Source organism: Roseomonas nitratireducens (assembly GCF_017813355.1).
Taxonomy (GTDB): Bacteria; Pseudomonadota; Alphaproteobacteria; order Acetobacterales; family Acetobacteraceae; genus Neoroseomonas; species Neoroseomonas nitratireducens.
Genome location: NZ_JAGIYZ010000004.1, coordinates 1 through 213,025 on the forward strand (window position 1 = coordinate 1; position 213,025 = coordinate 213,025).

The following is a 213,025-nucleotide window of genomic DNA, read 5'->3' on the forward strand; positions in this document are numbered from 1 at the left end:
GCCGCGCATGGCGTGGAAGGCGACGGGCCGGCCGGCGGGGTGGCGGCGGTGCCCGTCGCGGCGGGCGCCGTGCCGCGCGGGGCCGCGGGCGCGGCCGCGGCGGCGGCGATGGCGATCGGCGTCGCGCGGCCGTCGCCCACAGGCTCGGGCGGGGCGAAGAGGGAAGGCGCGCCGGCGAATTGCCGCGGCGGCGGCAGGCGGCGCTCCATCTCGGACGGGCGGACGAACTGCGTCGGCGCCATGGGCTCGAGCGGCAGGTGCCGCTGCGCGACCTGGCGCAGCCGGTCCGGCTCGTTCAGCAGCGCCCATTCGGCGCGCAGCACCTGGGTGCGTTCGCGCGCCTGCTCGGTGCGGCGGTTGATGTCGCGCAGTTCGCGGTCGAGCTGCGAGACGGAATGCTTCACCTGATACAGCCAGAGGCCCGCGCCGGCGGCGGCGGCGAGCGTGAGCAGCGTCACGGGGCGGATCATGCCGCTTCCTCCAGTCTTTCCATGGCGCGCAGCCGTGCGGAGCGCGCGCGGGGATTGTCGTCGGTCTCGGCCTTGCCGGGGCGCAGGGCGCGGGGTGTCAGGATGCGGAAGCGCGGCGGCGCGGCGGCGCGCAGCGCGCCCGGGTCGTGGCGGGATGCGCCGCCGGCGCGGCCCGTGGCTTCGGCCATGAAGCGCTTGGCGATGCGGTCTTCCAGCGAATGGAAGGCGACGACCACGAGCCGCCCGCCGGGCGCGAGCAGCGCGGCGGCGGCGGCGAGCCCGCGCTCCACCTCGCCGAGCTCGTCGTTCACGGCCAGCCGCAGCGCCTGGAAGGCGCGCGTCGCGCCGTCGATGCCCGACGGGTCGCGCGGCACCTTGGATCGTACCAGCGCGGCGAGGTCGCCGGTCGTCTCGAAGCGCTGTTCCGCCCGCCGCGCGACGATGGCCTTGGCGATGCGCCGCGCGAAGCGTTCCTCGCCCAGGTGGAAGAGGATGTCGGCGAGCTCGGCCTCGGGCAGCGTGTTCACGAGGTCGGCGGCGGACGGCCCCGACTTCTCCATGCGCATGTCGAGCGGGCCTTCGGCGCGGAAGGAGAAGCCGCGCTCGGCCTGGTCGAGCTGGAAGGAGGAGACGCCGAGATCCATCACCACCCCGTCCAGCGCGGTGACGCCGCGCGCGGAGAGGTGGTCGAGCATCTCGCCGAAGCGGCCTTCGATGAGGGTCAGGCGGGGGGCAAAGCGGGCGGCGAGGGCGGCGCCGCGGGCGATCGCGTCGGGGTCGCGATCCATCGCGAACAGGGTGCAGCGCGGCGCGGCCTCGAGGATCGCGCGGGCATAGCCGCCGCCGCCGAAGGTGCAGTCGAGATAGGCGGCGTCGTCACGGGGGGCGAGCGTCGCCAGCACTTCCTGGAGCATGACGGGGAGGTGGCCGGCGTTCATCGCGCCTCTCCGTCCGGGCGGGGGGCGGGGAGGGTGAGCTTGAAGTCGCGGGCGCGGGCGCGGGCTTCGCGGATATGCGCGACGGCGCGGTCGGTGTCCCAGATCTGGAAGCAGCGGTTGGCGCCGATGAAGGACACGGCTTCGGACAGGCCGGCCTCGGCGACGATCTCCTCGGGCAGGACGATGCGGCCCTCGCCGTCCGGGCGGGCGGGATGGGCCGAGGCGAAGAGCGCGGCGGCGAGGTTGTCGGCGGTGTCCGAGAAGACGTCGAGGTCGCCGTGGCGCGCGGAGATGGTGGCGAAGGTGCTCGCCGGCCAGGCCTCGATGCAGGGATGGCGGAAGGAGGGGAACAGCACGATGTCGGGGCTGCCGAGGGCCTCGAGCACGGCACGGAAGGACGCAGGGACCGAGATGCGGCCCTTCTTGTCCAACTTGCCCTTGTGCGTGCCCAGGAACTGGGTCATCGCCCCCCACGTGCGGCCGAAAACTGCCGCGTGTCCCTGCTGTTCCGGCCCGGATCAGCGGCCGGCGGGGCCCCCCGACCCCGCCGGCTCGCCCGACCATCCCGACCTGGATCCCGCTCGCCCCCCCGAGCGCATTGGGATCCTCACGGGATGCCATGGGATAACACGGGAAAATCTGGGACGACAAGGGATAAAGAAGATCGCGCCGCGAAGTGTTGCACGAAAAACACCGAGATTACCGATGCTTGCCGGCAAAGCCTGCCTTGGTGAATCAGCAAAGACCATGGAAATCCTCGCGAGCGACGCCATGCTCCCCGCCAGGAGGACCGCCATGCGCCGTTTCGCCGCCCTTTTCGCCCTGCCGTTCCTGGCCGCACCGGCGCTCGCGCAGCCGCCGGCAGCGCCCGGTGTTCCCTATGCCGCGGCGCGGCAGGCGCTGCTCGCCGCGGGCTGGGAACCGCTGCGCGTGCCCGATGCCGACCGCTGCGCCCCGCGCGATGCGCGCTGCGAGGGACGGCCGGAAATGGTCGCCTGCGCCGGCACGGGCCTCGCGCCCTGCGCCTTCGCCTGGCGCCGCGGCGCGGAGGAGATCGAGGTGCTGACGACGGGGCCGGACACCATCGTGACCGGCACGCGCCAGCGCCTGCGCTGATGCTTGGAAAGGTGGCGCCAGACGGCCTGTAAGCCGGGTTCTGTCATGCCCGTTGCCGGGCAAGGACGGCCATTCCTCTGGAACCCGCATCGCTGCGGGCTTCGCGCGGCCAACCCGGGCGGAAGGGCGGGACCGCCCCTGCGTCAGCGCCTTTCGGCGCCTCGCCGTCCGCCCCTATTCGGCCTTGCTCCCGGTGGGGTTTGCCGTGCCGCCGCCGTTGCCGGAAGCGCGGTGGGCTCTTGCCCCACCGTTTCACCCTTGCCCGCGGGCCTTGCGGCGCGCGGGCGGTCTGTTCTCTGTGGCACTTTCCCTGGGGTCGCCCCCGCCGGTCGTTGACCGGCACCGTAGTCCCGTGGAGCCCGGACTTTCCTCCAGCCCGCGATCGCTCGCGGGCCAGCGGCCGCCCGGCCGTCTGACGCCGCGGGCCTGATGCGCCCCGGGGCGGGTGGCGTCAAGCGCGCCGGGAAACGACTTCACGAAACCGTGAGTCCACCCCTTGCCGCCCGTCGCCCGCCGCGCCCCAATGCGCGCGCAACCGCACGGGGACACGCCATGATCCGCATCCTTACCATCGACATCCCGCGCATCCTTCTCGCGCTGCTGTTCCTGGTCGGCGCGGCCAACGGCTTCGCCTGGATCATCACCGGGCAGGACCTGTTCCACCCGCCCACCAGCGAGGCGGGGCTGCGCTTCGAAGCCGCGCTGCGCGACAGCGGCTTCCTCTGGCCGCTGATGAAGACGATCGACCTCGTCGCCGGGCTGATGCTGCTGACCAACCGCGCGCCCGCCCTCGCGCTGCTGATGCTGCTGCCGATCATCACCGTGATCGTGCTGTTCCACCTGGTGCTGAACCCGGGCGGGCTGCCGATCGCCGGCGTGCTGGCCGTGCTGACGGCGATGCTGCTGTTCGCCTGGCGGGACCGCTACGCGCCGCTGCTGCGCTGACCGCGCCTTCAGCCCGCCGGGCGGCGCGCGAAGGCGAGGCCGAGGCCAAGGGCGACCATCGCCGCGCCGGAGGCCTCCCGCAGCCGCCGCACCAGGCCCGGACGCGCCGCCGCGCCGTCGCGGATGCCGCCCGCGGCGAAGGCGACCACGACATCGGCCAGCGTGTTCAGCACGACCGAGACGAAGCCCAGCACCACGAACTGCAGCGCGACGCTGCCCTGCGCCGGATCGACGAATTGCGGCACGAAGGCGAGGAAGAAGGCCGCCGTCTTGGGGTTCAGCGCCTCCACCACCACGCCCTCCCGGAAGGCGCGGCGCGGGCCGATCGGCGGCGCGCCCGGCCCGCCCGCGAGCATCGCCGCGCCATCCCGCCGCGCGGCGAGGATGGTGCGCGCCCCGATCCAGACGAGATAGGCGGCCCCCGCGAGCTTCAGCGCGGTGAACATCTCGGCGCTTGCCAGCACGATCGCCGAGACGCCGAGCGCACCCGCCAGCACATGCGCCATGCCGCCGAGGCCGGTGCCGAAGCTGGACGCCAGGCCCTCCGCGCGGCCACCCGCGAGCGTGCGCGCGGCGACGTAGAAGATGCCGGGGCCGGGCGTGACGGCGAGCAGCAGGGCGGCGGCGAAGTACAGGGCGAGTTGGGTCGGGTCGATCATGGCTTGCAGCGATAGGTCATCGCATCGCCGGATGCGAGAGGGGCGCCGCCCCTCTCGCGCTCTCCCCGCCAAGGGCCGAAAGGCCCTTGGAACCCGTCACCGTCAGGCACGGCAAGCGGCGGCGACGGCGGCGAGGCGGGCGCGCGTCGGCGCATCCGCGATGCCGTCGGCACGGCCGGGCAGCCAGTGGCGCTGGAAGGCGGTGACCAGCACGGGCAAGGGCAGGTCGTCCCGGTAGCCGATCTCGCGCAGCAGCGGCAGCACCGCATCCGCATCCGCCGGCGCGGGATCGCGCCCGGGCCACACCCCGACGCCGTTGCGCGCCAGGCCCTCCCAGTCGAACAACTCGCCGGGATCCTCCTTGCGGTCGGGGGCGACGTCGCTGTGCGCCACCACGTTGCGGGCCGGGATCGGGTGGCGCGCGAGGATGTCGAGGCAGAGGTCGCACACCGCGGCCATCTGCAGGGCGGGGAAGTCGCGATAGCCCCATTCATGGCCGGGGTTCACGATCTCGATCCCGATCGAGCGCGCGTTCAGCCCGGAATGCCCCCGCCAATGGGAGATGCCGGCATGGAAGGCGCGGCGCGCTTCCGGCACCAGGCGGAAGACCGCGCCGTCTTCCTCGACCACATAATGGGAGGAGACCTTCGCCGCCGGGTCGCGCAGCCGCGCGATCGCCTCCGCCCCCGTGCGCATGCCGGTGTAGTGCAGCACCAGCATGTCGATGGGCACGCCTTCGGGGCGGTCGTCCTGGTTCGGGCTGGGCGCGTCGAGGATCCGCAAGGTCAGAGGCCGCGCTCGCGCCTGCGCGGCCGTTCCGCGAAGGCTGCGTGGGACCGCGCGGTGTCCGTCACAGGCCGCGCTCGCGCTTGATCCGGTCCCCAAGGTCGCGCCTGCGCGGCCGTTCCGCGAAGGCTGCGTGGGACCGCGCGGTGTCCGTCACAGGCCGCGCTCGCGCTTGATGCGGTCCCCAAGGTCGCGCCTGCGCGGCCGTTCCAGGAAGGCTGCGTGGGACCGCGCGGTGTCCGTCACAGGCCGCGCTCGCGCTTGATGCGGTCCCCAAGGCCGCGCTTGCGCGGCCGTTCCTTGAAGGCTGCGTGGGACCGCGCGGTGTCCGTCACAGGCCGCGCTCGCGCTTGATGCGGTCCCACGCCGCGTTGATCTCGGCCACCTTCGACGTCGCGCGCTTGACGAATTCCTCCGGCACGCCGCGCGCGGCCAGCGTGTCCGGGTGGTTCTCCCGCATCAATTGCCGCCAGGCGGCGCGGATCTGCTCGTCGGAGGCTTCCCGCGTCAGCCCCAGCACGGGGTAGGGGTCTTCCATCTGCTGCGCGGGGGCGCCGCGCGGCGCGCCGCCCTTGGCGCGCTCCCACGCCGCGGCGTCCAGGCCGAAGCGGCCATGGATGCCGCGCAGCATGTCGCCCTCGGACTTCGTCACCGCGCCGTCGGCGCGCGCGATGCGCACCAGCGCGGCCAGCACGTCCTCGAGCAGCGCCTTGTTGTCGGCGAAGGTCTCGCCGAGCTTCTCGGCGAAGGGCTCCCAGCCCTCGGCGGTTTCCCGCGCCTGGTCGAACAGGCGGCCGACGTCGCGCGCGCCTTCCTCCGGCACGCGGAACAGCTGGCGGAAGGCCTCGATCTCGGCCCGCTTCACCGGCCCGTCCACCTTGGCGAGCTTCGCCGCGAGCACGACGACGGAGAAGGAGAAAAGGTTCTCCTTGCCGCCCAGCATATGGACCATGTCGGCGGCATTGGGCGGGATGCGCCCCGCGCCCGGCATCGCGCCCTGGTCGGCGGCATGGCCCAGCGCCGCGCCCACCATGGCGCCGAACGGCCCGCCCATGGCGAAACCCGCCATGCTGCCGAGGATCTTCCCCCAGAATCCCAAAGCGCTCTCCTTCGCCGCCCCTGCTAGCACAGGGCGGGCGGGTGCGTCAGGGCGCCTTGCCGCCCGCCCGGGGCGTCTCTATTGCCAGGGGGAACGGGCCGCCGGCGCGGGGCGCGCGGCCGCAACGGGGGCATCTTCATGGCCGGCTGGCAGTTCTGGATCGATCGCGGCGGCACCTTCACCGACATCGTCGCGCGCGACCCGGATGGGCGCCTGTCCACCCGCAAGCTGCTGTCGGAGAACCCGGAGCGCTACCGCGACGCCGCCGTCGCCGGCATCCGGGAGACGCTGGGCCTGCCCCCCGGCGCGCCCATCCCGCCCGGCACGATCGAGGCGGTGAAGATGGGCACCACCGTCGCCACCAACGCGCTGCTGGAACGCAAGGGCGAACGGGTGCTGCTGCTGGTCAACCGCGGCTTCGCCGACATGCTGCGCATCGGCAACCAGGCGCGGCCGCGGCTGTTCGACCTCGATGTGCGCCTGCCCGAATTGCTGCATGAACGCGTGGCCGAGATCGGCGGCCGCGTCGCGGTGGACGGGACCGAGATCGAGCCGCTGGACGAGGATGCCGCGCGCGCGGCGCTGCGCGCGGCCCATGCGGATGGAATTCGCGCCGTCGCGATCGTGCTGATGCATGCCTGGGCGCATCCGGCGCATGAGCGGCGCCTGGGCGAGATCGCGCGGGCGGAAGGCTTCCCGCAGGTCTCGCTGAGCCATGCGGCGAGCCCGCTGCCGCGCATCGTCCCGCGCGGGGATACCAGCGTGGTCGATGCCTATCTCTCGCCCGTGCTGCGCCGCTATGTCGAACAGGTCGCCGCCGAACTGCCGGGCGTGCGGCTGTACTTCATGCAGTCCAATGGCGGGCTGACCGAAGCCGGGCGCTTCCAGGGCAAGGATGCGATCCTGTCCGGCCCGGCCGGCGGCATCGTCGGCGCGGCGCGCACCGCGGCGATGGGCGGGTTCGAGCGCATCATCGGCTTCGACATGGGCGGCACCAGCACCGATGTCGCGCTCTATGCCGGGGAGTTCGAGCGCGCCTTCGAGACCGAGGTCGCCGGCGTGCGCATGCGCGCGCCGATGATGGCGATCAACACCGTCGCCGCCGGCGGCGGATCGATCCTGCATTTCGACGGCGCGCGCATGCGCGTGGGGCCCGACAGCGCGGGCGCCGTGCCGGGCCCGGCCTGCTATCGCCGCGGCGGGCCGCTGACGGTCACCGACGCGAATGTCATGGTGGGCAAGATCCAGCCCGCGCATTTCCCGTCCATCTTCGGACCGAAGGGCGACCAGCCGCTGGATGCCGGGGTGGTGCGGGAGAAATTCGCCGCGCTGGCCGAGGAGATCGCGCGCGCCACCGGCACGCAGCAGGATGCGCGGCAGGTCGCCGAGGGCTTCCTGCGCATCGCGGTGGCCAACATGGCGAACGCCATCAAGCAGGTGAGCATCCAGAAGGGCCACGACGCGACGCGCTTCGCGCTGCAATGCTTCGGCGGCGCGGGCGGGCAGCATGCCTGCCTCGTGGCCGATGCGCTCGGCATGGAGACGGTGTTCATCCACCCCTTCGCCGGCGTGCTCTCGGCCTACGGGATGGGCCTCGCCGACCAGGCGGCGATCCGCGAGGGCGCGGTGGAGGCGCCGCTTTCGCCCGCGGGCATGGACGGCCTCGCCGCGCGGCTCGACGCGCTGGCCGCCGAGGGGCGCGCGGAGCTCGAGCGCCAGGGTGCCGACCCGGCGCGTATCGCCGTCGCGCGCCGGCTGCATCTTCGCTACGCCGGGACGGATTCCTTCCTGCCCGTCCCCTTCGGTCCGCATGCCGAGGTCCTGGCCGCCTTCACCGAGGCCCATCGCCGCCGCTTCGGCTTCGCCACGCCGGAGCGCCAGGTGGTGGTGGAAGCCTGCATCGCGGAAGTCACCATGCCGGGCGAGCGCGTGGCCGAGCCGAGCCTGCCGCCGCGCGGCGAAGGCCGGCCCGCGCCGATCGACACGGTCGAGATGTTCTGCGACGGCGCGGCGCGCGCCGCGCCGCTGTTCGACCGCGACGCGCTGCTCGCCGGCGACGCGATCCCCGGCCCGGCCCTGATCCGGGAGGCGAATGCGACGACGGTGGTCGAGCCGGGCTGGACGGCGGAGCTGACCGCGCGCGACCACCTCGTGCTGCGGCGGACGGAACAGCGCGCGGCCGCGCGGCTTGCCGACGCGTCGCGGCCCGACCCGGTGATGCTGGAACTGTTCAACAACCTGTTCATGAACGTCGCCGAGCAGGCGGGCGCGGTGCTGCAGAACACCTCGCTGTCGGTGAACATCAAGGAACGGCTCGACTTCTCCTGCGCCATCTTCGACGCGACGGGCGCGCTGGTGGCCAATGCGCCGCATGTGCCGGTGCATCTGGGCGCGATGGGGGAGAGCGTGCGCACCGTGATCCGTTCCCGCGGCGCGACGCTGAAGCCGGGCGACGTGGTGGCGCTGAACAACCCGTCCAATGGCGGCACGCACCTGCCCGACGTCACGGTCATCACCCCCGTCTTCGATGCGGTGGGGCGGGAGGTGCTGTTCTTCGTGGGTTCGCGCGGCCACCACGCCGATATCGGCGGGCTGACGCCGGGGTCCACGCCGCCCGGGTCCCGCACGCTGGAGGAGGAGGGCGTCGTCATCGACGACTTCCTGCTGGTCGATGGCGGCGTGTTCCGCGAGGCGGGGTTCCGCACCCTGCTCGGCGCCGCGCGCTACCCCGCGCGCAGCCCGGACGTGAACGTCGCCGACATCAAGGCGCAGGTCGCATCGAACGAGAAGGCGGTGCAGGAACTGCAGCGCGCCGTCGCCGAATTCGGCCTGCCCACCGTGCGCGCCTACATGAAGCACGTGATGGACAATGCCGAGGAAAGCGTCCGGCGCGTGCTGGAACGCCTGCCGGACGGCGCCTTCGCCACCACCATCGACGACGGCGCGCCGCTGCGCGTGGCCGTACGCGTGGACCATGCCAACCGCCGCGCGGTGATCGACTTCACCGGCACGGGGCCGCAGCGGCCGGACAATTTCAACGCGCCGTCGGCCGTGTGCCGCGCCGTGGTGCTGTACTGCTTCCGCTGCCTGGTGGGGGAGGACATTCCCCTCAACGACGGCTGCCTCAAGCCGCTGGAGATTGTGATCCCCGAGGGCACCTTCCTCAGCCCCCGCCCCGGCGCGGCCGTGGTCGCGGGCAACACGGAAGTCTCGCAGATGACCTGCAACGCGGTGCTCGCCGCGCTGGGCGCCTGCGCCTCCGCCCAGGCGACGATGAACAACGTGTTGTTCGGCGACGCGACCTACCAGTACTACGAGACGGTCTGCGGCGGCATCGGCGCCGGCCCTGGTTTCAACGGCGCGGGCCCGGTGCAGACGCACATGACCAACACCCGCATGACCGATCCCGAGATCCTCGAACTGCGCTACCCGGTGCGGCTGGAGGAATTCGCGATCCGCCGCGGCTCGGGCGGCGCGGGGCAGTGGCGCGGCGGCGACGGGTCCCGCCGGCGCATCCGCTTCCTGCGCCCGATGGAAGCGGTCATCGTCGCCTCCCGCCGCACCGTCGCGCCGCATGGCATGCAGGGCGGGGCGGATGGCGCGGCCGGGCGGCAATGGGTCGAGCGCGCCGACGGCACCGTCCAGGTCCTGAAGGGCAGCGACCGCGCCAGCCTCGCGCCGGGCGAGGTCTTCGGGCTGGAGACGCCGGGCGGCGGCGGCTGGGGAGCGGCCGGCGGGTGACGACGCGGCGGCGCCTCATCCTCCTGCTCGGCCTGCCGGCGCTGCTGCTGCTGGCGGCCTGGGTCGGCCCGCGCCTGCTGGACTGGGAGGCGCGGCGCGACCAGGTCGCTGCCATCGCCAGCGCGCGGCTCGGCCGGAGCGTGGCGCTCGACGGGCCGCTGCGGCTGACCCTGCTGCCCCAGCCGATGATCGAGGCGCAGAGCGTGCGCGTCGGCGCGGCGGATCCGGAGGAGATCGGCGTCGCCGCGCGCGCCCTGCGGCTGAGCCTCGGCCTCGGCGCGCTGCTCGGCGGGCGAATCGAGCCGCGCGAGCTGGTGCTCGTCGGCGCCGAGATCCGCCTGCCCTGGCCGCCCGCGAGCGTCGGCGCGCTGCGCCCGCCGCCCTGGCTGACGGGCTTCGACGCGCGCATCGAGAACAGCCGCGTCGCGGTCGGGGGCGCGGTGCTGGAAGGCGTCGATGCGCGCCTCGCCGCGCCCGGCCCGCTCGATGCGGTGCGCACGGAAGGCAGCTTCACCCTGCGCGGCGCGCCGGTGCGGTTCGAGGCGGTGGTCGGACGGCCCGGCTTCGACGGCGCGGCGACGCTCGATGTCTCCATGGCCCTCGGCGCGGCGAGCGTGACCGCGCGCGGCGTGCTGGTGGGGGAGGACGGCTTCGAGGGCCGGATCGAGGCCGGCGGGCCCGACCTCGCCGCGCTGCTCGCCGCCCCGGCGGGCCCCTTCCGCGCCAGCGGCCGCATGCGCGTGACGGCGGAGGTCGCGGCGGCGGACGACCTCGCGCTCGATTTCGGGGGCGTCACCGGGCGCGGCGCGGCGACCTTCCGCTTCGCCCCTGCGCCGCGGCTCGACCTCGCCCTCGCGCTCGCGCGGCTCGACATCGATGCCTGGGTGGCCGCGCTGCGCGGCGCCGCCGCCCCGCCGCTGCCGCTCGGCCTCGATCTGTCCGCCGAGGTCGCGACCTTCCGCGGCGCGACGCTGCGCCGGCTGCGCGGCGGCGTGTTCCGGGAGGAAGACCGGATCTCGCTGACCGACCTGTCCGCCCTGCTGCCCGGCGAGGCCGAGGTCGAGGGCGCGGGCGCGACGGCGGGGGACAGGCTCGAGCTCGGCCTGCGCTTCGCCGGGGGCAATCTGCGCGCGACGCTCGCCGCCTTCGGGCTGGGGCTGGAGCAGTCCGACCCGGCTCGGCTGCGCGGCTTCGACGGGCGGGCGCGGCTGGTGCTGGAAGCGGCGCAGCTCGGCGTGCCGGAATTTGCCGCGAACATCGATGGCAGCCAGGTCAGCGGCGCGGGCGTGCTGCGCTTCGGCGCGCGGCCGGCGCTCGGGCTCGGGCTCACCTTCGACCGGCTGGACCTCGATGGCGTGATGCCGCCGGGCGCCGCCTGGTCCGCCGTGCTGGCCGGCGCGCCGGCGATCGACGCCAATCTGCGCCTCGCCGCCGAGCGGCTGCGCTGGGGCGGGATCGAGGCGACCCAGGCCGCGCTGGACGCGGCGGCGGAGAACGGGCGGATCGCGCTGCGCCGCGGCTCCGCGCGGGTCGGCGGCGCCGACCTGGTGCTCGCCGGCACGCTCGCCACGGGGGCCGCGCCGCGCCTGGGCGACCTGGTGCTCGAAGCGGTCGCGGGCGCGGACAGCGCCTTCGCCGTGCCGCTGGCGCGCTGGGTGACGGTGCCGCGCGGGCTCGCCGCGCTGCCGCTGCGCCTGCGGCTGGCCGGCGGCGGGCCGCTCGACGCGCTGGCGCTGGCGGGGGAACTGGAATTCGGCGAACTCCGCGCCGAGGGGCAGGCCAGCCTGAACCTTCCCCAGTCGCGCTTCGGCGGCAATGTCACGCTGCGGCACCCCGGCGCGCCGCGGCTCGCGCTGCAGCTCGGCGCGGCGGAACCGCCGGCCTGGCTGGGGGAGGGATCCTTCTCCCTGATCGCCGCGGTCGCGGGCGGGCCCGGCACGATCCAGGCCGACAACCTGGAACTGGTCGCCGGCGGGCTGCGCGCACGCGGGCAGGTCGGCGTCGCGCTCGGCGGCGCGCGGCCGCGCCTGACGGGCCGCATCGCGGCGGAACGCCTGCCGCTGCCGGACCTCGCGCTGCGCGATTCCGACCCGCTCGGCTTCGGCGTGCTCGGCGCGGTGGATGCCGAGATGGAGGTGGAGGCGGCCGAACTCGTCGCGCCCGACCTGCCGGTGCTGGAACAGGTGGGCGCGCGGCTGCGGCTTGCGAACGGGCGGCTGGCGCTGGAGGGCCTGCGCGCGCGGCTCGGCGGCGGAACGGTGGATGGCGCGCTCGCGCTCGACGTGGCCGCGCAGCCGCCGGTGCTCTCGGGCGCGCTGGGGCTGGCCGGGGCGACGCTGCGCGCGCCGCTGTTCGGGCTGCCCTTCGACCTGGCCTCCGGGCGCATCGAGGCGCAGGGCCGCTTCTCGGCGAGCGGCCACGCGCCGGCGGCGCTGCTCGCGACGCTGTCGGGCGATGGGCGGCTGGCGCTGCGCGACGGGGTGCTCGCCGGCGTCGCGCTCGGCGCGGTCGCGAGTGCCGCCGCGCTCGAGGATCCGGTCCTGGCCGAACAGGGCGTGCGGGCGGGGCTGGAAGGCGGCGCGACGGCGGTCGAGCGGCTGGAGGGCGGCTGGCGCGCCGCCGCCGGCCTGGTCGCGCTGGATGGCATGCGCATCGCGGGGGAAGGCGGCGTGTCGGGGGAGGTGGAAGGCAGCCTCGACCTGCTGCGCGGCAGCCTCGACCTGCGCTTCGCGGTGCAGCCGACGCCGGCGGAAGCGCCGCCGATCGGGCTGCGCGTGACCGGCCCCGCCACCGCGCCGCGCCGCCAGCCGGAAGTGGCGGCCTGGGCGCGCTGGCGCGCGGAACGCTGACGCGCGGTTCAGCGCGCCGCGGCGCGGTCCAGCGCGAAGACGCGCAGCGTGCTGGCGAGCGGCGCCCCGCCTTCCGCCCGCCCGGCATCCAGTTCGGCGATCAGCGCGGCGAGGCTCGACCCACGCTCCCGCGCCGCGGCTTCGAGCGCCGCCCAGAAGGCGGGTTCCAGCGCGACCGAGGTGCGGTGCCCGGCCAGGCTGAAGGACCGCTTTTCCAGATGCGGCTTCATCCGCCGGCGAGCGTCGCGCCGGGGCGGATCATCTCCTCCGGCCGCACCCAGCGGTCGAATTCCTCCGCGGTGACGTGGCCGAGGCGGATGGCCGCGTCCTTCAGCGTCAGGTCCTCGGCCAGGGCGAGCTTGGCGATCGCGACCGCGCGGTCATAGCCGATGCGCGGGTTGAGCGCGGTGACGAGCATCAGCGACTTCGCCACCTGGTCGGCGATGCGCGCGCGGTTCGGTTCGAGCTTCGCCACCATGTGCGTGGCGAAGGAGACCGCCGCGTCGCCGAGCAGCCCCGCGCTTTCCAGCACGCACTGGATGATGACGGGCTTGAAGACGTTGAGTTCCAGGTGCCCCTGCGCGCCGGCGACGGTGACGGTGGTCTGGTTGCCCATGACGCGGGCGCAGACCATGGTCAGCGCTTCCGCCTGCGTCGGGTTGGTCTTGCCGGGCATGATGGAGGAGGAGAGGCCGTCCGCCGGCACGACCAGTTCCCCGATGCCGCCGCGCGGGCCGGAGCCGAGCAGGCGGATGTCGTTGGCGATCTTGTTGAGCGAGACGGCGACGGTGTTCATCGCCCCGTGCAGCTCGACGAAGGCGTCGTGCGCGGCCATGCCCTCGGACTTGTCGGGATTGGGTGCGAACGCCTCGCCGGTGCGCGCGGCGAGGATGGCGCAGAAGGCGTCGTCGAAATCGGGGTGGCGGTTGAGCCCCGTGCCGGCCGCCGTGCCGCCCTGGGGCAGCAGCAGCAGGCGCGGGATCGCGTCCGCGATGCGGGCGACGCCGTTTTCCACCTGGCGCGCCCAGGTGGCGAAGGCGCCGCCGAGCGTGACGGGGACCGCATCCATCATGTGCGTGCGGCCGAGCTTCACGATCGACGCGTAGTCCTGCGCCTTGGCGGTCAGCGCGGCGTGCAGCGCGGCGAGGCCCGGCAGCAGCCGCGCGCGCAGGGCGGCGACGGCGGCGATGTGCATCACCGTCGGGAAGGAATCGTTGGACGACTGGCCGCGGTTGACGTGGTCGTTAGGATGGATCGGCGCGCGCGTGCCGAGCGGCTGGCCGAGCCTTTCGTTGGCGAGGTTCGCGATGACCTCGTTCGCGTTCATGTTGGTCTGGGTGCCCGATCCGGTCTGCCAGACGGGCAGGGGAAAATCCGCGTCGCGCCGGCCGGCGGCGATCTCCTCCGCCGCCGCCTTGATCGGTTCGGCGATGGCGTCGGGCAATTCGCCGAGCCGGCGGTTCGCTTCCGCCGCGGCCCATTTCTGCAGGCCGGTGGCGCGGATCACGCCGGGGTCGAGCCGCGCCTCGCCGATGCGGAACAGGGCGCGGGCGCGTTCCGTCTGCGGGCCCCAGTAGCGGTCCGCTGGGATCTCGATGGTGCCGAGGCTGTCGGTTTCGGTGCGCGTCCGGGTCATGGCGCGCATCCTACGCCTTCAGGGCGGGGCGCCGTAGGTCGAGATCTCGATCAGGTTGCCGTCAGGGTCGCGGCAATAGACCGAGGTGATGGGGCCGAGCGCGCCGTCCTTGGCGACCGGCCCCTGCGCGATGGCCACGCCGCAGCGCTGCAGGTGCGCGGCGATCTGTTCCGCGTCGACCGTGACGATGAAGCACAGATCGGCCGTGCCGGGGATGCCCCCGCCCTCGCCGGTCCACCAGTCCTGCTGCGTCGCCTCGACCGGGCGAAGGTTGATCTTCTGCCCGCCGAACTTCAGCGCGGTGCGGTTGTGCGGGCCGAACTCCTCGACATCCATCCCCAGCACGCGCTGGTACCAGGAAGCGGAGATGGTGACGTCCCGGCAGGTGATGACCAGATGGTCGAGGCGATCGACGGCGAAACGCATGTCTGTCCCCGGTGCTGCGCTGCGGCGCGTCTACACGCGGCGCGGCGGGAAGTCACGCCGGCCGGCGGGTGCGCCTGGCCGTGACCTCGATCTCGATCCTCATGGCGTCGGTCTGCAGCCCGGCATGGATCAGGGTGGATGCGGGCTTCGCCCGGCCGAGATACTTCTTCACCACCGGCCAGCAGGGTTCCCAGTCGGCGCGGTCGGGCACGATGAACAGCACGCGCACCACGTCGTCGAGCGTGGCGCCGGCCTGCGCCAGGGCGGCGGCGACGTTGCGGAAGGTCTGGTCGCATTGCGCCACGACATCCGGCTGGATCGTCATCGTCGAATAATCGTAGCCGGTGGTGCCGGAGACCCAGATGTCGTCGCCGATGACGACGGCGCGGGAGTATCCGATCTCCTCCTCGAACTTCGAGCCGGAGGAGATCAGGCGGCGTTCGGTCATGGCGCGGTCCTCATGCTGTGGTCGCACCGCCGCAGCGTTCGGGGCGATGGATGCGATCGGTGCTGGCGGGGAATTTCTCCAGCTTCGCCGCCGGGCGGATCGGCCGCGGGACGAGGTTGCCGCCGCAATTCGGGCAGAGCCCGCCGGGCAGTCGCGTGCGCGCGCAATCGACGCACCAGGTGCATTCGAAGGAACAGATCAGCGCGTCGCGGCTGTCGGGCGGCAGGTCCCGCCCGCAGCATTCGCAGTTGGGGCGAAGTGCCAGCATCAGGCCGGCGCCACGAGGCGGGAGACGAGGCGGCGCACGATCGGCAGCACCACCAGCACCGTGGGGAAGGCGATGATCCAGGAACTGATCCAGGCGATCGGCCAGGCCCCCAGCGCGAGCAGCGAGAAGCCGAGCGCCATGAAGGTCGAGACGCCCGAGATGATGATCGTCATGATCCCGGACAGGATCAGGCCCGTCACCGGCAGCGCGAAGCGGGCCGGCAGGCGTCGGTCCGCGGTCGCGCTCACTCCAGCCCCTCGTAGAAATCGTTGCCCTTGTCGTCCACCACGATGAAGGCGGGGAAGTCCTCGACCTCGATCCGCCAGACCGCCTCCATGCCGAGCTCGGGGTATTCCAGCACTTCGACCTTGCGGATGCAGTCCTGCGCCAGCCGCGCGGCGGGCCCGCCGACCGAACCGAGGTAGAAGCCGCCATACTTCTTGCAGGCGTTCAGCACGGCCTTGGAGCGGTTGCCCTTGGCCAGCATCACGAAGGACCCGCCGGCGGCCTGGAAGGCCTCCACGTAGCTGTCCATGCGCCCGGCCGTGGTCGGGCCGAAGGAGCCCGTGGCGTAGCCCGCCGGCGTCTTGGCCGGGCCCGCGTAGTAGACCGGATGGTCCTTGATGTATTGCGGCAGGCCCTGCCCGGCATCGAGCCGTTCCTGCAGCTTGGCATGCGCGATGTCGCGCGCGACCACCATGGTGCCGGTCAGCGAGACGCGCGTCTTGACCGGGTATTTCGAGAGCGTCGCGCGGATCTGGTCCATCGGCTGGTTGAGGTCGATCTTCACGACCTCCCCGCCCAGGATGTCCTCGGTGTGCTCGGGCAGGTAATGCGCCGGGTCGGCCTCGAGCTGCTCGAGGAAGACGCCATCGGCCGTGATCTTCGCCTTGATCTGCCGGTCGGCGGAGCAGGAGACGCCGATGCCGATGGGCAGCGAGGCGCCGTGGCGGGCGAGGCGGATGACGCGCACGTCGTGGCAGAAATACTTGCCGCCGAACTGCGCCCCGATGCCGAGATTTTGCGTCAGCTTGTGGATCTCGGCCTCCAGCTCCGGGTCGCGGATGGCGTGGCCGGCCTTGCCGCCCTTGGTCGGCAGCGCATCGAGCCAGCGCGTCGAGCCGAGCTTGACGGTCTTGAGGTTCATTTCGGCCGAGGTGCCGCCGATCACGATGGACAGGTGATAGGGCGGGCAGGCGGAGGTGCCGAGCGTCTTGATCTTCTCCTCGAGGAACGCGAGCAGCTTCGGCTTGTTCAGCACCGCGCGCGTCTGCTGGTACAGGAAGGTCTTGTTGGCCGACCCGCCGCCCTTGAGGATGAACATCAGGTGCATCTCGTCGGCGTGGTGCTCGCCGGGCTGCGCCATGATGGAGAACTCGACGGGCATGTTGTTGCCGGAGTTCACCTCCTCGAACATCCCGATCGGCGCCATCATCGAATAGCGCAGGTTGGTCTCGGTGTAGGTGCGGGCGACGCCGAAGGCCAGCGCCTCCTCCTCGTCGCCCTCGACCCAGACGCGCTGGCCCTTCTTGCCGAAGACGATGGCGTTGCCGGTGTCCTGGCACATGGGCAGCACGCCGCCGGCGGCGATGTTCGCGTTCTTGAGCAGGTCGAGTGCCACGAAGCGGTCGTTCGCGCTCGCCTCCGGGTCCTTGAGGATGTTGGCGAGCTGCTGGAGATGCCCCGGGCGCAGCAAGTGGGAGACATCGCGGCAGGCGGCGCGCGCGAGTTCGGTCAGCGTCTCCGGCTTCACCTTGAGCACGCGCTTGCCGTCGACCTCGATGGTCGACACGCCGCCGATGTCGAGCTTGCGGTAGGGCGTCGTGTCCTCGCCCAGCGGGAACATGGGGGCGTAGGCGAAGCCTTCCGGGCGGGCGGGGGCGGCGGCGTCGAGCGGCGGGGTCATGCGCAATCTCCGGGCGCGCGATATGGCGCGCGCCCGGGCGGTCTAGCGCAGCGGGGCGGGGGCCGCCAACCTCGGGCGGGCGTCAGCTTTCCTTGGCCGGCTTGCGGCGGAAGGCATCCAGGCTGACCACCTGGCCGGGCGCGGGCGGGGCGGGGGGGGCTTCCTCCTCCGCCGGCTTCGCCTCGGCCTCGGGGGCGTCCTCGAAGGGCGGGATGGCGTCGGCGCCGGTCACGGGGAAGCGCAGGCCGAAGCGCACATGCGGGTCGTGGAACATGGTCAGGGCGCCGAAGGGCACGGTCAGCCGGGACGGCACGCCGCCGAAATAGAGCGTGACGCCGAAGCGGCCCGCGGCGCGGTCCACGTTCAGGTCCTCGAACTGGTGCTGCAGGACGATGGTGATTTCCTGCGGGTAGCGCGCCTTGAGATGGCCGGGGATGGAGGTGCCCGGATGGTCGGTGCGGAAGGTCAGGTAGAAATGGTGCTCGCCGGGCAGGCCCTCGCCGGCGGCGCGCTCGATGGCGCGGATGGCGACCTCCCGCAAGGCTTCCTCGGCCCAGGCTTCGTAGGGCATAAGGCTTTCGGGCGGGGCGGCGTCGTCGCTCATGGCGCGGATGTAGGCCAGTCAAGGCGTGGAAGGGAAGTGGGGGGCTTCTGTTGCCCGGTGCCCCCCGAACCGCGCTTACCTATCTCTAGGCAGCGAGCGCCACGGTCTCGCGACCGTTGTCATTGGCACTTGTGATTTGGTCCGATGACGGCGGTACCATGCCGGGCAAAAGACGGATCTTTACCGCGCGCGTCGAGCCTGTTTCGCCCCCATCTGCCGCTGACAAGGCGGGGTGATGGTGGAGGCGCCGGGTACCGCCCCCGGGTCCGCAACGCTTATTCCATACGCCGTTTATCGCCATAGTCACCGAAGTGACGGCGCACATATAGCGCGGCGGCGCGCGGATTTCGAGCCTTTCTTGACCCTCCCCCGCCGTGGTGCTGCGCTGGCGACACGACAGGGACGAGGAAACGCGCCATGCGCCGCCGCAGCCTGCTTGCCGCCACCGCCGCCGGGTCGTTCGCCGCGCCGGGGCTTCGCGCCGCCCAGGACCGCAGCTTCGACAGCGCCGGCGTGCCGATCCGCTTCATCGAGGACGGGCGCGGGCCGCCCGTCATCATGGTGCATGGCTACACCAGCAACATCGAGCGCGGCTTCGTGCAGACCGGAATCTTCCCCGCGGTCGCGCAGGGGCACCGCGCGATCGCGATCGACGCGCGCGGGCATGGGCGCAGCGGCAAGCCGCACGACCGTGCCGCCTATGGCCCCGAGATGGGGCGCGACGTGACGCGGCTGATGGATCACCTCGGCATCGCGAAGGCGCATGTCGTCGGCTACTCGATGGGCGCGCATATCGTGGCGCAGCTCGCCATCCTCGATCCGGGGCGCTTCCTGACGCTCACGCTCGGCGGCGCCGCGGGGCGCCTGGGCTGGACGGCGGAGGACCAGCGCCGGGTGGACGAGGAATCGGCCGAGATGGACCAGGGCCTGCTGCGCTCGCAGTTCCTGCGGCTGTGGCCGCGCGACCGGCCGCCGCCGAGCGAGGCCGAGATCCGCGCCGATTCCGAGCGCCGCCTGGCGGGGCAGGACCCCCGCGCGCTCGCCGCGGTGCGCCGCTCCAATCCCGACCAGGTGGTGCCGGTCGAACGCCTGGCCGCGGTGCCGATGCCCACGCTCGGCATCGTCGGCACGGCCGACCCCTATCTGCGCGACTTCGAGCGGCTGAAGGCGGCGATGCCGCGGCTCGAACTCGTGACGATCGCGGGCGCGAGCCATGGCAGCGCGCCCGGCACGCCGGAATTCCGCGCCGCGCTGGTGCGCTTCCTCCAGGCGCATCCGGCCGGCTGAAGCCGCGCCCGGTCAGGCTTCGCGGTCGCCGGGCAAGGCGCGCTCGGCGATGCGCGCGTACAGCGCGGCGCCGTAGGGGATCGCGTCGTCGTTGAAGGCGTAGCGGGGGTGGTGCGGCATCTCCCCCGGCCCGTTGCCGACATGGATGTAGGCGCCGGGGACCTTCTCCATCATGAAGGAGAAATCCTCCGAGCCCATGCCGGGCGGGTTGTCGCGCGCGACCTTGTCGGCGCCGACCAGGTCCGCCGCCGCGGCGGCGAAGGCCTCGGTCTGCTCGGGGTCGTTGACGGTGGGGGCGAAGATCAGCCGCCAGTCGACCTCCGCCGTCGCGCCGAAGCCGGCGGCCACGCCCTCGGCCACGCGGCGCATGCCTTCCTCGATCCGCGCGGCGACCTCGCGCGAGAAGAAGCGCGCGGTGCCGGAAATCGTCGCGGTCTGGGGGATGACGTTGTAGGCCTCCCCGCCCAGCACCTTGGTCACGCTGACCACGGCGGCGTCGCGCGGGGCGATGTTGCGGCTGACGATGGATTGCAGCGCGGTGGTCACGTGGCAGGCGGCGAGCACGGGGTCGATGCTGACCTCCGGCCGCGCGCCATGGGCGCCCTTGCCTTCGATGCGGATGTCGAAGAAGGCGCCGCCGGCGGCCGTCGGGCCGGGGCGGATGCCGTATTCGCCGAGCGCCATGCCCGGGCGGTTGTGCATCGCGTAGATGGCGTCGCAGGGGAAGCGCTCGAACAGCCGGTCCTCGAGCATCGCCAGCGCGCCGCCGCAGCCTTCCTCCCCGGGCTGGAAGATCAGGTGGACGGTGCCGTCGAAGTTGCGGGTTTCCGCCAGGTACTTCGCGGCGCCGAGCAGCATGGTCGTGTGCCCGTCATGGCCGCAGGCATGCATCACGCCCTTGGTCGTGCTGCGGAAGGGCAGGTCGGTGAGTTCCTCGATCGGCAGCGCGTCCATGTCGGCGCGCAGCCCGATGGCGCGGTTGCCGCTGCCGTGGCGGAGCACGCCCACCACGCCCGTGCCGCCGACGCCGCGATGGACCTCGATGCCCCAGGATTCCAGCAATTCGGCCACGCGGGCGGCGGTGCGGTGCTCCGCCATGCCGAGTTCGGGGTGGGCGTGGAAATCCTGGCGGATGGCGGCGAGGTCGGCATGGTCGCGGCGGATGGCGTCGAGGGGGGACATGGCGGCTTCCTGCTGGGCGGGGGCATGGTGCGGGCCCGGCGCGCGGCCGTCGAGGGGGCGCCCAAGGTGTTGGTTTCCAAAGGCCTTTCGGCCTTTGGCTGGGTAAGCCCGAGAGGGGCGGCGCCCCTCTCGGTCCCCTGCTATAGCCAAAGCCGGACGCGATCCGAGTCGCAGGGACATCTGGCATGGCACTGACCGCCGAACAGCAGCAGGAAATCGACGCCGCGCGCGCGGCGGAGGCGCCGACGCGCCGCCCCACCGTGGCGGGGCTGGAGGCGATGCTCTTCCAGGCGATGCCCGTGCTCGACCACGGCTTCGTCCGCGTCGTGGACTACATGGGCGACGACGCGGCCATCGTGCAGGCCGCGCGCGTGTCCTACGGCCGCGGCACCCGCGCGGCGAACGAGGATCGCGGCCTGATCCGCTACCTGATGCGCCACCGCCACTCCACACCCTTCGAGATGTGCGAGATCAAGTACCACGTGAAGCTGCCGATCTTCGTCGCGCGGCAATGGATCCGCCACCGCACGGCGAACGTGAACGAGTATTCGGCGCGCTATTCCATCCTGGACCGGGAATTCTACATCCCCGGGCCGGACCAGCTCGCCGCGCAATCCGCCGTGAACCGGCAGGGGCGGGGCGACGTGCTGCAGGGCGCCGAAGCGGCGCGCGTGCTCGACCTGCTGCGCGAAGACGCGACGCGCAACTACGACCACTACCTGGAGATGCTGAACGAGGACGATGAGGGCCGCGCGATCGACCCCGCGCGGCAGGGGCTGGCGCGGGAACTCGCGCGCATGAACCTCACGCTCAACGCCTATACGCAGTGGTACTGGAAGACCGACCTGCACAACCTGCTGCACTTCCTGTCGCTGCGCGCGGACGCGCATGCGCAGTACGAGATCCGCGTCTACGCCGAGGCGATGCTGGAGACCGTGAAGGCCTGGGTGCCGATGGCGCATGAGGCGTTCCGCGACTACCGGCTCGGCGCCGTCACGCTGTCGGCGCAGATGATGGGCATCGTGCGGCGGCTGCTGGCCGGCGAGGCGGTGCCGCAGGACGCCTCCGGCCTGTCGAAGCGCGAATGGCGGGAATTGATGGAGGTGCTCGGCCGCGATGCCGCCTGACCGCGCCGCCTCGATCCTCGACTTCCTCGCGCTGGCCGACCGGCTCAAGACGGTCGAGCGCCGTGGGCGCGTGGTGCTGGCGGACGGGACGACGCGGCGGGAGAACAGCGCCGAGCATTGCTGGTCGCTCGCCCTGATCGGCACGCTGCTGCATGCGGATGTGGCGGCGTCGCTCGACCTCGGCCGGGCGCTGATGATGGTCGCGGTGCACGACCTGGTCGAGATCGAGGCCGGCGACACCTTTGCCTATGACACCGCCGGCCGCGCGACGCAGGCGGCGCGCGAGGCCGCGGCGGCCGAGACGGTCTTCGGGCTGCTGCCCGAGGATCTCGGCGCCCGGCTGCGCGCGCTGTGGGAGGAGTTCGAGGCCGGCGAGACGCCCGAGGCCCGCTTCGCCATGGCCTGCGACCGCATGCAGGGCTTCCTGCAGAACGTGCTGTCCGGCGGGATCGCCTGGAAGGACCACGGCGTCACGGTGGTGGACACGCTGCCGCGCATGGGCCCGGCGATGGAGGTCGATGCCGTCTTCGCCGCGCTGATCGGGCGGCTCTACGACCGCGCCGCGGAAGGCGGCCTGCTGGGGGGCGCGCGATGAGCGGCCGCGCCGCCGCGAAGGGCGCGCGCACGCGCAAGGCGGGGCGCCGCTTCGCGCTGCGCCCGCTGGGCCCCGGCGCGCGGCGCTGGGTCTTCTTCGGCGGTTTCACCCTGGCGCTGCTGGTCGGGCTGCCGGTGGCCCATGCGCTGGTCGGCGATGTGGGCGCGATCCTGCTCGGCACCTTCGCGCTGGGCTTCGTGCTGGGGCGGATGACGGCGGGGCGCTGAGCGTAACCGCGCGGCGGCGGGCGGCGAAGCCAGGGCCAGCCGCGAAGGACCGCCGCCATGACCCGCACCGACCGCTTGCTTCGCCTGGCCGCCTGGCTGCCGGCGATCTGGATCGCCTACGAGTTCACCTTCTACCAGCAGTACAAGCTGACGGGGCATCCCGGCTCGGTGGACTTCATCTTCCAGCCGCTCGCCGACTGGTTCGGCATTCCCGCGCATGAGAAGCCGCTGCGCCTGGGCGTCGCCTCGATGGAGATCCTCGCCTCCATCCTCGTGCTGATCCCCGTGACGCGCGCCTGGGGCGGGGTGCTGACGATGGGGATCATGGGCGGCGCGATCTTCTTCCACGCCATCGGCCCGATCGGGATCGACCCCTACGGCGATGGCGGGAAGCTGTTCAAGGAAGCGATCGTCACCTGGTTCGCCGGCGCCTTCCTGGCCTTCGCGCACCGCCAGGATATCCAGGCGGCGGCCGCGCGGCTCGGCCTGCCGGTACCGGCGCCGCGCGCGGGGTAGGGCGGCGGCTCAGCGCCGCCGCAGCCCCGTCACGTCGCGCACCGCGCCGCGCGAGGCGCTGGTCGTCAGCGCGGCATAGGCCTTCAGCGCCGTGCTGACATGCCGCTTGCGCGGCGCGGCGGGCTGCCAGGCATCGGCGCCCTTCGCTTCCATCGCCGCGCGGCGGCGGGCGAGTTCCTCATCGGCCACAGCGAGGTGGATGCGGCGCGCCGGGATGTCGATCTCGATCGTGTCGCCGTCTTCGACCAGGCCGATGTTCCCGCCCTCCGCCGCCTCGGGCGAGCAATGCCCGATCGACAGGCCCGAGGAACCGCCGGAGAAGCGCCCGTCGGTCACCAGCGCGCAGGCCTTCCCCAGGCCCTTCGACTTCAGGTAGCTCGTCGGATACAGCATCTCCTGCATCCCGGGGCCGCCGCGCGGGCCCTCGTAGCGCACCAGCACGATGTCGCCCGCCTTGACCGTGCCGCCCAGGATGCCGTCCACCGCCGCGTCCTGGCTTTCGAAGACGCGCGCCGGGCCGGTGAAGGTGAGGATCGAGGCGTCGACGCCCGCCGTCTTCACGATGCAGCCTTCCTCCGCGATGTTGCCGAACAGCACGGCGAGCCCGCCATCCTTCGAGAAGGCGTTCTCCACGTCGCGGATCACGCCGCCGGCGCGGTCGGCGTCGAGTTCCTCCCAGCGTGCCGCCTGGCTGAAGGCGACGGTGGTCGGGATGCCGCCGGGGGCGGCGCGGAAGAAGGTCTGCACCGCCTCGTTCGGCCCGCGGCGGATGTCCCATTCGGCCAGCGCCTCGGCCAGGCTCGGCGCGTCGACGCGGGAGACGGAGGTGTCGATCAGCCCGCCCCGGTCGAGTTCGCCCAGGATGCCCATGATGCCGCCGGCGCGGTGCACGTCCTCGACGTGCACGTTCTGGACGGAAGGCGCGACCTTGCACAGCACGGGCACGCGGCGCGACAGCCGGTCGATGTCGGCCATGGAGAAGGGCACCTCCCCCTCCTGCGCCGCGGCCAGCAGGTGCAGCACCGTGTTGGTCGACCCGCCCATGGCGATGTCGAGCGTCATCGCGTTCTCGAAGGCCGTGAAGGTCGCGATGTTGCGCGGCAGGACGGACATGTCGTCGGTCTCGTAGTGCCGGCGCGTGATCTCGACGATCCGCCGCCCGGCCTCGAGGAACAGTCTTTCCCGGTCCGCATGGGTCGCGACCACGGTGCCGTTGCCGGGCAAGGCGAGGCCGAGCGCCTCGGTCAGGCAGTTCATCGAATTGGCCGTGAACATGCCCGAGCAGGACCCGCAGGTGGGGCAGGCGGACCGCTCGATGACCGCGACTTCCTCATCCGTCACCGAGGCATCGGCGGCGACGATCATGGCGTCGATCAGGTCGACCGAGCGCTTCACCCCGCGATGGACGACCTTGCCCGCTTCCATCGGCCCGCCGGAGACGAAGATGGTCGGGATGTTCAGCCGCATCGCGGCCATCAGCATGCCCGGGGTGATCTTGTCGCAGTTGGAGATGCAGACGAGCGCATCGGCGCAATGCGCGTTGACCATGTACTCGACCGCGTCGGCGATCAGCTCGCGCGAGGGCAGGCTGTAGAGCATGCCGTCATGGCCCATCGCGATGCCGTCATCGACCGCGATGGTGTTGAATTCCTTGGCGACGCCGCCCGCCTTCTCGATTTCCCGCGCCACCAGCTGGCCGAGGTCCTTCAGGTGGACATGGCCGGGGACGAACTGGGTGAAGGAATTGGCGATGGCGATGATCGGCTTGCCGAAATCGCCGTCCTTCATGCCGGTGGCGCGCCACAGGCCGCGCGCGCCGGCCATGTTGCGCCCATGGGTGGTGGTGCGGGAACGGTATTGCGGCATCGGGCGCTTCCTCATGGCGGGCGCCCGGACCCTTCCGCCGGGCGCATCCGTGCCGAGGTAGCGCGGAATGCCGCCCGGCGCCAAACCGTGCCGGTCAGTCCACCAGGATCGCCGGGCCCGCCGCGGCCGGCGCCTTCACCTTTTCCCACAGCCGCGCGGCGATGGCGCGGTAGGCGGCCGCTTCCTCCGTCTCCGGCCGGGCGGTGACGATCGGCGTGCCGGCATCGGCCAGTTCGCGGATCGCGAGCTTGAGCGGCAGCGCGCCGAGGAATTCGACGCCGAGCCGCTCGGCCTCCCGCTGCGCGCCGCCATGGCCGAAGATGTCCGTCCGGTGGCCGCATTCGGGGCAGCAGAAGTAGGACATGTTCTCGATCACGCCGAGCACCGGCACGTTCACCTTCTCGAACATCCGGATGCCGCGGCGGGCGTCGAGCAGCGCGACATCCTGCGGCGTGCTCACGATCACCGCGCCGGCCAGCGGCACGCGCTGCGACATGGTCAGCTGCGCGTCGCCCGTGCCCGGCGGCATGTCCACGATCATGATGTCGAGCGCGCCCCACTCGACCTGGCCCATCATCTGCTCGAGCGCGCCCATCACCATCGGGCCGCGCCAGATCATCGGCGTCTCTTCCTCGACCAGGAAGCCGATCGACATGGCCTTGAGGCCCCAGCGCGACAGCGGCGTGATGCGCTGGCCCGTCGCCCGCGGCCTTTCGCGGGTGCCGAGCATCTGCGGCAGGGAGGGGCCGTAGATGTCGGCGTCCAGCAGCCCGACGCGCAGCCCCTGCGCGGCCAGCGCGACCGCGAGGTTCACCGCGGTGGTGGACTTGCCGACGCCGCCCTTGCCGGAGGCGACGGCGACGATGGCGCCGACCTCGGGCAGCAGCATCGGCCCCTGGCCGGACGGCGCGCGGGCCGCCTGGCGGGGGGTGGCGGGCTGGGGGGTGGCGGGGCGATGGGCGGTCAGCACCACCGTCGCGCTCAGCACGCCGGGCACGGCGGCCGCCGCGCGCTCGGCCGCGGCGCGCAGCGGTTCCATCTGGGGCGCGCGTTCCCGCGCCACTTCCAGGGAGAATTGCACCATCCCGTCGCGCGCCGTCAGGCCCTGGACCATGCCCGCCGCGACCACGTCCTGGCCCGTCGCCGGGTCCTTCACCGCGCGGAGCGCCGCCGTGACCGCTTCCGCCAGAGTCTCCGCCATCGCTTGAAAAGCCCCCGTTTCTGGACAATATCCGCACCGCCGGGCAGGCATGCACGTTCACGATGCTTCTCGCCCGGCGCCCGGCCCGCGTCCATATGGTCGGGCGTCGCCTGCCCTGCATCCCCCGCGGGCGGGCGCCGGGCGAGACGCGACGTGATCGAACTGGTTTGACGGAGGCCCGGCAGAGCATGCCCTGGAACAACAGCGGCGGTCAGAGTCCCTGGGGAAACCCTCGGCCAGGTGGGCCGTGGGGTGCTCCGCCGCCTCCCGGCGGCGGGCAGGGCGGGCCGCCCGGCAGCGGGCGCGGGCCGGACCTCGATGAGATGATCCGCCAGGCGCAGGAGGCGGTCCGCCGCTTCCTGCCGCGCGGCGGCGGCAAGGGCATCGCGCTGCTTGGCCTGGTGCTGGTGGCGTTCTGGGCCGGTTCGGGCTTCTACCGGGTGCAGCCGGACGAACAGGGCGTGGTGATGCGCTTCGGCGCCTTCGACCGCACCGCCCCGCCCGGCCTGAACTACCACATCCCGTGGCCGGTCGAGAGCGTGACGACGCCGCGCGTCACCCGCATCAACCGCGTCGACATCGGCTTCGTCGGCGCGCAGGACGCCCCGGTCGTGACCGGCCGCGTCCAGCCGGCGCGCGACGTGCTGGCCGAAAGCCTGATGCTGACCGGCGACGAGAACATCATCGACATCGACGTCGCCGTGTTCTGGCGCATCCGCGATGCCGGCGAGTTCCTGTTCAACACGCGCAACCCGGAAAGCACGGTGAAGTCCGCCGCCGAATCGGTGATGCGGGAGGTGATCGGCCGCACGCCGATCCAGCCCGCGCTGACGGAAGCGCGCGCGCAGATCGAACAGGAAGTGCGCCGCGGCGCCCAGGCGATCATGGACCAGTACCGCGCGGGCATCGAGATCGTGCAGGTGCAGCTGCAGAAGGTCGATCCGCCCGCCGAGGTGATCGAGGCCTTCCGCGACGTGCAGCGCGCTAATGCCGACCGCGAGCGCCTGCGCAACGAGGCAGAGTCCTTCCGCAACGACATCATCCCCCGCGCCCGCGGCGAGGCCGAGCGCCTCGTGCAGGAAGCGCAGGGCGCCCGCGAAAGCCAGATCGCCCGCGCCCGAGGCGAGGCCGCGCGCTTCATCAGCGTGCTCACCGCCTACCAGGCGGCACCGGACGTGACGACGCGGCGCCTGTATCTCGAAACCATGGAGGAAATCCTGCGGCGCAACCCGATGATCATCGTCGACGACCGGCTGCAGGGCGTCGTGCCCTTCCTGCCGCTCGGCGAAGGCGCGGCCACCCCGCGCCCGCAGGGCGGGATGCCGCAGAACCGGCCGCCGCCATTGCCGGCCGTGCCGCAGGGCCAGGGCGTCGTGCAGGGCCGCAGCCAGGGGGCGCCGCGATGAACCGCTCCGTGATCGCGCTCGCCGCGCTCGCCGTCATCGTGGTGACGGCCACCTCGACGCTCTTCACCGTGCACCAGACCCAGCAGGTGCTGATCACGCAGTTCGGCCAGCCGATCCGCGTCATCCGCGAGCCGGGGCTGCAGGCGAAGATCCCGTTCATCCAGTCGGTGATCAGCTTCGACCAGCGGCTGCTCGACTTCGACGCGCCGGGCGAGGAAGTCATCCTCGGCGACCAGCGCCGGCTGATCGTGGACAGCTTCACGCGCTATCGCATCACCGACCCGCTGGTGTTCTACCAGACGGTCGGCGCGACCGAGGGCGGCATCCGCGGGCGCCTGAACTCCATCGTCTCGGCGTCGCTGCGCCGCGTGATGGGCAACGAGCCGCTGCTGTCGGTCCTGTCGGCCGACCGCACGCGGATCATGGGCGAGATCCAGCGCCAGGTGAATGTCGAGGCGCGCCAGTTCGGCATCGAGGTGGTGGATGTGCGCATCCGCCGCGCCGACCTGCCGCAGGAGAACACCCAGGCGATCCTCCAGCGCATGCAGTCCGAGCGTGAGCGCGTGGCGCGCGAGGCGCGCGCCGAGGGTGCCGAGGTGGCGCAGCGCGTGCGCGCCGGCGCCGAGCGCGAGCGGACCGTGCTGCTGGCGGAAGCCCAGGCGCAGTCCGACGTGCTGCGCGGCCAGGGGGAGCAGGAGTCGCTGCGACTGGTGGCCGACGCCTTCCAGCGCGACCTCGACTTCTTCCAGTTCTGGCGCTCCATGCAGGCCTATCGCGAGGCCTTCGCGGAGGGGAACACGCGCATGGTCATGACGCCCGACAGCGAGTTCTTCCGCTATTTCCGGGAGAGCGGCGGGCGCCTGCGGCCCCTGCCCGGGCCGGCGCCGGCGCAGTGACGCTGGCCGGCCTCCTCCAGGGGGTCGCCGTCGTCCTCGCCCTGGAAGGCATCGCCTACGCCCTTGCCCCCGGCCTGATGCGCCGGGGGCTCGCCGCCCTGGCGGCGACGCCCGAGGACGCGCTGCGCATCGCGGGCCTGGTCGCCGCCACGCTCGGCATCGGCCTCGCCTGGCTGCTCGCCGGATGAGGCGGTTGCTGCGGCCCGTCGCGTTTCGTTGCATGATGGCCGCTTCCGCCGGCGGCGGAAGATGCCACATCCTCCCCAGGTCTCGTATCCTGGCCACGCTTCGTGCCGCCCATCCATGAGGTCACAGCCCGTGCGCTTCGCCGTCCTCGCCTTCGCCGCCCTCGTCTCCGCGGCGCCGCTCGCGCCGCCCGCCCTGGCGCAGCGCGCGCCGGAAACCTTCGCGCCGCTGGCCCGGCAGCTGCTGCCCGCGGTCGTCAACATCTCGACCAGCCAGGCGGTGCAGGCCCGGCCCGGCCGCCCGGACGCGCCCGACGTGCCCCAGGCCCCGCCCGGCAGCCCCTTCGAGGAATTCTTCCGCGACTTCTTCAACCGCGGCCGGCCCGGCCAGGAAGGCCAGCAGCCGCCCGGCCAGCCGCAGCGCCCGCAGCGGCGCGGCCAGTCGCTCGGATCCGGCTTCGTGATCGACGCCGCGCAGGGGATCGTCGTCACGAACAACCACGTCATCGACGGGGCGGACGAGATCAACGTCATCCTGCAGGACAACACCTCGATCCGCGCGGAGCTGCTGGGCACGGACCCGCGCACGGACATCGCGGTGCTGCGCATCCGCACCGACAAGCCGCTGACCGCGGTGCCCTTCGGCAATTCGGACGAGGCGCAGGTCGGCGACTGGGTGATCGCGATCGGCAATCCCTTCGGCCTCGGCGGATCGGTCACGGCGGGCATCGTCTCGGCCCGCGGGCGCGACATCCGGCAGGGCGCCTATGACGACTTCATCCAGACGGATGCCGCCATCAACCGCGGCAATTCGGGCGGCCCGCTGTTCGACATGCAGGGCCGGGTGATCGGCATCAACACCGCGATCTACTCGCCGTCGGGCGGGTCGATCGGCATCGGCTTCGCCATTCCCTCGAACCTCGCCCAGCGGATCGTGGCGCAGCTGCGCGACGGCGGGCGGGTGCGGCGCGGCTGGCTCGGCGTGAACATCCAGCAGGTGACGGACGAGATCGCCGAGGCGCTGCGCCTGCCCGGCGGCGCGCGCGGCGCCCTCGTCGCCCGCGCCCAGGAAGGCGGCCCCGCCGCGACCGGCGGCATCCGCAACGGCGACATCATCCTGCGCTTCAACGGCGTGGATGTGCGGGACATGCGCACCCTGCCGCGCATCGTCGCCGACAACATGGTCGGCGCCGAGGTGCCCGTGGTGGTCTGGCGCGACGGCAAGGAGGAGACGGTCAACGTCACCCTCGGCGAATTGCCGCCGGAACCACAGCAGGCCGGCGCGACGCCCGCGCCTGCCGCCCCGCAGCAGGGACCCGTCGAGGTCGCGGGCCTGGGCATCCGCGTGGCGCCCATCACCGACGAGCTGCGCCAGCGCTTCAGCCTGCGCCCCGAGCAGCGCGGCGTGGTGATCGTCGAGGTCGCGCCCAACAGCCCCGCGGCCGAGCGCGAACTCCGCCCCGGCGACGTGATCGTGGAAGTGCAGCAGCAGCGCGTGAACACGCCGCGCGAGGTGCAGGACCGCATCGCCGCGCTGCGCCAGCAGAACCGCGGCGTGGCGCTGCTGGCCGTCGAAGGGTCGGGCGGGCAGCGCTTCGTGCCGCTGCGCCTGCGGGGCGAGCGGGGCGCGCCTGGCTGAGGAAGACAGGGGGGAGAAGGGAACTTCTCCCCCCTGAACCCCCCTCAACCTTCTTTGTGACCTTGGCCATCAATTCCCAACAGAAAGAGAAGGGAGGGGGCTCGGGGGAGGTTCCCCTCCCCCGACCTTCGCTTCTTGGCGCCCTGGCCGCCTGTTTCCTCGGCGCCTTCGTGATCCACGCCGCCTTCGGCGGCTTCATCCTCCCCGTCGCCGACACGGGCTGGATGCTCTCGGGCCGCATCGGTCCCGACCCCGTGCAGTACTGGCTCGGCTGGACCGCCTTCGCGCGGGACGAATGGCGGATCCCGCCCGGCGCCAATCCCGGCTGGGGCATGGAACTCGCCTCCTCCATCTTCTATTCGGACTCGATCCCGCTGGTGGCCTTCCTGTTCAAGGCGCTGCGCCCGGTGATCGAGGTCGGGCAGTATTGGGGCCTGTGGATCTATGCCTGCGGCGCGCTGCAAGCGGTGCTGGCCTGGCGGCTGATGGGCCTGGCCACGACCGATGCCATGGCGAGGCTGGCGGTGGCGGGGCTGTTCGTGATGCAGCCGCTGCTGCTCGCGCGCCTGGGCGGGCATTTCGCGCTGGGCGGGCAGTTCCTGCTGCTGGCGGGCTTGTGGCTGTGCGTGACGCGCGGGGAAGGCTGGCGCCGGGCCGCCGCCTGGGGCGCGCTGCTTGCCGCGGCCGCGCTCATCCAGGCCTATCTGCTGCCGATGGTGGGCGCGCTCTGGGCCGCGGACTGGCTGGCGCGCGCCGCGGATCCCGCGCGGCGCGGCGGCGCGCGCATCGCGGCGGAAGCGGTGTGCGTGCCCGCGCTCGGCATCGCGGGGCTCTGGGCGGGCGGTTTCTTCCTGCTCTCGGGGGGCTTCGGCGGGACCTGGGGCGGCTACGGCAAGATGCAGCTCGACCTGCTCGCCCCCTTCGACCCCGGCTATTGGGGCGCCTTCCTGCCGGACATCGAGACGGCGGGGCACCTGGAGGCGGGCAATTCCTATCCCGGCCTCGGCGCGCTGGCGGTGCTGGCGGGCGGCGCGCTTGCCTGGCTGGCGGGCCCGCGCGGCGCGCTGCGGCGGCACTGGGCGCTGTTGCTGGTGCTGGCGGGGCTGCTGCTGCTCGCCATCACCCATCGGGTTGCCATTGGCGGGCGGGAATTCGAGGTGCTGCCCCTGCCGGACTGGATCGTCTCCCGCGCCGATGCGCTGCGCGCGTCGGAGCGCTTCTTCTGGCCGGTGCTCTATGCCGCGCTGCTCGGCGCCGCGGTCGCGCTGGTGCGCGCGCTCGGCGGCCGGCGCGCGGGCTTCGTGCTGTTCGCGGCGCTGATGCTGCAGGCGGCCGACCTCCGCCCCGGCTTCGCGCGGCTGCATCACTATTTCATCGTGCAGCCGCCGACCGTGCCGCTACGCCTGGCCGACCCGTTCTGGCGGGAGGCCGCCGCGCGCTACGCCTTCGTCCGCGTGGTTCCGACTGGCATGCAGGCGACGAACTGGGAGGAAGTCGCGGTCTACGCCGCGACGCTGGGGCTGCAGACGGATGCGGTCTATCTCGCGCGCATCGACCCGCGCGCGGTGGAGGCGGTCAACGCGCGCGTGGCGGATGCGCTGCAGCGCGGCGCGCATGAACCGCGCACCTTCTACGTGCTGGGCGACGAGGCCTCGCTCGCCCGCGCCCGCGCGGGCATGGACCCGGCGCGGGACCTGCTCGACCGCTTCGACGGCCGCTGGGTGCTCGCCCCCGGCTGGCGGGTTCAGGCGACGACGAATTCCTCGGCGCGATAGCCCTGGGCGAACAGCAACGCGCGGAGGTCGGCATGTTCCACGCGCGCGCGCGCGGCCGCCGCGACCACCGGCTTGGCGCGGAACGCGACGCCGAGGCCCGCCGCCTGGATCATGTCGAGGTCGTTGGCGCCGTCGCCGACGGCCAGCGTCGCCTCCAGCCCGATGCCTTCTTCGGCCGCGAGCCGCCGCAGCGTCGCGAGTTTGGCGTTGCGCCCGAGGATCGGGTCGGCGACATGGCCGGTGAGCTGCCCATCCGCTTCGAGCAGCGTGTTGGAGTGATGTTCGTGGAAGCCGACGAGCGCCGCGACGCGGCCGGTGAAGAAGGTGAAGCCGCCGGAGACGAGGGCGCAGCGCGCGCCCGTCGCGCGCATGGTCGCGACAAGTTCGCGCGCGCCGGGCATCAGTTCCGTCGCTTCCCAGGTGCGCTGCAGCGCATCGACCGACAGGCCGGCCAGCATGCCGACGCGTTCGCGCAGCGCGGATTCGAAATCGAGCTCGCCATTCATGGCGCGCTTGGTGATGGCGGCGATGCGGTCCTTCAGCCCCGCGAAGCCGGCCAGCTCGTCCAGCGTCTCGGACGTGACGATGGTGCTGTCCATGTCCGCGATCAGCAGGCGCTTGCGCCGGCCTTCGGCGGGCTGGGCGATCAGGTCCACGGGCTGGCCGGCGAGCGCCGCCCGCGCCGCGGCGTCGGCGGCTTCCGGCGTAATGCCCGCGAAGGCCAGGTCCGCGGCCTCGGCGGCGGACAGCCAGCCGGGTGCTTCGGTCGCGGCGCCGGCGGCGGCGAGGGAGGCGCGCGCCGCCGCGATCGCATCGGGGGCAAGCGCGCCTTGGGGGGCGATCAGGGTCAGCACATGGTCCATGGGCGCGGGGGTATGCCCGCGCCATGACCGCGGATCAACCGCCCGCCCTGCTGGTGGCCGGCCCGACGGCGAGCGGCAAGTCCGCCTTGGCGCTCGCCATCGCCGAACGCGTCGGCGGCACGGTGATCAACGCCGACAGCATGCAGGTCTACCGCGAATTGCGCGTGCTGACGGCCCGGCCGACGCCGGAAGACGAAGCGCGCGTGCCGCATCGCCTCTATGGCGTGCGACCGGCGGCCGAGGCGGCGAGCGTCGCCTGGTGGCGGGGCGAGGCGCTGGCCGCGATGGCCGGGGCCCGCGCGGAAGGCCGCCTGCCGATCATGTGCGGCGGCACGGGGCTGTACTTCGCGTCGCTGACCGAGGGCCTGTCCGACATCCCGCCGGTGCCGGAGGCGGCGCGGGCCGAGGCGCGGCGCCTGCTGGCCGAGGAAGGGCCGGCCGCGCTGCATGCGAGGCTCGCCGCGGGAGATCCCGGCACGGCCGCGCGGCTGCGTCCTTCCGACAGCCAGCGCATCGCCCGCGCCTATGAGGTCTGGCTCGGCACGGGCAGGGGGCTTTCGGCCTGGCAGGCGGGGGGCGGGACGGGGCCGGCGCCTTCGCACTTCGCCGCCATCCTGATCGACCCGCCGCGCGATACGCTGCGGGCGGCCATCGCGGCGCGGTGGGCGGCGATGATGGCGGGCGGGGCGGTGGAGGAGGTGCGGGCGCTGGTTGCGCTGGGGCTCGACCCCGCCCTGCCGGCGATGCGCGCGCATGGCGTGCCGGAACTGGCCGCCATGCTGGCCGGGCGGATGACGGAGGAGGACGCGTCGCGGCGCGCGATGCTCAACACCGGGCAGTACACCAAGCGGCAGGCGACCTGGTTCCGGCATCATCTTCTGGCCGACCCGTCGCGGGCGCATACGATCCATGCGCGGATCACGGGTCGGGCGCAATTATCGGAAAGTTTTTTGGGGGATGTCTTCGCTTTTGTTGATCGGGTGCGTTGACGCGCCGCGGCGCGGGGTCTAAGAGCCCCCCGTCGCCCGCGGAACCCCCGCGGGCCGCGCCCTTTTCAGCGAAGAGAGAGACCGATGTCCGCCGCCACCAAGCCCGCCAGCACCGATGCCGCCCAGATGATGTCGGGCGCGGAGGTCGTCCTGCGCGCGCTGAAGGACCAGGGTGTCGAGGTCATCTTCGGCTATCCCGGCGGCGCGGTATTGCCGATCTACGACGCGCTGTTCCAGCAGAACGCCATCCGCCACATCCTGGTGCGGCACGAGCAGGCCGCGGTGCATGCGGCGGAAGGCTACGCGCGGTCCACCGGCAAGGTGGGCGTGGTGCTCGTCACCTCCGGCCCCGGCGCGACCAATGCCGTGACGGGCCTGGTCGACGCCCTGATGGATTCCATCCCCGTCGTGTGCCTTACGGGGCAGGTGCCGACGCACCTGATCGGCAACGACGCCTTCCAGGAAGCGGACACGACCGGCATCACGCGGCCGGCGACGAAGCACAACTACCTGGTCAAGAAGTCGGCCGACCTCGCCCGCGTGGTGCATGAGGCCTTCTACGTCGCGAAGTCCGGCCGTCCCGGCCCGGTCGTGATCGACCTGCCCAAGGACATCCTGATCAACAAGGCCCCCTATTCCGATGCGCCGGAGACGCCGCACCGGTCGTACCGCCCGCAGACGGAACCGGATGGCGAGCAGATCCGCAAGGCGGTGCGCCTGCTGAAGCAGGCCAAGCGCCCGATCGTCTATGCCGGCGGCGGCGTGATCAATTCGGGGCCGGAGGCGTCCCGCCTGCTGCGCGAATTCGTGCGCATGACGGGCTTCCCCTGCACCAACACGCTGATGGGCCTCGGCGCCTATCCGGCCGGTGACCCTCTGTTCCTGGGCATGCTCGGCATGCACGGGACCTACGAGGCGAACCTCGCCATGCATGGCTGCGACGTCATGTTCAATATCGGCGCGCGCTTCGACGACCGGGTGACGGGGCGGCTCAACGCCTTCGCGCCGAACTCGAAGAAGATCCACGCCGACATCGACCCGTCCTCCATCAACAAGAACGTGCCGGTGGACGTGCCGATCGTGGGCGACGCCGCCCGCGTCCTCGCCGCGATGATCGAGGCCTGGAAGACCGAGGACGCGCCGCAGGACAAGCACGTGCTGACCGCCTGGTGGCGCCAGATCGACGAATGGCGCGCCAAGGACTGCCTGCGCTACCGCCAGGAAGGCCGCATCATCAAGCCGCAGCACGCGGTCAAGCGCCTGTTCGAGATCACGCAGGAGCTCAAGCGCGAGACCTTCATCACGACCGAGGTCGGCCAGCACCAGATGTGGGCGGCGCAGTATTTCGGCTTCCACCAGCCGAACCGCTGGATGACCTCGGGCGGCCTCGGCACCATGGGCTACGGCCTGCCCGCGGCGATGGGCGTGCAGATCGCGCATCCCGACGCGCTGGTCATCGACATCGCCGGCGAGGCGTCCATCCTGATGAACATCCAGGAGATGGGCACGCTCGCGCAGTACCGCCTGCCGGTGAAGGTCTTCATCCTGAACAACGAGTACATGGGCATGGTCCGCCAGTGGCAGGAGCTGCTGCATGGCGGGCGCTACAGCGAATCCTATTCCGCCGCGCTGCCCGACTTCGTGAAGCTGGCGGAATCCTTCCACGCCGTCGGCATGCGCGCCGAGCACGCCGATGACCTTGACCGCGTGATCCGCGAGATGATCGCGATCGACAAGCCCGTGATTGCCGACATCTGCGTCGCCAAGGACGAGAACTGCTTCCCGATGATCCCGTCCGGCGCCGCGCACAACGAGATGATCCTGGGCCCCGACCAGGAGGGCGGCGTCGCCGGCGTCACCGACGAAGGCAAGGTCCTGGTCTGAGGGGCGCGGAAGATGTCGGAAGCAGGAAACGCGCAGCGCGCGGCGACCATCGCCGTGCTGGTGGAAAACGAGGCCGGCGTGCTGGCCCGCGTCATCGGCCTGTTCTCGGGCCGCGGCTACAACATCGACAGCCTGACGGTCGCCCCCGTGGACGACACCGGGCGGATCAGCCGCATCACGGTCGTCACGAGCGGGACCGAGATGGTGATCGAGCAGATCAAGGCGCAGCTCGACCGGCTGGTGCCGGTGCACAAGGTGTCGGACCTGACGATGGAGGGGCCGCATTTGACGCGCGAGCTCGCGCTCATCAAGGTTGTGGGCAACGGCGACAGCCGCGTCGAGGCGCTGCGCCTGGCGGACGCCTTCCGCGCCCGCGTGGTGGATGCGACGACCGAGAGCTTCGTCTTCGAGATGACCGGCGCGGCCGAGAAGATCGACGCCTTCTGCGCGCTGATGCGGCCGCTGGGGCTGGCGGAAGTGTCGCGCACGGGGGCGGTCGCGATCGCCCGCGGGGCGCGCGGACTGAACTGAATTCGTTGGAAGACCCGTAGGAAGAGGGAGAGCGCGATCATGCGCGTTTACTACGACCGCGATGCGGACGTTAATCTGATCAAGGCGAAGAAGGTCGCGGTCATCGGCTTCGGCAGCCAGGGCCATGCCCATGCGATGAACATGCGCGATTCCGGCGTGAAGGACGTCGTCATCGGGCTGCGTCCGGGCGGGTCCTGGAAGAAGGCCGAGGCCGCCGGCTTCAAGGTGATGACGCCCGCCGAGGCGGCCGCCTGGGCCGACGTCGTCATGGTCCTCACCCCCGACGAGCTGCAAGGCGACCTCTATCGCGACCACCTGCACGCCAACATGAAGCCGGGTGCCGCGATCGCCTTCGCGCACGGGCTCAACGTGCACTTCAACCTGCTCGACCCGCGCCCGGACATCGACGTGTTCATGATCGCGCCGAAGGGCCCGGGCCACACGGTGCGCGGCGAGTACCAGAAGGGCGGCGGCGTGCCCTGCCTCGTGGCCGTCCACCAGAACCCCTCGGGCAACGCGCTGGAAATCGCGCTGTCCTACGCCTCGGCGATCGGCGGCGGGCGCTCGGGCGTGATCGAGACCACCTTCAAGGAGGAATGCGAGACCGACCTGTTCGGCGAGCAGACCGTCCTGTGCGGCGGCCTGGTCGAGCTGATCAAGGCCGGCTTCGAGACGCTGGTGGAAGCCGGCTACGCGCCGGAAATGGCGTATTTCGAGTGCCTGCACGAGGTGAAGCTGATCGTCGACCTCATCTATGAGGGCGGCATCGCCAACATGAACTACTCGATCAGCAACACCGCCGAGTACGGCGAGTACGTCACCGGCCCCCGCATCATCACCGCCGAGACCAAGGCCGAGATGAAGCGCGTGCTCGAGGACATCCAGTCCGGCCGCTTCGCGCGCGACTGGATGCTCGAGAACAAGGTGAACCAGGCGTCCTTCAAGGCGACGCGCCGGCGCCTCGCCGAGCACCCGATCGAGGATGTGGGTGCCAAGCTGCGCGCCATGATGCCCTGGATCAGCAAGAACCAGCTGGTCGACAAGGCGAAGAACTGAAGCCTGCGGCCACGCGCCGGAGGTCCGGGGCGCCGGGGGGAAACCTCCGGCGCCCTTTTCTATGCGCCGAGGAACACCGAGCGCACGAAGGCGCGGTAGAGCATCACCTGCCGCGCCAGCAGCCCCGGGTCGCGCATGATGCGGGAGATCGTGATCCCGCCATCCATCATCACCGACAGCATGTCCGCGAGGTCCTCGAGATCGACCGGCACGCGCGGCGGGTACCGCGCGACGATGGCATCGAGCCGCGCGCGGAAGCGCACGCGCCAGGCCAGCGCGGCGTCGCGCGCCAGTTCATGCACTTCCCGGTCGAAGAGCTGTTCCTGGTAGCAGACCGACGCGACCATGCAGCCGGGATGCACCTCGGTCATCGCGGCCATCATGTCGGCAAACAGCTTCAGCGCGACGAGGAAGCCGTGCAGCGGATCGTCGTTGAGTTCGTCCGCGCGCGCGAAGATGTCGTCGAGGATGACGCGGTCGCGCTCGATGTAGCGCAGCAGCAGCGCCTTCGCGAGCTCGCCCTTGTCGGGGAAGTGGTAGAAGAAGCCGCTCTTGGAGATGCCGACGCCGGCGATCAGCTCCTCGATCGAGGTCGCGCCGAAGCCCTTCTGCAGGACCGCGGCCTCGGCCAGGTCCAGGATGCGTTCGCGGGCGCTCTCCCGCTTCAGCGTGGTCGCGCTCATGGCCTGACTGTACCCCAGGTGCAGTCGGGGTGTGCGCCGAATCACGGGCCCAGGCTTCGGCCGCCGCCGAAGCGATCGCAAGTGATTGAGATTTCGTCCTTTCCGAAAGCCGCCCCGACCGCACCGCGGGACGGGTAGAGACCATGGCCCGATCGGCGCGACACCCTTGCCGTCAACAACGACGAAAGGGACCAACACCATGGCCACGGACATGCGGGGCAACCCGCTCACCTGCACCGCCGCCGCCGCGGAACGGCTGGATGGCGCGATCGCGAAGTTCCACGCCTACCTCGCCGATCCGATCGCCGACATCGACGCCCTGCTTGCCGAGGAGCCCGATTGCGTGATGGGTCATGCGATCCGCGCCGGCATCCTCGCCACCACGACCGACAAGGCGTTCGACGGGGAGTTGCAGTCCAGCCTCGCGGCGGCGGAACGCCTCGCGCCGCGCGCCAATGCGCGGGAGGGCGCCTATATCGCGGCGGCGCGCCGCTGGGCCGCGGGCGATCTCCAGGCCGCGACCGAGACCTGGGGCGGCATCGCCATCGAGCATCCGCGCGACCTGCTGGCCGTGCAGCTCGCCCAGCTCGGCGACTTCTTCCTCGGCCAGAGCCAGATGCTGCGCGACCGCGTCGCGCGCGTGCTGCCGCACTGGCACCGCGACATGCCGGGCCATGGCTTCCTTCTGGGGATGCATGCCTTCGGGCTCGAGGAATGCGGCGACTATGCCCGCGCCGAGGCGGCCGGGCGGGAGGCCGTGGCGCGCAACCCGCGGGATGGCTGGGCCGCGCATGCGGTCGCGCATGTGATGGAAATGCAGGGCCGCGCGGCGGACGGGGCGGCCTTCATGACCGAGACCGCGCCCGGCTGGTCACCCGACAGCCTCTTTGCCTACCACAACTGGTGGCATGTCGCGCTGTTCTGCATCGATCGCGGCGACATCGCCGGTGCCTTGCGGCTGTTCGATGAGCGTGTCTCCGCCGGCGGCTTCGGCCAGGCGCTGGAGGCGATCGACGGCGCGGCGCTGCTGTGGCGGCTCTGGGTGCTGGGGCACGATGTGGGCGCGCGCTGGTCGCGCGTCGCGCCCGCCTGGTCGGCGCGGCTCGGGCATGGCGTCTACGCCTTCAACGACGTGCACGCGATGATGGCCTTCGTCGCCACGGGCGACGCGGCGGCGCAGCGGGAGGTGATCGCCACGCTCGAACGCGCGGCGGCCGGGCCGGGCACCAACGCCATGATGTCGCGCGATGTCGGCCTGCCGCTGGCGCGCGGCCTCGCCGCCTTCGGACGGGGCGATTTCGCGGCGGCGGTGGCGCACATCCTGCCCGTGCGCGGCATCGCCAATCGCTTCGGCGGCAGCCACGCGCAGCGCGACGTCCTGTCCTGGACGTTGTGCGAGGCGGCGATCCGCGCCGGCGATGCCCGGATGGCCGACGCCATGGTGGCCGAGCGCCTGGCGCTGAAGGAGGGCAGCCCGGTCGCCCAGGGCTGGGCCGCCCGGGCGCGCGCCATGGCGCGGCCGCTGGCGGCCTGACCCTGGCGGGCGGCCTGGCCTCGCGCCGGGCCGCCGCGCTGGCCCGCGCGCACGGACCTGGTTTGCCGGCCCCGCGCCGGTTGACGCCGGCGCACCCCCTCGCGCACCCTTCGTGCAACGAATGCGGCGCATCGCACGACGCCGCCTGTCCGGAGGATCGATCCTATGCTCGGCCGTCGCGCCCTGTTGCTTGCCGCCGCCGGCGGCACCCTCGCCGCGCCCGCCGCGCTCCGCGCGCAGGGCTGGACGCCGTCCGGCCCGATCCGCGTCATCGTCCCCTTCGCCGCAGGCGGCACCACGGACATCCTCGCGCGGCTGTTCGGCCAGCGCCTGACGGAGACGCTCGGCGTGTCGATCCTGGTGGAGAACCGGGGCGGCGGCGGCGGCTCGATCGGCGCGGACCTCGTCGCCAAGGCGAACCCGGACGGGCAGGTGCTGCTGTTCCACAACTCCACCTTCTCGGCCACCACGGCGGTGCTGGAGTTCAACAACCGCGCGCCGCATTCGATCGAGCGCGACTTCGCGCCCATCAGCCTGGGCGCGCTGGTGCCGACGGTGATGATGGTGCATCCCTCGGTCCCCGCGACGAACCTGGCGGAATTCATCGCCTGGGCGCGGGCGCAGCCTTCCCCGCCCTTCTACGGCTCCACCGGGCCGGGTAGCGCGGGCCACCTGACGGGGGAGGTGCTGCAGGCGGACGGCAATTTCCGCATGGAGCACGTGCCCTTCCGCGGCGCGTCGCTGCTGGTGCAGGAAATGCTGACGGGCCGCATCCCCTTCGGCGGCGACCAGCTCTCCTCCTCCCTCCAGCACATCCGCGCGGGCTCGCTGCGGCCGGTCGCGATCCGCTCCACCTCGCGCTCGCGCCTGCTGCCGGACGTGCCGACGGTGCGCGAGCAGGGCTTCCCGAACGCCGAGATCCTGGGCTGGAACGGCTTCTTCGCCCCCGCCCGCACGCCCGAGCCCGTCCTCGCCCGCCTGCAGACCGAGATCGCCGCCGCCGCCCGCCACCCGCCGCTCGCCGCGCGCATCGACGAGCTCGGCGCCGATCCGGGCGGCAATTCCAGCGCCGAGTTCCGCGACATGGTGCACGCCCAGGTCGCGGCCCTGCGGCCGATCGTGCGCCAGCTGCGTCTCGCCCCGGAATGACGCCGGATTGACCGCCGGCGCGCGCTTCCGGCAGCCTCCCCGGCATGACGATCCTCGCCGCCGACACCGACTACCCCCGCGACCTCCTGGGCTACGGCCCGCGGCCGCCGGACCCGCAATGGCCCGGCGGCGCGAAGCTCGCCTTGTCCTTCGTGCTGAACTACGAGGAAGGGGGCGAGAACACGGTGCTGAACGGCGATGCCGGCAGCGAATTGTACCTGCACGAGGTGCCGGGCGGATCGCCCGTGCTGGGCGAGCGCAACCGCACCGTCGAATCCCAGTTCGATTACGGCGCGCGCGCCGGCGTCTGGCGCGTGCTGCGCGCCTTCGCCACGCATGGGATGCCGCTGACGGTCTATGCCGTGGGCCGCGCGCTGGAACTCAACCCGGATGCCGCGCGCGCCTTCGTCGCGGCGGGGCACGAGGTCGCCTCCCACGCCTGGCGCTGGATCGACTACCACGGCATGGACGAGGCGACGGAGCGCGCCGAGATGGCCCGCTGCGTCGAGACGATCGAACGCCTGACCGGCGAGCGCCCGGTCGGCTGGTACACCGGCCGCATCAGCCCGAACACGCGGCGGCTCGTCGCCGAATATGGCGGCTTCCTGTACGACAGCGACGCCTATGACGACGACCTGCCGCACTACGTGACGGCGGCGGGCAAGCCGCACCTCGTCATCCCCTATACGCTCGACAACAACGACATGAAGTACGCGGTGCCGCCCGGCTTCGGCGACCCGGACGGGTGGGAACGCCACCTGACGGACGCCTTCGAGGTGCTGCTCGCCGAAGGGCGGGCGGGGAGCCCGAAGATGATGTCGGTCGGGCTGCATTGCCGCCTGGTCGGACGGCCCGGCCGCGCGGCGGCGCTGCAGCGCTTCCTCGCCCGCGTGGCGCGGGAGAGGGATGTCTGGATCTGCCGCCGCGCCGACATCGCCCGCCACTGGTGGGCGACCCACCCGCCGTCACGCTGAAGGGGCCGCCATGTCCTATCCGCTCGAGAAGCGCGAACTGGTCGCCGAGGCGCCCGGCCTGCGCATGCAGATCCTGACGCTCGCCGCGGGGCAGGAGGTGCCCTGGCACTGGCACAGCGAGGTGACGGACACCTTCTGGTGCATGGACGGCCCGATGGTGATCGAGATGCGCGCGCCGCGGGAGGTCGTGGAACTCGCTCCGGGCCAGATGCACGCCGTGCCGGCCAGGCGCGCGCACCGCGTCACCGGCAAGGATGGCGGGCGCTGCCGCTTCGCCATCCTGCAGGGCATCGGGACCTACGACTTCCAGCCGGTGGGCGGCTGAACCTAACGCCGCTGCAGGATCTCCGGGTTCACCATCATCGCCGGGTCGGGCGCGCCGTCCAGCGCGTCGAGCAGGTTGCGCGCCGCCTGCGCGGCCATGCGGGACAGGCCTTCCTCCGTGCTCGCGGCCGAATGCGGGCTGACGATGACGTTGGGCAGGCGCAGCAGCGGGTTGCCGGGTTCGGCCGGTTCCTGTTCCAGCACGTCGGTGCCGAAGCCCATCAGCCGGCCCGATCGCAGCGCCTGTTCCACCGCCGCCTGCTTCACCACCGGCCCGCGCGCGGTGTTGACCAGGATGGCGCCGGGCTTCAGCGCGGCGAAGGCGGCCTCGTCCATCAGGTGGCGCGTGGCCGGCGCCAGCGGGCAGTGCAGCGTGACCACGTCGCTCTCGGCCAGCGCGTGGCGCAGGTCCCGCGCGGGTTCGTGCCCGTCGGCGGCGATGCGCGCGGGGTGGAACAGCGGGTCGTGCACCAGCACCCGCATGTGGAAGGCGCGGCAATAGGCCGCGACGCGCGTGCCTATGCGCCCATAGCCCACCACCAGCGCGGTGCGCCCGGCAAGGTCGACCATGCGCGGCCCTTCCTTCGGCCACCAGCCGCCCTGCTTCACATGCGCGTCCGCATCCACGGCGCGGCGCGCGACGGCGAGCATCAGCATCATCGCGTGCTCGGCGACGGACAGGTCGTTGGTGCCGTTCACCACCATCACCGGGATGCCGCGTTCCGAGCAGGCCGGGATGTCGATGGTGTCGAAGCCGACGCCGACGCGGGAGACGGCGCGCAGCCGGGGCGCGGCGGCGAGTGCGGCCGCATCCACGTGCTCGAGCCAGGCGATCAGCCCGTCGGCATCCGCCAGCGCGCGGTGCAGCGCCTCGGCCGGCGGGTCGAACATCTCGGTGACCTCAAGGTCGCCGCGCGCGGCGAGCACCGCGGCGCCTGCCGGATGCAGCGGGCGGCCGAGGACGATGCGGTGCGCCATCAGTCGATCCTCTCGATGTTGTTGCGCTCCACCACCTCCCGCCAGCGGGCGATCTCGCTGCGGACATGGGCGGCGAAGCGTTCCGGGCTGCCGCCTTCCGGCCGCGCGCCGAGGTCGCGCAGCCGGCGCTGCACCTCCGGGTCGGCATTGGCCTCGTTCAGGATGCGGTTCAGCCCGGCGACGACGTTCGCCGGCGTGCCGCGCGGGGCCATGTAGCCGAACCAGGGCTCGACCACGATGTCCGGCACGCCCGCCTCGGCGAAGGTCGGCACCTCGGGCAGGGACGGGTCGCGCTGGCCGCCGGTGACGGCGATGGCGCGGATCTGCCCGGCGCGGATCGCCTGGATCTTGGTGGGGATGTTCTCGATCATCACCTGCACCTGGTTGGCCAGCAGCGCCTGGAGCGCCGGCGCGCCGCCGCGGAAGGGCACATGCACCATCCCGGTGCCGAGCCGCCCGTTCAGCAGTTCCGGCGTCAGGTGGTTGGACGACCCGAAGCCGGACGATCCGTAGTTCACCCGGCCCGGATTCGCCCGCGTCCAGGCGATGAATTCCTGCAGCGTGGTGGCGGGGACGGAAGGGTGCACCGCGACCACGTTCATCACGCTGCCGCTCCAGAACACGGGCACCAGGTCGCGCTCGATGTCGAAGGGCATGCGGCGGTAGATCGCCGGGTTGATGGCGCAGTTGCCGATGGTGCAGGCGCCGAGCGTGTATCCGTCCGGCGCGCTGCGCGCCGCGGCCTCCATGCCGATGTTGCCATTGGCGCCGGAGCGGTTCTCGACCACCCAGGGGTGGGGGGAGGTCCGGCTGATCCGGTCGGCGAGGATGCGCGCGATGAGGTCGGTGGCGCCGCCGGGCGGGAAGGGGAGGATGATGCGGACGGGGCGGTCGGGCGACCACTCCTGGGCGGCGGCGGGCAGGGCGATGAGGCCCGCCACCAGGGCGAGGGCGATCCGGCGCAGCATGGTTTCCTCCACGTTTATGGCGCGGGAGACTGCCCGCCCCCCGCCGGGGCGGCAATATCGGCGCTTGCCGCCGGCCGGGCGCGCACGTATCGTTCCCCCGCGATGACACTGCGCGCGATCCCGGCTGGCCTGGATCTGGGGCTTCCCGCCCCCGCCGCCGCGCGCGCGCCGCTCGGCCTCCTCCTTCTTCTTCGACTTAGCCGCCCCTGGGCGTGACGCCCGGCTGACCGCAGCCGGACATCGCTCAGGGGAACCTGGGACCGAACGCGCGCATCCACATCATCGCCAAACAGGGAACGCCTGACATGGCCATCACCCATCCCTCCTTCGGCACCTTGGCCGACGACCGGATCATCATCTTCGACACCACGCTGCGCGACGGCGAGCAGTCGCCGGGCTTCTCGATGAACCTCGAGGAGAAGCTGCGCATGGCGGAAGCGCTGTGGGAGCTCGGCATCGACGTGATGGAGGCCGGCTTCCCCATCGCCTCCCCCGGCGACTTCGAGAGCGTGCTGTCGATCGCCCAGCATTTCGCCAAGGACGGGCCGGTGGTCTGCGGCCTGTCGCGCACCGCGCCGGCCGACATCCTGCGCGCGGCCGAAGCGGTGAAGCCGGCGGCGCGCAAGCGCATCCACACCTTCGTCTCGACCAGCCCGCTGCACATGCGGGTGAAGCTGCGGCTGGAGCCCGAGCAGGTGCTGGACCTCGTGACCAGCTCGGTCGGCCTCGCGCGCCAGCACACCGACGACGTCGAATGGTCGGCCGAGGACGGCACGCGGACCGAGCCCGACTTCCTCTGCCGCTGCGTCGAGGCCGCGATCAAGGCGGGGGCGACGACCATCAACATCCCCGACACGGTCGGCTACGCGTTGCCCGAGGACATGACGCGCATCTTCACCATGGTGCGCGAACGCGTCCCCGGCGCGGACAAGGTCATCCTGTCCGCCCACAACCACAACGACCTGGGCCTTGCCGTCGCGAACACGCTGGCGGCGATCCGCGCCGGCGCGCGGCAGGTGGAATCCACCATCAACGGCATCGGGGAACGGGCGGGCAACGCCAGCCTCGAGGAAGTGGTGATGGCGCTGCGCACGCGCCACGACGCGATCGCGACGAAGAACAACATCGTCACGGAACGCATCCTCAAGACCTCCAAGCTGCTCGCGACCATCACCGGCTTCGACGTGCAGCCCAACAAGGCGATCGTCGGCCGCAACGCCTTCGCGCATGAATCGGGCATCCACCAGGACGGCGTGCTGAAGGACAAGTCGACCTACGAGATCATGACGCCCGAGAGCGTCGGCTGGTCGAACACCTCGCTGGTGATGGGCAAGCATTCCGGGCGCGCCGCCTTCCGCGACAAGCTGAAGGGCATGGGCTACGAGATCGGCGACAATCAGCTGAACGACGCCTTCCGCCGCTTCAAGGACCTCGCCGACCGCAAGAAGGTCGTTTACGACGAGGACATCGCCGCGCTGGTGGACGACGAGATCGTCCGCGGCAACGACCGCATCCGCCTTACCGCGCTGACGGTCGCGACGGGGATGGCGACCAAGCCCACCGCGTCCATCACGCTCGAGGTCGACGGCGTGGCGAAGGACGGCGTCGCCGCCGGCGACGGGGCGGTGGACGCGACCTTCAACGCGCTGCGCAACGCCTTCCCGCACGATGTGAACCTGAAGCTCTATGCCGTGCAGTCGGTCACCGGCGGGACGGACGCCCAGGCGCGCGTGACCGTGCGGCTCGAGGAAGGCGGCAAGCTCGTGGACGGGCAGGGGGCGGACACCGACACCATCGTCGCCTCCGCCCGCGCCTATGTGCACGCGCTGAACAAGCTGCTGGTGAAGCGGGAGCGGACGGAACCGCCCGCGGTGCTGCGCGCATGACCGACCCGGACAGGGCGATGGCCTGAAGCGTTTCGGGTCCATCGCCCGCCGGCACCGGCTACACTGCTGGCGGAGGAGCGGACATGTTTCCTGCGGCACGGATCGGCGACCTGCATCTCTGCCCGATGTTCACCGGGATCGTGCCGCATGTGGGCGGCCCGATCAGCGGCCCGTGCAGCCCGAACGTGCTGACCGGCAAGATGCCCCAGGCCCGCGTCGGCGACATCGCGACCTGCGTCGGGCCGCCCGACGCGATCGTGGCGGGGTCACCGACGGTGCTCGTGAACAACATGCCCGCCGCGCGCATCCTCGATTCCTGCGCGCATGGCGGCGTCATCGTGCTGGGCTGCTTCACGGTCATCATCGGCGGCGCGGCCGGCGCCGGCGGGGGGGCGGGCGGGGCGGCCTCGGCCGCGGCGATGCGGCGCGCCGCCTCTCTCGCCATCGCGCGGCGGATCGTCCGTCCTGGCGGATCCGGCACGGCGGAGGATGCGGAACTCGTCGCCCAGCAGTTGGCCAACCTTCCGCCGGGCGTGCTGGCGCAGATGGAGGCGGACGGCACGGTGGTCGTCGCCTGCCGCGGCAGCGTCACGGACTACCGGTCGGACCTGGCGGGGGTGCAGCCGCGCGGCTGGCCGGCCGGCTCGACATGGGACAATGTGCCGGGCGCCCGCATGGGCGATACCGGGGAAGTCGTGGTCGCGACCATCGGCCACAACGACAACCCGCCGAACGCCCGGGTGCCCGCGACCGGGGAAGGCCATGGCAGCGCCAACCTCACGGTCCATGAGGCGCTGCACGGCTACGACATGGGTGGCGGCGGCCACCGTTCGGACGACGCGGACTTCGCCGCCGCCCGCGCGGCCGATACCGGGCCCAACACCCCCGCCTACGAACAGCAGGCGGGCAGCGCGGGGCAGGAGGAAAGCTTCGCCGAGTCCGGCGCCCGCTATTACAGCGATCCCGCCGCCGCGCGGCAGAACGAGCCCAACCTCGCGGATTATTGGAGCAACCAGCCGTGAGCGACGAGGAATTCATCGGCATGGCCCGGATGGCGCTCGACGGCACCATCATCCTCGACCTGCGGGCACGGGATGGCGGTACGGTGGGCATGGCACAATTGCGCTACCCCCCCGGCCACCCGCAATACGCCATGATCCTGCGCCACCTGGGCGGGATGCGGCCCGGAGAAAGCAAGCCGGTGCGCCCCTTCCCCTGAGGCGCCGGCCCATGCCTCGGGGGAATCCGGCTTGAGCCTCCGCCCAGGGGGGGCTAAAGGCCCCCATCCTCTCTTGCCCCATCAGTCGCGGCGGCGGCCCTGGCCCGCATCGCGGGCTGTGCGGCCCCGTCGGAAGGTCCGGTACGCATGTTCTCTCGCCTGTTCGGCTTCCTCTCCGCCGACATGGCCATCGACCTCGGCACGGCGAATACGCTGGTCTACGTGAAGGGCCGCGGCATCGTCCTGAACGAGCCGAGCGTCGTCGCCATCGCCGACCAGCGTGGCCGGAAGCAGGTGCTCGCGGTGGGGGAGGAGGCGAAGCTCATGCTTGGCCGCACCCCCGGCAACATCGCCGCCATCCGCCCCCTGCGCGACGGCGTCATCGCCGATTTCGAGGTGGCGGAGGAAATGATCAAGCATTTCATCCGCAAGGTGCACAACCGGCGGTCCTTCGCCTCCCCCATGATCATCGTCTGCGTCCCCTCGGGCTCCACGGCCGTCGAGCGCCGGGCGATCCAGGAAAGCGCGGAATCGGCCGGCGCGCGGCGCGTGCTGCTGATCGAGGAGCCGATGGCCGCCGCGATCGGCGCCGGCCTGCCGGTAACCGAGCCGTCCGGGTCGATGGTGGTCGACATCGGCGGCGGGACGACCGAGGTGGCGGTGATCAGCCTCGGCGGCATCGTCTACGCCCGGTCCGTCCGCGTCGGCGGGGACAAGCTGGACGAGGCGATCATCAGCTATATCCGCCGCCAGTTTAACCTGCTGATCGGCGAATCGACCGCGGAACGGATCAAGCTCGAGATCGGCGCCGCCGCCCCGCCCGAGGACGGCGAGGAAGGCCCGATGGCCGAGGTGAAGGGCCGCGACCTGATGAACGGCGTCCCGCGGGAGGTCATCGTCAGCCAGCGCCAGGTGGCCGAGTCCCTGAACGAACCCGTCTCCCAGATCGTGGAGGCGGTGAAGGTGGCGCTCGAGAACACGCCGCCCGAACTGGCCGCCGACATCGTGGACAAGGGCATCGTGCTGACCGGCGGGGGCGCGCTGCTGTACCGCCTGGACCAGGTGCTGCGGGACGCGACGGGGCTGCCCGTCGTGGTGGCGGAGGATGCCCTGTCCTGCGTCGCGCTCGGCACCGGCCGGGCGCTCGAGGACATCAAGCGGCTTCGCCACGTCCTGACTTCCATGTATTGATGCGGGTCCCGGTCCCGCCCCCTGGCGGGGCGGGGGTCCGTGACGTCCTGCGAAAGGGGTCGAGAGGCGCGTGATCCGGCTGAGCATCCCGCTCCGTCAGGCTTTGGCGCGGCTGTCGCTGCCGCTGATGATCGCGGCCGCCTTCGGCGTCATGCTGCTGGGCAAGGCCGACGCCCTGCTGGCCGAGCGGCTGCGCAGCCACCTGTCCGACGCGCTGTCGCCCATCTATGCCGCGCTGGCCGAGCCGATGGCCGCCATCCGCTCCGCGGCCGAGGAAGTGCGCGGCCTCGCGACGCTGCGGGAGGAGAACGCGCAGCTGCGCGAGGAGAATGAGCGGCTGCGCCACTGGCACGCGACCGCCCTGGCGCTGGAGACCGAGAACGAGCTGCTGCGCCGCCAGCTGAACTTCCTGCCCGAGGCCGCCCCCGCCTTCGTCACCGCCCGCGTCGTCGCCGACGGGGGCGGGACCTATGCCCGCGCCGTGCTGCTCGCGACCGGCCCGCAGCACGCCATCCGCAAGGGCCAGGTGGCGCTGGACGAACGGGGCTTCGTCGGCCGGGTCACCGAGGTGGGGTCGCGATCCGCCCGCGTGCTGCTGGCCACCGACATGAACAGCCGCATCCCGGTCACGCTGGAACAAAGCCGCGCCCGCGCGGTGATGGCCGGCAGCAACGGCGCCCGCCCGCGCCTTTCGCACTGGCCCGAAGGCGTCATCCCGGTCGAGGGCGAAAGGGTCGTCACCAGCGCCGAGGCCGGCGCCTTCCCGGCCGGGCTGCCGGTGGGCATCGTCCGGCTCTCGCCGCAGGGCGCGCCGGAGGTCGAGCTGTTCGCCCGGCTCGACCGGCTCGATGCCGTGCGGCTGTTCGACTACGGGCTGAGGGGCATCCTGCCGCCGGAATCGGTCGCGCGGCCCGAGCCCCGCCAGGGACGGCGCTGAGGCTGGCCATGGCCATGCCCCCCGCCCGCCGCCCGCAGGGCCGTCCGGCCCCCGCGCCGGGGCTTCTGCAGCGCATCGACGCCTTCGCGCGCTTCGCCTTCCCGGGCTTCTCGACCGCCTTCCTGATGGTGCTGGCCGCCGCGCCGGTCAGCCTGCCCTCCCCGGTCTTCGCGGTGGCGCTGCCCTGCGTCGCCTTCTGGTCGGTGTTCCGCCCGGCGGCCATGACGCCGCCGATCGTCCTGCTGCTGGGCCTGCTGCTGGACCTGCTGACGCTGTCGCCGCTCGGCGTCAGCGTGCTGGTGCTGCTGGCGGTGCATGCCCTGGCGCTGCGGCTGCGGCGCTTCCTCGCGCGGCAATCCTTCCTGATGGTCTGGCTGGCCTTCTGCGTGGTCGGGATCGGCGCGGCGGCGCTGTTCTGGGCCCTGCAGGCGCTGCTGTCGCTCCGCCTGCCGCCCTTCGCCCCGGCGCTGCACGCCGCGATGCTGGCCGCCGGCTTCTATCCGGCCATCGCGCTCGTGCTGACGCGCGTGCATGTCGCGATGCTGCAGGCGGAGAACGCGCCATGAGCTGGCGCCCCTGGGGCGGGCCGGGCGTGCTCGGCGGCGAACGCACCGTGCGGAAGGAGGAGGAGCGCCGCCGCGGCATCTTCACCCGCCGCGCCGCCCTGCTGGGCGCGGTGCAACTCGGCGCCTTCGGCTTCCTCGGCACAAGGCTGTACAAGCTGCAGATCGACGAGGGCGCGCGCTACGCCACCCTCGCCGAGGAGAACCGCGTCTCGGCACGGCTGTTCGCCCCGCCGCGCGGGCGCATCCTGGACCGCCAGGGCAAGGTCGTGGCCGGCAACCGGCTGAACTGGCGGGCGCTGCTGGTGGCCGAGCAGACGGCGGATGTCTCCGCCACGCTCGAGACCTTCTCCCGCATCGTGCCGCTGGCCGACCACGAGCGGGCGCGGATCGAGCGCGAGGTGCGGCGCAACCGCCGCTTCGTCCCCGTCATCATGCGCGAATTCCTCACCTGGGAGGAAATGGCGCGGATCGAGGTGAACGCGCCCGACCTGCCCGGCGTGTCGGTCGACATGGGCACGACCCGCATCTACCCCGAGACCGAGAACCTGGCGCATGTCGTGGGCTACGTCGCGGCGCCGGCCGAAGCCGATGCCGGGGAGGACCCGCTGCTGCAGCTGCCGGGCATCCGGGTCGGCCGCGCGGGGGTGGAGCGGCACCACGACCGCATCCTGCGCGGCCGCGCCGGCGCGGTGCAGGTCGAGGTCAACGCGGTCGGCCGCGTCATCCGCGAGCTGGACCGGCGGGAAGGCATTCCCGGCCAGGACGTGCAGATCAGCGTCGATGCCGAACTGCAGAAGGCGATCCTGGGCAAGATCCAGGAAGGCACCACCGCCGTGCTGCTCGATGCGCGGAACGGGGAGGTGCTGGCCATGGCGACCAAGCCTTCCTTCGACCCGAACATCTTCAACGCCGGCGTCAGCGCCGCGCAGTGGCGGCAATGGACGGCCAGCCGCTCGACGCCGCTGATCAACAAGGCGACGAACGGGCTCTACGCGCCGGGGTCCACCTTCAAGATGATCGTCGCGCTGGCCGCGCTGGAAGCGCGCGTCTGCCGCCCCGGCGACGCGGTGCATTGCCCGGGGCATCTGGACTACGGCGACACGCGCTTCCACTGCCACAACCGCAACGGCCATGGCGGCGTGAACATGCGCACCGCCATCATGGCGTCCTGCGACGTGTACTTCTACGAAATGGCCAAGCGCGTCGGCATGGACCGGATCGCCGCCATGGCGAACCGCTTCGGCATGGGCGTCGACCTCGAGATCGAGCTGCCGGGCACGCGCCGCGGCCTGGTGCCGACGCGTGGCTGGCGCCAGGCGCAGGGCAAGCCATGGTCGATCGGCGACACGATCGTGCATGGCATCGGCCAGGGCTTCTACCAGCTGACGCCGCTCTCGCTGGCCGTGATGACGGCGCGGCTGGCGACCGGGCGCGCGGTGCAGCCGCACCTGACGCGCGCGATCGCCGGCCGGCCGGTGCGCGGCAGCCGGGCGGAGGACTGGCCGAGCATGGGCATCCCCGACGCCGACATGCGCTTCATCCGCGAGGCGATGTGGGGCGTGGTCAATGGCGGCGGCACCGCCGGCGCGTCGCGCCTGCCGTCGCAATACGGGCAGATGGCCGGCAAGACCGGCACGACGCAGGTCCGCCGCGTGACGCGCGAGCAGCGCGAACGCGGCTTCAACGTCTCCCAGGTGCCGCGGGAATGGCGGCCGCATGCGCTGTTCGTCGCCTATGCGCCGCATGACAACCCGCTCTATGCCCTGTCCGTGATCGTCGAGCACGGCACCAGCGGCTCGGGCGCCGCCGCGCCGCTCGCCCGCGACATCCTGGTCGAGACCTTCCAGCGGCTCGGGCCCGTGCGGCCGGGCCAGCGCGTGGCGGAGGCCGGGCGATGATCTTCGAGCGTCGTCTCCTCGCCCGCGACCGCGGCGCGGGCGTGCTGGAGAAGCTCTGGCAGATCCCGTGGTCCTTCGTGCTGCTGCTCTGCGCGGTCGCCGCCGTGGGCTACGTCGCGCTGCTGTCGGCCGGCAGCGGCAACCCCGACACCTATGCGCAGCGCCACGCGATCCGCTTCGGCTTCGGCCTCGTGCTGATGCTGTCCATCGCGCTGGTGGACATCAGGCTGATCGCGCGCTTCGCGTGGGTCGGGTATCTCGGGGGCATCGCGCTGCTCGTGCTCGTGCTGCTGCACGGCAACATCGGCAAGGGCGCGCAGCGCTGGATCGACATCGGCCCGGTGCAGCTGCAGCCGTCGGAACTGATGAAGATCATGCTGGTGCTGGGGCTGGCCGCCTGGTTCCACCGCGCATCCTGGGAAAGGATGGGCAACCCGCTGTTCCTCATTCCGCCGGCGATCGCGGTGCTGGTCCCGGTCGGGCTGATCCTGAAGCAGCCCAACCTCGGCACCGCGCTGATCACCGGCACGGTGGGGGCCGCGGTCTTCTGGGCGGCGGGGATGCGGTGGTGGAAGTTCGCGGGTCTGGCGGCCGCGGCCGCCATCGCGGCGCCGATCGCCTATGAAAGGCTGCACGACTACCAGCGTGCGCGCATCACCACCTTCCTCGACCCCGAGAGCGATCCGCTCGGCGCCGGCTACAACATCATCCAGTCCAAGATCGCGCTCGGGTCGGGCGGGCTGTGGGGCAAGGGCTTCCTGCAGGGCACGCAGGGGCACCTGAACTTCCTGCCGGAAAAGCAGACCGACTTCATCTTCACCATGATCGCCGAGGAATTCGGCCTGGTCGGCGCGCTGACGACGCTGGCGATGCTGACCCTGATGGTGGCCTTCTGCTACCTGGTGGCGTTCCGCAGCCGGCACCAGTTCGGGCGGCTGCTCGCGGTCGGGCTCGGCACCAACTACTTCCTGTATGTGTTCGTGAATGTCGCGATGGTCACGGGATCCATCCCCGTGGGCGGGGTGCCGCTGCCGCTGATCAGCCATGGCGGTTCGGCGATGCTGACGGTGATGCTGGGCTTCGGGCTGCTGCTGTCGGCCTATGTGCATCGCGACGCGGAGATGGGACCCATGCGGGAATGAGTCCGGCGCCCCAGGAAATGGGGCTGGACAAACGCGCCGGGGCCGCTAAGTAGCGCGTCCTCGGAACCGGCCCTCGGGCCGGGGCTCGGCGGGCGCATAGCTCAGTTGGTAGAGCAGCTGACTCTTAATCAGCGGGTCCAAGGTTCGAATCCTTGTGCGCCCACCATTCCCAGGCACTTGGCCGATGGTGGTTCCGATGCTCCGGCGAACGGACATCGCCTGTACCGTCCCTTCCTCTCCGCCTTCAGCCTCGGCTTCGTAGCCGCATCGAACGCCGCGACACGCGAAGGCCGCTGCCAAATCGGGCCGGCCGCAACCCCTCCGCGTCCCGTTCCAGGCGCCGCCGTGCCGGCCCATGCACCCGATCCGGATCGATCCGGCGGGGCGTCGCGATGATCCTGCCCGGTGCCGCCGTGGACGCGGTCCCCGGCCGCCGGATTGCCCAGGGCGGCGCGCCGTTCCATGGTCGGCGCCGATGCATCGCATCCTTCCCTGGCTGATCCGCCACTGGGTGCTGTCCAGCGCCGTGCTGCTGCTCGCCTGCGGCGCGCTGGGCTATTCGCTGGCCGCGCCGCCGCCGCCGCGCGAGGTGCGCATCGCCGTCGGCACCGCGCCCGATTCGGCCTATACGCTCGCCGCCGAGGCCTATGCCCGGCGGCTCGAGGAAACCGCCTTCCGCGTGCGCCGCGTGCCCACGCAGGGCTCGGTCGAGAACCTCGCCATGCTCCGGGCGCGGGAGGTCGACCTCGCGCTGGTCCAGGGCGGCATCGCCGATCCCGCGCGCGATGCGGGGCTGGTCTCGCTCGGCGCGGTGTTCCACGAGCCCGCCTGGATCTTCCTGCGCGCGGAAGCCGGCATCGGCCGAGTGTCGGATCTGCGCGGGCGGCGCGTGGCGATCGGGCCCGAGGGCAGTGGGACGCGCGTGCTGGCGTTGGCGCTGCTCGCGGCGAACGATATCGGCCCGCTGGAGATCGAGGCGCTGCCCATCACCGGCACGGCGGCGGCCGAGGCGATGCTGGCCGGCGCGGCGGACGCCGCCATCCTGGTCTCGGCGCGCACCGCCGGGGCTGTCGCCACCCTGATGCGCGCCGCCCCCGCGGTGCGCCTGGTGGACGTGGCCGACAGCGCCGATGCCTATGGCGTCCACCTGCCCTTCCTATCGGCGGTTCGGCTGCCGCGGGGCGGGCTGTCGCTGGCGGCCGACCAGCCGGAGCAATCCGTGACGCTGCTGGCGCCGGTCGCTTCGGTGCTGGCGCATCAGGACATCCACCCGCAGGTGGTGAGCCTGCTGGTCGGGATCATGCAGGAGGTCCACCGCCCCCGCACGCTGTTCAGCGCCGAGGGCAGCTTCCCCAACGCCCTGGCGCAGGACCTGCCGATGAACGCGGATGCCGAGCGCTACTACGCGCGCGGCCGCACCGTGCTGCAGCGCTGGCTGCCCTTCTGGGTCGCGGTGTGGGTGGAGCGCCTGTTCTTCGTGCTGCTGCCCGTGATCGGCCTCGCGGTGCCGCTGATCCGCTTCGGGCCCACGCTCTATGCGTGGCAGATGGAAGGGCGGGTTTGGCGCCACTACGACACGCTGCGCCGGATCGAGGCGGAGGCCGAGCAGGCGCGCGGCGACGACGCGCGCGCGGCGCTGCGCGAGCGGCTCGAGGCGCTGGAAGGGCGCGTCGCGCGGCTCTCGCTGCCGCTCACCTACCGGCGGCATGTCTTCGCACTGCGCCGGGACATCGCCTATGTCCGCGCGCAACTCGCCCCGACGCGCAGGCCCGGCGGCATCGAGCAGGCGTAGCGCCGCCACAGGCCCGCCGAGGCCGCGGACGACAGTGGCCACGTGGCGGATACCGTCGCCGGCACATGCCTGCCGCGAGCGACGACCGTCTGCGCCGCGCGACCGCAGCCCATGGCCCTCTCGGCCTTCGCGTGATGGCCGCGCCGCGCCGGCTAGCGAAGCCTAGCGCCAATCAGCGGGTCCGAGGTTCGGCGCCGCCCATCCGCCGCTCCAGGAAGCCGTCGACCAGGCCGCCCAGGCCGGGTGTCTCCATCTCCTCGAAGGCATAGCGCGCGCGCATCACGGGCACGGCCAGCCCCGGCAGCGCCGCGGCGAGGTCGATCGGCGTCCCCGCCACCACCGCCTCCGCGCCTGACCGCGCGATCGTGGCCGCGAGCGCCGCGCGCTGCGCCGCGTCGTAGCCCATCGCCGGCAGCACGGGGCCGAGATGCGGGAATCGGGCGAACACCTCCGCGATGCCCGGCGCGGCGAAGCCCCGCGGGTCGAGGATCTCGGCCGCAGCGGCCGCGACCGCCGCGGCGAATCCCGCCCCCGTCGCCATGCCGCCATGGGTCAGCGTGGGGCCGTCCTCGACCACCAGCACGCGCCGCCCGCGGATCGCATCCGGATCGTCGAGCGTGACGCGCGACGCGCCGCGCAGCACCGTCGCGCGCGGGTTCAGCGCGCGCGCCGCCGCTTCCACCCGCGCCACATCCGCCTCCGGCGCCGCATTCGCCTTGGCCACCAGCACGATGTCGGCCATGCGCAGCACCGCTTCCCCCGGATGCCAGCCGGCCTCGTGCCCCGGGCGCAGCGCGTCGGCCAGCACGACCAGCAGGTCGGGCCGGATGAAGGGGAAATCGTTGTTGCCGCCGTCCCACAGCAGGATGTCGGCCTCCGCCTCGGCGGCGGCGAGGATGCGGGCGTAGTCGACGCCGGCGAAGACCGGCTGGCCGGCGGCGATGTGCGGCTCGTATTCCTCCCGCTCCTCGATCGTGCAGGCGGCGGCGTCGAGGTCGGCCGCCGAGGCGAAACGCTGCACCGCCTGCGCCGCCAGGTCGCCATAGGGCATCGGGTGGCGCAGCACGGCCACGCGCAGGCCGCGCGCGCGCAGCCGTGCCGCAAGCCAGCGCGTCACCTGCGACTTGCCGCAGCCCGTGCGCACCGCGCAGATGGCGATGACCGGCCGGCGCGACGCCAGCATCGTCGCGCGCGGACCAGGCAGCACGAAATCCGCGCCCGCCGCGAGCACCATGGCGCCGAGCCGCATCACATGCGCCTGCGGCACATCGCTGTAGGCGAACAGCACCTCCTCGACATCGCCGCGCGCCAGCAGCCCGGGCAACTCGGACTCATCGTGGATCGGCACGCCATCGGGGTAGAGCGGCCCGGCGAGGGCTACCGGATAGCGCCGCCCCGCGATGCCCGGGATCTGCGCCGCGGTGAAGGCCACGCATTCGCGCGACGGATCGTCGCGGAACAGCGTGTTAAACACGTGGAAGTCGCGCCCCGCCGCGCCGAGGATGATCGCGCGGCGGCGCGCGGTCATGCCGCGAAGGCCCGCGCCGCGAGCGCGGCGAGATGGTCGTGCCCCATCCGCGCATAGGTCAGCGGATGCGCCTTCGCCGGGTCCTGCTCGGCCTCCACCACCAGCCAGCCCTGGTAGCGGCCTTCAGCGAGCGCGGCGAGCACGGGCGCGAAATCCACCATGCCGTCGCCGGGGACGGTGAACATTCCTTCGAGCACCGCTTCCAGGAACGGCAGGTCGGCGGCCTTGGCGCGCGCCAGCACGTCCCGCCGCACATCCTTGCAATGGACATGGGCGATGCGCCCGGCATGGCGCCGCGCCATCGCGACCGGATCGCCGCCGGCCGCGGTCAGGTGGCCGGTGTCGAGCAGCAATTCGACCTCCGGCCCCGTCGCGTCCATCAGCCGGTCGATCTCGGCCGCGCTTTCCACCACCGTGCCGAGGTGGTGATGGTAGGCGAGGCGCAGGCCGCGCGCCGCCATGCGCCGCGCCATCTCGGTCATGCGCGGCGCCAGCACGGCCCAGTCGGCATCCGACAGCATCGGGCGGCGGGACAGCGGCGTGGCGCGCGCGCCATGCACGGCGCGGGAGACCTCGGCGAAGACGCAGGCCGTGCAGCCCATGGCGGCGAGCAGCGCGAGATGGGGTTCGGCCGCCGCCATCTCGGCATCCACGTCGCGTTCGAGCAGGCGGGAGCCGTACCAGCCCGAGGCCAGCGCCAGCCCGTGCCGCGCGAGGATGGGCCCGAGCGTGGCCGCGTCGCGGGGAAACTTGTTGCCGAGCTCGACCCCCGCGAAGCCCGCCTGCTTCGCTTCCGCGAGGCAGGTCTCGAGCGGCGTCTCCGCGCCGAGCTCGGGCATGTCGTCATTGGTCCAGGTCAGCGGGTTGATGGCGAGGCGGATCATCTCAGGCTCCGGTGCGGCGGCGGGCGCGACTGGTCTCGTAGGCGGCGCGCGCCTGGCGCTGGGCGGCGTCGCGCGGCACGGCGCTGACCGGAACGTCCCACCAGGCGCCGCCTTCCTGCGTCGAGGATTGCGGGTCGGTCGCGACGACCAGCACGGTGGTGCGCTTCGCGCGGAATGCGCGGGGCAGCGCTTCCTCCAGCGCCGCGACGCCGTCGAGCGCGACGGCATCCGCGCCGAGGCTCCGCGCATGGGCGGCGAAGTCGATCGCCGGCGCAGCGTCCTCCAGCAGGTTGTTGAAGGGCGCGCCGCCGGTGCCCTTCTGCAGCCGGTTGATGCAGCCGAAGCCGCGATTGTCGAGCAGCACGATCGTCAGCTTCGCGCCGAGCGCGACCGAGGTCGCGATCTCGCTGTTCATCATCAGGTACGATCCGTCGCCCACCATCACCACCACCTCGCGCTCCGGCATGGCGAGCTTCGCGCCGAGGCCGCCCGCGATCTCGTAGCCCATGCAGGAATAGCCGTATTCGAGGTGGTAGGAGGCCGCGTCCGTCGCGCGCCAAAGCTTGTGCAATTCCCCCGGCAGCCCGCCCGCGGCGCAGACCACGATGCCGGCCCTGGGCATGGCGCGGTTGACGGCGCCGAGCACCTGCGCGTCGGTCGGCAGCGCGCCGCGCTTCGGGGGCGCGGTCAGCCGCGCGACGGTGGCGTGCCAGCGCGCGGTCGCGGCCTCGGCCCGCCGTGTCCAGGCGGCGGGCGCCTGCCAGCCGCCCAGCGCGGCGGTCAGCGCGGCGATCCCGCGCGCCGCGTCCGCCACCAGCGGCAGCGCATCGTGCTTCGCCGCGTCGAAGCCGCCGACGTTCAGACCGATCAGGCGCGCCTGCGGGAACAGTGCGCGCGAACCGCTGGTGAAGTCCTGCAGCCGCGTGCCGATGGCCAGCACCACATCCGCTGCCTCGGCCAGCGCATTGGCGGATGCCGCGCCGGTCACGCCGATCGCCCCCGCATTGCGCGGATGGTCCCAGGGCAGGCTGCCCTTGCCGGCCTGGGTTTCCGCCACCGGCACGCCATGCGCCGCGGCGAATGCGGCGAGCGCCGCTTCCGCCCCCGCATACTTCACCCCGCCGCCGGCGATGACGAGCGGCCGCTTCGCGCGGGCGAGCGCCGTGGTGGCGTCGGCCAGTTCGCGCGCATCGGGTTCCGGCGCGCGGATGCGATGCAGGCGCGGGCGCAGGAAATCCTCCGGCACGTCCAGCGCCTCGGTCTGCACATCCTGCGGGAAGGCGATGGTGGCCGGGCCGCATTCCGCCGGGTCGGTCAGCACGCGCAGCGCGGCGGGCAGGGAGGAGAGGATCTGCTCCGGCCGGGTGATGCGGTCGAAGAAGCGGGAGACGGGGCGGAAGCAGTCATTGGCCGAGACGGTCGGGTCGCCGAACTGCTCGACCTGTTGCAGCACGGGGTCCGGCCCGCGCGTGGCGAAGACATCGCCCGGCAGGAACAGCACGGGCAGGCGGTTCACATGCGCGACCGCGGCGGCCGTGACCATGTTGGTCGCGCCCGGCCCGATCGAGGTGGTGCAGGCCATCATCCGCCGCCGCGCATGCGTCTTTGCGTAGGCGATGGCGGCATGCGCCATGGCCTGCTCGTTGTGCGCGCGGAAGGTGGGCAGGCGCTTCCCCGCCGCCTGCAGGGCGGGGCCCAGGCCCGCGACATTGCCATGCCCGAAGATGGCGAAGACGCCGCCGAACAGCGGCACGGCCTTGCCGCCGACCTCGGTCCGCTGCGCGGCGAGGAATCGGATGGTGGCCTCGGCCGCGGTGAGGCGGATGGTCCCCATGGCGTTTCCCCTGCTGCGTTGACGGCCGGGCGATGTTGCGGATGGATGGCGGCGGCCGCAAGCGGGGCCGGAGGAAACGCATGCTCGTCTTCGCGCAGTTCGGGGCCGGACGGATCGGCGCCATCCATGCCGGGAATCTCGCCGCGAGCGGGACGGCGCGGCTGAAGCACATCGTCGACGTGAACGGCCCGGCCGCCGCGGCGCTCGCCGGCAAGCACGGGGCGACGGTGTCCGACACCGCGGCCGCGCTGGCCGACCCGGAGGTGGGCGCGGTCATCATCGCCTCCTCCACCGACACCCATGCGGACCTGGTGATCGCGGCGGCGAAGGCGGGCAAGGCGATCTTCTGCGAGAAGCCGATCGACCTCGCCTTGCGGCGCGTCGATGCGGCGCTGGCCGCGGTGCGCGCGGCGGGCGTGCCGATGCTGGTGGGCTTCAACCGGCGCTTCGATCCTTCCTTCGCGGAACTGCATCGCCGGATCGGCGCCGGCGCCATCGGCACGGTGGAACAGGTGGTCGTCACCAGCCGCGACCCCGGCCTGCCGCCGATCGAATACCTGAAGGTCTCCGGCGGCCAGTTCCGCGACATGACGATCCACGACTTCGACATGGCGCGCTGGCTGTTGGGCGAGGAACCCACCGAGGTCTTCGCCTGGGGCGCGGCGCTGGTGGACCCCGCCGTCGCCGCCGCGGGCGACATCGATTCCTGCATGGTGCTGCTGCGCTGCGCTTCGGGCCGCATGGCGCACATCAACAATTCCCGCCGCGCTGCCTATGGCTACGACCAGCGCATCGAGGTGCATGGCAGCGACGGGCGGCTGATCGCCGGCAACCGCGTGGCGACCACGGTCGAGCAGGCGGACGCGCAGGCGGTCAGCAGCGAGAAGCCGCTGCACTTCTTCCTCGAACGCTATGCGGAGGCGTACCGGATCGAGCTCGCCGCCTTCGTCGACGCCGTCGCGCGCGGGGCGCCCATGCCGGTGGGTGCCGAGGACGGCCGCCAGGCGCTGGTGCTGGCCGAGGCCGCGCTGCGGTCCCTGCGGGAGAACCGCCCCGTGAAGGTCGCGGAGGTCGCATGAGCGCGCTGCCGCCGGTCTCGCTGAAGGGGCGCGTGCTGCTCGTCACCGGCGGCACGCAGGGCATCGGGGAAGGCATCGCGCGCGCCGCGGCGGAAGCCGGGGCTGCGGGCATCTGCATCACCGGGCGCGATGTCGCGCGCGGGCGGGCGGTGGTCGACGCGCTCGGCGTGCCGGCCTGCTTCGTCGCGGCTGACCTTGCCGATGCGGCGGCGACCGCGCGCATCGTGGACCAGGCCGAGGCCGCGCTCGGCCCCGTCGACGGGCTGGTCAACGCGGCGGGGCTGACGGATCGCGGCACGCTGCTCGACACGCCGGTCGAGCTGTGGGACCGGCTCTTCGCCGTCAACACGCGCGCGCCCTTCATCCTGACGCAGGCCCTGGCACGGCGCCTCGTGGCGCTCGGGCGGCCGGGCGCGGTGGTCAACGTCATCACCATGTCGAGCCATGGCGGGCAGCCTTTCCTGACCGCCTATTCGTCGTCCAAGGGTGCGCTCGCGACCTTCACGCGCAACAGCGCGAACGGGCTGCGGCGCGCGCGCATCCGGGTCAATGGCATCAATATCGGCTGGGCCGACACGCCGGGCGAACACGCCATCCAGGCGCGCGACGGCCGGCCGGCCGATTGGCTGGAACGCGCCGAGCCGTCGCAGCCCTTCGGCCGGCTGATCCGCCCGCGCGACGTGGCCGGGCTCGCGGTCTACCTGCTTTCGGACGCCGCCGAGATGATGACCGGCGCGCTGATCGACTTCGACCAGAACGTGATGGGCACCTACGAATGACCGACCTTCCCCGCCGCCGCGACGCCGCCGCCGCCATCGCCGTGGAGGCCGCAGCGCTCGCGGCGCGGCTGCGCGCCGAAGGGGGTGGCGTCGCCAGCCTCAAGGGCGCGCAGGACTTCATCACGGAAGCCGACGGCGCGACGGAGCGCTTCATCCGCGATCGCCTCGCGCGCGACTTCCCCGGGGAGGCGATCCTGGGCGAGGAGATGGGCGGCGCGGCCGACGGCACCGGCCCGCTCTGGGTGCTCGACCCGATCGACGGCACCTCCAACTTCGCGCGCGGGGGGGACCGCTGGTGCGTCTCCATCGGCCTGGTGATGGGCGGCCGCGCGGTTGCCGGCGCCATCGCCCGCCACGCGCCGGGCGAGGTCTTCGCCGCCGCCGAGGGCCATGGCGCGACGCTGAACGGCGCGCCGATCCGCGCCGCGCCCACCACCGACATCGGCCGCGCCATCATCGAATGCGGCTGGTCGCTGCGCGTGCCCATCGCGCGCTTCCACCGCATGTCGGAAGCGGTGATGGCGGCGGGCGCGGGGCTGCGCACCGGCGGGTCGGGCGCGCTCGGGCTGGTGGAAGCGGCGGCCGGGCGGCTCGACGCCTATCTGGAGTTGCACATCAATTCCTGGGACGCGGCGGCGGCCATCGCCATCGCGCGGGAAGCGGGCTGCTGGACGAACGGCTTCGACAGCGGGGACTGGCTCGCCTCCGGCAATCCTGTCGGCGTCGGCGCGCCAGCGCTGGGCGCGCGGCTCGCGGCGCTGCTGGAGGCTTGAACTGCCGCCCCGGCCGGGGCGTAATCGCTTCGAAGCAACGGACCGCGGCAGCCAAGCCCGGCCCTGGGAGGTTTCTCGTCATGGCGCTGCGCCGCACGCTTGCCCTGTCCCTGTTCGCCGTCGCCGCGCTGCTGCCCGGTGCCGCGCGCGCGCAGGGCAACCTGACCGTCTATTGCTCGGTGCAGGAGGAATGGTGCCGCCCCATGGTGGCGGCCTTCGAGCGCGCCACCGGCATCCGCGTCGCCATGACGCGGAAATCCTCCGGCGAGACGCTGACGCAGATCCGCGCCGAGGCGTCCAACCCGCGCGGCGATGTCTGGTGGGGCGGCACGGGCGACCCGCATGTGCAGGCGGCCGAGGAGAACCTGACGGAGGAATATCGTTCCCCGCGCCTCGCCGACCTTCACCCCTGGGCGGTGCGCCAGGCGGAACAGGCGCGCTTCCGCACCGTCGGCATCTATGCCGGCGCACTCGGCTATTCCTTCAACCAGCGGGAACTGGAGCGCCGCCGCATCGCCGCTCCGCGCTGCTGGGCCGACATCGCGCGCCCCGAATTCCGCGGCGAGGTCCAGGTGGCGGACCCCAACACCTCCGGCACCTCCTACACCATGCTCGCGACGCTGGTGCAGCTGATGGGGGAGGAACCGGCCTTCACCTATCTCCGCGCGCTGCATCGCAACGTGAACCAGTACACGCGGTCCGGCGCCGCGCCGGCGCGCGCGGCCGCGACGGGGGAAACGCTGGTCGGCATCACCTTCCTGCATGACGCGGTGGCGCAGAAGGTGGGCGGCGCGCCGGTGACGATCGTCGCCCCCTGCGAGGGCACGGGCTACGAGATCGGGTCGATGTCGATCATCCGCGGCGCGCGGAACATGGAGAACGCCCGCCGCTTCTACGACTGGGCGCTGGGGGCGGAGGCGCAGGCCATCGCCGCGACCGCCAATTCCTACCAGCTGCCGTCCAACCGCGCTGCGCCCATCCCGCCCCAGGCGCCGCGCTTCGAGGATGTGCGCCTGATCGACTACGACTTCGCCCGCTGGGGCAGCGCCGCGGAGCGCACGCGCCTGCTGCAGCGCTGGGAGAGGGAAGTCCGCGCCGCCGCGCGCTGAGCGCCGCATGTCCGCGCTGACGCTCGGCCGGGTCGCGCTGGCCGCGGCGCTTCTCGGCCTGCTGGCGGCACCCTGGCACGGGCTCGAGGGCGGGTTCGGCGCGTGGCCGGGCGGCGATGCCGCGCCGCTCGCGGTGCTGCTGCTGGACGGGTCGCGCTGGTGGCTCTGGCCGGTCGTGGCGCTGCTCGCGCTCGCCGCCGCGCCGCTGCTGGCGGGCCGCGCCGCGGGCGGGATGGTCGCGGGCGCGGGGCTCGCCATCGTGGCGCTGGTCTTCCTGCAGGGGCAGGCGGTCGGGATGCGCGGGCTCGCCTGGCCGGCGCTGGCGCCGCTGCTGGGCGGGGCGGGGCCGCAGGCCGCGCTCGGCTGGGGCGGGGCGATGCTGCTCGGCGCCGCGGTCGCGCTCGTCGCGGCCGGCCTCGCGCAGCGCGGGCGGTTCGGCGGGGATGCCTTCATCGCGCTGCTCGTCATCGGCTGCGGCGCGCTGCTGCTGCTGTTCGTCTTCCTGCCGCTCGCCACCATCCTGTCCGCCGCGGCGGTCGAGGATGGGCGCTTCGCGCCGGGCGCGCTGGCCACGCGCCTCGCGGCGCCGGAGGCCTGGAGCCTCGCCTGCCTCGCCAGCCACCAGGGCTGCGGCGTGGTGTGGAACACGCTGCTGCTCGCGGTGCTGACGGCGGTGCTCTCGACGTTGATCGGCCTCGCCTTCGCGCTGCTCGCCGCGCGCGGCGGGGTGCGCGCGCAGCCGGCCTTCCGGGCCATGACGCTGCTGCCGCTGATCACGCCGCCCTTCGTCGTCTCCCTTGCCTTGATCGTGCTGTTCGGGCGGACGGGGCTGGTGACGACGGCGCTGTGGGAATGGTTCGACATCCCGCGCAGCCGCTGGATCTACGGGCTGCCGGGCGTGCTGCTGGCGCAGGTGCTGTCGCAGGCGCCGATCTCCTTCGTGCTGCTGGAAGGGGCGGTGCGCGCGATCGGGCCGAGCCTCGAGGAAGCGGCATCGACCATGGGCGCGCGGCGCTTCACCGTCTTCCGCACCGTGACCTGGCCGCTGCTGCGCCCGGCCATCGCCGCCTGCCTGCTGCTCGGCTTCGTCGAGAGCCTGGCCGATTTCGGCAACCCCCTGGTGCTCGGCGGGGATTTCGACGTGCTGTCGACGCGCATCTTCTTCGCCATCGCCGGCGCGCGGCACGAACCGGGGCGCGCGGCGGCGCTCGCGCTGCTGCTGCTGGCACTCACGCTCGGCGCCTTCTTCCTGCAGACGCTCTGGCTCGGCCGGCGGCGCTACACGACGGTGACGGGCAAGGGGGATTCGGGCGTGCCGTCGCCGCTGCCGCGCGGGCTGAAATTCGCCTGCGGCGCGGTCGCCTGGCCCTGGATGATCTTCACCGCCGCGGTCTACGGCATCATCCTGGTGGGCGGCTTCGTGCACGATATCGGCCGCGGCGACATGTCCTTCACCTGGCGCCACATCCTGACGGGCTTCGAGGTGGAATGGCAAAGCGGGCCCGAATTCCGCGGCTCGGCCTGGGACAGCCTGTTCACCACCATCGAGGTCGCGGCGATCTCGGCGCCGCTGACCGCGGGGCTCGGCATCCTGCTCGCCTGGCTGATCGCGCGGCAATCCTTCCCCGGGCGCGGCGCGCTGGAATTCATGGCCATGCTGTCCTTCGCCATCCCGGGCACGGTGGTGGGCGTGTCCTACATCATGGCCTTCAACGAGCCGCCGATCGAACTGACCGGCACGGCGACGATCCTGATCCTGTGCTTCGTGTTCCGGAACCTGCCGGTGGGCGTGCGCGGCGGCATCGCCGCACTCGCGCAGATCGACCGCTCGCTGGACGAGGCCTCCGCCACCATGGGCGCGGGCGCGCTGCAGACGCTGCGGCACGTCATCCTGCCGCTGCTGCGCCCGGCGATCGTCGCCTCCCTCGCCTATGCCTTCGTGCATGCGATGACGGCGGTCTCGGCGGTGATCTTCCTGGTGTCGGCGCGGCACAACCTCGCCACCGTCTACATCGTCGGGCGGGTGGAGGCCGGGGAGATGGCGCTCGCCATCGCCTATTCCACGGTGCTGATCGCGGTGATGCTGGCCGTCGTGCTCGGCATCGAGCGCGTGGTCGGGCGCGCGCAGATCGGCCGGCGCGCCGCACCCGTCAGGGCAGGAGCCTGAGCATGGACGGCACCGCGATCCGCTTCGACCGCGTGACCAAGGCCTTCGGCCTCGTGCGCGCGGTGAACGAGGTCTCCTTCGACCTGCCTCAGGGCGCGCTCGTCACGCTGCTCGGCCCCTCGGGTTGCGGCAAGACGACGACGCTGCGGCTGGTCGCGGGGCTCGAACTGCCGACCGAGGGGCGGATCGAGATCGAGGGGCGCGACGTCTCCCGCCTCGCGGCCGCCGAGCGCCGCATCGCCATGGTGTTCCAGTCCTACGCGCTGTTCCCGCACATGAACGTGCTGGAGAACGTCGCCTATGGCCTCGTCGTCGGCGGGCAGCGCCGCCAGGCGGCGGAGACCGAGGCGACCGCGATGCTGAAGACGCTGGGCCTCGAAGGGCTCGGCGCGCGGCTGCCGGCGGAACTCTCGGGCGGGCAGCAGCAGCGCGTGGCCGTCGCGCGCGCGCTGGTGCTGCGGCCCAAGGTGCTGCTGTTCGACGAGCCGCTGTCCAACCTCGACGCAAGGCTGCGGCGACGGGTGCGGGAGGATATCCGCGACCTGCAGAAGCGCCTCGGCCTGTCGGTCGTCTACGTCACGCACGACCAGCAGGAGGCGCTGGCGGTGTCCGACCTCGTGGTGGTGATGAAGGATGGCCGCATCGCGCAGAAGGGCACGCCGACGGAATTGTACGAGGACCCGGCCGACGCCTTCATCGCCGACTTCATGGGGGAGGCGAATGTGATCGCGGGGGAGGTGATCGCCGCCCCCGGCGGGCCGGGCCGCATCGCGGCCGGCGGGGCGGAACTGGCCACGCTGCTGCGCGCCCATCCCGCCGGTCCCGCCAGCCTCGCCGTGCGGCCGGAATCGATCCGCCTGTTCGCCGCCGATGCGGGCGAAGGCCTGCCCGGCCGCGTCCAGCGCGCCGCCTTCCTGGGCCAGACGCGGGAATACGAGATCGAAACGGCGGCGGGGATGCTGTTCGTCGTCGTGCCCGCGGCGCTGCCGGCGCATGCGGAAGGCGAAGCCGTGACCTGCCGCTTCGACAAGGTGATCCCCCTGCGCGCCTGACGCGCCGCGTGCTACGGCGCGGCGGACGGATGGAGGCATCGATGGCCGGGGAACTCAGAGGCAAGGTCGCGCTCGTCACGGGCGCGGGGAAGAACATCGGCCGCGCGATCGCGCTCTCCCTCGCGCGGGACGGCGCGGCGGTGGTCGTGAACGGGCGGTCGGACGCCGCGGCGATCGAGGCCGTGGCGGCGGAGATCCGCGCCGCCGGCGGCCAGGCCGTCGCGGCGCTGGCCGACGTGGCGCGGGAGGATGAGGTGGCGCGCCTGGCCGCCGAGGCCGCGCGCGCATTCGGCGGCGTGGACATCCTGGTCTGCAATGCCGGGCTGCGGCGGCAGACCGCCTTCACCGACATCTCCTACGCCGAGTGGCGGGAGATCCTGTCCGTGGCGCTCGACGGCGCCTTCCTGCTCGCGCGCGCCGTCGCGCCGCAGATGGCCGGGCGCGGCGGCGGGTCCATCGTCGCGCTCTCGGGCATCTCGACGCATGTCGGCACGCCGAACCGCGCGCATGTCTCGGCATCGAAGGCGGGGCTGGAGGGGCTGATGCGCGCGCTCGCGGTGGAACTCGCCCCGCACGGGATCCGCGCGAACTGCGTCGCCCCCGGCGCGGTGGACACGCAGCGCGGCGCGAGCGCCGGGCCGATGCCGGTGGCGCTCGGGCGGGAAGCGGGCATCCCGCTCGGCCGCAAGGCGACGATCGACGAGATCGCGGCCGTGGTGCGGATGCTCGCCGGGCCCGAAGGCGGCTACGTCACCGGCCAGACCATCCATGTGAATGGCGGCGCCTTCCTGACGTGACCTGCGCCGTCATTCCGGCGTGACGCCGAGCGCGCGGAAGGCCGCGCCCGTCGCCTCGTATTCCGCCGTCAGCAGCCGCTGCAATTCGGCGCGGCCGCGGAAGCTCGCCACCGCGCCCCAGTTCTCGGCGAAGCGGCGGAAGCCGTCCGTCTCCATCGCCGCGCGGCAGGCGGCTTCCAGCCGCGCGAGCACCGGTTCAGGCGTGCCGCGCGGCGCGAACAGGCCCGCATAGGAAGGCTGCAGCGCGTCGATCCCCTGCTCGCGCGCCGTCGGCACGTCGGGGAAGGCCGGGTGGCGGCCTTCGGAGAAGACCGCGACGAGCCGCGTCTGCCCCGCCCGCGCCATGGGCACGCCGGAGGCGACGACGATCGCCGCGAAGTCGAGCCGCCCGGCGATCACCTCGGTCAAGGATGCGCCGTCGCCGCGGAAGGGCACGTGCGTGAACTGCCCGCCCGCGGCCGACTGCACGCGGTGCACGCCGAGGAAGGGCGCGGAATTCGGCCCCGGCGAGCCGTAGGTGAGGGGCCGCTGCCGCGCCGCGGCCACCATGTCGGCCAGCGTCCGCCAGGGGCTGTCCGCCTTCACCATGATGCCGAGGATGTTCTCGGTCACGTTGCACACCGGTGCGACCGCATCCGGCCCGAGCCCGGTGTTGCGCACCAGGTGCGGCTGGAAGGCGAGGGGGACGAGCGGCGAATAGGCCAGCGTGTGCCCGTCCGGCGCGGCGGCCGTCAGCGCGCGCATCCCGACCACGCCGGACCCGCCCGATTGCGAGGTGACGACCACGTTCTGCCCGAGGTCGCGCGTGAAGGAATCGGCCAGCGCGCGCGCCGCCGCATCCGTGCTGCTGCCGGTCGCATAGGGGTTGATGATGGTGACCGGCCGGTCCGGGAAGGCCGTGGCCGGCAGCGGCGCGAGCAGGGCGAGGAGGAGAAGGGCGCGGCGCATCGTGAAGTCTCCGTGGCGTGGCGGCGTCAGCGCGCCGGGCCGATGGTGGCGAGCAGGCGGCGCTTGTCGGCGATGTCGCGGGCCAGCCGCGCGGCGAGCGTCCCGGCATCCGCTTCCGGCGTCGCGGGCTGGAACATGCGCGCGGCGACGCTGCGATAGCCTTCCTCCCGCGCCGCGGCGAGGCAGGCGGCTTCCAGCGCCGCGCGCGCCGGTGCGGGCGTGCCGGCCGGCGCGAACAACCCGCCGAAGCTGGTGGGCGCGACGTCGAAGCCCTGTTCGGCGACGGTCGGCACATCGGGCAGCATCGGATGCCGCGCGGGCGCGAACACGCCGAGCACGCGCAGCCCCTGGCCCGATAGCGAGCCCATCACCGTCACCGCGAAATCGACGCGCCCGGCGCGCAGGTCCACCAGCACCGCGGGCTCGCCGCGATAGGGCACGTCCTGCAACTGCAGCCGCGCGGCTTCCGCCAGTTCGAGCGCGGCGAGGTGCGGGATGGAGGCGACGCCCTGGTGCCCGTAGCTGAGCGCGCCCGGCCGCGCGCGCGCCGCGGCGACCAGGTCGGCAAGCGTCGCGAAGGGGCTGTCCGGCCGCACCGCGATCGCCATCGCGTTCTCGAAGGCCTGGCAGACCGGCACCAGCGCATCCGGTGCATAGCCCGGGTCGCCGCGCGCGGGCAGGACCGAGAGCACGACCGCCGGGGCGAAGAGCAGCGTCAGCCCGTCCGGCGCGGCGCGCGCCACCTGCGCCGTGCCGATGCCGCCCGCCGCGCCGTCGCGGTTGGCCACCACCACGGGCTGGCCGAGCCGCGGCGCCATGCCGGCGGCGAGCGCGCGCGCCAGCGCGTCGGTCGTGCTGCCGGCGGCGTAGGGGTTGACGATGGTGACCGGCCGGTCGGGCGCCCAGGCCTGGGCGAGGGCGGCCGCCGGCGCCAGCAGCAGCGCCAGCGCGCCCGCCATCAGGTTTGAACGCATGGCGTCTTCTCCCTAGTCTCTGGCGCATGACCGCCTTGGCCCGAGTATGGGCGGGCAGGGGGAAACGCACCATGGCCATCACCGCGCTCGGCTATCTCGAACTTCGCGCGAGCAGCCTCGACGACTGGGCCGGCTTCGCGCCGCGCATGCTCGGCCTGATGCTGGCCGAGCGCGCGCAGACGGAGCTCGCCTTCCGCATGGACGACCGGCGCCAGCGCGTGATCGTCAGCGCGGATGCGCAGGACGGGCTCGGCGCCTTCGGCTGGGAAGTCGCGGACGCCGCCGCGCTGGATGCCATGGCCGCGCGGCTCGAGGCCGCAGGCGTCGCGGTGGCGCGCGGCGCGCGGGCGCTGGCGGACCGGCGGCGCGTGGCGGAGCTGATCGTCACGCAGGATCCGCTCGGCAACCGCATCGAGATCTTCCACGGGCCGGAGGTGACCGACCGCGCCTTCGCGCCGGGGCGCGCGATATCGGGCTTCCGCACCGGGCCGCTCGGCATGGGGCATGCGGTGCTGACCGTGCCGCGGATCGACGAGGTGCTGCCCTTCTATCGCGACATCCTCGGCTTCGGCCTGTCCGACTGGGTGGAGCAGCCCTTCCGCGCCACCTTCATGCACGTCAACGGCCGGCACCATTCGCTCGCGCTGATCGAGACGGGCAAGGCGGGGATGCACCACCTGATGATGGAGCTGCTGAGCCTGGACGATGTCGGCCAGGGCTATGACCTCGCGATGGCCGAGGAAGGGCGCGTCGCGACGACGCTCGGCCGCCACACCAACGACTGGATGACGAGCTTCTACGCGCGCACGCCGGGCGGCTTCCTGGTGGAATACGGATGGGGCGGGCGGCACATCGACCCCGCGACCTGGAAGGCCGAGCGGATGGACAGCGGGCCGAGCCTCTGGGGCCATGACCGCCACTGGGCGGGGCCGGAGGCGGTCGCGGCCGGCCGGCGCATGCGCATGGAGGCCGCCGCGCGCGGCGAACGCGCCCCGGTGCAGGTGCTGCCCGGCAACCACACCGTCATGCCCGGCGCCTGCCCCTGGTGGGACGGGCTGCGCGCGGCGGAATAGCGCGCGCCGTCATTCCGGCTGGATGCCGAGGTCCCGCACCGCGGCCCGCCAGCGCGCCACCTCGGCTTGCGTCAGCGCGGCGAGGTCCCCGGCCGATCCCGTGCTGCGCTCGAACCCCATGGGCGAGAGGCGCGCCCATGTCTCCGGCCTGTCCAGCACCTCCCGCGTCGCGGCGCCGAGCCGCGCGGCGATCGGGGCCGGCGTACCGGTGGGCAGGTACATGCCGAACCAGGTCTCGAAGCCGAAGCCGGGGATCAGGGTGGCGAGGGAGGGCACGCCCGGCAGGTTCGGGCTCGCGCGCTCGCTGCTGATGGCGATGGCGCGCAGCTGGCCGGCGCGGATCGCGCCCATCGCGGCCGACAGGTCGATGAACATCAGCGGGAAGCGCCCGCCGATCAGGTCCGCCAGCGCCTGCGGCGGGCTGCGATAGGTCACGACCTCGCTGTCCACGCCGAGGTGGCGCATCATCATCGCCGCCGGCAGCAGGTTGCCCGAGGAGCCGGATCCGTAGAACACGCGGGCATTCGCCGCGCGCAGGTGGCGCGCGAGGCCGGGCAGGTCCTCCGCCGGATGGTCGGCGCGCACCACCAGCACCTGCGTGATGTGAGCCAGCCGCAGCACGGGCATGAAGTCCCGCACCGGATCGTAGGGCACGCTGCGCAGCAGGGCGGAGGCGGCGCCATGCGTGGTGCCCGATCCCATCATCACCGCATGCCCGTCGGACGGCGCGCGCGCCACCGCGGCCCCGGCGAGCGTGCCCTGCGCCCCGGGACGGTTCTCGATCACCACGGGCTGGCCGAGCATCGGCGACAGCGCCTCGGCGATGACGCGGGCGAGGTTGTCGGTGGCGGTGCCGGGTGCGAAGCCGACATAGAAGCGCACCGGGCGATCGGGCCAGGGGGCCTGGGCATGCGCGTCGCCCGCGAAGGGCGCGGCGAGCGCCGCGGCGATCAGGGCGCGGCGCGCCGGGTGGTGCGGCATGGCGTGTCCTCTCTCGGCCGCTCCTGCGGCTCTCGCGCCCAGTCTGCGCCAGGGGCGGGATGCGGGGAACGCCGCGTGTCGGGTGGCGTGAAGCGCCCGTCGGTCGCGGCGCATGCGCTGGCGTGCATGTTCTCCCTGCCCGCCCGCCGCCCCCGTCGCGATGCCCGCTTCGCGGCAGGCCGTTGCACAGATTCGCGGCAGTTCGGGGCGGATGCCGCCCGCCCCGGGCGAGATGTCCCGGAAACGCCTGTTGAAGTCTTCAGGAAACTCACCAGTATCCGCCGCGACCGACCCCCAGTCCGTATCGAAACGAGGCTTCATGTCACGAACGTCCAGCGCAGCATCGCGGACCGCGATGGCCATCCGCACGCGGATGCGCAACGGGCAGCCGCGGCTCCTGGCACTCGCCCTGGCGCTCGTCGCCGCGGCCGGCTGCGACGACTCGCCGATCCGCGCCGCCGCGAACACCGCTCCGCCGGCCCCCGTCGCGGTGACGGTGGTGACGCTGGAGCGGCGCGAGATCCCCGTGACCTCCGTCCTTCCCGGACGCACCGCGCCGTTCCGCGCGGCGGAGGTCCGGCCCCAGGTGGGCGGGGTGCTGCGGGAGCGCCTGTTCACCGAGGGTGAGGCCGTCATGGCCGGCCAGCCGCTGTTCCAGATCGACCCCGCGCCCTTCGAGGCGTCGGTCCGCCGCGCCGAGGCGGCGCTGACGCGCATCGAGGCGGCCGAGCGCGTGGCGCTGAGCACCGCCGCCCGCCTGCGCGCCCTGGCGCGGGTGCAGGCGGTCAGCGAGCAGAACCTGGAGAACGCCGAGGCGACGCTGCGCCAGGTGCAGGCCGACATCATCTCCACCCGCGCGGCGCTCGAGACCGCGCGGATCGACCTCGGCTACACGCGCGTCGCCTCCCCCATCGCCGGGCGCACGGGCCGCGCGACCGTCACGCCCGGCGCGCTCGTCACCGCGAACCAGGCCACGGCGCTGGTCACCGTGACGCAGCTCGACCCGATCCTGGTGGACCTGACCCAGCCGAGCGCGGTGCTGCTGCAGCAGCGGCGCGACGTGGAAAGCGGCGCGCTGCGCCGCCCCTTGGCCGACCGCGCGGTGGCGCGGCTGGTTCTCGAGGACGGCTCGGAATACCCGCATGCGGGCGAGGTGCAGTTCTCCGAGGTGATCGTCGACCAGGGCACCGGGTCCGTCACCCTGCGCGCGGTCTTCCCCAACCCCGACCAACTGCTGCTGCCGGGGATGTTCGTCCGCGCCCGCGTCGAGGAAGGTGTCACCGACCGCGCCATCCTGGTGCCGCAGCGCGCCGTGCTGCGCACGCCGCGCGGCGAGCCCATGACCTTCGTGGTGAACGCCGAGGGCGTGGTCGAGCAGCGGGTGCTGCGCGCCAGCCGGACCGTCGGCAACGACTGGCTGGTGACCGAGGGCGTCGCGGCCGGCGAGCGCGTGGTCATCGAGGGCGTCCAGCGCATCCGCGCGGGCGCCCGGGTGCAGGCGCGCGAACGCCCGACCGCGGCCGCGAGCTAAGGGCGTCGTGGCCCGCTTCTTCATCGATCGCCCGGTCTTCGCCTGGGTGATCGCCATCGGGATCATGCTGGCCGGGCTGCTCGCCCTGCGCGGCATGCCCGTCGCGCAATACCCGGCGATCGCCCCGCCCGCGATCTCCATCAACGTGAACTTCCCGGGCGCCTCGGCCGAGACGGTGCAGACCACCGTGGTGCAGGTCATCGAGCAGCAGCTGAGCGGCATCGACAACCTGCTGTACTTCGACTCGCAGACGACCAAGGACGGTGCCGCGCGCATCCAGCTGACCTTCGCGCCCGGCACCAATGCCGACACGGCCCAGGTGCAGGTGCAGAACCGCGTGCAGCTGGCGGTGCCCCGCCTGCCGCTGACGGTCCAGCAGCAGGGCATCCGCGTCGTGAAGTCGTCCGGCAACTTCCTGCTCGTGGTGGGCTTCGTGTCGACCGACGGGCGGATGGAGCGGATCGACATCTCCGACTTCCTGGTGGCCAATGTCCAGGACCCGATCAGCCGCACCCCCGGCGTGGGCGACTTCCAGGTCTTCGGCGCGCAGTTCGCCATGCGCATCTGGCTGGACCCCGCGAAGCTGGTGAATTTCGGGCTCACGCCGTCCGACGTCGCGGCCGCGGTGCGCGCCCAGAACGTGCAGGTGTCGAGCGGCGAGATGGGCGCGCTGCCGGCGGTGCCCGGCCAGCAGCTCAACGCCACCATCATCGGCCCGTCCTACCTGCAGACCACGGAGGATTTCGGCGCGATCCTGCTGCGCGTGCGCCCGGACGGCGCGCAGGTGCGCCTGCGCGACGTCGCGCGCGTCGAGATCGGCGGCGAGAACTACTCCATCACCACCCTGCTGGACGGGCGGCCGTCCAGCGGCATCGGCATCCGGCTGGCCAGCGGGGCCAATGCGCTCGACACCGCGGCGGCGATCCGCGCGACCATCGACCGCCTGCGCCCGAGCTTCCCGCAGGGGCTCGAGGTCGTCTACCTGCAGGACACCACGCCCTTCGTGCAGCGTTCGATCAAGGCCGTGATCATGACGCTGCTGGAGGCGGTGGTGCTCGTCTTCATCGTGATGTTCGTGTTCCTGCAGAACCTGCGCGCCACGCTCATCCCGACCATGGCGATCCCGGTGGTGCTGCTGGGCACCTTCGCGGTGCTGCAGGCGCTCGGGTTCAGCGTGAACACGCTGACCATGTTCGGCCTGGTGCTGGCCATCGGCCTGCTGGTGGACGACGCCATCGTGGTGGTCGAGAACGTCGAGCGCGTGATGGCCGAGGAGCATCTCTCCCCGCTGGAGGCGACGCGGCGGTCGATGGACCAGATCACCGGCGCGCTGGTGGGCATCGGCCTCGTGCTCTCGGCGGTGTTCCTGCCGATGGCCTTCTTCGGCGGATCCGTCGGCGTCATCTACCGGCAATTCTCGGTGACCGTGGCGACGGCCATGGCGCTGTCGGTGCTGGTCGCGATCTTCTTCACGCCGGTGCTCTGCGCCACCCTGCTGCGGCCGCACAAGCCGGACCAGGGCAAGCGCGGCGTCTTCGGCTGGTTCAACCGCGGCTTCGACCGCATGACGCGCGGCTATGTCGGCGGCGTGCGCGCCAGCCTGCGCCGGCCGGCGCGGATGCTGGTGGTCTACGCCGCGCTGCTGGGCGCGCTCGGCTACGGCTTCCTGCGCCTGCCCGGCGGCTTCCTGCCGAACGAGGACCAGGGGATCGCCTTCGTGCAGGTCACCGCCCCGCCCGGCGCGACGGCCGACCGCACGCAGCGCGCGCTCGACGAGCTGGGCCGCTACCTCCGCGAGGAGGAGGGCGCCGTGGTCGACAATTTCTTCGCCATCAACGGCTTCAGCTTCGGCGGCCGCGGGCAGAATTCCGGGCTGGGCTTCATCACCCTGCGCGACTGGGACGTGCGGCGCGGCGCGCAGGACAACGTCCAGCCGCTGACGGCGCGGATCAACGCGCGCTTCGGCGGCTACCAGGACGCGCTGATCGTGGCGTCCTCCCCGCCCGCGGTGCGGGAACTCGGCAACGCCACCGGCTTCGCCTTCCAGCTGCTGGATCGCGGGGGTCAGGGGCATGCGGCGCTGATGGCGGCGCGCGACCAGCTGCTGTCCCTGGCGGCGGCCAGCCCCATGCTGACGCGGGTGCGGCCCAACGGGCTGAACGACGAGGCGCAGTTCCGCCTCATCGTCGACTGGGAACGCGCCAGCGCGCTTGGCCTGTCGGTCACCGACGTGAACGCGACGCTGTCGACCGCCTGGGGGTCGACCTACGTCAACGACTTCATGGATCGCGGGCGCGTCAAGCGGGTCTTCATGCAGGGCCAGCCGGAGGCGCGCATGGTGCCGAGCGACCTCGACAAATGGTTCGTGCGCAACGCGCAGGGGCAGATGGTGCCGTTCTCCGCCTTCGGCCGCACGGTGTGGGAATTCGGCTCCCCGCGGCTGGAACGCTTCAACGGCGTCGCCTCCCGCGAGATCCAGGGCATGCCCGCCGCGGGCTTCACGACCGGCGAGGCGATGGCGGAGATGGAGCGGCTCGCGGCGCAGCTTCCGCCCGGCTTCGCCTTCGAATGGAGCGGCATCTCCTTCCAGGAGCGGCAATCCTCCGGCCAGGCGCCGGCGCTCTATGCCCTGTCGCTGATCGTGGTGTTCCTGTGCCTGGCGGCGCTCTACGAAAGCTGGTCGATCCCGACCGCGGTGATGCTGGCGGTGCCGCTCGGCGTGCTGGGCGCGGTGCTCGCCACCCTGTTCAAGGGCCTGGCCAACGACGTGTACTTCCAGGTCGGCCTGCTCGCCACGATCGGGCTGACGGCGAAGAACGCCATCCTGATCGTCGAATTCGCGCGGGAGGGTTTCGACCGCGGCCTGTCGCTCGCCGAGGCGGCGGAGGAGGCGGCGCGCCAGCGGCTGCGGCCGATCATCATGACCTCGCTCGCCTTCACGCTGGGCGTCGTGCCGCTCGCCATCGCGAGTGGCGCCGGGTCCGGCGCGCAGAACGCGATCGGCATCGGCGTGATCGGCGGCGTGGTCGCGGGCACCGTGCTCGCGGTGATCTTCGTGCCCCTGTTCTTCGTGCTGGTGCTGCGCGTGTTCGGCGCGCGGCGGAAGGAGGAGGCGACGCATGCGCCGGCTTCCTCCCTGCCCGCCCCGGCGGAGTGACGGGGCATGGGCGAGGTGCTCGACCGTCCGACCACCCCGGCCGGGCCCCGGGCCGGCGCGCGCGCCGCGATGCCGGACTGCGCGCGGCGCCTGCGGCTCTGCGAAGCCGCCGCGGGCGTCTTCCTGCGCGATGGCTACGCGGCGGCGAGCATGGACGAGGTGGCCCGCGTGGCGGGCATGTCCAAGCGCACGCTCTACCAGGTCTTCCCCTCCAAGGCCGCGCTGTTCGAGGAGACGATCGCCGCGACCCTCGTGCCGATCGCGCTCGACACCGACCTCGAGCGTGAGCCCGACCTGCGGCGCGCGCTGACGGGCATCCTGGTCGCGGCCGCCGAGCATCTCCTCGCGGAGCGGCAGATCGGCATCTTCCGCCTCGTGATCGGCGAGCGGCATCGCTCGCCGGAACTCGCGGCGGCGACGCATCGCGTGCTGACGGCCCGAGGATCGAGCGTGCTCGAGCGCCGGCTCGCGACCGAGGCGGCGGCGGGGTGCCTTGCCCTGTCCAATCCAGGGACGGCGGCACGCATGCTCTACGGCATGGTGCTCGGCTCGGCGCAGATGCGCCTGCTGCTCGGCGTGCGCGATCCGCCGCGACGCGCCGAGATCGTCGCGCTGGCGGAGGAGGCGGTCGGCCTCTTTCTCGACGGCGCGGCGCCGCGCGGCCAGCAGGCGCAGGCGGCGGGAAGGCGCTGATCCGCCCGGGGGCGGGCGGGTTGCTCGCGATCCCCATGCGCATCGCGTCGGAATGAACGGCGCGACCGGCCGGGCACGGATCGCCTCAGTTCGTCGCCGCCTCGGCCAAAGCCCGCTCGAGCATGGCCGGCGCGCGGATGACGAGCGCCCCCCTCGTCCGTTCCAGCACGCCGTCGCGCAGCAGCCGCGCGATCTCGCGCGAGACGGCCTCCCGGCGCGCCCCGATGCGCAGCGCGATGATCTGCTGGACCGGTGGCGGGGAGATCGCCCGCTCCCCGCCCGCGCCGGCCGGGTTCGAGCGGCGCAGCAGCTCGGCGTAGAGCCTGTGCCGGATGTCCAGGCTCGTCAGTTCGAGCATGCGCGCATTCGTCTCGCGGATGCGGCTCGTCAGCACCTGCATCAGCCTGCGCGAAAGGTCGGGCGCCTCGGCCATCAGCGCCATGAAGGCGGCGCCCGGCAGGCGGCAGATGCGGCTGCGATGCAGGGCGATGACGGATGCCGACCGCGGCGCGCCGTCGATCGCGGCCATCTCGCCGAAGAAGCGGCCGGCGGGGACGTCGTCGAGGATCAGCTCGCGCCCGCCCGGCGTGCGCACCGAGATGCGCACGCTGCCCGAGAGCACGAAGAAGACGTCGTCGGACGGGTCGTCGAAGTCGAGGATCAGGCGGCCTGCCTCGGCGGTCAGCCAGTGCGCGCGCCTGCCGTGGCGAAGGGCGAGCTCGGGCGCGATGCCGCTGAAGAAGGGGATGACCGCCAGGGTCTCGGCGCGGCGGGGGGCGTTCATGCCCGCGGGCCGGCCGGCCATGTCGCCAGGCTGCGGCCGATGGCCTTCGCGTCTCCCATGCCATGCCTCCCACGCCGGACGCCGGGAGGGTGCGATCAGCCCGCCGGATCCGATGTGCGATTTGACACACAGTGATGGCGCGCCGCCAGGGCAGGCTTGGGGCCGAGGACGAGGCAGGGAGGCTTTCCCCGATGCATGCTGGGTTGCCGCGCCGCGCGTGGCCGAACGGAACTCGCGCGCCCGCCGCGGCGCGGTCATGCTGTGCCCGTCGGCCTCGGCACGGGGCCGGCGCGGCGACGCATGGCGAGGGCACGGCCGGGCCAGGGCGATGACCGGGGCAACGGCGCCGCTCGCGCGCGGCCCGGGCGCATGAGGAACGGGCATATGCTTCGGCGCCGGATGCTGCTGGCCGGGTCGCTCGCCGCAACGGGCGCGATGCCCGCGCGCGGGCAGGGGCGCGTGGCGCGCCTCGGCCTGCTGTCCTCCGGGCAGATCTCGATCGACCAGTTCCGGCAATGGGGCCTGCCCGAACTGGCGCGCGAAGGCTTCGTCGAGGGCCGGACGCTGCAGTTCTTCGCCCGCTCCTCCGATGGCGATCCGGCACGCCTGGCGCCGCTGGCCGCCGAGGTCATCGCGGCGCGACCGGATGTCGTGATCGCGGTGTCGAACCCGGTGGCCCATGTGCTCCGCGCGCGCGATCCCGGCCTGCCCATCGTGATGGGCTTCGCGGGCACCGATCCGGTGGCCGATGGCCTCGCGGCAAGCCTGGCGCGTCCCGGCGGCAGCGTCACAGGCGTGGTGATGCTCGCCGAGGAACTCGACCTGAAGCGGCTCGAGATGCTGCGCTTGGCGCTGCCGGGGGCGCGGCGGATCGGCTACCTCGCGGGCGCCACCTTCGTGCCGTCGCGCGTGCCGGCCATGGTGGCGGCCGCGGCGCGCATGGGCGTGGAACTGGTGGCGGTGAGCGCGGGCGGCCCGGAAAGCCTCGGCCCGGCCTTCGCCGCCCTGCGGAGCGCGGACGTGCACGCCGTCGTCGTCGGTTCCTTCCCCGGCTTCTCGACCCATGCCGCCGCGCTGGCCGCCCTGGCGCGCGGGTCCCGCCTGCCGACGATCTGCGAATGGCGCACCATGGCGGAAGCCGGCTGCCTGATCAGCCATGGTCCCGTGAACGAGGAGCTGCGCCGCCAGGTCGCGCGCCATGTCGCGCGCATCCTGCGAGGCCAGCCGCCCGGCGAGATCCCGATGTTCCAGGCCGAGCGCTTCGAGACCGTGGTGAACCTGCGCACCGCGCGGGAGATCGGCGTCGAGGTGCCCGCGCTCGTGCTCGCAGCGGCGCAGGAGGTGATCGAATGATCGCGCGGCGTGCGCTGCCGCTGATCGCCTTGCCGGGCCTGGCGCATGCGCAGGCACGTCCGCGACGCATCGCGCTCATCGTCTCGAGCGCCGAAGGCGATCCCGACGCGAATGGCCGCGCCGCCGCGCTGCGCGAAGGGCTGCGCGCCCTCGGCTGGATCGAGGGCCGCAACATCGAGATCGTCCACCGCTGGGGTGCCGGCGACCTCGCGCGCGCCGAGGCCCACGCGCAGGAGATGGTCGCGCTCGCGCCCGACATCATCGTCTCGAACGGCACGCCGCAGCTGGCGGCGCTGCAACGCCACAACCGCGCGATCCCGGTCGTCTTCGTCGTCGTCGTGGACCCGGTGGGCGCGGGCTTCGTCCGCAGCATGGCCAGGCCCGGCGGCCATGTCACCGGCTTCGCGACCTATGAGCCGGAGCTGGGCGGGAAGTGGCTCGACCTGCTGCGCGAATTCGACCCGGCGATGCGCCGCGTCGCGATCGTGAACGATCCCGACTTCAGGGGCTTCGCGGGCCTCGCGCGGCATGTCCACGAGCGTGCCGCCGCGATCGGCCTCGCCAGCGTCGACATCCATTTCCGCCGGCCGGAGCAGCCGGTCGAGGCGCTGCTGGCGGAGGCCGCGGCGGGTGGCGACACGGGCATCATCGCCATGCCCACGGCGCTCAACCTGCTCGCGCGCGCGCGGCTGATCGACGCCGCGCGCGAGACGCGCATGCCGGCGATCTACCCGTTCCGGCCCTTCGTCGATTCCGGCGGCCTGATGTCCTACGGGTTCGAGCCGCTCGACCTGTTCCGCCGCAGCGCCGCCTATGTCGACCGCATCCTGCGCGGGGAGGCGCCGGGTGACCTGCCCGTGCAGCTCCCGACGCGCTTCGAGTTCTTCGTCAACCGGCGGACCGCCCGCGCGCTGGGCCGGGACTTCCCCGACCTGCTCCTGGCCCGCGCCGACGAGGTGATCGAATGATCGCGCGGCGCGCCCTGCCCGCGCTTCTGCTCGCCCCCGGCGTCGCGCGGGCGCAGCGCCGGCCGCCGACCGTCGCCTTCGTCGGCTTCGGCTCGGTCGAGGCCGACCGCCTCTCGGTGATCGCCTTCCGCGAGGGCATGCAGTCCCAAGGCCAGGTGGAAGGGCGCGGCTGGCGCTTCGAACATCGCCACGCGGACGGGGACACCGCGCGCGGGCTTGAGATCATCCGCGACTTCGCCGCGATGCCGGTGGATGTCTTCCTGGTGCCCGGCCCTTCGGCGGCGCGTGCGGTGCGGCGCGCCACCGCCATCCCCCTCGTCGCCGTCGGGCTGCCGCCGGTGCAGGGCGACCCGGAGCTCTTCGCCTCCCTCGCGCGGCCCGGCGGGTCGGTCACCGGCTTCGCGAGCTTCGGGGAGGAGATGGCCGCCAAGCGCGCGGAGCTGCTGCGCGAGATGATCCCGGGCCTCGCCACGATCGGCGTGCTGCACAACGCCACCGACCCGACCTTCGACGCCTGGGGCCGCATGACCGCGGCCTCCGCGCGCGGCATGGGGCTCGACACGCTGCTCCTGCCGCTCACGAGCCCCGATCCGGCGGCGCTGCAGGACGCAATGGCGGCGCTGGCGGCGCGCGGGGGGCGCGCGCTGATCGTGGTGCGCGACTTCCTCACCAGCTCGATGATCGAGGCGATCATCGCGACCGCCATGGCGCACCGCATCGCCGTGGTGGCCGACCAGGCGCGCTTCGCCCAGGCCGGCGCGCTGATGAGCTACGGGGCGAGCCTGCCCGACCTGTTCCGCCGCGCCGCCGGCTATGTCGTCCGGATCCTGCGGGGGGAACGGCCGGGTGACCTTCCGGTCCAGCTGCCGACCGCGATCGAGTTCGTGGTGAACCTGCGGACGGCGCGCGCGCTCGGCCTGACGGTTCCGCACGCGATCCTGGCGCGGGCGGAGGATGTGATCGAATGATCGAGGCCATGCAGATGGAAACGAGGGGCAGCAGCATGCAACGACCCGACCGACAGCCCCGCCTGCCCGCGCGCCGCGCGCTGCTCGCGGCCCTCGCCGCGGCGCCTGCGCTGCCGCTCCACGCGCAGACCCTGGCCGCGCGGCCGCTGCGCATCGGCTACATCGTCAACGGGCCGGAGCGGACGATCTTCGAGGAGAAGTTCGAGCTGGGCATGCGGGAGAACGGCTATGTCGTCGGGCGCAACCTGACGATCGACTACCGCCACCAGCTTCGCCCGGACCACGATCTGTCGGACGTCATGCGGTCCTTCGTCGAGGCGCGGGTGGATGCGATCGTCTGCTCGACGCGCGGCGGCGTGCTCGCGGCGCGCGCGGCCACCACCACCATCCCCATCGTCTTCGGCGCGACGCGCGACGCGATCCAGGACGGGCTGGTGCAGAGCCTGGCGCGGCCCGAGGGCAACGTCACCGGCCAGTCCTTCCATGCCGGCGAGCTGACCGCCAAGCGCATCCAGCTGATGCGGGAAGCCTTCCCCGAGGCGCGCCGCTTCGCCGTGATCTTCAACATCTACTACCCCTCGCAGATCCAGATCGACGAGGCGGAGCGGGCGCAGGCGGCGCTCGGCATCGAGCTCGTCTTCCAGGGCATCGCGGTGCCCGAGGGGCTGGAGGATGCCTTCGCCGACCTCAGGCGGCGCGGGATCGCGGCGCTGTTCGTCGTCTCCGACGTCTCGACCATCACCAGCCGCGTCCGGCTCGGGGAGACGGCGTTGCGCCACCGCATCCCCATGGTCATGTCGAACAAGCGCTACCTGACGGGCGGCGCGCTGATGAGCTACGGGCCGGATATCAGCGAGGGCTTCCGCCGCGCCGCCCGCCAGGTGGTGCGCGCGGCGAACGGCACGCCCATCAGCTTCCTGCCGGTGGAGAACCCGACGCATTTCGAGTTCGTCATCGACCTGCGCGCGGCACGGACGCTGGGCGTCGAGATCACCCAGCCGATGCTGGCGCGGGCGGACGACGTGATCGAATGATCGGCCGCCGCGCCGCCCTAGCGCTGCCGCTGGCCGCGGCCGCCCGCGACGCCGACGCGCAGCCGCGCCGCCCGCGGCGCATCGGCTACGTCCATTCGGTGAGCATCGGGCCGGCGAACAACGCGACGCGCATCATCGGCGGCCATCTCCGGCAGCGCGGCTTCGTCGACGCCCAGACGCTGTTCCTGCGGGCAGGGCGGGGTGACCCGGCGGTCCTGGAACGCGCGATCGAGGAACTGCTCGCGCACGATCCCGGCGCGCTGATCGCGGTCGGGGCGCCGGCGGTCTTCGCGGCGGCGCGGCTGGGCCGCGGCGTGCCGGTCGTGGCCGTCGACCTCGAGACGGATCCCGTCGCCGCCGGCCTCGCCGCGTCGGATGCGCGGCCGGGCGGCCATGTCACCGGCCTGTTCCTCGACCAGCCCTCGCTCGCGGGCAAGTGGCTCGACCTGCTGCTCGAACTCGCGCCGGCGACGCGGCACGTCGTCTTCCTGTGGGATCCGGCGACCGGCCCCCACCAGCGCGACGTCGCCGTCGTGCAGGCGGGGCGCCGGCGCCTGACGGCCGCGGTGGTCAACCCCTTCGATACGGATGCGCTGCCATCCGCGCTGGCGCGGGCCGCCCGCGGCACCGTCGGTGTCGTCATGCTCACCGCGCCCGGGATCACGGAGCATCTTGGAAGGATCGGCGGGATGCTCCAGGCTATGGGCGTGCCAGGCGTGACCTTCCTCGCGAACTTCGTCGGGTCGGGCTTCGCGATGGGCTACGGCGTGGACCAGCCGCACTATTTCGCCCGCGCCGCGGTGCTCGCCGAGCGCATCCTCGACGGCGAGGATCCGGGCGCCATACCGATCGAGCGGCCGACCCGCTTCCGCTTCGCGATCGACCTGCGGGCCACCGGCACGCTCGGCCTCGCGGTGCCGCACACGCTGCTCGCCCTGGCGGACGAGGTGCTGGAATGAAGCGCCGCGGCCTGTCCCTCGCCCAGCGGCTCACCCTCGCCTTCCTCGGCCTGGTGGGCGCGGTGCTGCTGGTCAACGGCAGCATCTCCATGTGGTTCGCCTATCGCGAGGCGACCGAGGCCGCCGTGCGCGTCGAGCAGGAGAAGGCGGATGCGGCGGCGGACCGCGTCGCGCAGTTCATCGCCGAGCTCGAGCAGCAGATCGGCTGGACCACGCGGGCCGACTGGGCGCGCGTGCCGATGGAGCAGCGCCGCTACGACTTCATCCGCCTGCTGCGCCAGGCGCCGGCGATCAGCGAGGTGCTGTATGTCGACGGGGAGGGGCGCGAACGTCTGCGCCTCTCGCGGCTCGAGCCCGATGTCCTCGACAGCGGCACCGACCTGTCCGCCGATGCGCGCTTCCGTGGCGCGCGGGAGAACCGCGTCTGGTACGGCCCGGTCACCTTCCGCCGCGGATCGGAACCCTACATGGCGCTCGCCATGGTCCATGCCGGGCGCAATCCCGGCGCCACCATCGCCGAGGTCAACCTGAAGCTGATCTGGGAGGTCATGACGGCGATCCGCGTGGGCGGCACGGGCTATGCCTTCGTCACGGACACGGCGGGGCGGCTGATCGCGCATCCGGACATGAGCCTGGTGCTGCGCGACACGGATCTGTCCGCGCTGCCGCAGGTGGCCGGCGCGATCGCCGGCGCGGGGGAACGCGTGCGCGCCGCGCGCGGCGTCGACGGGCGCGCGGTGCTGTCCGCCCATGCGACGATCCCGCGGCTCGGCTGGATCGTCTTCGTCGAACAGCCGACGTCGGAGGCCCTCGCCCCCGTCTATGCCGCGGCCTACCAGACGCTGGCGCTGCTCGCCCTCGGCGTCGTCGTCGCGCTGCTGGCCGGCGTCGTGCTCGCGCGGCGGCTGACGGGCCCGATCCGCGCGCTCCAGGCCGGCGCGGAGCGGCTGGGCCAGGGCGACCTCGCGCAGCGCATCGATGTCGAGGCCAGGGACGAGATCGGCACGCTGGCCCTGCGGTTCAACGAGATGGCGGTGCGCATCCAGGACGCGCAGGAAACGCTGGAGGCGAATGTCGCGGACCGGACGCGGGAACTGGCCGAATCCCTCGATGATCTGCGGGCCGCGCAGGACCGGCTGGTGCAGACCGAGAAGCTCGCCTCCCTCGGCCAGCTCACCGCCGGCATCGCGCACGAGATCAAGAATCCGCTGAACTTCGTGAACAACTTCGCCGAGCTCTCGATCGACCTGCTGGCCGAGCTGCGCGACGCGATGGACCGCGCGGACGGCGCGATCGCGCCCGCGCTCCGCCTCGAGATCGACGAGCTCTGCGGCATGCTCCGCGACAACCTCGCGAAGGTCACCGCGCATGGCCGGCGCGCCGACAGCATCGTGCGCAACATGCTCGCCCATTCGCGCGAGGGAAAGAGCGAGCGCCGCCGCGTGGACATCAACGCGCTGGTCGAGGAATCGCTCAACCTCGCCTGGCATGGCGCGCGCGCGGAGCGGCCCGGCTTCAACGTCGCGATCGACAAGCGCCTGGACCCGGCGGCCGGGCAGCTCGATCTCTATCCGCAGGAATTCACGCGCGTGCTGCTCAACCTGTTCGGCAACGCCTTCCACGCCGTGCAGCAGAAGGACAAGGCCGGCTTCCAGCCGCATCTGCTGGTCTCCACCCAGGCGCGGGCGGAGGAGGTCGTCGTGACCGTCCGCGACAACGGCACCGGCATTCCCGAAACCGTCCGCAGCCACATCTTCGAACCCTTCTTCACCACGAAGCCGCCCGGCCAGGGGACGGGGCTCGGCCTCTCGCTCTCGCACGACATCGTCGTGCAGCAGCATGGCGGGCGGATCGAGGTCGCGACCGCGCCCGGGGAATGGACCCAGTTCAACGTGACGCTGCCGCGCATGCCGGCAGAGCAGGGGCGTGCGGCATGAGCGTCCTGGTCCTGGTGGTCGACGACGAGCCCGACATCGAGGCGCTGTTCCGCCAGCAGTTCCGGCGCGACCTTCGCGAAGGGCGCTTCGAGATGGGCTTCGCCGGGTCCGGACCGCAGGCGCTCGGCCTCATCGCCGCCGCCGCCGGGCGGGACATCATCCTGCTGCTGTCGGACGTGAACATGCCGGGCATGAGCGGCTTCGACCTCGTTGCCCGCGCCCGCACGCTGCGGCCCGACGTGCCGGTCGTACTCATCACCGCGTATGACGACCCCGGGACGCGCCTTCGCGCGGGGGAGAGCGGGGCGGAGGGGCTGATCCCGAAGCCTATCGACTTCGCCCTGCTGCGGGCGGAGATCGAGCGGCGCCTGCGCGCGCGGGAGGCGACGCCATGAGCCTCGTCCTGGTCGTGGACGACGAGCCGGACCTGGAGGCGCTGATCCTGCAGCGATTCCGGCGGGAAGCGCGCGACGGGCGGCTCGCCTTCCATTTCGCCCGCGACGGGCAGGAGGCGCTGGAGCGCCTTGACGCCGCGCCCGAGACGGCGCTCGTGCTCGCCGACATCAACATGCCGCGGATGGACGGGCTGACGCTTCTGGCCCGGCTGCAGGAGATGCCGGACCCGCCGGCGACCGTGATCGTCTCCGCCTATGGGGACATGGCGAATATCCGCACCGCGATGAACCGCGGCGCCTTCGACTTCCTCACCAAGCCGATCGACTTCGCCGACCTCGAGGCGACGATGACGAAGACGCTGCGGCACGTGGCGGAACGGCGCGCGGCGGAGGCGCGGCGCATCGCCGCCGAACGGGCGCATGCCGCACTCGCGCGCTATTTCTCGCCCAACCTCGCGCGGCAGCTCGCGGATGCCGAGCGGTCGCTCGACCTCGGTGGCCAGCGGCGCGACATCACCGCCGTCTTCACCGACGTCGCCGACTTCACCGCGCTGGTGGAGGAGCTGGCGCCCGCCGCTCTTGCCGGCCTGCTCAACGCGTATCTGTCGGGCATCACCGACATCGTCTTCGCCCATGGCGGCACGGTCGCGAAGGTGATGGGCGACGGGATGCTGCTGCTGTTCGGCGCGCCGGACGAGCAGCCCGACCATGCGGCGCGCGCGGTGGCGTGCGCGCTGGCGATCGACGCCTTCGCCGAGGCCTTCCGCGCGGCACGCGCGGCGGAGGGAACCGGCTTCGGCGCGACGCGCATCGGCCTGCACAGCGGGCCGGCCCTGGTCGGCGATTTCGGTGGCGGGCGGCATTTCGACTACACGGCCTATGGCGACACGATCAACGTCGCGGCGCGGCTGGAGGCGGCGAACAAGGCGCTTGGCACCAGGCTGCTCGCTTCCGCTTCCGTCGCCGCGCGCATCCCGGGCTTCCAGGGGCGCGGCGTGGGCGAATTGCTGCTGCGCGGCCGGACGGACGCCGTCGCCGCCTTCGAGCCGCTGACGTCGGACCGCGCGGCTTCGCCTGCCTTTTCCGCCTATGTCGGCGCGCTCACGCAGTGCCGCGTGGACCCGGCGGCGGCGCTGGAGGCGCTTGCGCGCCTCGCGGCGACGGGCGATGCGCTGGCGTCGTTCCAGGCCAGGCGGCTGGCCGCGGGCGGCGACGGGCCGATCGACCTGCGGTGATGGTTCTGGCCGCCGGGCAGGCGGGGTGCCGCGCTTCCCCGCTGCGTCGCGCGGGGCGCGTCCAGGCGTCGGCAGGGGACGTGAAGGCGCGCCCCCTGCCGTTGCTTCCTCAGAGCAGGACGATCTCCACGCGACGGTTCTGCGGTTCGCGCGTGTTGTCCGCGGTGGGGACGAGCAGCTGTCCCTCGCCGACGCCGCGCGCGGTGATCTCGCCGCGCGGCACGCCCAGGCGCACGAGTTCGGCCGCGACCGCGTTCGCGCGGCGCACGGACAGCCCCTGATTGTACTGCGGCGAGCCCGAGGTGTCCGTATGGCCCGTCACCTCGATGCGCGTCACCTGCTGGCGTCCGCGCGCCTGCGCCGCCTCGGCGATGATCTGCCGCGTCCGCGCCGTCAGGTCCGAGCGGTTCCAGTCGAAGAAGACAAGGAAGGTGCGCGCGGGCGCGGGGGCGGCGGCCGCGACCGGCCCGGCCGCGGGGGCCGCCTGGCCGAAATTGTAGCGCACGCCGAGCAGGACGGAGTGGTTGAAGGCATCGACCTCCACATTCGAGCGCTGCGTGACGCCGATCGCATTCGTCGCCGTCGCGGAGAATTCCGGCGAGAGCATGCCGAAGAAGCGGTACTCGGCGGTGAGGGCGAGGCCGGGCACGGAGCTGATCGGCAGGCCGAGGCCGAGGATCGCCTGGTAGGCGAAGCGCCCGTCGGAATCGTCGATGCGGAACTGCGGCACGGTCGTGCCTGCGGTGGTGCGCCCGCGCAGCGAGACGTTGTCGTAGTCATGCACCGCATAGCCGGCGCCGAGGCCGACATAGGGCTGCACGGCCCAGCGCGAGGTGGCGCCGAAATCGTACAGGACATTGGCCATCACGCCGTAGGTCCGGGCCGTGCCGCCCGAATTGCCGCTGAAGCCGGTCGCGCTCACCTGGTCGACCTCGTTCTGGCGGTAGTTGCCCTCGAGTTCGACGCGGAAGCCGTTGCCGAAGCCATAGCCGACCGAGATCAGCCCGACGAAGCCGAGGCTGAAGGAGGCGTTGAAGCCCCCGCTCGGCGTCAGGCCGAGATTGTTCGGATTGACGTTGCTGCTGTCGATGAAGCTCTGGAGGTTGCCGCCGTCGGAATCCGTCAGCCAGTTCATGCCGGCCCCGCCGGCGATGTACAGCCCGGTGACGGGCTGCGCGATGGCGGCGGCGGCGGGCATCGCCATGACGGTGGCGAGGAGTAGGGCCTTCTTGGAGTTCATGGCTGTGGTCCTGCTTCCGGGATCGCGGCCCATTGCCGCATCGGGGTAACTTCCGCGGGCCGCCGGCGTTGCGCGGGGTTGCATGCGCGATGCGCTCTGCCTCGGGTATGTGGCCCGCGAGCAACAAGCGCGGTGCCGGATCGCCCGATGCGCGCGTCACTCCGCGCGCGGTTCCTTCTCGGCTTCGTTGACCGCATCCTCGTGATCGCGCCGCGCCTTGTCGCGCTGGTGGATTTCCTTGCCGTAGTCCGGGCCGCCTTCCTTGCGCTCGTCGGGGCGGAGCCTCGGATCGGGGCGATCGGGCGGCGGGGCATCGGGGACGTGGCTGGGGAGGCGCGGACGACGAGGACCATTCATCGGGCTTCTCCTTCTCGGTCGAGGAGAACGCACGCCCGGACGAAAGGTTGCTCGCGCGCCGGCTCCGTTTCGCGCCCTTCCGGATGGATCCGGGACGCCATCGACCGCGCGGCCAGCGCGTGCCCGCAGGCTGCGCCACCACGGCACCAAGGCCGCGATGCGCCACCGGCGCACCGGCGAGGATGGCGCGCGGGAGGCCACGGTTCCAAGGACGCCGCCCGCGGCCTCTTGATGCCTGCGCGACCGGGTTTGGTGCGGGGCCGCGCGCGCCGCTGCTACATCATGCCCATCACGAGGCTGTCGGCCGCCTGCCGCTGCTGCTCGGTCAGCACCGCATAGAGCGGCGTGAGGGCGGTCTTCAGCCGACGCAAGGCCTCGACATGCGCCGTCGCCATGCGCTCATGCTGCTCGATGCGCTGCGGCAGGGTGACGGGCGGCGCGTTCGCCGCGGATGGCTGCGCGGCCTCCGGCGTGCGGGCGCGGAGCTCGGCCATGGCCCGGCTGTTGGCGCGCAGCGCCTCGGCGAAGGCATTCCATTGCGCCGTCTGCGCCTCGGTGATGCCGATCTCCGCCTTGAGGAAGGCGATCCGGCCCTCGACATGCTGGCCCATCATGCCGTGGCCCATCATGCCCGCGCCCATCGGCATGCCGCCGCGCATCATGGGCATCCCCATGCCGGGCCCCATGCCCGGGCCGGGCGTCATCCGGCCCGCGCCGGCCGGTGGCGTGGCCTGCGCCGGGGGCGTGGCGGGCGCCGTGGTCTGCGCCCATGCGGCGCCGCTAAGGCCAAGCAGGAGCGTCGCGGCGCCGAGCGCCGATGTCCTCGAGAACTGCATGACTTTCCTCCGATGAACGCGCGTGGGGGTCTGGATCGTGGCCGGCCGGACTGTCGCGGCCTGGTCGTCGCGGAACGGCGGCGGCGCCTGAACCGGATCACGACGGAACAACGCGCGACGGCGCGTCGGGTTGCATGGCGCGTTCGGTGGCGGCTCGCCTTAGCGGTGGCGCGGTCGGGGGCCGGCGCGGCACGCGCGGGATGGAACCCGCGTCCCGCCGCGGCGCCAAAAGGCGCGCGACCATTGCTGCGCGGCTGGGGCAATTCCGCCTCTCCGGCCCGATGACGTGTCCGCCGGCGGCTTGAAGTGGCGTCCCCGAGAGACGCCAATATGAAGACATAATTCATTGAAAAATCTTGATCAGGCGTTTTGGTCTTGCTCACGACCCCCATTTCCACCCCCAGCGTTGCAATTGATGCCGGTGGACGATGCGGTGGGAGGCGTCGATCGCGGGAACGGCGAAGCATGCGGCTCCAGCCACTCGATCAAAGATGCCCACCGCCCGGTGGTTTGAGCAGGAGCGGCCCAGAGACTTTCGGCCGAAGGTTCCCATCGCTGAAGCCGGCGGAGCTTAGAACTCTCGCCCCCGAGCTAGGCTCGATGCGGCGGAAATGGCGGGCGACTAGGTCCAGATCGTCGCAATACGGCATCGTCGGATGCGGGTCCCCGCATCCCGAAACTCCCGAGAAATCAACGAACTCGAAGCACCCCGCATCGGCTTATGCCGAGCGGTCGCTCAGGGCGCGTAATGTTTTTGCTCGATCAGAGAGACCCTTCCGCGATGACGCGCCGGGACCGTGCTCGCCCTACTCCTGGCCGAACCGGTAGCCCACGCCCGGTTCCGTCCGGATGAGCCCCGCGGCCGGTCCCAGCTTCTGCCGCAGGTGGCCGACATACACGCGCAGGTATTGCGCATCCTCGACATGCGCGGGCCCCCAGACCGCCGTCAGGAGCTGGCGCTGCGTGACCACCCGGCCCTCCCCGTAGCGAACCAGCGCGGCGAGCAGGTCCCATTCACGCGGCGTCAGCTTCAGCGGCTCACCGCCCTCCACCCGCGCGATCCTGCGAGCGAGGTCCACCTCCAGCGGGCCGGCCCGCACCAAGGTGTCTGCCACCTGCCGGGATGCCGCCCCGGCGCGCCGCAGCGCGGCGCGGATGCGCGCCAGCAGTTCGCCCAGCGCGAAGGGCTTCTCGACATAGTCATCCGCGCCGGCATCGAGTGCGGCGACCTTCTCGGCCTCCTGATCGCGGGCGGAGAGGATGACGATAGGGGCGTCGGTAAAGCCGCGCAGCCGGGGGATCGCCAACTTACCGTCGCCGTCCGGCAGGCCCAGGTCGAGCAGCACCAGCGCGGGCGCCCGCTCGGCCGCCAGGCGAAGGCCTTCCGCCATCGTCGCGGCGCGCATCGGGGCGTAGCCCGCCGCTTCCAGCGCCGGTCCGAGGAAGCGATGGATCTGCGGCTCGTCGTCCACGACGAGGATCCGGGGTGGAGCGACCGCGCTCATGCGCCGGGGAACCTCACCACCATCCGCGTCCCGCGTCCATCCGGCGTCGCGGGGCTCTCGGCGGCGATCCGCCCGCCCATGGCCTGGACGAGGCCTCGGCAGATCGCGAGGCCGAGGCCGCTGCCGGCCGCGACGCGGTCCGTGCGGGTCGCACGGAAGAAGGGATCGAAGACCCGGTGCAGATCCTCGCGCGGGATGCCCGGCCCGTCGTCCTCGATGACGATCACCACCTCCGGCCCTTCGCGCCCGACCCGTGCCGCGACACGACCATCGGGTGCCGAGAATTTGAGAGCGTTGTCGAGCAGGTTGGCCAGCACCTGGTCGAGCAGCGCGGGGTCGAGGCGTGGCGCGATCGGTCGAGAGCCGAGGTCGAGCGCGATCTCCCGATCATGCCCCCGCGCGCTGCGCCCGGCTGCGGTCTCCAGGGCCTCGGCGAGATCCACCTCCTCGCGTCGTGGCGCGATCTGCCGGTTCTCGATGCGCACCATGTCGAGGATGTTGGCGATCCAGCGTGAGAGCCGCTCGGTTTCCTCCTCGGCCGTGGCCAGCAGGTCGGCGCGCGTCGCCTCGGACAGCGTGGTGCCAGCGGTGCGCAGCGTCGCGACCGCGCCGCGGATCGATGTCAGTGGCGTCTTCAGGTCGTGGCCGAGCGACGTCAGCAGCGCGGTGCGCAGCGCCTCGGTCTCCGCGCGCGCCTCGCCGCGGGCGCGCTCCTCCATCAACTCTGCCCGTTCCAGTGCGACGGCCGCCTGATCGAGAAGCGCGTCGAGCGCGCGATCGGCCTCGCCGTCCAGCGGACCGGCCTCCTCCGACGCCCGCAGGCCGACAAGACCGGCGAGGCCGCGCGCCGTGCGCATCGGGCGGAACTGCCAGGCGGCGGACGGGAGCGTATCGGTGCCGCGCCCGGCGGCGCGCCGATTGGCGGCCGCCCATCGCGCCGCCGCCATGCTCGCCTCGTCGGGCTCGGCCTCGACCGGCACGCTGGCCCGCAGCACGGGTTCGGGGGCGCTCTCGCCCGGCAGAGGCGGCAGGAGCAGCAGCACGCAGGCCGACCCGCCCGCGATGCGGGAGGCCTCCTCGGCAATCGCCTGCACAAGGTCGCCCTTGTCCCCCGCCGCGCCGAGCCGCCGGCTGAACTCCACCAGCCGACGCAGCCCGAGCATGCGCGCCCGCGCGGCGCGCACCGACCGACCAAGACCGCCGGTGGTCCCTGCCAGCAGCAGCGCGACCAGCGCGAAGACGACGACACCGACCACGTCCTGAGGTCCGGCGATCGCCAGCGTGTAGCGCGGCGGCAGGAACAGGAAGTTCCAGGCCAGGAAGGAGAACGCAGCGGCCAGCGCCCCCTGCACGGGGCCGAAGCCGACGGCTGCCGCCACGATCGGCACGAGGTAGACCATGCCAAGCGCGCCTTCCGGCACCACACCGTCGAAGGCGAGGCCCACCGCGGTCGCCGCCGCGACGAGGGCGGGTGTCGCGGCCCAGCCAGTCCAGGGCGGTAGCCCATGGCGCTCGGGCGGAACAGGGCGCGGTGCGCCGGCCGGCGCCGGGACGAGGTGCAGCGTGAAGTCGGTGGCCTGCCGCAGCAGCGCCGCCGACAGCGTGCGTCCCGTCAGCCGCCGCCACCAGCCTGGCTGCCCGCGACCGATCACGAGATGCGTGGCGTTTCGCGCCCGCGCCTCGCGCAGGATCGCGGTGGGGAGGTCGGCGGCGACCACCGTTTCCGCCGTCGCGCCAAGCCGCTCGGCGAGCCGCAGCGCCGTGCCGGCATCGGCGTCCAGGGCCGCGGTGGGCTGCTCGACATGCAGGGCGACGAGCGGCGCCTTCAGCGCGTCCGCCACGCGCCGCGCTTCCCGCACCACCATCTCCGCCGAGGGATCGGCGCCGACCAGCGCCATGACGCGATCGCCGGCGGGCCAGGGGCCGGCGATGGCGTTGGCGCGCATGTAGCCCGTGACGTCCGCGTCCACACGGTCCGCCGTGCGGCGCAGCGCCATCTCGCGCAGCGCGGCGAGGTTGCCCTCCCGGAAGAAGCCGCGCAGCGCGCGGCTCGCCTGGTCGGGGCGGTAGATCCGGCCCTGGCGCATCCGCTCGATCAGCTCGGCGGGTGGGATGTCGATAAGCTCGACGGCGTCGGCCTCGGCGAGCACGCGGTCGGGGACGGTTTCCGTCACGCGCACGCCGGTGATGCGCGCCACCGCCTCCGACAGGCTCTCCAGGTGCTGGACGTTCATCGTGGTCCAGACCTCGATGCCCGCCTCCCGCAGCTCCTCCACGTCCTGCCAACGCTTCGGGTGGCGGCTGCCGGGCGCGTTGCTGTGCGCCAGTTCGTCGAGCAGCAGGATGGCGGGGCGGCGCGCGAGCGCGCCATCGAGGTCGAATTCCTCGAGCGTCTGGCCGCGATAGGGGATGCGGGTGCGCGGCAGGATCGGCAGCTCGCCGATGGCGGCCTGCGTCTCCGTCCGGCCATGCGTCTCGACGATGCCGATCAGCACATCGGCACCGCCGGCGCGGCGCCGGCGCGCCTCGGAGAGCATCTCCATCGTCTTGCCGACGCCCGGCGCGGCGCCGAGGAACACCTTCAGCCGCCCGCGTCCCTCCCGCCGCGCGAGGGCGAGCAGGACATCGGGATCAGGGCGGGCGGGCTCCTCGGTCACCCTGTCCCGATAGCAGGCCCAACGGGCGGCCGCCCGCCTCTTTATGCCGTCTTTATGCGGGTCGGGCGGATCGCGCATGGAGCGTTTACGCCCTGTCGGCCTACCCCACCGCGATCCTTCGGATGGGAGCCCCTCGATGCTCGACCTTCTCCTGCTGGCGCTCGGCGTCGGAGTCTTCGGCCTGATGGCGGCCTACCTGGCCGGTTGCGAACGGGTGTGAGCCCAGTGGCCGACCTCATCCTCGCCGGCGTCGTGACCGGCGGCCTCTTCCTCTACCTCCTGTGGGCGCTGCTGCGCCCCGAGGATCTCTGATCCCATGACGCTGAACGGCTGGGCGCAGATCGCCCTCATCCTCGGCCTCGTTGCCGCCACCGCCATTCCGCTCGGGCGCTACACCGCCGCCGTCGCGGCAGGGCGCGTCACCTTCCTCGCGCCGCTCGAGCGTCTGTTCTACGCCGCGGGCGCAGTGGATCCGGCGCGCGGCATGGGCTGGAGGGCCTACACGCTGGCGATGCTCGCCTCCAACCTCGCGGGCTTCCTCCTCCTCTACGCCATCCTGCGACTGCAGGGCGTGCTGCCGCTGAACCCGGAAGGCATGAGCGGGCAATCCGCCTGGCTCGCCTTCAACACGGCGGTGAGCTTCGCGACCAACACGAACTGGCAGGCCTATAGCGGCGAGAGCGGCCTGTCCTACCTCAGCCAGATGGCGGGGCTGACGGTGCAGAATTTTCTCTCCGCCTCGACCGGCATCGCGCTGGCGCTTGCGCTGTCGCGCGCCTTCGCGGCCGGCGGCGTGAAGGACCTCGGCAACTACTGGGCCGACTTCGTGCGCATCACGCTCTACCTGCTGCTGCCGCTCGCCTTGATCCTCGGGCTGTCGCTGGTGGCGGGCGGCGTGCCGCAGAGCCTCTCGCCCTATGTCCAGGCGACGACGCTCGAGGGCGGCAGCCAGACCATCCCGCTCGGCCCCGCGGCGTTCCAGGTCGCGATCAAGCAGCTCGGCACCAATGGCGGCGGCTTCTTCGGCGTGAACTCCGCGCATCCCTTCGAGAACCCGACGCCCTGGACGAACCTGCTCCAGAGCTGGGCGATCCTCGCCATTCCCTTCGCCCTCGCGCGCACCTTCGGCCACATCGTGCGCGACATCCGCCAGGGCTGGGCGCTGTTCGCGGTGATGATGGGCTTCGTCGCCGCCGGCGTGGGGCTCGTCTACGCCGCGGAGGCGGGCGGGAACCCGCTGCACATCGCCGCGGGCGTGGACCCGGCGATGGGCAACATGGAGGGCAAGGAGGTGCGCTTCGGGACCGCGCTCTCTGCGCTCTGGGCCGTCGCGACCACCGGCGCCTCGAACGGCAGCGTCAACGCGATGCTCGACAGCTTCACGCCGCTCGGCGGCATGGTCCCGCTGTTCCTGATCCAGCTCGGCGAGGTGCTGCCGGGCGGCGTGGGCTCGGGCCTCTACGGCATGCTGGTCTTCGTGCTGCTGGCGGTCTTCATCGCCGGTCTCATGGTCGGCCGCACGCCGGAATATCTCGGCAAAAAGGTGCAGGCGAAGGAGGTCAAGCTCGCGATGCTGGCCGTGCTCGTCCTGCCGATCTTCATCCTGGGCTTCACCGCCGTCGCCGCGGTGCTGCCGGTCGCCACCGCCTCGGTGCAGGATGCAGGCCCGCACGGGCTGTCCGAGATTCTCTACGCCTACACTTCCGGCGCGGGGAACAATGGCTCAGCCTTCGGCGGGCTGATCGCCGACACGCCCTGGTTCAACGTCACCATCGGCCTGGCGATGCTGTTCGGGCGCTACGCGGTAATCGTGCCAGTCATGGCAATCGCGGGGTCGATCGCCGCCAAGCCGAAGCTCGCGGCGTCGGCCGGCACCTTCCCGACGCATGGTCCGCTCTTCGTCGGGCTGCTGGCCGGCGTGATCCTCATCCTGGGCGGGCTGCAGTTCGTGCCGGCCCTCGCCCTCGGCCCGATCGCCGAGCACTTCGTGCTCGCCGCCGGCAAGACCTTCTGAGGTTCGCCCTTCCATGGATGCCACCCCTGTCTTCCACCCGGGCGAGGCCCGTCGCGCGACGCGCGGCGGCGCCCTGCTCTCCGGCCCGATCGTCCGGCGCGCGTTGCTGGATGCCTGCGCGAAGCTCGATCCGCGCCACCTTGTGCGCAACCCGGTCATCTTCGTCACCGAGGTCGTCGCGATCCTGGTGACCGTGCTCGCCTTCCGCGCGGCGGGGATGGGGCAGCCCTGGACCTTCCAGGCGGGCATCGCGCTGTGGCTCTGGCTGACCGTGCTGTTCGCCACCTTCGCCGAGGCCGTCGCGGAGGGCCGCGGCCGCGCCCAGGCCGAGAGCCTGCGCCGCGCGCGGACCGAGACGCAGGCGAAGCTGCTGCTGCGCACCGACGACCGCACGCTCTGGCAGCCCCGCGCCGCGACGGAGCTGCGCGTCGGCGATCTGGTGCTGGTCGAGGCCGGCGACCTCATCCCCTCCGACGGCGAGGTGGTGGAGGGCATCGCCAGCGTGAACGAGGCGGCGGTGACGGGCGAGAGCGCGCCCGTGATCCGCGAGAGCGGCGGCGATCGGAGCGCGGTCACCGGCGGCACGATGGTGGTCTCCGACTGGATCGTGGTGCGCATCACGGCCGCGCCTGGCTCGACCTTCCTCGACCGGATGATCTCCCTCGTCGAAGGCGCGTCGCGGCAGAAGACGCCGAACGAGATCGCGCTCGACATCCTGCTCGCGGGCATGACGATCATCTTCCTGATCGCGGTGGCGAGCCTGGTCGGGTTGGCATCCTGGAACGGCCAGCCGCCCTCCGTTGCGGTGCTGGCCGCACTGCTGGTGACGCTGATCCCGACGACGATCGGCGGGCTGCTCTCGGCCATCGGCATCGCCGGCATGGACCGGCTGGTGCGCTTCAACGTGCTGGCGACCAGCGGCCGTGCGGTGGAGGCCGCCGGCGACGTGGACGTGCTGCTGCTCGACAAGACCGGCACCATCACGCTCGGCAACCGCCAGGCGGCGGGTTTCATCCCCGTTCCCGGCGTGACCGAGCGCGAGGTGGCGGAGGCCGCGGTGCTGTCCAGCCTGGCGGACGAGACACCGGAAGGCCGCTCCATCCTGGCCTTCGCCCGCGACCGCCATGGCGTCGATACGCCGGCGCTGCCCGAGGGCGCGAAGGTCATCCCCTTCACCGCGCAGACCCGCATCTCGGGCCTCGACCTGCCGCAGGGGAGCTACCGCAAGGGCGCGGTGGATGCGCTGCTGCGGAACCTGGGCGGAGAGGCGCCGCCCGCGCTGCGCGAAGCGGCGGACCGCATCGCGCGTGCCGGCGGCACGCCGCTGGCCGTTGCCCGGAACGGGCAGATCCTCGGCGCGATCGAACTGAAGGACATCGTCAAGACCGGCATGCGGGCCCGCTTCGACGCGCTGCGGCGGATGGGCATCCGGACGGTGATGGTCACCGGCGACAACCGTCTGACCGCCGCCGCCATCGCCGCCGAGGCCGGCGTCGACGACTTCATCGCGGAGGCCACGCCCGAGGATAAGTTGGCCTACATCCGAAAGGCGCAGGCCGAGGGCCGGCTGGTCGCGATGGCCGGCGACGGCACCAACGACGCGCCCGCGCTCGCCCAGGCCGATGTCGGGCTCGCCATGCAGACCGGCACCCAGGCGGCGCGCGAGGCCGGCAACATGGTCGACCTCGACAGCGATCCCACCAAGCTCATCGAGGTGGTGGAGATCGGTAAGCAGCTGCTGATCACGCGCGGCGCGCTGACCACCTTCTCCATCGCCAACGACGTCGCGAAATACTTCGCGATCCTGCCGGCGATCTTCGTCGCCTCCTATCCGGAGCTCGGCGCTCTGAACGTGATGGCGCTCGCCTCGCCGGAGAGCGCGATCCTGTCGGCGGTGATCTTCAACGCGCTGATCATCGTAGCACTCGTGCCGCTCGCGCTGCGCGGCGTGCGCTACGTGCCGGTTGGCGCCGCGGCGCTGCTGCGACGGAATCTGCTGATCTACGGGCTCGGCGGCGTCGCCGCGCCGTTCATCGGCATCAAGATCATCGACGTCATCCTCGTCGTTCTGGGGATTGCCTGAACCATGACCGCCATCCTCCGCCCCGCCATCGCCATTATCGCGCTGTTCACGCTGCTGCTGGGCCTGGCCGTGCCGCTAGCCTTCACCGGCCTCGCCGGCGTGCTCTTCCCGACCGAGGCCGGCGGCAGCCTGGTCGAGCGCGAGGGCCGCGTGGTCGGCTCGGCGCTGCTCGGACAGAACTTCGCCTCGTCGCGCTACTTCCATCCGCGTCCCTCGGCGACGAGCGAGCCTGACCCGGAGAACGAGGGCACCACGCGCGTGGCGCCATACAACGCGGCCGCGTCCGCTGCCTCGCAACTCGGCCCGACTTCCGGGGCGCTGCTCGAGGCGGTGACCGAGCGTGTTGCCATGCTCGGCGGTGGGCCGGTGCCGGCGGATGCCGTGACCGCCTCGGGCTCGGGGCTCGACCCGCATATCAGCCCGGAGAGCGCGGCGCGACAGGTTCGCCGCGTGGCGCAGACCCGCGGCCTGCCCGAGGCGCGCGTCGCGCAACTTGTCGCGCAGCACACCGAAGGCCGCCAGTTCGGTGTGCTCGGCGAGCCGCGCGTGAACGTGTTGCGCGTCAACCTCGCGCTGGATGCACTGAGGTGACCCGCCGGAAGTGCGCGTGGGGTCTGCGCCTCGCCCATCCGCGGCATCTATGTCTCATTTGGGGTTGGAGGCGGCCTCGAAACGGTTTCCGCATGAGATGCCGGATGGGGAAGATCGCCGGCACAGGTCATGAGTCGGCGGGGTTGAAGCGCGTCGGACGAACGACCCGAAGTGGGCCCCGGCAACCCGTCGACTGCGTGCCGGTCCTCACTCGCCTCCCCGTGTCGCGACGTCGCTTTGCGGCAACCGGCAGGCCTGGCGCGCCGCGGAAGGCGGGCGCCTGAAGCCGCATTCGACGAGCGGGGCCATGTTTCGACCCCGGAGGGCGTGTTTTGGATGCCGGGAAGGGCGTGCCCGCCCACGCACCTGCCTGCTCCGTGGACTGCTTGTTGATCGCCCCGCCGGCACCGCGCCTGCGTGCGCCGGGGCCATTCTCGACCGTCCCCGCTTCGGGCCTGCCGACGCCCCCGAATACCCGTCCATGCCCGCCGCAGCGGCGATATGGCGGAATCTTTGCCGTACGCGAAGCCGGGGCACGACATGCGCGACGCGTCGAGACACGCGCACCCGTCATGCGCGCCAACGGAGCGGACCTCCTGATCGTGCGCGGGACGGCAGCCACGATGTCCGTCGAGACCGCGAAGGCTGCCTTGCGGGAGTCCGGGCTCGGCCGCTGGTCGGCCATCGTGATGCCGCGCGGCCTGGCGGGCGGCCGCGGCGGCGCGGGTTGCGGCCCGTGCTGGACGGGTTCGGCACCTGGGTCGAAGCCCGTGACGGATACCTCAGTCGATGGATGACCGCGGAGCGCGGCAGGCATCCGAGCGCACGGCCACGCAGCGATGTGGGGGCGATTGTGGGAGCTGATGGCGTATCCGGGCAAAAAGCCAAGAAAAACCCGATCCTGTGGCGTCCCCGAGAGACGCTAATATAAAGACATAAATCATTGAAAACGCTTGCTCATGGCTTTTGATCTTGCTCACGACCCCCATTTCCACCCCCAGCGTTGTAATTGATGCCGGTGGACGATGCGGTGGGAGGCGTCGATCGCGGGAACGGCGAAGCATGCGGCTCCAGCCACTCGATCAAAGATGCCCACCGCCCGGTGGTTTGAGCAGGAGCGGCCCAGAGACTTTCGGCCGAAGGTTCCCATCGCTGAAGCCGGCGGAGCTTAGAACTCTCGTCCCCGAGCTAGGCTCAATGCGGCGGAAATGGCGGGCGACTAGGTCCAGATCGTCGCAATACGGCATCGTCGGATGCGGGCCCCCGATTTGAACCCGTCAGGGGGCTAGACGACGGATAGGAGCAGAGACTTGAGTTCGGTATCGGGGGATCGGCCATGGCGCCCTTCACCCCGACATGGAGGTCGGAGATCTCCCCTTCGGCGAGAGTGACAAGCTTCACCCGGCAGAAGGTCACCTGCTTGTAGAAGGCTGCGATGTCCTCGAGGTCGCGGGAGAAGCGGTCGAGGCTCTCGGCGAGGATGACGTCGCAGTTGCCGGCTTGGGCGGCATCCCGCAGGGCGATGAAGCCCGGGCGTTTGCCCTTGGTGCTGGACATGTCCGCATCAGAGAATTCCCCGAGGATGGACCAGCCCTCGCGCTCGGCGCGGGCGCGGCAGATGTGTAGATGGTCCTCGATCGAGGCCTCGCGCCGGTTCACCTCGACTTCTTCATCGGACTCGAGACGGGCGAGAGGACCACGCTGCTCGACGACGCGCCGCGCTTCCGCGACCTGCTCGCCTGAACTGCCAGGCGCCCTGTCGTCGCGGCGGGGCGCCAAGGATTGCGCGGCCAGGAAGGGCCGCGTCGCACACTTCGCTGACAAGTCGATGGTTTGTCCGTGTGCCCCAAGCATGGGGTCCGGTTCCGAATGCTCTCCGGCACGCAGCATCACCAACCAGTCGCAGCTATGTCATCGGACTGTCGCATGCGGTGGCTATCCCACGGGCGCAGTCCAGATGAACCGCGGGTGTGATGTCGCAACGCAAGAACGTCCTTCTCATCGTCGTCGACCAATGGCGTGCGGACTTCGTGCCGCATCTCGGGGCAGGATTTCTCCGGACGCCGAACCTCGATCGCCTGTGCCGTGAAGGCGTGACCTTCCGCAACCATGTCACCAACGCGGTGCCCTGCGGACCGGCGCGGGCGAGCCTGCTGACCGGCCTCTACCTGATGAACCACCGCGCGGTGCAGAACACCGTACCGCTCGATGCGCGCCACTCGAACCTCGGCAAGCAGCTACGCGAGATCGGGTATGACCCGGCGCTGATCGGCTATACCACGACGACGCCCGACCCGCGCACCAGCGGCCCGCGCGACCCGCGCTTCACGACGCTGGGCGACCTGATGGACGGGTTCCGCAGCGTCGGCGCCTTCGAGCCTACCATGGATGGCTACTTCGGCTGGCTCGCCCACCAGGGCTACGCGCTGCCGAAGCGGCGGGAGGACATCTGGCTGCCCGAGGGCGAGGACGCTGTCCCGGGCGTGACCGACCGCCCCTGCCGCATTCCCGCTTCCCTGTCCGACAGCACCTATTTCACCGAACGCGCGCTGACCTACCTGAAGGGCCGCAACGGCAAGCCGTGGTTCCTGCATCTTGGATACTACCGGCCGCACCCGCCCTTCATCGCGCCGGCGCCCTACCACGAGATGTACGCGCCGGCCGACATGCCGGCGCCGATCCGCGCGCCGCACTGGGAGAAGGAGGCCGAGCAGCACCCGCTGCTGCGCCACTACCTGCGCGATATCAAGCAGGGCTCCTTCTTCCATGGCGCCGGCGGCGCGGCGAGCACGCTCGACGAAGGTGCGATCCGCCAGATGCGGGCGACCTATGCCGGGCTGATCACCGAGATCGACGACTGTCTCGGTCGCGTCTTCGCCTGGCTGGACGAGAACGGCCAGTGGGAGGAGACGATGATCGTCTTCACCTCCGACCACGGGGAGCAGCTCGGCGATCACTGGCTGCTCGGAAAGGTCGGCTATTTCGACGAGAGCTTCCGCATCCCGCTCGTCGTCAAGGATGCTGGCCGCAACCTGCGCGCCGGGGTGATCGAGGACGCCTTCACCGAGAGCGTGGACGTGATGCCCACGATCCTCGATGCGCTCGGCGGCTCTTCACCGCGCAACTGCGACGGGCATTCCCTGCTGCCGCTGCTGGATCATGCGGCGCCCGACGATTGGCGCGACCTGCTCTTCTACGAATACGACTTCCGCGACGTGCACTACTCGAAGCCCGAGACCGCGCTCGGCCTCGGGATGGATGAGAGCGCGCTCTGCGTCGTGCAGGACGCCTCGTACAAGTACGTGCACTTCGCCGCGCTGCCGCCGCTGTTCTTCGACCTGAAGCGTGACCCGCACCAGTTCACCAACCTGGCCGAGGACCCGGCCCATGCCGCGCTGGTGAAGGAATACGCCCAGAAGGCGCTGTCCAAGCGCATGCGCCACGCCGAGCGCACGCTGACCCATTTCCGCGCCACGCCGCAGGGGCTCGAGGAACGTCTCGAAGCCCCTGCGCTGCGTCGTGCCGCCGAGTGACTCCAGAGCCAGGAGAATGAAGATGATCCGTCGCCGCCACCTGCTCGCCGCCCCCGCGCTCGCTACGCTGCCGCGCCCCTCCCTGGCCCAGGCCGACCAGCGGCCGTCCATTACCATCGCCGTGCAGAAGGTGTCGAACAGCAACACGCTCGAGGTGCTGCGCGAGCAGTCCAATGTCGGGGAGCGCGTCTTCTACTCCTCGCTCTGGGAAGGGCTGATCGGGCGCAACTGGCTCGGTGCGCTGGAGAGCGTCCCGGGCCTCGCGACCGAGTGGCGCCGGATCGACGACCGCACCGTCGAGCTGAAGCTGCGCGAGGGCGTCCGCTTCCACAACGGCGATGAGATGACGGCCGAAGACGTCGTCTTCTCCTTCGGCCGCGAGCGCATGTTCGGCAGCGGCGATGCCGCGCCGGGCGCCGGCACGCTCTTCGCACGCATCCCCGGCCAGGGCCCGCAGGGCAAGGAATTGCCGCCCGAGGTGGTCGCCGTCGCGCGCCGCATCTGGCCGGCGCTGGAGCGGGTGGAGCCGGTGGACCGGCACACGGTGCGCTTCGTCAACCGCACGCCGGACGTGACGATGGAAGGGCGCCTCGCGCGCTACGGCAGCGACATCTGCTCCCGCCGCGGCTTCGCGGATGCGGCCAGCTGGCTCGACTGGGCGCGCAAGCCTGTCACCACGGGCCCCTACATGGTCGCGGAGTTTCGCCCCGACGTATCGCTGACGCTCGTGGCGCACGACCAGTACTGGGGTGGGCGCCCGCCGCTGCGCCAGATCCGCTTCGTCGAGGTGCCGGAAGTCGCCTCCCGCATCAACGGCCTGCTCTCCGGCGAATACCAGTTCGCCTGCGACATCCCGCCGGACCAGATCGCCGGAATCGAGCGCAACCGCGCCTTCGAGGTGCAGGGCGGCACGATCCTCAACCACCGCCTCACCGTGTTCGACAAGAACCACCCACAGCTCCGCGACGCGCGGGTGCGCCGGGCGATGACGCACAGCATCGATCGCCAGGCGATCGTGGACAGCCTCTGGGCCGGGCGCACCGTGATCCCGAAGGGCCTGCAGTGGGACTATTACGGCGAGATGTTCCACGCCGATTGGTCGGTGCCGCGCTTCGACCTGGCCGAGGCGCGCCGTCTCCTGCGCGAGGCGAACTACCGCGGCGAGCCGATCCCCTACTGCCTGCTGAACAACTACTACACGAACCAGACCGGCACGGCGCAGATCCTCGTGGAGATGTGGCGGGCCGCGGGCATCAACGTCCAGATCCAGATGGTCGAGAACTGGGCGCAGGTCTTCGCGCGGGAGACGCCACGCGCGGTCCGGGACTGGTCCAACAGCGCGCCCTTCAATGATCCTGTCTCCTCCATCGTCAACCAGCACGGCCCGAACGGCCAGCAGCAGCAGGTGGGCGAGTGGACGAACGACGAGTTCAACCGCCTGTCGGGAGAGCTCGAGACCAGCACCGACCGCGCGCGGCGCCGTATCGCCTTCCGCCGCATGCTGGAGATCGCCGAGCGCGAGGACCCCGCATTCACCGTGCTGCACCAGAACGCGACCTTTACGGCGAAGCGGCGGGACGTGGCATGGAAGGCGAGCCCCGCCTTCGCCATGGACTTCCGCCCCGGCAATTTCGGGAGCTGATCCGATGCATCGCCGCCAACTTCTTGCCGCGCCCGCGCTGGCAGTGCTGGCGCGTCCGGCCGTCGCCCAGGCGGACCAGCGCCCGGTCGTCACCATCGCCGTGCAGAAGCTGTCCAACTCCAACACCTTCGAGCCGCCGCGCGAGCAGTCCAATGTCGGCTTCCGCCTGCACGGCCTGTATGCCGAACAGCTGGTGGGCACGGACTGGCTCCGCGACGCGCGGCTCGTCCCGGGCCTGGCCACCGCCTGGCGCCGGCCGGATGCCGCGACGCTCGAACTGACGCTCCGCCAGGGCGTGCGGTTCCACGACGGGCGCGAGATGACGGCGGAGGATGTCGCCTTTTCCTTCGGCGAGCGCCTGTTCGGCACGCGCGGGGCGAGCGGCGCCGGCACCTCGACCGTGCTGGCCGGCACCAACAGCAAGGAGCCGCCGGCGGAGGTGATCGCCGTCGGGCGCCGTACCTATCCGGGGCTCGATCGGATCGAGATCGTGGACCGCTACACGGTCCGCTTCGTCAACCGCACGCCGGACGTCACGCTGGAAGGCCGTGTGGCGCAGAGCGTGGGGGCGATCCTGTCGCGCGAGGCTTTCGCCGCCGCCGAGAACTGGCTTGCCTGGGGGCGCATCCCCGTCGGCACCGGGCCCTACCGCATCGCCGAGTTCCGCCCGGACACCATGCTGGTGATGGAGGCGCATGACGCCTATTGGGGCGGCCGCCCGCCGGCGCGTCGCCTGCGCTTCGTGGAGGTGCCCGAGGTCTCGGCCCGGGTGAACGGCCTCTTCTCCGGCGAATACGATTTCGCGTGCGACATCCCGCCGGACCAGATCACGGTCGTCGAGCGCAACAGCCGCTTCGAGGTGCTGGGCAGCCCGATCAACAACATCCGGAAATTCTCCTTCGACAAGACGCACCCGGTGCTGGCGGATGCCCGCATCCGGCGCGCCATGTCGCACGCGATCGACCGCCGCATGCTCGTCGAGACGCTCTGGGCGGGGCGCACCGTCATTCCGCGCGGCATGCAGCTCGAAAGCTATGGCGCGATGTACCTCGCCGACTGGGAGAACCCGCGCTTCGATCCCGCCGAGGCGCGACGCCTGCTGCGGGAGGCGAACTACCGCGGCGAGCCGATCCCCTACCGCCTGCTCAACAACTACTACACCAGCCAGGTCGCGAACGCGCAGATCGCGGTCGAGATGTGGCGCGCCGTCGGCCTCAACGTGCAGATCGAGATGCGCGAGAACTTCACCCAGGTCACGGCGCGCACCCCTGGGCGTGGCGTGCGGGACTGGTCGAACACCTCGATCTTCGGCGACCCCGTCGCGGGCATCCTGCGCGCCCTCGGGCCCCGCACCGAGGCCGAGCGGAACGCCGAGTGGACCAATCCGGAATTTGACCGCGTCGCGACGGCGCTCGAGGCCGAGACGGACATGGAGCGGCGGCGCGCGCAGTTCCGCCGCATCCTCGAGATCGCCGAGCGCGAGGACCCCTGCTACATCGTGCTGCACCAGGCGGCGGCCTTCACCGCCAAGCGCCGCGACATCGCCTGGCGCGCGGCGAACGGCTGGGCGATGAATTTCGGCCCCGGCAACCTCCGGGTCGGCGCGTGAGCACGCCGCTGGTCGAGATCAGCGGCCTCACCGTCTCCTTCGACGGCCAGCCGGCGCTGCGGGGCATCGACCTTGCCGTGGCGCCCGGCGAGGCGGTGGGGATGGTGGGGGAATCCGGCTGCGGCAAGTCGGTCACCTGGCTCGCGGCCCTTGGCCTGCTGCCCGCCCGCGCGCGTATTGGCGGTCGCGTCGCGATCGGCGGCCAGGACCTGGTGGGCGCGCCTGCGTCGGTCCTGGAACGCGTGCGCGGCGGACGCATCGCCATGATATTCCAGGACCCCGCCAGCAGCCTGAACCCTGTCCATCGCATTGGGCGGCAGGTCACCGAGGCGCTGGCGCTGCACCGCGGCATGACCGGCGCGGCGGCGCGGGCGGAGGCGAGGCGCCTGCTCGACCAGGTGGGGATCCCCGACGCGGCGCGGCGGCTCGACGTCTATCCGCACGAGCTTTCGGGCGGGCAGAACCAGCGCGTGATGATCGCGATCGCCCTGGCCGGCCAGCCGGAACTGCTGGTGGCGGACGAACCCACCACCGCGCTCGACGTCACGATCCAGGCGCAGATCCTCGAACTCCTCCAATCGCTGCGGCGGGAGACGGGGATGGCGCTGGTGCTGATCAGCCACGATCTCGGCGTCGTGGCCGAAGCCTGCGAGCGCGTCGCCGTCATGTATGCGGGCCGCATCGTCGAGGAAGCGCCCATTGCGCGCCTGTTCGACACGGCGGCGCATCCCTACACCCAGGGGCTGCTTGGCGCGCTGCCGCCGATCGACGGGCCGCGGCGGCGCCTCGCCGCCATTCCCGGCGGCGTGCCCGAACCCTGGGCGATGCCGCCGGGCTGCGCCTTCGCGCCGCGCTGCCCGCATCGCGCCGCGGCGTGCGACGCGCGGATCCCCGATGCCTCGGCCCTGGTCGAGGGTCATCGCGCCGCCTGCATCCGGGCGGCGCCCGCGACGGCCCTTGCCGAGAGGATGCCCGCATGAGGCCGGGTGGCGTGCTGCTGGAGGCCGAGGGTCTCGTCCGCCGCTACGGCATGCGTCGCGGCGTCTTCGGCCGCACCGTCGACGTGCGCGCGGTGGACGGCGTATCGCTGAGGTTGGAGCGCGGCCGGACCCTCGGCCTGGTCGGGGAATCGGGGTGCGGCAAGTCCACCACCGGCCGCCTCGTGCTCGGCATGGAGACGCCCGATGGCGGCTCCGTCTCCTTTGACGGACGACCGATGCCGTCCCCGGGCACCTCCGCCTGGCGTGTCCTCCGGGCGCGCATGCAGATGGTGTTCCAGGATCCGCTCGGCGCGCTGGACCGGCGCCTGCCGATCGCGGCGCAGGTCGTGGAGCCGCTCGACATCCACGGCATCGGCGACCGTGCATCGCGCGCCGCGCGCGTCGAGGATCTGCTGCGCGCGGTGGGTCTCCGGCCGGACCAGGGCGCGCGCTACCCGCACGAGCTGTCGGGCGGGCAGCGCCAGCGCGCCGTGCTCGCCCGCGCGCTCGCGACCGACCCGGCCTTGCTGGTGTGCGACGAGCCGATCAGCGCGCTCGACGTCTCGATCCAGGCGCAGGTGATGAACCTGCTGGTCGACCTGCAGGAGCAGTTCGGCACCGCCATGCTGTTCGTGAGCCACGACCTGCGCGCGGTGCGCCAGGTCAGCCACCGCGTCGCGGTGATGTATCTCGGCCGCATCGTCGAGGAAGGCGAGCCGGACGGCGTGTTGCGCGACCCGGCGCATCCCTATTCGCGCGCGCTCGTCTCCGCCATCCCGCATCCCGGGCGCGGCGGGCAACGCATCGTGCTGCAGGGAGACCCGCCCAATCCGGCCGACCGGCCGACCGGTTGCGCCTTCCATCCACGTTGCCCGGTCGCCACCGGCCTCTGCGCGCAGGAGGCGCCGGCGCTGAAGCCGCGCGCCGACGGGCGCCTCGTCGCCTGCCACGTCGCCCACGGGGAAGCCGTGGCCGGCACCGGCCTGCCGCGGCGGGAGGCCGCCTGACATGCTCCGCTTCGTCGCCTCGCGCATCGCGCGCGCCGCGCTGACCATCTCCATGGTGGTCACCTTCGCCTTCATCGTCCTGCGCATGTCGGGCGATCCCGCGCAGATCATCATGGGCGCCGATGCGCCACCCGAGGCGGTGGACGCCTTCCGCACCGCCTGGGGCCTCGATGAGCCGATCTGGGTGCAATACCTCTCCTATTTCTGGGCGATCCTGCAGGGTGATCTCGGCCGATCCATGCGGGACGGGCGCGACGCGATCGTGCTCGTGACGGAGCGCATCCCGGCGACGCTCGCGCTGACGCTGCCCGCGCTGGCCATCAAGATCGGCCTCGGCATACCGGCGGGCATCTACGCCGCGCTGCACAGGAACTCGCTCGCGGACCGCATCGTGATGGTGGTGGCGGTAGCGGGCTTCACCGTGCCGTCCTTCGTGCTCGGGCTGCTGCTCGTGCTGCTCTTCGCGGTGCAGCTCGGCTGGCTGCCCTCGGGCGGACAGGAAAGCTGGCGCCACGCCATCCTGCCCGTGGTGACGCTCGGGCTCGGCGGCGCCGCCGTGCTCGCGCGCTTCACGCGCAGCGCGATGCTCGAGGTCCTGGGCCAGCCCTTCATCCGCACCGCCAGCGCGAAGGGCGTGCCGTGGCGCGCCGTGGTGGTCGGCCATGCGCTGCCCAATGCGGCCATCCCGACCGTGACGATCATCGGCTTCATGGTGGGCTCGCTGATCGCCGGCGCGGTCGTCGTCGAAAGCGTCTTCTCCTGGCCCGGTGTGGGGCGGCTGCTGGTGGTGGCGGTCGGCAACCGGGACCTTGCCGTCGTGCAATGCGTGCTCCTGCTGGTCGCGGTGACGATGGTCTGCTCCAACCTCATCGTCGATCTCCTGTACGGCCTGCTCGATCCGCGCCTGCGTGGCGCTGCGCGGAAGGCCGCCTGAGATGCCCGAGGCTCCGCTGATCGCCGCTGCTGCCGTCGCGCCGCCCAAGGCGCGCCGCGCGCCGCCGCCGCCGCTCGTGATCTTCGGCTTCGGCTGGCTGGCGCTGATGCTCGCCATCGCCGTGCTTGCCGACCTGATCGCGCCCTACGCCTATACCGCGCTCGACCTGCGCAACCGGCTCTCGCCGCCGGTGCTGCTGGGGGGCAATTGGCTACACCCGCTCGGGACGGACGAACTCGGGCGCGACGTGCTGTCGCGGCTGATCTATTCGATCCGGACCAGCCTCCTGATCGCCTTCGGGGCGACGATCATCGGCGCGGCGGTGGGCACGTCGCTCGGCTTCCTCGCCGCGCATTTCCGGGGGCTGGTGGAACAGGCGGTGCTGGCGCTGGTCGACTTCTCCGCCTCGCTGCCCTTCCTCATCCTCGCCCTCGCCGTGCTGGCCTTCTTCGGCAATTCGCTGGTGCTGCTGGTCTGCCTGCTCGGGCTGCACGCCTGGGAACGCTACGCGCGGATCGCGCGCGGCCTGGCGCTGGCCGCGGGCGCGCAGGGCTATGCGGCGGCGGTGCGCGGGCTCGGGGCCTCACCCTGGCGCATCTATGGCCGGCATGTGCTGCCGAACATCGCCTCGACGCTCATCGTCTCCATGACGCTCGCCTTCCCGGAGGTCATCCTGCTCGAATCCGGCCTCTCCTTCCTGGGCCTCGGCGTGCAGCCGCCGCAGACCTCGCTCGGCTCCATGGTCGGCTACGGGCGGGAATACCTGACGCGCGCGCCCTGGATCCTGCTCGCCCCCGCCGTGACCATCGTGCTGACCACGCTGTCCGTTTCGCTCATCGGCGACTGGCTGCGCGACAGGCTCGACCCGACGCTGCGGTAGGGGCGGGCCCGTGATAATGCTGCGCCAGTGAAGGACTTCGACATCATCGTCGTTGGCGCCGGCATCGTCGGCTTGGCGCATGCCCTGCACGCGGCCCGCGCGGGGCGGCGCGTGCTGGTGCTGGACCGGGACGCTCAGGCCAACGGCGCCTCGATCCGCAACTTCGGCTTCGTCACCGTGACAGGGCAGGGCGCGCGCGAAACCTGGCGCCGCGCCCGCCGCGCGCGGGACGTCTGGGCGGATGTCGCGCCGCTGGCGGGCATCGAGGTCCATCACCGCGGCCTACTGATGTGCGCGCGCCGGCCCGAAGCCGTCGCCGTCATCGAGGAATTCGCCGCGGGGCCCATGGGCGAGGGCTGCCGCGTGCTGCGCGGCGCGGGCCTCGCCGCACATGCGCCGCCCCTGCGCACCACCGGCGTGCTCGCCGCGCTGCACAGCCCGCATGAGCTCCGTGTCGAAAGCCGCGACGCCATCCCGCGCCTCGCCGCCTGGATGGAGAGTGCGCTCGGCGTCGTGTTCCGCCGGCAGGTGGCCGTGCAGGGGGTGGCGGAAGGCCAGGTGGAGACGAGCGCCGGTACCTTCCGCGCCCCGCGCGTCGTCGTCGGGCCAGGACCCGATCTCGCCAGCCTGTTCCCGGAGGTCTTCGCGCGCCGCGGCGTCACGCTGTGCAAGCTGCACATGCTTCGCCTGGCCGATCCCGGCTGGCGCCTTCCGGCGGCGGTGATGAGCGACCTGGGGCTCGACCGCTACCGCGGCTACGCCGAATGCCGTTCGCTGCCCGCGCTGCGAAAGCGCCTACGCGCCGAGCAGGCGGAGGAGGTCGCGAACGGCGTCCACCTGATCGTCGTGCAGGGCGCGGATGGTTCGCTCGTGGTCGGCGACAGCCACCATTACGGGCCGACACCCGACCCCTTCCAGCCGGAGCATGTCGACGCGCTGATCCTGCGGGAGGCGCAGACGGTGCTGGACCTGCCCGCGCCGCGCGTCGTCGAGCGCTGGACGGGCCTCTACCCCTCGGGCCCCGACGATGCCTTCTACGAGCGCGTCGCGCCCGGCGTGCGCCTCGTCTCCGTCACCTCGGGCACCGGCGCCAGCACCGCCTTCGGACTGGCCGAGGAGGTGCTGGCCGATCTGGAAGCGAATCCATGAGCACGAAGGTCAAGGCCGTCATCCTCGACTGGGCGGGCACCGTGCTCGACCACGGCTCCCGCGCCCCGATGGGGGCCTTCGTCGAGGCCTTCGCGCGGTTCGGCGTGGCGATCTCCATCGCCGACGCGCGCGGGCCGATGGGCATGGCCAAGCGCGACCACATCCGCATGGTCGGGACATCCCCCGCCGTCGCCGCCGCCTGGCGCGCCAAGCATGGGCGCGACTTCGACGATGCGGCGATCGACGCGATCTTCGCGGTGTTCGAGCCGCTGAACGTCGCCGCGGTGGAAGTGCACAGCGCGCTGATCCCCGGCGCGGGCGAAGCCTTCGCCTGGTGCGCGGCTCGAGGCATCCGGCTCGGCTCGACCACCGGCTACACGCGGCCGATCATGGAACGGCTCGCCCCGCTCGCCGCCGCGCAGGGCTTCGCGCCGGAGGTGATGGTCTGCGCCGGCGACCTCGCCGCCGGCCGGCCCGCGCCCCTGCAGATGTGGCATGCCATGGCGACCATGGGCGTCTGGCCGGCGAGCAGCGTGGTCAAGCTTGACGACACGCCGCCCGGCATCGGCGAAGCGCGCGCGGCCGGATGCTGGGCCGTGGGCGTGGCGCTGACCGGCAACATCGCCGGGCTGTCGGAGGCGGAACTCGCGGCGCTCGACGCCCCGGCGCGGGAGGCGATCCGGCGCGAGGCGACCGCGCAGCTGATCGGCGCCGGGGCGCATCTCGTGGTCGATTCCATCGCCGATCTCCCCACGGTGGTCGGCGCGATCGAGGCACGCCTGGCGGCCGGCGAGCGGCCGGGGCTTGTCGACGCCGCATGACACGCAACCGCAATCTTTCCGTCACATGGATGACGCGGGGGGCAGGCTAGGCACCGGACGAAGCCCGATGGAGTTTCGCCCATGCGTCGCCTTGCCCTTCTCGCCTGCGCCCTGATCGGCCTCGCCCCCGCGGCCGAGGCGCAGCAGCGCACCCGCCTGACCGTCTACACCGCGCTCGAGAACGAGCAGCTCGCCCCCTTCAAGCAGGCGGCCGAGGCGGCGCTGCGCGACGTCGAGATCGCCTGGGTCCGCGATTCCACCGGCATCATCACCGCCCGACTGATCGCCGAGCGGCAGAACCCGCGCGCCGACGTCATCTGGGGCCTGTCGGTCTTCTCGCTCCTGCAGATGGAAGCGCTCGACATGCTCGAGCCCTACACGCCGCAGGGTGCCGAGGCGCTGCGCGCGAACATGCGGTCCGACCGCAGCCCGATGACCTGGACGGGCATGGACGCCTTCGTGTCGGCCATCTGCTTCAACACGGTGGTGGCGCAGCAGCGCAACCTGCCGCGCCCGACCACCTGGAACGACCTGCTGAACCCCGCCTTCCGCGGCCAGGTGGTGATGCCGAACCCGAATTCGTCCGGCACCGGCTTCCTGACCATGGCCGGCTGGATCGGCGCGCGCGGCGAAGCCGGCGCGTGGGACTACATGACCCGCCTGCACGACAACATCCAGGTCTACACCCATTCCGGCAGCGCGCCGTGCAACAACGCCGCGCGCGGCGAGTACGGCGTCGGCATCTCCTTCGACATGCGCTCCGTCGCGCTGCGCAACCAGGGCGCGCCGATCGAGATCATCGTGCCCACCGACGGCGTCGGCTTCGACCTCGAGGCGACGGCGATCGTGCGCGGCACGCGCAACCAGGCGGCCGCGCGGCGGCTGGCGGATTTCGCCGTCTCCCGCCCCGCGATGGAACTCTATGGCCGCTACTACGCGCTTCTGGCGCTGCCGGGGGTGCAGCCGACGGTTCAAAACTACCCGGCCGACTTCGCCGAGCGGCTGGTGAGCGCCGACTTCCGCGCCATCGCGACGCAGCGCGACCGCCTGCTGCGGGAATGGGCGGGCCGCTTCGACGGCAAATCCGCGCCGCGCAACTGACGCGCGCCCGATGACCGCCGCCGTGCCGGATGTCGCGACCGCCACGGCGGCGACACTCCGCCCAGGTGACGCCTATCTCCAGGTCGAGGAGGTGGGCAAGCAGTTCGGCACCTTCGTCGCGTTGCACCGCGTGAGCCTGACGGTGCAGGCCGGGGAGTTCGTGACCTTCCTCGGCCCGTCCGGCTGCGGCAAGACGACCCTTCTGCGCGGCATCGCGGGGCTCGATCCGCCGACGACGGGCCGGATCCTGCAGGAAGGTCGCGACATCACGCATCTGCCGCCTTCGGAGCGCGACTTCGGCATCGTCTTCCAGTCCTACGCGCTGTTCCCGAACCTGACGGTCGCCGCGAACGTCGCCTATGGCCTCCGCGGCCCCGCCTGGCCGAAGCCACGCGTGCGGGACCGCGTGGCGGAACTGCTTGGGATCGTGGGCCTCGCGGACCAGGGGCAGAAGTTTCCGGCGCAGCTCTCGGGCGGGCAGCAGCAGCGCGTCGCACTCGCGCGCGCGCTGGCGAACGAGCCGGGCCTGCTGCTGCTGGACGAGCCGCTCTCCGCGCTCGACGCCATCGTCCGCCAGCATCTGCGGCAGGAGATCCGGTCCCTGCAGCAGCGACTGGGCGTGACGACGGTGATGGTCACGCATGACCAGGAGGAGGCGATGGGCGTCTCCGACCGCATCGTGGTGATGAGCCGCGGGCGGATCGAGCAGATCGGTACGCCGGCCGCGATCTACGAGCGCCCCGCAAGCCCCTTCGTGGCGGGCTTCATCGGCCATTCCAGCCATTTCGAGGCGGTGGTCGACTCCCCTTCGGGGGTGATCGTCGCCGGCGGCATGCGCCTGGGTGCCGAAGCCGCGCGCCCCCTGCTGTTCGGCGCCCGCGTCACCTGCTTCATCCGCCCCGAGCATGTGCGGCTGGACCGCGCCGATGCCGCGCCGCCGGGCGCGCTCATCGCCCGCGTGACCGGGCTCGAATTCCTGGGGCCGGTCTGCCGGGTATCGCTCGAAGCCGGCCCGCTGCGACTGCTCGCCGCCGTCGCCCCGGTCGACCTGGTCGCCCTGGAAGCGGTGCCCGGCGCGGAGGTCGCGGCCACATTGCCGCCCGAACGCCTGATGGTCTTCGTCGACGATGTCTGACGCCGTGCTGGCCGGATCGGAGCCGCGTCAGCGCCTATCGCTCGACCAGCGGATCATGCAGTGGGGGCTGTGGCTGGCCCTGGCCTTCCTGCTGGCCTTCCTGGTCCTGCCGCTGGCGACGCTCCTGCTGCGTGCCTTCGAGACGCCGGAGGGCGGCTTCGCCGGCATCGAGAATTTCAGGACCTATGCGACGACGCCTGCGCTGCTGGCCGCGGCCTGGAACAGCCTCTGGACCGCGGCGCTGACGGCGGTGATCGTCGTTCCGCTCGCCTTCGCCTACGCCTATGCGCTGACGCGGGCCTGCATCCCCGCCAAGCCGCTGTTCCGCGCGGTGATGATGCTGCCGCTGCTCGCACCGTCCCTGCTGCCGGCGCTCGCGCTGATCTACCTGTTCGGCAACCAGGGCATGCTGCGCGGGCTGCTGATGGGCGGCAGCATCTACGGGCCAGCCGGGATCGTCGCGGCGCAGGTCTTCTACTGCTTTCCCTCCGCCGCGCTGATCCTCTCCGTCGCGCTCTCCACCACCGATGCGCGGCTCTATGAGGCGGCATCGGCGCTTAAGGCGTCGCGGCCGCGGATCTTCTGGACGGTGACGCTGCCGGGCGCGCGCTATGGCCTCGTCTCGGCCTTCGTCGTCGTCTTCACGCTGGTGGTGACGGATTTCGGCATCCCGAAGGTGATCGGCGGGCAGTTCCCCGTGCTTGCGACGGATGTCTACAAGCAGGTGGTCGGGCTGCAGAACTTCAACATGGGCGCCGTGGTGGGCATCGTGCTGCTTATTCCCGCGGTGCTCGCCTTCCTGCTCGACCGCTGGGCTAGCCGCCAGCGCACCGCGACCATGAGCGGCCGCGCCGTGCCGCTGCGCCCGGCGCCGCGGGCCATGCGGGACCGGCCGCTGCTCCTGCTCTGCATCGTCGTCGCGGCCATGCTGGTGGGCATTGTCGGCGTCGCGGCCTGGGGATCGCTGATCCGCTTCTGGCCCTACAATCTCACGCTCACCCTCGACAACTACGACTTCACCCGCTTCGACACGGCGGGCTGGGATTCGGTGTGGCTCTCGATGCGCATGGCGGCGATCGCCGCCGCGGTCGGAACAGCCATCGTGTTCGTCGTGGCCTATGTGCTGGACCGCGGGCCGCAGCACGGGCCGCTGCCGGGGATCGGACGCTTCGCCGCGGCGGTGCCGCTTGCGGTGCCGGGGCTCGTGCTCGGCCTGGCCTATGTGCTGTTCTTCAACCACCCGGCCAATCCGCTGGGCTTCCTCTACGGCACGCTCGCGATCCTGGTGCTGAACTCGATCGTTCACTTCTACACCGTGGGGCACCTGACGGCGGTCACCGCGATCCGCCAGCTCGATCCGGAATTCGAATCGGTCGGCGCGTCGATGCGCGTGCCGGTGTGGGTGACCTTCGGGCGGGTGACGGTGCCGATGTGCCTGCCGGCGATCCTGGAGATCGCGGTCTTCATGTTCGTCAACGCCATGACGACGGTGAGCGCGGTGATCTTCCTCTACGGCCCGGACACCAAGCCGGCCTCGGTCGCCATGGTCCACATGGACGAGGCCGGGCAGGCGAGCGCGGCCGCGGCGATGGGCGTTGTCATCCTCGGCATCACCATCACCGCGAAGCTCGCGCAGCTGTTGCTTGGCGCCCTGCTCGGGCGTGCGACGCAGGCTTGGCGGCGCTGACGGGGCCGCCCCCCCCGGACTGGCGACAAAAGACAAAGAAGGGAGGGGGCGCGGGGGAGGTTCTCCTCCCCCGGCAAATCGTCAGCGCGCGCGGCGCATCGCCGTCGGGTAGAGCCGGCCGTCCGGCGCGCGCATCGCCTCCAGCACGAAGCCGCCGGGCAGCTCGTGCAGTTCCTCGGCCGGCGCGGAATCCCGCGCGGCATCGAAGGCGCCGAGCAGGGGCCGCCCTTCCATCCCCTCGGTGCCGATGCCGAGCAGATGCAGCACGGTCGGCGCGATGTCGGTGAGGTCGGCGGCCTCCGCCGCGACAGCCGCGCTGCGGAAGGGCCCGCCCTGCATCACCAGCACCGTCGCCAGTTCCGCCCTGTGCAGGCCGCCATGCATGCCACCACCTTCCGGGACGTCCGGCGCGTCGAAGGGCGCCGTGCCCGGCATGCCCCATGCGTCGGGGCCCTCGTCGCCGGCGAAGGTCGCGACCAGGTCCGCGCTGCGCGCATGGGCACTGCCGAGCAGCGAAAGCGGCACGGCGCGGCCGGCGGGCAGGATGGCCGGATCGCGCGCCAGCAGCGGGCCCGCCCATTCCTGTTCCGAGAGGAAATCCGCGACCTGCGGCGCCATCGCCCGGTCGCGCAGCCAGAGCCCAGGCGCGGCCGCGGGCGCGACCACCACGTCCACATCAGGCGCCATGCCGGTGCCCGCGCGGAAGCCGGCGCGCTGCAGCTCGCTGCGCAGGCAGCGCTTGCCGCGGCCCGTCACATGGCCATGGTCGGACAGCACGATGATCGCGATGTCGCCCGCATCCGGCTGGGCGTCGCGCCAGGCGACGATGCGGCCGAGCACCGCATCGGCGGCCCGCAGCGCGCGCAGCGTATGTTCGGCGCGCAACCCGCCCCAGTGGAAGGAGACGTCGGGCTCCGACAGCCACAGCAGCGCGACGTCGGGCCGCTGGCGCGGCAGGACGTGGTCGAGCAGGACCCGCCCGGCGAACTCGACGCGCGGGATGTTCGGAACGGCCGCGTCCGGCGTGGCGCCGAGCGCGTCAGCAACCTCCCGCGCGGTGGCGCCATCGGTGTCCTCGACATTCCAGCGGAAGGCGCCGAGGCGCTCGGCCGCCGGGTGCAGCAGCCGTGCGGCACCCGCCGTGCCCGCGCTGACCAGCGCGAATCGCAGACCGCGCGGCGCCATCCGTTCCGCCAGGCTCGGCCTTTGCAGCGGCGATTCGGCACCGGCCGCCATGGCGAGCACGTCCTCGACCAGCTTTGTCCGCAAAAGGCGGTCGGGGGCGACCGACGCATCGAACAGCGTGTTCGCGACCATGCCGTGGCCGCCCGGGCGGCAGCCGGTGATGAGCGATGGCGTCGCGACCCGCGTCTCGGAGGGAAAGACGCTGCGCGCGCGGGCGAAGCGCGTGCCCGACGCCGCGAGCGCGGCGAGATGCGGCGTCAGCGCCGCGTCGATCATGTCCGGCCGCAGCCCGTCGAGCGCGACCATCACCACGCGCGTCACGACGCGGGCCTCAGGCAGCGCGCGACGATCGGCATGAAATGCGCGACGGGCGGCGTCTCGAGCTCCGGCACCTTCGCCGCCTCGTCGTAGCGGCGCAGCGTCACGGCCGCGGCGTGGTGAGGCAGCGCCTTGAAGGCGGCGACCTCCGCCGCGTCCATCGGCCCGCCCTGCAGGGCCAGGCTGCGCACGCTGTCAGGGGAAAGGCGGGCGAAATAATCCGCCTCCGTCGCGCAGAGATAACGCTTGGCGGCCACGTGCAGGCGCACGGGCTCGGTCACCTCCGGGCCGAAATGGCGCGTGAGCCAGGCATGTCCGAGTTCCTCGTGCCTGTCGTCGACACCCTCGGCGGCGGGGTTCTCGCCGAGGTCGTGCACCAGATGGCCGATATCGTGCAGCAGCGCGGCGGCGACGAGCGCGTCCGGCTGCCCGTCGGCTTCCGCAAGTCGCGCGGCCTGGAGGGCATGTTGCCTCTGCGTCACGCGGTGCAGTCCATAGGCGCCATTGGCACGGAGTTCGAGAAGCGCCTGGATCTCGTGGATGGTGTCAGACTGCATGTCGTTACCGTTGATGATGGTTTCTGGAAGATATCGCCAAACGCTGCGACGTGATGGAGCGGCGGCAACGCGGGCCATCGCCGCATGTCATGCGGATGCGGATGTGCAGATGGCAATCCAGTGAAGAAGCCATGACATGGATCCGCAGCAACGGCGCGGCATGGACGGGCAGTTCTTGAGGGCCACGCACGAAGGCGATCGCCGCCCGGCCATTGGCGATAAACCGCTGCGTGGCGACGACCATGCGTGTCCCAAAGACGTGCCGTTCATGTTTGCGTTCGCGGCGGAGCACAGGACGGGTGCCCTTGCACGGCCAGCCATGCACACCCCGACGTTGATGCAGGACGCCCCACGGAGCGAACAACCGAAAAATGACAGAACGTGCGGCTGCAACGTCGTTGTCAGAGGTCCGCTCGGGTCGGGAGCCCCGCAGGTCATCAGGTCACTTTGCCCAGGGCCTGCTTCGGCGGCACCGGTCGGTGCGGGGCAAGGCGGTCGACCCGCAGGCGGGGTTGTCTGATGTATGGGAGGTTTAAGGCCCACTTTCGGCTGAACTTGGGCTGCAAGCAGGGCTACGGGATGCGTGCCGGACTTGGACGTGCAACACGGCCCGGCTGAGGCTAGGGGCGAGTGATGAGCGTTCGGCATAAGTGGATCCACGCCCCTACTCCCCGCCCCCCTTTAGGGGCGGGGGAGTGGGGAGTGAGGGGGTTTCCCCATTCATGGGGCGAGTGCCCGGAAGGGTTGCGACCGTGCTCGCTGGCCTGATGGTTGCGCTATGGCGCACCCTGACCTCGAGCGCGCGATCGCTGATGCCGTCTGGCTGATGGAGCGTGGGCGGACGGCCGAGGCACGCGACATCCTCCGCCGCGCCGTGTGGTGCCGTACTGGTCCGGATCTGCTGGTGGCTGAGCCGTCTCACTGCCGGCACCCGACGCCGCCGAGGGATCCGGGGGGACGACCATGCGGTGGAGGCTTTGCGTAGCTCGGCCCCAGTAGGGGAGGGGGCGGGTCAAATCCCTGCGTTGGTAAGGGGCTTAGCCCGCACAGGGGCTCACGCGGAGGTTTTTTTCCGCTGCACGCGCGAGGGGCGATGAAGCAGGAAGGGCCAGCCGACCGGGTCGGGAGGCGCCTGGTGCCCGACCTCGCCACCGATGAACTGGCCGTACTCGGCGGGCCGTGCTCCGCCCTCGCCGGTGACCGCTGGCGCCATGTGGCGCGCGCCGTGACCGCGACGGGCGGCAGGCCGCGCACTGGTCGCGCCGAGGCCCGCACCGAACTTGCGCGCATTGGCCGGGATCGGTTCGTGGCTGCGCGAACCAAGGACCGTTGCCGCCTGGGGAACTGCCTTAGGCCCGCCGTAGGATCTTGGACGCGCCTGGCGGGCCAAGGCAGGCAGTCACCTCTGGCGAGGCGCCTTGCATGGGGACGACCATGGCCCTCGGGGGCACATTCACCCACTCCGGCCCGATGAGTTGCCCCCGGCTTTCCCCCGAATGGCGGAAGTGGCGTCCCCGAGAGGATTCGAACCTCCGGCCCCAGGATTAGGAATCCTGTGCTCTATCCTGCTGAGCTACGGGGACCCACCGCGGGCGATATATCACGCGCTCAACGGCGCCGGAACCGTTCCACGGCGCTGACCAGCGCCGTCCGCACGCCGGGTTCCAGCGCGGAATGTCCGGCATCGGGCACGATCGTCAGCCGCGCGCCGGGCCAGGCGGATGCCAGCTCGAACGCCGTCTCCGGCGGGCAGACCATGTCGTAGCGCCCCTGCACGATCTCGGCAGGGATGGACGCGATGCGCCCGATGCGGCCGAGCAGACCCTCGGGCGGCAGGAACAGGTCATGCGCGAAGTAGTGCGCCTCGATCCGCGCCAGCCCCAGCGCCGTGCGGTCCTGCGCGAAGGACGCCACGGTCTCCGGCGAGGGCAGCAGGGTCGAGCACGACCCTTCATACTGGCTCCAGGCCCGCGCCGCGGGCAGGTGAACCGCCGGGTCGGGGTCGCACAGGCGCTTGAGGTAGCCCGCCAGCAGGTCGCCGCGCTCCGCCGGCGGCAGGTGGTCGGCGAAGGCGGCCCAGGCATCGGGGAAGACGCGCTTCAGCCCATCGAGGAACCATTCCACCTCGGTCTGGCGGCCGAGGAAGACGCCGCGCAGCACGCAGCCGGCCACGCGCTCGGGGTGTTCCTGCGCATAGGCGAGCGCGAGGGTGGAACCCCAGGACCCGCCGAACAGCAGCCAGCGCTCGATGCCGAGGAAGCGGCGCAGCGTCTCGATGTCCGAGACCAGGTGCGGCGTCGTGTTGTCCCGCAACTCCCCCAGCGGGCGGGACCGGCCGGCGCCGCGCTGGTCGAAGATGACGACGCGCCAATGCCCCGGGTCGAAGAAGCGCCGGTGCACCGCGCCCGCGCCCGCGCCGGGGCCGCCATGGAGGAACAGCACGGGCTGCCCGCGCGGATTGCCCACCTGTTCCCAATACATGACGTGCCCGCCGGACAGCGGCAGGAGGCCCGTCTCATAGGGGGCGATGTCGGGGAAAAGGTCGCCGCGCGGCATGGCGGCCAAGATGTGCCCGCCCGCAGGCGCGGCCGCAATGGGTCAGGCGCCACCTTTGCGCGGATTCACGCCCCGAGCGTCGCGATTCCGGTGGCGACCGGTTTGCGCTAACCTGACCGTTCCATGGCAGAGACGCCCTCCACCTCCTCCCGCTCCGCCGCCGCTGGCCACGTGACCTGCGGCGTCTGCGCGCGCGAGAGCCGCCAGCCGCCGTTCCGGCCGCCGCCGCCGGAACAGGCGCCGGATCTCGACCTCCGCCCGGGGGAGCCGGTGCGCTCGACCATGGCGCGCTGGCTCCAGCAATGCCCGCATTGCGGCTATGCCGCGCCGGCGATCGCGCGGGCCCATCCCGGCGCCGCCGCGGCGGTGAAGGCGGCGCCCTTCCGGGCGCTGATCGCCGACGCCTCTCACCCGCCGCTCGCCCGCCGCTTCCTCGCCTGGGCGCATGTGCTGGAGGAGACCGGCGCGCTGCACGCCGCGGCCGAGGCGACGCTGCAGGCCGCCTGGGTCGCCGACGATGCCGGCAAGCCCGACCTGTCCCGCGGCTGGCGCCAGGAAGCGGTGGCGCTGTGGCGCAGCGGGCCGCCGCTCGATGCCGAGCAGACCGTGCGCGTGATCGACGCGCTGCGCCGGGCCGAGGCCTGGGAGGATGCGGAGGCGACGGCCGGCGAACTCGCCCGGCTTTCCCCGCCCGAGGCGGTGGGGCAGGTGGTGGCGCTGGAACGCCGGCTGGTGGCCGCGCGCGATGCCGGGCGGCACACCGTGGCCAGCGCCCTGCCGCCGCCCGCGCGGCGCCCGCACGCGACGCATCAGCGGCGGGACATCGCCGGGGGCGGGATGCTCGGCTGGCTGAAGCGGCTGTTCGGACGGGGCTGAGGCGCGGGGGCGGGGCTCTTGCGCCCGTTTCGGGGATGTGTAGAGTTATATTATAACATTCCTGGTTGCCGCCATGCATCGCCGCACCCTGCTTGCCCTGCCCATCCTGGCGCTTCCCGCCATCGCGCGCGCCCAGGCGCGGCTGCCGGTCGTCGCCTCCTTCTCCATCCTCGGCGACATGGTCGCGAAGGTCGGCGGGGACCGCATCGCGCTGCGCGTCATCGCCGGGCCCGATGCCGATGCGCATGGCTTCCAGCCGCGTCCCTCCGACGCCGCGGCGCTGCGCGACGCGGCGCTGGTGGTGCGCAACGGCCTCGGCTTCGATGGCTGGATGGACCGGCTCGTGCGGTCGGCCGGCTATCGCGGCCCGGTCGCGACGGCGACGGACGGGCTGACCCCGCGCATGATGGAAGCGCATCACCACGGCCACGCCCACGATCATGGCGGCGCCGCGCGGCGCCAGCAGCACAGCGTCGGCCCGCGCATGGTGCCCGACCCGCATGCCTGGCAGGACCTTCGGCACGGGCAGCACTACGTCCGCGCCATAGCCGCCGCGCTCGCCGCCGCCGACGCCGCCGGGGAGGCCACCTATCGCCGCAACGCGGAGGCCTTCACCGCGCGCCTCGCCACGCTCGACGCCTGGGTGCGGGCCGAGATCGGGCGCGTGCCGGAAGCCCGCCGCCGCGTCGTCACCAGCCACGACGCCTTCGGCTATTTCGGCGCGGCCTATGGCATCGCCTTCCTCTCGCCGCAGGGCGTCTCGACCGAGGCCGAGCCCTCCGCCGCGCAGGTCGCGCGGCTGATCCGCCAGATCCGGTCGGAGAACATCACCGCCGTCTTCATGGAGAACATGGCCAACCCCGCGACGCTGCGGCGCCTCGCGACGGAGGCCGGCGTCGCCGTGGGCGGGCGGCTCTTCGCCGACGCACTCTCGCCCCCGGGCGGCCAGGCGCCGGACTACGAGGCGATGTTCCGCCACAATGTCGGGCTGCTCGTGCCCGCCATGCGCGGCGGCGCGGCGTGAGGCGCGCGCTGGTCGGCGCGGCGCTCCTCGCCGCCGCGCCGGCCCTCGCGCAGGAAGCGCCGCGCGCCTTCCCGCATGTCTCGGCGGAGGCCGATCTCGGCCTCTACTCCGTCTCCACCGTATCCGCGCCGGACCGCGCGCGGCGCGGCACCTCGGTCTACCTGTTCGGGGAACTCGCCGCCGGGCTGCACCTCGCCCCGGGGCTCTCGCTGCAGGGCGTGATCGCCTTCGAGCCGATCGGGGAGGGGGATTCGACCGGCGGCACGCCGAATGACGGCGTGACGCTGTTCCGCCGGCAATCCGCCTTCCTTGAGGCGCTCTTCGTCGAATGGAAGCCCACCGACGGGCTGACGCTGTATGGCGGCCGCTTCGTCGCCCCCTTCGGGCGCGGGCATCACGACTTCCCCGGCATCCTCACCCGCGTCCGCGCGCATGAGGTGGAGATGATCGGCGACAGCCTCGGCCTCGGCGGGACCTGGACCTTCCTGTCGGATCCGCGCTTCGGGGAGCACGACATCTCGCTCGCCGCCTTCACGCTGGACCGCACCGCGCTCTCCTCCACCTGGATGACGCGGCGGCGCTGCTGCGACGAGCGCTACGAGCGCTACAACCGCAACACCCGCCAGCAGGGCGGTCCCGCGAACACCGGCCAGCTCGACAACGCCGCCATCGCGCTGGACGGCGACGGCTTCGACTGGCTGCCAGGCTTCTCCTACCACCTCGCGGCCGTGACGCGCGCGCCGGGCATCGACGGCACCGCGCGCGAATGGGGCTATGCCGCGGCGCTGCGCTACGAGCAGCGCTGGAACCGCGACCACCGCACCCTGTTCTTTGCCGAGGCCGTGCAGTTCCGCAACGCCGGCGGCCGCCCGCGCGGTGAGGTCGCAACGGCGACGATCGACCCCGATACGGGGGAAGCGGTGGACGGCACGCTGGAGACGACGATCGCCGAGCGCCGGACCTTCACGACGCTCGGCGTGCAGCACCGCTACGAGGCGTGGCGCGGCACGCTCGCCTGGCAGCGGGACCAGCGCAAGCGCAGCGCCGACACGCTGCCCACCGAGACCTATGTCGAAGCCTCGGTCGGGCGCGACCTCGGCGGCGGCTTCGGCATCGACATCGGCTACCAATGGTCGCGCTACGCGCGGGAGGAGACGGGGCGCCTCGGCACCGCGCATGCCGTGCTGCTGCGGCTCGGCTACGGCGGCGGCTTCTAGCCCGCCGCCGCGCCCCGGGGGCGGCGGCGCGCGATCCGTGGCAGTCTCCCGCCATGGCCCCCGAGACGCCGCGGCACTGGCTCCATCCCGCGACCATCGCCGAGGCGCGCGCCGCGCAGGCGGAGATGGCCGCGCGGCTGGTGACCGAGGATGCGCTGACCGCGCGCATCCCCCGCCTCGGCGGCGCCGATGTCTCCGCCACGCGCTTCGACCCGGCGCGGCGCGTCTTCGCCGCGATCGTCACGCTCGACGCGACGGGTGACGAGGCCGCGCGCGCGACCGAGGCGCGCATCGCCGACTTCCCCTACATCCCCGGCTATCTCGGCTTCCGGGAGGTGCCTGCGCTCGCGGCCTGCTGGGCCCGCCTTTCGCCCCGTCCCGACCTGCTGCTGGTGGACGGGCAGGGGGTGGCGCATCCGCGCGGCCTCGGCCTCGCCTGCCATCTCGGCCTGGTGCTGGACGTGCCCACGATCGGCGTCGCCAAGTCGCTGCTGGTGGGGCAGGCCGCGCCGGGGCCCGAGCCCGGCGACACCGCCCCGATCCTGTGGAAGGGAAGGGCGATCGGCGTCGCGCTGCGCACGCGGCGGGGCGCGGGGCCGCTCTACGTCTCGGTCGGGCATCGCGTGTCGCTGGCGACGGCACTGCGCATGGTGCGGGAGGCCTGCGACGGGCGCCGCCTGCCGCCCGCGATCCGCGCGGCGCATGCGGCGGCGAACGATGCGCGGCGCGCGACGATGCCGCCCGGTCCGGATCCCGCGCGGGCCTGACGCGACTGGCCCGGGCCTTGCTTCGTGGTGGCGCGATGCCGCGCGGCATGCCGTCGCGTCGCCCCGCAGGAGACCAAGATGAAGCGACTGATGCTCGCGCTGGCGCTGTTCGCGCTGCCCGCCTCTGCCCAGAACGTGACCATCCTCAGCCCGCCCGGCGCGATCACGCCGACCGGGCCCTGGGGGCTCGCCGCGCAGGCGGGCAACACGCTGTATGTCGCCGGCATGCGCGGGATCGATCCCGCGACCAATCAACTGGTGGCCGGCGACGAGGCGCGGATCCGGCAGGCCTACCGCAACATGCTGCACATCGCCGCATCCGCCGGCGCGCGGCCGCAGGACGCGGTGCGGCTCGTCGTCTACGTGACCGACATGTTCCGCTTCCGCCCGATCGCGAACCGCGTGCAGGAGGAGATCTGGGGCGCCGGCCCGCATCCGCCGCGCACCATCATCGAGGTGCAGCGCCTGAACCAGGACGACATCCTGGAGGTCGAGGGCACCTTCGTGCTGCCGCAGCGCTGAACGCCGCCGCGGCGCGCTTCAGCCGCGGAGCCGTTCCTCCAGCATGTCCGCCAGCGTCGCGATGACCTTCACGCGCGCATGGAGCTTGTTGTCCGCCTCGACCAGCGTCCAGGGCGCGATGCCGGTCGAGGTGCGCTCGACCATCTCGCACACCGCGGCCTCGTAGGCGTCCCACTTCTCGCGGTTGCGCCAGTCCTCCTCGGTGATCTTGTGCTGCTTGAAGGCGGTCGCCTCGCGCTCCTTGAAGCGGCGATGCTGCTCCTCCTTGCTGATCGCGAGCCAGAACTTCGCGACCACCGCGCCATGGGCGACGAGCTGTTCCTCGAAATCGTTGATCTCGGCATAGGCGCGGCGCCAGTCGGGCTCGGGCGCGAAGCCCTCCACCCGCTCGACCAGCACGCGCCCATACCAGGAACGGTCGAAGACGGTCACGCGCCCGGGCCGCGGCATGTGCCGCCAGAAGCGCCAGAGATAGGGCTGCGCGCGTTCCTCCTCGGTCGGCGCGGCGACGGGCACGATGCGATAGGCGCGCGGGTCCAGCGCCGCGCCGAGACGGCGGATCGCACCACCCTTGCCGGCGGCGTCGTTGCCCTCGAACACCGCGATCAGGCTCGTCTCGCCATAGCGCTTGTGGCGGGTGGCCCGCGCGAGCCGGCCCTGCGCCTCGGCCAGCGCCTTGTCGTAGGCGTCGCGCGACATCTCCTGCTTCAGCGTCAGCGCGCGCAGCACGTTGACGCGGTCGGGCGGCGCCGGCGGGGCGGCGGGGGCGGCGCGCTTGGGCTCCGGCTTCGCGTCCAGACGTCCGCGCAGCGTCGAGAGGAGGTGCCGCCCGACGAACAGCGCGCGATAGCGTTCATCGGCCGCGGGGACGATCGTCCAGGGCGCCTCCCCGGTCGAGGTCTCCCGCAGGAAGGGCTCGCAGACCTCGATGAAGTCGTCGTAGTGCTCGAGCAGCTTGCGGTCGTAGTTCGTCACCTTCCAAGACGTGCCCTTGTCCTTCTCGAGCGAGCGGATGCGCTTCTTCTGCTGCGCCTTGGACAGGTGGAACCAGTACTTGATCAGCAGCACGCCTTCCTGCGCGAGCATGCGCTCGAGGCGCATGATCTCCTCCATCCGCGCGGCGAAGCCTCCCTTGCCGAGGTGGCCCAGCACGCGTTCCAGGATCGGCATGGTCTGCCAGGCGCCGAAGAAGACGCCGATGCGGCCCTTGGGCGGCAGCGCCCGCCAGAAGCGCCACATGGGCGGGTGGGCCTGCTCCTCCTCGGTCGGCAGGCCGAAGCCCGTCACCTCGATGAAGCGCGGGTCCATCCATTCGTTGAGCAGGTGGACCGTCTCGCCCTTGCCCGCGCCCTCGACGCCCGCGATCAGGATCAGGACGGGGAAGCGCTTCTGCGCGCCGAGGTCGCGCTGCGCCTGCAGCAGGGCGCGGCGCAGCTCGGCCTCCTCCTCGCGGTAGGCCGCCTTGTCCACCTTGTGGTCGAGTTCCGCCGCTTCGAACATGGACCGATCCTCCGCGGCGCGACGGGTGGCGCGCCTTGCGCTGGATCATGCGCCCGGCCGGGCGCCCGGCAAGCGTCTTCAGCCCGCGCGCGGATGCGCCTTCTTCCAGGTGGCGAGCAGCCCGGCCGCGTCCACCGCGGTGTAGCGCTGCGTGGTGGACAGGCTCGCATGGCCGAGCAGGTCCTGGATGGCGCGCAGGTCCGCCCCGGCGCCGAGCAGATGCGTCGCGAAGGAATGGCGCAGCGCGTGCGGCGTCGCGTGTTCGGGCAGGCCGGCGAGGCGGCGGAATTCCCGCAGCGCGCGCTGCGCCACCGCGGCATCGAGCCGCTTGCCGCGCGCGCCGAGGAAGAGCGGTTCCTCCGGCGCGCCGGGGCCGCGTTCGGCAAGGTAGGCGGCGATCGCCGCGCGCACCGCCGGCAGCACGGGCACCAGGCGTTCCTTGTCGCCCTTGCCGCGCACGCGCAGCGCATCCGCCCGCCCCGGCAGCGGCGCGTCGCGCAGGTCGAGCGAGAGCGCTTCGGAAATGCGCAGCCCCGCGCCGTACAGAAGGGAGAACAGCGCGACGTCGCGCGCCGCCTGCATGGGCGCGTTCTCGTGCCGCGCCGGGTCGTAGATCTCGCCCGCCTCCCGCGCGACGGAGCGCGCGGCCTCGGGCGTCAGGGCACGCGGGATGGGGGCTTTCGGCCGCGGCCCGCGCAGCGCGCCGAGCGGCAAGGCCGCCATGCCATGGTGGCGCGTCATGTGGCGCAGGAAGCCGCGGATGGCGGCCAGCCGCCGCGCGCGCGTCGCGCCGGAATCGCCTTCCGCCGCGCGCGCGGCGAGGAAGGCCCGCAGGTCGGCCGGGCGCAGCGCGCCGAGCGCGGCGAGGTCCGGCACGTCGCCCAGGTGATGCGTCAGGAAACCGAGGAAGAGCGCCGCGTCGGCGCCATAGGCCTCGATCGTGTGCGCGCTCGCGCGGCGTTCGCGCGCCAGCCAGTCGAGCCAGGCCGCGCGGGCCTGCTCGCCGTTCATCGGTTCAGCGCGACAGCGCCGCGGCCACGGCGCGGCCCAGGAAGGCCAGCACCGGCGCGGCCTGGCGGATCGGCAGGGAGGACGCGTCGCGCGCGCCGATCGCGATCAGCATGGGCGGGCCGACGGTCAGCGGCACGCGCGCCAGCGCGTCGCGCGTGACGAGCGGCGCGGCTTCCGCATGCAGCATGTCGGCCTGGGTCGGCACGCTGCGCACCACCGCTTCGCGGCCGCGGCCGATCAGGCGGCTGACGGCGCCGGCCGGCAGCGGCAGCACGCCCGCGGGCAGGTAGCGGCGCTCGGGGCCGGGCTCGGCGGCGAGCGTCGCGGTCTCGACCCCGAGCAGCGCCGGGATTTCCTGCGTCACGACCTCCATCACCTCGCCCCGCGCGCGGATCAGCGCGAGGACGGCGAGGCGGATGCGGATGGTCAGCCCCGCGCCGGCGCGGCCGGCTTCGAGCGCGGCGAGGATCTCCCCCTCCACGACCCGGCGGCGGCTGCGCTCGGCCGCGATCATCGCGGCCATGTGGTCGGTGAGGTTGTCGCCATGCACCCGCCGGGGCGGCGTCAGCACGCGATAGAGGTCCGGGCGTTCCGTCAGGAACGCCGGGTGCGCGCGCAGGAAGGCCTCGACGTCCTCGGCATTCGGGCCGTGGGGCGCTTCCGCTGGCGGGCTGAGGACGCGGTAGGCGTGGCTCATAGGATGGACTGCCCTGTCTTTTTCCAATCCGCGAGGAAGGCTTCTAGCCCGCGGTCGGTAAGAGGATGCTTAAGGAGCATGCGGATGACGCCCGGCGGGAGCGTCGCCACATGGGCGCCCATCTTGGCCGCTTCCACCAGATGAATCGGGTGGCGGACGGAGGCGACGAGCACCTCGGTCTTCAGGGAGGGGTAGTTGCGGTAGATCTGCACGATGTCCGCGATCAGCCGCATGCCGTCGGTGCCGATGTCGTCCAGCCGGCCCACGAAGGGGGAGATGAAGGTCGCACCCGCCTTGGCGGCGAGCAGCGCCTGCGCCGGGCTGAAGCAGAGCGTGACGTTGACCATCGCGCCTTCGCCCGCCAGGGTCCGGCAGGCGACAAGGCCGGCTTCGGTCAGCGGCACCTTCACCGCCACATTGGGCGCGATGGCGCGCAGCACGCGGCCTTCGGCGAGCATCCCGGCGGCATCCGTCGCGGTGACCTCGGCGCTGACGGGGCCGGGGGTGATGGCGCAGATCTCGGCGATCACGTCCTTCATCGGGCGGCCGGACTTCGCGACCAGGGAGGGGTTGGTGGTGACGCCGTCGACAAGGCCGGCCTCGGCCAGGGAACGGATCTCGGAAACCTCCGCGGTATCGACGAAGAACTTCATGCGACTCAAACCTTCCAGGAACCTCGCGTCCGCCCTTGTGCGGCGCGCAAGGTCTATAGCGGCAGGGTAACGCATGTGCCCGGGGAAAAACGCCGAGGATCCGCGGTCACATAACCGTGTGGTCACGGGGCAACGGATACGAGTGCTTCTGCCGCTTCCGCTCGCGCAACCGTATGATTACTCGACGACGGAACAAATCGCCCCCGGGACATTTGTCGAAGTGCCGCTCGGACGGCGCAGCGCGATCGGCGTGGCCTGGGATGGCGAGCCCGACCGCGGCCTGCCGGCCGGGCGCTTGCGGGCGGTGACGCGCGTCTTCGACGTGCCGGCGATGACGCCGACGCTGCGCCGCTTCGTCGACTGGGTCGCCGCCTATACGCTGAGCCCGCCCGGCGCGGTGCTGCGCATGGCAATGAGCGTGCCCGCCGCGCTCGACCCGCCGGCCCCGCAGGCCGGCTGGCGCCGTGCGGACGCCGCGCCCGCGGGCGCGCGCGTCACGCCGCAGCGGGCGAAGGTGATGGCGCTGCTCGCCGACGGCGCCGTGCGGGCGGGGGGCGAGATCGCCGAGGCCGCCGGCGTCGCGCCCGCCCTGCTGCGCGGCATGGCCGATGCCGGGCTGATCCTGCCCGCGCTGCTGCCGCGGGCGCGGCGCTTCGCCGCGCCGGATGCGCAGCGCCCGGGGCCCGCGCTCGGGCCCGAGCAGGACGCCGCGGCGGCCGCGCTGCGCGCATCCGTCGCGCGGCGCGCCTTCGCCACCACGCTGCTGACCGGCGTGACGGGGTCCGGCAAGACGGAGGTGTATTTCGAGGCGATCGCCGAGGCGCTGCGTGCCGGCCGCCAGGCGCTGGTGCTGCTGCCGGAGATCGCGCTGTCGACGCAATGGCTCGACCGCTTCGCCGCGCGCTTCGGCGCCGCGCCGGCGCTGTGGCATTCGGAACTGACGTCGCGCACGCGGCGCGACACCTGGCGCGCCGTGGCGGAAGGGGAGGCGACGGTGCTGGTCGGCGCGCGATCCGCGCTGTTCCTGCCCTTCCCGGATCTCGGCCTCATCGTCGTGGATGAGGAGCACGAGACCGCCTTCAAGCAGGAGGAAGGCGTCGTCTACCACGCGCGCGACATGGCAGTGGTGCGCGCGCGGCTGTCGGGTGCGGCCTGCGTGCTGGCGAGTGCGACGCCCTCGCTGGAGAGCACGACCAACGCCGAGACCGGGCGCTACGCCGCGCTGCACCTGCCGGCGCGGCATGGCGGCGCGGCGATGCCGGACGTGACGCTGGTGGACCTGCGCCGCACGCCGCCCGAGCGCGGGCGCTTCCTGTCCCCCCCGCTCGTCGCGGCGGTGAGCGAGACACTCGCGCGCGGGGAGCAGGCGATGCTGTTCCTGAACCGGCGCGGCTATGCGCCGATGACGCTGTGCCGCGCCTGCGGCCACCGGATGCGCTGCCCGAACTGCACCGCCTGGCTGGTGGAACACCGCGCGCAGCGCCGCCTGCAATGCCACCATTGCGGCCATGTCGAAGCGCCGCCCGAGGCCTGCCCGAATTGCGGCGCGCCGCATTCGACCGTGCCGATCGGGCCGGGCGTGGAGCGCGTGCTCGAGGAAGCGAGCGCGCTGTGGCCCGAGGCGCGGCGGCTGGTCATGGCCTCCGACACCATCCCCGGCCCGGCGGCGGCGGCCGCGGCGGCGAAGGCGATCCAGGATCGCGAGGTGGACCTCGTGATCGGCACGCAGATCGTCGCCAAGGGCTGGCATTTCCCGCACCTGACGCTGGTGGGCGTGGTCGATGCCGACCTGGGCCTGGCCGGCGGCGACCTGCGCGCGGGCGAGCGCACCTTCCAGTTGCTGCACCAGGTGGCCGGGCGGGCGGGGCGGGAGGAACGGCCCGGCCGCGTGCTGCTGCAATCCTTCGCGCCGGAGCATCCGGTGATGCAGGCGCTCGTCTCCGGCGACATCGACGCCTTCATGGCGGCGGAGGCCGATGCGCGGCGCCCGGGCCACTGGCCGCCCTTCGGCCGCCTCGCCGCCATCATCGTGAGCGCCGAGGAGGAACGCGCGGCCGAACGCGTCGCGCGCGACCTCGGCCTTGCCGCGCCGGGCGGCGAGGGGATCGAGGTGCTGGGCCCCGCGCCCGCGCCGCTCGCCATCCTGCGCGGCCGTCACCGGCGGCGGCTGCTGCTCAAGACGCGGCGCGACATCGCCGTGCAGCCGCTGCTGATGGAATGGCTCGCCAAGGTCGACCCGCCCGGCAATGTCCGCGTCCAGGTGGACGTCGACCCGGTCGGCTTCCTGTAGATTCTGTGGTGTCCGGAGGCATCTCGGCCTCTGCGGGCACCCATTGGCGTTGCCCTGCGACGCCAATGGGAAGCCGTGGTGGGGTGAGGTTCGGAGAGGGGCGACGCCCGTCTCCGCGCGCCCTCAGCGCGCCGGCCGCACGCCCATCGCGATGGTGCGCTCATCCATGCGCGGATCGTGCGTCATGTTCCGCCGCACCGCCCAAGTGTTCACGTACTGGATCAGCTGGATGTACGGCTCGGTGTCCGCGTAGCGCACGGTGGCTTCGTGCCACATCGCCTCCCGCCGCTCGTCGTCGAGCGTGGCGGAGGCGCGGGCGAGCAGGTCGTCGAAGGCGGCGTCGGAGAACCGCGCGTTGTTGTTCGCCCCCGTCAGCCGAACGCGGTCGCGCGTGGCCACGACATTGGCGAGGAAGTTCGAGCCTTCGCCCGTGCTGCTGCCCCAGGCGGCGAGCTGCACGGCGAAATCGTAGCGCGCGCGGCGCGGCACGAAGCCGGTCCAGGGCAGCGCCTGCACCTGCACGCGCACGCCGATGCGCGTCCACATCTGTGCGACGGCCTGGGTCAGCCGCGCATCGTTCGGCCAGCGGTCGTTGGGGGTGGAGAGGATGACGCGGAAGCCTTCGGGAAAGCCCGCTTCGGCGAGCAGCCGGCGCGCCCCGTCCGGGTCATAGGCGCGCGGCCGGACGGCCGGATTGTAGCCGAAGGCCCCTTCGGGCAGCCATTGCGCGGTGGCGGTGCCGGCACCTTCCATCACCTGCTCGGCCAGCGCCTGGCGGTTGATCGCCATGGACAGGGCGCGGCGCACGCGGGCGTCGCGGAAGGGGTTGGCGGGCAGCGGGTTGCCGGCGTTGTCCGTCACCTGCGGGTCGCCGCCTTCCCGGCCGTAGTCGGGCACGATGTAGACCGTGCGCGTGGAGGGGATGGAGGTCACCGTCACGCGCTGGTCCCGCCGCAGCCGGGCGAGGTCGGAGGTCGGGATCTGCTCGATCAGGTCGACATCGCCGGCGAGCAGCGCGGCGGTGCGCGCGCCGTCATTGGTGATGATGCGATAGGAGACGCGCGCCCAGGGTTCCGTGCCGCCGAACCAGGCGGGGTTGCGTTCCATCTCGATCCGGTCGCCGAGGCGATAGGAGACGAGGCGATAAGGCCCGGTGCCGACGGCGGCCTTCCCGCTGTTGTAGTCCTCGGTGCTCGCGCCTTCGGCCGCGTGGCGCGCGACGATGGAGACCGAGGCGAGGTCGAGCGGCATCAGCGGATGCGGGGCGGAGGTGTGCAGGCGGATCGTGTGCGGGTCGACCACCTCGACCCGCGTGATGGCGCGCAGGAAGCCCTGGAAGCCGCCCGGGCTGTTCGGCACGTTGGGGACGCGGCCGAAGGTGAAGACCACGTCGTCGGCGGTGAAGGGGCGGCCATCGTGCCAGGTGACGCCCTGGCGCAGCTTGAACTCCCACACCGTGTCCGAGATGACGCGCCAGGATTCCGCGAGCGAGGGATGCGGCCGCGCGCGCCCGTCGCGTTCCACCAGCCGGTCGAAGATGTGCATGGTCAGCGCGTTGTTCGGCCCGACATTGTGGAAATGCGGGTCGATCGTCGTGACCGGCGCGGCGGAGGCTATCGTGAGCGTCTGCGCGAAGGCCGACGGGGCGGCGAGCGCGATGGCGCCGGCGAGCGCGGCGCGGGCGATCCTGGACATGCTGTTCTTCTCCCGGTGGGCCTTCTTGCCGTGAAGGCTAGACCCAGGCCGGGCGGGGGCGCCACCCCCCGAAACGGACAGCGCCGCGGCCCCTTCCCGGAACCGCGGCGCCCGTCGCGCGTCCTGGCCGGGCCGGTCAGCCCTGGCGTTCGACCATCAGCTTCTTGATCTCGCCGATCGCCTGCGCCGGGTTCAGCCCCTTCGGGCAGGTCCGGGTGCAGTTCATGATGGTGTGGCAGCGGTACAGCTTGAACGGATCCTCGAGCGCGTCGAGCCGCTCGCCCGTCGCCTCGTCGCGCGAGTCGGCGATCCAGCGATAGGCCTGCAGCAGCACGGCGGGGCCGAGGTAGCGGTCGCCGTTCCACCAGTAGGACGGGCAGGCGGTCGAGCAGCAGAAGCAAAGGATGCATTCCCAGAGGCCGTCGAGCTTCGCCCGTTCCTCCTTCGACTGCAGCCTTTCGCCATCCGGCGGCGGCGGGCTGTCCGCCTTCAGCCAGGGCTCGACCGAGCGCAGCTGCGCGTAGATCTGCGACAGGTCCGGCACCAAATCCTTCACCACCGGCATGTGCGGCAGCGGGGAGATGCGGACGTCGCCCTTCACCTCCTCGATCGGCTTGAGGCAGGCGAGGGTGTTCAGCCCGTCGATGTTCATCGAGCAGGAGCCGCAGATGCCCTCGCGGCAGGACCGCCGGAAGGTCAGCGTGCTGTCGACCTCGTTCTTGATCTTGATCAGCGCGTCCAGGACCATCGGCCCGCACTGGTCGAGGTCGATCTCGTAGGTGTCGGTGCGCGGGTTCTCCCCGCTGTCCGGATCCCAGCGATAGATCCTGAACGACTTGACGTTCTTCGCCCCGGACGGCGCGCGATGCGCCTTGCCGTCCTTGACGGTGGAGTTCTTGGGAAGCGTGAAGGTGGCCATCGGGGTTGGGTCCTTAGTACACGCGGGCCTTGGGCGGGAAGACCTGCACCTCGTTGGTCAGCGTGCGCATCTTCACGTCGCGGTAGTCGAGCTTCACCGCGTACTTGTCGTCCACGCGGGCGAGGGTGTGCTTCATCCAGTTCGCGTCGTCGCGGTCGGGATGGTCCTCGTGCGAATGGGCGCCGCGGCTTTCGTGGCGCGCATCCGCGCCATGGATCGTGGTCAGCGCGTTGCCGATCAGATTGTCCAGCTCCAGCGCCTCGACGAGGTCGGAGTTCCAGATCAGCGATCGGTCGGCGATGCGGATGTCGCCGTAGCCGGCGGCGACCTTGTCCATCTTCTCCACGCCCTCGCGCAGCAGTTCGGTGGTGCGGAACACCGCGGCATGCGTCTGCATGGTGCGCTGCATGTTCAGCCGCAGCTCGGACACGCTGGTGGAGCCCTTGGCGTTGCGGACGCGGTCGAAGCGATCGAGCGACGCCTCGCCCGCCTTGGGCGGCAGCGGCGCCTGGGAGGCACCCGGCTTGATCGTCTCGGCGGCCCGGTGCGCCGCGGCGCGGCCGAACACCACCAGGTCGAGCAGCGAATTGGTGCCGAGCCGGTTCGCGCCGTGGACGGACACGCAGGCCGCTTCGCCCACCGCCATCAGGCCAGGGACGACGCGGTCCTGGTCCTTGCCGGTCGCGGCCAGCACCTCGCAATGGATGTTCGTGGGGATGCCGCCCATGTTGTAGTGGACGGTGGGCAGCATCGGGATCGGCTCCTTCGTCACGTCCACGCCGGCGAAGATCTTCGCCGTCTCGGAGATGCCGGGCAGCCGCTCATGCAGGATGTCCGCGCCCAGGTGCTCCAGGTGCAGGTGGATGTGGTCCTTGTGCGGACCCACGCCGCGGCCCTCGCGGATCTCCATCGACATGGCGCGGGAGACGACGTCGCGGGAGGCGAGGTCCTTGGCCGTCGGCGCGTAGCGCTCCATGAAGCGCTCGCCCTCGGAGTTCGTCAGGTAGCCGCCCTCGCCGCGGGCGCCTTCGGTCACGAGGCAGCCAGAGCCGTAGATGCCGGTCGGGTGGAACTGCACGAACTCGTTGTCCTGCAGCGGCAGGCCGGCGCGCAGCACCATGCCGCCGCCGTCGCCCGTGCAGGTATGGGCCGAGGTGCAGGAGAAATAGGCGCGGCCGTAGCCGCCGGTGGCGAGCACCACGGTCTGCGCGCGGAAGCGGTGGATCGAGCCGTCCTCGAGGTTCCAGGCCATCACGCCGCGGCAGGCGCCCTCATCGTCCATGATGAGGTCGAGGGCGAAATACTCGATGAAGAACTCGCAATTGTGCTTCAGCGACTGCTGGTACAGCGTGTGCAGGATGGCGTGGCCGGTGCGGTCCGCCGCGGCGCAGGCGCGCATCGCGGGTTCCTTGCCGTAGTGCTTCATGTGGCCGCCGAAGGGGCGCTGGTAGATGCGCCCGTCCTCGGTGCGGCTGAAGGGCACGCCGTAGTGCTCCAGCTCGATGATCGCGGGGATGGCTTCCCGGCACATGTACTCGATCGCGTCCTGGTCGCCGAGCCAGTCCGACCCCTTCACGGTGTCGTACATGTGCCAGCGCCAATCGTCCTCGCCCATGTTGCCGAGCGCCGCGCCCACGCCGCCCTGCGCGGCGACGGTGTGGCTGCGCGTGGGGAAGACCTTGGTGATGCAGGCGGTCTTGAGGCCGGCCGCGCCCATGCCGAAGGTGGCGCGGAGCCCCGCGCCGCCGGCGCCGACCACCACCACGTCATAGGTGTGGTCGACGATGCGGTAGGCGCCCATCGAAGGCTTGCTGATCGCGTTCATCGCATCTGTCTCGTTTTTCCCGCGGCGGGGAATGCGCCCTCCGGCCCGCGTCGTTCCTGTCCTCAACCACCCAACTAGTCAGCCCTGGCGAAGCCGCCAGGGGTCGATCACACGGCGATGCGCAGCACCGCGAGCGTCGCCGCCAGCCAGAGCAGCGCGCAGGCGCCCTTCACCGCGAGGATCGCGCCCATCCGCGCCAGTTCCGGGCGCAGGTAGTCCTCGATCACCACCTGCAGCCCGGCCGCGGTGTGGTGGAAGGCGGCGGCCAGGAAGGCCAGCAGCAGCACGGCGTTGAACGGACGCCCGATCCAGGACGTCGCTTCCTGCCAGGTGCTGTCCGGCATGCCGGCGAGGGAGAAGACGAGCCACAGCGTCAGCGGCAGCAGCGCGATGGAGGTCACGCGCTGCATCCACCAGTGATGCGTGCCCCCGCGGGCGGCGCCCAGGCCGCGCACGCGGCCGAGCGGGGAACGAAGGGTGCGGAGCGTCGGCGCGGTGTCGGCCATCTCGGTCAGATCCAGGCGATCAGGAGCATGAGCCAGGTGAGCGCCGTCAGCGCCCCGGTGCCGATCAGCACCGCCCGGCCGGTCAGGTAGGTGGTGGGCAGGTCGAAGCCGCGCCCCGAATCCCACCACAGGTGCCGCAGCCCGGCGAGCGTGTGGTACCAGGCCGCCGCCGTCAGCCCCAACAGCCCCAGCACGCCGAGGAAGGAGCCGAAGAACCACTGCGCCTTGCCGAACGGCCCTTCGCCGGCCGCGGCGGCGACCAGCCACCACACCAGGAAGATAAGGCCGAGCGCCCAGACGACGCCGGTGATGCGGTGGGCGATGGACAGCGCGCTCGTCAGCTGCAGCATGTCGTAGGCCTGCAGGTGAGGCGAGAGCGGACGGCGCACGAGGCTGCCATCCGTGCGGCGGCCGACCATCACGGCCTCCCGCGCGTCGGTGATCTTGGACATGGGTCCGGTACTCCAGACGGCCGCTTGCCCCGTCCCCGAACCGGGTGGCGGCCTGTTCGGGCGCCTTTGTATGGTGCGGCGCGGGAGAGCGTCAAATCGACTTGGCTGCGCGCCCGGGCCACGCCCCGGCGGGCGGAAGCGCGCGGCGCCACCGCCATGGCAACGATAGGCGCCCGCGACTTAAGAATTCATCGACGGGCTCGTCCTGCTCCGCGACGCGCGGGCGGGCATCGCGTTCCGCGCGCCGCCGGCGCGCCAGGGCGGAAGGCCCGCGGGTCAGTCGAACAGGTGGGGGACGAAGCGACTCGTGTCGCGCGTGACCGGCGTCGCATCCTCCCGGATGCCGATGCCCGCCGGCGCGCCGTCGATGATCCAGGACCCGATGACAGGATAGCGCCCGCCGAAGCGCGGCAGCTCGGCATAGGCCTGCCAGACGCGCGGCTGGTCGGCATAGGGCCCGTCGGTCTCGATGCCGGGGGCGGAGATGTTCGACCCTTCCCGTCCCCAGATCGGCTTGGCGATCTCCGGGCCGCCGGTCAGGCCGGGCTCCAGATGCGCGGCGAGCAGGTTCGGGTGGTCGGGGAACAGGTGCCACAGCAGGGACAGGAAGGCCTTGCTCGCGGGAATGAGCCGCCAGGCGGGCTCGATCCAGCGCGTGCGCGCCTTCGCGATGTTGGCGCCGAAATCCTCCCGCAGCAGCCAGTCCCAGGGGTAGAGCTTGAACATCGCCTCGATCGGCCGTTCCTCGAGGTCGGTGAAGATCGCGCCGTTCCAGCCGATCTCCTCCATCGTCAGGAAGGGCGCCTCGTGGCCGGCCTGGATCGCGGTGTCGCGCAGGTAGTCGACCGTGCCGCGATCCTCGGCGCTGCCGGCCGCGCAGCAGAAATGCACGGTGGGCGGCAGGCCGAGCCGGCCCCATGCGCCGATCAGCGCCTCATGCAGCCCGTTGAACTGGTCGTGCTGCTCCGGACCACGCCCGTCATCGAGGCATTGCAGCCATTCCCACTGCACCACGGCCGCCTCGAACAGCGCGGTCGGCGTGTCGGCGTTGTATTCCAGCAGCTTCGGCTCGCCCGTGCCGTCCCAGCGCAGGTCGAGCCGGCCATAGAGCGAGGGCTCCGCCCGCTGCCAGGACCGCTTGACGATGGGCCAGGCGCCGTCGGGGATGCCGAGCGGGCCGTTGAGGTCGTGCGCGACGGCATGGGCCACGGCCGCGCGGCTGATGCGCTCGACCTCGGCGGTCGCGGCTTCCAGCGCGTCGATCTCGCCTTCGGTGAAGCGGTAGTAGGCGCTCTCGTCCCAATAGGGCTCGCCGGCGATGTCGGCGAAGGCGAAGCCCATGCGCCGTGCGCGTTCGCGCCGGTCGGGCCGTGGCTCGAGCGCCCGGCGTTCCACCGCTCAGCCGCCCGAGGAGGAAGAAAAGGCGCGCCCGATGCCGCCGAACCCGCCGCGGGAGGAGGCCGATGGGTCGCCCCGGAAGCCCGCCGCGCCGGCCAGGGCGGGCCCGCGGCTGCCGGTGCCGCCGCCGGCGTAGAACATGCTGCCGCCGGTGCGGGTGGAGGAGGAACGGGCCGAGGCGCAGATCTGGTCGGCATCCGGCCGCGCCTGCGCGCGGGCTTCCTGGCATTCGCGCTGCCTGGCCGCGCCGGGGGAGGGCATCATCATCGCCGCGCCGCCGAGCATGACGCCGCCGCCGAGCAGGACCAGGGTGATGGTGTGCGCCATACGCATGGGGCCCATGCTAAGCCTCGGCGGCGTTGACGGGGAAGCGCCGGCTGCCCAGGCTTGTGATGCATTTCACACCAGGACCACGCCATGCCCGCCGATCCTCCGCCGCCCGAGGGCACCGGCCGCGATGCCCGGATCATCGCCCTGATCGGCACCGGGCATTTCCTGTCGCATTTCTACATGCTGTGCCTGCCGCCGCTGTTCCTGATCTGGCGGGAGGAATTCGGCGCCTCCTATGCCGAGCTCGGCCTCGCGGTCGCGCTGATGTCGGGCACCACCGCGCTGCTGCAGACGCCGGTCGGCTTCTGGGTGGACCGGCACGGGGCGCGGCCATTCCTGGTGGGCGGGACGCTGCTGATGGCGCTGTCCGTCTCCGCCATGGCGGCCGCGCCGGGGATCTGGGCGATCTGGCTGCTCGCCGTGCTGTCGGGCATCGGCAATTCCGTCATTCATCCCGCGGACTACGCCATCCTGGCCGGCTCGATCGACAAGTCGCGCATGGGCCGCGCCTTCGCGCTGCACACCTTCACCGGCAATCTCGGCTTCGCGCTGGCGCCGCCGGTGATCGCGCTGCTCGCCGCCGCCATGGGCTGGCGCGGGGCGCTGCTGCTGGTGGGGATGCTCGGCGTGCCCGTCGTGCTCGCGATCCTGGTGCAGAGCCGCATCCTGCGCGACCAGGCCAAGCCGAAGAAGGCGGCGGACGAGCCGACGGGCAGGGAAGTGCTGCTGTCGCGGCCCATCCTGCTGTTCTTCGCCTTCTTCCTGCTGTCCTCGATGGCGGGATCGGGCATCCAGGCCTTCGTCATCACCGTGCTGGGGAAGCTGTGGGGCACGCCGGTCGCGGTCGCCTCGATGGTGCTGACGGGCTACATGGTCGGTGCCACCGCCGGCACGCTGGTGGGCGGCTGGGTGGCGGATGCGACGAAGCGCAACCTGATCGGCTTCGTCGTGGTGCTGACCGGCTTCGCCATCGCCATGATCCTCGTGCTCGGCCTGCTGCCGGTGCCCGAATTCCTGCTGCCGGTGGTCGGCCTGCTCGGCGGGCTCGCGCTCGGCGCGTCGCGCACGCCGCGCGACATCATGCTGAAGGACGCGGCACCCCCGGGGCAGATCGGCAAGGTGTTCGGCTTCGTCTCGGCCGGCCTGCCGCTCGGCGGCGCCATCACGCCCGTGCCGCTCGGCTTCCTGATCGACATGGGATATCCGGGCCTGGTGCTGCCCGTGGTCGCGGCGCTGCTCGCGCTCTCGCTGCTCTGCGCCGGCTCGGCCCAGGCGGATGCGCGCAGCCGCCGGCCGGCCGCGGTCCCGGCGGAGTGACCGCGCCGGCCACCCGGCGATGAGCGCCTTCGACGACCTGCTGCTCGTCCTCACCTGGGCGGCGGTCGCGGTGCTCGCCGTGGCGGGCGCGCTGAGCGCGTCGCGCAAGCAGCTCGACCCGGTGGGCTTCATGCTCGTCGCCTGCCTCTGCGCCTTCGGCGGCGGCACGGTGCGGGACGTGATCCTCGACCTGCCGGTCTTCTGGCTGGCGGCGCCGGAGATGGTCGCGCTCGCGGCCGGCCTGGCCGTGCTGGTGTTCTTCACCGCGCATCTGCTGGAACGGCGCTTCGTCGTGCTGCTGTGGGCGGATGCGGTGGGGCTCGGGCTGTTCGCGGTGCTGGGCGCGGAAGCCGCGCAGCGCGCCGGTGCTGCGGCCTGGGTCGCGGTGCTGATGGGCACCATCACGGCGACCTTCGGCGGCGTGCTGCGCGACATCGTCTGCGCCGAGGTGCCGCTGATCCTGCGCCGCGAGATCTACGCCACCGCCGCCGCGCTCGGCGCCGTGGCCTTCGTGCTGCTCGGCGCGCTGGGGGCGGACCGCACGGTCGCGATTTCCGCCGGCGGGCTGATCGCCTTCGGCGTGCGCGCGGCGGCGATCGTGGCGGGGTGGTCGCTGCCGGCCTATCGCGCCCGGCCCGGCCGCGACTATCCGGACGCGCGATGACCCAGCCCGTCCTCGCCGTGCTGCTGACGCTGGCGGCCGGGCTGCTCTACACGCTGGGCTACGCGATCGCGAAGATCCTGTCGGCCACGCTCGACCCGGTGCAGATCACCTTCCTGCGCTCGGCAATCGTGCTCGCGGGCGCCGCGGCGTGGCTGCCGCGGCTGGCCGACCCGGCGGGCGCGGTGCGGCGGCTTCTCGTCCCGCCCCAGGCGCGGGACCAGCGGCTGGCCGCGGCGATGCTGATCCTGTCCACCACGCTGGCCGTCATCGGCTATGCGCTGGTGCCGGTGACGGAAGCCTCGGCGCTCGGCTTCACCGCGCCGATCATCCTGGTGCTGCTCGGCGCGCTCGTGCTGAAGGAGAAGGTGACGCCGCGGCGCTGGGTCGCGGTGGCGCTCGGCTTCGCCGGCATGGTCGCGGTGGTGCGGCCGGGCGGGGAATTGTTCACCTGGGCCGCGATCATGCCGGTCTCCGCCGCGCTGACCTACGCGTTCTACCAGGTGATGACGCGGCGCATCCGCGGCGTGGCGGACGAATGGGACGTGACGCTGCAGGGCGCGCTCGCCGGCGTGGTGCTGCTGGCCCCCGCCATGCCCTTCCTGTGGCGGGCGCCGGATGGGACGGCGATGCTGCTCATCCTGGTCTATGCCGGGGTGCAGACGGCGGCCCTTCTCTGCCTCGCCGGCGGGGTGCGGCGGGCGGAGGTCTCGGGCCTCGCGCCCTGGCATTATTCGCGCATCGTCTTCGCGCTGGGGCTCGACGCGTTGCTGTTCGCGCGCATCCCGGGCGTGTGGGCGCTGGCGGGCTGCGGGCTGATCGCGGCCGGCGGGCTGGTGCTCGCCTGGCCGCGGCGGAAGGGCTAGGCCGCGTCCAGCACCCCGTTGCGGTGCAGCTCCTCGGCGATCTGCACCGCGTTCAGCGCCGCGCCCTTGCGCAGATTGTCGGCCACGCACCAGAAGGCCAGGCCGTTCGGCACCGTCGGGTCGCGGCGGAGGCGGGAGACGAAGACCGAATCCTCCCCCGCGATCTCGAGCGGCGTCGCATAGCCGCCATCGTCGCGCGTATCGAGCAGCGTGACCCCCGGCGCCTCGCGCAGCGCCTCGCGCGCCTGGCGCTCGGTGATCGGGGCCTCGAATTCCACGTGCACCGCCTCGGCATGGCCGATCATCACCGGCACGCGCACGCAGGTCGCCATCACCTGGATGTCGGGGTCGAGGATCTTCCGCGTCTCGACCCCCATCTTCCATTCCTCCTTCGTCGCGCCATCGTCCATGAAGCGGTCGATATGCGGGATGACGTTGAAGGCGATGGGCTTGGTGAACTGCTCGGGCGTCGGCGGGTCGTTGACGAAGATGCCTCGGGTCTGGCTCCACAGCTCGTCCATCGCTTCCTTCCCCGCGCCGGAGACGGACTGGTAGGTGGCGACGACGATGCGCCGCACCTTCGCGATGTCGTGCAGCGGCTTCAGCGCCACGACCATCTGGATGGTCGAGCAGTTCGGATTGGCGATGATGCCGCGTTTGGGCCGGCGCGCGAGGTGCTGCGGGTTCACCTCCGGCACCACCAGCGGCACGCCCGGTTCCATGCGGAACTGGGATGTGTTGTCGATGACGAGGCAGCCCGCCGCCGCCGCGCGCGGCGCATGCACCGCCGAGACCGCGGCGCCCGGCGAGAACAGGCCGAGCTGCGTGCCTGCGAAGTCGAAGCGCTCGAGGTCGCGCACCTTGAGGACGCGGTCCTCTCCGTAGGAGATCTCGGCGCCGGCGGACCTGCCGGAGGCGAGGGCCACCACCTCATCCGCCGGGAAGCCTCGTTCGGCCAGCGTCTTGATGATTTCCCGCCCGACCGCGCCGGTGGCGCCGACGATGGCGACCTTGTAGCCCATGGCACCACTCCCTTGCCGCACGCTGCTCTACAGCAGCGCGCAGGGCGGGGGAACGGGCGCGATCAGGCGGCCTGCCGCGCGTCCGCGACCAGGCGGGCGGTCGCGGCCTCGGCCGCGGCGGTGTCCACGAAGCCGAGGGCCAGCCCGCCATCCACCCTGCGCAGGGCCTGCACCCTCAGCGGCGGCAGGCCGTCGGCATGCAGGACGCCCGAGGTGAACCCATCGGCCGTGCCCTCGAACAGCGCCCCGCCGGCCGAGACGTTGCGCAGCCGGCCCACGCCGCCGCCCGCGCCTTCGAGCCGCGCGGGCATGTCGACGATGGCGCGGGCGTTCACGCGCCGGTCGATCTCGGCGATCCGCTCCCGCACCACGCCGCTCAGCGTCGCGCGCAGGCCCTGCACGTTGCCGGCCACGGATTCCGACAGGCCCGCGATGTCGGTCGCGGTTGCGGCGCTCCGCTCGGCCTCGCGCAGCAGCGCGGCGACGCGGCCCGCGGCTTCCGCGGTCGCGCTGTCCGCCCTGCCGATCGCGTGGGAGATGCCGGAGGTCGTCATGCCCTGCTGCGCGACGGCCGCGGCGACCGCCGCCGCTGCGGACTGGATGTCCGCGACGACGGTGCCGATCTGCTCGACGGCGCCGAGCGCCTGCCGCGCCGCGCCGTCCATGGCGGCGATGCGGCGCGCGATCTCCTCGGTGCTGCGCGCGGTCTGCGCGGCGAGGCTCTTGACCTCCCCCGCCACCACCGCGAAGCCCTTGCCGGCGTCGCCCGCGCGCGCCGCCTCGATCGTCGCGTTCAGCGCCAGCAGGTTGGTCTGGCCCGCGATGCCCGCGATCAGGCGCGACACCTCGCCGATCTCGGCGACGCTGGCCGACAGCGTCTCGAAGGTGCCGCGCGCGGCATCGACCTGCGCGACGGCGCCGCGCGTGGCCTGTTCCGTCCGCTCCATCTCGCGCGCGATCTCCCCGGCCGCGCCGGCGAGTTCCTCCGCGCCGCGCGCCGCGCCCTCGGCCCCCTCGCGGGAGGCGGAGACGGCGGCGCCGGACTTCTGCGCTTCCTCCTGCGCGGTCGCGGCGGATGTCGCCATGGCGACGCAGGCGGCGCGCAGCGCCTCCATCCGGTCGCGCAGCGCCTCGACGGCGGCCCCGCTCTCGGCCTCGATCCGCGCGCCGACATCCTGGAGCGCGGCGAGCCGCTGTTCCTCGGCCGCGGCGCGCAGCCGGTCCTGCTCGGTCTGCATGGTCCGGTTGCGCAGCGAGATCTCGCGGTACTCGCGCGTCGCCCCCAGCAGGTCGCCGATCTCGCCGCCGTAGCGGCGTTCCGGCAGGCTGACATCCGTCTCGCCGCGCCCCAGGCGCCCGAGCGCCTCCGTCACGATGCGCAGCGGCCGGATCACGCCGGACTGGATCCAAAGGATTGCGCCGATGATCAGCGCCAGCGCGGCCAGCAGCAGCGCCACGGCGATGCCGAGCCGCAGGCTGGCCGAAGCCCCCTCGGACTCGAGCGCGGCGGCGATCGCCGTGTCGGTCGCCCGCAGCGCGTCCTGCATCGCCGCGATCGGCCGCGTCGCGGCGGGGAACCAGGCGGCCGGCGCGACGGGATACGGGCCCTGGCCGGCGGCGGCGGCCAGCACCGACGCACGCAGCGCCGCGAAATCCGTGAAGTACGCCGTCTCAGCCGCGCGCGCCGCGCGCGCCACATCCGGCGGAAGCGCGTCGAGCCGCGGCGCGATGCGCGCCCAGGCCCCTTCGATCCGGCCGCGGTGCCCGCCCAGCACGGCCAGCGCCGCGGAGGCCGCCGGCTGGCCGGATGCGATGACGCCGTTGAGGAGGCCGCGCTCGCGCCCGGCATATTCCGCCATCTCCGCAAGGCCGTCGCGCGTGGCTTCCAGGCGCTGCAGCGCGGATTCGGTCAGCATGCCGTCGGCGAGGCCACGCCGCACGGCGGTCAGGGCGTCGATCACCGCGGATGCGCCGGCGAACCACTCCGCCGGCGGCGGGCCGGCCTGGCGGTCGCCCGCGCCGGCGCGGTCCGCGCGCGCCCGCAGCGCGTCGAGCGCCCGGCGCGCCTCGTCCAGCCTTGCGAGTGCGGGGCTCCGCGCGATGTCGCGAAGCGCGTCGGCAAGCGCCTGCTCGCCGGCCGTCCGGTGCGCCCGGGCGCGTGCCCAGCCCTCCGGCGTCGCGGCGGACGGATTGGCCAGCAACCCGTTCGTCTCGCCGCGCTCGGCGGCCAGCGACACCGCCGCGGAGACCAGCCCGGCCGCGCGCGCACTTGCCGCCCGGCCGGTGGAGACCTCCGTCGTGTCGCGCCAGGCGGACGCGACCTCGTGGCCGAACATGGCCACCAGCCCGACCCCGAGGAGAAGAAGGACGCCGAGGATGCGGGCACGCACGGACATGGAAGATTCCCTGATCGGGGTTAGCGGCGCCGTGTCACGCCGCGCGCACGGCCCTGAGGAAGCCCGTGCTGCGGTCCTTGAGCGTCTCGGCGTCGCCGGCCAGCGCGCCGGAGGCGTCCAGGACGGCGGAGGCGGAGGCGCCGGTGGCGTCGGCGGCGTTGCGGATGCCCTCGATCTTGCGCGCGACCGTGCTGGTCGCGTCGGCGACCTGGGCGGCGGAGCGTGCGATCTCGCGGGTGGTGGCCCCCTGTTCCTCGACCGCCGCGGCGATCGCGGTGGCGATGTCGGAGGTACGGTCGACGGTGGACCCGATGGCGCGGATGGCGTCCACCGCCTGGCTGGTGGCGGCCTGCATCTCGCCGATCTGGCGGCCGATCTCCTCGGTGGCGCGGGCGGTCTGGCCGGCGAGGCTCTTCACCTCGCTCGCCACCACAGCGAAGCCCTTGCCCGCCTCGCCGGCGCGGGCGGCCTCGATGGTGGCGTTGAGCGCGAGGAGGTTGGTCTGGCCGGCGATCTCGCCGATCAGGCGGACGACGTCGCCGATGCGGGAGGCGGCTTCGGCGAGGCCGCGGACGGTGGCGTCGGTGGCCTTGGCCTCGGCGACCGCCTGGCGGGCGACGTCGGCGGCCTCGGCGACGCGGCGGGTGATCTCCTCGACGGAGGCGGCCATTTCCTCGGCGGCGGCGGCGACGGCCTGGACGTCCGCGTTCGCTTGCGTGCCGGCCTCGGAGACGGCGATGGCCTCGCGCCCCGTCTCGGCCGCGGCGGCGGTCAGGGTGCGGGCGGATTGCTGGAGCTGCGCGGCGGCGGCGGCGACGGAGCCGACGACGGCGCCGATATCGGCCTCGAAGGTGTCGGCCAGGCGCGCCTGGTCGGTCACGCTGTGCCAGGCGAGCATCGCCCCGGCATAGCCGCCGGTCTTGTCGCGGACGGCGGAGATGGTCAGGTCGAGCACCTCCCGGCCGAGATGCAGCCGCGCCTTGTGCGGCAGCCTGTCGGGGTCGGCGATGGCGGCGCGGATGCCGGCCGGGCCCTTGTCGAAGATCTCGACGCTCTGGCCGACCAGGCTCTCGGCGCCGGCGGGCAGCGCGTCGCCGATCGCGCCGACGAGCTCGCGCGACCGGGCATTGGCGTAGGAGATGCGGAAATCGTTGGCGGGGTCGGCGAGCATGACGCCGAGCGGCATCTGCTCGATGACCTGGCTGCGGCTGAAGGCATCCGCGACCGTGCCGCGCAGCGCCTCGACGGCGTCGGCGATGCGGCCGATCTCGTCGCGGCGGCCGCGGTCGGGCACGGTCACGGCGGCGTCGCCGCCGGCGATGCGGTCGAGCGTGCCGGCCAGGCGCCGCAGGGGCGAGCCGATGGACCGCGTCATGACGAAGGCGGACAGCGCGAGCACCAGCGCGATCGCGCCCGCCGCGGCCAGCACGACGGTCGCCTGGGTGCTGAGCGACCGGTGGACCGCCTGCGCGGTGATCGCGGTCATCTCGACGACGTGGGTGTTCGCCGCGGCATAGGCGGCGAAGAAGGCCTCGCGCGCGCGCTCGACCGTCTCGGCGTTGTAGCGGATCAGGGCCGCGCCGGCGTCCATCGTCGCGATGGCGCCGTCGCCCGCTTCCGCGGCGATGGTGCCGATCCGCTCGAGTTCCTGCTGCACGCGGGGCGCTTCGCCGGCCTGGGAGATGGCGCCGCGCAGATGCACCCGCGCCTGGGCGTTGGCGCGGCGCACGCGCTGCGCCATCCGCTCGTCGCCGGTGGCCAGGAAGCGCAGCGCGGAGCTGCGCGTGTCGTTGAAGCCCTGGTGGAAGGCGGTGAAGCGCTGCCGCACCTCGTCCTGCGTGTCGCCCGAAAGGTCGAACTCGATCGTCGCGTTGGCACCCTCGAAGGCCTGGTCGTAGTCCTGCGCGCGCCGCAGGAAGACCTCGTCGCGCGCCTGGATCACGTTCAGGCGCAGCCGCGCGAGTTCGTTGAGCGCGGCCGCATAGGCGGTGCCGCGCTCGGTGATGGCGGCGATCTGGGTGACGGCGACCCGGTCGGTCAGCAGCGTGGCGGCGTTCGTCGCCAGCGCCATGCCGCCTTCGAGCGCGCCGGTCGCCGCGTCGCGCAGTTCCTCGATGCGGGCGCGTTCCTGGGCCGCGACCATCTCGCGCGCCAGCAGCGGCGCCTCGGCCGCGGCCGCGGCGGCCGAGGCGAGCATCGAGCCGCCTTCCGTGACGCGAGTCTGCTCCGTGATCTTCTCGTCGAGCGCCGCGCCCGTGACGTACATGCTGCCGACGATGGCGCCGACCATGACGAAGGCGACCGCCCCCGAGGTGCCGAGCTTCAGGCCAACCGAAAGGTTCAGGAAAGCGCGCATGTCTTCCTCGCAAGCGATAGAGGGCCGAAGTCTCGCTTTGTCGTCTTAAGTCGCGATGAAACGGGCCGGCCGGATGCGCGAATTCGGATGGAATTCCGCATCCGGATCGTTTCACGCCGCGCGCACGGCCCTGAGGAAGCCCGTGCTGCGGTCCTTGAGCGTCTCGGCGTCGCCGGCCAGCGCGCCGGAGGCGTCGAGCACGGCGGAAGCGGAGGCGCCGGTGGCGTCGGCGGCGTTGCGGATGCCCTCGATCTTGCGCGCCACGGTGCTGGTCGCGTCGGCGACCTGGGTGGCGGAGCGTGCGATCTCGCGGGTGGTGGCCCCCTGTTCCTCGACCGCCGCGGCGATGGCGGTGGCGATGTCGGAGGTACGGTCGACGGTGGATCCGATGGCGCGGATGGCGTCCACCGCCTGGCTGGTGGCGGCCTGCATCTCGCCGATCTGGCGGCCGATCTCCTCGGTGGCGCGGGCGGTCTGGCCGGCGAGGCTCTTCACCTCGCTCGCCACGACGGCGAAGCCCTTGCCCGCTTCGCCGGCGCGCGCCGCCTCGATGGTGGCGTTGAGCGCGAGGAGGTTGGTCTGGCCGGCGATCTCGCCGATCAGGCGGACGACGTCGCCGATGCGGGACGCGGCTTCGGCGAGGCCGCGGACGGTGGTGTCGGTGGCCTTGGCCTCGGCGACCGCCTGGCGGGCGACGTCGGCGGCCTCGGCGACGCGGCGGGTGATCTCCTCGACGGAGGCGGCCATTTCCTCGGCGGCGGCGGCGACGGCCTGGACGTCTGCGTTCGCCTGCGTGCCGGCCTCGGAGACGGCGATGGCCTCGCGGCCCGTCTCGGCGGCGGCGGCAGTCAGCGTGCGGGCGGATTGCTGGAGCTGGGCCGCGGCGGCGGCGACGGAGCCGACGACGGCGCCGATATCGGCCTCGAAGGTGTCGGCCAGGCGCGCCTGCTCGGTCGCGCGATGCCAGGCGAGCATCGCGCCGGCATAGCCGCCGGCCGCGTCGCGCACCGCGGAGATGTTCAGGTCGAGCACCTCGGCGCCGAACCTGATGCGCGCCTTGTGCGGCAGGTTGGCCGGGTCGGAGAGCAGCGCGCGGATGCGGGCCGGCCCCTTGTGGAAGATGTCGATGCTCTGGCCGACCAGCGCCTCGGCCGTGACCGGCATCTGGTCTTCCATGCTGCGGAACAGGCGCATCGATTCGGCATTGGCGTAGGAGATGCGGAACTCGTTGTGCGGATCGGCGAGCATGACGCCGAGCGGCATCTGCTCGATGATCTGGCTGCGGCTGAAGGCATCCGCGACCGTGCCGCGCAGCGCCTCGACGGCGTCGGCGATGCGGCCGATCTCGTCGCGGCGGCCGCGGTCGGGCACCTCGACGCCGGATTCGCCGCCGGCGATCCGGTCGAGCGTGCCGGCCAGGCGCCGCAGCGGCGAGCCGATGGACCGCGCCATGACGAAGGCCGACAGCGCGAGCACCAGCGCGATCGCGCCCGCGGTGGCGAGGCCGACGCGTTCCTGCCGCACGAGCGCCGCGCTGACCGCGCCGAAGGATGCCTCGTCGATCTCGGCGATCTTGCGCTCCGCATCCTCGAAGGCGGCGATCAGGGCGCTGCGCGCCTCGGATGCGCGGCCTTCCAGCAAGTCGTTCAGCGCACGGCCCTGGTCGATGGTGGCGACGGCGCCTTCGCCGGCCTCGGTCGCGATCGCGGCGATCCGGGAAAGCTCCTCGGCGGCGCGCGGCGTCGCCTCCGCCTGCGTGATGGCGCCGCGCAGATGCACGCGCGCCTGGGCGTTGGCCCGGCGCACGCGCTGCGCCATCCGCTCGTCGCCGGTGGCGAGGTAGCGCAGCGCCGAGGCGCGCATGTCGTTGAATCCCTGGTGGAAGGCGACGAAGCGGGTGCGCACTTCCTCCCGCGCCTCGGTCGGGATGTCGAACTCGATCGTCGCGTTGGCGCCCTCGAAGGCCTGGTCGTAGTCCTGCGCGCGGCGCAGGAAGGCCTCGTCGCGCGCCTGGATGACGGCGCGGCGCAGGCGCGCCATTTCTTCGAGCACGGTGCCGAAGGCCTCGGCGCGGCGGACCGCCTCGGCAAGGATGCGGCTGGCATCGGGGTTGCCGATGTCGGGATCGGCCTGCCGGGTCAGTTCGATCGTCCGCGCCACATTGGCCTGGGCGGCGGTGAGCGCGGCGCCGACCGCGTCCGTGGTCTGGGCGATGGCGATGCGCTGGGCGAGCAGCGGCGCCTCCGCGACCGTCCGCTGCGCCAGCGCCAGCGTCTCCGCCCCCTGGTCGATGCGGCCCTCCTTGCGGACCAGCGCGTCGATGGCCGAGCCCGTGATGTGCATGCTGGCGACGATGCCGCCGACCATGGCAAGGGCGACCCCGCCGGAAATGGCCAGTTTCCGCCCGACGGACAGGTTGAGGAACAGACGCATCGCGACCTCGGCGAATGTTAGGTTGCCGAGACGATACGCGGTCCGACTTAAGCCGGGGTGAAGGGCTCCGCCTCACGAGTCCGCCAGCCCCGGCCGAACAGCCCGAAGCCCAGCACGACCAGCAGCGCGCTGCCGCCATGCCACGCAAGGACCATCGCCGCGGCGTCCAGGTGGTGGAACACCGACAGGCCGGCCGCGCTCAGCGCCGCGCCCGCCAGCCCGCCCAGCATCGCGACCGGCACGGGCCGCAGCGGCCCCGCATGGCGCAGCATCCACACCAGCGAGACCGCGAGCGGCACGCCCATCAGCACCACGAAGCGGAAGCAGCCCCAGGATGTGCCGAGCACCAGCGCCTGCGGCCCGATGCGCGCGACATCGTCGAGGCAGCCGAAGCCGAGCGTCGCCACCCAGGCGACCGCCGCCGGGACCGGCAGCAGCGCCCATCGCGGCGAGCGGTCGGGCAGCGCGAGTTCGAAGGCCGCGACCGCGGCGAGCACGCCGGTCGCGACGGCGAATAGCAGCTGCGCCCCCTCATGCGTGCGCGACAGCCGCTCCATCAGGTCGTGCCGCGGCCCGAAGGCCAGGATGGCGGCGCCGAGCAGCACGGCCGCGAAGGCCAGCCAGGCGGCGCAGCGGCGCAGCGGCGGGCCGAGCGGCCGAACCGGGCGGAGGTCCTCGGCCAGCCGGCCGATCAGGTCCTCGGTCCTCATCGGTCATCCTCCACGCCGAAGCGTCGGCGGAGCGTCTTGAGCGCGCGGTGCGTCGCGACCTTCAGCGCGCCGACCGACAGGCCGGACCGCGCCGCCGCCTCGGCCAGGGGCAGGTCCTCGAGCTTGGCGAGGCGCAGCGCGGTGCGCTGGCTTTCCGGCAGTTCCGCGACCGCCTCGCGCAGCTGGCGGCCGGCGATGCGGTCCTCGCCCGTCTCGCCGGCCGGGGCGGCGAGCGTCGCCGCATGGTCCTCGATGGGGCTTTCCCGGCCCGCGCCGCGGCCGTGGCGGCGCAGCCGGTCGATGCAGCGCCGTTCCGCGATGGCGGCGATCCAGGGGCGGGCGGGGCGCGAGGGGTCGTAGGTGGCGAGCATGCGGTGGATCGTCAGCAGCGTGTCCTGGACGGCGTCCTCGGCCTCGGCCGCATCGCGGATGCGACGCCGCGCGATGGCGCGCAGCAGCGGCAGGCAGTCCCGCAGCAGCCGGTCATAGGCCCGCCGGTCGCCGGCCTGCGCCGCGGCCAGCCATCCGTCCCACGCACCGCCATCGATCGCCACGCGTCCTCCCGCCCGGTCCGCGCGCAGCATAGGCGCTGCCGCGCGGGTCCCGAAACCACGCGCGCAGCCCGGCAGGCCGATGGCCGCGCTCATCGGGCGGCGACCGCGGGCCGCAGGCGGCGACGATCCGCGGCCAGCGCGTAGCCGACCAGCATCGCCACGCCCGCGACCGTCAGCACCGGGTCGAGCCAGGGCAGGCCGGGATGCAGCCGCAGCAGCGCCGTCACCATCCAGGACAGGAACAGGCCGAGTCCGAACACGTGCAGGCTGTGCCGACCCACCGCGGCGAGCGCCGCCGCCGCCGGATGGCGCATCCAGGGCGCCTCCCGCGGCACCAGCACGGCGACGAGGTAGGCCAGCGCCAGGCCGTGCAGCAGCGCGACCGGCCCGAGATGGGTCTTGCCCGCCAGCGTCCAGAGCGTCTCGACATCGAGCCCGGCGCCGAACCGTTCCGCCACCCGCTGCGCGAGGCCGAGCAGCAGGATCGCGGCCGCGGCCAGCACCGCCCAGCCGCGCCGGCGCACCGCCGCGCCGGTCAGCAGCGCCGCGCGGCCGCAGACGGCGCCGATCATGAAGACGAATTGCCAGGCGAGCGGGTCGAGCCCCGTCGGCAGCCAGGACCAGTACGACCAGACACCTGCCTGCACCCCCGCCCAGAGCAGCCCGGGGACGACCAGCGCCGCCGCGCCGAAGCGGTCGACCAGCCACAGGAAGCCCGGCAGCGCCAGCATCGACAGGATGAAGACCGGCAGGATGTCGATGTAGTTCGGCATGTAGAGCAGCAGCGCCGCGCCCGGCAGCGCCCACCAGGGCCGCTCGGCCAGCATCCGCCAGCCGAGGCGGTCGACCTCCCCTTCCAGCGGCATCGCCATCCCGGCCCAGAGGATCATCGCCCCGAAGATAGCGAAGAGGACCAGGTGGAAGCGCCACAGCCGGGCCGCGCGGCCCCACATGTCCCGCGCCGCCGCGCCCGCCCCGTCGCGCCGCGCCTTCAGCGTGTGGACCGAGCCGAGCACCAGCCCGGACAGGAACAGGAACTGCTCCGAACTGTCCGACAGCCCCCAGGCGGCATGGATGCCATGGGCGCCGAACCAGGTGCCGACCGCATGGGCGCCGAAGATCGAGAGCTGCAGCCAGCCGCGCAGGATGTCGAGCCGCGGGTCGCGCGGCGGGCGGGGCAGGGGCGGGGCTGCCGTCTCGGTCGGGGCCATGGCGGGTCTCCGGGGCGGGACCGCCCCGCCTGCCGGGTGCTTTCGCGCCCCGCGCCGCCCCGGTTACGCGGAGGCCCTTGCCGACTCGGCACCGGTCGCGGGATGGAGAGGCGTGCTCCACCTCATCAAGCTCTCGGTCGGCCCCAAGGACGTCGCGCAGCTGGCGGCGATCCAGAAGGAACGCCTGCGCACCGACCCGCCGCTGCGCGCCTGGACGCGCATGTTCCCCAAGCGGATCGAGGAGGTCTGCGCCGGCGGCTCGATCTACTGGGTGGTGGCGGGCTTCGTTCGCGTGCGGCAGCGCATCCTCGAGATCCGGGAGGAGGAATGGGACGACGGCACGCCCTGCGCGGCGCTCGTCCTCGACCCCACCCTGGTGCTGGTGGAAGCGCGCCCCATGAAGCCCTTCCAGGGCTGGCGCTACCTGAAGCCGGAGGAAGCGCCGGCGGACGTGTCCCGCGAACGGCCCGCGCCGGTCGGGCTGGAACTCCTGCCGCCGAAGCTGCGGCGGGACCTCGCGGAACTCTGCCTGATCTGAGGCCTTGCCCCGGGGCCATGCCCCCAGCCGGGTTGCCGGAAATTAAGGTGCCTGCCACGCGGCGGAGAGGCTGGGCCTGCCAGTTTCCATGATGTCGCAGCGGCTTATTCCCGGCAGGCCGCTGCCCGACTGGCCTTCCCTCGGGAATGGCCCGTGGGCCGGCTGGAGCAATCCGGCCGGCCCTACTTTTGTCCGGATGCCTCCGCTTCCAGCAGCGCCAGCAGCCCTTCCAGCAATTGCTCGGGCGAAGGCGGGCAGCCGGGGATCAGCAGGTCCACCGGCAGCACCGCGCCGGCGCCGCCTTCCACCGCGTAGGATCCCTTGAAGACGCCGCCATCCACGGCGCAATCCCCCGCGGCGACCACCCAGCGCGGTTCCGGCGTGCAGGCCAGCGCGCGCTCCATCGCCTCCCGCATGTTGCGGCAGGCGGGGCCGGTGACGAGCAGCACGTCGGCATGCCGGGGCGAGGCGACGAAGCGCAGCCCGAAGCGTTCCAGGTCGTAGGCGACGTTCTGCAGCGCGTTCACTTCCAGTTCGCAGCCGTTGCAGGACCCGCTGTCGACCTCCCGGATCGCCAGGCTGCGGCCAAGCCGCCCGCGCGCGGTCGCGGCCAGGCGCTCGGCCAGCGCGGCGACGGTGGGCTGCGGCACCGCGGGCGCGGCATCGGTCAGCGGGCGCCCGACCAGGGCGCGGGCGAGGCGCGGCCAGAGCATCAGTCGCAGGCCTCCATCCGTTCCGAGAACACCAGGCTGTTGCCGAAGGGATCGACGACGTCCATGTCCCGCCAGCCCCAGGGGCGATCCTCGATCGCCGGCCGCGCGTGGCGATAGTCCTTCGCGACCAGCGCGTCGTGGAAGGCCGCGATCCCGGTCATCCGCAAGATGATCTTCGCCCCCGGCGTGCCGTCGCCGTGATGCTCGCTGAGGAACAGCAGCAGATCGCCGCGCGAGACCTGCACGAAGGCCGGCAGGCCCGGCTCGAACCGATGCTCCCAGTCCCAGGAGAAGCCGAGGAAGCCTTCGTAGAAGTCCCGCGCCTTCGCCAGATCGAGGATGCGCAGGACCGGGATCGCGCGCTCGAAGGCCGGGGTCACAGGTCCACCCCGCTGTAGGAGCAGTTGAAGGATTTGTTGCACAGCGGGAAGTCGGCGACGATGTTCCCCTCGATCGCCGCTTCCAGCAGCGGCCACTGCAGCCAGGACGGGTCGCGCGGGAAGACGGCGCGGATCAGCCCGCCATCGTCCAGTCTGAGCCAGGTCAGGCATTCGCCGCGGAAGCCCTCGACGAGCCCGACGCCTTCCCCGGCGCGGGCGGGCAGGGCGGCCAGCGTCTCGCCGCCCGGCAGGTCGGCCAGCAGCCGCCGCACCAGCCCGATCGAGACCGTCAGCTCCGCCACGCGCACCCGCACGCGCGCATCCACGTCGCCGCCCGTCTCCACCACCACCGCCGGCGCGAGCATGTCGTAGGGCGCGTAGCCCGGCGCGAGCCTGGCATCGACGCGCCGGCCCGACCCGCGGCCGACGAAGCCGCCGGCGCCGAACCGCTCGGCGAGCGCGGCGTCGAGGAAGCCGGTGCCGACCACGCGGTCCTGCAGGCTCGCATGGCTGTCGTAGATCGCGAGCAGCGAGGGCATCTCGCCTTCCACCGCGTCGAGCGCGGCAAGGATCGCCCCCGGGCCTTCCGGCGCGATGTCCGGTGCCACGCCGCCGGGCAGCACGCGGTCCATCATCAGCCGGTGGCCGAAGGCTGTCGCGCAGGCGCGCAGCACGCCCTCGCGCAGGAAGCCGCAGCGCGCATGGGGGAAGGCGAAGGCCGCGTCGTTGCAGACGAAGCCCCAGTCGTTCAGGTGGTTGTGGATGCGCTCGAGCTCGGCCATCAGCGCGCGCAGCGCGAGGGCGCGCGGCGGCACCGCGACGCCGAGCGCGGCTTCCGCGGCGGCGGCGAAGGCCCAGCCATGGGCGACGGTGGAATCGCCCGACAGCCGCGCGGCGAAGGCGGCCGCGGCGCGCGGCGACTTGCCGAGCATCAGCGCGATGATGCCCTTGTGCTTGTAGCCGAGCCGCTGTTCCAGCCGCACCACCGCCTCCCCCTGGATGTGGAAGCGGAAATGGCCGGGCTCGATCACGCCGGCATGGATGGGCCCGACGGGGATCTGGTGCACGCCCTCGCCCTCGACGGGGAGGAATTCGGGCTGCGGCGCCTCGATGCCCGGCGTGGCGCGCGGCTGCGCGGACAAGGGCGCGGCGATCGGCCAGCGGCCATGGTCGAGCCAGGGGCGCAGGTCGACCGCGCCCTCGGCGGTCAGGCCCCAGAGGTCGCGCACCATGCGCTCGAAGCGGATGGCGCCGGGGCGGGCGGGGGACAGCGCGGCGTAGCGGCCCTCGGGCGCGGGGGCGCGCGCCAGCACGGGCACGCCGTCCGGCCCGGCGAAGGCGGCGTGGACGATGCCGGGTTCGGCCCAGAGCGCGAGCAGCGCGGTCGTCGGGTCGGCGCTGAGCGCGCCGGGCAGCGCGGACCATTGCTCGGGGGTGAGCAGGGGGGCGGCGCGGATGAGGTCGAGGGCGGTCATGGGGAGAAGTCCGGGGGGAAGGGAACTTCCCCCCGGGCCCCCCAACCTTCTGTGTCTCCTGGGAACTGACCTCGGACGTCAGTTCCCAACGGACAAAGAAGGGAGGGGGTCCGGGGGAGGTTCCCCTCCCCCGCGCTCACACCGAGCATCATCCGATCACCCTCGCCGCTTCCGCCAGCATCGCCGCCAGCCCCGCCGGCATGGCGAGCGCCAGCCCCGCCGCGATCGCGAGATGCAGCCACAGCGGCGCCGCCGCCGCCGCTTCCCGCCACCCGTCCAGCGCGCCGGCGGCATCCGGCGTCGGCGGCCCGAAGCACAGCGCCTGCAGCACCGTGATCAGCGCGGCGAAGGCCGTGACCATGCCGAGCGCCAGCGCCAGCGCGAGCCACGGCGCCTGCCCGGCCGCGGCGGTGAGAAGCCGGATCTCCGAGGCGAACAGCAGGAAGGGCGGCAGCCCCGCGATGCCCGCGATGGCGAGCGCGAGCCCCCAGCCCAGCGCCGGATGCGTCGCCACCAGCCCGCCGATATCGGCGATCTTCTGGCTGCCCTTGGCCTGCGCCGCGCGGCCCACGCCGAAGAAGACGGCCGACTTCACGAGCGAATGGCCGAGCAGGTGCACGAGCCCCGCCAGGTTCGCCGCCGCGCCGCCCAGGCCGAAGGCGAAGGCGGCGATGCCCATGTGCTCGATGCTCGACCAGCCGAAGAAGCGCCGCGCATCCCGCCGCCGCCACAGCGAGAGTGCGGCGAGCAGCACGGAGGCGAGGCCGAGCGCGAGCAGGAAGGGCCCCGGCGCGACGGCATCGGGGTTCGCGCCCACGATCGCCTTGGCGCGCAGCACGGCGAGCATGGCGGCGTTCAGCAGCAGGCCCGACAGCACGGCGGAAATCGGCACCGGCCCTTCCGCATGCGCGTCCGGCAGCCAGGAATGCAGCGGCACGAGCCCCGCCTTGGTGCCGTAGCCAAGCAGCAGGAAGGCGAAGGCGAGGTTCAGCGTGCCCGGGTCGCAGCGCGCCGCGACGGCCATGAGCGCGGCCCAGGACAGCCCCGTCTCCTCGTTCAGCAGCGGCTGCGCGGCGAGATAGAGCACGATGGTCCCGAACAGCGCGAGCGCGATGCCCACGCCGCACAGGATGAAGAACTTCCACGCTGCCTCGAAGGCCGCGGGCGTGCGGTGGACCGCGACCATCGACACGGTGGCGAGCGTCGCGATTTCCACCGCCACCCACATCACGCCCAGGTTGTCGGCGAGAAGGGCGAGGAACTGCGCGCCCATGAACAGCTGGAAGGCGGCGTGGTAGGCGCGCACGCGCCAATGGTCGAAGCCTTCCGCTTCCAGCGTCGCCGCCGAGAAGACCGCGGTGGTCAGCCCGACGAAGGCGGCGACCAGGATGAAGGGCAGGTTCAGCGCGTCGGTGCGCGTCCAGCCATGCTGCTCGAAGGGCAGGGCCATCAGCGCGACGGCGAGGATGAAGGACAGCGCGCTGACCGCGATGTTGGCGAAGGTCGCCCGCCGCAGGTCCGGCACCGCGGCCAGCGCGGCCGCACCCAGCCAGGGCAGGAAGACGATGGCCCATTGCAGGGGCATCAGCGCCCCTCCCCGCGATGTTCCTCGAGGCTGCGCGTGTCCAGCGTGTCGAAGCGCTCGCGGATCTGGAAGGCGAAGACGCCGGCGACGACCGCGACCATCAGCACCAGCGCGGCGGTGGAAAGCTCCACCACCAGCGGCATGCCGGCGACGCCGACGGCGGCGAGGATCAGCCCGTTCTCCAGGCTCAGCAGCCCGATCACCTGGCTCAGCGCGTTGCGCCGCGTGATCATCATCAGCATGCCGAGCAGCACGACCGACAAGGCGATCGCAAGGTCCTCCCGCGCCAACGCCCGCGCGCCCTCGGTCGCCGGCAGCACGACCAGGATGGACAGCGCGACCAGCGCCACGCCCGCGACCAGCGACGGCCCGATGCCCAGCGCGGTCTCCACCGTGCGATGCAGGTCGAGCCGCCGGACGATGGCATGCAGCGCGATCGGGATGAGCACGCCCTTGGCGACGAAGGCGAGCAGCGCGGTCACGTACAGCCCCGGCGCGCCCTGGATGTGCCCCTGCCAGGCGGCGGCGAGCGCGAGCAGCGTGCCCTGCGTGGCGAAGGCGCTGATCACCGCGCCGATGCGCCGCTGGTACAGCAGCACGAAGGACAGCAGCAGCACCGCGCCGGCGAGCAGGTGGGCGACGTCGTAGGGCAGCTGGCCGAAGCTCATGTGAGCCTCGTGGACACGAACAGCAGCACCGCGCCGAGCAGCCCGAGCAGCAGCGCCGCGCCGAGGAATTCCGGCACGCGGAAGACGCGCATCTTGGCGATGGCGCTTTCGAAGGCGGCGAGCGCCAGCGCCAGCCCGCCGAGCTTGGCGGCGAAGGCCAGAAGCCCGAGCGGCCAGTAATGCGGCGCCGCCCCCGCCGCCGCCTGGCCGAAGGGCAGGAAGATGGCCGACAGAAGCATCAGCCACAGCAGCAGCCGCAGCATCGCGGCGAATTCCCACAGCGCGAGATGCCGGCCGGAGGCTTCGAGGATCATCGCCTCATGCACCATGGTCAGTTCCAGATGCGTCGCCGGATTGTCGACCGGGATGCGGGCATTCTCCGCCACCGCGACGGCGAGCAGGGCGACGAGCGCGAGGCCGAGCGACACGCGCAGCCCGAGCCCGCCATCGCGGAAGGCCGCGCCGATCGCATCGAGGTTCGTGGTGCCGGCCAGGATGGCGAGCGTCAGCGCGGCGACGATCAGCGCGGGTTCGGCCAGCGCCGCGAAGGACATCTCCCGCGCCGCGCCCAGCCCGCCGAAGGGGGTGCCGACATCCATCCCCGCCAGCGCCATCGCGACGCGCCCGAGCGCGAGCAGCCCCGCGACCAGGATCAGGTCCGCCAGCGGCGCGAAGGCCATGCCCCGCGCGAAGGAGGGCACCAGCGCGGCTGCGGCGAGCGCCGCGCCGGCCGCGAGATAAGGCGCGGCGCGGGAGATGGCGGAGGCGTTTTCCGCCAGCACCGGCCGCTTGCGCAGCAGCTTCAGCAGGTCGCGCATCGGCTGCAGCGGATGCGGCCCGCGCCGCCCCATCATCCGCGACTTGAGCCAGCGCACCACGCCCGTCAGCAGCGGCGCGGCGGCGAGCAGAAGCGCGATGTGGGCGAGCTGCGCGAGGATGCCCCAGAGGACCGCCATCTCAGCGCGCCTCCATCCAGGCGAGCAGGGCGAGCATCAGCACCACCGCGCCGAAGGACAGGCCGAGGCATTGGCGGATGGACAGGTCGCGCAGCCGCTCGGCCTGCGCCGCCACGGCGTCGCGCCAGCGGGGCAGGGGGCCTTCCAGCGCGGCCAGCGCCGGGTCGTGGAAGCCGGCCTCGATCCGCGCGGCGCGCGGGTCGCCGGGGGCAGGCATGGTCACCTGTTCCCGCGCGGCGAGCAGGCTGGTGCCCAGCATGCGCCGCAGCGGCTGGCCGAAGCCGGCGGCGGAAGGCTGCGTGGCCGGGTCGCCGAAGGGCAGGTGGGACGGGGGCGCGATGAAGCCGCAATCCCAGGCCGGGCCGCGCGCGACGCCCGCGGGGGCGCGGCGGCGCACCTGCCACAGGACCAGCGCCGTGGCGCCGGCGAGCAGCAGCGCGACCAGGATGGGCCAGTAGCGCGCCCCGCCTTCCGCCGCGCCGACCAGCAGCAGCCCGCTGCGCGGCGCCGGCGCCCCGGCGATCAGCCGCAGCGCCGGTTCCGCGAGGTCGAGCAGCGGCCCCGGCAGCAGGCCGAAGGCGATGGTCAGCGCGGCCGGCACCAGCAGCGCGGCGCGCGCGGCCCCGCCCGTCTCCTCCGCCCCCGCCGCGCGCGGGGTACGCGGCCGGCCGAGGAAGACCAGCCCCCAGAAGCGCACCATGGCGGCGGCGGCAAGCGCGGTGGCCAGCGCCGCGAGCGCGGTGGCCGCCGCCGCGCCGATCTGGAAGGCGAGGTCCCCCACCCGCCAGGCCGCCAGCAGCGCCTGCAGCAGCAGCCATTCCGAGGCGAAGCCCGACAGCGGCGGCAGCGCGGCCGCCGCGCCGACCGCGACCAGGGCGGCCCAGGCGGTGACCGGCATGCGGTGGATCAGGCCGCCCAGCCGGTCCAGCCGGCGGGACCCCGCGCCGTGCAGCACCTCCCCCGCCGCGAGGAACAGCAGGCTCTTGAATGCCGCGTGGTTCAGCGCGTGCAGCAGCGCGGCGGCCGCCGCGACGGCCGCGAGCGCCGGCAGGTCCGCCCCCCGGAAGGCCAGCGCAAGGCCGAGCCCGATCGCGATAAGCCCGACATTCTCGATGGTGGAGCAGGCGAGCAGCGTCTTGCCGTCCTCCTCCAGGTTCGCGCGCAGCGCGCCGATCACGGCGGACGCGGCGCCGAGCGCGATCAGCGGCGCGCCCATCCAGACCGGCTGGGCCGGGCCCATCAGGTCGAAGACGAAGCGCGCGACGACATAGAGCGCGACCTTGGTCATCGCCCCGGACATCACCGCCGAGACATGGCTCGGCGCCGCGGGGTGCGCGAGCGGCAGCCAGACATGCAGCGGCGCGAGCCCGGCCTTGGAACCCGCCCCGGCGAGCACCAGCGCGAGGATCGCCGCGGCGCGCAGGCCTTCGGGCGGCGCGGCGCGCAGGGCGGCGAAGTCGAGCGCGCCGCCCGCCCCGCCCGACAGGCCGAGCGCCAGCGCCAGCGCCAGCCCGCCCATGCCCGCGAAGCCGAGATACAGCCTTGCCGCGCGGCGGTTCTCGGCCTGCGCGTGGTCATGCGCGACCAGCGCCCAGGAGGCGAGGGACATCGCCTCGAAGCCCAGCAGCAGGGTGAAGCCATCCGCGGCGAGCAGCGTGACCAGCATGCCGGCCAGGAAGACCGGCCAGGGGGCGAGGCGCCGCGGCGCCTCCGGCCCATGCACCCCGCCCAGGGCGAACAGCCCGGCGGAGAGCGTCGCAACGCCCACCGGCAGCAGGAACCAGGCCGAGAGCGGGTCGAGGGCGAGCCGCGCCGGCCCCCAGGGCGGGCCGAAGGGCAGGGTGAGCGTGGCGGGCGCCCCGATCAGCCCGCCGACCCCGCCCGCCAGCATCAGCAGCCCCGCCCCGGCCGTGCCCGCCTGCAGCGCCCGGCTGCCTGCCGCGCTGCGCGCGAGCAGGGGCGCGGCCGCGGCAAGCGCCAGCAGCGCGCCTGCGAGAAGCGCGAGCATCGTCAGCATCGAAGGGGACGGCGCCGAGTCACGGCGGAAGGATAGGCCCCCGGCCGCCGCGCCGGCCACCCCCGCGCCGGTTGCAGCGCCGGGGCGCGGCGGCTAGAGCAAGGGGGATCGGCGGGAAACGCCGCGTCACCAGGGGGCGAGGGCGCCATGCGCCGAGAGGGCGGGCCAGCACGCGGCCGCGCGGCAGGCTAGATGCAGGCGCTGCTCGGCTTCAGCCGCGGCGTCGACGTGATGAACGAGAAGATCGGCCGGGTGGCCGACTGGCTCGTCCTGTCCGCCTGCGCGATCAGCGCCGGGAACGCCGTGGTGCGCTACGGCTTTTCGTGGTCCTCCAACGCATGGCTCGAGGTGCAGTGGTACCTCTTCGCGGGCACCGTGATGCTCGGCGCGGCCTACACGCTCAAGCGCAACGAGCATGTGCGCGTGGACCTGGTCTATGGCAGCGTGTCCCAGCGGCTGCGGCTGTGGATCGACGTCTTCGGCATCATCCTGTTCCTGCTGCCGGGGATGGTGCTGCTGGCCTGGATGACCTGGCCCTTCTTCATGGATTCCTGGATGCGCAACGAGGGCTCGCCCAATGCCGGCGGGCTGCTGCGCTGGCCGGTCAAGCTGCTGCTGCCGATCGGCTTCGCGCTGGTGGCGCTGCAGGGGCTGTCGGAACTGGTCAAGCGGATCGCCGCGCTGCGCGGCCTCGGCCCCGACGCGGTGGGCATCGCCGACTACCAGCGGCCGGAGCAATAGGCGGATGCTGAGCCTCGAGATCATGCCGCCGCTGATGTTCGGCGGCCTGGTGGTCTTCCTGCTGATCGGCTTCCCGGTCGCCTTCTCGCTGTCCGCCGTCGGGCTGTTCTTCGGCTTCCTCGCGATCGAGATGGGCTTCTTCACCACCGCCTATCTCGGCAACCTGCCGCTGCGCGTCTTCGGCATCCTGTCGAACGACCTGCTGCTCGCCATCCCGTTCTTCACGCTGATGGGCGCGATCCTGGAACGCTGCGGGCTGGCGGAGGACCTGCTGGAGGGCACCGGGCAATTGTTCGGCAAAGTGCCGGGCGGGCTCGCCTACGCCGTCATCATCGTCGGCGCCATCCTCGGCGCCATCACCGGGACGGTGGCGGCGAGCGTGATCGCCATGGGCATGATCAGCCTGCCGATCATGATGCGCTACGGCTACGACATGCGCATCGCGACGGGCGTGATCGCGGCATCCGGCACCATCACCCAGGTGATCCCGCCTTCGCTCGTGCTGATCGTGCTCGGCGACCAACTCGGCAAGAGCGTGGGCGACATGTACGCCGGCGCGATCGGGCCTTCGATCCTGCAGATCCTGCTGTTCCTGGGCTTCATCGCGACGGTCGCGATCTTCGCCCCGCACAAGGTCCCCCCTCTGCCGCCCGAGGCGCTGGTCCCGCGCGGCTGGAGCCTCTACTGGCGCGTCATTCGGGGCATGGTGCCCTCGATCGTGCTGATCTTCCTCGTGCTCGGCACCATCTTCATGGGGCTGGCCACGCCGACGGAAGCCGGCGCCATGGGCGCGGTCGGCGCGGTGGTGCTGGCGCTGATCAACGGCCGCTTCACCTGGATGCTGATGCGCGAGGCGATGTCGAACACCATGCGCATCACGGCGATGGTGATCTTCATCCTGATCGGCGCGACCGTGTTCTCCCTGGTGTTCCAGGGCGTGGACGGCAGCCACTGGATCGAGCACCTGCTCTCCCACCTCCCCGGCGGGCAGACGGGCTTCCTGATCTTCGTCAACATCTTCATCTTCTTCCTGGCGTTCTTCCTCGACTTCTTCGAGATCGCCTTCATCGTCGTGCCGCTGCTCGCCCCCGTCGCGGCGAAGCTCGACATCGACCTCGTGTGGTTCGGGGTGCTGCTCTGCATCAACATGCAGACGTCCTTCATGCACCCGCCCTTCGGCTTCGCGCTCTTCTACCTGCGCGGCATCGCGCCCAAGGAAGTGCTGTCGCGGGACATCTACTGGGGCGCGGTGCCCTGGCTGTTCCTGCAGCTGCTGCTGGTGGCCATCGTCATCTTCTGGCCGGAGAGCGTGACCTACTGGCTGGATCGCGGCACGGGTGTGGATCCGGCGACCGTGACGATCGACGTGCCGATCCCCGAGCCGCCGGACGAGACGGCGGTGCCGGTGTTCCGCTAGCGCCGGCCCGTCGTCGGGCGGGCGAGGCCGGCGGCGCGACGCGGTGTGAAGCGTCTCAGTGCGCGGACCGTCGCGGCGCCGGGCGCGATTGCGCGGGGCCGGCCGTGCGTGCTGCTCTCGCCCCGGCATGACCGTTTCGATGAGCCATCCGCTTCCGCCACGACTCCGATCGCGCCTCGAGAGCGCGTTCGGGGCCGATTTCGCCGATGTCCGGCTGCATGGGGGGCACACCGGCGCCCGCCTCGCGGCCGAGGCCGGCGGCCTCGCCTGCGCGCTGGAGGGGCGGGAGGTGTTCCTCGGCCCCGTCCCGCACGGCCTGCGGGCCCTGGTCATCGCGCATGAGGTGGCGCACCTGGTCCAGCAGCGCCGACGCGGCGCGCGCGCGCATCCCGCCGCGGCGGAGCGAGAGGCGGAGCGGGCCGCGCGCGCCGCGATCGGCGGGCGCCGCGCGGCCATCGGCCTCGCGCTCGATCCGCGCGATCCCGCCTGCTGGGGCGAGGCCGGGCACTACTACACGGTCTACTTCGTGGCGCTCGCCGCCGGCTTCGGCGATTCGATGGCCTATCGCCTCGCCTTCTGGACGCAGATGGCCGACGAGATCGACGAGTTGAACGCCGTCCCCGCGGGCATCGAGATGGTGAAGGAGGACATCTCGGCCTACGCCTCCGACCGCTACGCCGACATGGTGGCGGGCTATGCGAATTTCGAACGCTCCATCATCGCCGAGGTGTTCGGCAATTCGCCCTATGCCCAGCATGTCATCCCGCCGCCGGCGATCGCCCGCTACGAACGCAGCGAGGCCTATTTCAACTGGCTCAACGTCCAGCGGGGGCTGCACGCCCTGACCGGCCGGGAGTGCGAGGCCGAGACGCGCCGCCGGATCGCCATCAGCGGCGCCTACAACCCCGGGCGCGGGCAGGAGTTCGAGTTCGGCCTCTCGCTGCATCCGCTGGGCGACAGCTTCGCGCACCGGGACGATGCGAACGGGCGGATGTTCGCCCCGCCGCTCGGCCATGGGCCGAGGGGGCATGAGCCGGACGTGCTCGGCGAGCATCGCCGCGCGCTCTATCGCCGCTATGTCGGGACGCTGCACCAGGTGCTGACGCGCGCCGCCGGGACGACCCGCACTGCCCCCTTGTCGGAGGCCGCGACGGTCGCGGCGCTGGACACCATCATCCCGGTGCGGCGCTCGCTCTCCGACGACCAGATTCGCGCCCTGTCGCGCCGGCCGGGCAGGGAAGGCCACGACCCGCTGCTGTCGGCGATGCGCGCCAATGCGCGGGCGAGCGAGCCGAACGAGGAGACGCAGATCGCGCAGATCCGCGCCCTGGCCCGATCCGAGATCGGCCAGGCGATGCAGCCCTATCAGCCGGAGACCTTCGATTCCGGCGCCTTCAGCAGCTTCCGCTCGCCGCCCGGCATCGCCGTGCCGCGCGCCCATGTCCAACGCGCGCTGCTGCTTGCGCGCGAATGGGCCTGAGCCGGCCCTGGTCCTACAGCATCGCCAGCCCGCGCTTGCGCGTGGGCGGCGCGAAGGCGGCATCCAGCGTGGCGAGGTCGGCCGCGTCCAGCGCGATCTCCCGCGCCGCCGCGTTCTGCCGCACATGGGCGGGGTCCGCCGCCTTGGGGATGCTGACGATCTTCGCATCGCGCAGCGTCCAGGCGAGCGCCACCTGCGCCGGCGTCACGCCCCGCCGCGCCGCGACCTGGGCGAGCGCGCGGTGGCGCAGCAGCTTGCCCCCCTGGCCCACGGGCGAATAGGCCATCACCGGCATGCCGCGCCCGGCGCAGAAGGGCAGCAGGTCGAATTCCGCGCCCCGGTGCTCGAGGCTGTAGAGCACCTGGTCGGTCGCGCAATCGGCCAGCGCGGGCCCGAGTTCCTCGAGGTCGTCCACGTCGCAGTTGGACACGCCCCAGCGGCGGATCTTGCCCGCCGCCCGCAGCGCCTCGAAGGCCGCGACCGTCTCGGCCAGGGGGTGCGCGCCGCGCCAGTGCAGAAGGTACAGGTCGATCGTCTCGACCTTCATGCGCCGAAGGCTGCGCTCGCAGGCGGCGACCGCGCCGCGGCGCGACGCATTGTGCGGATAGACCTTGGAGACGAGGAACACCTCGTCGCGCCGGCCGGCGATGGCATCGCCCACCACCTCCTCCGCGCCGCCCTCGGCATACATCTCGGCGGTGTCGATCAGCGCCATGCCGAGGTCGAGGCCGAGCCGCAGCGCGTCGGCCTCCTGCCCCCTGCGGCGCGGATCCTCGCCCATGTGCCAGGTGCCCTGGCCGAGGGCGGGGATCGGCGTGCCGTCGGGCAGACGCGGCATGGCGGTGGTCTCCGGGCGTTTCCGGCGCGAGGCTAACGCGACCCCGCGCCGGTCCGGAAGCCGATCAGGCGTCCGCCACCTCGACCATCACCAGCTCGGCATCCTCGGTCGCGGTGATGGCGAATTCATCCACCTGGCGGATGGCGATGCCGTCCCGCGCCGCGGCCACCTGGCCGCCCACGGTGACCGCGCCGCGCGCGGGCACGATGTAGGCCGCGCGCCCCGTCCCCAGCGGCTGCACCAGCGTCTGCCCCTTCTTCAGCGTCGCGGCGAGCACGGCGCCGTCCACGTTGATGGGCAGCGCGCCCTGGCCTTCGTCCTGCGGGCGGCCGGAGGCGAGCACCTCGAACCCCGCGTCGCGCTTCTCCTTGGGGAACTGCTTCGCACCCCAGGCGGGCTTCACGCCGCGGCGGTCGGGCATGATCCAGATCTGGAAGATGCGCGTCGTGGTGGGTTCGAGGTTGTATTCGGCATGCACCACGCCGGTGCCGGCGGACATGATCTGCACGTCGCCCGCTTCCGTGCGGCCCTCATTGCCCATGTTGTCCTTGTGGGTGATGGCACCCTCGCGGACATAGGTGATGATCTCCATGTCGCGGTGCGGATGCGGGTCGAAGCCCGTGCCGGGGGCGATCTCGTCGTCGTTCCACACGCGCAGCCGGCCCCAGGCCATGCGCTGCGGGTCCATGTAGTGGCCGAAGGAGAAATGGTGGTTGGCGTTCAGCCAGCCGAAATTCGCCTTGCCGAGGCTGTCGAAGGGGCGGATCTCGATCATCGTCGCACTCCGTCTGCTTGGCCCGCGGGCGGGCCGCTGTTCGGACAGGCAGATAGAGAGCGCGGTCCCGGCCCGCCACGGGGCGGGCCGTATCGCGGCCATTCAGGCCGGTGATGAAGCCCGCGTCAGCGGCACATCATCACCGGAATCTCGGCATTCTCGAGCACGTGGCGCGTCACGCCGCCCAGGATGAGCTGGCGCAGGCGGGAATGCGAATAGGCGCCCATGGTCAGCAGGTCCGCCCCGAAGTCGCGCGCCGCGCCGAGCAGCCCCGCGCCGACTTCCCGCGTCAGCGGCTTGAAGGGGACGATCTCCGCCTGGATCGAGTGCCAGCGCAGATAGGCCTGGATGCCTTCCGCCTTGGGCCCGCGCCGCTGGTATTCGTCCGAGCACAGGATCTGCACGGCGGAGGCCTTGTGCAGCCAGGGCAGGGCGGCGGCGACGGCGGCGGCACTTTCCGCCGTGCCGTTCCAGGCGACGCAGACGCGCGTGCCGATATCGGGGGGCGCGACACGCGGGGCGATCAGCACCGGGCGGCCGGAATCGAACAGGATGGCGTGCAGCGCGTCGCTGCTCGACACGTCCTCCCCCGCTTCCGGGTGGGGCACGACGGCCATGTCGTACAGGCGCGACTGCTGGGCGACGACGTCTTCCTCCCGCCCCGCGATCGCCTCGAAGGACAGGGTCGGGCCGTCGGTCTTGGCCGCCGTGTCGGGATTGTCGGCCAGCGTCACGCCGCCGAGGCCCTGCGTGAACTTCTCGAACAGCGCGCGCACGCGGTCGGCGCGCTCGCCGCTCTCGCGCTCGGTCGCGGCCATCATCTCCTCGATCATCGCGCCCGACAGGCCTTCGCCCGCGAGCGGTGCGACGTCGCGCGCATCGACGCGCACATGCAGGCAATGGACATGCGCGCCCCAGGCGCGCGCCGCGATCAGCGCGGTGGCAAGCGCGGCTTCCCCCGCGGCGGTCCCGGTCAGTGGCAGCAGCAGCCGTCGATAGGCCATGACGTGATACTCCCCTCGCTTGCTGCGAAATTCTGTCTCCCGGCGAATGAGCCTAGCACACGGAACCGGGGTCCATGCCAATCGCGGCGGTCGCAGCCGCCGCGGCGCCATCCTCCGCGGCGACGCGGTGCCATGCGATCGCGCCCGGATCAACGGTGGCGGCGCGCATCAGCACCGCCTCATCCGCATCCGAGGCATCGTCGCGGCGCGCCGCGATGCGCGCGCGCAGCAGCTCGACCGGCGCCTCCAGCCAGATGCCGTCGAAGCGCAGCCCCGCCTCCCGCGCGACGCCTTCCGCCGCGGCGCGGTGCCGCGGGTCGAGGAAGACGGCGTCGAGCACGGCGCAATGCCCGGCCGCCAGCGCCGCGCGCGCCATGGCGAGGATCTCTGCATGGACCGCGCGGCTCACCTCCTCCCCATAGGCTTCGGGCGGCAGGCGCCGTTCCGGCGGGAGACCGAAGCGGCGCTTGCGCGCCTCATCCGTGCGCAGCACCAGCGCGCCGGGGCAGCGGCCGAGCGCGGGGGCAAGGGCGCGGGCGAGGGTGGATTTCCCCGTCCCCTGCAGCCCGCCGATGGCGACCAGCCGCGCGGGCGAGGGCAGGAGATGCGCCTCCGCCGCCGCGAGCAGGCCCGCCCAGTCGCGCCCCCGCGCGGCCTCGACATGCGCGCGGATCATGGCGCGCAGCGAGAGCCAGAGCGGCAGCCCCGCCACCAGCCCCGCATCGCCGGTCCGCGCGACATAGCGGTTCAGCACCCGGTTCGCCGCCGCGCGGCCATGCCGCAGGTCGAGGTCCATCAGCAGGAAGGCGAGGTCGTAGCCGACGTCGATCGTCGCCAGCGCCTCGTCGAATTCCAGCGCGTCGAACAGCGTCGGCCGGCCGTCCCACAGGCAGATGTTCCCCAGATGCAGGTCGCCATGGCCGCGGCGCACGAAGCCCGCCTCGCCGCGCGCGGCCAGGGCGGGGGCGATGCGCGCGAGTTCGGTCCGCGCCGCCCCCGCCCAGGCCGCGACGCGGGTCGGATCGAGCCCGGCGCGCAGCGCGGAGGGGACGTTGCCGTCGAGGATCCGGCCGAGGGAGGCGGGCGCATCGACCCGCGCACGCGGCGCGGCCGCGTGCATGGCGGCGACCGCGTCGGCCACCGCGTCGAGCAGCGCGGGCGTGGGCGCGACGCGGTCGAGGAAATCGCCCGCCGGGATCGGCGCCATGCGCAGCACCCATTCCACCGCCGGCCCGTCGCCGCCTTCGCGCAGCCGCCCGTCCGGCCCACGCGTGAGCGGCAGCAGGTCGCGGTAGATGCCGGGCGCGTGGGGGCGGTTGATCTCGAATTCGCGGCGGCAGAAGCGCTCGCGGTCCTCGATCCGCGTGAAGTCGAGGAACCCCAGCGCGACTGCCTTCTTCATCTTCCAGGCCGTCTCGCGCCCGACGAAGACGGCCGAGATATGCGTCTCGACGGGCGGCGCGCCGGCGCGGGCGGCGAGGAAGGCGGCCGCTTCCGCCTGCGCCGGCGGGATGGTCACGGGTAGAGCGTCTCGATCCGCCAGGCCTCGCCATCGCGGTGGAAGACGCGCCGTTCGTGCAGGCGGAAGGGCATGTCGCGCCACAGCTCGATCCGCCGCGGCAGGACGCGGAAGCCCGACCAGTGCGGCGGGCGAGGGATCTCCCCGATCGCGTATTTCAGCCCGTATTCCGCGACCGCCTTTTCCAGCGCGAAGCGGGATTCGAGCGGGCGGGACTGCTTCGACGCCCAGGCGCCCAGGCGCGAGGTCCGGGCGCGGGAGGCGTAGTAGGCATCGGCCTCCGCGTCGCTGACCTGCTCGACCGCGCCCTCGACGCGGACGGACCGCGCCAGCGTCTTCCAGTGGAAGCACAGGGCGGCGTTGGGGTTGGCCGCGAGTTCCCCGCCCTTCCGGCTTTCGAGGTTGGTGTAGAAGACGAAGCCCCGCGCATCGACGCCCTTGAGCAGCACCATCCGTGCCGAGGGCCGGCCATCGGGCGTGGCGGTGGCGAGGCAGACGGCGTTCGGGTCGTTGGGTTCCGAGGCCGCGGCCTCGGCCATCCAGGCCTCGAAGATGGCGATCGGGTCGTCGGTGGTCGCGGTGCCGTCCATGGCGGGTGCTCCTTGCATGCTGCCTGTATCGGGGCGCGGGCGCGGGCGGCAAGGGGCGGAACCTCTTGCCCCCCGCCCCCCGCCATGGCACCACCCCGGCCCGCCCAGCCACCGGAGGGGACCCCTCAGCGATGAACGACGCCGCGCCCGAGCCCCGGATCGCCACCGGCACCCTGATGCAGGGCAAGCGCGGCATCGTCATGGGTGTCGCGAACGACCGCTCGATCGCCTGGGGCATCGCCCGCGCGGTCGCCGCCCAGGGGGGCGAGGTCGCCTTCACCTACCAGGGGGAGGCGCTGGAAAAGCGCGTCCGCCCGCTGGCCGAGAGCATCGGGTCCTCCCTGGTCCTGCCCTGCGACGTGGGCGACGACGCGTCCATGGACGCGGCCTTCGCCGAGGTGGGCAAGGCCTGGGGCAAGATCGACTTCCTGGTCCATGCCATCGGCTACGCGGACAAGCAGTTCCTGCGGGGCCGCTACCTCGATACGCCGCGGGCGGCCTTCCTGCAGGCGATGGACATCTCCTGCTTCTCCTTCGTCGCGGTCGGGCAGCGGGCGGCGGCGATGATGGAGGCGGGCGGGTCGATGCTCACGCTCTCCTACCTCGGGGCCGAGCGCGTGACGCCGCACTACAACGTCATGGGCGTGGCCAAGGCGGCGCTTGAGGCTTCCGTGCGCTACATGGCGACGGACCTGGGCGAGCGCGGGATCCGCGTGAACGCGATCAGCGCCGGCCCGATCAAGACGCTGGCGGCGAGCGGGATCGGCGACTTCCGCTACATCCTGAAGTGGAACCAGTACAACGCGCCGCTGCGGCGGAACGTGACGATCGAGGAAGTGGGCGGGTCGGGGCTGTACCTGCTGTCGGACCTGTCCGCGGGCGTGACCGGCGAGGTCCATCACGTGGACAGCGGCTACCACATCGTCGGCATGAAGAACCCGGACGCGCCGGACATCACGGTGGAGAAGGGCTGACGGCGCGGGGATGTCCCACAACAGCTTCGGCCACCTCTTCCGCGTCACCACCTGGGGCGAGTCCCATGGCGCCGCCATCGGATGCGTCGTGGACGGCGCCCCGCCGCGCATCGCGCTGAGCGAGGCCGACATCCAGCCCTGGCTCGACAAGCGCCGCCCCGGCCAGTCGAAATTCGTCACCCAGCGCCAGGAAGCCGACCAGGTCCGCATCCTCTCGGGCGTGTTCGAGGGCATGACGACCGGCACGCCCATCGCGCTGCACATCGACAACACCGACCAGCGCTCGAAGGACTATTCCGAGATCGCGGAACGCTTCCGCCCCGGCCATGCGGACATCACCTACGAGCTGAAATACGGCATCCGCGACTATCGCGGCGGCGGGCGGTCCTCGGCGCGGGAGACCGCGATGCGCGTCGCCGCCGGCGCCGTCGCGCGCAAGGTGCTCGGCCCCGATGTGCGCATCCGCGGCGCGATGGTCGCCATGGGCGGGGATTGGGTGGACCCGGCCAACTGGTCCTGGGACGCGCTCGACGGAAACGCCTTCTTCTGCCCCGACCCCGCCGCCGCCGCGCGGTGGGAGGAGAGGCTGCTCGACCTGCGCAAGTCGGGCAATTCCGTGGGCGCGGTGATCGAGGTGGTGGCCGAGGGCATCCCCCCCGGCCTCGGCGCGCCGATCTACGGCAAGTTGGATGCCGACCTCGCCGCCGCGCTGATGTCGATCAACGCGGTGAAGGGGGTCGAGATCGGCGACGGCTTCGGCGCCGCCGCGCTGACCGGCGCGGACAACGCCGACGAGATGCGCATGAACGCGGACGGCACCGTCGCGTTCCAGTCGAACCATGCGGGGGGCATCCTGGGCGGCATCAGCACGGGCCAGCCCATCGTCGCGCGCTTCGCGGTCAAGCCCACCAGTTCCATCCTGACGCCGCGCGCCGCGGTGGACCGCCAGGGGCGGGAGGTGGAGGTGCTGACCAAGGGCCGCCACGACCCCTGCGTCGGCATCCGCGCCGTGCCGGTGGGGGAGGCGATGCTCGCGCTGGTGCTGGCGGACCACCTGCTGCGGCACCGGGCGCAGAACCCGGACGCGCCTTCGGTGGCGCGCCTGCCGAGGAATTGACGGCTGGGGGAGGGGACCCTCCCCCAATCCCGGATGCTTGGCGCCCCGCTTTCCAAGGTTGGCGCCAATTTCCAAAGAAGGGAGGGGGCCCGGGGGAGGTTCCCCTCCCCCGCCCCTACTTCTCCTCCTCCCGCTTCGCTCGCTCCGCCTCCCGCAGGTAATCCTCGGTGGTCTTGGTGACCGGCCGCGGCGCCCCCGCATAGGGATCGAGCCCGCCCAGCGTCGCCTCGTTGATCCGGCAGGAATCGCACAGGTCCAGGATCGCCTGCCGCGCCGGGTCGGCGAACATCCAGTGCGCCGACAGCTTCGCCTTCACCCGCGCGATGGACGCCTTGGTGCCGAACGCCTTGCCGCAGCCCGGGCAGGTCGCCGGTTCCTCCTCCTTCACCACGCGCGGGCTCGCGGCCTCGGCGGCGAAGTTCAGGCGCGGCGCCAGCGTGATGACCTTCTCCGGGCAGGTCGCGACGCACAGCCCGCACTGCACGCAGGCATCCTCGAGGAAGCGCAGCTGCGGCGTCTCGGGGTTGGCCGAGAAGGCCGAGGTCGGGCAGACCGAGGTGCAGGCGAGGCAGAGCGTGCAGCCCTCGGTGTTCACCACCGTCGTGCCGAAGGGGGCGAGCGCCGGCATCGCCACCGTCGCCGCGGGTGACTTCGCCGCCTCGCGCAGGGCGCGGAAGCCTTGCAGCGCCATCTCCCGCGGCGTGCCGATCGCCTGGTGGGTGGACGGCGCGAAGGCGAAGGGCGCGCGGGGCAGGGTGGTCAGCGCCTCGCCCAGGGTGAAGGGGTCGTCCGTCTCGATCGCCGCCGCGCGCGGCGTGGCGTGGCCGAGGCCCAGGCCGGCGAGCGCGGCATTGGCGTAGTCGATGTTGCGCAGCAGCCCGTCCGCGCCGTGGGCGCGCTTGCCCGGCAGCAGCACGCGCACCGCGCTCGCCCCCCAGGCGAAGGCGCCGGCGATCAGCGAGAGGTCGAGCGCCGTGGGTTCGTTCACGCGCAGCGGCAGGACGCGGGCGGGCAGGCCTTCGCCGTGCCGGGCCAGCGCCTCGAGCATCGCTTCGCCCTGCGCCTCGTCATGGAACAGCACCACCGGCGCCTCCCCGCCCGCGGCGCGGTAGGCCATCAGCAGTGCGCGCAGGCGCCGGGCGAGTGCGGAGGCCGGCGGCAGCGTGTATTGCGCGGCACCCGTCGGGCAGACCGCGGCGCAGGCGCCGCAGCCGGCGCAGATCTCCGCGCTGATGACGACCTGGTCCTTCTGCGGGCCGGTGCCGGGCGTGATGGCGCCGGTCGGGCAGAGGTCGATGCAGCGCGTGCAGCCCGTGCGCTTGTTGCGGCTATGGGCGCAGAGACTGTCGGTGAAATCGATGAAGCGCGGCTTGTCGAAGGTGCCGTTCAGCTCGGCCGCGGCGGCGATCAGGCGCTCGACCGCGGCGGCGTCGGCCGGGTCGGCGCGGAGGTAGCCCTGGCGCACCTCATGCGCCGGGAACAGCGGCGCGCCGCCGGTCAGGTCCAGCACGACGTCGGCGCGGCTCGTCGCGCCATCCTTGCCCGGCGCCCATTCGTAGCGGGCGCGGGAGGACGGGCGCGGCATGGCGGCGCCATCGACCGTCACCTCGAAGGCGCCAAGATAGCCCGTCGCGGCGCGGGCGCGGCCCTTCATCACCGGGAAGGCCGTGCTGCGCGGCGGGGTCACGTCCTCGGCCCCGGTCAGCAGCACGGTCAGGTCGAGCCGGTCGGCGAGCCTGGCCGCCACCTCCAGCGCCACCGCGTCGCGCCCCAGCACGAGCGTGACTCCGCCGCTTTCGAGCGGCACCAGCGGCGTCGCCGGCATGGGCTCGGCGGCGGCGGCCAGCAGCGCGGCCATCTTCGGCCCGGCGCCCCGCCCTTCCGCCGACCAGCCCGCATGCTCGCGGACATTGACGAAGATCGGCGCCTCGGCCCCGGCCTCGGCCGCTTCCTGGGCGAAGAGCGGCGCCTGGGCGGTGCAGGCGACGGTCAGCGGGCGGCCGGTGGCGAGCGCCGCCATGAAGCGGTCGAGCTGCGCCATGCAGAGCTGCTCCGCGGTGCGGAGTTCCGCCCCGCAGCCCCGCGCGATGGCCCGCTCGTCGAGCCGCATCGTGTCTTCGCAGCTGCACACGAGCGCGATGCGCCCATCCGATCCGCTCATGCCGTGAACCGCTCCCCGTGCCGCCCCCGATTGGACCAAGGGGGCGGGCGGCATATATGCCGGCATGATCCGGGATGCGAGGGACCCCGCGCGGTGACCGAAGGACTGACAGACCTGCCGAGCGTCTTCACGCCGATCGTGCCGCTGCGCGAGGCCGGCGACGCCATGGCGCGCGCCATCGAGCTGGCGCCGCGCGAAGGCGCGGGCACCCTCGCCTGGGTGCGGTCCTGGTCGCGGATCGAGGCCGCGGTCGTGCTGGAACCCGAGGAGACGCTGGCCGCCGCGCGCCCGGCGCTGCTCGCCGCCATGGCCGCCTTCGCCGATGCCGCCGGGGCGCTTGGGCCGCCGGAGGTGCCGCTGACCTTCGGCTGGCCGGCGACCATCCGCGTCAATGGCGGCGTGGTGGGGCAGGCGCGGATCGCCGCCCCGCCCGGCTGCGCCGAGGATGAGGTGCCCGGCTGGCTGGTGGTGGGGATCGAGGTCGCCTTCGCCGCGCCGACCGGCCACGACCCCGGTCGCGACCCGGGCCGCACCACGCTGTTCGAGGAAGGCTACAACGAGACCACCCCCGCCGAGATGACGGCCGCCTGGGCGCGCCACCTGATGGCGACGCTGGCCGACTGGCAGGGGCGCGGCTTCCGCATCCTGGCCGAACGCTACCTGGCGCGGCTCGACCCGGCGACCGGCGCCGGCGCGCGGCGGGGAATCGACCCTGTGACCGGCGACCTCGTCCTCCAGCGGGGTGCCGAGCGCGAGGTGCTGCCCCTGGCGCAGGCGGTGGCGGCATGACGCGCCTGCCGCGGACCATCCGGCTCGACCCGTCCGACGCGCTGGTGTTTCCCCGCGCGGCCGAACCCGGCGAATGGGCCGTGCCCGGCGGCTTCTGCTTCTGGGACGACGACGTCGGCGCGCTGGAAGGCAAGCGGCGGCAGGCCTTCCGCGCGGGCTGGCTCGGCCTCGCTTCCTTCGGCTGGTCGACGCTGGTGCAGGTCTCGACCGCGACCGCGGCGCAGCGGGAAGAAGCGGTGGCGGCATTGGCGGCGCATATCCGCGCCGCGCATGGCGCGCCCGACGACGCCGCGGCGCGGGCGGCGGCGGAGGAGGAGATCGCCTTCGCGGAATCCCTCTGCGAACATCCGCCCGGCACGCTGCTCGCCCTCGGCCGCAGCCTGGAGGCGGGGGAGGTGCGCGAGCGCTTCCGCACGCTGCACGAAAGGGTGCAGGAACATCGGGCCTTCGACGCGCTGCCGGTCTTCGCGGCGGTGAGCGTGGAGGGTGAGGAGGAGGAAGCGCCGATGCGACCGGATCTCGCGCGCATGGCAAGGGGCGGGACGTGAGCGCAGTGTTGTCGCCTGGCGATTTCTGGGTCGCCTCCGGCCACCACCTTTGCGACGTGGCGGAGCATGGGCGGCTGATCGGCACGCCCGAGCTGTGGCGCGCATTTCTCGCGCGGCCGGAACTGATGCCGCCCGAGGAAGCCTGCGCGGCGGAACGCGCGCTGCACGCCGCCCTGATGGACACGCCGCTGCAGGCGGTCGAGGAAGCGCGCCTCGCCGCGCTGGCGGATGCCGATGCGCGGGAGAATTTCTCGCAGTTCCTCGCCTTCCGCGACCGCGTGGCGGCGGCGCCGACGCTGGAGGCCGGCTGGCTCGCGCTGTACCGGGAGGGCGTCGCCGGCATCCCGCCCATCCTGCTGCAGATGCTGACGCACCTGGTCGCGCGCAGCGCGCTGGAGGGGGAGGGCGATCCCTTCGCGCTGCGGGCGGGCGAGTTGCTGTACCGCGCGCAGCGCGTCGGCATCCACCAGGGCGCGACGCTGCTGGCGGACGAGGAAGTGGTCGAGATGCGCGGCCGCGACGGCGGCTTCGGTGCGCTGGGGCAGTTGCTGGTCGAAGCCGGCGCGCCGCCGCGGGAGGTCGAGCTCGACGTGCTGACCGAGGCGAACGCGACCGCCTATCACGGCAGGTCCGACGCGCACGACTTCGCGCTCGACATCGCCGAGGGGCGGGACGGGCAGCGCGGCATCGCGCGCATGCTGGAACGCTTCATCCGCCACATGTTCGGTGAGGACGTGTCGATCCGCGCCGTGCCGGTGATCGAGGACCACAACTGGACCTGGCATGTCGGGCTGGATGCCGAGGCGAGCGCGATCGCCAACGACCTCTGGCGGGGCAAGAAGGTGAAGCAGGACAGGCTCGCGCGCATCCTGTGGCTCGGCGTGCTGGAATTCGCCGACCCGTCGCGGGTGCTGCCGCGGGTGGCCGGGCGGCCGGTCTATCTCCCGCTGGCGATGGATGCGGCGAACCGGCTGCGGATGAAGCCGCAGAACCTGGTGGCGGGGCTGCCGCTGGTGGGCAAGGAGCAGGCGGCATGACGCTCGAGGTGCCAGGCACGGTCCGGATCGAGGTCGGGATCGTCGCGGAACGCCGCCCCGGCGTCACGCAATGGTCGGAGCATGCCTGGGCGGCGGTGGAGGTGCTGGAGGATTTTCCGGACCTGCCGCCCTGGACCGTGCTGCGGGAGGATGGCGGCCGGACGCTGTTCTTCGCCGGCAGCGCCGAGATCGCGCTGCATCCGACCGACACGGACAACTACGTACACAACCTGCAGGCCGACCGCCCACTTGTCTGGGTCGTGCTGCGCCCGGCCGCGACGCCTTCCGGCCTCATGCTGCAGACCGTGACGGTCGATGGCGGCGAGGCGCATCTCTATGCCGACACCGGCGCGGACACGCTCGAGGCGCTGCCCATGCCCGCCGGCATCCGCCTGCTGCTCGAACGCTTCGTCGCCGAGCATCATCGCGAGCGGGAATTCCACAAGCGCAAGCGCGACCGGCAGGACACCGATTCGCTCGGCCGGCGCGCGCGGGTGGAGGAACGGTGAGCGGCGAGGGCTTCCTCTCCCGCTGGTCGCGCCGCAAGCGCGCGGCCGAGGCGGGGCTGTCGGTCCCCGACCCGCAGGCGGAGGCGCCCGCCGCGAAGCCGCCCGCGCCCGCGACGGGTTCGGTTGCCGTGGCCGGCGCGGCGCCTGTGCCCGATGCCGACCCGGCACCCGGCGCGATGGAGGCGCCGGAGGAGCCCGGCTTCGACCTGGCGAGCCTGCCGTCGATCGACAGCCTGACCGCCGAGAGCGACTTCAGCGCCTTCCTTCGCACCGGCGTGCCCGAGGCGCTGCGCCGGGCCGCGCTGCGCAAGGCCTGGGCGCTCGACCCCGTGGTCAGCACCTATATCGGCCCGGCGGACTACGCCTGGGACTTCAATGCGCCCGATGGCGTGCCCGGCTTCGCGCTCGAACTGGGCGGCGATGTCCGGAAGCTGCTGGCCCAGGCCATCGGGCTCGACCGGGATGAGGAGCGCGCGCCCGCCGAGGCCGCGGAGACCGTCGAGACTGGCGATGCGGCGGAGGCGCCCGGGGCGCCGGCGCCACCGACCCTGGACGACCCCGCTGTCGCCCCCGCCATGGCCGACGGCGCGGCGCCGGTGGCGATGGCGGCGATCGCCCCCCCTTCGGAACCGGAGCAGGGCCCCCAACCGCCCGCCGCGCGGCCTCGCCGCCACGGCTCGGCAATACCGGGATGAGAATGAATCGCAACAACTGACGTTATGTTTCAGTGACTTGCGCGTCATATGATTCCGGAGTAGTGCGGTCGGGATTAGGTTCGGGGAGCGAACTCAAGGCATGTCCGGAATGGGCAGCGGCGAGCATGTCGAGGACACGCTGACGATTGAGAGGGCGCGGCTTTTCGCGCTTCTCGGTCGCCTGCTCGTGGCCGCGCCCGATTCATCGCTTCTGCTGGCGCTCGGCGGCCTGCGCGGCGACCGCACCCCGCTCGGGGAAGCCTATGGCGCGCTCGCGAAGGCGGCCCTGGTGGCCGATCCCGTGTCCGCCGAGCGTGAGTTCCACGATCTCTTCATCGGCCTCGGGCGCGGGGAATTGCTGCCCTTCGCCTCCTATTACCTCACCGGCTTCCTGCACGAACGGCCCCTGGCCGAGCTGCGCGGCGACCTCGCCCGGCTCGGGCTCGAGCGCGCCGAGGGGATCGTGGAGCCGGAAGACCACATCGGCAGCGAATGCGAGGTCTATGCCGGGCTGCTCTCGGGCAGCTTCGAGGGCGGTCCCGCCGCGGCCGAGGCGTTTTTCGAAAAGCATCTGCGGCCCTGGGCCGGCAGGTTCTTCGCCGATCTCGAGAAGGCGGAGGCGGCGCGGTTCTATCGCGTCGTCGGCCATCTCGGGCGCGTGGCGGTCGAGATCGAGCAGGCGGCCCAGGGGCTGCCTGCGTGATTCAAGTCGGGGACGGTTGAGGATGAGCGAAGGGACAAAGAACATGGCCGAACGCCGTGGTTTCCTGAAGGCGCTGGGGCTTGGCGGCGCGGCCGCGGCCGCGGCCGGTGTCGCGGAGGCCGCCGGGCCCGTGCGCGCCGATGCCGTTCCCGCGGGCACCGCCCGCAAGGAGAACGAAGCCGACCGGCTGAAGGCGCGCTACCAGGCCAACAGCGCGCATGTTCAGGCGTTCTATCGCACCAACCGCTACGGCGGCTGAGAGAAAAGAGGGAGCGAAACCCCATGCTGATCAAGCGTTCCGAAGCGCGCGCCGGGAAGCAGCGCCTCGCCGCGGCCTATCAGGGCCTGTCCTCCGGCGGGCTCGACCGCCGCGCCTTCCTCAAGCAGGCGGGGCTGACGGGCGTCGGCCTCTCCGCGCTCGGCGCCATTCCGCTGACCACGGTGCGGCCGGCGCAGGCCGGGCCGATGAACCACCAGCAGCCCGTCGCGCGCGTGAAGAACATCTGCACGCACTGCTCGGTCGGCTGCACGGTGACGGCCGAAGTGCAGAACGGCGTCTGGGTCGGCCAGGAGCCGTCCTGGGAAAGCCCGATCAACCGCGGCACGCATTGCGCCAAGGGCGCGGCGGTGCGGGAACTGGTGCATGGCGACCGCCGCCTGAAGTACCCGATGAAGCTCGTCAACGGGCAGTGGCAGCGGATGGGCTGGGACCAGGCGATCGGCGAGATCGCCGACCGGATGATGGCGATCCGCCAGTCCTCCGGCCCTGATTCGCTGTTCTGGCTCGGCAGCGCGAAGTTCTCGAACGAGGGCGCCTACCTCTACCGCAAGTTCGCCGCCTTCTGGGGCACCAACACGGTCGACCACCAGGCGCGCATCTGCCACTCGACGACGGTCGCGGGCGTCGCGAACACCTGGGGCTACGGCGCGCAGACCAATTCCTACAACGACATCCGCAATTCCAAGACCATGATCATCATGGGCGGGAATCCGGCGGAAGCGCACCCCGTGTCGCTGCAGCACGTGCTGAGCGGCAAGGAGATGAACCGCGCCAACCTCATCGTCATCGACCCGCGCTTCACGCGCACCGCGGCGCACGCGACGGAATACGTGCGCATCCGCCCGGGCACCGACATCCCGATCATCTGGGGCATGCTCTGGCACATCTTCCAGAACGGCTGGGAGGACAAGGAGTTCATCCGCCAGCGCGTCTTCGGCATGGACGAGGTCCGCGCCGAGGTCGCGAAGTGGACGCCGCAGGAGGTCGAGCGCGTGACCGGCGTGCCCGGCGCGCAGCTGCGCAAGGTGGCGGAGCTGTTCGCGACGCAGAAGCCCGCGACGCTGATCTGGTGCATGGGCGCGACGCAGAAGACCGTCGGCACGGCGAACGTTCGCGCCTACTCGATCCTGCTGCTCGCGACCGGCAATGTCGGCGCCGAGGGCACGGGCGCGAACATCTTCCGCGGCCACTGCAACGTGCAGGGCGCATCCGACTTCGGTCTCGATGTCGCGACGCTGCCGGCCTATTACGGCATCGACGAGACGGCGTGGCGGCACTGGAGCCGCGTCTGGGGCGTGTCCTTCGAGTCGATGCGCGCGCGCTTCGACACGCCGCAGATGATGCACACGCCGGGCATCCCGACGACGCGCTACTTCGACGCGATCCTGCTGCCGAAGGACCAGATCCAGCAGCGCGACAACATCAAGGGCATGCTGGTGTTCGGCCATGGCGGCAACACCGTCACGCGCATGCCCGAGGCGCAGAAGGGGCTCGAGAAGCTCGACCTGCTGGTGGTGGCGGACCCGCACCCGACGACCTTCGCGGTGCTCGCGAACCGGCGGGAGAACACCTACCTGCTGCCGATCTGCACGCAGTTCGAATGCGACGGCAGCCGCACCTCCTCCAACCGCTCGGTGCAGTGGTGCTCGAAGATCGTGAACCCGATCTTCGAGAGCCGCACCGACTACCGCGTGATGTTCGACCTCGCGAAGGCGCTGGATGGCGCGGCGCAGCGGCGCAACATGCCGATCCGCTTCGCGGAGGAGATGTTCCGCCCGTATGAGATCGCCAATGGCGAGCCGACGGCGGAATCCATCCTGCGCGAGATCAACCGCGGCGCCTGGGGTTCCGGCTATTCGGGCATCAGCCCGGAGCGCCTGAAGCTGCACCAGCAGCACCAGGACAAGTTCGACCTGGTGACGCTGCGCGCGAAGGACGACGCGCCGGCCGAGATCCGCGGCGACTTCTACGGCCTGCCCTGGCCCTGCTGGGGCACGCCGGAGATGCGCCACCCCGGCAGCCACATCCTCTACAACACCAACATCCCGGTGAAGGACGGCGGCGGCAGCTTCCGCCCGCGCTTCGGCCTGGAGCGGAACGGGACCACGCTGCTCGCGGAAGGGTCCTGGTCGAAGGATTCCGAGATCCGCGACGGCTATCCCGAGTTCACCGTCGCGGTGCTCAAGCGCCTGGGCTGGTTCGACGAGCTGACCGCGGCCGAGAAGGCCTCGATCGCCGAGGTCGGCACCGGCCTTGGCGGTGAGGACCGGGTGTCGTGGATGACCGACCTTTCGGGCGGCATCATCCGCGTTGCCGTCAACCACGGCTGCTCGCCCTTCGGCAACGGCAAGGCCCGCGCGGTGGCGTGGAACCTGCCCGACCCGGTGCCGGTGCACCGCGAGCCGATCTACACCCCGCGCACTGACCTGATCGCGCAGTACCCGACGCTGCCGGACCGGCGCGGCTTCCGCCTGCCGCATCTGGGCCAGTCGGTGCAGGCGCGCTCGAACGAAGTGGCGCGCGACTTCCCGATCGTCCTCACCTCCGGCCGCCTGGTGGAATACGAGGGCGGCGGCGAGGAGACGCGGTCCAACAAGTGGCTCGCCGAGCTGCAGCAGGACATGTTCGTCGAGATCAACCCGCGCGACGCGGTCGCCCGCAACATCCGCGACGGCCAGTGGGTGTGGGTGACCGGGCCCGAGAGCAATTCGCGCACCCGCGTCAAGGCGCTGGTGACGGAGCGTGTCGGGCAGGGCGTCGCCTTCATGCCCTTCCACTTCGCCGGCTGGTTCCAGGGCGAGGACCAGCGGCGCAGGTATCCGCAGGGCACCGACCCGATCGTGCTCGGCGAATCGGTGAACACGATCACCACCTACGGCTACGACCCCGTGACCTTCATGCAGGAAACGAAGGTCACCCTCTGCCAGATCCGCGCGGCATAAGGAGGCGCGACGCACATGGCCCGCATGAAGTTCCTCCTCGACGCCGAGCGCTGCATCGAGTGCAACGCCTGCGTCACCGCCTGCAAGAACGAGCACGAGGTGCCCTGGGGCATCAACCGCCGCCGCGTCGTCACCATCAACGACGGCAAGCCCGGCGAGCGCTCGATCTCCATGGCCTGCATGCACTGCACCGACGCGCCCTGCGCGGCGGTGTGCCCGGTGTCCTGCTTCTACACGACGGCCGACGCCATCGTGCTGCACGACAAGGACCTGTGCATCGGCTGCGGCTACTGCTTCTACGCCTGCCCCTTCGGCGCGCCGCAGTATCCGCGCGTCGGCAACTTCGGCAGCCGCGGCAAGATGGACAAGTGCACCTACTGCGCCGGCGGCCCGCAGGCCGACAACACGCAGGCGGAGTACATCCAGTACGGCGCGAACCGCATCGCCGAGGGCAAGCTGCCGCTCTGCGCGGAGATGTGCTCGACCAAGGCGCTGCTCGCCGGCGACGGCCAGGTGATCGCGCAGATCTACCGCGAGCGCGTCCAGCGCCGCGGCTACGGCTCCGGCGCCTGGGGCTGGCGCACCGCCTATCGCGAGACGGTGGCGATCTGATGCGCGCGCTCCTCCTCGCCCTCGCCCTGCTCCTGGCCGCGCCCGTCGCCGGCCAGGCGCAGACCGCGCCGCAGATCAGCGGCACGCCGACCTCCCCCACCCCGATGCTGCCGCCGGTGGCGGACGAGCTCGAGGTGCTGAAGGCGCTGCAGGGCGGCCGCCTCGAGGGCCGGATCACGATCCCGGACCAGCAGGCCGCAAGCCTGATCCAGCCGCAGGGCCGGTCCTGGCGGGACTTCCACAACGTGACCCTGGCCTGGGTCGGCGGCATCGCCGTGCTCGGCATGCTCGCGCTGCTCACCGTGTTCCGGATCTCGAAGGGCCGCATCCCGGTGGAAGGCGGCCTCGCCGGCCGTACCATCCAGCGCTTCAACGGGCTTGAGCGCGCCAATCACTGGATGGTCGCCTCGACCTTCATCGTCCTGGCGCTCTCCGGCCTGAACCTGACCTTCGGCCGCCACGTGCTGCTGCCGATCGTCGGGCCGGAAGCCTTCACGGCGATCAGCCAGTGGGGCAAGTACGCCCACAACTTCCTGGCCTTCCCCTTCACCCTCGGCATCGTCGTGATGCTGCTGCTGTGGGTGAAGGACAACATCCCGAACGGCCGCGACATCAAGTGGTTCGCCTCGGGCGGCGGCCTTGTCGGCAACGAGCACCCGGACAGCGAGCGCTTCAACGGCGGCCAGAAGGGCATCTTCTGGATCACCACGCTCGGCGGCGCGACGGTGGCGGTGACCGGCTACATGCTGGTCTTCCCCTTCATGTTCACCGACATCGCCGGGATGCAGCTCAGCCACATCATCCACAGCATCGTCTCGGTGCTGATGATCGCGGTGATGCTCGCCCACATCTACATCGGCTCGATCGGCATGGAGGGCGCCTCCGACGCCATGACGACCGGGCAGGTGGACCTGAACTGGGCCAAGCAGCACCACAACCTGTGGGTCGAGAAGGAACTGGCGAAGGGCCGCGGCGCCGAGCCGCCGGCCTCCGCCCGGGCGGCCGGCGCGGACTGACCCGCGCCCACCTGCCGACGTCGCGCGGGCGCATGGCGAAGGCCGTGCGCCCGCTGCCTTTCGGGGGACCATCGCCATGACGCGGATCATCGGCCTCGCCGGCTGGAGCGGGGCGGGCAAGACCACCCTGATGGTGAAGCTGCTGCCGGCGCTGATCGGGCGCGGGCTTGCCGTCTCCACCCTCAAGCACGCGCATCATCGCTTCGACGTGGACACGCCGGGCAAGGATTCCTTCGAGCATCGCCGCGCCGGCGCCGCGCAGGTGATGGTCGCCTCCGGCACGCGCTGGGCGCTGATGACGGAGTTGCGCTCGGCGCGGGAGCCGACCTTGCGCGAACTGCTCGCGCGGATGGACCCGGTCGACCTCGTGATCGTGGAAGGCTTCAAGCGCGACGCCCATCCGAAGGTCGAGGTGCACCGCGCCGCCAACGGGAAGCCCTGGATGCGGCCGGAGATGCCCGGGATCGTCGCCGTCGCCTCCGACTTGCCCGCCCCCTACGACCTTCCCAGCGTGCACCTCGATGACGTCGATGGCGTCGCCGCGCTCGTGCTCGCCCATGCGGCGCCGATCGAGGCGATCGACTGGGCCGTCCGGCAGGAGGCCTGATGGCGCAGCTCTCCGACGATTGCTTCGCCTTCGGCGGCGCGCTGATGTCGGTGGAGGAGGCGCAGGCGCTGATCGCCGCGCGCGTGCCGCCGCCACAGGGCGAGGAGGTGGTGCCGCTGATGCGCGCGCGCGGCCGCGTGCTGGCGCGCGACCTCGCCGCGCCGATCGACCTGCCGCCCTTCTTCAATGCCGCGGTCGATGGCTGGGCCTTCCGCCATGCAGACCTTTCCGAAGGCGCGCCGACCGCGTTGCGGGAAGCCGGCCGCGTCGCCGCCGGCCACATGCCCGGCCGCCCGGCGGGCGAGCGCGAGGCGGTGCGCGTCTTCACCGGCGCGCCCATGCCGCCGGGCACCGACACCTGCATCATGCAGGAGGATGCGCGCCACGAGGGCCAGTACCTGATGGTCCCGCCCGGCCTGAAGCGCGGCGCCAATGCCCGCCCGGCGGGGGAGGATGTGGCGCGCGGCAGCCTGGCGCTGCAAGCGGGGCGCCTGCTGGGGCCGGCCGAGATCGGCCTCGCCGCGGCGCTCGGCCAGACGGGGCTGGCGGTGCGGAGCCTGCCGCGCATCGGCGTCTTTTCAACCGGCGACGAACTGGCCGAGCCCGGCCATGCGCTCGGCCCCGCGCAGACCCATGACAGCAACCGCGCCACCCTGCTCGCGCTGCTGGCCGGCCTGCCCTGCGAGGCGCGCGACCTCGGCATCCTGCCCGACGACGCGGACCGCACGGCCGCCGCGCTGGCCGAAGCCGCGCGCGCGCACGACCTGCTGCTGACGAGCGGCGGCGTGTCGACCGGGGAGGAGGACCATGTCCGCGCCGCGATCGAGGCCGGTGGCTCCCTGGTGTTCTGGCGCCTGGCCGTGAAGCCCGGCCGTCCGGCGGCGATGGGCGTCGTGGGCGGCACGCCGGTGGTCGGGCTGCCGGGCAATCCGGTGGCCGCGGTGGTGTGCTTCCTGCACCTCGCGCGGCCGCTGCTGATGCGACTCGCGGGGGCGGAAGCCGCGCCGCTGCCGCGCTACCCCGCCGTCGCGGACTTCGCCTATCGCAAGAAGGCGGGGCGGCGCGAATACGTGCGCGTGACGCTGCGGCGCGACGGCATCGCGCTGCGGGCGGACAAGTTCAAGCGGGAAGGGGCGGGGTTGCTGTCGTCGCTGACGCAGTCCGACGCCTTCGCCGAATTGCCCGAGGACATCACGGCGGTCGCGCCGGGCGATGCGGTGGCGGTGCTGCCCTTCGCCGGGATGCTGTAGTGGATGCGCCTGCCGCGGGGCTGATCCTGCTTCTGCTGGGCGCGCTGCTGATGCGGCGGGATCTGCGCGGGCTGGTGCGTCGCTTCGCCTGGCATCGCGCGGTCGCGACCATCCGCTTCGAAGCCGGGCCGCGCTGGCGCATCGACTTCACGCTGCCCGACGGGCGCGCGGCAAGCGTCGTGACGCGCGACCTGCGCCTGCTCGCGCGGCGCGAGGGCGATGGCCCGGTGACGATCCTGTACGACCCCAGGGCGCCCGAGCGGGGGATCGACCTGCCGGGACGGCCGGGCCTCGGCTTCGTCTGCGGGCTTGGCCTGGCGGGGTTCGGCCTCGCGGCCCTGCTACGGTAGCGCCAGGGGCTCGCTGACCCGGCGCTCCCCCTCATGCGCCACCAGTTCGACCCGCCCTTCCGCCGGGCGCATCACGGCGGCCAGCCGCGTGCCGTGGTTCAGCAAGGGCGGGATCAGCCAGGCGAAGCCGTCCGGCACGACGCCGCCGGCGACGATCTCCGCCATGCGGGCCATGCGAGGCGCGCTCTCGATCCAGCGCGGGGCGCCCGGCAGGTCCACCGATGCCCAGTGGTTCGCTGCCGCCAGCCCCGGCCCGCCGCGGACCGCGCAGCGGGCGCGCGCGCGTTCCACCACCGCGGCCTCGCCCGGCAGCGTGCCGGCGATGGTGAAGGTCACCGCCGCGGCCAGCGGCGTGTCGCGCAGCATCGCCAGCGCCGCGGCGTAGTCCGGCGCGGCATCGCAGGCCATCCGCAGCAGATGGGCCGGCGGCACGTCCCGGCTGCGCCAGGTGGCGGGGCGGGAGGCCGCCCAATCCGCCAGCAGCGCCGTCTTGCGGAGCCCTCGCCGCCGGGCCGCGGCCCCCACCCGCGTCAGCGGCAGCGGCGGCTGGTTGATGGCGATGGCGAAGCGCCCAGGCGCCAGCGCGGTGATGGCCCCCGCGAGGCCCGGCCAGCCGATGTTCAGCCATTCCCCCGCCGGGCCGGACTGGCGGATGACGCAGAGCGTCTCCCCCAACCCCGCGAGGTTGCCCCAGTCGAGCACCCGCAGCAGCACCGGCGCCGGCGCGTCCAGCACCCCGCAGGTGCAGCCCCATTCGAAGGACAGGTTCAGCAGATGCGCGCCGCGCGCGCCGATCGTGGCCGCGACGGCGGCGACCTCAGCAGCCAGCGGCGTGGCATTGCGCGCGAGCCAGCGGCGCGACAAGGCGTCGCCGACAGCAAGCCCCGCGCCGCCATACTGGCCGCGCGCGCTGCGCAGGATGGCGGCGGTATCCTCCGCCCGCGCGGCGGCGGCGAAGGCGGAAGGGTGATCGACGCCGCGCGCATCCACCACCGGGATGCGGCGCAGCGCCATGCGCGGGCGCTAGAGCCGCGCGCCGGTCGTCGAGAAGGCGGTTTCCGCCGTGCGCTGGAACTTGCTGTCCAGCACGAAGGCGGCGCCGACCGCGATGATGATGGCGAGCGCGATGCCCGTGACGATGGCCTTCATGGTGCGGCCCTTTCCTCAACCGAAGCCTGTGAGGTTTCTATGGCGTCGCGACCGGTCGTTTGCAACAGCGTCAGAAGGGTTTCCGCCGCGGCGAGGTCCTCGGGCGCATTGGCGTTGAAGAAGGGATCGACCGGGTCGGTCGGCCAGTCGGCATGGGTGCAGCCATGCCGCGCGGTCCAGCGGTCGATCTTGCGCTCGCCCCCCAGCAGGGCGGCGCGCAGGTCCTCCCGCAGCGCGACAGGCCAGAGGCCGATCGGCGGATGCGCCTGCCCGTCCGACCGGGCGCAGGCGAGCGGCACGCCCGCTTCCGCCCGCGCGGCATGCAGCCGCGCCACCAGGTCGCGCGGGATGAAGGGCGAATCCCCGGGAACGGAGACCACCCAGGGCAGGCCCGGCCGATGCGCCGCCGCCCAGTCGAGTGCGGCGAGGATGCCGGCGAGCGGCCCCGGATGGTCCGGCAGCCCGTCCGCCACCACGGGCAGCGCATAGGCCGCGAAGCGCGCCGGATCGCCATTCGCGTTCAGGACCGCGGTCGCGACCTGCGGGGCGAGGCGCGCGAGCGCATGATCCAGCATCGGCCGCCCGCCCAGCATCCGCAGCGGCTTGTCGCCGCCCCCCATGCGCCGCGCGAGGCCGCCCGCCAGCACGATCCCGAGCGTGTCAGCCCTCATCGCTCGCCGCCATCGCTTCCGAGCTGTTCTTGCGCCAGTGCTTCGCGGATTCCTCGGGCACGTAGTTCAGGTCCGCGTCGAAGACGATGCGGTCCTGCCCGGCGAGTGCGACGAAGCGCTTGCCCTTGCAGCGGCCGATCAGCGTCAGCCCCGCTTCCTGCGCGAGTTCCACGCCCCAGGCGGTGAAGCCCGATCGCGAAACCAGGATCGGGATGCCCATGCGCACGGTCTTGATGACCATCTCGGATGTCAGCCGGCCGGTCGTGTAGAAGATCTTGTCGTCGGGGCTCTCGCGGTGGCGGAACATCCAGCCGGCGATCTTGTCCACCGCGTTGTGGCGGCCGACATCCTCCATGTAGACGATGGGCTCGTCGCGCACGCACAGCGCGCAGCCATGGATCGCGCCGGCTTCCAGATACAGCGTCGGCAGCGTGTTGATCCGGTGCAGCAGGCGGTACAGCCAGGATGTGCGCAACTCGGTCTTCGCCAGGCGCACCTGCGCGAAGCCTTCCATCAAATCGCCGAAAGCCGTGCCCTGCGCGCAGCCGGAAGTGAGCGTCTTCTTGCGCAGCTTCTCCTCGAAGTCGGTGCGCTCCGGCGTGCGCACGACGACCACGCCCAGGTCGTCGTCATACTCCACGCCCGTCACCTCCGCGTCCGGCTTCAGCATGCCCTGGTTCAGCAGGTAGCCGAGCGCGAGGTCCTCCGGGCGGTCGAGGATCGTCATCATGGTCACGATCTCCTGCCCGTTCAGGTAGAGCGTGAGCGGGCGTTCCACCGTGACGCTCGTCTCGATCGGCTGCCCGGTATGGTCGATGCCGGCGACGCGGCGCGTCAGGCGCGGATCGGTCGGGTCGGGCTGGACGCGGAGCGTGTGTTCCATGGGCGCGACATGGGGGAAGCCGCGGCCCGGCACAAGCGGGGCTCCGCCCCGGGCCCCGCCAGGGCTTCGCCCTGGACCCACCAAAGGCCGAAAGGCCTTTGGAAACCGAGACCTGGCGGCCCGCCGGTGATCAGCCGGGCAGGAGAATTCCCCGGCCTGCGAAGAAGCGCGCGAAATCCGCGACGGCCAGCCGCGCATCGCGCTGCGACGCCGCCGTGTCGCCCGAAGGGTTGTGCAGCCGCAGCGCGCCGTCCTGCGCGCCGAAGACCAGCACGAGATGCCCCCCGCGCGACGGCGGGTCGCGATCCGGCCAGCGGATGAAGGGATGGACCGATGCGATGAACAGCCCGCCACCGGCGACGAACGCCGGGACGTCGTGCGCCGCGACATCCACGCGCACCTCGGCCGCCATCCGCGGCACCTCCCGCAGCCAGGCGACGGCGGGGGCGTAGATCAGGCCCCGGATGGCGCCATCCGGGTGCACCACGTAGCCGCCGCGCGTCGTGATCTCCCGCGCCAGGTCGAAGGCGCGCGGCGGGACCACCCCGCGCGCGGCGAGCGCCATGCGCAGGCAGGCGACGCCGCACAGGTGCTCCGCCCAGCGCGCGTAGTCGGCCGCGCCCGCGGCGCCGGAGCGCGGCCAGAGCGGGTCATCCTCGGCGCGCAGCGTGCCGGCGAGGATCTCCCCGATCCGCTGCGCCGATTCCCACTGCCCGAAATAGGGCGGGATCACCGCGGCCCTTGGGCCCGCCCGCGCCGCCATACGTCGTCCGGCGGCGACCAGTTCACCGGGTCGCGCAGTTCGCGCGCGAGGCCCTCGGCCATCGCCTCGAAGATAGCCTTGCCCTTCTCCGCCGTCGCGGCGCGGGCGTCGCCGCGCACGCCGGTGACCGGGGCGCGTTCGTTGAAGGCCCAGAAGCGCGAGGAGACCTGCTTCCCGGCATCGAAATTCCCGGGCGAGACGGAGTTGGCGATCTCCTCCTGCCGCACCTGCGACGGGTCGAGGTGCAGCCACAGGCTGGTCTCCGCCTCGCAGGCATGGTGCATCGCCTTCTGCGCCGTCAGCGCCTGGGCGATGGCCTCGGGCGCGACCTTCGTCACGGTGGTCGTCAGCACCGGAACGCCGAATTCATGCGCCAGCTCGCGCGCGCTGACGGCCAGCGGGTCGATGTTGCCGCCATGGCTGTTGAACAGCATGACGCGCGAAAAACCGTCCGCCAGCAGCGACTTCACGATGCAGCGCAGCACCCCGGCGAAGGTGGCGTAGTCCAGGCTGATCGTGCCGCCGAAGGGGAAGTGGTGCTCGGACAGGCCGAGCCACATCGGCGGCAGCACCACCGCCGGCAGGTCGGCGCAGAGCTCGGCGGCGCGCACCGCCACGGAATGGCCGATGAAGGAATCGGTCCAGACCGGCAGGTGCGGGCCGTGCTGCTCGAGGCTCGCGACCGGCACCACCACCACGGCGTTGCGTTCGGCGAGCGCGCGCAACTGCGGCGCGGTCAGGCGTTCCCAGCGGACCTCGGCCATCTCATCCCCTCCCCATCGCGTCCGCGCTCAGCCGCGGCCCATCGAGTAGAATTCGTCGTTCGGCCGCAGGCTCGTCACGTTGGCGAGCCGGTTAGACATGCCGAAGAAGGCGGCGATCGCCGCGATGTCCCAGATCGCCTCGTCGTCGAAGCCGGCTTCGCGCAGCGCCGCGTGGTCGGAATCGTTCACCTCGTTGGCGCGGTCCGTCACCTTCAGCGCGAATTCCAGCATCGCGCGCTGCTTGTCGGTGATGTCCGCCTTGCGCCAATTGGCCGCGACCTGGTCGGCGATCAGCGGGTTCTTCGCGCGGATGCGCAGGATCGCGCCATGCGCGACGACGCAGTACTGGCACTGGTTGCGGGAGGAGACGGCGACGACGATCATCTCGCGCTCCGCCTTGGTCAGCCCCTCGGCCTTGTCCATCAGCGTGTCGTGGTAGGCCATGAAGGCGCGGAATTCCGCCGGGCGGTGCGCGAGCATCAGGAAGACGTTCGGGATGAAGCCCGACTTCTCCTGCACCGTCAGGATCCGCGTGCGGATATCCTCGGGCAGGGTGGCGATGTCGGGGATGGGGGTGCGGGCGATCGGCTTCATGCGGCCGACCTTCCGCCCGAAGCGCGGATCAGTCCAGACCCAGCAGGCCGCGCGAGAAATCCCGCGCCTCGAAGGGCCTCAGATCCTCGGCCTTCTCGCCCACGCCCACCGCATGGACCGGCAGGCCGAATTCCTGCGCCAGCGCGACGACGACGCCGCCCTTGGCCGACCCGTCCAGCTTCGTCACGACCAGGCCCGAGACGTCGACCATCTCGCCGAACACCTTCACCTGCTGCACGGCGTTCTGGCCGGTGGTGGCATCCAGCACGAGCAGGACGGAATGCGGCGCGGTCTCGTCCACCCGGCGGATGATGCGCACGACCTTGCGCAGTTCCTCCATCAGCGCGGACTTGTTGTGTAGCCGCCCGGCGGTGTCGACCAGCAGCACGTCGAGCCCATCCGCCCGCGCCGCGGTCAGCGAATCGAAGGCGAGCCCGGCCGCGTCCGCGCCCGGCTTGGCGGGGGGGAAGAAGCGCGCGCCGGTGCGCTCGGCCCAGACCTGCAACTGTTCGACGGCCGCCGCGCGGAAGGTGTCGCCGGCGACGAAGCCGGCCTTCAGCCCCTGGTCGCGATACTGCTTGCCGAGCTTCGCGATCGTCGTCGTCTTGCCGGTGCCGTTCACGCCGACCACCAGCACGACATGCGGCGCGCGTGCGGGCTCGATGACCAGCGGCCGCGCCACGGGGGCGAGGATTGCGGCGATCTCCTCCGCGAGCGTCGCCTTCACCTCCTCATCCGTCACTTCCTTGCCGAAGCGCGTCTTGCGGAAGCCGTCCACGATGCGGCGGGAGGCGGCGACACCGAGATCGGCGGCGATCAGCGTCTCCTCCAGCTCCTCCAGCGCGGCGTCGTCCAGCTTCCGCTTGGTGAAGAGGCCGGTGACGCTCTCCGTCAGCTTGGCGGTGGAACGCGACAGGCCGGCCTTGAGCCGGGCGAACCAGCCGCCCTTGGCCGGCGGGTCCTCGGCCGCGGGGGGCGGGACCTCGACCGGGGTGGGCGCGGGGGTCGGTTCCGGGTTGGCGGGCGTCTCGGCCGGGCCGGGCTCCGGCGCCTCGGGCGCGGGGGGCGGGGCTTCCGGCGGGCCGGGGATGGGCAGTTCCGGCGGCCGCGGTTCCTGCGGCGCGTCCCCGCCGCCGCGCAGCCGGCCGAGCAGGTTCTTCAGCATCAGGCGGCCTCCGCCAGCAGCGCGTCGGGTGCGGCGCCGGTCACGCGCAGGCGGCGTATCTCGCCGGGCGTCGCGGCCGCGCCCAGCAGGCGCAGCGGCGCGAATTGTTCCGTGTGGCCGCGGTCGGGGTGTTCGAACAGCACCGCTTCCTCCTGGCCCACGCGCGCGGCGAACAGGCGCGCGGCGGCGCGGGCCCCTGCTTCCCGCAGCCTGGCGGCGCGTTCCTTCCGGACCGGCACGGGCAGCTGCGGCATGCGCGCGGCGGGCGTGTCCGGCCGTTCGGAATAGGGAAAGACGTGCAGGAAGCTCAGGCCGCAGGCGTCCACCAGCGACAGCGTCTCGGCGAAATGCTCTTCCGTCTCGGTCGGGAAGCCGGCGATCAGGTCGGCGCCGAAGACCATCTCGGGCCGCAGGCGCCGCGCGCGCTCGGCCAGCGCGATGGCATCCGTGCGCAGGTGCCGCCGCTTCATGCGCTTGAGGATCATGTCCGCGCCGTGCTGCAGCGACAGGTGCAGGTGCGGCATCAGCCGCTTCTCCTCGGCGATCAGCCGCCAGAGATCCTCATCCACCTCGACCGGGTCGAGCGAGGAGAGCCGCAGCCGCGGCAGGTCCGGCACCAGCGCCAGCAGCCGGCGCACCATCTGCCCGAGCGTCGGCCGCCCGGGGAGGTCCGGCCCGTAGGAGGTGATGTCCACCCCCGTGAGCACCACTTCGCGATACCCGGCGGAGACGAGCGCGCGCACCTGCTCGACGATCGCGCCGATCGGGACGCTGCGCGACGGGCCGCGGCCGAAGGGAATGACGCAGAAGGTGCAGCGATGATCGCAGCCCTGCTGCACCTGGACGAAGGCGCGGGCGCGGCCGGCGAATTCGGTCACGAGATGCGCCGCCGTCTCGGTCGCGGCCATGATGTCCGTGACCGGTGCGGGTGGGGCGTCCAGCGCGGCCCAGGTCTCGGGCTTCAGCTTGTCGGCATTGCCGATCACGCGCTCCACGCCGGGGATGGCGGACCACTTGTCCGGGGCGATCTGCGCGGCGCAGCCGGTGACGATGATGCGCGCGCCGGGGTTGTCCCGATGGGCGCGGCGGATGGCCTGGCGGGCCTGGCGCTCGGCCTCGGCGGTGACGGCGCAGGTGTTCACCACGATGGCGCCGGCATGGCCCGCCTTCGTGGCGAGATCCCGCATCGCCTCGGATTCATAGGTGTTGAGGCGGCAGCCGAAGGTCAGGACCTCGACGCTCATGGCCCGAAGGCCCCGAGGTCGAGCGTGCCGGTGAAGGCGGTGGCGACCGGGCCGGTCATCAGCACATGGCCGTCGGCCTCGCGCCATTCGATGACGAGGTCGCCGCGCTCCATGCTGACACGGGCGCGCCGCCCGGCGAGGCCGCGCCGCACCGCGTTGACCAGCGTCGCGCAGGCGCCGGAGCCGCAGGCGAGCGTCATGCCCGCGCCCCTTTCCCACATGCGCAGGCGGATCCACTCCGGGCCCATCACCTGCGCGAAGCCGATATTGGCGCGGTCGGGGAAGATCGCGTCGCGTTCGAGGGTCGGGCCGAGGCTCGCCACGTCCACCGCCTCGATGTCCGGGACGAAGAAGGTCGCGTGTGGGTTGCCCATGGAGCAGGCGGCGGGGTCCGAGACGGGGCCGAGGCCGATCGGCAGGTGGAGCGTGTCCGTCTCCCGCGCCAGCGGCACCTCCTGCCAGGCGAGCCGCGGCGCGCCCATGTCCGCGCGCCAGAGCCCGTCGGGCAGGCGTTCGACCGGCAGGTCGCCCGAGATGGTCCGGACGACCACGCGATCCGCCCCGCTTTCCCCGGCGACGAGGGAGGCGATGCAGCGCGTCGCGTTGCCGCAGGCCCCACCCTCCGACCCATCCGGGTTGTAGATGCGCATGAACACGTCGGCGCCGCGCGTGCCGGGCTCCATCACGATGAACTGGTCGCAGCCGACGCCGAAATGCCGGTCGGCGATGCCGACGATGCGGTCAGGGGTCAGGTCGAGGTCGCCGGCGCGCGCGTCCAGCACGACGAAGTCGTTGCCGAGGCCGTGCATCTTGCGGAAGGGAACCATGAAGGCGGGATATGCCCCGCCCGCCGGCCCGATCCAAGGGCTTCCGGCGCGGGCCAGACCTGCCCGAGGGCGGGGTCAGCCGTTCAGGAGCCGGTCGATGTCGTCCTGCGCGAGGTCCGGGCCGGCGGCCGCGGCCGGGGAGACGGTCTCGACATGGCCGACGACCTCGAGCTTGGGCGTCTCGGACGGGGTGCCGCCGGGCATCAGCCCTTCGAGCATGGTCTCGACCTGCTGCAGCTGCTTGATGGCGCGGCGGATGCGCTGGCCGGTCAGGTCCTGGAAGGAGCAGGCCTGGAAGATCTCGTTGACCTTCTCGGTCAGGGCGGCGACGCCGGCGGGGTCGCGGCTGCCGCTGTCGAGCCAGGTCTGGATCGCCTCGGCGGCCTCCATGATCGTGTCGGCGGCGGATTCGGTCGCCTGGACCACGGCTTCCAGCTCCAGGCCCGAATTGCGCGCGCCGCTGGCCGGGATGGCGATCAGGCGCGCGATCTGGGCATGGACCTCGGAGATGCGGCCGGCGATGTTCTCCTCGCTCATGCCCATGAGCTGGACGGAGGCGGCGACCTCGGCGCTCAGCTCGGCGATGCGGCGGTCCAGGAAGGCGCGCATCTCGGCGAACTGGGGCGCGAGCGCGTCACGGACGGCGTCGGCGGCGATGGGCGGCAGGGCTTCGGCGATGGTCACGGGCAGGCCTTCCGTCGCGGGTCGGGAATGGGCAAGAGTTAGCACCGGGATCGTGAAGGCTCCGTTGCCTGCCCGTGCGGGTTGCGCCGGCGGGCGGGGAGGGGTATAGGCCCGCCTCCCCGCGCCAGGCCGCCCACGGACATGCCTGGCCGGGATGCTTCCCCGCCGCATGGTGCGGCCCCGGTTCCCGGGCGCAAGGCGGGAAGCGCGACCCCGAGGAGGGCCAAATGTCCAAGATGAAGACCAAGTCGAGCGTGAAGAAGCGCTTCCGGCTGACCGCCTCCGGCAAGGTGAAGGCGGGTGCCGGCAACAAGCGTCACTGCCTGACCGCCAAGACCACGACCATGAAGCGCCAGAACCGCGGCATGTTCGTCCTGGACAAGCAGGACGGCGATACCGTGAAGCAGTGGCTGCCCTACGGGCTGAGCCGGTAAGGGAGGGGACGCACCATGGCTCGTGTAAAGCGCGGCGTCACCAAGCACGCCCGTCACAAGAAGGTCCTCAAGCTCGCCGAGGGGTATGTCGGCCGGTCCTCGACCGCCTACCGCCCCGCGCTCGAGCGCGTCGAGAAGGCGCTCCAGTACGCCTATCGCGACCGCCGCAACAAGAAGCGCGAGTTCCGCGGCCTGTGGATCCAGCGCATCAACGCCGCGGTCCGCGAACACGGCCTGACCTATTCCCGCTTCATCGCCGGCATCAAGGCGGCGGGGATCGAGATGGACCGCAAGGTCATGGCCGCGCTTGCCTTCGACGAACCGGCGGCCTTCGCGGCGCTGGTCGAGCAGGCGAAGGCCGCGCGGCCGGCAGGCTGAACGGCCGGCGGTGGCCGCTGCGTTCGGGGCCGCGACGCGATGGCGTTCGCGGCCCTTTTCGCATTTGCCGAAGCGTCGCCTCGTTCGCCCTGGGTGCGAGGACATCCCTTGGACCATGTCGCCCTGATCGCGGACCTGCATGGACTCTACCGGCAAGACGACCCGGACGCGGCGTACGAGGACCAGTGCGAGCGTCTGTTCGACTGGCTTGACTGGTTGGACACGCAGGCGCTGCCCGAGCGGGAGGCAGCGTTGAACGGGCTCGCACTCCATCTCGCGGATGGCTTCTCGAAGGGTGTATTCGATTTTCATTTCAGCAGCGGGGTCGTGAACGTGCTCTGGCCGAACGTCGCGGCTGCGGCGCCGCCGCTGCCGGAGGTCTTCTACGGCGTGTTCGAGGCGTTCGACGCCGGCGAATACGACCACGGCGACGGCAAGGATCCGGTCGAGACCTACACCCGTCCCGCGATCGTGGATCTACTGAGCAAATGGGGGGCGTCATGACCGAAGATCTGAGCGCGCTGTTGGCACGTACGGAGGCGGAGTTGGCCGCTGCCGCCGACCTGCGCGCGCTCGACGCCGTGCGCGTCGCCGTCCTCGGCAAGTCCGGCAGCCTGACCGCGCTGCTCAAGGGCCTCGGCACCGTGCCCGCCGAGCAGCGCAAGGACCGCGGCGCCGCGCTCAACCGCCTCAAGGGCGCGATCGAGGCCGCGCTCGACGCCCGCCGCGTGGTGCTCGACGCCGCCGCGCTCGACGCCCGCCTCGCCGCCGAACGCATGGACGTGACGCTGCCGCCGCGCCCCTTCGCCGCCGGCACCGCGGCCGAGGGCGGCATCCACCCGATCGCGCGGACCATGGAGGAACTCACCGCCCTGTTCGGCGCCATGGGCTTCGCCGTCGCCGAGGGGCCCGACATCGAGAGCGACTGGCACAATTTCGGCGCGCTCAACATCCCCGACCACCATCCGGCGCGGCAGGACCACGACACCTTCTACCTGCCGGAAGCCAACGGGCGGCGGCCGGTGCTGCGCACCCACACCTCGCCGGTGCAGATCCGCACCATGATCACGCAGGCGCCGCCGATCCGCGTCATCGTCCCCGGCCGCACCTATCGCGCCGACCACGACGCGACGCATTCGCCGATGTTCCACCAGGTTGAAGGCCTGGTGATCGACCGCGGCATCACGCTGGGGCACCTCAAGGGCTGCCTCGTCGATTTCCTGCGCGCCTTCTTCGGCATCTCCGACCTGCCGGTGCGGTTCCGCTCCTCCTACTTCCCCTTCACCGAGCCCTCGATGGAGGTCGACATCGGCTGGAGCCGCAAGACAGGCGAACTCGGCCAGGGCGGCGACTGGCTGGAGATCCTGGGCAGCGGGATGGTGCACCCGAAGGTGTTGGCCAATTGCGGCATCGACCCGCGGGAGTGGCAGGGCTTCGCCTTCGGCATGGGGATCGAGCGCATCACCATGCTCAAGCACGGCATCCCCGACCTGCGCCCGTTCTACGAGGCCGACATCCGCTGGCTGCGGCATTACGCGAGCAGCCCGCTGGCGCCGGCGACGCTGCACGAGGGGGTGTGAGGAGATGAAGTTCACCCTCTCGTGGCTGCGCGACCATCTCGACACCGAGGCCGGCGTCGATGAGATCGCCCGCACGCTGAATGCCATCGGCCTCGAGGTCGAGGGCATCGAGGATCGCGGCGCGGCGCTCGCCTCCTTCCGCATCGCCCGCGTGATCGAGGCGGTGCAGCACCCCAATGCCGACCGGCTGCGCGCGCTGCGCGTCGATGTCGGCGACGGGCGCGAACTCTCCGTCGTCTGCGGCGCGCCCAATGCCCGCACCGGCATGATGGGTGTGGCGGCGCTGCCCGGCGCCTTCATCCCCGGCACCGGCATCACGCTCAAGGCGGGCGAGATCCGCGGCGTGAAGTCCGAGGCGATGATGCTGTCGGCGCGGGAGATGGGCCTGGGCGACGACCACAGCGGCATCGTCGACCTGCCGGCGGATGCGCCGCTCGGCGAATCCTACGTGAAATGGGCCGGGATGGACGACCCGGTCATCGAGATCAGCGTCACGCCGAACCGCGGCGACGCGCTGTCCGTCCGCGGCATCGCGCGCGACCTCGCCGCGGCCGGGCTCGGCACGCTGAAGCCCTGGTCGGCGCCGGCGGTGGCGGGGGCCTACAAGGCGCCGCTGAACTGGAAGATCGAGGATCCGCGCGCCTGCCTCTGGGTGCTCGGCCGCGCAGTGCGCGGCGTGAAGAACGGGCCTTCGCCGAAATGGCTACAGGACCGGCTGGTCGCGATCGGGCTCCGGCCGATCAGCGCGCTGGTCGACATCACCAACTACTTCACCTTCGATGTGGGCCGCCCGCTGCACGTCTTCGACGTGGCGAAGGTGAAGGGCACGGACCTGACGATGCGCATGGCGCGCGCGGGCGAGACGCTGGTGGCGCTGAACGGCAAGACCTACGCGCTCACCGAGGAAGACGGCGTCATCGCCGACGCTGCGGGGCCGGAAGCGCTGGGTGGTGTGATCGGCGGCGAGCATTCGGGCTGCGACGAGGGCACCACCGAATGCTTCATCGAATGCGCCCTGTTCGACCCGGTGCGCATCGCGCTGTCCGGCCGGCGGCACGATGTGCGCACCGATGCCCGCGCGCGCTTCGAGCGCGGCCTCGACCCGGCCTTCCTGCCCGATGCGCTGGAAGCCGCGACGCGCATGATCATCGAGCTGTGCGGCGGGGAGGCGAGCGAGGTCTCCTTCGCCGGCGCCGAGCCGGCCTGGAAGCGGTCGGCCACGCTGCGCTTCGACCGGGTGCGCGACTATGGCGGGCTCGACCTGCCCGCCGATGAATCCGTCGCGCGGCTCGCGCGCCTCGGCTTCGCGGTGCAGGCGCGGGATGCGGAGAAGGTGACGGTCGCCGTCCCCTCCTGGCGCAACGACGTCGCCGGGGACCTTTCCGCCTATCGCGCCGGTGGCGGCACGCTGACGCAGTTCGAGGGGCTCGACCCCGCCCGCGCCGCCAAGGCGGCCGAAGGGCAGGCCGCGATCGAGCCGGAATGCGACCTGGTGGAGGAAGTGCTGCGCCTGGGCGGCCTCGACGCCGTGCCCGCCGTGTCGCTGCCCGCCGTCGCCGTCATCCCGCCGCCCGCCTTCACCGCGAAGCAGGCGCGCGCGGCGCTGGCGCGGCGCGTGCTGGCCGCGCGCGGCATGCAGGAAGCGGTGACTTTCGCCTTCATGGAGGCGAAGACGGCGGCGCTGTTCGGCGAGACTCCGGAGGCGCTGCGGCTGGTCAACCCGATCGCCGCCGACCTCGACCAGATGCGGCCGACGCCGGTCGCCTCCCTACTGCTCGCGGCCGCGCGCAACGCGGCACGCGGCTTCGCCGACGTGGCGCTGGCCGAACTCGGCGCCGCCTATCGCGACATCACGCCGGACGGCCAGGCGGCGGTGGCGGCGGGCGTGCGGCACGGTGCAACGCCGCGCCATGTCGCGGCACCGTCCCGCCCCGTCGATGCGCTGGACGCCAAGGGCGACGCGCTGGCGGTGCTGGACGCGCTGCGCGTGCCGATGGCCGCGCTGCAGGTCACCGCGGATGCGCCGGGCTTCTACCATCCCGGCCGCTCGGGCGTGGTCCGGCAGGGGCCGAAGACCGTGCTAGCCACCTTCGGGGAGGTGCATCCGAAGGTGCTCGCAGCGCTCGACCTGCCGGGCCCGGCCGTGGCCTTCGAGGTCTTCCTCGATGCCGTGCCGGATCCGAAGCGGCGCAAGAAGGGCGCGCCCGACCTGCCGCCCTTCCAGCCGGTGCGGCGCGACTTCGCCTTCATCGTTGAGGAGAAGGTCGCCGCCGACGCCCTGCTGCGCGCGGCGCGCGGCGTCGACCGCGCGCTCATCGCCGATGTCGCGCTGTTCGACGTCTATCGCGGCAAGGGCGTGCCGGAGGGGTCCAAGAGCCTCGCCATCGAGGTGACGATCCAGCCGCGCGAGGCGACGCTGACCGACGCGCAGATCGAGGCGCTGGCGGACCGCGTGGTGGCGGCGGTGGTGAAGGCGACGGGGGCGGTGCTGCGCGCCTGATCGCGGCCGGCGCCGCGCGGGGCGAATCGCGGGCTTGCGCGGCGGCCCGCGCTTCCGGCAGGTTCGTTGCTTCAACGATGCCGGAATGACCAGGATGCTGCGCCGCTCCTTCCTCGCGACGACGATGGCCCTGCCCGCGCTGCTGCCCGCCGGCGCGCGTGCCCAGGCCTTTCCCAGCCGCCCGATCCGCATCGTCAGCCCCTTCTCGGCGGGCGGCACCTCGGACGGCGTGGTGCGCCTGCTGTCGCCGACGCTCGAACGCGTCCTCGGCCAGCCCGTGGTGCTCGACAACCGGCCCGGCGCGGGCGGGACGGTCGGCACCGCCCATATCGCCGGCGAGCGGCCGGACGGGCATTCGCTGGTGCTCGCCAATGCGGGGCCGATGGCGATCGCGCAGACGCTGTTCCCGAACCTCGCCTACGACGTGCGCCGCAGCTTCTCCTACGTGATGCTTGTGGGCGGCGCGCCGATGGTGGTGGGCGTGCGGCCCGACAACCCGATCCGCAGCATGGCCGACTACCTGGCCGCGGCCCGCGCGCGGCCGGAGGCGATGAGCTACGGCAGCGCCGGCATCGGCTCGGTCGGGCACCTGGCCGGGATGTTGTGGGCGCGGGAGACGGGGGTGCAGCTGCTGCATGTCCCCTTCCGCGGGGGCGGCGAGGCCGAGCAGCAGGTGCTGGGCGGCAGCCTGGGCTCGCTGTGGAACACGCTCGGCGCCCATGCCGGCAGCGTGCGCGGGGGTACGCTCCGCGCGCTCGCGCTGACCAGCGGTGAGCGCATGTCCACCTTCCCCGAGGTGCCCAGCATCGTCGAGGCGGGTTTCCCGACCGCGACCGCGATCAACTGGTTCGTCCTGGCCGGTCCGGCCGGGATGCCGGAGCCGGTGGTGGCCCGGCTGCGCGAGGCCTTCACCGTGGCGCTCAACGAACCCGGCATGACCGAGCGCGTCGCCGGCCAGGGCGTGCTGCGGATGCAGGACCAGGGCCCGGCCGATGTGCAGGCCTTCGTGGCGCGCGAGGTGGAGCGCTGGGCGCCGATCGTGCGCGCGAGCGGCGCCACGCCGACCTGAACGCATCCCCGCCCGGCACCGGCGCGGCGCGGCCGCCCGGTGGCCAGCGGCGCCGCGCGCGGCCATGCTGGCGGCCGGCCCGCGCGGGCAGGGAGGCGATCGGATGGGGCGCGTGACCGAAAGTGACGGCAAGGCGCGCAGCCTGGCCGTGCTGTGCGTGGCGGTCGCGCTGACCCTGTCGGTCTGGTTCGCCGGCACGGCGGCGGTGCCCCGCCTGCTGGCCGACGGCCTGGTCACGCCCGGCCGCGCCGCCTGGCTGACCGCGGCGGTGCAGCTCGGCTTCGTCGCGGGCACGCTGGTCTCGGCGGTGCTGTCGCTGGCGGACCGGCGGGATCCGCGCCGGTTGTTCATGGCATCGGCGCTGGTGGCCGCGGCGGCGACGCTCGCGCAGACGCTGGTCGCGCCCTCGGGGGCGGCGGCGCTCGCGCTTCGCTTCGTCGCCGGGGCCGCCATGGCGGGCGTCTATCCGGTCGGGATGAAGCTGGCGGCATCCTGGTCGCGCGGCGACCTGGGGGTGCTGATCGGGCTGCTGGTCGGCGCGCTCACGCTGGGCTCCGCCCTGCCGCACCTGATCCCGACGCTGCTCGGCGGGATCGGCTGGCGGGCGGCCTATCTCGGCGCGGGGATCCTGGCGGCGCTCGGCGGGCTGACGATCCTCGCCTTCCGCGCCGGGCCGCTGATGGGCGCGCGTCCGCCCTTCCGCCCGTCGCAGATGCTGGAGGCGTGGCGCAATCCCGGATTGCGGCTCGCGAACATCGGGTATCTCGGCCACATGTGGGAACTCTACGCGATGTGGGCCTGGATCGGCCTGTTCCTCGCGATGGTGCTGGGGCACGCGGGCGTGGGGCCGCTGGTCTTCGGCGTGGTGGCGGCCGGCGCGATCGGTTCCGTGCTGGCGGGGCTGGTGGCGGACCGGTGGAACCGCGCGCGCGTCGCCGCCGGCTGCATGGTCGTCTCGGGCTGCTGCGCGCTGGTGATCGGGGCGACGGCGCCATGGCCGATGCTCGCGCTGGCCATCGCCTTCGTCTGGGGCTTCGCGGTGGTGGCGGATTCGGCGCAGTTCTCGGCCTGCGTCGTGAGCCTCTCGCCGCCCGACTACGTCGGAACGATGCTGACGGTGCAGACCTCGATGGGCTTCCTGCTGACCGCGGTGATGATCGGCGTGCTGCCCTGGATGATGGCGACGCTCGGCTTCGCGGCGGCCTTCGCGCTGCTCGGCATCGGGCCGCTGGTCGGCGCCGTCGCGATGTGGCGGCTGGCGCCGATGCTGCCGCGTCAGTCCTTGCCCAGATAGGCCGTCGCGTCGATCTCCACGAGGCAGTCGGGCGAACCCAGGCCGCTGACGATGCAGGAGACGCGGTGCGGCGGGTCCTCGGCGAAGTTCGCGAAGTACACCTCGTTCATCGGTGCCCAGTCGTCGCGCGAGGTGACGTAGACGGTGCATTTCACAACGTCCGCCATGGTGCCGCCGGCCTGCTCGATCAGCGCGCGGATGTTGTCGATCGTCTGCTGCGTCTGCGCGCGCACGTCGCCCACGGCGAAGCGGCCTTCCCGGTCGCGGCCGGTCGAGCAGACGAACATGAAGCCGCCCGCAACCGTCGCCTGCGCGAAGGGGAGGGCGGGCTTGAACACCTTGTCGGAGGAGATGGCGCGCTTGGGCATCGCTTCGGGTCCCGGTCCTGCTGGCACGGGCGATGCTAGGCCCGGCCCGCGCCGATGGACAGGCGGCCCGCCGCGGCGCGACCATGGCGCGCCTGCCGGGGGAACAGACCGCATGACGCCGCGCCGAAGCCTGCTTGCCGCGCTTGTCGCCGCCCCCGCGCTGGCGCGGCCATCCTTCGCGCAGATCCTGCCGGGTGGGCGGCCGATGCGCTGGGTTGTACCCTTTCCGCCGGGCGGTGCCGCCGATGCCATTGCCCGCATCTGGGCCGAGGCGGTCACGGCCCGCACCGGCCAGGCCGTGGTGGTGGAGAACCGCGGCGGGGCCAACGGCATCCTCGGCGTGCAGGCGGTGGCGCAGGCGCCGGCGGATGGCGCGACGCTCGGCGTGCTGAACGTCGCCTTCTTCACCGCCCTGCCGCTGATGATGGCGCGCCCGCCCTACGACCCGGCGCGGGAATTGAAGCCCGTGACCCGGCTCGTCACGTCGACCGTGCTGTGCTGCGTGACGGCGGAACGGGCACGGCAGCGGGGCTGGACCGACTTCCGCGCCCTGCTGACCTGGGCGAAGCGGCCGGGCAACCAGTTGACCAAGGGGTCCGCGAGCAATGGCGGGCCGGCGCACCTGCTGATCGCGACCATCGCCCGGCGCAGCGGGGCGGACATCCTGCACGTGCCCTATCGCGGCGGGGCGCCGGCGCTGAACGACCTGCTCGCGGGCCAGATCGACATGGTGTTCGACTTCATGCCGGCGCTGATGCCGCATGTGGCGGCGGGGCGGCTCGTCCCGCTCGCCGTCGGCAGCCGGGACCGCAGCCCGCTGATGCCCGCTGTGCCGGGCCTGGGCGAATTCGCCGATCTGGGGATCGGCGACCTCGACCTGCAGTCCTGGAACGCCCTGGCCGCGCCGGGCGGCCTGCCGGACGAAACTGCGACCCGGATCGCCGATGGCATCCGCACCGCCGCGGGCGCGCCGGGGTTGGGGGAGAGGCTGGCCGCGGCTGGCCTCGTCCTGCCCCCGATCGACAGCCCGGCCGAGACCGCCGCGCGCATCGCCGCCGACGCGCCCCGCTGGCGGGAGATGGTGGAGGTTTCAGGCGCCCGCATCGAGTAGCCCCGAAGAGGTTGGACTTCGGGCACTTCTGCCCTATCTCCCCCGGCAGACGGCCTGGCGCCACCCCGCGCCGGCCCTTGCCCGGATTACCATGACCGACACGCCGCTCGACCGCATCCGCAACTTTTCCATCATCGCCCATATCGACCATGGCAAGTCGACGCTGGCCGACCGCCTGATCCAGGCGACCGGGGCGCTGACCGCGCGCGAGATGAAGGAGCAGGTGCTCGACAACATGGAGATCGAGCGCGAGCGCGGCATCACCATCAAGGCGCAGACGGTGCGGCTGACCTATCCGGCGAAGGATGGGAAGACCTACATCCTGAACCTGATGGACACGCCGGGGCATGTCGACTTCGCCTACGAGGTCAGCCGCAGCCTCGCCGCCTGCGAGGGGTCGCTCCTGGTCGTCGACGCCTCCCAGGGGGTCGAGGCGCAGACGCTCGCGAATGTCTACCAGGCGATCGACGCGGGGCACGAGATCGTCCCCGTCCTGAACAAGATCGACCTGCCGGCGGCCGAGCCCGCGCGCGTGAAGCAGCAGATCGAGGACGTGATCGGGCTGGACACGTCCGATGCCGTCGAGATCAGCGCCAAGACCGGGCTGAACATCGAGGGCGTGCTCGAGGCGATCGTCACGCGCCTGCCGCCGCCGACCGGCAATGCGAACGCCACCACCACCGCGCTGCTGGTGGACAGCTGGTACGACGCCTACCTGGGCGTGATCATCCTGGTGCGGGTGAAGGACGGCTTCCTGCGCAAGGGCCAGCGCATCCGCATGATGTCGTCGGGGTCGGTGCACACCATCGAGCAGGTGGGCGTCTTCGCGCCGAAGCTGGTGCCGACCGACAGCCTGGGACCGGGCGAGATGGGCTACCTGACCGCGGCCATCAAGACGGTCGCGGACACCAATGTGGGCGACACCATCACCGACGACCGCAACCCGGCGACCGAGGCGCTGCCCGGCTTCAAGCCGTCCATCCCCGTGGTGTGGTGCGGGCTGTTCCCGGTCGATGCCGACGACTTCGAGAAGCTGCGCGAATCGCTCGGCAAGCTGCGGCTGAACGACGCGTCCTTCCACTTCGAGACCGAGACCTCGGCCGCGCTGGGCTTCGGCTTCCGCTGCGGCTTCCTCGGGCTGCTGCACCTCGAGATCATCCAGGAACGCCTCTCGCGCGAATTCGACCTGGACCTGATCGCGACGGCGCCCTCGGTCGTCTACAAGATCCACAAGACCAACGGCGAATCCTTCGAGCTGCACAACCCGGCCGACTTCCCCGACGGCAGCGTGATCGACCACATCGAGGAGCCGTGGATCAAGGCCACGATCATGCTGCCGGACGACTACCTCGGCCCGGTGCTGACGCTGTGCAACGACCGTCGCGGGCAGCAGGTGGAACTGACCTATGTCGGGTCGCGCGCGATGCTGGTCTACCGCCTGCCGCTGAACGAGGTGGTGTTCGACTTCTACGACCGGCTGAAGTCCGTCTCGCGCGGCTACGCGTCCTTCGACTACCAGATGGATGGCTACGAGGAAGGCGACCTGGTCCGGATCTCGATCCTGGTGAATGCCGAGCCGGTCGATGCGCTGTCCTTCATGGCCCATCGCGGCCAGGCCGAACGGCGCGGCCGCCAGATCTGCGAGAAGCTGAAGGACCTGATCCCCCGCCAGCTGTTCAAGATCCCGATCCAGGCGGCGATCGGCGGGCGCGTCATCGCGCGCGAGACCATTTCCGCCCTGTCGAAGGACGTGACCGCCAAGTGCTACGGCGGCGACATCTCCCGCAAGCGCAAGCTTCTGGAAAAGCAGAAGGAAGGCAAGAAGCGCATGCGGCAGTTCGGCAAGGTCGAGATCCCGCAGAGCGCCTTCATCGCCGCGCTCAAGATGGACGCCTGATCGGGGCGGCTGACCCGCCGCCCCGACACGATCACGCCGCGACGCGGATGCCCTTCTCGCGCACCAGCTGGCCCCATTGCTCGCGCTCTGCGCGGACGAAGGCGGCCAGTTCCTCGGGCGTCGAGGGTTCCGGCGTGCCGGCCTGCTGGCGGAACACCGCGAGCGTCTGCTCATGGCGCACGGCGCTGCGCACCGCCTCGTTCAGCCGCGCGACGATGGCCGGCGGGGTGCGGGCCGGCGCGTAGAGCGCGAGCCAAAGCCCGGTCGACAGCGGCACGCCGAGTTCGCCCAGCGTCGGCACGCCTGGCGTGAGGTCGATCCGCTGCGGATGGGCGAGCGCGATGATGTGCGCGCGGTTGTCGCGCGCCAGGCTCTCCGCACCGCCCACGGGCAGCATCATGCTGTCCACCTGGCCGGAGGCGACCGCCTGCATCCCCGGCGCCTGCGCGGCGAAGGGCACGTGCAGCTTCTCGAAGCGCTGGCTGCGGGCGATGAACTCGAAGGCGAGGTGGGAGGAGGAGCCGACCCCCCAGGAAGCGTGCGACAGGCGCCCCGCTTCCCGCTGCGCTTCGCGCACGAAGCTCGCGAAATCCGTGATCTCCCGCCGGTGCGCGCCGATCATGAGCGCGAAGGGCACGCGCGTGACCATCGAGATCGGCGCGAAGTCGCCCTCGTCGTTGTAGGGCAGCGAGGGGAAGGTCGAGCGGTTGATGGCGAAGGTGTCGGTGATGCCCATGGTGAGCGTCGTGCCGTCCGCCGGCGCGCGGGCCGCGGCCGTGGTGCCGATGGTGCCGTTGGCGCCGGGGCGGTTGTCGACCACCACGGGCTGGCCGAGCGCGGCCTGCAGGCCGATCGCGACGCCGCGGCTGATCACGTCGGTGATGCCGCCTGCGCTGTAGGGGACGATGATGCGGATCGGCCGGTCGGGCCATCCGGCGGGCAGGCCGGCGGCCTGCTGGGCGGCGGCGAGCCGCGGCAGGGCGAGCGTGGCGGTTGCGCCGGCCAGGAACAGCCGGCGGGTGGACGTCGACATGAGAGCCTCCATATTATTATGAACCGCGTGTAATGAATAATCCATGTGCGGTGTTTCAAGGGGGGGCGGTCGACGTTGTTGAAACAACTTGACGGGGCGGCCCTTTCGGGGGTTCTCCCCCCGCCAGAAGCGTCAACAAACTGACTTTCGAGGAACCAACCAGCATGACACGCCTCTCCCGCCGCCCGCTGCTGGCCCTTGCGGCCCTCGGCGCGGCCTCGGCCCGCCCGGCCCTCGCGCAGGCCGCCTATCCGACCCGGCCGATCTCGATGGTCATTCCCTTCGCTGCCGGCGGCCCGACGGACACGGTGGGGCGCCTGATCGCCCAGGCGATGAGCGCCGATCTCGGCCAGCCCGTGGTGGTCGAGAATGTCGGCGGCGCGGGCGGCACGCTCGGCGCGCAGCGCGTGGCGAATGCCCGGCCCGACGGCTACACCGTCCTGCTGCACCACATCGGCATGGCGACGATCCCGACGCTGTATCGCCGCCTGTCCTACGACGCGCTCAACGGCTTCGAGACGCTCGGCCTGGTGACCGAGGTGCCGATGACGCTGGTCGCGCGCCGCAACATCGAGGCGACGAACCTGCAGGAGCTGGTCGCGCTGATCCGCCAGCGGGGCGAGGCGCTGAACTACGCCAATGCCGGCATCGGCGCGGCGAGCCACCTGTGCGGCCTGCTGCTGATGAAGGCGGTCGACACGCGCATGACGACGGTGCCGTATCGCGGCACCGGCCCGGCGATGAACGACCTGGTCGCGGGCACGGTCGACCTGATGTGCGACCAGACGACGAACACCACCGAGCAGATCCGCGCCGGCACGGTGCGCGCCTTCGCCGTGACGACGCCGGAGCGGGTGGGCGCGCTGCCGGACCTGCCGACCTCCGCCCAGGGCGGCCTGCCGGGCTTCGAGGTGAGCGTGTGGCACGGCCTGTACGCGCCGCGTGCCACGCCGGCGCCGATCGTGGCGCGGCTGAACCAGGCGCTGGTGAAGGCGCTGTCTGATGAGGGGATCGCCCGGCGCTTCGCCGACCTCGGCACCGCGCCGGTGCCGGTGGCGCGCGCGACGCCGCAGATCCATCGCGAGTTCTGGCAGGCGGACATCGCCAAGTGGCGGCCGCTGATCCAGGCCGCGGGGCAGTTCGCGGACTGACGAAAAAGAGGCGCGGCCGCGGGTTGCGCGGCGGCCGCGCCGTGACTATGGTCCGCGCCCTCCGGATGGGTGGCCGAGCGGTCGAAGGCGCGCGCCTGGAAAGTGCGTATACGTCAAAAGCGTATCGTGGGTTCGAATCCCACCCCATCCGCCAGGGCAGCCCGCACCGGGCATTCCATCCGCCGCACTTGAGCCCCAACCCCTTGAGAATGAACCTGTTGGCCGGGCGCCATCCCACACGGCGCCGCACCTAGCCGCGCGCCCGGATGTAGGGAGGCTCGGAGGGTTCGGCGGATATGTGGGCGGGCGCCGGGCAACCGGAGAACCACCTATGGCAACCACCCTGAACCGGCTGGCGGCGAAGTCGCTCGTCAGCCTCCCCGCCGGCAAGCACCACGACGGCGGCGGCCTCTACCTCGAAGTCCGCGGCGCGTCGCGCGCCTTCCTGTTCCGCTACACGCTGGACGGCCGCGCGCGCTGGATGGGCCTCGGACCCTTCCCCGACATCTCCCTCGCTCGAGCGCGCGAACTCGCCGCCGAGGCGCGCGGGCTGGTCGCGGAGCGCAAGGATCCGATCGAAGCGCGCGCAGCCTCGCGGCAGGCGCAGCAGCGGGCGGCGCGCTCGGTGGGCGATGCGGCCGAGGCCTACGTCGCGGCGCGGGCTCCGTCCTGGCGGCCGCGCATGCTCGCCGCCGTGAAGGGGCTGGTCCTGCTCTACGACCGCCCGGCAGGCGAGGCGGGGCCGTTGGCTGACTTGCCCATCGCTTCCGTGGGGAGCGAGGCGGTCGCCGCATGGCTGACGCCGATCTGGCACGCCACGCCGGCGAGGGGCGCGAAGGTGCGCGGGCTGCTGGAACAGATCATCGCGCACGCTGAGGCAGCGGGGTGGCGGGACGAAGCGCGGGCGAACCCGGCTGCATGGTCGCGGCTGAAGGCGGTGCTGCCGCCGGCCCGGAAGGTGCGGCCCGTGGTGCATCACCGCGCCCTGGACGCTTCGGACATGCCTGCGCTTTGGCAGGCGCTGGAGGGGCGCACGGGCGCGGCGGTGGAGGCCCTGCGGCTGATCATGTTGACCGCCGTTCGGCACTCGGAGGCGACGTTGGCGGTCTGGAGTGAATTCACCCTGGATGGTGACGAGCCGATCTGGACGGTGCCGGCCGCGCGCATGAAGGCGGGGCGGCCGCATCGCGTGCCGCTGTCGCCGCAGGCTGTGGAGGTGCTGCGGCGGTTGCAGGCGGTGCGGCGCGGGCCGCTGGTCTTCCCGGGGCAGTCGGGCCGGAAGCCCATCGCGAACACGACCATCTCGGCGCTTCTGAAGCGGATGGGCGGCGACTGGCACAGCAAGGTCACGCCGCACGGCGCGCGCGCGACCTTGAGGTCATGGTGCGCATCGGTGGGCGTGCCGGCCGAGGTGGCCGAAATGTTGCTGGCGCACGCGCAGCCTTCGCTGACGCAGGCCTATCAGCGGGACACGCTGGACCGGCAGCGCCGCGAGGTTCTGTGCCGGTGGGCGGATCACGTGGCCGGGCCTGTCGGAGGCTGAGACGGAAGCGGGCGGGGATCGCTCCCCGCCCGCCCTTGGTCGGCTTGCCCTGCCACGACCGCCGGGCCTGTCCAGGCTGAACCCGGCCACTCCGCGACTTGTCGCCCCTAGCCTTGACCGCCTCGCCGTGACCTCTGCCGGGGGTGAGGCAACCCCGCGCAGGCCCCCCGAAGGGGTGGCGGCACCGTCACCAACGAGGGCGCCCGTGGCAACCCCCACGTGCTGACGCCGCGCTGCCCTGTGGCGCCGCCGCCGCCCTGCCGCCTGGGGGGCGCGCCTGGGGCCGCCTGGGGGCCTGCGGGCCTGCCCTGGGCCGCCACAGGGGCGCCGTTGCCGCCTGCGGCCGCCTGGGGCCTGCCGGCGGGGCCTGGGGCCGCCCTGGGGGCCTGCCGCGCAGGCTGGGCGCCGCGCCTACCTGGGGCCGCCTTGGGCGCCCCCTGCGGCCCTGCGGCGGGGGCCGCCGCCTGCCTGCGGCGCCCTGGCGCCCGCCCTGGGGCAAAAGCCCGTGTGCGCCTTGCGCATCTGAAATGGCGGGGCGGCGCTGCGCCGTGCGCGAGTGTGCGCGAAACTACGAAACGGATGCGCGAAATCCGTTGAGCCCTCTTGGCGTGGTGTGGTGTGGCGGTGGGCGCCGCGCACCACCGCGCGGCACGCAACGCGGCCTGCGCGGCCCAACCCACGCGAACCACCACCCCATGGAACTGATCAACGCGAACGCGCTGCGGCGTCTGATTCGCGAGGAACTGCGCAGCGCGCTCGCGGAGGCGCTGCCGCTCGTCGCTCCTGCGCAGCAGGCGACGCAGGCGCCCGAACAGCAGGCTTACACCGACCGTGATCTTTTGCGGCGCTGGCAGAGGTCGGCCACGTGGCTGAGGGACATTCGGAAGCAGGGCGGCATCAAGTCCACGAGGTTCGGCAGCAGATGGATCACCAGCGCGGCCGAGGTCGCCAGGGTTGAGGCCGAGGGCCTTCCGAAGCTGCGGCGGGAGCGCCGGGCATGAGCGACACGCTGGCGGGCAAGAGCGCCACGAGCCGCGAGGGCTCCGCGCGCATCGCCGCGCAGATCGAGGCCTTCTGGCTGGAGCGCGGCTACGTGGTGAAGGCCGATGCGATGGCCACGGAGGGCGGCGTCTGGATCGTGCGCACGAACCTCGTCAACGGCCTGCCGCCGCCCGGCGCGCCCCGCGTTGAAGGCGCGCCGCGCGTGCCACCGCGCGGGTTGACCACCTGAAGGCGACCGGGTGAAGGTGGGGGGGAGGGGAGCGGCCTTTGCCGGCCGCCCCCCTCGCGGAGAACCACCGCACTGACGCCGCCGGGCATGGCGGGATCATGGAGGTTCTCTATGAGCGCGACACAACCGCGCCCGACCAGCAATCTACAGACCCAGGACACCGACGTCGAGCATGACGCGGATGGTCTGCGCGCGATGCGCCGTCTGCTCGGCGCGCTCGCGTCCGCAGTGATCCGAAAGCCGGGCCGCACGGCTGCAGACCTGCGCGCGCTGCGCTGGATGACCGGGTTCGTCGCGAACCTCGAGCGACACCATCGGGCGAGGCATCTGCGGGCGGCGTCGGGGCCGACTCGGCCGGCCGCGCTTGCGCCTCGCCGGCGCCGCGCGCGCCGCAAGGTGCCCGATCCGCCCGGCGATGAACCGGAGCCCAGGAACACGAAAGGCCGGGCGCCCTGGCAGGCGACCGGCCCTCCGTGAAGTCCATGCTGCCGAGTTCTTCTCCAACCCGGCCGCTGTGCAGAATGCACCACCACAAGCAGCGCAAACGTAGGCGCGGTGGGCGTTCTGCACAAGCGGTCCTCAACACGAGGATCGACACAATGTCGCACATCGAACCCATCAGCCGCCGCGATGCTGGCGGTAAGCGTGCCCTGGCCGCCTATCGCGACGCGCAGGATGCACCGCTCACGCTCGCGCAGTTCGCCGTCCTGAGCGTGCGCATCCGCTTCATGGACTTGGAGGCGCCGGGCATCACGTGGACAGCGCCGGACGTGATGCACGAGTGCAGCCACATCAAGGACGCCAAGACCATCCGGAAGGCCGACCGCGCGCTGATCGACATGGGCATCATGTCGCTGGACGAGGAAGCGGGGTTCTACCGCGTGGCGCGGTATCGCCTGCATCTGGATCGGCTCGCCGCGCTCGCTGCCGAGCGCCGCATGGCCTTTGAGGCGGCGAAGGGCACCAAGGCGAGGCCGGGGCGCAAGGCGAAATTGACCGGGGCTACGCCCCGCCCAATTGCGGAAATTGACCGGGGAATTTTCCCTAATTGGCAGGGGCTACGCCCCTACGAACTGCCTACGGCAACTGCTGACGTCCGTCCTTCAGTAAGTGCTACGCACAATGCCGCACCTGCGGCGCGGCGCCGTGGGAGGGATGAAGGCCAGCAGGATTCGCCACCGGCCAGGAAGGCGGGCGGCGTTCCGAAGCAGTGGGCGTGTCACCGCACCGGCTTCAAGGTGCCTCGCGAGGTGACGCCCACGACCTGGGCGGCAGCCCTGGCGCGCATGGCGCCCGAGGGCAAGCCGGTGAAGGCGCCGGCGGTGCGGTCCTGGCTGTCCGACCTCAATTCCACGATCCGCGCGGGGCGCGACCCGAACCGCGTAGCCCTGAACGCCATCCGATGCGGCTTGCCGCGCCCGAACGCGGACAGGTTTCCGGGCTGGAAGGAGACGCTGGACCAGCAGCCGCCGCAGGCCATCGCCGGCACGCTGGCATTCCGGTTCGGCGCCTTCGATCAGGAGGTCGACCTTCTGGCGAAGGCGGTGGCGTCGCTGCTGGAGGAAGGGCACGACCTGGAAGCAATCGAGTGCATCGCGGCCGAGGTGCAGAAGGCCGCCGATGCTGCTGATGCCGTAGTTGATCAGGGGCGGGCCGCCGTCCTCTGGCACAGCGTCAGGCACCACTACCGGCGCAGCGAGCAGCGCGCCGAGGCGTTCCAGACGGCGCAGGAAGTCGGCTTCGACACCAAGGGGCGGTTCCACCCGGATCACCGCCCGATGGCGGTGTAGCGCCGCGCGCCAGCGCCAGGATCCCCACCGCCAGGAGAACCCGACATGCCCCACACCACCACGCCTCGGCGCCGCAATGGCGCGAAGTCCGCGCTTGCTGACGAGAAGGTCGCCGCCGCGCTGGACCGCCTGCGCGCGGCTGGCGCACCGATCACCAAGGCCGGCCTCGCCCGCGAGGCTGGCGTTCAACTCGAAACGGTGCAGCGGCGATGGGCTGCGATCACCGGCGTCGCGCCCGCCACGAAGGCGCCGCCGCCGCAGCCGTTGCAGGCCATGGAGCGGGTCAGGCTCGCGCACCTGCTGGCCGACGCGACCAGCCCATCCGCCTCCGATGCCGATGCGCTCGCTGCGGCGCGCGCGGCTGGGCGGTTGCTCTCGCGCCTGGGCCTGACGGCGGCCGATCTGCTGATGGTCGAGCAGTATCCCGAGCAGGAGGCGGTTCGGGCCGCCGCGCGGGCTGTCCGGCGTCGGGCCTGTGCGGTGATGGCGAGCCCGTCCTTTGCGCTCCTGACCGCGTGGCAGAAGGGGTTCACGTTCAGCCTGTCCGAATGGACTGCCACGGTGTCGCCGCGCCAGTGCGAGGCCCTTGCCGAGATCGAGGCCAAGATCGCGGCGGCCGATGCCGCTGGTCTGGCAATCGCGGGCCTGACGCAGGGCGGCGCCGACCAGTCGCCATGACCGCGCTGGGCCTCTTCGGCGCCGTTGCCGCCGATCCCGACAGCCAGGTGGTTCAGGACGACCTGCTGACGCCCCACGATCCGGCAGCGCGCTACGAGCACGCCTCGCTGCGCAGGATCGCGTTCGACCGCTGGGTGGCAGGCGGTCGGGAATGGCCGCCACCGGAGGGGCTTCTATCCGCCGTGATGGGCGCAGCCCTGGGGCGGCGATGACGATGCCGGCGCAGATCGCACAGGCATCCGAATCACGCAGCGCGGCGCACTCCACGCGCGATGCAGAGCAACCGCGCAGTCCTGTCGGTTGCTCTCTCGATTGGTGTGGAAGGGGCGCCCGGTCCCTGTGAAACGGGGCGCAGGCCAAGGGCGGCACCACCCGCCCCCGGCCCGCTGATCAACAACGCTGCTTCAGGAGAGCATCGCCGTGACTGCCTTCGTCTTACCCGCGCGCGCGCAGATCGCGCCAGCGCCAGAACCACCACCGCCGCCTCGCCGGTTCACCGACGCGCAGCGCGCAGCACTCCGCATGCTCGCAGATGCGCGCTGCGAAGCCTGCGGCGCCCACGCGCCAGATGGGCACGCCGATCACGTGCATCCGCACGCCCTGGGCGGCCTGACCACCATGGGCAACGCGCAATGGCTCTGCGCCTCCTGCAACCTCGCCAAGGGCGCGCGGCCGGGCCTGGGCGCCAGGGGCCGCCATGTGCTGCCCAAGCCTGCCCACAACGGGGTGGGCCGCCGCCGCTGGCAGGGCGAGTTCCTGCCGGCCTTCCTGGCTGCCACGCGGGAGCCGGGCCGGCGCCGCTACTTCCTGGGCGCGGCCGTGGGCAGCGGCAAGACCATCGCCGCGCTCCTGGCCTACCTCGCCGGCGACTTCGACATGATCGTGGTGCTGACGCCCAAGACCGGCATTCGCGGGTCCTGGACCTCGGACGCCGCCAAGGTCGGTATCCGCCTCCAGACCGTGATGGGCAGCATGTCCATTGAGGACGGCCGGCGCGTCATGCCGCACGGCTACGTGCTGACGGCGCAGATGATCCCCTCGGTCGCCGCCTATCTCGACCGCCTGTGCCAGATGCACCGGGTTCTCGTGGTTGTGGACGAAGCGCACCACTTCGCCGCCGGGCTCGCATGGTCGGCCCAGGCTGACGCCGCGCTGGCGCACGCCGCCTTCTGGCTGCACGTCAGCGGCACGCCCTACCGCCACGATGACCGGGAGATCGCCGGCCTCCGCTACGTCAGGCACGGCAACCGCGCCGAGGGCACGCCGGACTTCCGGCGCTCCTACGCGGAAACCCTGCGCGACGGGCTGGTCGCCCCGATCATCTGCCGCTTCCTCGGCGGCTCGGTGACGCGGGTGAACCTCAACGGCACGCGCGAAACCTATGACTACGCTGACGGCGACTACACGGCGCGCACCGGGCGGCCGCAGCGCCAGCGCATGGCCGAACGCCTGCGCCTGTCCACCCTGGCATCCGACGACTACCAGCACGCCGCACTGCGCGAGGCTGTGGGCGAACTGGACCGATATCGCCAGGACGGGCAGCCCTGGGGCGGGCTGCTGGTCTGCGCCACCATCCGGCAGGCGCAGGCGCTGCATCGCCACCTGACCGGCACCCTGGGGCAACCGGCGCTTCTGCTGGTCGATGAAGCGGACACCGAGGACGGCGTGGCGCGCTTCGAGGCTGACCACGGGCTCCGCTGGATTGTCTCGATCACCAAGGTCAGCGAGGGCGTGTCGGTCCCTCGGCTGCGGGTCGCGCTGATGCTGACCAACGTGACGGCGACGCAGACGCTCGAGCAGGTTCGCGGGCGTCTGGCGCGGCTGCTGAACGGGGTCGGCAGCCTGCGGCAGGAGGCCACGTTGTTCCTCATGGCCGATCCGCGGCTGATCGCCTTCGCCCGGCGGTCCAACGAAATGGTGCTGCATGAGGTTCCCTGGCTGGCGCCTGGGGATGGCGATGACCACGCGCGGGCGATGGCGCGGCTGCGGGCGGCGATGGCTGACCGCCCCGAGGGCGATGCCGAGGCGCATGTCGGGCCGCACGATGACCCGGACATGCCGGCGCACATCCGGCGCCTGGGCGATGCTCTGCGGGACGAGGCGCAGTATCGGCCGATCCACCTTGGCGACTTCCGCCTCTACGCGCGGCCGGCCTTGGACGGCGCCGTGATCGGGTCGGAATTCGTGTCGGAAGATGAGTTCCTGGCGCTGCGCGAGCGGCTGGCGCAATTCGCCGATCCGTTCGTCGCCATGAGTGCGTCGCGGGAGTTACTGGAAGCCGCGCTGGATCTTGCCGAGGGAGTCGCGCCATGACGCAGGCCCCGATGCGCGCGGCTGTCCTGCGCGCGATAAAGCGCCTTCTGGCTGTCCCTGGTGGCGCCGTGGACCCCGCGCAGAAGCGGCGGCTGGCCTACGACGCCATGCTGTTCCGCTACGGCGCCGATCAGGTGGGGCCGTGGGATGATTACGAGGTCAAGGAATCCGGATTCTGGACCCTGGAAGCCTGCAAGGCTGATGCGCTGAACCACCAGACGCGTTCGGCATGGAAGCAGGCCTCGCGCGGCGCCTACGACGCCGCGCTACGCGAAGGCTGGATGGACGAGTGCTGTCCGCACATGGCGCCAGTCACGGCGAGGCGGGGTGGCTCTTGGACGCTGGAAGCCTGCAAGGCTGACGCGCTGCCCCACCATACGCGCAAGGCATGGAGGCAGGCCTCGTTTGGCGCCTACGACGCCGCACTTCGCAACGGCTGGCTGGACGAGTGCTGTCCGCACATGGCGCCAGTCACGGCGAGGCGGGGTGGCTCTTGGACGCTTGAGGCCTGCAAGGCCGATGCGCAGAACCATCAGACGCGCTGGGCGTGGGCGCAGGCCTCGCGCGGCGCATACTTGGCCGCGCGGCGGAACGGCTGGCTCGACCTGTGCTGCCCGCACATGCGCCGGCCTGATCCGTGCCCTCGCGCGCCGAAAGCGCCGCAGGCGAGGGCACAGCGCGCGCCCGCCACCACGAAGGCGCCGGCATCGGCGAGGCCCGGCGAGGCCTGGACGCGGGAATCCTGTCTGGCTGATGCGCGGCGTCATCCGCGGCTTGGCGTGTGGTGGTCTCGTTCGCGCGAGGCGCACGATGCGGCAAAGCGGAACGGCTGGCTGGACGAATGCTGCGCGCACTGGCGTCAGGGCAGGCGGGCGGCATGAGCGGCGCGGCATCCGAACAGGAGCGTCAGGACGGCGCGCTGGTCACCATCGCCGGAACTCGCGGTTGTCCTTCACGATCTGATCCCGCGCGAACTGGATGGCCAATCGCACCGTCGCCTCGTCAGGCTGTGGGCGTCTGGCGCCTGCGATGAACCACAGCAGGCAGCGTCCGATCAGCGCGCGCATCCTCGCCTCCGTTGGGGATGCGCGCCATCTTAGTCCCAGTGCCGCAGGAGGAAGCCATGCATGAACCCGACTTCTCGGCCGACCTTGCCGCGCTGCGCCGCGATCAGGCCGCGCTCGATGCGATGCCCGGCGTCGAATACCTGCACGGCCGATGGGTGGTCGTGCGCAATGGCATCCTGCGCGGGCTGTTCGATTGCTTCCCCGACGCATCCCGCTTTGCCACGAGCATCGGCCCCGGCCCCGCCCTAGTGCAGCAGGTCGGGGAGCCGCCCATTGTGCTGGACCTCCGGCGGTGATCCACAAAGGCACTGATCGGCTCCTGCGCATCGGCCCACTGATGGAAGTCGGAGTGCAGCGCGCACAAGAAGGCGCCCCGAAGCATCCCGCCATCGCCCTCATCGATACCGGCGCGTCCGCCTCGTGCATCGACCTCGCCTTGGCGCAGGCGCTCAATCTTGATGCCGCTGGCATCGCCACCGTCCAGAGCCACCACGGAACCACGCAACGCCCCGTCTACCGTGGCGTCATCTACTTCGGGCAGCGATGGATCGACCTGCGCCTCACCGGAGTGGCGCTTCCCGGTGATCACGAGATCACACCCTATCGCGTCCTGATCGGGCGAGATGCGCTCTCGTTTGGTCGCTTCGCCTACGACGGGCCGGCGGGCACCTTCCGCTTGGACTTCCCGCCCGCGTCCGAAGGCTGATCCCGCAGCCCACCGACATGGAGCCACGCCCATGACTGCCGACGAAGCCCGCCGCGCACTTCTGCAGATCCTCGAACAGCAGTCCGGCGGCACGGCGCCGACCGAGGCCGCGATCCTTGTCATCCAGGCGGTGGAGCGCGCTGCCGCCGCGCGGACCGCTGTTGATGCCGCCATGGACGCTGCGGCGAACGCCATCGCCGTCGCCGCGCCCGGTGCCGACGCCGCGCGCATCGCCACCCTCGCCGCCGCATGGCTCCGGGAGGCCACTGGCATCGCGCCCGACATCGGCGCCGCCGTCGCGCGCATCGCCGCCGCCTCGTTGCCGCAGCCGCAGGAGCCGCCCGACTGGACCAGCCTGCCGCCAGCGGGGCGCGCATGATCTGCGGCGCCTCGCTACACTGACCGGCGCCATGCCCGCCCCGGTCACCTTCAAGGATCTCGAATACGCCTCCCTGGCCGCAGCCGCCCGCGCCCACGGGCTGAACGCCGCCACAGTGATCAACCGCGTCCGTCGCGGATGGTCCGTCGCCCAGGCTCTCGCAACCCCGCCCATAGCGCACGGCCGGCCAGTAAAGGTCGGCGCTGCCACCTATGGCTCGCGCGCCCAGGCGATCTCGGCGTTCGGGGTCGCCGAACGAACGCTCTATGCGCGCATGGAGCGCGGCATCAGCCTTCCTGACGCTCTGGCTCTCGGCAAGCAGCCGCGCGGCCCCCGGCCCGGCACGGTGCGCACCACCGCGCTAGCCGCCGGCGCTGACCCGGTGATCGTCGCGGCGCGGCTGCGCAGCGGCTGGTCGCTCGCCCGCGCGCTGGCAGTCCCGGCGAAGCGATACCGGCGTCGCCAAACGCCGAAAGGCTGAACTCCGCGCGCCCCCGACTTCGTGCATTTTGCATAGCAAGAATCTTGCTTGGGGCGTT

General features: G+C 72.4%; 200 protein-coding genes, 3 tRNA genes and 2 other RNA genes. 119 read left to right on the forward strand and 86 right to left on the reverse strand.

Annotated features, from left to right (window positions below):
* The 3 genes from ftsL to J5Y09_RS05785 form a co-directional block, all read right to left on the reverse strand.
* On the reverse strand, positions 1-470 hold a 470-nt coding region (gene ftsL, locus J5Y09_RS05775), incomplete at its 3' end, for a cell division protein FtsL (protein WP_432761232.1).
* Complete coding sequence (gene rsmH, locus J5Y09_RS05780; RefSeq protein WP_209350807.1) at positions 467-1,408, reverse strand: 16S rRNA (cytosine(1402)-N(4))-methyltransferase RsmH; 942 nt, start codon at positions 1,406-1,408, stop codon at positions 467-469. The genes rsmH and ftsL, both read right to left, overlap by 4 nt.
* Positions 1,405-1,872 carry a division/cell wall cluster transcriptional repressor MraZ gene (locus J5Y09_RS05785; protein WP_209350808.1) on the reverse strand — a complete coding sequence of 156 codons (468 nt, stop codon included), beginning with the start codon at positions 1,870-1,872 and terminating at the stop codon, positions 1,405-1,407. The genes rsmH and J5Y09_RS05785 overlap by 4 nt, the downstream gene beginning before the upstream one ends.
* Positions 1,873-2,203: 331 nt before the next feature.
* Here J5Y09_RS05785 and J5Y09_RS05790 point away from each other — a divergent pair, with 331 nt between their 5' ends.
* The gene (locus J5Y09_RS05790) at positions 2,204-2,524 is read left to right on the forward strand and encodes a hypothetical protein (RefSeq protein WP_209350809.1); all 321 of its coding nucleotides are present in this window, start codon (positions 2,204-2,206) and stop codon (positions 2,522-2,524) included.
* Positions 2,525-2,537: 13 nt separating this feature from the next.
* On the opposite strand, the gene rnpB is transcribed toward J5Y09_RS05790, so the two are convergent.
* Positions 2,538-2,940, reverse strand: an RNA gene (gene rnpB, locus J5Y09_RS05795) — RNase P RNA component class A.
* Positions 2,941-3,076: 136 nt separating this feature from the next.
* On the opposite strand from rnpB, the gene J5Y09_RS05800 reads away from it, so the two are divergent.
* Positions 3,077-3,469 carry a hypothetical protein gene (locus J5Y09_RS05800; protein ID WP_209350810.1) on the forward strand — a complete coding sequence of 131 codons (393 nt, stop codon included), beginning with the start codon at positions 3,077-3,079 and terminating at the stop codon, positions 3,467-3,469.
* An 8-nt stretch (positions 3,470-3,477) separates the two neighbouring features.
* Here J5Y09_RS05800 and J5Y09_RS05805 read toward each other — a convergent pair whose 3' ends face one another.
* The 3 genes from J5Y09_RS05805 to J5Y09_RS05815 form a co-directional block, all read right to left on the reverse strand.
* On the reverse strand, positions 3,478-4,128 hold the full coding sequence (locus J5Y09_RS05805) for a LysE family translocator (RefSeq protein ID WP_209350811.1): 651 nt from the start codon (positions 4,126-4,128) through the stop codon (positions 3,478-3,480).
* 102 nt (positions 4,129-4,230) lie between these two features.
* Positions 4,231-4,911, reverse strand: a complete 681-nt coding sequence (locus J5Y09_RS05810) for an N-acetylmuramoyl-L-alanine amidase (protein WP_490380722.1) — start codon at positions 4,909-4,911, stop codon at positions 4,231-4,233.
* Between the two features lie 334 nt (positions 4,912-5,245).
* On the reverse strand, positions 5,246-6,013 hold the full coding sequence (locus J5Y09_RS05815; protein ID WP_209350812.1) for a TerB family tellurite resistance protein: 768 nt from the start codon (positions 6,011-6,013) through the stop codon (positions 5,246-5,248).
* 138 nt (positions 6,014-6,151) lie between these two features.
* Here J5Y09_RS05815 and J5Y09_RS05820 point away from each other — a divergent pair, with 138 nt between their 5' ends.
* Together J5Y09_RS05820 and J5Y09_RS24715 are read left to right on the forward strand one after the other, a co-directional pair.
* Complete coding sequence (locus tag J5Y09_RS05820) at positions 6,152-9,754, forward strand: hydantoinase B/oxoprolinase family protein (RefSeq protein WP_209350813.1); 3,603 nt, start codon at positions 6,152-6,154, stop codon at positions 9,752-9,754.
* Entirely contained in the window at positions 9,751-12,603 is a 2,853-nt protein-coding gene (locus J5Y09_RS24715; RefSeq protein ID WP_209350814.1) for an AsmA family protein, read from the forward strand. Before J5Y09_RS05820 ends, J5Y09_RS24715 begins: the two co-directional genes overlap by 4 nt.
* Positions 12,604-12,611: 8 nt before the next feature.
* Here J5Y09_RS24715 and J5Y09_RS05830 read toward each other — a convergent pair whose 3' ends face one another.
* From J5Y09_RS05830 to ssrA, 9 genes are all read right to left on the reverse strand, one after another.
* Positions 12,612-12,833, reverse strand: a complete 222-nt coding sequence (locus J5Y09_RS05830) for a ribbon-helix-helix domain-containing protein (RefSeq protein ID WP_209350815.1) — start codon at positions 12,831-12,833, stop codon at positions 12,612-12,614.
* The gene (locus tag J5Y09_RS05835; protein ID WP_209350816.1) at positions 12,830-14,239 is read right to left on the reverse strand and encodes a class II fumarate hydratase; all 1,410 of its coding nucleotides are present in this window, start codon (positions 14,237-14,239) and stop codon (positions 12,830-12,832) included. The genes J5Y09_RS05830 and J5Y09_RS05835 overlap by 4 nt, the downstream gene beginning before the upstream one ends.
* An 18-nt stretch (positions 14,240-14,257) precedes the next feature.
* Complete coding sequence (locus tag J5Y09_RS05840; RefSeq protein ID WP_209350817.1) at positions 14,258-14,665, reverse strand: VOC family protein; 408 nt, start codon at positions 14,663-14,665, stop codon at positions 14,258-14,260.
* Positions 14,666-14,717: 52 nt separating this feature from the next.
* Positions 14,718-15,113, reverse strand: a complete 396-nt coding sequence (locus J5Y09_RS05845) for a RidA family protein (protein ID WP_209350818.1) — start codon at positions 15,111-15,113, stop codon at positions 14,718-14,720.
* A gap of 10 nt (positions 15,114-15,123) precedes the next feature.
* Positions 15,124-15,381, reverse strand: coding sequence for a DUF1272 domain-containing protein (locus J5Y09_RS05850; RefSeq protein WP_209350819.1), 258 nt, complete (start codon positions 15,379-15,381; stop codon positions 15,124-15,126).
* The gene (locus J5Y09_RS24245; protein WP_209350820.1) at positions 15,381-15,629 is read right to left on the reverse strand and encodes a DUF2798 domain-containing protein; all 249 of its coding nucleotides are present in this window, start codon (positions 15,627-15,629) and stop codon (positions 15,381-15,383) included. Before J5Y09_RS24245 ends, J5Y09_RS05850 begins: the two co-directional genes overlap by 1 nt.
* On the reverse strand, positions 15,626-17,287 hold the full coding sequence (locus tag J5Y09_RS05860; protein ID WP_280845216.1) for a fumarate hydratase: 1,662 nt from the start codon (positions 17,285-17,287) through the stop codon (positions 15,626-15,628). The genes J5Y09_RS24245 and J5Y09_RS05860 overlap by 4 nt, the downstream gene beginning before the upstream one ends.
* Before the next feature lie 82 nt (positions 17,288-17,369).
* A complete protein-coding gene (locus J5Y09_RS05865) occupies positions 17,370-17,891 on the reverse strand; it encodes an SspB family protein (RefSeq protein ID WP_209350821.1) in 522 nt (173 codons plus the stop codon).
* Positions 17,892-17,926: 35 nt separating this feature from the next.
* Positions 17,927-18,246, reverse strand: a transfer-messenger RNA (tmRNA) gene (ssrA, locus tag J5Y09_RS05870).
* Positions 18,247-18,308: 62 nt separating this feature from the next.
* Between ssrA and J5Y09_RS05875 the strand changes: the two genes are divergently transcribed.
* Positions 18,309-19,178, forward strand: coding sequence for an alpha/beta fold hydrolase (locus tag J5Y09_RS05875; RefSeq protein WP_209350822.1), 870 nt, complete (start codon positions 18,309-18,311; stop codon positions 19,176-19,178).
* Between the two features lie 12 nt (positions 19,179-19,190).
* Here J5Y09_RS05875 and J5Y09_RS05880 read toward each other — a convergent pair whose 3' ends face one another.
* Positions 19,191-20,360, reverse strand: coding sequence for a M20 aminoacylase family protein (locus tag J5Y09_RS05880; protein WP_209350823.1), 1,170 nt, complete (start codon positions 20,358-20,360; stop codon positions 19,191-19,193).
* Between the two features lie 185 nt (positions 20,361-20,545).
* On the opposite strand from J5Y09_RS05880, the gene thyX reads away from it, so the two are divergent.
* The 4 genes from thyX to J5Y09_RS05900 are packed head-to-tail and all read left to right on the forward strand — an operon-like array spanning position 20,546 to position 22,825.
* Positions 20,546-21,487, forward strand: a complete 942-nt coding sequence (thyX, locus tag J5Y09_RS05885; RefSeq protein ID WP_209350824.1) for an FAD-dependent thymidylate synthase — start codon at positions 20,546-20,548, stop codon at positions 21,485-21,487.
* Complete coding sequence (locus J5Y09_RS05890; protein WP_209350825.1) at positions 21,477-22,082, forward strand: HD domain-containing protein; 606 nt, start codon at positions 21,477-21,479, stop codon at positions 22,080-22,082. Before thyX ends, J5Y09_RS05890 begins: the two co-directional genes overlap by 11 nt.
* Positions 22,079-22,309 carry a hypothetical protein gene (locus J5Y09_RS05895; RefSeq protein ID WP_209350826.1) on the forward strand — a complete coding sequence of 77 codons (231 nt, stop codon included), beginning with the start codon at positions 22,079-22,081 and terminating at the stop codon, positions 22,307-22,309. Before J5Y09_RS05890 ends, J5Y09_RS05895 begins: the two co-directional genes overlap by 4 nt.
* 57 nt (positions 22,310-22,366) lie before the next feature.
* Positions 22,367-22,825, forward strand: coding sequence for a hypothetical protein (locus tag J5Y09_RS05900; protein WP_209350827.1), 459 nt, complete (start codon positions 22,367-22,369; stop codon positions 22,823-22,825).
* 9 nt (positions 22,826-22,834) lie between these two features.
* Here the strand turns inward: J5Y09_RS05900 and ilvD are convergent, their stop codons facing one another.
* The gene (ilvD, locus tag J5Y09_RS05905; RefSeq protein ID WP_209350828.1) at positions 22,835-24,691 is read right to left on the reverse strand and encodes a dihydroxy-acid dehydratase; all 1,857 of its coding nucleotides are present in this window, start codon (positions 24,689-24,691) and stop codon (positions 22,835-22,837) included.
* 94 nt (positions 24,692-24,785) lie between these two features.
* Positions 24,786-25,892 (reverse strand): Mrp/NBP35 family ATP-binding protein, encoded by a 1,107-nt coding sequence (locus J5Y09_RS05910; RefSeq protein WP_209350829.1) that lies wholly within the window; start codon positions 25,890-25,892, stop codon positions 24,786-24,788.
* Between the two features lie 323 nt (positions 25,893-26,215).
* Here J5Y09_RS05910 and hflK point away from each other — a divergent pair, with 323 nt between their 5' ends.
* From hflK to J5Y09_RS05935, 5 genes are all read left to right on the forward strand, one after another.
* Entirely contained in the window at positions 26,216-27,298 is a 1,083-nt protein-coding gene (gene hflK, locus J5Y09_RS05915; RefSeq protein WP_342451416.1) for an FtsH protease activity modulator HflK, read from the forward strand.
* Entirely contained in the window at positions 27,295-28,194 is a 900-nt protein-coding gene (gene hflC, locus J5Y09_RS05920) for a protease modulator HflC (protein ID WP_209350831.1), read from the forward strand. Before hflK ends, hflC begins: the two co-directional genes overlap by 4 nt.
* On the forward strand, positions 28,191-28,382 hold the full coding sequence (locus tag J5Y09_RS05925; protein ID WP_209350832.1) for a DUF2065 domain-containing protein: 192 nt from the start codon (positions 28,191-28,193) through the stop codon (positions 28,380-28,382). Before hflC ends, J5Y09_RS05925 begins: the two co-directional genes overlap by 4 nt.
* Before the next feature lie 130 nt (positions 28,383-28,512).
* Positions 28,513-30,018, forward strand: coding sequence for a DegQ family serine endoprotease (locus J5Y09_RS05930; protein WP_342451417.1), 1,506 nt, complete (start codon positions 28,513-28,515; stop codon positions 30,016-30,018).
* Between the two features lie 56 nt (positions 30,019-30,074).
* Positions 30,075-31,793, forward strand: coding sequence for a DUF6311 domain-containing protein (locus tag J5Y09_RS05935; RefSeq protein ID WP_490380723.1), 1,719 nt, complete (start codon positions 30,075-30,077; stop codon positions 31,791-31,793).
* Here J5Y09_RS05935 and serB read toward each other — a convergent pair.
* Positions 31,763-32,656 carry a phosphoserine phosphatase SerB gene (gene serB, locus J5Y09_RS05940; protein WP_209350835.1) on the reverse strand — a complete coding sequence of 298 codons (894 nt, stop codon included), beginning with the start codon at positions 32,654-32,656 and terminating at the stop codon, positions 31,763-31,765. The genes J5Y09_RS05935 and serB overlap by 31 nt on opposite strands.
* Before the next feature lie 23 nt (positions 32,657-32,679).
* On the opposite strand from serB, the gene miaA reads away from it, so the two are divergent.
* The 4 genes from miaA to ilvC all read left to right on the forward strand — a co-directional run bounded on the left by miaA (position 32,680) and on the right by ilvC (position 37,116).
* Positions 32,680-33,645, forward strand: a complete 966-nt coding sequence (gene miaA / locus J5Y09_RS05945; RefSeq protein WP_209350836.1) for a tRNA (adenosine(37)-N6)-dimethylallyltransferase MiaA — start codon at positions 32,680-32,682, stop codon at positions 33,643-33,645.
* A gap of 84 nt (positions 33,646-33,729) precedes the next feature.
* On the forward strand, positions 33,730-35,529 hold the full coding sequence (locus J5Y09_RS05950; RefSeq protein ID WP_209350837.1) for an acetolactate synthase 3 large subunit: 1,800 nt from the start codon (positions 33,730-33,732) through the stop codon (positions 35,527-35,529).
* 12 nt (positions 35,530-35,541) lie between these two features.
* Positions 35,542-36,060, forward strand: coding sequence for an acetolactate synthase small subunit (gene ilvN, locus J5Y09_RS05955; protein WP_209350838.1), 519 nt, complete (start codon positions 35,542-35,544; stop codon positions 36,058-36,060).
* A gap of 39 nt (positions 36,061-36,099) precedes the next feature.
* The gene (gene ilvC / locus J5Y09_RS05960; RefSeq protein WP_209350839.1) at positions 36,100-37,116 is read left to right on the forward strand and encodes a ketol-acid reductoisomerase; all 1,017 of its coding nucleotides are present in this window, start codon (positions 36,100-36,102) and stop codon (positions 37,114-37,116) included.
* Positions 37,117-37,175: 59 nt separating this feature from the next.
* On the opposite strand, the gene J5Y09_RS05965 is transcribed toward ilvC, so the two are convergent.
* Complete coding sequence (locus J5Y09_RS05965; RefSeq protein ID WP_209350840.1) at positions 37,176-37,799, reverse strand: TetR/AcrR family transcriptional regulator; 624 nt, start codon at positions 37,797-37,799, stop codon at positions 37,176-37,178.
* A 199-nt stretch (positions 37,800-37,998) separates the two neighbouring features.
* On the opposite strand from J5Y09_RS05965, the gene J5Y09_RS05970 reads away from it, so the two are divergent.
* From J5Y09_RS05970 to J5Y09_RS05985, 4 genes are all read left to right on the forward strand, one after another.
* A complete protein-coding gene (locus tag J5Y09_RS05970) occupies positions 37,999-39,333 on the forward strand; it encodes a tetratricopeptide repeat protein (protein ID WP_209350841.1) in 1,335 nt (444 codons plus the stop codon).
* Positions 39,334-39,498: 165 nt separating this feature from the next.
* Positions 39,499-40,482 (forward strand): Bug family tripartite tricarboxylate transporter substrate binding protein, encoded by a 984-nt coding sequence (locus J5Y09_RS05975; protein ID WP_209350842.1) that lies wholly within the window; start codon positions 39,499-39,501, stop codon positions 40,480-40,482.
* Positions 40,483-40,526: 44 nt separating this feature from the next.
* Complete coding sequence (puuE, locus tag J5Y09_RS05980; RefSeq protein WP_209350843.1) at positions 40,527-41,456, forward strand: allantoinase PuuE; 930 nt, start codon at positions 40,527-40,529, stop codon at positions 41,454-41,456.
* Positions 41,457-41,466: 10 nt separating this feature from the next.
* Positions 41,467-41,781, forward strand: a complete 315-nt coding sequence (locus tag J5Y09_RS05985; RefSeq protein WP_209350844.1) for a cupin domain-containing protein — start codon at positions 41,467-41,469, stop codon at positions 41,779-41,781.
* A gap of 2 nt (positions 41,782-41,783) precedes the next feature.
* On the opposite strand, the gene J5Y09_RS05990 is transcribed toward J5Y09_RS05985, so the two are convergent.
* Together J5Y09_RS05990 and J5Y09_RS05995 are read right to left on the reverse strand one after the other, a co-directional pair.
* Positions 41,784-42,758: a hydroxyacid dehydrogenase gene (locus J5Y09_RS05990; RefSeq protein WP_209350845.1), complete on the reverse strand. Its 975-nt coding sequence runs from the start codon at positions 42,756-42,758 to the stop codon at positions 41,784-41,786.
* Positions 42,758-43,726 (reverse strand): Bug family tripartite tricarboxylate transporter substrate binding protein, encoded by a 969-nt coding sequence (locus J5Y09_RS05995; protein ID WP_209350846.1) that lies wholly within the window; start codon positions 43,724-43,726, stop codon positions 42,758-42,760. Before J5Y09_RS05995 ends, J5Y09_RS05990 begins: the two co-directional genes overlap by 1 nt.
* A gap of 305 nt (positions 43,727-44,031) precedes the next feature.
* On the opposite strand from J5Y09_RS05995, the gene J5Y09_RS06000 reads away from it, so the two are divergent.
* The 10 genes from J5Y09_RS06000 (at position 44,032) to J5Y09_RS06045 (ending at position 54,357) form a co-directional block, all read left to right on the forward strand.
* Complete coding sequence (locus tag J5Y09_RS06000) at positions 44,032-45,612, forward strand: 2-isopropylmalate synthase (RefSeq protein WP_209350847.1); 1,581 nt, start codon at positions 44,032-44,034, stop codon at positions 45,610-45,612.
* A gap of 83 nt (positions 45,613-45,695) precedes the next feature.
* Positions 45,696-46,634: a PAAR domain-containing protein gene (locus J5Y09_RS06005; RefSeq protein ID WP_209350848.1), complete on the forward strand. Its 939-nt coding sequence runs from the start codon at positions 45,696-45,698 to the stop codon at positions 46,632-46,634.
* Positions 46,631-46,831, forward strand: coding sequence for a hypothetical protein (locus tag J5Y09_RS06010; protein ID WP_209350849.1), 201 nt, complete (start codon positions 46,631-46,633; stop codon positions 46,829-46,831). The genes J5Y09_RS06005 and J5Y09_RS06010 overlap by 4 nt, the downstream gene beginning before the upstream one ends.
* A gap of 147 nt (positions 46,832-46,978) precedes the next feature.
* Positions 46,979-48,022 carry a rod shape-determining protein gene (locus tag J5Y09_RS06015; protein WP_209350850.1) on the forward strand — a complete coding sequence of 348 codons (1,044 nt, stop codon included), beginning with the start codon at positions 46,979-46,981 and terminating at the stop codon, positions 48,020-48,022.
* 70 nt (positions 48,023-48,092) lie between these two features.
* Entirely contained in the window at positions 48,093-48,959 is an 867-nt protein-coding gene (gene mreC / locus J5Y09_RS06020) for a rod shape-determining protein MreC (protein ID WP_209350851.1), read from the forward strand.
* An 8-nt stretch (positions 48,960-48,967) separates the two neighbouring features.
* Positions 48,968-49,525, forward strand: a complete 558-nt coding sequence (gene mreD / locus J5Y09_RS06025) for a rod shape-determining protein MreD (protein ID WP_245216877.1) — start codon at positions 48,968-48,970, stop codon at positions 49,523-49,525.
* Positions 49,522-51,423 carry a penicillin-binding protein 2 gene (mrdA, locus tag J5Y09_RS06030; RefSeq protein WP_209350852.1) on the forward strand — a complete coding sequence of 634 codons (1,902 nt, stop codon included), beginning with the start codon at positions 49,522-49,524 and terminating at the stop codon, positions 51,421-51,423. The genes mreD and mrdA overlap by 4 nt, the downstream gene beginning before the upstream one ends.
* Positions 51,420-52,565 (forward strand): rod shape-determining protein RodA, encoded by a 1,146-nt coding sequence (gene rodA, locus J5Y09_RS06035; protein WP_209350853.1) that lies wholly within the window; start codon positions 51,420-51,422, stop codon positions 52,563-52,565. The genes mrdA and rodA overlap by 4 nt, the downstream gene beginning before the upstream one ends.
* A gap of 90 nt (positions 52,566-52,655) precedes the next feature.
* A tRNA-Lys gene (locus tag J5Y09_RS06040) sits at positions 52,656-52,731 on the forward strand.
* Positions 52,732-53,040: 309 nt separating this feature from the next.
* Positions 53,041-54,357 (forward strand): TAXI family TRAP transporter solute-binding subunit, encoded by a 1,317-nt coding sequence (locus J5Y09_RS06045; RefSeq protein WP_209350854.1) that lies wholly within the window; start codon positions 53,041-53,043, stop codon positions 54,355-54,357.
* A 172-nt stretch (positions 54,358-54,529) separates the two neighbouring features.
* Here J5Y09_RS06045 and J5Y09_RS06050 read toward each other — a convergent pair whose 3' ends face one another.
* From J5Y09_RS06050 to iolD, 3 genes are read right to left on the reverse strand one after another with little or no spacing between them, the layout of a single operon-like run.
* Positions 54,530-55,885, reverse strand: a complete 1,356-nt coding sequence (locus tag J5Y09_RS06050) for a GTPase (protein ID WP_209350855.1) — start codon at positions 55,883-55,885, stop codon at positions 54,530-54,532.
* Entirely contained in the window at positions 55,882-56,769 is an 888-nt protein-coding gene (iolE, locus tag J5Y09_RS06055; RefSeq protein ID WP_209350856.1) for a myo-inosose-2 dehydratase, read from the reverse strand. The genes J5Y09_RS06050 and iolE overlap by 4 nt, the downstream gene beginning before the upstream one ends.
* A gap of 1 nt (position 56,770) precedes the next feature.
* Entirely contained in the window at positions 56,771-58,603 is a 1,833-nt protein-coding gene (gene iolD, locus J5Y09_RS06060; protein ID WP_209350857.1) for a 3D-(3,5/4)-trihydroxycyclohexane-1,2-dione acylhydrolase (decyclizing), read from the reverse strand.
* 80 nt (positions 58,604-58,683) lie between these two features.
* Here iolD and iolG point away from each other — a divergent pair, with 80 nt between their 5' ends.
* The 7 genes from iolG (at position 58,684) to J5Y09_RS06095 (ending at position 66,359) form a co-directional block, all read left to right on the forward strand.
* Positions 58,684-59,682, forward strand: a complete 999-nt coding sequence (gene iolG / locus J5Y09_RS06065; protein WP_209350858.1) for an inositol 2-dehydrogenase — start codon at positions 58,684-58,686, stop codon at positions 59,680-59,682.
* A complete protein-coding gene (locus J5Y09_RS06070) occupies positions 59,679-60,461 on the forward strand; it encodes an SDR family oxidoreductase (protein WP_209350859.1) in 783 nt (260 codons plus the stop codon). The genes iolG and J5Y09_RS06070 overlap by 4 nt, the downstream gene beginning before the upstream one ends.
* The gene (locus J5Y09_RS06075; protein ID WP_209350860.1) at positions 60,458-61,234 is read left to right on the forward strand and encodes an inositol monophosphatase family protein; all 777 of its coding nucleotides are present in this window, start codon (positions 60,458-60,460) and stop codon (positions 61,232-61,234) included. Before J5Y09_RS06070 ends, J5Y09_RS06075 begins: the two co-directional genes overlap by 4 nt.
* An 80-nt stretch (positions 61,235-61,314) precedes the next feature.
* The gene (locus J5Y09_RS06080; RefSeq protein ID WP_245216878.1) at positions 61,315-62,343 is read left to right on the forward strand and encodes an ABC transporter substrate-binding protein; all 1,029 of its coding nucleotides are present in this window, start codon (positions 61,315-61,317) and stop codon (positions 62,341-62,343) included.
* A 7-nt stretch (positions 62,344-62,350) separates the two neighbouring features.
* Entirely contained in the window at positions 62,351-64,510 is a 2,160-nt protein-coding gene (locus J5Y09_RS06085) for an ABC transporter permease (protein ID WP_209350861.1), read from the forward strand.
* A 2-nt stretch (positions 64,511-64,512) separates the two neighbouring features.
* Complete coding sequence (locus tag J5Y09_RS06090; protein WP_209350862.1) at positions 64,513-65,562, forward strand: ABC transporter ATP-binding protein; 1,050 nt, start codon at positions 64,513-64,515, stop codon at positions 65,560-65,562.
* Positions 65,563-65,603: 41 nt separating this feature from the next.
* On the forward strand, positions 65,604-66,359 hold the full coding sequence (locus J5Y09_RS06095; RefSeq protein WP_209350863.1) for an SDR family NAD(P)-dependent oxidoreductase: 756 nt from the start codon (positions 65,604-65,606) through the stop codon (positions 66,357-66,359).
* Between the two features lie 9 nt (positions 66,360-66,368).
* On the opposite strand, the gene J5Y09_RS06100 is transcribed toward J5Y09_RS06095, so the two are convergent.
* Positions 66,369-67,307: a tripartite tricarboxylate transporter substrate binding protein gene (locus J5Y09_RS06100; RefSeq protein ID WP_209350864.1), complete on the reverse strand. Its 939-nt coding sequence runs from the start codon at positions 67,305-67,307 to the stop codon at positions 66,369-66,371.
* A 26-nt stretch (positions 67,308-67,333) separates the two neighbouring features.
* The gene (locus J5Y09_RS06105) at positions 67,334-68,281 is read right to left on the reverse strand and encodes a tripartite tricarboxylate transporter substrate binding protein (RefSeq protein WP_209350865.1); all 948 of its coding nucleotides are present in this window, start codon (positions 68,279-68,281) and stop codon (positions 67,334-67,336) included.
* A gap of 71 nt (positions 68,282-68,352) precedes the next feature.
* Between J5Y09_RS06105 and J5Y09_RS06110 the strand changes: the two genes are divergently transcribed.
* Positions 68,353-69,354 carry a VOC family protein gene (locus J5Y09_RS06110; protein ID WP_209350866.1) on the forward strand — a complete coding sequence of 334 codons (1,002 nt, stop codon included), beginning with the start codon at positions 68,353-68,355 and terminating at the stop codon, positions 69,352-69,354.
* Positions 69,355-69,363: 9 nt separating this feature from the next.
* Here J5Y09_RS06110 and J5Y09_RS06115 read toward each other — a convergent pair whose 3' ends face one another.
* A complete protein-coding gene (locus tag J5Y09_RS06115) occupies positions 69,364-70,335 on the reverse strand; it encodes a Bug family tripartite tricarboxylate transporter substrate binding protein (RefSeq protein WP_209350867.1) in 972 nt (323 codons plus the stop codon).
* Positions 70,336-70,690: 355 nt separating this feature from the next.
* Here J5Y09_RS06115 and J5Y09_RS06120 point away from each other — a divergent pair, with 355 nt between their 5' ends.
* From J5Y09_RS06120 to J5Y09_RS06130, 3 genes are read left to right on the forward strand one after another with little or no spacing between them, the layout of a single operon-like run.
* Positions 70,691-71,866 (forward strand): efflux RND transporter periplasmic adaptor subunit, encoded by a 1,176-nt coding sequence (locus J5Y09_RS06120; protein ID WP_209350868.1) that lies wholly within the window; start codon positions 70,691-70,693, stop codon positions 71,864-71,866.
* 7 nt (positions 71,867-71,873) lie between these two features.
* A complete protein-coding gene (locus J5Y09_RS06125) occupies positions 71,874-75,023 on the forward strand; it encodes an efflux RND transporter permease subunit (protein ID WP_209350869.1) in 3,150 nt (1,049 codons plus the stop codon).
* 6 nt (positions 75,024-75,029) lie between these two features.
* Positions 75,030-75,716, forward strand: a complete 687-nt coding sequence (locus J5Y09_RS06130; RefSeq protein WP_209350870.1) for a TetR/AcrR family transcriptional regulator — start codon at positions 75,030-75,032, stop codon at positions 75,714-75,716.
* 85 nt (positions 75,717-75,801) lie between these two features.
* On the opposite strand, the gene J5Y09_RS06135 is transcribed toward J5Y09_RS06130, so the two are convergent.
* Positions 75,802-76,521, reverse strand: a complete 720-nt coding sequence (locus J5Y09_RS06135; RefSeq protein WP_209350871.1) for a Crp/Fnr family transcriptional regulator — start codon at positions 76,519-76,521, stop codon at positions 75,802-75,804.
* 363 nt (positions 76,522-76,884) lie between these two features.
* Here J5Y09_RS06135 and J5Y09_RS06140 point away from each other — a divergent pair, with 363 nt between their 5' ends.
* Genes J5Y09_RS06140 through J5Y09_RS06175 form a run of 8 tightly spaced genes read left to right on the forward strand, consistent with a single transcriptional unit; the run spans position 76,885 to position 85,349 of the window.
* On the forward strand, positions 76,885-77,853 hold the full coding sequence (locus J5Y09_RS06140; protein ID WP_209350872.1) for an ABC transporter substrate-binding protein: 969 nt from the start codon (positions 76,885-76,887) through the stop codon (positions 77,851-77,853).
* Complete coding sequence (locus tag J5Y09_RS06145) at positions 77,850-78,821, forward strand: ABC transporter substrate-binding protein (RefSeq protein ID WP_209350873.1); 972 nt, start codon at positions 77,850-77,852, stop codon at positions 78,819-78,821. The genes J5Y09_RS06140 and J5Y09_RS06145 overlap by 4 nt, the downstream gene beginning before the upstream one ends.
* Positions 78,818-79,789 carry an ABC transporter substrate-binding protein gene (locus tag J5Y09_RS06150; RefSeq protein ID WP_209350874.1) on the forward strand — a complete coding sequence of 324 codons (972 nt, stop codon included), beginning with the start codon at positions 78,818-78,820 and terminating at the stop codon, positions 79,787-79,789. Before J5Y09_RS06145 ends, J5Y09_RS06150 begins: the two co-directional genes overlap by 4 nt.
* 35 nt (positions 79,790-79,824) lie before the next feature.
* On the forward strand, positions 79,825-80,823 hold the full coding sequence (locus tag J5Y09_RS06155) for an ABC transporter substrate-binding protein (protein ID WP_209350875.1): 999 nt from the start codon (positions 79,825-79,827) through the stop codon (positions 80,821-80,823).
* Positions 80,820-81,782: an ABC transporter substrate-binding protein gene (locus tag J5Y09_RS06160; RefSeq protein WP_209350876.1), complete on the forward strand. Its 963-nt coding sequence runs from the start codon at positions 80,820-80,822 to the stop codon at positions 81,780-81,782. Before J5Y09_RS06155 ends, J5Y09_RS06160 begins: the two co-directional genes overlap by 4 nt.
* Positions 81,779-83,719 (forward strand): sensor histidine kinase, encoded by a 1,941-nt coding sequence (locus J5Y09_RS06165; RefSeq protein ID WP_209350877.1) that lies wholly within the window; start codon positions 81,779-81,781, stop codon positions 83,717-83,719. Before J5Y09_RS06160 ends, J5Y09_RS06165 begins: the two co-directional genes overlap by 4 nt.
* Positions 83,716-84,114 carry a response regulator gene (locus J5Y09_RS06170; protein ID WP_209350878.1) on the forward strand — a complete coding sequence of 133 codons (399 nt, stop codon included), beginning with the start codon at positions 83,716-83,718 and terminating at the stop codon, positions 84,112-84,114. The genes J5Y09_RS06165 and J5Y09_RS06170 overlap by 4 nt, the downstream gene beginning before the upstream one ends.
* Complete coding sequence (locus tag J5Y09_RS06175) at positions 84,111-85,349, forward strand: adenylate/guanylate cyclase domain-containing protein (RefSeq protein WP_209350879.1); 1,239 nt, start codon at positions 84,111-84,113, stop codon at positions 85,347-85,349. Before J5Y09_RS06170 ends, J5Y09_RS06175 begins: the two co-directional genes overlap by 4 nt.
* Positions 85,350-85,458: 109 nt before the next feature.
* Here J5Y09_RS06175 and J5Y09_RS06180 read toward each other — a convergent pair whose 3' ends face one another.
* The 5 genes from J5Y09_RS06180 to J5Y09_RS06200 all read right to left on the reverse strand — a co-directional run bounded on the left by J5Y09_RS06180 (position 85,459) and on the right by J5Y09_RS06200 (position 91,944).
* A complete protein-coding gene (locus J5Y09_RS06180) occupies positions 85,459-86,589 on the reverse strand; it encodes an OmpA family protein (RefSeq protein ID WP_209350880.1) in 1,131 nt (376 codons plus the stop codon).
* A 156-nt stretch (positions 86,590-86,745) separates the two neighbouring features.
* Positions 86,746-86,946: a hypothetical protein gene (locus J5Y09_RS06185; RefSeq protein ID WP_209350881.1), complete on the reverse strand. Its 201-nt coding sequence runs from the start codon at positions 86,944-86,946 to the stop codon at positions 86,746-86,748.
* A gap of 275 nt (positions 86,947-87,221) precedes the next feature.
* Positions 87,222-87,782, reverse strand: coding sequence for a Spy/CpxP family protein refolding chaperone (locus J5Y09_RS06190; protein ID WP_209350882.1), 561 nt, complete (start codon positions 87,780-87,782; stop codon positions 87,222-87,224).
* A gap of 806 nt (positions 87,783-88,588) precedes the next feature.
* Positions 88,589-89,287, reverse strand: coding sequence for a response regulator (locus J5Y09_RS06195; RefSeq protein ID WP_209350883.1), 699 nt, complete (start codon positions 89,285-89,287; stop codon positions 88,589-88,591).
* Positions 89,284-91,944 (reverse strand): ATP-binding protein, encoded by a 2,661-nt coding sequence (locus J5Y09_RS06200; RefSeq protein WP_209350884.1) that lies wholly within the window; start codon positions 91,942-91,944, stop codon positions 89,284-89,286. The genes J5Y09_RS06195 and J5Y09_RS06200 overlap by 4 nt, the downstream gene beginning before the upstream one ends.
* 216 nt (positions 91,945-92,160) lie before the next feature.
* Between J5Y09_RS06200 and kdpF the strand changes: the two genes are divergently transcribed.
* From kdpF to kdpC, 4 genes are read left to right on the forward strand one after another with little or no spacing between them, the layout of a single operon-like run.
* Positions 92,161-92,256 carry a K(+)-transporting ATPase subunit F gene (gene kdpF / locus J5Y09_RS24720; protein ID WP_209350885.1) on the forward strand — a complete coding sequence of 32 codons (96 nt, stop codon included), beginning with the start codon at positions 92,161-92,163 and terminating at the stop codon, positions 92,254-92,256.
* 4 nt (positions 92,257-92,260) lie between these two features.
* Positions 92,261-93,958: a potassium-transporting ATPase subunit KdpA gene (gene kdpA / locus J5Y09_RS06210; RefSeq protein WP_209350886.1), complete on the forward strand. Its 1,698-nt coding sequence runs from the start codon at positions 92,261-92,263 to the stop codon at positions 93,956-93,958.
* 13 nt (positions 93,959-93,971) lie between these two features.
* Positions 93,972-96,041, forward strand: coding sequence for a potassium-transporting ATPase subunit KdpB (kdpB, locus tag J5Y09_RS06215; protein WP_209350887.1), 2,070 nt, complete (start codon positions 93,972-93,974; stop codon positions 96,039-96,041).
* 3 nt (positions 96,042-96,044) lie between these two features.
* A complete protein-coding gene (kdpC, locus tag J5Y09_RS06220; protein ID WP_209350888.1) occupies positions 96,045-96,632 on the forward strand; it encodes a potassium-transporting ATPase subunit KdpC in 588 nt (195 codons plus the stop codon).
* 1,194 nt (positions 96,633-97,826) lie between these two features.
* Here kdpC and J5Y09_RS24255 read toward each other — a convergent pair.
* Positions 97,827-98,291 (reverse strand): recombinase family protein, encoded by a 465-nt coding sequence (locus J5Y09_RS24255; protein WP_342451425.1) that lies wholly within the window; start codon positions 98,289-98,291, stop codon positions 97,827-97,829.
* A 314-nt stretch (positions 98,292-98,605) separates the two neighbouring features.
* Here J5Y09_RS24255 and pehA point away from each other — a divergent pair, with 314 nt between their 5' ends.
* The 12 genes from pehA to J5Y09_RS06285 all read left to right on the forward strand — a co-directional run bounded on the left by pehA (position 98,606) and on the right by J5Y09_RS06285 (position 113,110).
* Positions 98,606-100,165 carry a phosphoric/sulfuric ester hydrolase PehA gene (pehA, locus tag J5Y09_RS06230; protein ID WP_209350890.1) on the forward strand — a complete coding sequence of 520 codons (1,560 nt, stop codon included), beginning with the start codon at positions 98,606-98,608 and terminating at the stop codon, positions 100,163-100,165.
* Between the two features lie 16 nt (positions 100,166-100,181).
* A complete protein-coding gene (locus tag J5Y09_RS06235) occupies positions 100,182-101,807 on the forward strand; it encodes an ABC transporter substrate-binding protein (protein WP_209350891.1) in 1,626 nt (541 codons plus the stop codon).
* Positions 101,808-101,811: 4 nt separating this feature from the next.
* Positions 101,812-103,416, forward strand: coding sequence for an ABC transporter substrate-binding protein (locus J5Y09_RS06240; protein WP_209350892.1), 1,605 nt, complete (start codon positions 101,812-101,814; stop codon positions 103,414-103,416).
* Positions 103,413-104,396, forward strand: a complete 984-nt coding sequence (locus J5Y09_RS06245) for an ABC transporter ATP-binding protein (protein ID WP_209350893.1) — start codon at positions 103,413-103,415, stop codon at positions 104,394-104,396. Before J5Y09_RS06240 ends, J5Y09_RS06245 begins: the two co-directional genes overlap by 4 nt.
* Positions 104,393-105,403, forward strand: a complete 1,011-nt coding sequence (locus tag J5Y09_RS06250; protein ID WP_209350894.1) for an ABC transporter ATP-binding protein — start codon at positions 104,393-104,395, stop codon at positions 105,401-105,403. Before J5Y09_RS06245 ends, J5Y09_RS06250 begins: the two co-directional genes overlap by 4 nt.
* A gap of 1 nt (position 105,404) precedes the next feature.
* Positions 105,405-106,337, forward strand: coding sequence for an ABC transporter permease (locus J5Y09_RS06255; RefSeq protein WP_209350895.1), 933 nt, complete (start codon positions 105,405-105,407; stop codon positions 106,335-106,337).
* 1 nt (position 106,338) lies between these two features.
* Positions 106,339-107,217: an ABC transporter permease gene (locus J5Y09_RS06260; RefSeq protein WP_209350896.1), complete on the forward strand. Its 879-nt coding sequence runs from the start codon at positions 106,339-106,341 to the stop codon at positions 107,215-107,217.
* A 27-nt stretch (positions 107,218-107,244) separates the two neighbouring features.
* Positions 107,245-108,366 (forward strand): TIGR03364 family FAD-dependent oxidoreductase, encoded by a 1,122-nt coding sequence (locus J5Y09_RS06265; RefSeq protein ID WP_342451418.1) that lies wholly within the window; start codon positions 107,245-107,247, stop codon positions 108,364-108,366.
* Positions 108,363-109,187 carry a phosphonoacetaldehyde hydrolase gene (gene phnX / locus J5Y09_RS06270; RefSeq protein WP_209350897.1) on the forward strand — a complete coding sequence of 275 codons (825 nt, stop codon included), beginning with the start codon at positions 108,363-108,365 and terminating at the stop codon, positions 109,185-109,187. Before J5Y09_RS06265 ends, phnX begins: the two co-directional genes overlap by 4 nt.
* Before the next feature lie 81 nt (positions 109,188-109,268).
* On the forward strand, positions 109,269-110,288 hold the full coding sequence (locus J5Y09_RS06275; RefSeq protein WP_209350898.1) for a putative 2-aminoethylphosphonate ABC transporter substrate-binding protein: 1,020 nt from the start codon (positions 109,269-109,271) through the stop codon (positions 110,286-110,288).
* 10 nt (positions 110,289-110,298) lie between these two features.
* Entirely contained in the window at positions 110,299-111,423 is a 1,125-nt protein-coding gene (locus J5Y09_RS06280) for an ABC transporter ATP-binding protein (protein ID WP_209350899.1), read from the forward strand.
* The gene (locus tag J5Y09_RS06285) at positions 111,416-113,110 is read left to right on the forward strand and encodes a putative 2-aminoethylphosphonate ABC transporter permease subunit (RefSeq protein WP_209350900.1); all 1,695 of its coding nucleotides are present in this window, start codon (positions 111,416-111,418) and stop codon (positions 113,108-113,110) included. Before J5Y09_RS06280 ends, J5Y09_RS06285 begins: the two co-directional genes overlap by 8 nt.
* Positions 113,111-113,191: 81 nt before the next feature.
* Here J5Y09_RS06285 and J5Y09_RS06290 read toward each other — a convergent pair whose 3' ends face one another.
* From J5Y09_RS06290 to pip, 5 genes are all read right to left on the reverse strand, one after another.
* Positions 113,192-114,616 carry an alkaline phosphatase family protein gene (locus J5Y09_RS06290; protein ID WP_209350901.1) on the reverse strand — a complete coding sequence of 475 codons (1,425 nt, stop codon included), beginning with the start codon at positions 114,614-114,616 and terminating at the stop codon, positions 113,192-113,194.
* Positions 114,613-115,170, reverse strand: coding sequence for a phosphonate degradation HD-domain oxygenase (locus J5Y09_RS06295; protein WP_209350902.1), 558 nt, complete (start codon positions 115,168-115,170; stop codon positions 114,613-114,615). Before J5Y09_RS06295 ends, J5Y09_RS06290 begins: the two co-directional genes overlap by 4 nt.
* Positions 115,171-115,174: 4 nt before the next feature.
* A complete protein-coding gene (locus tag J5Y09_RS06300; RefSeq protein ID WP_209350903.1) occupies positions 115,175-115,414 on the reverse strand; it encodes a hypothetical protein in 240 nt (79 codons plus the stop codon).
* Positions 115,415-116,676: 1,262 nt separating this feature from the next.
* A tRNA-Arg gene (locus J5Y09_RS06305) sits at positions 116,677-116,753 on the reverse strand.
* A 25-nt stretch (positions 116,754-116,778) separates the two neighbouring features.
* Positions 116,779-117,726, reverse strand: coding sequence for a prolyl aminopeptidase (pip, locus tag J5Y09_RS06310; protein ID WP_209351001.1), 948 nt, complete (start codon positions 117,724-117,726; stop codon positions 116,779-116,781).
* A 123-nt stretch (positions 117,727-117,849) separates the two neighbouring features.
* Here pip and J5Y09_RS06315 point away from each other — a divergent pair, with 123 nt between their 5' ends.
* The 5 genes from J5Y09_RS06315 to J5Y09_RS06335 all read left to right on the forward strand — a co-directional run bounded on the left by J5Y09_RS06315 (position 117,850) and on the right by J5Y09_RS06335 (position 122,132).
* Complete coding sequence (locus J5Y09_RS06315) at positions 117,850-118,602, forward strand: hypothetical protein (protein WP_209350904.1); 753 nt, start codon at positions 117,850-117,852, stop codon at positions 118,600-118,602.
* 73 nt (positions 118,603-118,675) lie between these two features.
* Positions 118,676-119,626, forward strand: a complete 951-nt coding sequence (locus J5Y09_RS06320; protein ID WP_209350905.1) for a metal ABC transporter solute-binding protein, Zn/Mn family — start codon at positions 118,676-118,678, stop codon at positions 119,624-119,626.
* Complete coding sequence (locus J5Y09_RS06325; protein ID WP_209350906.1) at positions 119,623-120,843, forward strand: hypothetical protein; 1,221 nt, start codon at positions 119,623-119,625, stop codon at positions 120,841-120,843. The genes J5Y09_RS06320 and J5Y09_RS06325 overlap by 4 nt, the downstream gene beginning before the upstream one ends.
* A gap of 53 nt (positions 120,844-120,896) precedes the next feature.
* Positions 120,897-121,610 carry an endonuclease V gene (locus J5Y09_RS06330; protein ID WP_209350907.1) on the forward strand — a complete coding sequence of 238 codons (714 nt, stop codon included), beginning with the start codon at positions 120,897-120,899 and terminating at the stop codon, positions 121,608-121,610.
* 78 nt (positions 121,611-121,688) lie between these two features.
* Positions 121,689-122,132: a RidA family protein gene (locus J5Y09_RS06335; protein WP_209350908.1), complete on the forward strand. Its 444-nt coding sequence runs from the start codon at positions 121,689-121,691 to the stop codon at positions 122,130-122,132.
* Between the two features lie 18 nt (positions 122,133-122,150).
* On the opposite strand, the gene pap is transcribed toward J5Y09_RS06335, so the two are convergent.
* From pap to fsa, 4 genes are all read right to left on the reverse strand, one after another.
* The gene (gene pap, locus J5Y09_RS06340; protein WP_209350909.1) at positions 122,151-123,632 is read right to left on the reverse strand and encodes a polyphosphate:AMP phosphotransferase; all 1,482 of its coding nucleotides are present in this window, start codon (positions 123,630-123,632) and stop codon (positions 122,151-122,153) included.
* 78 nt (positions 123,633-123,710) lie between these two features.
* Entirely contained in the window at positions 123,711-124,643 is a 933-nt protein-coding gene (locus J5Y09_RS06345; RefSeq protein WP_209350910.1) for a tyrosine recombinase XerC, read from the reverse strand.
* 4 nt (positions 124,644-124,647) lie between these two features.
* On the reverse strand, positions 124,648-125,340 hold the full coding sequence (locus tag J5Y09_RS06350) for a GAF domain-containing protein (RefSeq protein ID WP_209350911.1): 693 nt from the start codon (positions 125,338-125,340) through the stop codon (positions 124,648-124,650).
* A complete protein-coding gene (gene fsa, locus J5Y09_RS06355) occupies positions 125,337-125,993 on the reverse strand; it encodes a fructose-6-phosphate aldolase (protein ID WP_209350912.1) in 657 nt (218 codons plus the stop codon). Before fsa ends, J5Y09_RS06350 begins: the two co-directional genes overlap by 4 nt.
* A 73-nt stretch (positions 125,994-126,066) precedes the next feature.
* On the opposite strand from fsa, the gene J5Y09_RS06360 reads away from it, so the two are divergent.
* Positions 126,067-128,283 carry a primosomal protein N' gene (locus J5Y09_RS06360; protein WP_209350913.1) on the forward strand — a complete coding sequence of 739 codons (2,217 nt, stop codon included), beginning with the start codon at positions 126,067-126,069 and terminating at the stop codon, positions 128,281-128,283.
* A 123-nt stretch (positions 128,284-128,406) separates the two neighbouring features.
* Here J5Y09_RS06360 and J5Y09_RS06365 read toward each other — a convergent pair whose 3' ends face one another.
* From J5Y09_RS06365 to J5Y09_RS06395, 7 genes are all read right to left on the reverse strand, one after another.
* Positions 128,407-129,978, reverse strand: coding sequence for an ABC transporter substrate-binding protein (locus J5Y09_RS06365; protein WP_209350914.1), 1,572 nt, complete (start codon positions 129,976-129,978; stop codon positions 128,407-128,409).
* A 136-nt stretch (positions 129,979-130,114) separates the two neighbouring features.
* The gene (locus tag J5Y09_RS06370; protein ID WP_209350915.1) at positions 130,115-130,897 is read right to left on the reverse strand and encodes a succinate dehydrogenase iron-sulfur subunit; all 783 of its coding nucleotides are present in this window, start codon (positions 130,895-130,897) and stop codon (positions 130,115-130,117) included.
* 13 nt (positions 130,898-130,910) lie between these two features.
* Positions 130,911-132,722, reverse strand: a complete 1,812-nt coding sequence (sdhA, locus tag J5Y09_RS06375; RefSeq protein WP_209350916.1) for a succinate dehydrogenase flavoprotein subunit — start codon at positions 132,720-132,722, stop codon at positions 130,911-130,913.
* Positions 132,723-132,829: 107 nt separating this feature from the next.
* Positions 132,830-133,228, reverse strand: coding sequence for a succinate dehydrogenase, hydrophobic membrane anchor protein (gene sdhD, locus J5Y09_RS06380; protein ID WP_209350917.1), 399 nt, complete (start codon positions 133,226-133,228; stop codon positions 132,830-132,832).
* Positions 133,229-133,233: 5 nt separating this feature from the next.
* Positions 133,234-133,680 carry a succinate dehydrogenase, cytochrome b556 subunit gene (sdhC, locus tag J5Y09_RS06385; protein WP_209350918.1) on the reverse strand — a complete coding sequence of 149 codons (447 nt, stop codon included), beginning with the start codon at positions 133,678-133,680 and terminating at the stop codon, positions 133,234-133,236.
* 276 nt (positions 133,681-133,956) lie between these two features.
* Positions 133,957-135,075 carry a glutathionylspermidine synthase family protein gene (locus tag J5Y09_RS06390; RefSeq protein ID WP_209350919.1) on the reverse strand — a complete coding sequence of 373 codons (1,119 nt, stop codon included), beginning with the start codon at positions 135,073-135,075 and terminating at the stop codon, positions 133,957-133,959.
* 3 nt (positions 135,076-135,078) lie between these two features.
* Positions 135,079-135,420, reverse strand: coding sequence for a hypothetical protein (locus J5Y09_RS06395; protein WP_209350920.1), 342 nt, complete (start codon positions 135,418-135,420; stop codon positions 135,079-135,081).
* Between the two features lie 75 nt (positions 135,421-135,495).
* Here J5Y09_RS06395 and J5Y09_RS06400 point away from each other — a divergent pair, with 75 nt between their 5' ends.
* Genes J5Y09_RS06400 through J5Y09_RS06410 form a run of 3 tightly spaced genes read left to right on the forward strand, consistent with a single transcriptional unit; the run spans position 135,496 to position 138,252 of the window.
* Positions 135,496-136,725, forward strand: a complete 1,230-nt coding sequence (locus J5Y09_RS06400; RefSeq protein ID WP_209350921.1) for an MFS transporter — start codon at positions 135,496-135,498, stop codon at positions 136,723-136,725.
* A gap of 19 nt (positions 136,726-136,744) precedes the next feature.
* On the forward strand, positions 136,745-137,389 hold the full coding sequence (locus J5Y09_RS06405) for a trimeric intracellular cation channel family protein (protein ID WP_209350922.1): 645 nt from the start codon (positions 136,745-136,747) through the stop codon (positions 137,387-137,389).
* Entirely contained in the window at positions 137,386-138,252 is an 867-nt protein-coding gene (locus tag J5Y09_RS06410) for a DMT family transporter (protein WP_209350923.1), read from the forward strand. Before J5Y09_RS06405 ends, J5Y09_RS06410 begins: the two co-directional genes overlap by 4 nt.
* Here J5Y09_RS06410 and J5Y09_RS06415 read toward each other — a convergent pair.
* The 7 genes from J5Y09_RS06415 to opgC all read right to left on the reverse strand — a co-directional run bounded on the left by J5Y09_RS06415 (position 138,249) and on the right by opgC (position 148,934).
* The gene (locus tag J5Y09_RS06415; protein ID WP_209350924.1) at positions 138,249-139,274 is read right to left on the reverse strand and encodes an aspartate-semialdehyde dehydrogenase; all 1,026 of its coding nucleotides are present in this window, start codon (positions 139,272-139,274) and stop codon (positions 138,249-138,251) included. The genes J5Y09_RS06410 and J5Y09_RS06415 overlap by 4 nt on opposite strands.
* A 62-nt stretch (positions 139,275-139,336) precedes the next feature.
* Positions 139,337-141,670: a methyl-accepting chemotaxis protein gene (locus J5Y09_RS06420; RefSeq protein ID WP_209350925.1), complete on the reverse strand. Its 2,334-nt coding sequence runs from the start codon at positions 141,668-141,670 to the stop codon at positions 139,337-139,339.
* Between the two features lie 34 nt (positions 141,671-141,704).
* The gene (locus J5Y09_RS06425; protein WP_209350926.1) at positions 141,705-144,026 is read right to left on the reverse strand and encodes a methyl-accepting chemotaxis protein; all 2,322 of its coding nucleotides are present in this window, start codon (positions 144,024-144,026) and stop codon (positions 141,705-141,707) included.
* 111 nt (positions 144,027-144,137) lie between these two features.
* Complete coding sequence (locus tag J5Y09_RS06430; RefSeq protein WP_209350927.1) at positions 144,138-146,459, reverse strand: methyl-accepting chemotaxis protein; 2,322 nt, start codon at positions 146,457-146,459, stop codon at positions 144,138-144,140.
* A gap of 47 nt (positions 146,460-146,506) precedes the next feature.
* On the reverse strand, positions 146,507-147,169 hold the full coding sequence (locus J5Y09_RS06435; RefSeq protein ID WP_209350928.1) for an NrsF family protein: 663 nt from the start codon (positions 147,167-147,169) through the stop codon (positions 146,507-146,509).
* Entirely contained in the window at positions 147,166-147,723 is a 558-nt protein-coding gene (locus tag J5Y09_RS06440) for a sigma-70 family RNA polymerase sigma factor (protein ID WP_342451419.1), read from the reverse strand. Before J5Y09_RS06440 ends, J5Y09_RS06435 begins: the two co-directional genes overlap by 4 nt.
* An 89-nt stretch (positions 147,724-147,812) precedes the next feature.
* The gene (gene opgC, locus J5Y09_RS06445) at positions 147,813-148,934 is read right to left on the reverse strand and encodes an OpgC domain-containing protein (protein WP_209350930.1); all 1,122 of its coding nucleotides are present in this window, start codon (positions 148,932-148,934) and stop codon (positions 147,813-147,815) included.
* A 112-nt stretch (positions 148,935-149,046) separates the two neighbouring features.
* On the opposite strand from opgC, the gene J5Y09_RS06450 reads away from it, so the two are divergent.
* A complete protein-coding gene (locus tag J5Y09_RS06450) occupies positions 149,047-149,472 on the forward strand; it encodes a DUF1489 family protein (protein WP_209350931.1) in 426 nt (141 codons plus the stop codon).
* Positions 149,473-149,654: 182 nt separating this feature from the next.
* Here the strand turns inward: J5Y09_RS06450 and J5Y09_RS06455 are convergent, their stop codons facing one another.
* From J5Y09_RS06455 to J5Y09_RS06485, 7 genes are all read right to left on the reverse strand, one after another.
* Complete coding sequence (locus tag J5Y09_RS06455) at positions 149,655-150,185, reverse strand: NADH-quinone oxidoreductase subunit B family protein (RefSeq protein ID WP_209350932.1); 531 nt, start codon at positions 150,183-150,185, stop codon at positions 149,655-149,657.
* A complete protein-coding gene (locus J5Y09_RS06460; protein ID WP_342451420.1) occupies positions 150,185-150,565 on the reverse strand; it encodes a glyoxalase superfamily protein in 381 nt (126 codons plus the stop codon). Before J5Y09_RS06460 ends, J5Y09_RS06455 begins: the two co-directional genes overlap by 1 nt.
* Complete coding sequence (locus J5Y09_RS06465) at positions 150,562-152,040, reverse strand: hydrogenase large subunit (protein ID WP_209350933.1); 1,479 nt, start codon at positions 152,038-152,040, stop codon at positions 150,562-150,564. Before J5Y09_RS06465 ends, J5Y09_RS06460 begins: the two co-directional genes overlap by 4 nt.
* A gap of 148 nt (positions 152,041-152,188) precedes the next feature.
* Complete coding sequence (locus tag J5Y09_RS06470) at positions 152,189-153,625, reverse strand: hydrogenase 4 subunit F (protein WP_209350934.1); 1,437 nt, start codon at positions 153,623-153,625, stop codon at positions 152,189-152,191.
* Complete coding sequence (locus J5Y09_RS06475) at positions 153,625-154,293, reverse strand: hydrogenase-4 component E (RefSeq protein ID WP_209350935.1); 669 nt, start codon at positions 154,291-154,293, stop codon at positions 153,625-153,627. The genes J5Y09_RS06470 and J5Y09_RS06475 overlap by 1 nt, the downstream gene beginning before the upstream one ends.
* Positions 154,290-155,249 (reverse strand): respiratory chain complex I subunit 1 family protein, encoded by a 960-nt coding sequence (locus J5Y09_RS06480; protein WP_209350936.1) that lies wholly within the window; start codon positions 155,247-155,249, stop codon positions 154,290-154,292. Before J5Y09_RS06480 ends, J5Y09_RS06475 begins: the two co-directional genes overlap by 4 nt.
* Position 155,250: 1 nt before the next feature.
* Positions 155,251-157,257 (reverse strand): proton-conducting transporter transmembrane domain-containing protein, encoded by a 2,007-nt coding sequence (locus J5Y09_RS06485; protein WP_209350937.1) that lies wholly within the window; start codon positions 157,255-157,257, stop codon positions 155,251-155,253.
* 201 nt (positions 157,258-157,458) lie between these two features.
* Between J5Y09_RS06485 and J5Y09_RS06490 the strand changes: the two genes are divergently transcribed.
* From J5Y09_RS06490 to J5Y09_RS06500, 3 genes are all read left to right on the forward strand, one after another.
* Positions 157,459-158,007 carry a TRAP transporter small permease subunit gene (locus tag J5Y09_RS06490; RefSeq protein WP_209350938.1) on the forward strand — a complete coding sequence of 183 codons (549 nt, stop codon included), beginning with the start codon at positions 157,459-157,461 and terminating at the stop codon, positions 158,005-158,007.
* Between the two features lie 4 nt (positions 158,008-158,011).
* On the forward strand, positions 158,012-159,424 hold the full coding sequence (locus tag J5Y09_RS06495) for a TRAP transporter large permease (protein ID WP_209350939.1): 1,413 nt from the start codon (positions 158,012-158,014) through the stop codon (positions 159,422-159,424).
* A gap of 139 nt (positions 159,425-159,563) precedes the next feature.
* Entirely contained in the window at positions 159,564-160,904 is a 1,341-nt protein-coding gene (locus tag J5Y09_RS06500; RefSeq protein WP_209350940.1) for an eCIS core domain-containing protein, read from the forward strand.
* A 13-nt stretch (positions 160,905-160,917) separates the two neighbouring features.
* Here the strand turns inward: J5Y09_RS06500 and J5Y09_RS06505 are convergent, their stop codons facing one another.
* The 5 genes from J5Y09_RS06505 to pdxH form a co-directional block, all read right to left on the reverse strand.
* Positions 160,918-161,742: an aldo/keto reductase gene (locus tag J5Y09_RS06505; protein WP_209350941.1), complete on the reverse strand. Its 825-nt coding sequence runs from the start codon at positions 161,740-161,742 to the stop codon at positions 160,918-160,920.
* 64 nt (positions 161,743-161,806) lie between these two features.
* Complete coding sequence (locus J5Y09_RS06510; protein WP_209350942.1) at positions 161,807-162,517, reverse strand: pirin family protein; 711 nt, start codon at positions 162,515-162,517, stop codon at positions 161,807-161,809.
* Positions 162,518-162,642: 125 nt separating this feature from the next.
* A complete protein-coding gene (locus J5Y09_RS06515; protein WP_209350943.1) occupies positions 162,643-163,521 on the reverse strand; it encodes a universal stress protein in 879 nt (292 codons plus the stop codon).
* Between the two features lie 52 nt (positions 163,522-163,573).
* Positions 163,574-165,040, reverse strand: a complete 1,467-nt coding sequence (locus tag J5Y09_RS24725; RefSeq protein WP_209350944.1) for a bifunctional aminoglycoside phosphotransferase/ATP-binding protein — start codon at positions 165,038-165,040, stop codon at positions 163,574-163,576.
* Positions 165,037-165,630 carry a pyridoxamine 5'-phosphate oxidase gene (gene pdxH, locus J5Y09_RS06525; protein WP_209350945.1) on the reverse strand — a complete coding sequence of 198 codons (594 nt, stop codon included), beginning with the start codon at positions 165,628-165,630 and terminating at the stop codon, positions 165,037-165,039. Before pdxH ends, J5Y09_RS24725 begins: the two co-directional genes overlap by 4 nt.
* 131 nt (positions 165,631-165,761) lie before the next feature.
* On the opposite strand from pdxH, the gene fabI reads away from it, so the two are divergent.
* Both fabI and aroC read left to right on the forward strand, forming a co-directional pair.
* Positions 165,762-166,604, forward strand: coding sequence for an enoyl-ACP reductase FabI (gene fabI, locus J5Y09_RS06530; RefSeq protein ID WP_209350946.1), 843 nt, complete (start codon positions 165,762-165,764; stop codon positions 166,602-166,604).
* 10 nt (positions 166,605-166,614) lie between these two features.
* On the forward strand, positions 166,615-167,721 hold the full coding sequence (gene aroC / locus J5Y09_RS06535) for a chorismate synthase (RefSeq protein ID WP_209350947.1): 1,107 nt from the start codon (positions 166,615-166,617) through the stop codon (positions 167,719-167,721).
* A 115-nt stretch (positions 167,722-167,836) separates the two neighbouring features.
* Here the strand turns inward: aroC and J5Y09_RS06540 are convergent, their stop codons facing one another.
* Positions 167,837-169,882: a 4Fe-4S dicluster domain-containing protein gene (locus tag J5Y09_RS06540; RefSeq protein WP_209350948.1), complete on the reverse strand. Its 2,046-nt coding sequence runs from the start codon at positions 169,880-169,882 to the stop codon at positions 167,837-167,839.
* Between the two features lie 93 nt (positions 169,883-169,975).
* Between J5Y09_RS06540 and J5Y09_RS06545 the strand changes: the two genes are divergently transcribed.
* The 13 genes from J5Y09_RS06545 to J5Y09_RS06605 all read left to right on the forward strand — a co-directional run bounded on the left by J5Y09_RS06545 (position 169,976) and on the right by J5Y09_RS06605 (position 181,220).
* Positions 169,976-170,671 carry a biotin/lipoate--protein ligase family protein gene (locus J5Y09_RS06545; RefSeq protein ID WP_209350949.1) on the forward strand — a complete coding sequence of 232 codons (696 nt, stop codon included), beginning with the start codon at positions 169,976-169,978 and terminating at the stop codon, positions 170,669-170,671.
* The gene (locus J5Y09_RS06550) at positions 170,668-171,219 is read left to right on the forward strand and encodes a DUF6505 family protein (RefSeq protein ID WP_209350950.1); all 552 of its coding nucleotides are present in this window, start codon (positions 170,668-170,670) and stop codon (positions 171,217-171,219) included. The genes J5Y09_RS06545 and J5Y09_RS06550 overlap by 4 nt, the downstream gene beginning before the upstream one ends.
* Positions 171,216-172,256 (forward strand): DUF6352 family protein, encoded by a 1,041-nt coding sequence (locus J5Y09_RS06555; protein WP_342451421.1) that lies wholly within the window; start codon positions 171,216-171,218, stop codon positions 172,254-172,256. The genes J5Y09_RS06550 and J5Y09_RS06555 overlap by 4 nt, the downstream gene beginning before the upstream one ends.
* The gene (locus J5Y09_RS06560) at positions 172,253-172,765 is read left to right on the forward strand and encodes a DUF3305 domain-containing protein (protein ID WP_209350951.1); all 513 of its coding nucleotides are present in this window, start codon (positions 172,253-172,255) and stop codon (positions 172,763-172,765) included. The genes J5Y09_RS06555 and J5Y09_RS06560 overlap by 4 nt, the downstream gene beginning before the upstream one ends.
* The gene (locus tag J5Y09_RS06565; RefSeq protein ID WP_209350952.1) at positions 172,762-173,460 is read left to right on the forward strand and encodes a DUF3306 domain-containing protein; all 699 of its coding nucleotides are present in this window, start codon (positions 172,762-172,764) and stop codon (positions 173,458-173,460) included. The genes J5Y09_RS06560 and J5Y09_RS06565 overlap by 4 nt, the downstream gene beginning before the upstream one ends.
* Before the next feature lie 100 nt (positions 173,461-173,560).
* Entirely contained in the window at positions 173,561-174,163 is a 603-nt protein-coding gene (locus J5Y09_RS06570; protein ID WP_209350953.1) for a TorD/DmsD family molecular chaperone, read from the forward strand.
* A 43-nt stretch (positions 174,164-174,206) separates the two neighbouring features.
* Positions 174,207-174,422, forward strand: a complete 216-nt coding sequence (locus tag J5Y09_RS06575; protein ID WP_209350954.1) for a twin-arginine translocation signal domain-containing protein — start codon at positions 174,207-174,209, stop codon at positions 174,420-174,422.
* 23 nt (positions 174,423-174,445) lie between these two features.
* Positions 174,446-177,385 (forward strand): formate dehydrogenase subunit alpha, encoded by a 2,940-nt coding sequence (locus tag J5Y09_RS06580; RefSeq protein WP_209350955.1) that lies wholly within the window; start codon positions 174,446-174,448, stop codon positions 177,383-177,385.
* Positions 177,386-177,400: 15 nt separating this feature from the next.
* Positions 177,401-177,997 (forward strand): formate dehydrogenase FDH3 subunit beta, encoded by a 597-nt coding sequence (gene fdh3B, locus J5Y09_RS06585; RefSeq protein ID WP_209350956.1) that lies wholly within the window; start codon positions 177,401-177,403, stop codon positions 177,995-177,997.
* Entirely contained in the window at positions 177,997-179,013 is a 1,017-nt protein-coding gene (locus tag J5Y09_RS06590; protein ID WP_209350957.1) for a formate dehydrogenase subunit gamma, read from the forward strand. Before fdh3B ends, J5Y09_RS06590 begins: the two co-directional genes overlap by 1 nt.
* A gap of 76 nt (positions 179,014-179,089) precedes the next feature.
* A complete protein-coding gene (gene mobB / locus J5Y09_RS06595) occupies positions 179,090-179,620 on the forward strand; it encodes a molybdopterin-guanine dinucleotide biosynthesis protein B (protein ID WP_209350958.1) in 531 nt (176 codons plus the stop codon).
* Entirely contained in the window at positions 179,620-180,870 is a 1,251-nt protein-coding gene (locus tag J5Y09_RS06600; RefSeq protein ID WP_209350959.1) for a molybdopterin molybdotransferase MoeA, read from the forward strand. The genes mobB and J5Y09_RS06600 overlap by 1 nt, the downstream gene beginning before the upstream one ends.
* Positions 180,870-181,220 (forward strand): hypothetical protein, encoded by a 351-nt coding sequence (locus J5Y09_RS06605; protein WP_209350960.1) that lies wholly within the window; start codon positions 180,870-180,872, stop codon positions 181,218-181,220. Before J5Y09_RS06600 ends, J5Y09_RS06605 begins: the two co-directional genes overlap by 1 nt.
* On the opposite strand, the gene J5Y09_RS06610 is transcribed toward J5Y09_RS06605, so the two are convergent.
* The 11 genes from J5Y09_RS06610 to J5Y09_RS06655 form a co-directional block, all read right to left on the reverse strand.
* Positions 181,212-182,234, reverse strand: coding sequence for a C45 family peptidase (locus tag J5Y09_RS06610; protein WP_209350961.1), 1,023 nt, complete (start codon positions 182,232-182,234; stop codon positions 181,212-181,214). The genes J5Y09_RS06605 and J5Y09_RS06610 overlap by 9 nt on opposite strands.
* Before the next feature lie 9 nt (positions 182,235-182,243).
* A complete protein-coding gene (locus tag J5Y09_RS24555; protein ID WP_280845250.1) occupies positions 182,244-182,369 on the reverse strand; it encodes a hypothetical protein in 126 nt (41 codons plus the stop codon).
* On the reverse strand, positions 182,366-183,040 hold the full coding sequence (mobA, locus tag J5Y09_RS06615) for a molybdenum cofactor guanylyltransferase MobA (RefSeq protein ID WP_209350962.1): 675 nt from the start codon (positions 183,038-183,040) through the stop codon (positions 182,366-182,368). The genes J5Y09_RS24555 and mobA overlap by 4 nt, the downstream gene beginning before the upstream one ends.
* Positions 183,030-183,923, reverse strand: coding sequence for a formate dehydrogenase accessory sulfurtransferase FdhD (gene fdhD / locus J5Y09_RS06620; protein WP_209350963.1), 894 nt, complete (start codon positions 183,921-183,923; stop codon positions 183,030-183,032). Before fdhD ends, mobA begins: the two co-directional genes overlap by 11 nt.
* A gap of 130 nt (positions 183,924-184,053) precedes the next feature.
* Positions 184,054-184,656, reverse strand: a complete 603-nt coding sequence (locus J5Y09_RS06625; protein WP_342451422.1) for a hypothetical protein — start codon at positions 184,654-184,656, stop codon at positions 184,054-184,056.
* Entirely contained in the window at positions 184,653-185,450 is a 798-nt protein-coding gene (locus tag J5Y09_RS06630) for a creatininase family protein (RefSeq protein ID WP_209350965.1), read from the reverse strand. Before J5Y09_RS06630 ends, J5Y09_RS06625 begins: the two co-directional genes overlap by 4 nt.
* A gap of 27 nt (positions 185,451-185,477) precedes the next feature.
* Complete coding sequence (locus J5Y09_RS06635) at positions 185,478-186,044, reverse strand: peroxidase-related enzyme (RefSeq protein WP_209350966.1); 567 nt, start codon at positions 186,042-186,044, stop codon at positions 185,478-185,480.
* A gap of 28 nt (positions 186,045-186,072) precedes the next feature.
* Positions 186,073-187,209, reverse strand: a complete 1,137-nt coding sequence (ftsY, locus tag J5Y09_RS06640) for a signal recognition particle-docking protein FtsY (RefSeq protein ID WP_209350967.1) — start codon at positions 187,207-187,209, stop codon at positions 186,073-186,075.
* Positions 187,209-188,453 carry a tRNA (N(6)-L-threonylcarbamoyladenosine(37)-C(2))-methylthiotransferase MtaB gene (mtaB, locus tag J5Y09_RS06645; RefSeq protein ID WP_209350968.1) on the reverse strand — a complete coding sequence of 415 codons (1,245 nt, stop codon included), beginning with the start codon at positions 188,451-188,453 and terminating at the stop codon, positions 187,209-187,211. Before mtaB ends, ftsY begins: the two co-directional genes overlap by 1 nt.
* Positions 188,450-189,280 carry a diaminopimelate epimerase gene (gene dapF, locus J5Y09_RS06650; protein WP_209350969.1) on the reverse strand — a complete coding sequence of 277 codons (831 nt, stop codon included), beginning with the start codon at positions 189,278-189,280 and terminating at the stop codon, positions 188,450-188,452. The genes mtaB and dapF overlap by 4 nt, the downstream gene beginning before the upstream one ends.
* A 75-nt stretch (positions 189,281-189,355) precedes the next feature.
* Positions 189,356-189,964, reverse strand: a complete 609-nt coding sequence (locus tag J5Y09_RS06655; RefSeq protein WP_342451423.1) for a protein phosphatase CheZ — start codon at positions 189,962-189,964, stop codon at positions 189,356-189,358.
* Positions 189,965-190,191: 227 nt separating this feature from the next.
* On the opposite strand from J5Y09_RS06655, the gene rpmI reads away from it, so the two are divergent.
* The 7 genes from rpmI to J5Y09_RS06690 all read left to right on the forward strand — a co-directional run bounded on the left by rpmI (position 190,192) and on the right by J5Y09_RS06690 (position 197,219).
* A complete protein-coding gene (gene rpmI, locus J5Y09_RS06660) occupies positions 190,192-190,398 on the forward strand; it encodes a 50S ribosomal protein L35 (RefSeq protein ID WP_209350970.1) in 207 nt (68 codons plus the stop codon).
* A 15-nt stretch (positions 190,399-190,413) separates the two neighbouring features.
* Positions 190,414-190,776, forward strand: coding sequence for a 50S ribosomal protein L20 (gene rplT, locus J5Y09_RS06665; RefSeq protein ID WP_209350971.1), 363 nt, complete (start codon positions 190,414-190,416; stop codon positions 190,774-190,776).
* A gap of 108 nt (positions 190,777-190,884) precedes the next feature.
* Complete coding sequence (locus J5Y09_RS06670; protein ID WP_209350972.1) at positions 190,885-191,280, forward strand: hypothetical protein; 396 nt, start codon at positions 190,885-190,887, stop codon at positions 191,278-191,280.
* Entirely contained in the window at positions 191,277-192,356 is a 1,080-nt protein-coding gene (gene pheS / locus J5Y09_RS06675) for a phenylalanine--tRNA ligase subunit alpha (protein ID WP_209350973.1), read from the forward strand. The genes J5Y09_RS06670 and pheS overlap by 4 nt, the downstream gene beginning before the upstream one ends.
* Positions 192,357-192,360: 4 nt before the next feature.
* A complete protein-coding gene (gene pheT / locus J5Y09_RS06680) occupies positions 192,361-194,856 on the forward strand; it encodes a phenylalanine--tRNA ligase subunit beta (protein ID WP_209350974.1) in 2,496 nt (831 codons plus the stop codon).
* 85 nt (positions 194,857-194,941) lie between these two features.
* Positions 194,942-195,925, forward strand: a complete 984-nt coding sequence (locus tag J5Y09_RS06685; protein ID WP_209350975.1) for a Bug family tripartite tricarboxylate transporter substrate binding protein — start codon at positions 194,942-194,944, stop codon at positions 195,923-195,925.
* Positions 195,926-196,037: 112 nt separating this feature from the next.
* Positions 196,038-197,219: an MFS transporter gene (locus J5Y09_RS06690; RefSeq protein WP_342451424.1), complete on the forward strand. Its 1,182-nt coding sequence runs from the start codon at positions 196,038-196,040 to the stop codon at positions 197,217-197,219.
* On the opposite strand, the gene J5Y09_RS06695 is transcribed toward J5Y09_RS06690, so the two are convergent.
* A complete protein-coding gene (locus J5Y09_RS06695; protein ID WP_209350977.1) occupies positions 197,201-197,587 on the reverse strand; it encodes a RidA family protein in 387 nt (128 codons plus the stop codon). The two genes, J5Y09_RS06690 and J5Y09_RS06695, sit on opposite strands and share 19 nt — an antisense overlap.
* Positions 197,588-197,699: 112 nt before the next feature.
* On the opposite strand from J5Y09_RS06695, the gene J5Y09_RS06700 reads away from it, so the two are divergent.
* Complete coding sequence (locus J5Y09_RS06700; RefSeq protein ID WP_209350978.1) at positions 197,700-198,698, forward strand: Bug family tripartite tricarboxylate transporter substrate binding protein; 999 nt, start codon at positions 197,700-197,702, stop codon at positions 198,696-198,698.
* 91 nt (positions 198,699-198,789) lie between these two features.
* Positions 198,790-200,595, forward strand: coding sequence for a translation elongation factor 4 (gene lepA / locus J5Y09_RS06705; RefSeq protein ID WP_209350979.1), 1,806 nt, complete (start codon positions 198,790-198,792; stop codon positions 200,593-200,595).
* 31 nt (positions 200,596-200,626) lie between these two features.
* On the opposite strand, the gene J5Y09_RS06710 is transcribed toward lepA, so the two are convergent.
* Positions 200,627-201,628, reverse strand: coding sequence for a Bug family tripartite tricarboxylate transporter substrate binding protein (locus J5Y09_RS06710; RefSeq protein WP_209350980.1), 1,002 nt, complete (start codon positions 201,626-201,628; stop codon positions 200,627-200,629).
* 164 nt (positions 201,629-201,792) lie between these two features.
* Here J5Y09_RS06710 and J5Y09_RS06715 point away from each other — a divergent pair, with 164 nt between their 5' ends.
* The 11 genes from J5Y09_RS06715 (at position 201,793) to J5Y09_RS06765 (ending at position 211,215) form a co-directional block, all read left to right on the forward strand.
* Complete coding sequence (locus tag J5Y09_RS06715; RefSeq protein ID WP_209350981.1) at positions 201,793-202,779, forward strand: tripartite tricarboxylate transporter substrate-binding protein; 987 nt, start codon at positions 201,793-201,795, stop codon at positions 202,777-202,779.
* Between the two features lie 63 nt (positions 202,780-202,842).
* A tRNA-Ser gene (locus J5Y09_RS06720) sits at positions 202,843-202,933 on the forward strand.
* 177 nt (positions 202,934-203,110) lie between these two features.
* Positions 203,111-204,322, forward strand: coding sequence for a tyrosine-type recombinase/integrase (locus tag J5Y09_RS06725; RefSeq protein ID WP_209350982.1), 1,212 nt, complete (start codon positions 203,111-203,113; stop codon positions 204,320-204,322).
* Between the two features lie 695 nt (positions 204,323-205,017).
* Positions 205,018-205,323, forward strand: a complete 306-nt coding sequence (locus J5Y09_RS06730; protein ID WP_209350983.1) for a hypothetical protein — start codon at positions 205,018-205,020, stop codon at positions 205,321-205,323.
* Positions 205,320-205,553, forward strand: a complete 234-nt coding sequence (locus tag J5Y09_RS06735) for a hypothetical protein (RefSeq protein ID WP_209350984.1) — start codon at positions 205,320-205,322, stop codon at positions 205,551-205,553. The genes J5Y09_RS06730 and J5Y09_RS06735 overlap by 4 nt, the downstream gene beginning before the upstream one ends.
* 111 nt (positions 205,554-205,664) lie before the next feature.
* Positions 205,665-206,030: a hypothetical protein gene (locus J5Y09_RS06740; RefSeq protein ID WP_209350985.1), complete on the forward strand. Its 366-nt coding sequence runs from the start codon at positions 205,665-205,667 to the stop codon at positions 206,028-206,030.
* Positions 206,031-206,152: 122 nt separating this feature from the next.
* Positions 206,153-207,343 (forward strand): hypothetical protein, encoded by a 1,191-nt coding sequence (locus J5Y09_RS06745; protein WP_209350986.1) that lies wholly within the window; start codon positions 206,153-206,155, stop codon positions 207,341-207,343.
* Between the two features lie 45 nt (positions 207,344-207,388).
* A complete protein-coding gene (locus J5Y09_RS06750) occupies positions 207,389-208,021 on the forward strand; it encodes a hypothetical protein (protein WP_209350987.1) in 633 nt (210 codons plus the stop codon).
* On the forward strand, positions 208,018-208,233 hold the full coding sequence (locus J5Y09_RS06755; RefSeq protein WP_209350988.1) for a hypothetical protein: 216 nt from the start codon (positions 208,018-208,020) through the stop codon (positions 208,231-208,233). Before J5Y09_RS06750 ends, J5Y09_RS06755 begins: the two co-directional genes overlap by 4 nt.
* Positions 208,234-208,543: 310 nt before the next feature.
* A complete protein-coding gene (locus tag J5Y09_RS06760; protein ID WP_209350989.1) occupies positions 208,544-210,334 on the forward strand; it encodes a DEAD/DEAH box helicase family protein in 1,791 nt (596 codons plus the stop codon).
* Positions 210,331-211,215 carry a hypothetical protein gene (locus J5Y09_RS06765; protein WP_209350990.1) on the forward strand — a complete coding sequence of 295 codons (885 nt, stop codon included), beginning with the start codon at positions 210,331-210,333 and terminating at the stop codon, positions 211,213-211,215. The genes J5Y09_RS06760 and J5Y09_RS06765 overlap by 4 nt, the downstream gene beginning before the upstream one ends.
* 42 nt (positions 211,216-211,257) lie before the next feature.
* Here the strand turns inward: J5Y09_RS06765 and J5Y09_RS06770 are convergent, their stop codons facing one another.
* Positions 211,258-211,401 (reverse strand): hypothetical protein, encoded by a 144-nt coding sequence (locus J5Y09_RS06770; RefSeq protein WP_209350991.1) that lies wholly within the window; start codon positions 211,399-211,401, stop codon positions 211,258-211,260.
* A 56-nt stretch (positions 211,402-211,457) separates the two neighbouring features.
* On the opposite strand from J5Y09_RS06770, the gene J5Y09_RS06775 reads away from it, so the two are divergent.
* From J5Y09_RS06775 to J5Y09_RS06790, 4 genes are read left to right on the forward strand one after another with little or no spacing between them, the layout of a single operon-like run.
* Complete coding sequence (locus tag J5Y09_RS06775) at positions 211,458-211,697, forward strand: hypothetical protein (protein WP_209350992.1); 240 nt, start codon at positions 211,458-211,460, stop codon at positions 211,695-211,697.
* Positions 211,694-212,107 (forward strand): aspartyl protease family protein, encoded by a 414-nt coding sequence (locus J5Y09_RS06780; protein WP_209350993.1) that lies wholly within the window; start codon positions 211,694-211,696, stop codon positions 212,105-212,107. Before J5Y09_RS06775 ends, J5Y09_RS06780 begins: the two co-directional genes overlap by 4 nt.
* Before the next feature lie 31 nt (positions 212,108-212,138).
* Complete coding sequence (locus J5Y09_RS06785) at positions 212,139-212,486, forward strand: hypothetical protein (protein WP_209350994.1); 348 nt, start codon at positions 212,139-212,141, stop codon at positions 212,484-212,486.
* 31 nt (positions 212,487-212,517) lie between these two features.
* Positions 212,518-212,967 (forward strand): hypothetical protein, encoded by a 450-nt coding sequence (locus J5Y09_RS06790; RefSeq protein WP_209350995.1) that lies wholly within the window; start codon positions 212,518-212,520, stop codon positions 212,965-212,967.
* Positions 212,968-213,025: the final 58 nt, after the last annotated feature.

Bases quoted from the DNA above. Each gene is read 5' to 3' on its own strand.
- J5Y09_RS06235 (WP_209350891.1), top strand. From the start codon at position 100,182: ATGAAGATGATCCGTCGCCGCCACCTGCTCGCCGCCCCCGCGCTCGCT.
- J5Y09_RS05800 (WP_209350810.1), top strand. From the start codon at position 3,077: ATGATCCGCATCCTTACCATCGACATCCCGCGCATCCTTCTCGCGCTG.
- J5Y09_RS06395 (WP_209350920.1), bottom strand. From the start codon at position 135,420: ATGGGCCCCATGCGTATGGCGCACACCATCACCCTGGTCCTGCTCGGC.
- J5Y09_RS06000 (WP_209350847.1), top strand. From the start codon at position 44,032: ATGGCCATCACCCATCCCTCCTTCGGCACCTTGGCCGACGACCGGATC.
- J5Y09_RS06425 (WP_209350926.1), bottom strand. From the start codon at position 144,026: ATGCGCGCTTTCCTGAACCTTTCGGTTGGCCTGAAGCTCGGCACCTCG.
- J5Y09_RS06285 (WP_209350900.1), top strand. From the start codon at position 111,416: ATGTCTGACGCCGTGCTGGCCGGATCGGAGCCGCGTCAGCGCCTATCG.
- fsa (WP_209350912.1), bottom strand. From the start codon at position 125,993: ATGAAGTTCTTCGTCGATACCGCGGAGGTTTCCGAGATCCGTTCCCTG.
- J5Y09_RS06240 (WP_209350892.1), top strand. From the start codon at position 101,812: ATGCATCGCCGCCAACTTCTTGCCGCGCCCGCGCTGGCAGTGCTGGCG.
- J5Y09_RS05845 (WP_209350818.1), bottom strand. From the start codon at position 15,113: ATGACCGAACGCCGCCTGATCTCCTCCGGCTCGAAGTTCGAGGAGGAG.
- J5Y09_RS06630 (WP_209350965.1), bottom strand. From the start codon at position 185,450: ATGGCCGAGGTCCGCTGGGAACGCCTGACCGCGCCGCAGTTGCGCGCG.
- J5Y09_RS06785 (WP_209350994.1), top strand. From the start codon at position 212,139: ATGACTGCCGACGAAGCCCGCCGCGCACTTCTGCAGATCCTCGAACAG.
- J5Y09_RS06635 (WP_209350966.1), bottom strand. From the start codon at position 186,044: ATGAAGCCGATCGCCCGCACCCCCATCCCCGACATCGCCACCCTGCCC.
- pdxH (WP_209350945.1), bottom strand. From the start codon at position 165,630: ATGGACGGCACCGCGACCACCGACGACCCGATCGCCATCTTCGAGGCC.
- pehA (WP_209350890.1), top strand. From the start codon at position 98,606: ATGTCGCAACGCAAGAACGTCCTTCTCATCGTCGTCGACCAATGGCGT.
- pheS (WP_209350973.1), top strand. From the start codon at position 191,277: ATGACCGAAGATCTGAGCGCGCTGTTGGCACGTACGGAGGCGGAGTTG.
- phnX (WP_209350897.1), top strand. From the start codon at position 108,363: ATGAGCACGAAGGTCAAGGCCGTCATCCTCGACTGGGCGGGCACCGTG.
- J5Y09_RS06315 (WP_209350904.1), top strand. From the start codon at position 117,850: ATGGCAGAGACGCCCTCCACCTCCTCCCGCTCCGCCGCCGCTGGCCAC.
- J5Y09_RS05890 (WP_209350825.1), top strand. From the start codon at position 21,477: ATGCCGCCTGACCGCGCCGCCTCGATCCTCGACTTCCTCGCGCTGGCC.
- J5Y09_RS06695 (WP_209350977.1), bottom strand. From the start codon at position 197,587: ATGCCCAAGCGCGCCATCTCCTCCGACAAGGTGTTCAAGCCCGCCCTC.
- serB (WP_209350835.1), bottom strand. From the start codon at position 32,656: ATGGACCATGTGCTGACCCTGATCGCCCCCCAAGGCGCGCTTGCCCCC.
- J5Y09_RS06430 (WP_209350927.1), bottom strand. From the start codon at position 146,459: ATGCGTCTGTTCCTCAACCTGTCCGTCGGGCGGAAACTGGCCATTTCC.
- J5Y09_RS05875 (WP_209350822.1), top strand. From the start codon at position 18,309: ATGCGCCGCCGCAGCCTGCTTGCCGCCACCGCCGCCGGGTCGTTCGCC.
- J5Y09_RS06080 (WP_245216878.1), top strand. From the start codon at position 61,315: ATGGCGCTGCGCCGCACGCTTGCCCTGTCCCTGTTCGCCGTCGCCGCG.
- J5Y09_RS06140 (WP_209350872.1), top strand. From the start codon at position 76,885: ATGCTTCGGCGCCGGATGCTGCTGGCCGGGTCGCTCGCCGCAACGGGC.
- J5Y09_RS06350 (WP_209350911.1), bottom strand. From the start codon at position 125,340: ATGAGCCACGCCTACCGCGTCCTCAGCCCGCCAGCGGAAGCGCCCCAC.
- J5Y09_RS06740 (WP_209350985.1), top strand. From the start codon at position 205,665: ATGAGCGCGACACAACCGCGCCCGACCAGCAATCTACAGACCCAGGAC.
- J5Y09_RS06415 (WP_209350924.1), bottom strand. From the start codon at position 139,274: ATGGGCTACAAGGTCGCCATCGTCGGCGCCACCGGCGCGGTCGGGCGG.
- J5Y09_RS06015 (WP_209350850.1), top strand. From the start codon at position 46,979: ATGTTCTCTCGCCTGTTCGGCTTCCTCTCCGCCGACATGGCCATCGAC.
- J5Y09_RS06465 (WP_209350933.1), bottom strand. From the start codon at position 152,040: ATGACCGCCCTCGACCTCATCCGCGCCGCCCCCCTGCTCACCCCCGAG.
- J5Y09_RS06250 (WP_209350894.1), top strand. From the start codon at position 104,393: ATGAGGCCGGGTGGCGTGCTGCTGGAGGCCGAGGGTCTCGTCCGCCGC.
- iolD (WP_209350857.1), bottom strand. From the start codon at position 58,603: ATGGGGACCATCCGCCTCACCGCGGCCGAGGCCACCATCCGATTCCTC.
- lepA (WP_209350979.1), top strand. From the start codon at position 198,790: ATGACCGACACGCCGCTCGACCGCATCCGCAACTTTTCCATCATCGCC.
- J5Y09_RS06095 (WP_209350863.1), top strand. From the start codon at position 65,604: ATGGCCGGGGAACTCAGAGGCAAGGTCGCGCTCGTCACGGGCGCGGGG.
- J5Y09_RS06195 (WP_209350883.1), bottom strand. From the start codon at position 89,287: ATGAGCGCGGTCGCTCCACCCCGGATCCTCGTCGTGGACGACGAGCCG.
- J5Y09_RS06075 (WP_209350860.1), top strand. From the start codon at position 60,458: ATGACCGACCTTCCCCGCCGCCGCGACGCCGCCGCCGCCATCGCCGTG.
- J5Y09_RS06100 (WP_209350864.1), bottom strand. From the start codon at position 67,307: ATGCGCCGCGCCCTTCTCCTCCTCGCCCTGCTCGCGCCGCTGCCGGCC.
- J5Y09_RS05835 (WP_209350816.1), bottom strand. From the start codon at position 14,239: ATGACCCGGACGCGCACCGAAACCGACAGCCTCGGCACCATCGAGATC.
- J5Y09_RS05785 (WP_209350808.1), bottom strand. From the start codon at position 1,872: ATGACCCAGTTCCTGGGCACGCACAAGGGCAAGTTGGACAAGAAGGGC.
- iolE (WP_209350856.1), bottom strand. From the start codon at position 56,769: ATGATCCGCCTCGCCATCAACCCGCTGACCTGGACCAATGACGACATG.
- J5Y09_RS06515 (WP_209350943.1), bottom strand. From the start codon at position 163,521: ATGGCCTATCGACGGCTGCTGCTGCCACTGACCGGGACCGCCGCGGGG.
- J5Y09_RS06180 (WP_209350880.1), bottom strand. From the start codon at position 86,589: ATGAACTCCAAGAAGGCCCTACTCCTCGCCACCGTCATGGCGATGCCC.
- fabI (WP_209350946.1), top strand. From the start codon at position 165,762: ATGAACGACGCCGCGCCCGAGCCCCGGATCGCCACCGGCACCCTGATG.
- J5Y09_RS05840 (WP_209350817.1), bottom strand. From the start codon at position 14,665: ATGCGTTTCGCCGTCGATCGCCTCGACCATCTGGTCATCACCTGCCGG.
- J5Y09_RS06085 (WP_209350861.1), top strand. From the start codon at position 62,351: ATGTCCGCGCTGACGCTCGGCCGGGTCGCGCTGGCCGCGGCGCTTCTC.
- ilvC (WP_209350839.1), top strand. From the start codon at position 36,100: ATGCGCGTTTACTACGACCGCGATGCGGACGTTAATCTGATCAAGGCG.
- J5Y09_RS06160 (WP_209350876.1), top strand. From the start codon at position 80,820: ATGATCGGCCGCCGCGCCGCCCTAGCGCTGCCGCTGGCCGCGGCCGCC.
- J5Y09_RS06295 (WP_209350902.1), bottom strand. From the start codon at position 115,170: ATGCAGTCTGACACCATCCACGAGATCCAGGCGCTTCTCGAACTCCGT.
- J5Y09_RS06600 (WP_209350959.1), top strand. From the start codon at position 179,620: ATGGCGCAGCTCTCCGACGATTGCTTCGCCTTCGGCGGCGCGCTGATG.
- J5Y09_RS06495 (WP_209350939.1), top strand. From the start codon at position 158,012: ATGCTGAGCCTCGAGATCATGCCGCCGCTGATGTTCGGCGGCCTGGTG.
- kdpC (WP_209350888.1), top strand. From the start codon at position 96,045: ATGACCGCCATCCTCCGCCCCGCCATCGCCATTATCGCGCTGTTCACG.
- J5Y09_RS05880 (WP_209350823.1), bottom strand. From the start codon at position 20,360: ATGTCCCCCCTCGACGCCATCCGCCGCGACCATGCCGACCTCGCCGCC.
- J5Y09_RS05990 (WP_209350845.1), bottom strand. From the start codon at position 42,758: ATGGCGCACCGCATCGTCCTCGGCCGCCCGCTGCATCCGGCAGGCGCC.
- J5Y09_RS06320 (WP_209350905.1), top strand. From the start codon at position 118,676: ATGCATCGCCGCACCCTGCTTGCCCTGCCCATCCTGGCGCTTCCCGCC.
- J5Y09_RS06165 (WP_209350877.1), top strand. From the start codon at position 81,779: ATGAAGCGCCGCGGCCTGTCCCTCGCCCAGCGGCTCACCCTCGCCTTC.
- J5Y09_RS05820 (WP_209350813.1), top strand. From the start codon at position 6,152: ATGGCCGGCTGGCAGTTCTGGATCGATCGCGGCGGCACCTTCACCGAC.
- J5Y09_RS06775 (WP_209350992.1), top strand. From the start codon at position 211,458: ATGCATGAACCCGACTTCTCGGCCGACCTTGCCGCGCTGCGCCGCGAT.
- mreD (WP_245216877.1), top strand. From the start codon at position 48,968: ATGGCCATGCCCCCCGCCCGCCGCCCGCAGGGCCGTCCGGCCCCCGCG.
- J5Y09_RS05865 (WP_209350821.1), bottom strand. From the start codon at position 17,891: ATGAGCGACGACGCCGCCCCGCCCGAAAGCCTTATGCCCTACGAAGCC.
- J5Y09_RS06590 (WP_209350957.1), top strand. From the start codon at position 177,997: ATGCGCGCGCTCCTCCTCGCCCTCGCCCTGCTCCTGGCCGCGCCCGTC.
- J5Y09_RS06280 (WP_209350899.1), top strand. From the start codon at position 110,299: ATGACCGCCGCCGTGCCGGATGTCGCGACCGCCACGGCGGCGACACTC.
- J5Y09_RS05895 (WP_209350826.1), top strand. From the start codon at position 22,079: ATGAGCGGCCGCGCCGCCGCGAAGGGCGCGCGCACGCGCAAGGCGGGG.
- J5Y09_RS24555 (WP_280845250.1), bottom strand. From the start codon at position 182,369: ATGAAGGCCATCGTCACGGGCATCGCGCTCGCCATCATCATCGCGGTC.
- ftsY (WP_209350967.1), bottom strand. From the start codon at position 187,209: ATGCTGAAGAACCTGCTCGGCCGGCTGCGCGGCGGCGGGGACGCGCCG.
- J5Y09_RS06770 (WP_209350991.1), bottom strand. From the start codon at position 211,401: ATGCGCGCGCTGATCGGACGCTGCCTGCTGTGGTTCATCGCAGGCGCC.
- J5Y09_RS06470 (WP_209350934.1), bottom strand. From the start codon at position 153,625: ATGCCCCTGCAATGGGCCATCGTCTTCCTGCCCTGGCTGGGTGCGGCC.
- J5Y09_RS06715 (WP_209350981.1), top strand. From the start codon at position 201,793: ATGACACGCCTCTCCCGCCGCCCGCTGCTGGCCCTTGCGGCCCTCGGC.
- hflK (WP_342451416.1), top strand. From the start codon at position 26,216: ATGATCCGCCAGGCGCAGGAGGCGGTCCGCCGCTTCCTGCCGCGCGGC.
- J5Y09_RS06330 (WP_209350907.1), top strand. From the start codon at position 120,897: ATGGCCCCCGAGACGCCGCGGCACTGGCTCCATCCCGCGACCATCGCC.
- dapF (WP_209350969.1), bottom strand. From the start codon at position 189,280: ATGGTTCCCTTCCGCAAGATGCACGGCCTCGGCAACGACTTCGTCGTG.
- J5Y09_RS06765 (WP_209350990.1), top strand. From the start codon at position 210,331: ATGACGCAGGCCCCGATGCGCGCGGCTGTCCTGCGCGCGATAAAGCGC.
- sdhC (WP_209350918.1), bottom strand. From the start codon at position 133,680: ATGTCCAAGATCACCGACGCGCGGGAGGCCGTGATGGTCGGCCGCCGC.
- mobA (WP_209350962.1), bottom strand. From the start codon at position 183,040: ATGAGGGCTGACACGCTCGGGATCGTGCTGGCGGGCGGCCTCGCGCGG.
- J5Y09_RS06480 (WP_209350936.1), bottom strand. From the start codon at position 155,249: ATGGCGGTCCTCTGGGGCATCCTCGCGCAGCTCGCCCACATCGCGCTT.
- J5Y09_RS06090 (WP_209350862.1), top strand. From the start codon at position 64,513: ATGGACGGCACCGCGATCCGCTTCGACCGCGTGACCAAGGCCTTCGGC.
- J5Y09_RS05900 (WP_209350827.1), top strand. From the start codon at position 22,367: ATGACCCGCACCGACCGCTTGCTTCGCCTGGCCGCCTGGCTGCCGGCG.
- J5Y09_RS06575 (WP_209350954.1), top strand. From the start codon at position 174,207: ATGGCCGAACGCCGTGGTTTCCTGAAGGCGCTGGGGCTTGGCGGCGCG.
- sdhD (WP_209350917.1), bottom strand. From the start codon at position 133,228: ATGGCCGACACCGCGCCGACGCTCCGCACCCTTCGTTCCCCGCTCGGC.
- J5Y09_RS06505 (WP_209350941.1), bottom strand. From the start codon at position 161,742: ATGCCGCGTCTGCCCGACGGCACGCCGATCCCCGCCCTCGGCCAGGGC.
- J5Y09_RS05995 (WP_209350846.1), bottom strand. From the start codon at position 43,726: ATGCTGCGCCGGATCGCCCTCGCCCTGGTGGCGGGCCTCATCGCCCTG.
- J5Y09_RS06045 (WP_209350854.1), top strand. From the start codon at position 53,041: ATGCATCGCATCCTTCCCTGGCTGATCCGCCACTGGGTGCTGTCCAGC.
- J5Y09_RS06275 (WP_209350898.1), top strand. From the start codon at position 109,269: ATGCGTCGCCTTGCCCTTCTCGCCTGCGCCCTGATCGGCCTCGCCCCC.
- J5Y09_RS05805 (WP_209350811.1), bottom strand. From the start codon at position 4,128: ATGATCGACCCGACCCAACTCGCCCTGTACTTCGCCGCCGCCCTGCTG.
- J5Y09_RS05910 (WP_209350829.1), bottom strand. From the start codon at position 25,892: ATGGCGGAGACTCTGGCGGAAGCGGTCACGGCGGCGCTCCGCGCGGTG.
- iolG (WP_209350858.1), top strand. From the start codon at position 58,684: ATGCTCGTCTTCGCGCAGTTCGGGGCCGGACGGATCGGCGCCATCCAT.
- J5Y09_RS06370 (WP_209350915.1), bottom strand. From the start codon at position 130,897: ATGGCCACCTTCACGCTTCCCAAGAACTCCACCGTCAAGGACGGCAAG.
- J5Y09_RS06005 (WP_209350848.1), top strand. From the start codon at position 45,696: ATGTTTCCTGCGGCACGGATCGGCGACCTGCATCTCTGCCCGATGTTC.
- J5Y09_RS06115 (WP_209350867.1), bottom strand. From the start codon at position 70,335: ATGCCGCACCACCCGGCGCGCCGCGCCCTGATCGCCGCGGCGCTCGCC.
- J5Y09_RS06110 (WP_209350866.1), top strand. From the start codon at position 68,353: ATGGCCATCACCGCGCTCGGCTATCTCGAACTTCGCGCGAGCAGCCTC.
- J5Y09_RS06400 (WP_209350921.1), top strand. From the start codon at position 135,496: ATGCCCGCCGATCCTCCGCCGCCCGAGGGCACCGGCCGCGATGCCCGG.
- J5Y09_RS06730 (WP_209350983.1), top strand. From the start codon at position 205,018: ATGGAACTGATCAACGCGAACGCGCTGCGGCGTCTGATTCGCGAGGAA.
- J5Y09_RS05950 (WP_209350837.1), top strand. From the start codon at position 33,730: ATGTCCGCCGCCACCAAGCCCGCCAGCACCGATGCCGCCCAGATGATG.
- J5Y09_RS06155 (WP_209350875.1), top strand. From the start codon at position 79,825: ATGCAACGACCCGACCGACAGCCCCGCCTGCCCGCGCGCCGCGCGCTG.
- J5Y09_RS05830 (WP_209350815.1), bottom strand. From the start codon at position 12,833: ATGAAGCCGCATCTGGAAAAGCGGTCCTTCAGCCTGGCCGGGCACCGC.
- J5Y09_RS06365 (WP_209350914.1), bottom strand. From the start codon at position 129,978: ATGTCCAGGATCGCCCGCGCCGCGCTCGCCGGCGCCATCGCGCTCGCC.
- opgC (WP_209350930.1), bottom strand. From the start codon at position 148,934: ATGGCCCCGACCGAGACGGCAGCCCCGCCCCTGCCCCGCCCGCCGCGC.
- J5Y09_RS06135 (WP_209350871.1), bottom strand. From the start codon at position 76,521: ATGGCCGGCCGGCCCGCGGGCATGAACGCCCCCCGCCGCGCCGAGACC.
- J5Y09_RS06070 (WP_209350859.1), top strand. From the start codon at position 59,679: ATGAGCGCGCTGCCGCCGGTCTCGCTGAAGGGGCGCGTGCTGCTCGTC.
- J5Y09_RS06725 (WP_209350982.1), top strand. From the start codon at position 203,111: ATGGCAACCACCCTGAACCGGCTGGCGGCGAAGTCGCTCGTCAGCCTC.
- sdhA (WP_209350916.1), bottom strand. From the start codon at position 132,722: ATGAACGCGATCAGCAAGCCTTCGATGGGCGCCTACCGCATCGTCGAC.
- J5Y09_RS06580 (WP_209350955.1), top strand. From the start codon at position 174,446: ATGCTGATCAAGCGTTCCGAAGCGCGCGCCGGGAAGCAGCGCCTCGCC.
- rpmI (WP_209350970.1), top strand. From the start codon at position 190,192: ATGTCCAAGATGAAGACCAAGTCGAGCGTGAAGAAGCGCTTCCGGCTG.
- J5Y09_RS06150 (WP_209350874.1), top strand. From the start codon at position 78,818: ATGATCGCGCGGCGCGCCCTGCCCGCGCTTCTGCTCGCCCCCGGCGTC.
- pip (WP_209351001.1), bottom strand. From the start codon at position 117,726: ATGCCGCGCGGCGACCTTTTCCCCGACATCGCCCCCTATGAGACGGGC.
- J5Y09_RS06700 (WP_209350978.1), top strand. From the start codon at position 197,700: ATGACGCCGCGCCGAAGCCTGCTTGCCGCGCTTGTCGCCGCCCCCGCG.
- kdpA (WP_209350886.1), top strand. From the start codon at position 92,261: ATGACGCTGAACGGCTGGGCGCAGATCGCCCTCATCCTCGGCCTCGTT.
- J5Y09_RS06260 (WP_209350896.1), top strand. From the start codon at position 106,339: ATGCCCGAGGCTCCGCTGATCGCCGCTGCTGCCGTCGCGCCGCCCAAG.
- J5Y09_RS05975 (WP_209350842.1), top strand. From the start codon at position 39,499: ATGCTCGGCCGTCGCGCCCTGTTGCTTGCCGCCGCCGGCGGCACCCTC.
- J5Y09_RS06510 (WP_209350942.1), bottom strand. From the start codon at position 162,517: ATGATCGAGATCCGCCCCTTCGACAGCCTCGGCAAGGCGAATTTCGGC.
- J5Y09_RS05860 (WP_280845216.1), bottom strand. From the start codon at position 17,287: ATGACCCCGCCGCTCGACGCCGCCGCCCCCGCCCGCCCGGAAGGCTTC.
- J5Y09_RS06255 (WP_209350895.1), top strand. From the start codon at position 105,405: ATGCTCCGCTTCGTCGCCTCGCGCATCGCGCGCGCCGCGCTGACCATC.
- mobB (WP_209350958.1), top strand. From the start codon at position 179,090: ATGACGCGGATCATCGGCCTCGCCGGCTGGAGCGGGGCGGGCAAGACC.
- J5Y09_RS06435 (WP_209350928.1), bottom strand. From the start codon at position 147,169: ATGAGGACCGAGGACCTGATCGGCCGGCTGGCCGAGGACCTCCGCCCG.
- rsmH (WP_209350807.1), bottom strand. From the start codon at position 1,408: ATGAACGCCGGCCACCTCCCCGTCATGCTCCAGGAAGTGCTGGCGACG.
- J5Y09_RS06745 (WP_209350986.1), top strand. From the start codon at position 206,153: ATGTCGCACATCGAACCCATCAGCCGCCGCGATGCTGGCGGTAAGCGT.
- pap (WP_209350909.1), bottom strand. From the start codon at position 123,632: ATGTTCGAAGCGGCGGAACTCGACCACAAGGTGGACAAGGCGGCCTAC.
- J5Y09_RS06345 (WP_209350910.1), bottom strand. From the start codon at position 124,643: ATGAACGGCGAGCAGGCCCGCGCGGCCTGGCTCGACTGGCTGGCGCGC.
- J5Y09_RS06300 (WP_209350903.1), bottom strand. From the start codon at position 115,414: ATGGTCGTCGCCACGCAGCGGTTTATCGCCAATGGCCGGGCGGCGATC.
- J5Y09_RS06410 (WP_209350923.1), top strand. From the start codon at position 137,386: ATGACCCAGCCCGTCCTCGCCGTGCTGCTGACGCTGGCGGCCGGGCTG.
- J5Y09_RS05965 (WP_209350840.1), bottom strand. From the start codon at position 37,799: ATGAGCGCGACCACGCTGAAGCGGGAGAGCGCCCGCGAACGCATCCTG.
- J5Y09_RS06420 (WP_209350925.1), bottom strand. From the start codon at position 141,670: ATGTCCGTGCGTGCCCGCATCCTCGGCGTCCTTCTTCTCCTCGGGGTC.
- J5Y09_RS06050 (WP_209350855.1), bottom strand. From the start codon at position 55,885: ATGACCGCGCGCCGCCGCGCGATCATCCTCGGCGCGGCGGGGCGCGAC.
- ilvN (WP_209350838.1), top strand. From the start codon at position 35,542: ATGTCGGAAGCAGGAAACGCGCAGCGCGCGGCGACCATCGCCGTGCTG.
- J5Y09_RS06550 (WP_209350950.1), top strand. From the start codon at position 170,668: ATGACGCGCCTGCCGCGGACCATCCGGCTCGACCCGTCCGACGCGCTG.
- fdh3B (WP_209350956.1), top strand. From the start codon at position 177,401: ATGGCCCGCATGAAGTTCCTCCTCGACGCCGAGCGCTGCATCGAGTGC.
- J5Y09_RS06120 (WP_209350868.1), top strand. From the start codon at position 70,691: ATGGCCATCCGCACGCGGATGCGCAACGGGCAGCCGCGGCTCCTGGCA.
- J5Y09_RS06760 (WP_209350989.1), top strand. From the start codon at position 208,544: ATGCTCGCAGATGCGCGCTGCGAAGCCTGCGGCGCCCACGCGCCAGAT.
- J5Y09_RS06455 (WP_209350932.1), bottom strand. From the start codon at position 150,185: ATGCTCTGGCCGCGCCTCGCCCGCGCCCTGGTCGGGCGCCCGCTGACC.
- J5Y09_RS05970 (WP_209350841.1), top strand. From the start codon at position 37,999: ATGGCCACGGACATGCGGGGCAACCCGCTCACCTGCACCGCCGCCGCC.
- J5Y09_RS06710 (WP_209350980.1), bottom strand. From the start codon at position 201,628: ATGTCGACGTCCACCCGCCGGCTGTTCCTGGCCGGCGCAACCGCCACG.
- J5Y09_RS06130 (WP_209350870.1), top strand. From the start codon at position 75,030: ATGGGCGAGGTGCTCGACCGTCCGACCACCCCGGCCGGGCCCCGGGCC.
- ilvD (WP_209350828.1), bottom strand. From the start codon at position 24,691: ATGCCGCAATACCGTTCCCGCACCACCACCCATGGGCGCAACATGGCC.
- J5Y09_RS06755 (WP_209350988.1), top strand. From the start codon at position 208,018: ATGACCGCGCTGGGCCTCTTCGGCGCCGTTGCCGCCGATCCCGACAGC.
- rodA (WP_209350853.1), top strand. From the start codon at position 51,420: ATGATCTTCGAGCGTCGTCTCCTCGCCCGCGACCGCGGCGCGGGCGTG.
- J5Y09_RS06500 (WP_209350940.1), top strand. From the start codon at position 159,564: ATGAGCCATCCGCTTCCGCCACGACTCCGATCGCGCCTCGAGAGCGCG.
- J5Y09_RS05985 (WP_209350844.1), top strand. From the start codon at position 41,467: ATGTCCTATCCGCTCGAGAAGCGCGAACTGGTCGCCGAGGCGCCCGGC.
- J5Y09_RS06105 (WP_209350865.1), bottom strand. From the start codon at position 68,281: ATGCGTTCAAACCTGATGGCGGGCGCGCTGGCGCTGCTGCTGGCGCCG.
- J5Y09_RS06190 (WP_209350882.1), bottom strand. From the start codon at position 87,782: ATGCAGTTCTCGAGGACATCGGCGCTCGGCGCCGCGACGCTCCTGCTT.
- hflC (WP_209350831.1), top strand. From the start codon at position 27,295: ATGAACCGCTCCGTGATCGCGCTCGCCGCGCTCGCCGTCATCGTGGTG.
- miaA (WP_209350836.1), top strand. From the start codon at position 32,680: ATGACCGCGGATCAACCGCCCGCCCTGCTGGTGGCCGGCCCGACGGCG.
- J5Y09_RS06475 (WP_209350935.1), bottom strand. From the start codon at position 154,293: ATGAGCTTCGGCCAGCTGCCCTACGACGTCGCCCACCTGCTCGCCGGC.
- J5Y09_RS06185 (WP_209350881.1), bottom strand. From the start codon at position 86,946: ATGAATGGTCCTCGTCGTCCGCGCCTCCCCAGCCACGTCCCCGATGCC.
- J5Y09_RS06610 (WP_209350961.1), bottom strand. From the start codon at position 182,234: ATGGCGCTGCGCCGCATCCCGGTGGTGGATGCGCGCGGCGTCGATCAC.
- mtaB (WP_209350968.1), bottom strand. From the start codon at position 188,453: ATGAGCGTCGAGGTCCTGACCTTCGGCTGCCGCCTCAACACCTATGAA.
- J5Y09_RS06175 (WP_209350879.1), top strand. From the start codon at position 84,111: ATGAGCCTCGTCCTGGTCGTGGACGACGAGCCGGACCTGGAGGCGCTG.
- J5Y09_RS06335 (WP_209350908.1), top strand. From the start codon at position 121,689: ATGAAGCGACTGATGCTCGCGCTGGCGCTGTTCGCGCTGCCCGCCTCT.
- J5Y09_RS06490 (WP_209350938.1), top strand. From the start codon at position 157,459: ATGCAGGCGCTGCTCGGCTTCAGCCGCGGCGTCGACGTGATGAACGAG.
- puuE (WP_209350843.1), top strand. From the start codon at position 40,527: ATGACGATCCTCGCCGCCGACACCGACTACCCCCGCGACCTCCTGGGC.
- mrdA (WP_209350852.1), top strand. From the start codon at position 49,522: ATGAGCTGGCGCCCCTGGGGCGGGCCGGGCGTGCTCGGCGGCGAACGC.
- J5Y09_RS06750 (WP_209350987.1), top strand. From the start codon at position 207,389: ATGCCCCACACCACCACGCCTCGGCGCCGCAATGGCGCGAAGTCCGCG.
- J5Y09_RS06685 (WP_209350975.1), top strand. From the start codon at position 194,942: ATGACCAGGATGCTGCGCCGCTCCTTCCTCGCGACGACGATGGCCCTG.
- J5Y09_RS06405 (WP_209350922.1), top strand. From the start codon at position 136,745: ATGAGCGCCTTCGACGACCTGCTGCTCGTCCTCACCTGGGCGGCGGTC.
- J5Y09_RS06560 (WP_209350951.1), top strand. From the start codon at position 172,253: ATGACGCTCGAGGTGCCAGGCACGGTCCGGATCGAGGTCGGGATCGTC.
- J5Y09_RS06540 (WP_209350948.1), bottom strand. From the start codon at position 169,882: ATGAGCGGATCGGATGGGCGCATCGCGCTCGTGTGCAGCTGCGAAGAC.
- J5Y09_RS06790 (WP_209350995.1), top strand. From the start codon at position 212,518: ATGCCCGCCCCGGTCACCTTCAAGGATCTCGAATACGCCTCCCTGGCC.
- J5Y09_RS06570 (WP_209350953.1), top strand. From the start codon at position 173,561: ATGTCCGGAATGGGCAGCGGCGAGCATGTCGAGGACACGCTGACGATT.
- pheT (WP_209350974.1), top strand. From the start codon at position 192,361: ATGAAGTTCACCCTCTCGTGGCTGCGCGACCATCTCGACACCGAGGCC.
- J5Y09_RS06145 (WP_209350873.1), top strand. From the start codon at position 77,850: ATGATCGCGCGGCGTGCGCTGCCGCTGATCGCCTTGCCGGGCCTGGCG.
- rplT (WP_209350971.1), top strand. From the start codon at position 190,414: ATGGCTCGTGTAAAGCGCGGCGTCACCAAGCACGCCCGTCACAAGAAG.
- J5Y09_RS06360 (WP_209350913.1), top strand. From the start codon at position 126,067: ATGTGCCCGGGGAAAAACGCCGAGGATCCGCGGTCACATAACCGTGTG.
- thyX (WP_209350824.1), top strand. From the start codon at position 20,546: ATGGCACTGACCGCCGAACAGCAGCAGGAAATCGACGCCGCGCGCGCG.
- J5Y09_RS05790 (WP_209350809.1), top strand. From the start codon at position 2,204: ATGCGCCGTTTCGCCGCCCTTTTCGCCCTGCCGTTCCTGGCCGCACCG.
- aroC (WP_209350947.1), top strand. From the start codon at position 166,615: ATGTCCCACAACAGCTTCGGCCACCTCTTCCGCGTCACCACCTGGGGC.
- J5Y09_RS06170 (WP_209350878.1), top strand. From the start codon at position 83,716: ATGAGCGTCCTGGTCCTGGTGGTCGACGACGAGCCCGACATCGAGGCG.
- J5Y09_RS06735 (WP_209350984.1), top strand. From the start codon at position 205,320: ATGAGCGACACGCTGGCGGGCAAGAGCGCCACGAGCCGCGAGGGCTCC.
- J5Y09_RS06485 (WP_209350937.1), bottom strand. From the start codon at position 157,257: ATGCTCGCGCTTCTCGCAGGCGCGCTGCTGGCGCTTGCCGCGGCCGCG.
- kdpB (WP_209350887.1), top strand. From the start codon at position 93,972: ATGGATGCCACCCCTGTCTTCCACCCGGGCGAGGCCCGTCGCGCGACG.
- fdhD (WP_209350963.1), bottom strand. From the start codon at position 183,923: ATGGAACACACGCTCCGCGTCCAGCCCGACCCGACCGATCCGCGCCTG.
- J5Y09_RS05850 (WP_209350819.1), bottom strand. From the start codon at position 15,381: ATGCTGGCACTTCGCCCCAACTGCGAATGCTGCGGGCGGGACCTGCCG.